The organism is Oceanobacillus sp. FSL K6-0127, assembly GCF_037983385.1.
Taxonomy (GTDB): Bacteria; Bacillota; Bacilli; order Bacillales; family Amphibacillaceae; genus Oceanobacillus; species Oceanobacillus profundus.
In genome coordinates, this window is the sequence record NZ_CP150287.1 from 3171930 (window position 1) to 3402615 (window position 230686).

Sequence of the window (230686 nt, forward strand, 5' to 3'; positions counted from 1 at the left end):
TTCATATGTCAAGCCCCTTGCTTAGTTGTTAAACGTCTGCGCTTGCTTTACTTCCGCATTTTGGATTTTCAATCCATTTTTGTCTGCAATCTCGATAATTCGTTCCGGTCTTGACAATTCCTTCACTTCAAACATGAGACCATCATTTGTTACCTGTTGCGTATTAACGGTTTGTTCAAGCTGCTGAAGTTCCCTATTTATTGTATCAGTTGTCGAAGAAAATGACACCATATAAATACCGGAAATGACGAGACACGCCCCAATAAAGGAGTATATAACTTTCTCACCTTTAGTTATCCATCCATTATTTTTTACTTTAACAGAAACTTTCTTTTCTTTTTCTGTGTTTGGAGTATACTGTGGATTGATTTGCTGCCAATTACGGGCTCCGTTAGCACTCATTATTTCTTCCACCCTTCTTCATAAGTAAATTCATTTCTCCATTCAGTTACTTTCTCAACAACACGTAATTTTGCCGAACGCGATCTTCGATTTTCATCTAATTCATAATCCCCTGGCATAACTGGTTTTCTTGTAATTAATTTAAATGGCGCTTGATGTTCTGCTGGAATTATTGGTAAATTCCTTGGTGTATCCTTTTCCGTGCTCCATTTCTTAAATGCTTGTTTACAAAGTCTATCTTCAAGCGAATGGAAAGTAATAACCGCAATTCTGCCTTCTACACCCACCATTTTTGCAGCTTGGTGCAGTGCATCATTAAATGCCGCCAATTCATCATTTACTGCGATACGCAACGCTTGGAAAATCCGCTTTGCAGGATGTCCACCTTTACGTCTTGCTGCTGCGGGGATACCTTCTTTAATAATTTCTACCAATTGATGAGTTGTTCTTATTTCCTCTTTCTCACGGTAGGCCTCAATTTTCCTTGCAATTTGTTTTGAAAATTTCTCTTCTCCGTAATTGAAAAAAATAGAGACCAACTGACTATAAGACCACGTATTAACAATTTCATAAGCTGTCAGCTCTTCTGTCTGATTCATACGCATATCCAGCTCGGCATCGAGATGATAGCTGAATCCTCTTTCCCCTCTATCTAGCTGGGGTGAGGAAACACCAAGGTCAAATAAAATTCCATCTACATACGTTATTTGTCTGTTTGTCAGTTCCTTTTCCAATCCTCGAAAATTGGAATGAACAAACAATATTCTATCCTCATATGCTTTCAACCTTGATTTCGCAGCTTCTAAGGCATCAAGATCCTGGTCAAATGCAATTAGTAATCCATCTTCACTCAGTCTCTTGGCGATTTCTAGCGAGTGACCACCACCACCTACCGTACAATCTACATATGTACCGTTCGGATTAATCGCCAATCCCTTTATCGTTTCTTCTCTTAAAACACTATAATGTTCAAACATACTTACACCCACTTTATTGATTTACGACTAATGTCCAGCCGCTCTGTGAAAAAGCTTTTCCAAGAAGATTACGTCCAGCTCCAGCGCCCTGCGCCTAAGCTTTCGTATTATTAAAGATCAAAATCCATTAGATTTTCGGCAATCTCTCCAAAGGATTCCTCAGAATCTGTAACATATTCTTCCCAGCTGTCACTTGCCCAGAACTCTACACGGTTTGATACGCCGATAACGTTACAATCTTTTTCCAGGTTTGCATACTTGCGAAGCGTTGGAGGAATATTTATTCTTCCCTGCTTATCCACTTCACATTCAACAGCTCCGGAAAAGAAAAAACGAGTAAACGCTCTGGCATCCTTTTTAGTAAGTGGGAGTTTCTTTAATTTTTCTTCTAAAATTTTCCATTCTTCCATAGGGTATGCGAATAGACACTTATCCAATCCGCGCGTCACCACGAAGCTAGCTCCGAGATTTTCACGAAACTTGGAAGGGACAATAATTCTACCTTTTGTATCAATGCTATGTAGGTATTCGCCCATGAACATCTAGTCCGCCCCACTTTCATATTTTTTATATTACCACATCCCTCCACTATCCTCCACTTTATTTAATAAAAAATATCTACCTCTTATTAAAATAGGTCTTTTTTACCAGATAAAAACAATAAGAAAAAGCTGTCATATCAACGTTTGACAGCTTCTTCTTATTGTTTTATAAAATGGTGGGGGATAGTGGTGAAAGTTTCCCTAAAACAATTAAATATAAATAATATAATGACCTTTCTCAAAATCATAAGGTCGATATGTTAGCTCTGAAATAAACTCTATCCCATAGGTATTGATCCATGGCAACGGATTCCAAACCCGTTCCTGTAATCCCCCCTGCGGGTGTAACGTCCTTTCTATTTCATCAAAGGTTCGTAATTCTTTTTCATACTTTTCTTCTAAAACTTTCACGATCCGTTCTGTTAAAAAGTCAATATCGCGATATAGATATTCTAAGTTCTTTTCACTCAAATCGCCAATATCAGCTCGAATACTCTTAGCTAATTTCCTTAGCGGCTGATGCGCTGTCTCAATAACTTCCTTCATTTGAATGGATAAATCTTCAACTGGAGGATTACTTTTTGATTGCAGCCATTTTTCCTTTGTAACGCGAACACCTTTATTGATAGCATCAGCTATATCAATATCAAATTTTTCCAATGCTTTCTTCACTTTGTCTTCAACAATAGTGAACGAAAGTCTAGGAACAACTGGCGGCATTTTGATATTCAAAGCATGAAATGCAGGTTGTAATGCAGCCCAATAACCAATTTCACCTGGTCCGCCAACAAATGCTAATGTTGGAAATAGTAACTCCTGCATCAATGGGCGGGTTACCACATTATTACTTAACCGTTCTGGGTAGTTTTCAGCAATAGAAATTAATTCATTTGTTTGAAAACACACTTCATTCTGTTTTCCAACCCATTCCCCTTCATCATTTCTAAAAAGGAGTATTCGTTCCTGATCTTTATGGTAAAACAAATGGCCGACCGCCTCACTTAGCTCTAAAGATATAGCATATCCATCTTTAGCAAGTCGTTCAGAAGCATTAAACACCTCCAAACTGATCTCCTCCTGATGCCTTATCATTTTCTTGAAATGTTCTGTTTCCAGCTGTCTTGTCTTAGCACTGCCAGAATCAACAACGACAAGTCCATCTTCATTAAATAGATGAAAAATCACTCGAGCAAAAAAGTCTGTATAGGTGTCTGATAACTCAATAGCTTCATGAATAGTAGCATAAATTCGTTTCGTAAACTTGGTCTCTTTCAACTGCTCAAACAATTCATCTACCCATTCAACGAGAGCGGATCGATTAATGGATATATTCGATACAGAGCGTTTATCCATTAAACGATGACGGATTTTATATTTTTTCATATTGTTGGCATCAGGTAAATAAACATGATTAATTTCTTCAAAATCATGATCTTCCCCAGCAATCCAGAAAACAGGAATTACCGGAATCCCTAACTTTTCCTCCTGCTGCCCGGCGAGTTGGATAATAGAGACAATCTTATTTATTGTGTACATTGGTCCTGTTAAGAGGCCCGCCTGTTGTCCTCCTATCACCACAACACTATCCGTTTCTTTTAACCTTTCAATATTATTCAAAGTTGACGCTGGTGCGCCCCACTCCTTATTCATCGTAAATAATACATCCGTTAACTGTTTCCGCTCAAAAGTACGTTCATGTAGATCTCTGACTCGCTGATAGTAATTATCATGAGGTAGATAATCAAAGAAATCCATAATAGTACCTGCATTATTACGGTAATCCGTTATCAGCTGACTTTGAGTCTTCAGTTGTATAGGGTTGATTCGCATGGATTCCGTTCTCCTTCTATATATCATTATGTACAAATTGTATTGTACATAAAAACTGCATCCATTTCACCTAATCTGTTTATACTTCATCATTTAACCTATTAACCGCTGGATGACCCCGATAAATGTTAGTAATATGTACATTGTAAAATACAACAAGAAAGCCAATCGCCATATGATCTTTATCGCCTTCCGAAAAACTATCTCAGTCTGGCTTTTCCATTGGAATATAATTACACTCCCAAGAGCAATCAAAAATAAAACAACCATCCAGCCAGCAAAGCTGCTTCCAACAATTAGTTTTAGCATAATCGAGACTGCGATAATATAAAAACAAGTTGTCCAATTAACAGCTTGATGCAAGGCTCGCAATTTGTTTCCATGTTTTTTTATGGAAATTATATAAATGAGTATAGTTGCAACAAGTGGAATTGTAATAAAAAACGCAATACTATAAATGAAATAATCAAGCATGTGCTTTTGTTTTCTCCTTTTCTATTATCCTTCAATTATTTTAAATACCATCCCAATAAACTTATTTTTTATTGTAACAGATAAGCATACAAGATGGATTAAAATTTCTAGTTATTTTGTGATTATACATTCATAGGTTTACAATTTATTTAAAAATTATCATTTTTGTATTATACTGTATTTATACAGACACTTGACTCACATGAGGTAAACGCTTCCGCAATGTTCCAGGTAGGAACATTGGGAAAATAGGTACTAACTTTAGATAGGGGAGAAAGCTAATGGATCATTTAAAAGTCGAAAATCTTTTAGTCAATTATAAGACACTCGAAAAATTTAAGCGATTTAAAGAATATGGAAATCAAGAATTAACGATGATGGAAGACTTACAAAATAACATCATTGAAAACGATAGTAAGTCTCCATTTTTTGGAATTTACTATGGTGATAATCTAATTGCAAGAATGAGTTTATACGAGGTTAATAAAAAATACGATTATTACTTTTCACCACAACAGGACTATTTAACAATATGGAAGCTTGAAGTTCTACCAGATTACCAAGGTAGAGGGATTGGAAAATTAATGGTTGATTTTGCAAAAGAGTCTAAACTACCGATCAAAACAAGTCCACGGATAAATTCCCATGGTTTCTGGGAAAAGATGGGATTTGTAAAAGCCCATTATGAAATGGAAAGAGATTTAGGAGAAAACCCACTAATCTGGCTTCCTGAAGGTGTTCAAGAAAAGGAAATCAACCCCAATTAATGAAAAGCAAGACCTGAATGGATCGGCTCCATTCAGGTTTTTTTTACTATTTATGAAAGTATAATTAGATCATGGTTTCACTTTCTACATTCATCTTGAATTAATTTTGCTTACTTTCTCTTACCCAAGTCCATAGCTTATTCATTTCCTGCCATGCGTTATCATAACGTGATAATTGATTTTTCAGCTTTTCGTTTTCTTTTTCTATATCCTTTAATTTTTGTTGATACGTTTTGTCTAATTCCGCTTTCTCAGCATCTTCAAAATTAGTTTTCATTTTCTCGAGTAAAAGTATAGCAGACTCTATCGTATATCGTTCTGCAGATTCATTATGATTAGCACTAGGCGTCCCTTTCCTTAACCCGCTTTTTCGTTCTTCTTTAGCCAACTGAATGGCATTTTGATATTGTTTGCGAATAGTAGCATTCCAGCGGAATCCACATGCTGCTGATGTACGAGAAAGCTGGGCTGCAACCTCTTTAAATGCTTCGAGCTGCGTTCTACCTTCTCGAATAAAGCGTAATACTGTTTCAGCAAGGATAATATCCTCATCCTTTGTCCATGCATCCTGCCTTGTATCGTTCATAACACCCCTCCTAACACGTTTGCTATCAATGTATGCAAAAAATAGGGGTACTAGAATAGGATTCTTGTTTCAAACTGAAAATTTTTCACAGCAAGCACATTCCATCAGAACAACTCCTGCTAAAAATTGTAGTCTTTTTTTATACAATAATATAAATTACGAACTAACTTCTGTTTGTTAAGTTCGAGCAGCTCCCGCCGTCCAGGATCGTTCCGAGCTGTTTAGAGTAACGATAGTATTTCAATCATCTATGTTAGTTATAGGTAGTAAGCCAGTATTAACGAAGAATATATCAGGAGCGGATATACGCTCTAACCAAAATTGCGCATTATGTCGCATATTCCTTCAAAAAAAGAAAAAACAGACCACTTAAAAATGTGATCTGTTTTTTATACATCCTGATATTAGTTGCTCACTACTTCTTTTCCATCATAGTGACCACAAGATTTACAAACATGGTGTGGTTTTGTTAATTCACCACAATTAGAACATTCTACCATGCCAGGTACGTGTAATTTTTTATGAGTACGACGTTGATTTTTAACTTTTTTAGACGTTCTTTGTTTAGGTACTGCCATGACTTACACCTCCTTCAAATGAAAGTAAAACTTGAATGTAATTCTTATTTTTCTTTCTTATTATTTTTAAGCAAAGACTCCAATTTTTTCAAACGGGGATCTATTGTCTTTTCTGTTTTCACTTCTGAAACAAATTCCCAACCATTTCCTTTAGAAGGAGCACCTTCTTCTGGATTTGCTTCTTCGGAAAATACTCGATATGGAACTTCCAATAAAATATTTTCCTTGATAATCGGAGTTAAGTCAAGCACTTCTCCATCTATAAGATGAATATCATGTTCTTCTTCATCGCTGCCATCATAAGAAGAAGTTGAAAACACTTCATTTGCTTTAACTGTAAATGGATATGGTACATCAACCAAGGTTCTAGCGCATGGTAATACCATTTCCCCTTCAATCAGAAAAGAGAAAAAGAATTGATTTCCATGAATGTCTGCTTTCCCATGGACACGAACATCATTGATTTTACGTATATCATTGTTCATTGTTTGTAGTTCATGGACATTCACAAGTTCATCAAACTCAAATGGCTTATCGACAGCATTTTTTCTGATTTGACTTAATGTAAATTTCAATATTATCACCTCTAGGCAACAAGAGTTATTTTAAAAGAAAAATGAGCTTTTGTCAACATTTTTTCTTTACACATATATGTATTCTTCCCGTTAGCAATTTTACTAATCATTATAGCATGGAAGATGCGCGAATGACTATCTTTTGTTACAATATATACCATTAAGCCCATGGGAGTTGAGGAAATGAATGCATGTGGTCTAATCGTAGAATACAATCCATTCCATAATGGTCATGTCTATCATTTGGAGGAAGCTAAAAAAACAACAGCTGCTGACTGTGTAGTTGCCGTGATGAGCGGATCGTTTTTGCAGCGGGGTGAGCCTGCGATAATTGATAAGTTCCACCGTACAAAAGCAGCACTAAATACTGGCATCGATGTTGTGCTCGAACTCCCTTATGTTTACGCTGTACAGCATAGTGATATTTTTGCCGCCGGGGCTGTTAAAACACTCTATGAATTCGGTGTAAACAGTGTTTGTTTCGGAAGTGAATCCGGCTCAATAAATAGCTTTTTATCAAGCTACCATACATTTAAAGCGAAATCATCAATTTTTAATCATACACTAAAATATTATTTAGATGCAGGAAACTCTTTTCCAGAAGCTAGTACATATGCTTATAAAGAGATTGGGCTGACAGATTCGAGTATGGATTTATCAAAACCAAATAATATTCTCGGGTATAGCTATGTAAAAGCAATTATGGAAAACAAGCTACCAATTGAGCCATTAACCATTAAGAGGAAAGCAAATGCATTTCATGATGAAAACATAACTGGCACGATTGCTAGTGCAACAAGCATTCGAAAAGAGCTAATGAAACAACATACATTGACATCTAAGATTACCGATAGCCTTCCAGGGGAAACAGTCAATCAGCTTCAGCAATATGTACTTACGGCTTCTCATTGGCATGATTGGGAGAAATACTTCCCGCTATTACACTATCGAGTAATGACCATGTCGAAAGAAGAGCTCGCAACTATACAAGGTGTTGATGAGGGGATTGAAAATAGAATTAAAGCTACAGCTAAGATAGCTAGTTCCTTTCAAAATTGGGTGGAAGCTATTAAAACGAAGCGTTATACATGGACGAGAATTCAACGAATGTTTGTGCATATTTTAACGAATACAAAAAAAACTGAGATTGAGATGATCTCACAAGACTCCTCCGTACCGTATGTTCGTGTAATCGGGTTAACCAATAATGGGAGGAATTATTTAAATCAACAAAAGAAGCAAATGAATGTTCCAATCGTGTCAAGCATAGGTAGAAATCAACATAATATATTATCTATCGAAGAGAAAGTAAGTAATACCTATTACAGCATTCTGCCACCCAAAAGCAGACAAAAGCTGTTTAAACAGGAGCTGCAAGCACCTATCATACTTTAATGAAAATACAATCAGCGGTAATGAAACAAAAATAGATCTTTTGCAAGATCTATTTTTGTTTAGCTATTCTTAAAATCATTCTCAGTTTACTTCGATTTGTTTCATAACCAGGTTATTCTTTCATTTCCTCTAAAAAACGTAATGCATCTTCAAAAGTATCGACAGGGATAACTTGCATATCAGTTCCGATTTCTTCTGCTGTTTTCTTTGCAATTTCATAATTAGAGTTCGCTGCTCCATTTTCATTCGGTGCAAAGAAGATATCGATTCCCTCTTTATCTGCAGCGACTATTTTCTTATCAATCCCACCAATCCGGAGTACATTACCATCATAATCGATTTCTCCAGTACCAGCGATTTCATGCCCTTTTGTAATATCTTCTTCTGTTAATTGGTCATAAATCTCCAGCGTGAACATTAATCCTGCACTCGGTCCACCAATATTTCCACTTGTAAACTGAATATCGCGGTCAACTGTTACATCGCGATCCGTAACAAGACTAATTCCAATTCCCACTCGATTGTCTAAGTCACTGAATTCCTCAAGCATGATCTCAGCCTCCATCGCCTCTTCCTCACGAACAAATTCGATTAGAACAGTATCTCCAGATTTTTTATCATCTACATACTGAATTAAGTCTGCTGATTCGCGAACTTCCTGACCGTCAATTCCAATAATACGGTCACCTGTTTCAAGCTTTCCTTCTGCTGGCATACCATCAACAACGGAAACAACATAGACACCTTGATAATCGATTGTTATTTCTTCACCAGCAGCTTCATAGGCTACTACTGTTGCAGCCTCCTGCGAGCTCTCCATTACCTGCAGCTGAGCATGCATATAATCATCTTGTGAAATTCCCTCAGGAAAAACTTGATCCAATGGTAAAATATCATGATACGAGAATATTTTTGCCAGTACATACTGAATCGGTGTTGCTTGGAGGCCACTTACCGTCACAAGGTGCATGTCTCCTTCACTCTCAAAACCATCCGCAACCTCGACAATAGGATTCAACGCATTCGCTCCACCGGGTTTTTGAATATAGTATGGTAATTGATATGTACCAAGAAAGTAAACAAGAGCAATTATGATAATAAAAAATAATATATTTCTTTTTGTCATTCTCATTGCAGCTTAAAGCCCCTTTCTTCCTTCCAAACATTTCTTTAACATGTCTATGGAATATTTATCTGATGTATGAGCGTATATTGTATAGACCCGTACTTTTCCAACGATGTTTTAGTACAAGCTAGAATAATTCTACTACTAACGAAATAAGTTGTACAGAGCTAGGTTCATTTCGTAGGAGGCTTTCGATTGGGACAATTACTTAAAACCTTTATCTATTCAAGTTTTTCAATTTTTTTGACTATTGCTTTAATCCGCTTTCCTGATCAATCATTGGAAGCAGGCATTCGTGGATTAAATATGTGGTGGGAAGTAGTATTTCCTTCCCTGCTACCATTTTTTATTACAGCTGAATTATTGCTAGCATTTGGGGTTGTAAAGTTTTTTGGAATATTATTTGAACCAATTATGCGTCCCTTATTCAACGTTCCTGGTTCTGGAAGCTTTGGCTGGATGATGGGTATGGCAAGCGGCTATCCTACAGGGGCGAAGATAACAGCACGTTTACGTGAAGAGAAGCAATTGTCGAAAATTGAAGCGGAACGACTCGTTTCATTCACTAATAATTCCAGCCCACTATTTATTTTCGGTGCAATTTCCGCTGGTTTTTTCCATGATTTAAAGCTAGGAGCACTTTTAGCAGTATGTCATTATACAAGTAATGCAATGGTTGGAATTTGCATGCGTTTCTATGGAAGAAAGGAAGAAGCAACAGATCGCAAAAAAACGAGCAAACAGAAAGTTTCCCTAATAAAAGCTTTTCGGGAAATGCACGAATCACGTGTAAAAGCGAATAAACCGCTTGGTGAGATTCTTGGCGATGCTGTATTGAATTCCATTAAAACATTGGTCATGGTTGGGGGATTCATCATTCTTTTTTCAGTACTAATAAAACTGTTATTTTTAGTTGGTATTTCATCTGCTATCGCCACAATTTGGGAGCAGCTTTTAATAATCATCGATTTCCCTACGGACTTGGCACTTCCAATTTTTTCAGGTTTATTTGAAATTACTATTGGAGCAAATATGATCTCCCAAACGATGACAGACACCCTTTTACAGCAAGCAATAATTATTAGCTTTATTCTCGGTTTTAACGGGCTTTCGATTCATGCACAAGTAGCTAGTATCCTCGCAAAAACAGATATTCGCTATCTTCCATATTTTTTTGCAAGAATTTTACATGGTTGTTTTGCCGTTATATTAACGATCATTCTCTACAAACCGCTATATTTAGACAGGCAGACAATTGATTTGAATGAAATACCCGTTTCACATCTCGACTTAACAGAAAATATTTGGGTGATAATTCTTTATTATCTGAAAGATGTGGGACCTGTTGTTACCATTGTATGTCTAGCACTATCTGTGTTTATTCTCTATCGGAGAAGTTTCAAATAATGCTTCATGAATATAAAAACCAGCTCCTAAAAAGCAGATGCTTACGGAGCTGGTTTTTCTCTTTTTTTAAATATGATTATATTTTTCCTTCAGTGCTTGCTCTACAAATTCAGGTACTAGTCCGCTAATATTCCCATTATACTTAGCTATTTCCTTTACCATGCTTGAGCTAAGGAAAGAGTACTGATTATTCGTCATCATGAAGAATGTTTCAATATTTTCATTTAGCTTCCTATTCATGGATGTAATTTGCATTTCATATTCAAAATCACTCACGGCACGAAGCCCGCGGATAACAGCATGTGCATTTTTCTCCTGCGCGTAATCCATTAGCAGATGGTCTGAAGCATCTACGGTGACATTTGGAATGTCCTTGATGGATTCCTTTAATAAATGAATTCTTTCTTCTACCGTGAAGAGTGGTGATTTAGCTTGATTATTAAATACAGCTACAATAACTTGATCAAATACCTTCGCTCCTCGGCTAATAATATCCAAATGTCCATTTGTAATCGGATCAAAGGTGCCTGGACAAATTGCTAACTTTCCCATCGATAACTTCCTTCCTATTTCGATTTATAAAGTGGATTAATTCTTAGATTTCCTTTTCTCCAAGGAATGCTAGTACCACAAGGATATGAACCAAGATCCTGAACATAATCAGGAAAGTATGAGATGTTGGCATCAATAGGTATATGAAACAAGATCCCTCTCGATACTCAGATTTCCGGGATAGGTTACTACAGCCCATTTATGTGCGATAAATTGTTATTCCAATCGTGCCTCCATAATTTTCTTGCTTCACCAAACTTAAACCCGTCTGTTCATTTGGGAGTTTCTCTGTTGGATCATGTTCACAATAAATTGTACCACCAGTATTAAGTAAGTCCAGCTCCATCATTTCGTCTATAAGTTTTACATAATCCACTTTTCCATACGGTGGATCCATTAAAATAAGATCAAATTTTAACTCTCTTTTAGCTGCTGCTTTAATTGCACGATGTGCATCTGCTCGAAATACTTCAGCATATTGATCCAATTTCAATGTTTGGATATTTTCTTGAATCGTATGTATTGCCTTTGGATGCTTATCAACAAATATACCATAATCCATTCCACGGCTTAGCGCTTCAATTCCGAGCGATCCACTACCTGCAAACAAATCAAGTACCCTCCCACCCTCGAAAAAAGGACCTATCATTTGAAATACAGCTTCTTTCACTTTATCCGTTGTTGGTCGCGTTGATTTGCCTGGAACCGCTTTTAATTGCCTGCCTTTAAAATCACCTGCAATAACTCGCATGAATTCACCTCAATTTGATGCTATTCGACATATATCCTACCATAAAATAAAACATTAGAAAACAATGATCTCATAAGTGGTCAAGTTCATCTGATGATAATAAATGTATATAATTAATTTCATGGTACATACTAGCATTATGAACAACTAGTTATTAGCTTGGTTGTTTCAAACGGAGTAGACTTACACTTCCCCATAAGTTCTTGCTCCGGTTTCTCCTCTCCCTTTGCCTTTTTGTTTTTCAGGACGAAAAACAAAGGGACCTGCAGAAATATCTTCTGCAGGTTTTTCTTTTTATATTACGTTGGCTTCAAAACATCAAAAAAGCCTTGCTAGGAAATAATTATTCCAAGAAGGCTTATTTAGATTCCCATCTTATAATCATATTGTTTTGCTTTGTCCGGTTTCGCATTTTCATAATCTGTACGGACAAATGGTTTATACGATCTTTCTATCTTTGAAACAAATGGTTGCTTTAATATTTTCGCTTCTACTTTTTCCATCTCATCCTGGTTAATATAAATTACAGCATATTTTAATCGTTTGGAAGCATATACCAAATTCCCATATCGCTTTAGTTGCTTAATATTCTTCATATGCTGAAACCAGACAACAATACCTTGTCTATTTGTCCTCACTCGAAAACCCCACTATCCGCTTAGTTCTGAATTTGATCATTTATGCTATATTTTTGTCCGCCCTTAGGGGTTAATAACCTAAGGACGAACATAATTGGCTAAGAAGCACACCCACATGCTCCACCACTGCCACAACCACAGCCACTATCTGTAAGTGCAGCACCATCTTTTGGAGCTTTAATTTGCTTGCTAACACTCTCAGCAACATACTGGCTAATTTCATCCAATAAGATCTGGAGATTCCGCTCAGCCATTTTAAATGCTGCTACTTTATCATGCATATCCATTTCTCTTTTTACAACACGGATATTTTTCATGATATCATAGTAATCTGGGTGATAGCGACCAAACCGCTGGACATCCTCGTATTGGTCCTTCATATCTAAAAAAGCCTTTATCAGCTTTTGAGCATCCTCATCCTCATGAAGTGCAGCACGGGTTTGCTTATAGGCTTCCATCGTATCAGACGCCATAACCATTTTGCCAAGTTGCTCAGAACGGTCAAGTATATCCACATATTCCAATGTAGCTATCATTATTACACCCCCACTACTATATAGTATCATTTAATTGGACAGTTGAAAATAAAATAGATTCTAATCTTTCATTGCTTTTGCAACTTCAGTCAACATACTAATCATTTGTATACGATCATTTAGTGTACTTATTTGCTGTGGCAGTGTCTTACCATAGAAAATTTTAGCTTCCTTTTCCATCTCTTTTATTCTTTCTGGTTCCCTTGATAAATAACGGTACCATACTGGATTATATCGCACAAAGGTCGCTAACTTTGGATTTGCTTTTAAATACTGGATACTTTGTTGATCCATTAAAAGTCACCTCAGTCTTGGACCCATTTAAATGAATCCTTTTCGGGCTGATTATTTTTCTGTGTCTTTTTAAATTGCGAAACCATTTCTTGGATAGCTGTAACTGCTTTACTTAACTGCTCAACTTGACCTTGCATTTTATTCACATCCAAATTAGATGTATATTTCATTAGCTGACTGACGAGCTCCGTATTTTTTACACTTTCCTTTTCTTCGTTCACATTTTCTTCATGCTTATCCACTTTATATTTATCCCAATACGAATCATCTTCCCCTAACAATGCCCACTTTTCATAATACTCCTGCCACGATCTGCCACTTTTTCTAATTTCCTTTATTAGGGCTGGATGCGAATTGATAAAGCTTTTAAAAGAAACTACCGACGGATGTAAATCTTCCATGTGATCACCCCTTGCAAAATAAATAGTCATTTGTACTAACTAATTTATGCACAGGTCACTCATATGTGAAAATGTAAAACAAAAACTGTACGGATTATATATAAACTGCGAACTAACTTACTAGCTGTTTTCTTCAAGTTCGTGCAATAATCGCCATCCGGGATCGCTCCGGGCGGATGCTTTCCGTGGGCACGGCTTCAGCCTCTTCGGAAGAAAATCACTTCCGATGAGTCTTCAGACACGTGCTGTTCCCACTGGAGTCACCGCCCTACGCTCACCCGACTGGTTAGAGCAACGTTTCTGTTTCGATATACTATACTAGTAGTCAGCGAGCGGGTATACGCACAACCCATAATTGCACATTACTCCGCAGTTTCTTTCAACTATTATATATGTTGATTTCTTGTTCATGTTGACAGGTTATAAAAGCTGTAATTATAATGGTTTACCGAGAAAATTCTGCGTGTAATAAAGCCGATGCACACCGACACCGATGTGGGTATAATCATTGCTTAACAAAGCTTCACGGTGCCCTTCGCTATTTAACCACCCTTCCATCGCCGCTGGTGCATCTGGATATTGAGCAGCAATATTTTCTCCAGCTGCAGTATAAAAAACTTCTCCTGCTTCTAACCGTTCTTTTAGTCCATCCCCATTTAAACTATAATGTGAAAAATAATTATTTTCTTCCATGTCTTTACTATGAAGAAATGCTACATTGCTTACACTTTCTTCCCAATCTAACTTATCCTTGCCATGCCGATGCCTTATTATATTGGTAATATCATAAATTTGTTGCTCCATTCCCTTTTCAATCTCTTCCCATTCATCTTCCGTAAAGATCGGATCGTCTGGGAGCTTCCCTCTATACTCAATTTCATATGGACGTTGCTTTAATATTGTATCTGCAGTTAAAACTCGAAGTGATGATAGCTTATCAGTGAATGTATCAAAGTAAAGCTGAATAAATGTGTTATCATTTAATTTTACAAGTGGTCTTACTTGTATATCCTCCTTCGAAATTCTAAATTTATAAGATGATACTCCATTATTATATGAAACTTCTTCCGAAAAGCTGAACTCCTGGTCAACCTCCCCATACGGTTGCCCAATATAAACAGGATTTATATCCAACCCTTCTCCTGTCGCAAAAATGGTTTTAACTACATTATCTTCTACTCCAAATTGTACATACTGGTTCGTCGAATTCGTATAAACCCACCATTCGTAATCATAGGCACTTTTATCAATCCGAACTGGGACGCCAAAGCTCCCTTCAAGCGCTTCACTCGTTTGACCTATCCATTGAAATATATTTCCCTCTAATGGGACGACTGATGTGTCTTCTTCACTCGGAGAAACTTTTGTATCTAATACATGTCGCTTCCCTTTAACAATTTTTGTGACTTGTTGAACCACTTCTTCCGGTGAAGTTTCCGTTCTATCCAAAAAATAAAAAACAGCGATTCCAAGCAACGTTAAAAAAAATAAGCTTTGAATTATTCGCATTGGTGACTCCCCCTTTCTTTATTAGTATCATCTTATACTTCATACTATCGTAACCAGAAGAGAGGACCTATCTAAAACGAAGCGAGGGAAACTCCCATTCGCTTTCTTAGAAGTTGGGTGGTCCAGATGTATCCACTACACATTTCATAGAAAACAGGTGTGGGGGGATTTATATTCTCTTTACCCTATTATTATATTTATTATCGCAATTATATACCTATTCAATAGATAATAATTGGTTTTTAATTGCATATTAAGCGTTTTCGTACTATCATTATACAATGAGGACTAATATATGAGGTGAAAAAAATGAGATTGGAAAATACGGGCATAGAAGATTCAATTGTAGATTTAAGACCTCTAGATCATTTAACTGGTAAACATGCATTTATACGTGCAGGACAATGGGACTATGAGCGAGTTACTTATGATTACAAAATTGGGTCACAAGAAAAGAACGTTACATATTACATTCGTATTCAAGGATATGCTATCGAAGGTGATGTTGATAGAGGAGACGCTGTTATTAAATTATTAACACCACTGCTCGGCAAGCATTACTACCCACATGGTGTCGAATATGGTGAAGCGGAAAATTTCCCAGAAAGTCTAGTGGAAAGAGCACACACACTTGTTGCAAAGGTTGCTGAGGAAATTCAGCATCATAAAAAGTAAAACAATAAATTAAAAGCTTTGTTAAAGCTACAAGAAACCAGCTGTTTAGACCAAACAGCTGGTTTCTTGTACTAAAAGCCCAATATAGCCTTAATCAGACTTGTTGTTTCGCCACCATCATAAATAACATACAATAATAAGTAAACCGCAACACCAGTAATAGCAGTGAAGAACCAAATAATGCTCGTTACAGGTCCTATTTTTTGATGTTTAGCTATATTTCGTTTTAATGCTAATACAATCGTTACAATTCCAAACACTGCACCAGTTGTTGCTAAAATAATATGGAAAATAAGGAAGAGCGTATAATAAATTTTAATATTCTCCGGTCCGCCAAAGCTCGTGTTTCCATCGAAAATTGTTCGAGACATGTAAATAATAAAAAATAGAATCGCACTAAGTGCAGCTAAAAGCATAACCTTCTTATGTGCTTTCTTCTTCCCTTTAACAATTAATATCCATCCAATCGCAACTAGGACTGCGCTTAGAACGATAAAAAAAGTACTTAGCGTTGGTAAAAATGGCATAACTCACGAATCCTTTCTAGATAAAGTGAAACTTTATTCAATATGGTCCACTTGCCTTCATAACATGTGATAAAGTTTTATCCTTCTCTCTTATTCTGCAGACGTTGGAAGTGGGTCAACAGTTTGACTTTCTTTAGAGAACCATCTAAAGAATATCGTTCCTAATACGATTCCATACGTAATTTCTTGCATGATTTTCATAATAATGCCGCCCAGTTGTTGATCCTCCACTGTGCCCATGCTAGTAAACATTTCTGGTCCTGAAAGAGCTGGCGCTAAGCCTTGAAGTACATCACCAGGAACACATAAAGCCAAAGCTTGAAGCCATGAACCGTTTTGTGAATAAGCAGCAAAAAGTGGTTCCGGTGCAAAGATAATCAGCACACAAGCTGGTGTTATTAAAACACTATTTCCAATAATATAAGCCATTTTCATCAACGGATGCAGCTTGTCCATTTCCTTGATCGGAGATAATAACGGGAACCAGACAATAATAGCTGAAATAAACAAAATCAACGATGTCGATGTATGCATAATTTGTGACTCTTTTGCAAGATTGAAAACTACTGGCATATGATAAAAAGAGAATAACACGTTAAATAACAACAATGAAATAAGTGGCTTCGTAAAAAATGTGAACACAGGTTTAATAACCGGCGTATTAACAACCTTTCTCCAAATCCATTCTGGGATTCCTTTTAACAAAAAAATAGGCACAACGAGTAAGTAAATAGCCATTTGAATCATATGTGCTGTTAAGGTAATATGTGAAAGTAAGTCAATAGGTGACCCTTTAACAATATATAACAACACAAGAGAGAGATAAAAGAGAAGTTGTTGCTTACCAGTTGGTTTAGCTTCCCCACCAAATTTATGACGGTAAGCTCCTGTAATGAAATAGTATAAAATAGCAAGACCAACGATAAAAAGAAAATAATAGGGACTCCACAGTGCACGGAAACCAAAAATCTGTAATTCTAACCACATCATTAATCACTCCATATAGTGGATTATCTTTTTATTATAACGTATAAAACAAATAAATTCTTTCGTTATTGTGACAAATTTGTTAGAGAAGTCAGCATTCATTATGGATTCCAAATGAGTCCTCTAATATAGACAGCTAAGCTTAGCTACTTTTCTGCTTAGAAAATTTGCCATTTGTTAAACGAATTCTTATGAGAACGTTTTTTGTAACTAACTATACATGTGCTTCTTACATGCTTTTTATTAATAGCTTAGTTGCACTTATGCAAATAGAGATTGGGACAAAAGCATTGTTATGATATAAAAAATCGAACCTGTTTATTGCAATAACGCGCACTGGAAATATACTTCGCTAAGTTTGTGTATTGTTCTTCTTTACATTAAACACTTTTGTTATATCCCCGTCTTTATCTGCCAAAAAAAGATCGGGATATGTACATCCCGATCTTTTTCTATTCAGATTCCAAAGTTGTCTTACCACCAAATAATGGTTACAAACGTAACTCCAACTAAGAACGTAACCCATATTCCACCGAAAATTAATAACGCTGGAAATTCATGTCCTTTATCTTTCATATGCATGAAGTAATAGAATTGGAACCCAACTTGGACAATTGCCAATATAAGTATTAGCGGGATAACAAACATTGAGCTGATTCCCATGGCAACTGCGAAGAAGGCAATCATTGTAAAGAAAATCATCAATGCGAAAGTAATAATTTGCTTTCGCATCTCTTCTCGATTTTTTTCTTTTTGGTACGAATTAATTTTGTTGGTACTTGTATTTTCCGTCATAAATTAACTCACCATCCCCATTAGATATACTACTGTAAAGATGAATACCCATACAACGTCAATAAAGTGCCAATACAATGCAAATGTATTGAATTTTGGAGCATTATAAAGATTTAATCCTCTTTTAGCATTTCGTACCATTAGCGTAATTAGCCAACTTAGTCCGAAAATAACGTGACCTCCGTGGAAACCAACTAATGTATAGAATGCTGACCCAAATGCTGATGAACGGAATGTAAATCCATAATCATGAATATAGTGTGCAAACTCATAGATCTCACAAGCTAAGAAGCCAATACCTAATAATGCTGTAATTCCTAACCAAAGCATCATCTTTTTAAAATCATTATTCTTCATATGGTAGATAGCATATACACTTGTAAGTGAGCTTGTTAATAACAGAACAGTCATTAAGAATACTAAATCTAATCCGAATAAATCTTGTGATGTTGGACCACCAGCCGTTGAATTTCTTAAAGCTAGGTACGTTCCAAAAAAGCAAGCAAAAAGAACTGTTTCTCCGCCAAGGAAGAACCATAAACCTAGAAATTTATGTTTTCCTTCCATTGTTGCTTTTGAAGGATCTTCTGGCATCGTTTTCGGGTTTAAGGAATGATCATGACTCATCTCAGTCAGCCTCCCTTTCTAGTTCTTCTTTGGAAATATGGAATCCAAGATCATCTTTCAAGGAACGGATTACCATACAACCAATCGCAATAGCCATACCAGCATACAATGCTATTAACCAAGCTTTATGATCAGTTTGATAAATGAAACCGAAAGATGCGATAAAGAAACCAGCTGTCATAATTAAAGGAAGAATAGATCCGTTAGGCATATGAATTTCATCCAATGGCTCTGCAGGAGTCATTTTTCCATTTCCTTCTGTTTTCTCAATCCACAATGGATCAAGGCCTCTTACTAAAGGCATTTGTTTAAAATTATAAAACGGCGGTGGTGAAGGAATTGTCCACTCTAATGTACGAGCATCCCACGGATCTGCAGGTGCTTTTTCACCTTTAACAGCAGTATAAACAATATTAATAAGAAAAACTATTGTTCCAATTGTCATAAAGAAGGCGCCAATCGTACTAATCAAATTCCCAGTATCGAGCCCTTGGTTTTCCAGGAACACCCAATAACGACGTGGCATACCCATTAATCCTAGGAAATGCTGGATGAAAAATGTTAAATGGAATCCAATAAAGAATGTCCAGAAAGCTAATTTACCCATACCTTCATGTAAAATTCTTCCGAACATTTTTGGCCACCAGTAGTGACAAGCTGCAAATAGACCAAACACCACTCCACCAACGATTACATAGTGGAAGTGAGCAACAACGAAGTAGGAATCATGGTACTGATAATCCGCAACGTTTGACCCAAGCATAACCCCTGTCATACCACCAATTGTAAATGAAGGAATAAATGCCAGTGCCCAAAGCATTGCTGAATTAATAACAATACTTCCGCCCCACATCGTAAATAACCAGTTAAATATTTTAATACCTGTTGGAACAGCAATCGCCATCGTTGCAACAGCGAATATGGAGTTAGCTACTGGTCCTAAACCTACTGTAAACATATGGTGTGCCCAAACCATAAATCCTAAAAACGCAATCAAAAAGGTTGCAAATACCATTGCAGAATAACCAAACAATCGCTTCTTAGAGAATGTAGGTAAAACCTCACTAAACACCCCAAATACAGGTAAAATCAGTATATATACTTCTGGGTGACCGAATATCCAGAAAAGGTGCTGCCAAATTACGGAGTTCCCACCAAGAGCTACATCAAAGAACGCAGAACCAAACATACGGTCAAACATTAGTAGGAACAATCCAACAGTTAATGCAGGAAATGCGAACAAGGTTAGGACACTCGTTACAAAAGTAGTCCATGTAAATAATGGCATACGCATATAAGTCATCCCTGGCGCACGCATCGCAACGATGGTCACAAGGAAATTAATACCACTCATTAATGTTCCAGCACCAGATAGCTGTAATCCCATAACATAAAAGTCTGTCCCATGTCCCGGTGACTGAATCGATAATGGTGCATATGCAGTCCACCCTGCATCAGGTGCTCCTCCTAAAAACCAACTACAGTTTAATAGAATACCACCGGAAAAGAACAACCAAAATCCGAGTGCGTTTAAAAATGGAAAAGCAACGTCGCGTGCCCCGATTTGCAGTGGCATGATATAGTTCATAAGACCAAATAATAATGGTGTGGCTGCAAGGAATATCATGGTTGTTCCGTGCATCGTGATCATTTCATTATACAAACCTGCAGTAATAAAATCATTCTCAGGTTTAATTAACTGAATTCGAATTATAAGAGCTTCTAGTCCACCTAGTAGGAAAAAGAATCCACCACCCATTAAGTACAGAATCCCAACTTTTTTGTGGTCAACGGTGGTCAAGTAATCCCATAGTACAGCACTAAAAGCTCTCTTTTGAGTAGCTGCATTACTCAAAGCTTAAACCTCCCTTTTGTGTCTTTCATCCCAATTATATATTTTTTAGTTCCCAGCACTTTCAGGTGTTATTTCTGAAGGTTTTAATTGCAGTAAATATTCAGCAATACTATTTGCCTCTTCTTCTGAAACGCTCGGATATGCACCTGTCATTTTATTTCCAGGCTTAATTGACTCAGGATCCATGATCCAATCAATTAGGTTTTCTTTTGTTGGTTCCAAAATACCAGCAATAGTGGTACGGTCCCCAAAGTTTGTTAAATTAGGTCCAGTTGCAGCAGGTGAAGATCCGATAGCATGACATGCCATACAGTTATTTGCTTCAAACAATTCTTTACCTTCTTGTGCTACAGTATCCTGCGGCTCTTGCTCAGGATCAACAGCTTGCATATCAGATAGCCATTGGTCATATTCTTCCGGACTAACTGCAATTACTTTAAAGTCCATTAATGAGTGCGATGGCCCGCAAAGCTCAGCACATTTCCCCCAGTAAACGCCTTCTTCAAAAGCTTCAATGTACATTGTATTTACGTTTTCAGGACTAACATCCATTTTCCCTGAAATAGATGGTACCCAAAACGAGTGAATAACATCTGAGGACTGCATGTTCAGGTATACTCTCTCACCAGTAGGAATATACAAATCCTGACTTGTTACGATTTCTTCGCCATCGTAATTAAAATGCCACCAATATTGATTCCCTGTAACCTCAATATTGATGTTTTCACTTGCATTGGACGTATCTGCTAAATCAAACGTAGCAATAACAGTTGGTACACCCATAATTAAAACTAGCACTATCGGTATGATTGTCCAAACCGTTTCCAATGTGTGATTCCCTTCTACTTGCTTTGGAATGAAATCTTCCTGCCCTTTCTTTCTTCGGAAACGGACTAAAGCAATAACGTAGATAATCATAACAACGACAAAAACTCCAACCATAATTAATGTTGTGAGAATAATTAAATTCATCGAGCTTTCTGCTCCATACCCTTTTGGCACAAGTGCAGTTAAATTTTCTTTCCCGCACGCGGTCAAAAATAGAGACAACATTGTAAATAGTAATAGTGCCTTAGTTTTTCCCATCCAACCTTTCATGTATTAATACCTCTCTTTCTTCTTGTTGTTTCCTTATATATATTTATTTAAGGACAAACGTTTAGTTAAATATAGGCAATGTCACAATAATCATTAACGGGAATAAAATAATTAAATAGTTTAAAGAATAGATAAACATGATATTCGCCCATTTCAAATCATCCTTCATAAAGAAGCCTCTAAACCCTAATACAAGCCAACCAATATTAAGTAATACCGCAATAACAACAAAAGTCGTTCCCAGTGATGCAAGTAAAAATGGTAGGGGAAGTAGACAGGCAGTATAAACTACAATTTGGCGTTTTGTAAATTCAAAACCGTGCACGACAGGTAACATTGGTATTCCAGCCGCTCGGTAATCTTCGGTTTTTTTCATTGCTAAAGCAAGAAAATGCGGTGTTTGCCAGATAAACATAATTAAAAACATAACAGTAGGAACAATATGCAGCGAAGGATCAAATGCTGCCCAACCGATTAGTGGCGGCATAGCACCTGAAATACTTCCGATTGCCGTGTTTAATGTATAACGACGCTTTGACCACATTGTATACAATACGACATAAACAAACCATCCTATAAAAGCAAAAAGTGCAGCTAATAGTGTTGTAAACAATAACATAATTAATCCTACCGCAGTCGTTACAAGCCCAGCAATTAACGCTGTTTTCAAAGATATAAATCCAGTAACCGTCGGTCGTTTCTTAGTTCTATTCATTTTAGGATCAATGTCTGCATCATACCAATTATTGATAATACAGCCACCAGCAATAACGAGCACACTACCAACCATTGTGAGTAAAAAAGTTCCCCAATGGGATATAAAGGAAGAGTTCGAAAAATGAACTGCTAACCAAAAACCGGCAAAGACAGTAATCATATTCGAGTTTACAATGCCTATTTTTATAAGCGCTTTTATTTCATTAAGAAACACTCCAATTTTTTCCTTGTTGGTCAATGCTGCATCGCCGATTATTTCAGAATACGATGTTTCCGCTTTATTCATTAATTTCCCCCCTTTAACCCCGACAAAAAGACACGTTAAATAACCAGAAGTCTTCTTCATTCCATGAATTCTGATTCTAAGTCTTATTGTATCACGGAATTAAATTACAATCTAATTAACTTATCAATTCACTAAATAGTTTACAACATAATTTCAATGTATATGTGACAATTAAGTGAATTTTTCATGGATCGTTACTACCACTTGAAAATATGTATAACCTCATTTTTTTAGGATGATAGCGAACATCCCTATACTATTTCTAGCAAACAACGTAAATTAATGCAAGCTTTTTTCTTATTTGCATAGTGAAAACGTATGTAAAACATGATACTATTACAATTGTGCGTATAAATAGTAGTTTCTAAGCTAATTTCGTTGCAATAAAAGTTAATCTGCTATTATGATTAATCTATTGAAAGTTTTTATAGTGCGCATTAAAAAGGTGAAAATGAAGGACCAAGAAGTTCAAGGCGGCTTAGTTCCCCAATATCGGGCTTACTTAGGATGTGTTGACTTCTGTGTCGCCCCAGGACGTGGGCGTTTTTAAGTAGAAGCCATCGCCATCGAGCTTCTCGCGTGTGTTATGGTGACTTTGATGTTCGACACAGAACGTGTTGGTGCGTAGTCGAAGGTCTCCTGCTCTCAATATGTCATTTTTACCAGACTTTTTGAACATCCTATTATAGTTTTTAATCATTAGAAGTGAGGCTGTTGAGTGTATGATTAAATTTTTACGAACCTTATCATTAATTGCAACAATTTTAATGCTTTTTCTTCTATTAGGAGGAGCATTAGTTACAAAGACCGGATCAGCGGATGGTTGTGGAGATAGCTGGCCGCTTTGTGAAGGTGAATTAATACCCTCTGAATTCACTTTTGAAATGGTAATTGAATTAAGCCATCGAGCTGTTTCTGGAGTAGCTGGGATCGTTGTATTAACGCTTGCAATTTTATCTTGGATTAAAATTGGTCATGTTCGAGAAGTAAAATTCCTAGCATTTTCTTCTGTTTTCTTTATTGTCCTGCAAGCTTTAATTGGTGCAGCAGCTGTTGTTTGGGGACAGTCAGATTTTGTTCTCGCTGCCCATTTTGGAATATCTTTAGTATCGTTTGCAGCAGTCTTTCTGCTTATGCTGCTAATTTTTGAATTAGATAAGAAATTACATACCGAGTCGCTATTCATTAAAAAAAGTCATCGTTTGCATATTTACGCACTATCCATTTATACAATGATTGTTGTGTATACAGGTGCACTAGTACGGCATACTGAATCAAATCTTGTTTGTGGTGACTGGCCATTTTGTACGAACACCTCCCCCCTCTCGTTTTCTGATTATGATTTTAATCAGTGGGTACAAATGGGACACCGATTTGCAGCAGGGATACTATTTATCTGGACGTTTATCCTGATGCTTAATATGATTAAAAACTACCGTTTCAACAATGTAATGTATTGGGGATGGATTATTACTTTCTTTTTGATTTTCCTGCAGGTTCTATTTGGAGCATTGATTATATTTACTTTACTTAATCTTGGCGTAGCACTTATGCACGCATTAGTGATCTCCTGCTACTTTGGAATGCTTAGTTATTTCATCCTACTTTCTAATAGAAGTGCTAAAAAAGAAAAAACAGGAATGGCTAAATAGCCATCCCTGTTTTTTCTTTTTTCTAGTAACATTTGAGATCTTTTCTGCTGAATTGCATCAAAGGGTCTATAAAACAATTAAAAGCTAGTGGAGAGTCTCCGATTATAATAATTTCATTAAATCAGAGACACACTACCATTCAAATATTATTCAAACTCAATTAACAAATCATTCACTTCAATTGATTCTCCAGCATCTACATGAATCGCCTTGATGACACCTGCATACGGAGCTTGAATAGTTGTTTCCATTTTCATTGCCTCCGTTGTTAAAATGTGTTCACCTTTTTCAACTGAATCTCCCTTTGAACAATTAACTGCAAGTACAGTTCCTGGCATTGTCGCACCAATTTGCTTTTCATTTGATTTATCGACTTTTGGTCTTGTTGAAAGCAAGGACTCAACACTGTTATCTCTTACTCTGATTTCACGCGATTGTCCATTTAATTCAAAATAGAAAACTCGTGTACCATCATCTTTAGGTTCAGAAATAGAAACAAGTTTCACAATTAAGGTTTTTCCCTTTTCTATCTCTACTTCAATTTCTTCACCTAAGTTCATTCCGTAGAAGAACGTAGGTGTATCTAACACAGACATATCTCCATAGTTTTCACAGAAATTATGATAATCCATAAACACTTTTGGATATAATGCATAGGCAATCAAATCAAAGCTAGTTACTTGTCGATCCAAAGATTTAAATAGTTCGTCTCTTAAGCCCTCAAAATCAATTGATTCTAATAATTCCCCAGGTCGAACCGTAATTGCTTTTCTCCCCTTAAGAATAATCTCCTGCAATTTTTCTGGGAAGCCTTGATATGGCTGACCAATATACCCTTGCGCAAACTCAATAACAGAATCCGGGAAATCAATTGAATGTCCTTTTTCATAAATATCTGCTTCGGATAAATTGTTCTGTACCATAAATAATGTCATATCACCAATTACTTTTGAAGATGGTGTTACTTTTACAATGTCTCCAAACATGTCATTAACTTTGCGGAACATTGTTTTGACTTCATTCCAACGATTTCCAAGTCCAACAGCCTTCGCTTGCTGTTTTAGATTACTGTATTGTCCTCCAGGCATTTCATGGAAATAAATTTCTGTATGTGGTGCTTTCATTCCACTTTCAAAATCCTGATAGTATTCTCTAATGCCTTCCCAATAATGTGAGATTTCTTCATATGCATTAATATCAACCTGTGGCCCGCGTGCGCTTCCTTCTAGTGCATGATAAAGTGTCTGCGCACTAGGTTGTGAAGTTAATCCCGACATCGAACCAGTAGCAACATCGACCACATCTACTCCTGCATCGATTGCTCTAGCATACGTATAAACACCGTTTCCACTCGTATCATGTGTATGAAGGTGGATTGGAAGATCGATCGTTTCTTTAAGGCTAGATATCAACTGATAGGCTGCTTCTGGTTTTAACAATCCAGCCATATCTTTAATCCCTAAAATATGGGCACCAGATTGTTCCAGCTCTTTCGCCATGTTTTTGTAGTAATTAATATCATATTTTTCCCGACCTTTATCGAGTATATCGCCAGTATAACAAATTGTCGCCTCTGCAATTTTGTTATTTTCACGAACCGATTCAATTGCCAGCTTCATTCCCTCAACCCAATTCAAGCTATCGAAAATACGGAAAACATCAATACCTGCATTGGAACTCTTCTCTACAAATTCGCGAATTAAATTATCTGGATAGTTTTTATACCCTACAGCATTGCTCGAACGTAATAGCATTTGGAATAGTACATTTGGCATTTTCTCACGTAGAGCGAGTAGTCTAGTCCATGGATCTTCTTTTAGGAAACGGTATGCTACATCGAACGTAGCTCCGCCCCACATCTCGACAGAAAAGAGATTTGGTAATAAACGCGCAGTCGGTTCAGCAATATGCAGCAAGTCCGTCGTTCTAATCCTTGTTGCAAGTAGTGATTGGTGGGCATCACGGAATGTAGTATCTGTTAATAATACTTCCTTCTGATCCTTCAACCACTGTGCTAACCCTTCTGGGCCTTTTTCATCTAAAATTTGTTTCGTTCCAGCAGGGATTTCTTGATGAGAATCTACTTCTGGAATAAGTAATGGCGAAAATTCAGGCTTTTTCTTTTTCGTAATCCCCTCTGCCCCATTGAGCGTTGTATTCGCAATATAGGTAAGCATCTTTGTGCCACGGTCTTTACGTTTCGGAAAGACGAATAGCTCTGGTGTATTATCAATAAATGTTGTGTCATATTGACCAGACATGAATTTCTCATGCAAAATTACATTTTCCAAGAAATGGATATTCGTTTTAATACCACGAATTCGGAATTCCTTTAAATTTCGCACCATTTTAATTGCAGCTTGCTCAAAGGTCAATGCCCACGTTGAAACTTTAACTAGTAAAGAATCATAATGCGGTGATATGACTGCACCTTGATAGGCATTTCCAGCATCTAGCCGTACACCAAAACCTCCACCACTACGGTATGCATTAATTCTACCCGTATCTGGCATAAAGTTATTCAGTGGATCCTCTGTCGTAATCCTGGACTGGATTGCATAACCGTGAATTGTAATTTCTTCTTGTGCTGGTACTCCAACAGATTCATCATGCAGGCTGTATCCGTCTGCCACTTTAATTTGTGTTTGAACAACGTCAATACCAGTAATCATTTCTGTGATAGTATGTTCTACCTGTACACGGGGGTTAACTTCAATAAAATAAAAATCATCATTCGTAACAAGGAATTCAACAGTTCCAGCATTTATGTAACCTACATTTTTCATCAAGTCAACTGCAGCATTACAAATGCGTTCTCGTAAGTCATCTGAAAGAGACAAACTTGGCGCAACTTCGATTACTTTTTGATGTCTGCGCTGTACAGAACAATCTCTTTCATGAAGATGAACAATATTTCCATGCTGATCTCCAAGGATTTGTACTTCGATATGTTTAGGATTTTCAATGAATTTCTCTACATATATTTCATCATTCCCAAAAGCAGCTTTTGCTTCGGACTTAGCACGATCGTATGCCTCGCGGACTTCATTTGCATCACGAACAATTCGCATACCACGTCCACCACCGCCTAATGATGCTTTAATGATAATTGGATATCCGTGTTCCTCTCCAAAAGCTTCAACATCTCGGACAGTTGCTATAGCACCGCCACTACCAGGAATAATCGGTAGATTCGCTATCTCCGCTTGCTCTCTTGCTTTTACTTTATCTCCAAACATGTTTAAATGTTCGCTAGTAGGTCCAATAAAGATAATTCCCTCTTCTTCACAACGTCTTGCAAAGTTAATATTTTCCGATAAAAAACCATAGCCAGGATGAATCGCATCAACTTGTACTTCTTTTGCAAGATCAATAATTCCTTCAATATCTAAGTAAGCATCGATTGGCTTTTTTCCTTTACCGATTAAATATGCTTCATCTGCTTTAAAACGATGAAAGGACGCGGAATCTTCATTCGAATAAACCGCTACAGTACGGATGTTTAGTTCTGTGCAAGCCCGAAACACCCGAATTGCAATCTCTCCTCGGTTAGCAACCAGTACTTTTTTGATCTGTTTTAATTCTGCCATCTTCTATCACTCCTGTTATAATTAATCGTTTTTCTTTCTACATTCGACTTCTCTTTTGTTCCATCAATTTCTTGCTTCTTAACAGCACTTGCAATATTGTTAAGAATTCCCATTGAGATTAACATGATGAGAAGTGATGAGCCTCCATAACTAACAAACGGAAGTGGTACACCGGTAATCGGTAGCAGTCCACTAATAGATCCAAGGTTAATAAATGTTTGAATTCCAACCATGGAAGAAATTCCTAATGCTAGTAATGCTCCGAAACTATCATTGCATTTTCTAGCTATAAAAATACCACGCAATACAATGATTGCTAGCATTCCTAACACAATAAGTACGCCAATAAAACCTAGCTCTTCTGCTACAATCGCCATAATGAAATCCGTATGAGCTTCCACCAGATAGCCTAACTTTTGTACGCTTTGACCTAGTCCTTCCCCAGTTAATCCCCCAACACCAATTGCTACATAGGATTGGATTAATTGATACCCATCAGAATCTGGTGTTGCAAAAGGCTGGTAAGCTCCTGTAAATCGAGACAACCTTTCATCAGTCACTAAAAAAGGCACTGCTAATATAGCTAATCCAACACCGATAGCGATTAAGATTGATAAGTGCTTTAATCGTATTCCTGAACTAAATATAACAGTACAAGCAATCAAGAAAATAATCGATGCGGTTCCGATATCTGGTTGAAGAACAATTAATCCTAAAATAATCCCTGTAAGTATAAGCGGTGGTAATACACCTGTATTAAACTGACTTATGTATGCTTGTTTCTTCGAATAGATGGAAGCCAAATACATAATCAGACCGAGCTTCGCAAATTCAGCCGGCTGCATACTAGCTGGACCAATCTGGAACCATGATTTCGCGTTATTTACGGAATTTCCGAAAATAAGCACAGCAACAAGCAAGATTACAATAAACAAAATAATAAACTTCATTAGCTTCTGATAGTATTTGTATGGAAATATACTACAGATGATAAAACCTATCATTCCGACTACAAACCAAATCGATTGACGTATTAAATAATGGGTACTTTCATTTCCTTCCACAACAGCTGTCACCATACTCGCGCTATAAATCATAACAATTCCAAACCCAGCTAATAGTATTGGTGTAATCATTAAGGTAAAATCGTAGTCTTTTAATCTCTTAAGCATCCTACTTCTCCCAACCATATGTTTTTTAAGAGGTTGTTCAAAAAGTTCGGTAAAAATGACACATCAAGATCGGAGGAACATCGACTAACTAACTTCTGACACTTCCTGTGTCGAAAGTCGAGTCAACAAACCCTGCGGATTCCAGGTCTTGCGCCGCCTCGAACTTCTCGGTCCTTTTATCCTCTTTTTTCAAACACGAACTTTAAGTATCGATGAAAAGAAATTTAAATAACTATAACACATTTTTGTAAGTCGCGTCTTCTAAATTGTTATTATTTTTTCAAATTCACCTATAAATTCCTATTTAAATTCCTTTATATTCCTTACAATTAAACAAAAAAACCTTGCCGCTTACTTACTGGCAAAGTTTTGCTTTGTCACATCACATCATTAAGCCAATACAATGGACTGCTTAATCAAACCGAATTTTGTGAAGCTTCATGCAATATATTAAGCTTCTTCTCAAGATTTTCAAGAAGTGCTCTTCCTTCGTTCTCGCTGATTAAGTCTAGACGCACAGCAAAATCAATTTCCCTCGAGAGACCAAACATTTGCGTGTCCAAAACATCTTCGTAGACTGGACATTGTGGCATCGTTAAATTCTCTATTTGAACTTCAATTAGTCGTAATATGTTGTCAGCGTCAGCCTTAAGAAGGGCATGGGCTTTTTCACGGTGATCAATAGTCGCCTCTGGCATCAATAAAATCCCCTCCGTTAGAAAGACTTCTTTGTATATTATATTAGCGTTAGCTACAAGAAAATGCAAACAAAAGCGTAAAATTTTTATAAAAAATAATTCTTTACAGGTGAAATATTTGTTTATGTCTGCTATTCTTGATGAAGATACAGAATTAGGGGTGAAATAATGATTGTACCGATTATGGGAAACGTTTTCTATTCCATCACTTTAGATCCTACCGTATGGATTTTCGATGATAGAAAAATATTGCTGAGCGACGCTTTTTCCGACAAGGGCAGGAATTCGGAAGAAGTTGATGATTTAGAATTAGCATCTCAACGATTCAACCGAGAAGTTTTTGATGTTAAAATGAATCGTCCTCCTGTAAACAGGAGTATCTCAAAATTAGAAGGAGAAACAATTTTAAAAAATTCCTATGTCATGCCATTGCATGATTTCATAAAAAATGCAGAAGTTAAAGCCAGTGCAACGCACGCTATTTTAGTATCAGATGAGGTAGAAACGGAAATATCAATAGCTGACCTCGAAAATGGCTACTTTCTTTTTGCGATTGACGGAAAACCAATTAAAGAAAATGGTCCTGTTCACTTTTTCTACCAAGATGGATCAAATAAAGACAAGCCAATAACCAATATAAAACAAATTATCATTCACTAAAAATCTGCATGCATTGCAGATTTTTTTCATTAGAAAAAATCGTATTCGCCAAGTTCTTGCGATAGTTGCATATACGCAGTAAGAAAGTTTTATACTTACTTTCCTGCCAACCAATATAATTATATCCTTCACTGTATATTTTCATTTATTCTAACCAAAATAAGGGCATCAGCTACTATAATTAGGAGGAATGCTGAATGAAGCCGCATTTTACATTATTATTTTTGGTTGGAATTATACTCCTGGCAGCTTGTGGACAACAGGAGGATCCCCCATTGGCAGAAGAACAAGAAAACAATCAATTAGTCCAAGTTAAAAACTCAGACCCAACAAAACTTGAAGATTTAAGCAATACCGAAATTGCAAATCATCTAGCCAATGTAGCTAGCGATGTTCCAAGTGTGGATGATGCTGCTGCAATTGTCGCTGGTCCTTACACTGTGGTTGGGATTGATGTTGATAAAGATCTTGATCGATCACGGGTAGGAACAATTAAATATTCTGTTTCCGAAGCACTCTATCATGATCCATATGGAAAAACAGCTATCGTAGTAGCCGATGCTGATGTTATGGAGAGGATTAGGGGAATGGGAGACAAAATGGCACAAGGCCATCCTGTTCAAGGATTTGTAGATGAACTTGCAGCGATTGTAGGTCGCTATATGCCTGAATTTCCAATCATGAACAACCCACCTGCCGAACCAGACCAAAACAAAGAAATATTATCTGATGAAGAGCAACAAAAGCTGGATGATATCGAAGGTGAACAATCTAATCACCATGACAATCGTGCAGAATAAAACCCAGGCTTCTTATAGAAGCCTGGGTTACCTTATATCTCTTCTTGGTTACGTGAAGTGTTTTCTTCTTTCTTTTCATTGTAATACTGTACACCAAACTGTGATCCTTCTGATACCATTTTGGAATTTTCTAGCTGCTCCAAATCTTTCTCCTCTAATTGATCCGGTACACCTGAGCTTTCAAATGTATGATCATGATCATCCGAATGCGAATTTTGTTTAAACTTCGATGCAACAACGTTTGCAGCCTCTTTAATTTTATTACGATTTTGTTCATCCTTTAAATAGTAACCTGCTACTCCTGCACCTAGTGCTCCTACTGCTGATAATACATATCTTTTTTTCATGAAATCTTCCTTTCATTTTAAATAGATATTGTTAAGTTTATACTTATCTTCCCCCGAATAGTTCTTATCAAACATAAAAGATCTCCTACTAAAGTGAATATCTTGTGATATACTACTTACAAGAAGTTTTTAAATACAGATTATTTTTTGAAGTAAGAGGTGAAAGAATGCAAGTAAAGTGCTCTCTTTGTGATAAAGTGGAAGAAATTGAAGATTATTGCCTTCAAGCAAAACGACTAAGAAACAGAAGAATATATATGTATCTGTGTAATAGTTGCTATGGCCGAATTGAGGTTAAAACTAACGAAAGACTTTCTACAGGAAATTTTAGACTTTATCGCGAAAATAAAAAAGTGGACCAGTACTTGTAGTCTATTTCCAATTTTTTAAAGTTTATCGTTTCCTCTAATAAAAAAACGCCAAAATTGGCGTTTTTTATTTATTATCTGCTTTTCTCTGGTAATGAAGTCTAATTCTATATACTGCCAATATAAAAATAATAACGATAAGGCTTTCAATTGTTGGCATACGCATTACAGTAGTAAATATTGTTAATATATAGGTTCCAATTAACAATAAAATATAAACAAAAAGCTTTTTTAGCGGTGACAATTTACGAGCAAACCCAAGTTCATAAGCAATTGCACAAAGAATAAAATTCATTACATAAAATATCCAAAATATATTCTCTACACCATTTTTTTCTACTACAAAATCAAATACAAACCTAAAGCCATCCATATGTATCCCCCAATATTCACTAAGCTCTTCTATTATCATACTAAATCTTTTATATTCCTGCCACTAACAAGCGTAAGGTCATATTTTAATTTATATTTGTACAGCACGAAAAATAGTATTCTCTATTAGTCTAACTTTTTTTGAAGAAAACGTTTTTTTCATATATACTATTTATTGAAATAGAGGTGCTTAAATGAAGAATATTAATGTTCCTATGCTTTTATTAGCTATTCTTGTTGTTGCGATGTTCTTTCTTGTTGGACTCGCTATCGCTTTCCGCAATATTTGGTTTATTTTATTATTCCTAATACTCGGATTTGCAATTTTCGGTTATGGTTTATCATTAAAGAAAAGAAGAAAGTGACGAAAATCCCGTCACTTTCTTCCATTTCGGATAAAGGTTATTATTTCGTCCTTCAAGATCGGATTACAAGTAAGTATCGATGTTTTTTCAAGCATATTCACTTCATTTCCATCTATATCACTCGTCACACCGCCAACTTCATTCACAATGACAATACCAGCTGCTACATCCCACGGCGCGAGTCCGATGGATAAATATCCGTTTTCAATTCCTTCTGCCGTATAAGCAAACTCTAATGCAGCAGATCCATACGTTCTCGTGCCTCGTACTTTCTTCACAAAATTCTGCATCGTTTTTTCATCTATAAGTCTATTCTCACACAACCAAAAATGGTTCATTCCTATAATTGCATTTGTTAATTTAACATCTGAAGTAAGCTGAGGTAACTGCTGATTATTTTTGTAAGCTCCTTCGCCCTTTTTCGCATGGTACAGCACATCTGACATCACATCATAAATAATTCCGATTTCACCAATACCATCTTGGTATACGCCAACAGATATTGCAAAGTTTCTTCTTTGATGAACAAAGTTCATGGTGCCGTCAATTGGATCAATAATCCAAATTGTTCCATCAAGAGATGTAACGGAATCACCATAGCCCTCTTCTCCAATAATAAAATGATTGCTATATTTTTCCTTTATGTTCTGAACAAAGAACGCTTCTATACGTTTGTCCAATACCGTAACAAGATCATTTGGATTTGATTTCGTTTCAATGTTCAATGGAGCATTCATTTCATCTCGAATGATCGTCCCTGCTTCCAACACCCATTTTACAGCTTGATCATATATGTCATTGCGAATCGCTTTATCCATATGTACGCCCTCCACTATTATGATTATAATTCCAATTGTAACAAAATGAAGGGACCCCGTCATTGTATATGAATGACCCCAATATGTATTCGAGTATTTCCTAATGCTTCCAATACATATTGGGGTCAGTTATTAAGCGTGCTCATTTTCAATTTGTAACATCTGTTTCCTTAAATCCTCTAGACGTTCCTTAGCTTTAATAATTGAAACTTTATCATTAGCTTGCATCGCATCATAAAGCGTTACCAGCTCATAATCAATCTCCATTCGGATAACAGGCAGTCGCTCTTCAGCCTCTTTTCTCCTTAACGCTTCCATAACATATTTCAACTTCGCCACTTCCTTTCTCAGAGCTTGTTTTATCAGTTTCATGTGTTTTCTTTATTTTATGACTTGGAAATTATATTGTTCATAGCTTTTCTGAAATTAATGATTATTTTTATTATCATTTCCCGTTTTTAGCCTTTTTAAACATAACTGAGAATTTCAGTTCTCTTTAAAGCCTGATCACATAGGGTTGAAACTTAACATTTAAAGCTTTCACACCATATTGCCAATGTTTTCTGTTACAGAATCAATAAGTATGTATAACTTGACTTACAACCTTCTATATTTAATAATAATTATTATAAATAACATGCATGAAGGAAGGAATGAAACTTTTGACTTTTCAAGGATTTAGACGTGAAGATTTTGAAACATTTACGATAGATGGTCTTGATGAAAGAATGGAAGCAATCCAAACAAGAATTCAGCCGAAGTTCCAAGAAATCGGATCTGAACTCGCTGACTATGTAGCAGCACAATTAGGAAATGAAATGTATTTACATATTGCTAAACACGCAAGGAGAACCGTAAATCCCCCAAAGGATACCTGGCTGGCAATAGCAGATAATAAACGAGGATACAAAAAACACCCACACTTTCAAATAGGTTTGTTTGATGATCATCTATTTATGTGGCTAGCACTAATTTACGAATTACCAAATAAACAAGAAATTGCGAAATCGTTTATTTCAGCATTTGATAAAATTAAACAGCTTCCAGACAATTTCGTTGTTTCTTTAGATCATATGAGCAAAGATTCCATAACGCTTCAGGATTTGGAGATGAAACATCTCGAACGCTTTAGAGATGTAAAAAAAGCGGAGTTTTTAATCGGAATTCATGTTCCATCTGAAAGTGATTTAGCTGCAAATGGAGGAGATTTAGTCGATACAGCGAAACGAACCTTTCATACCTTACTCCCATTTTATCAATTAGCACTACAATCTCGTAACTAGCTGATCTTATCCGTTACAAAAACCTTAAGAAAAAAAGACCTTATTCACCTGTATGTGAATAAGGTCTTTGCTTTTCTAAACGGTAATACCAGCATTATTACATTTTAATAAAGTCGTCGGCTGAATCTCTCGCTTTTTTGACAGTATGGTAACACGAATAGCCTGATGAGTCTGCGAATGCTGTAAACAGCTTCTTTTCCTCGCTTTTTGAAGGTACGATCTGTTTAAATCTACGATACAGCAATAGAATTTCTTCGCGACTTACTTTTTTTTCGTAAGCTTTTTCCACAAGTGAATAAAAATTCACAACATCTATGATCTCTTCCGTTGACCACGTCTCATCTATCGGGTACTCATAACTCATTATTCTTATTCACCTCATTATACCTTTTGTGCATATAGACCTATATCAATAAGTTTTTCCGTGATACTTATTATAATACATATCTACTTCTATTTGGTAAACGGGAATTAATTAACCTGTTCGTTTATCTTTTCCCTGTATATGCAAAAAAATAAGCTACACTATATAATGTAGCTTAGCCTATAATTGTATTATTTTTTATCACAAGTAGGACATGTACCGTAAAGAGTTGTTACTTTTTCATCTTCGTAATCTTCAATAACTTGTTGGCAATCTTGACAAATTATTGTACCCATTAAGTCATCCCCTTTTCCAACTTTATTGATAACATATTCATATTATAATATGACACATTATAAGAGTCAATAGTTAATTAGTATAACATATTTAGAGATATCCCATAGAATAAGAGGACTTATTGCTATTCCTTCTAAAATTCATAAAAAAAAACACAACCATATGTATGAAGGCTTATGGTTGTGTCCATTATACGTTAAATCTGAACTTCTCATGATTGAATTCAGTAAGGTTTTTAACTGGTTTATTAATTACCCTTCATTTTGTTTCGATAAGTGTTGGGTCAACTATCTCGTACCCTTTTTCCCTTAAGCCTTCGACAATGCTCGGTAAGCTTTGAGCTGTCCATTCCCGATCATGCATGAGTAAATTCGCTCCCGGTTTCAATAATGAATACGGTACATCCACCTCTGGCCCTTCTCCTGAAATCATTGCTTCCGTAAGCTTTTCCGCATTCATATAAGGCTCGAAATAATCATAGCCGTACGTCCAGTTCATTACTGTCATACCGTCTTCTTCGGCAACTTGAATTGAATATTCTGTATTAGCACCGTGCGGGGCTCGGAAGAATAACGGACGTTCACCAATAATCTCTTCTATACGATCACTTAGACTTATAATCTCCTCTTTCTGTTCTTCTTCAGATATCTCTGGTAATGTTGCATGTGTAAACGTATGATTTCCAATCATAAAGCCCATTTCATGAATTTCTTTGAGCATTTCCTCTTCTTCAGGTGTATCAATAAAATGTCCATTTACAAAGAAGATCGCCCCAGCATCTAATTCTTTTAATGTTTTGGCCATTTCAACAGCATACTTATCAGGCGCATCATCAATTGTCAACAAGACAACATCTTCATTCGTTTCTGCTTCTATTGGAATTACTGACCAATTTTCCGAAATTGTATACTGGGCTTCAATAGAAGGCTCGTCCGTAGCCTTCTCTTCTTCAGATTCTTCTTCCTTCACCTCATCCTCACCTTGTTTTTCGTTCTCTGCTGTCTGATTCTGCTCTTCATTTTCTCCATTTGCAGATGGTGATTTTCCCTGACTCGTCGTTTCTGTATCGCTTGCACAGGCTGATAGAATTGCAAAACCAATAACAAGGATAAAGAATGTAATACGTTTCATATGTAGAACCTCCTCCTAGCTGTAAGAATAGATTACTAGATTTAGTATAAAGCATTCGTGAAACAACTGTCATTTCCGATCGAAAAATATTCCTGTACAAACCAAATAGGAAATGACTTCACGATATACCAATATAATCCACTTCTATTATATACCCCAAACAATGTTGCTTCATGTTTACAATTTCCGACAATAGATTTTCATTTTAATAACAGTTCGATAACATTATCTAAAGTGCACTATTCATTTGATAAACTATCTTTACATTGTCATGAGATAAATTCACAATGAGGAAGTGAATAAAAGTTGATGAACAAGTTCTTATTGATGATTTCTACCCTACTAATTTTACTTACAGGTTGTCAGTCTAAAGACGAAGTCGTTGAGGCTATTTCGTTTAATCCGACGGAATATAATGTCATGATTATCCCAGAAGAATCAATTGAAGAAATTGATGAAATATACATTGATGCCATTATTGATTTAAAAGCAGAATACCCTTATGAATTTGCAGATGCAAAAATGGTCGAAATCGATCCCACAGAAATGGATATACCATTAGACACAAAAGGTACTACTCTTATCATTCAAAAGAATGGTCAGACGGTTGCACAGCTATCTCGCAACATGCCCAAAGATGAAATTATGGAGCAGCTAGAGGTCACTTTAGAAGAAGATAAAAAGGATGCCTTAAACTAAAAGGCATCCTTTTTAATAACGTTCATATTCAATATCTTATAACATATGAATTGGAGTTCCAAGTGCCACTTCTGCAGCTTCCATTGTAATCTCACCTAACGTTGGATGAGCATGGATAGTTAATGCGATATCTTCAACAGTCATTCCTGCTTCAATAGCAAGTCCGATTTCCGAAATCATATCACTCGCATTTGGACCAGCAATTTGGCCACCAATTACTAAGCCATCTTCTTTACGGCTGATTAATTTCAAGAATCCGTCACTATTGTTTAAGGACAACGCACGACCATTTGCAGCAAATGGGAATTTCCCTACTTTTACATCATAACCAGCATCTTTTGCGTCTTTTTCTGTCATTCCAACAGTTGCAAGTTCTGGATCTGTAAATGCTACGGCTGGCACACCAAGATAATCGATTTCAGATTTTTCTCCAGCAATTACTTCAGCAGCAATTTTTCCTTCATAGGATGCTTTATGAGCAAGCGGAGGACCTGCAACAATATCACCGATGGCGAATATATTGTCTACAGAAGAACGACATTGTTTATCGATTTTAACAAGTCCTTTTTCATCAAGCTCAATTCCAGCTTGTTCTAAGCCGATTTCACTTGTGTTCGGACGACGGCCAACCGTTACAAGTACGTAATCTGCTTCAATTGTTTCTTCTTTTCCTTTAGCTTCATACGTAACTTTCACACCGTCAGCTGACTCTTCAACACCTTTAGCCATCGCTTCAGTGATGATTGTAGCACCTTTATTCTTCAAGCGCTTTTTAACAAGCTGTGTCATTTGCTTTTCAAATCCACTTAGGATATCTTTTGCACCCTCAAGGAAAGTAACTTCTGTTCCGAAGTTTGCATAAGCAGAACCTAGCTCACTTCCAACATATCCAGCACCAATAACCACTAATTTCTTAGGAACTTCTTTCAAGTTCAAAGCTCCTGTTGAATCGAGTACACGATCTGAAAATTTGAATGTTGGAATTTCAATTGGTGATGAACCAGTTGCAACGATACAATGTTTGAATTTATATGTTTGAGAAGACTTATCGTCCATAACTTTCGCAGTGTTTTTATCTACGAAATATGCTTCCCCTTTTACGATGTCTACTTTATTCCCTTTAAGAAGGCCTTCAACACCAGATGTTAATTTGTTAACAACGCTGCCTTTCCACTCTTGAACCTTGGAAAAGTCAATTGTCACACCTTCTGATTTGATTCCTAGTTCTTCAGAGCCTTTTGCACTTTCTGCCAAATGACCCGCTTGAATCAATGCTTTTGATGGAATACATCCAACATTTAAACAAACTCCCCCTAAAGCACCTTTATCAACAATCGTCACTTTTTGTCCTAATTGTGCAGCACGGATAGCAGCAACATAACCACCAGGACCTGCTCCAACAACCAGTGTATCTACTTCTACCGGAAAATCTCCTACTACCATTACCTACGCCTCCATCATAATTAATTGTGGATCATTTAGTAATCGTTTAATTTGGTTTAAAGCTAGCTGTGCAGTTGCACCATCAACGATACGATGATCAAAGCTTAGAGATAAAGCAAGAACTGGAGCAACGACAACCTCCCCATCACGAACAATTGGCTTCTCGGCAATACGACCAATTCCAAGAATTACAGCTTCAGGGTAATTCAATACTGGTGTAAACCATTGCCCACCTGCTGAACCAATGTTTGAAATTGTGTTAGAAGCCCCTTTCATCTCATCTGGTTTTAGTTTACCATCACGAGCTTTTCCTGCCAATTCATTTATCTCAGCTGAAATTTCAAAGATGGATTTCTTATCAGCATCTTTTACAACAGGTACAAGTAATCCTTTGTCTGTATCAGCAGCGATACCGATATTATAGTAATGCTTTTGAACAATCTCGTCTGTTGAATCGTCAATCCATGAGTTTAGAATTGGGAATTTTTTAGACGCCGACACAAGTGCTTTCACAACATATGGTAAGTACGTTAATTTAATTTCTTGTTCAGCTGCAACTGCTTTAAACTTCTTACGGTGTGCAACAAGCTCTGTTACATCGATTTCATCCATCAACGTTACATGTGGTGCTTTTGATTTAGAGTTAACCATTGCTTTCGCGATTGATTTACGGATATTTGTCATCTTCTCGCGAGTTTCTGGGTAGCTGCCAGTTGGAACTGCAGCTGGTTTTGCAGCTTGCGTATCAACTGCTTCTTCAGTTGTTTGTTCCGTTTGTGTTGCCGGTTGGTCACCACTTAGGAAGCTGTCAATATCAGCTTTTAGGATACGACCATTTTTACCAGTGCCACTAACTGCTTCAATAGTTACGTTGTTTTCTCTAGCGTATTTTCTTACAGAAGGCATTGCAATAACTCGTTTACCTTCTGTTTCTGCAGGTTCTTCTTTAGCATCTTTTGGAGCTTCCTTTGCAGGCTCCTCTGTTGCTTGTTTGTCAGCTGCCGCTTCTTCCTGACCACTATCATCAGACTCATAACCTTCAGCATCAATGGTAACAAATACGTTTCCTACATTTGCTACCTCACCTTCTGCAACATGTATCTTTTTGATTGTTCCTTCTACTGGTGAAGGAATCTCAACAACAGCTTTATCATTTTGAACTTCGCATAGTACGTCGTCCTCTTTTATTTCATCGCCATCTTTAACGAACCATTTTACAATTTCGCCTTCAGCAATACCTTCCCCGATATCTGGGAATTTAAATTCAAATGCCATACATCTTACCTCCTGTCTTCTATTTAAAAATTAATTACAGTGTTTACTTTTTCAATAATATCTTGATGGTTTGGTAACCAAACCTCTTCAGCGTCCGAGAACGGATAAACCGTATCTGCTGCCGCTACTCGTAATACAGGTGCTTCAAGATGCAAAATTGCTCTTTCCTGAATTTCAGCAACTACATTCGCTGCTACCCCTGCTTGACGTTGTGCTTCTTGCACAACAACTGCACGGCTTGTTTTCTTCACAGATTCTAAAACCGTATCATAGTCAATTGGTGATACAGTACGTAAGTCGATTACTTCTGCGCTGATTCCGTCTTTTTCAAGTTCTTCTGCTGCTTTAAGACATGCATGTACCATTGCACCGTAAGCAATTAATGTAACGTCATTTCCTTCTTTTTTCACATCTGCTTTCCCAATTTCTACAGTGTATTCCCCTTCCGGAACCTCACCACGGAAAGAACGGTAAAGCTTCATATGCTCTAAGAAAATAACTGGATCATTATCGCGAATTGCTGAGATTAACAATCCTTTTGCTTCATATGGAGTTGATGGAATAACAACCTTAAGACCTGGTTGCTGTGCCATTAATCCTTCGAGAGAATCAGCGTGCATTTCAGGTGTGTGCACACCTCCACCAAATGGAGCACGAACTGTAATTGGTGCTGTATGATGTCCACCAGAACGGTAACGCATACGAGCCATTTGTCCACTAATAGAATCAATTACTTCATATACGAAACCAAAGAATTGAATCTCCGGAACCGGGCGATAACCTTGTAATGCAAGCCCAATCGCCAGACCACCAATTCCTGATTCTGCAAGAGGAGTGTCGAATACACGGTCTTCACCGAATTCATCCTGCAAACCTTCTGTAGCGCGGAATACTCCACCGTTTTGACCAACATCTTCACCAAACACAAGCACGTTTTCATCATTTTTTAATTCAACGCGCATTGCATCTGTAATTGCTTGAATCATTGTCATTTGTGCCATGATTTACTTCGACTCCTTCTCTTTATAAATTTCCATTTGCTCCTGTAGGTTAGATGGAAGTTCTTCAAACATATTACCGATTAAATCTGTAACCTTTTGTTTTGGTTGTTGTTCCGCTTGTTTAATCGCCTGCTTAATATCTTCTTTTGCTTCTTCAATTACTTTGTTTTCATCTTCTTCCGTCCATAGCTTTTTGCTTTCTAAGAACTTGCGGAAGCGAACAAGTGGATCTCTTTTTTCCCATTCGTTATCCATGTCTTCTGTACGATAACGGGTTGGATCATCACCAGACATTGTATGAGGACCGAAGCGGTATGTTAGTGTCTCAATTAAAGTAGGTCCATCGCCATTGATTGCACGTTCGCGGGCTGCTTGCGTTGCTGCGTAAACTGCTAACACGTCCATACCATCAACTTGAATTCCTTCAATACCAGCTGCAACAGACTTTTGTGCTAATGTCTTCGCATTTGTTTGTTTCTCTACTGGAACAGAAATAGCAAAGCGGTTATTTTGTACAATGAAAATTGCTGGCGCTTTATATGCACCTGCAAAGTTAATTCCTTCATAGAAATCACCCTGCGAAGTACCACCATCACCTGTGTATGTGATCGCAACATTTTTCTTGCCGCGCTTTTTGATTCCTAAAGCAACACCAGCCGCTTGAACATATTGTGCACCAATAATAATTTGTGGGCTTAGTGCGTGTAAATCATCTGGGAATTGGTTTCCGTGAAAATGTCCTTTCGAGAATAAAAAGGCTTGATATAATGGTAGACCTTGCCAAATTAACTGTGGAACATCACGATAACCAGGTAAAATAAAGTCCTCTTTTTCCAGCGCAAATTGACTTCCTAGTTGTGAAGCTTCCTGTCCTGCTGTTGGAGCATAGAAACCTAAGCGACCTTGACGGTTTAGGGCAATTGAGCGCTGATCAAGGATACGTGTATAAACCATACGACGCATAAGCTCTTTCAATTCCTCATCCGATAGATCTGGCATACTATTTTTATTCACAATTTTCCCATCTTCATTTAGAATCTGGAACATTTCGAACTGACTTTCAACATTATCAAGTACATATTTCAAAATGGTTCACCTCTTCCTTTCTTTATACCCTTAATATTATTGTCTTTCCTAGCGTACCCAGAATAAGGTAAATCTCTACAAAAAATTATATATTAATGATGTACCCTATTAAGGTCATAAATAATCACAACCCATAATAAATAATAACCTGTTACATAAATTATGTAAAGTTTATTGATACAATCCAGCTTGCTACTAGATCGTAACCCATTTTTTATATTCGGTCAACAGGTTTGCTTATACATTTCAAGCAAATGAAAGGATTTACATTTTAAGCGGAGGTATTTGATGAACAACAAGATCTAACTGTTATAATATAGCTTTCGAACTGTACTATTAAACTGTATCTATTATTAAGTTTAAGTTTGTCGAAGCAGTTCATTACGAACTCTAAAGCCTTACATATCGGGAAAAGCTGTATTTGCAATCACAAGTATCAAGATTCCGCGAACGTAAAATTGCCTTAGAACAATTCAATCACTATTCCTTGTTATGTTTTTTGCAATAGTAAAGTTGAAAGAAACTGCGAACTAACTTCTCGGCTGTTTTCTTCAAGTATGTGCAATAATCGCCGTCCGGGAGCGCATCGATATCGTTTTTATTAATTCCATATACTAGCGAAGTATATTTCCGGATCGAGTAGACGCACAATCCATTTAAATACACTAATCCACAGTTTATATATACTATCCAACAGTCACTTTTTCAAGTGCAGCTACCATAAGCATAAAATTTGCATGAAAAAACAGACCCAAACTGCTTGTTTATAGGTCTGTTTTTAAATTTTATTCCTCAAATGAAACTGCTATATCTGCCGTTTCATAAAATTCTTTCTTAAATTCATTGTATTCAACTGTGTAGTTATTAAATGCTTCATTGGAATGAAGCACTTGTTCATAGCTTTCATTAATTGAATTAATTTGATCTGTTAATCTATCTTGCTCAAGATCTTCTTGCTGAAGTAACTCATATAGCTCTTGTTCTAATTTTAAAGATTCCGTGTAAGCACCATTAAGATCTTCATAAGCGGAATAACGATTATTCATTACTTCATACATTGACTCTGTAATATCTTTTAGCTCTTGATTTTCAATGTCATCAAGCAACGCTTCAATCTCATTGAATTCTTCTTTTGAACTTACAATACTATCTTTCTCTAGTCCTATTTTTTCTTTTCGTTGCTCAATTATTTCTAATGCTTGATTTGATAATTCCTTAATTGTTTCGAAGTCATCCATACCTAAATCAATAATTTGATTATAAATTTCTTGTTCTTTTAATTCTAAGTCCGTAATTTCACTTTGTTGTTTTTCAAATTCTTCTTCAAGTGTAACTGCTTCTTCAAGATGATTATGTATCTGCTCCTCAGTTGATTGACTGTTACATGCAGTGAACAACACCATCAAGCTAATTGATAAGATCAGTAATAATAATTTCTTAAAATGCACGTTTCTTCCTCCTATGTTTTCTAGTTATCATTAAGTATTTTTAAAGTATAACATAATCTAATCTTACATACAGTGGTGACTTTTTTAAGAGATTGTTCAAAAATTCCGGTAACAATGACGATTCGAGAGCATGAGATCTTCGACTATGTACCGGCACGTCCTATGTCGAACACCGAACACATCCTGAGCAAGCCGGTACAAGGGGCTACGACGTCTCGAACCTTTTGCAACATATAATTTAATGTGATGCCGGATTACAACCTCGTCCAATTTTCTAATACGTACTAACTTGATCAGATATAAATTTAAAATTATGATTTATTCATTGAAGTTATGTTAGTATAATACAATGGTATGGTATTGGATTAAAAAAGAGGATCAATATTTTTATACCCTCTATTACATAAAATATAACCAGTAAGGAGTAATGAATTGATTATGCTAACAATGAAAGATATTGTCCGTGAAGGTCACCCCTCTCTAAAAAAAATTGCTGCTGAAGTGGACATGCCGATTAATGATGATGAAAAACAACTATTAAAAGATATGTTGCAGTTTTTAAAGAATAGTCAAGACGAGGAAATCGCGAAAAAATACGATTTAAGAGCTGGAGTTGGGCTTGCTGCTCCTCAACTTGGTATCGAAAAAAAACTCATTGCCATTCATTTTGAAGATTTTAACGGAAAATTATATAGCTACGGTTTAGTAAACCCCAAAATCATCAGTCATTCCGTTGAACAATCCTATTTAGCTGGTGGAGAAGGCTGCCTTTCGGTGGATCGGGCTGTTGAAGGTTATGTTCCAAGACATGCAAGAATCACAGTGAAAGCAACCGACATGGACGGAAAACCAATAAAGCTACGATTAAAAGGATACCCTGCTGTCGTATTTCAACATGAAATCGACCATCTTAATGGAATTATGTTTTACGATCGTATCAATCCAAATAATCCATTCTCAATACCTGATAATTCCACCGCAATCGAATAATTAGCAAGGTGTCTGTTTTTATGGACACCTTTTTTCTTACACCGGGATGATTGCTGTGGATAGCTATTAAACAGCATGACCCGTTCAGCTCCAGACCTTACTCTCCACTCACCTTCAACCGGGCACTTACGCTTTGCTGCAGATGAAGTACTTTACCAAAATGTATAAGATTTCATTCCATGTAAAAGATAAAATTACAACTAAAACTTGCTAGACTTTTTGATTATTTTTTTAAAAATGATGTATTTTTATTTAAATCTTCCTCATTTCGTACTATACTGTATATAAGAGGATTGGACGGTAGAATGTTTTGTTGCTTTTTCTAGATATCTGAAAGGAGACGTGTGTCCTCATGCTAAAGCGCCTAAAAGATAAGCTGAAGAAACGGTGGAGAGACTTTTTAGGCAAAGAAGGACGTGTACCTACGACTTTTAAATAAGACTACCAAGGATGCAACCAATCACACCAACGAATGATATTTAACGATAAACTGGTATTGCGACGGAAACATGCCAGGCGAAAGTTTTTACGGAAAGGTAATAACATCCAATTTAAAATGGGTTATCGCCTATTACAGGCATAGCTCCTATTAGTTGAACAAAAAAATATAGAAATATGTTAGGAGAGATGAAATGATTTTTAAAGTTTTATATCAAAAGGATCCTAGTGAAGTTCCTGTTCGCGAACGCACAGAAAGCACCTACGTTGAAGCGGATTCAATTAGAGAGGTAAGAAAGAAATTAAAAGATCGGAAATATAACATCGAATATATCCAAGAACTAGATGAGGCACATCTAAATTACGAGAAAGAAACTGGAAAACTTCAGTTGGAGAACGTGTAAGTTATGAAATTTGTCAAAAATGATCAAACAGCCGTTTTTGCCTTAGGTGGACTAGGTGAAATCGGAAAAAACACGTACGCTGTCCAATTCCAGGATGAAATCATTCTTATCGATGCTGGGATTAAATTCCCAGAGGATGAATTATTAGGAATCGACTATGTTATCCCTGACTATACGTACATCGTACAAAATCAGGATAAAATAAAAGGTTTATTCGTAACTCACGGTCACGAAGACCATATTGGTGGAATTCCTTTTCTCTTGCGTGAAGTAAATGTGCCTATTTATGCAGGACCACTAGCAATCGGATTAATTCGCAATAAATTGGATGAGCACGGCTTATTAAGAAGTGCTAAATTAATTACAATACAAGAAGATGATGTTATTAAATTCCGTAAAACTTCCGTCAGTTTTTTCCGTACAACACACAGTATCCCTGATTCATATGGAATTGTCGTAAAAACCCCACCAGGAAATATTGTTCATACTGGTGACTTCAAATTCGACTTTACTCCTGTTGGTGAACCAGCTAATCTTACAAAAATGGCTGAAATCGGCAAGGAAGGTGTACTCTGCCTTTTATCCGATAGCACAAATAGTGAAGTTCCAGGATTTACAATGTCAGAACGAGTTGTTGGTCAAAGCATTCACGATATCTTCAGCCGTGTTGATGGAAGACTGATATTCGCTACATTTGCATCGAATATTTATCGTTTACAGCAAGTAGTAGAAGCAGCTGTCAGGCACAACCGTAAAGTAGCTGTGTTTGGACGTAGTATGGAGTCCGCCATCAACATCGGTTTAGAGTTAGGGTACATCCAAGCGCCTAAAGAGACATTTATTGAAGGAAATCAAATTAACCGATTCCCAGCAAATGAAGTAACGATTCTTTGTACAGGCTCTCAAGGCGAATCGATGGCAGCTCTATCTCGAATCGCTAATGGTACACATAGACAAATCCAAATTATACCTGGTGACACGGTTGTATTTTCTTCCTCACCAATCCCTGGCAATACCGTTAGTGTTAGCAAAACAATTAATAAATTGTATCGTGCCGGTGCAGATGTTATTCACGGTAAACTAAGCAATATTCATACATCTGGTCATGGGAGTCAAGAAGAGCAAAAATTAATGCTTCGCTTGATTAAACCAAAATTCTTTATGCCGATTCACGGGGAATACCGTATGCTAAAAGAACATATCAAACTAGCCGAATCTTGTGGCGTAGAACCTGATCATTCATTTATTATGGATAATGGGGATGTTCTTGCACTGAGTAAAGACCAGGCTTCCATATCCGGCAAGATCCCTTCTGGTTCGATTTATGTTGATGGTAGTGGTATTGGTGATATTGGCAATATTGTGTTACGAGACCGTAGAATTCTTTCTGAAGAAGGACTCGTAATAGTAGTCGTAAGTATCAACATGAAAGAATTTAAAATCGCTTCAGGTCCGGATATTATTTCTCGGGGCTTTGTATACATGAGAGAATCCGAAGACTTGATTAACGAAGCACAAAAGCTTGTATCTTCTCATTTAAATAAAGTGATGGAAAGAAGAACAACGCAATGGTCTGAAATTAAAAATGAGATTACAGATACAATTGCTCCATTCCTTTATGAAAAAACAAAACGTCGACCTATGATTTTACCTATTATCATGGAAGTTTAAGTATAAGTACGTGTTCAAAAGGAGGATGAAAAGGACCGAGAAGTTCGAGGCGGCGTAGCTTTGAGTACCGGAACGTATGGATTTAATACGTGAGGAACAGAAAAGCAAGCCAACGAAGAAATTCGATGTGTCATTTTCACCGGACTTTTGAACAACCTCTAAAAAGACATGGAAGAATTTTCTTCCATGTCTTTTTTAATCATCGATAACAAGATTCCTTTCAAACCTCGAAATATCTTCATCGGCCCCAATCACGATTAAAACATCATTTTCCTGTAATGCATCTTCCGCACTTGGCGAAACATTAATTGATCTGCCTTGTTTAATAGCTACAATATTGCAGCCATATTTCGCCCGAACATCTAGATCAATCAAGGATTTACCAATCATTTTTTCTCCAGCCTTCACCTCTACAATACTATGTTCATCTGATAATTCAAGGTAATCCAATATGTTATGTGAAATAATACTGTGCGCAATTTTCCGCCCCATATCACGCTCAGGATGCACAATATGATGCACACCAATTTTATCTAAGATCTTTTCGTGATAATCATTTTTAGCTTTCACAGTTATTTTCTTTATTCCAAGGTCAACAAGAATAACAGCGGTCAAAATACTCGCTTGAATGTTCTCTCCAATCGCTACTATAACGTGATCAAAGTTTTGAATCCCAATATCCTTTAACGTATCTTCGTCTGTTGTATCTGCAATAACCGAATGATATGCAATCTTTTTATATTCATTAACTCGGTTTTCATCGTTATCAATTGCCAGAACTTGCTTCCCCTCTTTAGAGAGTTCCCGACAAATACTACCACCAAATCTACCAAGCCCTATAACAGCATAGTCCTTTACCATTTCTAACCCTCCAAAAATAATTCTCTGTATCTAATATACGCCTGCAAAAGTTTAGGAGCAACTTTCATGTTGAAAGTTGCTCCTAAATCTGTTTTATATAGCATCAAGCATGGTAAATTGTGACTTCACAAGTTCAAAATACTTTCCCTGTTTATCCATTAATTCCTGGTGGCTCCCCTGCTCTAATATTCGACCTTGCTCCAATACAAAAATATTGTCTGCCTCTCGAATCGTTGATAAGCGATGAGCAATAATTATCGAAGTTCTTCCTTTTAGCAGCTTTCGTAATGCTTGTTGAATTTTCACTTCGGATTCAGTGTCAATACTAGCTGTTGCTTCATCAAGAATAATAATAGTTGGGTCAGCCAGTAATGCCCTCGCAAAGGAAAGTAGCTGCCTTTCACCTGCAGAAAGAATATTCCCGCGCTCTTCTACCTCTGTTTGGTAGCCATATGCGAGCCGCTGTATAAAATCATCAGCACCGACAACTTTTGCAGCTTCTATGACCTCCTCATCCGATGCCGCTGGACGCCCAAAGCGAATATTTTCCATAATCGTTCCAGAAAAAATAAAAGTATCCTGTAATACAACACTAATCTTCTGCCTTAAACTATCTAGCTTTACTTCTCTTAAATCATGTCCATCAACTTTAACAGCACCTGTTGTCGGATCATAAAATCGACTAATCAAATTTGCTATTGTTGATTTTCCGCTTCCTGTATGGCCGACCAGCGCAACTGTTTGCCCCGCCTTCATCTCAAGTGAAATTTCATGCAAGGCTATCCGTTCTTCATTATAAGAAAAACCAACACGGTCAAATTCAATTTGACCTTTCATCTTTTTTAAGGCGTAGGCATCTTGTTTCTCTTCTACGTTGGGCTGTTCATCTAAGAATTCAAAAATACGCTCGGATGATGCCATCGCCATTAATAACTGGTTATACATTTGACCAAGCCTTGAAATAGGCTCCCAGAACATTCCAAGGAAAAATGCGAAAGAAACGAATGTACCAATCTCGATAACCTCACTCAAAATTAAATATGATCCAAACGCGATTAATATAATCGTTCCGATAGCATCACAGATCTCTACTAGCGGTCGAAACATTGCACTTTTTTTCGCCGCATCTTTAAAACTGTTGAAATAGCCTTTATTTACCCCATCAAAAAATTCTGCATTTTCTTTTTCCTGAGAGAAGGATTGTGTAATTCGCATTCCTTGTAGCCCTTCATTTAAATGCGAATTCATACGTGATTGATGCTGACGTACTTCTTGCCACGAACGACGAATCTTTCTTCGCAGCCTCGTTGAGATAAAAAACATTAATGGAATAACAATAATTACTGCAAATGCAAGTGGAGGACTTAGTACAAATAGTATTACAATGATTCCAACCAACATAAAAGCATCCATTAATAAATTGATAATTCCATTCGTAAACAACTCTTGCAAGGAATTAATATCATTCAATATTCGAACCAGAATAGATCCAGCTGATCGGCTATCAAAAAATCGATGTGATAATCGCTGTACATGCGAAAATAATGTGTGTCTTAGATCGTAAATCACATTTTGACCAAGAATATTCACCCATTTAATCCGCAGCGTATTCGCTACATAACTAATCAAGTACATGATAGCTATACCAACAACAAGCTGGATTAGTAAAGACACATTATTTTCTTCAAGTGCGATGTCAATAGCTACTTTCCCAATCAGAATAGGTATCGCAAGCCTAATTATCGTTGAAATAAGCATTGCGATGATTGCTGCGGGAAGGTAGGTTTTCGCATATGGTTTTAAAAATTGCAGTAACCTTCCCATCTGCTGCCAGTTAAATGGTTTTTCAATTGTCTGATCGACGGTATAATAAAACCGTTTTAAGTGCCGGCTTTCTCTCTTTGTTTGAGTGTTTCCCATAAAACGTCACCCCCTGTTAATGAACAGCATTCATGATCTCTTCCCTGTCCTGATATTGGATATTATAAATACGTTCATATGGACCATGATTCTTCACAAGAAATTCATGTGTACCACGCTCCACAACTTTACCATCTTCCAACACTATAATTTCATCTGCATATTTTAAAGAAGAAATGCGGTGAGCAATAATAAACGTTGTTCGCCCTTTCATTACCTCTCTCAATGCTTGCTGAATTTTAAATTCTGTTTCCATATCTACTGCGGATGTGGCATCATCTAAAACTAGAATACTTGGATTGATACAAATCGCTCTGGCAATTGCAATCCGTTGTTTTTGCCCACCAGATAACCCCATGCCTCGTTCACCAAGCATTGTTTCATAGCCATCTGGCATTTCCATTATAAAATCATGTGCCTGCGCACGTTTAGCAGCATCTATGATTTGCTCCCCTGTTACATCTGGATTTCCATATGCAATATTTTCGCGAATCGAGGTAGAGAATAAAAACGGTTCTTGTAATACGAAACCAATATGTTTCCTGAGGTTTTTCAATTTATAGTCTGCTACAGGTCTTCCATCAACTAATACCTCACCATGCTGCGGCTCATAAAAACGAGTAATAAGCTGTGTTATACTTGTTTTACCGGACCCAGTTGCACCAATTAGTCCAATTACCTTTCCAGGCGGTGCATCGAAGCTGATATGAGAAAGGGCAGCATCATCACCTTCAATGTAATTTAATGTAACGTCATGAAACGTAACATGACCTTTGAGTGGCTCAACAACCGCATTTTCTTTTTCAACAATATCTTCATTTGCATCCAGGATCTCAATAAGCCTTTCACCGGAAGCTTTCGCCTGTGAAAACTGATTCACGATAAAACCTAGATTCATTAATGGTCCGAGAATATACCATACTAAACTAAAAAACGCAACGAGCTCACCCAACATTAAACTTCCTTGCATCACCAGATATCCACCGTACGCCAATAATGCTACGACACAAACATTACCGATGAATTCCATAAAGGGAAAATACTTTGCCCAAAGCGAAGAGGTTTTCAAATAGTTTTGCCGATAGTTATCATTATTTGTTGAAAACCTTCCAATCTCAAAGTCCTCTCTTGATAAGGATTTAACTGTATTCATTCCACTAATGTTTTCCTGCACACGGGTGTTAAGCCTGCCAAAGGATTTTCTGATTTCTCGAAATGCCGGATGTACCCGTTTATCAAACTTAAATACAACGATAGCAAGAAAAGGAATAGCAGCCATCGTGACGAGTGCGAGTGGAACAGAGTAATAGAACATAATGCCCAAACTAATCAGAATAAGCAACACAACACGAATAAGCTCTGCAAATCCCACAGAAAGAAAGAAGCGAAATCCTTCCACATCAGCCGTTAATCTCGACATAATGTCACCTGTTTTAGCATTGTCATAATATTTAAATGCTAATCGTTGAAGCTTATCATATAAAGCTTCTCTTAGTTTATAAACCGATGTCATTCCGAAAAGGTCTCCTAAGTACTGAAAGAAAAATATAGAAACCCCTTTTACTATCATTAAGCCAAGAAAAGAAATGCCAATCACTGGTATTAATTCATATCTTGATTGTCTAACCACTTCATCGATCGTAATTTGCAAAATTATTGGATAAACAACAGTGATAGCTGTTACAAAAATTAAAAAGAATAAAGACCAGAAAAAGTATTTCTTGTATGGCCAATAAAAGCGTTTCAGTTTTTTAAATGTCTCCATAATATTTCCACTCCCCTCTAAGTTGTTTTACCGTATTTACTAATATAACGGTTTCCGAAATAAATTGCTACATTTTTTGTTAAATATTTTTAAAATTTTTATTATGCTTTCTATTCCAAGAAAACGTACCGTTCGAAAAGCTTTTAAGTGAATGTCTTAGTTGCACTTATTACAATAGAAGTATTTCACTTTTTTCACCAAAAGAAAAAGCACACCAGAGCAATTGTCAAGGTGTACTTTTCTCTGAATCAGCTATTCTCCTTTAACACTCTTTCCAACCTTCTGCGCAGTAGTGCAATTCCTCCCGATCCAGATTGTGCGTGCCGAAGCATTCCAGCTTTATCAAACACATAATAAGCAGGAACATAACGAAAATTAAACGAATCTGATAGACGTTCATCCATATCCACAAGCACTGGATCTGTAATATTCTTCTCCACTACTGCTGCTCTTATTTTTGAAAGGTCATTATCGGACTCTGAAAGTGGTGTATGGACACTTATTACGTTTAACTTCCCTTTTAACTCATCACGGATTTGATTTATGGAAGGGATCGATTTTTTACAAGATCCGCAGCTTATCGACCAAAAATATATCAGTGTTGGTATCTCACCAATTATGTCCTCCCTCCTTACACCACTACTATTAATCCACATACTCTCCCCTAATTCAGGCATATGATCTCTTAATCTCAATCGAGAAACCTCCTTAAATTTAGAAAAATCGACATACGTTAAAGGACTTTCTTATGCAAGTGTTCTTTGCTTCCTTAGAAATTTTCATAATTCAGCGTACAAACCTCCTATACGGATGCCTTAATTGTACTGTGCAAACAGGAAAGTTTCAGACTTTCCGAAAAAGCACAAATATGTTTGAAAATCTTTTTTATAGCTCTTTAATTTATATATGATAAGTATAAATCGACTGTGCCATTCACATAAAAAAGCGACAACCAACTATCACCTTCCAGATGATAGTTGATTGTCGCACTTAATTACTCACATCATTAGTCGTTTATTTATTAGCTCAACTTTTCATTGACCGCTTGACAAACATCTTCAGAAGTCTGACCTTGCGCGTTAATGACTGGTCCAGCTATACTTGTCGTTTGCATACCCATGACATCTTTGTCCTGACCAGAAATTACACAGCAATCACAATGTGCCGCATCTCTTTCTGTACGTAGGTCAATAATTTCATGTCCCATTTCCATTAATGCCGTTTTAATATCGGTTAAGTTCTCTTCTACAGCAATTCTTGCCATACGTAATCCCTCCTAAAGCATCCATTTACAATTGTAGTATCTACAAAGTTGTAAACAATATACCAATTAATTCGAGAGAGTTTGAACCGTATGTACAACTGCCTTCACTCCAACTTCTAATGCAGCTTCGTCAGGGCTAAGTTTTGCATGATGCAGTCCATATGGAGAGTTAACCCCAAGCCAGAACATAAAACCTGGAATCACTTTTAACATATCTCCAAAATCCTCGCCAGTCATCGCTTCAGTAGCCTCGTGATACGTTATACCAATTCGTTTCATCGTTTCATAAAATTCATCGACATACTTCTTTTCATTATAGACTTGATAATAGTTTGCTCCATAATCAATTGTTATTTCACAATCATAACTAATTTCAAATCCTCGTTTCAGTTTTTCAAGCTTTTCCTTAATAATAAGAAGTGATTTTGGATTTAATGTTCGAATTGTTCCTTCAAGTCTCGCTGTTTCCGCCACCGCATTCTGAACAAAGCCACTTTCCATTTTCCCAACCGTAATAACCGCAGGATCCAGGGGATCTAATCTTCGTGAAATAATTTGCTGTATTTGGATTACAAAATTGCTAGCAGCTACTGTCATGTCTTTTGCCAGATGTGGATATGCAGCATGTCCACCAAGGCCTTTAAAATCTATAAACAATTCACTTGTATTAGCAAAAAGAAGTCCGGATTTTGTTGACACTGTTCCAACTGGAAGGTCTGGAGCAATATGTAATGCAAAGATAACATCTGGCTTCCATTGCTGGAACTCAACAGATTGAAGCATTGGCAACGCTCCTCCTGGCCCCTCCTCTGCCGGCTGAAAAATAAACACTACATCGTCGTCGATTTTTTGATCGATAATGCGCTTCATTGCACCAAGTGCAATTGTCATATGAAAATCGTGACCACAAGCATGCATTTTTCCCGTGTGCGTTGATTGGAATGCTAACTCTGTGGACTCCGCAATTGGCAGACCATCCATATCACAACGGAAACCAATCATCTTCTTTGGTGCATTACCAGCTATTTTAACAAGTATTCCAGTTTTCCAAGTCTTAACGAAAACTCGTTCATTGTGCATTGCTTCGATTTCTTTCAATATATATTGCTGTGTTTTAAATTCTTGAAAACCTAATTCTGGAATTCGATGCAGATCTCTTCTGATCTCTTGCAATTCCTGTAAATTCATTACCATCGCCTACTTAATTATCTAGTTTACGAAGCTCCTGTTTAATTTCTGTTTTTGATTTCGTTTGCTCATCAATTTCTTTTAATACTTTAGCGGGAGTACCACCGACTAGTGTATATGGAGCAACATCCTTTGTTACAATTGCTCCAGCAGCTACGATAGCACCCTTTCCAATTGTAACTCCTTCTAATACGACAACATTTGCTCCTATTACAACATCATCTTCCACAATAACTGGTTTAGCTGAAGGGGGTTCAATAACTCCAGCAAGTACTGTCCCAGCACCGATATGACAGTTTTTGCCTACAGTAGCTCGTCCACCAAGTACAGCGTTCATATCAATCATTGTGCCCTCACCAATAACAGCTCCTATATTAATGGAAGCTCCCATCATAATAACCACACCGTCACCAATATCAACTTGGTCACGTATAATTGCACCCGGTTCAATACGCGCATTAATTCCTTTAAGATCTAATAATGGAATCGCTGAATTTCTGCGATCATTTTCAATGACATAATCTGTAATTGAGGATTTATTCTGTTCCAAGAACATCTGAATGCTGCTCCATTCCCCGAATAAAACTCCAGTTTGATTCTCTAAAAATGCTTGAATTGAATCATCCATATCGAGGTCACTTAAATTTCCTTTGATGTAAACCTTAACTGGTGTACTTTTCTTACTATTTGAGATAAAACTGATTATTTCATTTGCATCCATCATGTTCATGTTTTTTCTCCTCCTGATAAAAAGCTATTTTATACTTTAACAGAGTGGTTTTCTCATCGCAATAATTTTAGACAAAAAAACCTCAAAAGTTAGATATAGAAACTAACTTTTGAGGTGCTGGGAAAAGGTTTATTTTTTATACGAGCTCGTATAGATATCTTTTTTCAGCTGTTTTAAAATAGCTCTTCTCGTTAAAATACCATCGAAATAACCGTCTTGGTCCACTAAGCAGACAAAGGCGTGATCAATAACTGCATTTAATCCGTCTAAGAGTGTATGTTCCCTTGTAAGAGTTGGTATATCACTACTCATCACTTCTTTAACACGCATTTCGCTAAGCTTTTCAATTTCAAATCGTTCCATGCCTAATATTTGATTTAAGATAACTGTTTTTCCAATGATTCCAACAAATTTATACGATGCATCAAGCACTGGAACAGCAGAATAACCAGATTTCACCAATACTAACAATGCATGCTCTAACGGATTATTTAATTGTACATGGGCAACTTTCTCTGATGGAATTAGTAATTCATCCACCGAGATATTAGCAAATTCCTTATCTTGAATAATACTCATAAAACATACGCCCCTTTATAAATCTATACTATTTATTTGTAACTTCATTTCGAATGCCTGTAATTTCGGACTTGCCACCACATCTATATTAACATAACTAAAATTTGGATACATCTTATAACAAGTTTAGTTGCAAAAATTGTGCACTTATTTCACAACATGAACATATGTTCATATACAACGAGGTTAGTCGAGTACATACAACATTGGAGGTATAATATTTCGGAATACCATCACATGAGCGGAAGCATAATGATTGTTGCATTTATCGGGTTGAGCGAGCGTTAACATTTTTGTCGCTTGGCTACTGATGCGTGGTGAATCAAAGGAAACTTAAATATTCGCAGTGCTTTGCTTCACGTACTTGGTGATTTACTCGGATCCGTTGGAGCACTTACTGCTGGGTTACTGATTATACTATTTGGATGGTGGATGGAATATTGCAGAACCGATTGCAAGTGTTCTCGCAGCTATTTAATTGTAGTTTCCGTATTTTGGGTGACGTGACAGTCTTTGCATATTTTATCGGAAGGTAAACCAGCTAGTATTGATGTTGAATCATTAAAAATAATTTAATGGAATTAGACGGGGTTGGAGATGTTCATGATATCCACGTTTGGTCCATTGCATCTGAATTTCCATCCATGAGCTGCCATCTTATTGTCAATAAGACCGTTGATCGTGATCAAATATTACAAACCGCTAATGAGAAAATTAAAACACAATTTAATATTAATCACAGTACGATCCAGATTGAAGGGAAAGGTTCTCATTTCCACAATAGCTGTGATTCCTATGTTTGACTGTGTAATAAATAACGGAATAACGGATGTTTACTACTATATATATGCCTAACAATAAAGGGGTAGCTAATGAAAATACACAAATTCAGTAAAAATGAAGAAATTGTAAATGCAATTACCCATGGAATTGATGTATTTATGAGTTTTAGCCAGCCGGCAAGTCTTCTTCAGATTGTCATGAGTTGAAGGAAGTCTCGCTGCCGCTTTAGCGCTTCGTGGTCGTAGCCGTTTCGGTACAATTAACAATTCAATTAAATTTTATGCTCATGATATATCCGGAAAGCATCCGCCAAGTTTTGAGGAAAAATAAGCTAATAGTTAAACGCATTAACCCAAAAACAGTTGATGCGTCTTTCATTTTTAGAAAATTCCATACAAATTAATTATAAGTAAATGGCTGAATAATGTCAATTAGTCGAATTGAAACGATAATAGTACTAAAGATTCTTTTATATTTATACTACCATACATTCGTGCTATAATTTTACCATCTGTTTAATGATTCAAGAAAGGTATGACAAAGATGAATCGACGTACTTTTATTAAAAGATCCATTGGAAGCTTGCTTACTTTCATTGGTCTTAGCGGTGGCACCTACTATTATTCTAAAGAAATTGAAACACACTTATTAAAAGTTACCGAAGAAACCATTTCTTCCCCTAAAATAGATCCCATTTTTAATAATTTCAAAGTAATTCAGTTTTCGGATACACATATTGGATTTCATTACTCATTAAATCAGCTTAAAGAACTTGCGAGGAAAATAAATGCACTAAACCCCGATTTGATTGTTTTTACTGGTGACCTAGTTGACGAACCTAATAATTATCATTGGGGACAAGAGCTAAACAACATTCTTTTATCGATGCAAGCAACCTACGGCAAGTATTGGATATATGGAAATCATGATCATGGCGGCTACGGGACGGATATTGTTTATGAAGTGATGGAACAATCAGGTTTCAATTTACTCCAAAACTCTCATGCTATTATTACAAAGGATAACTCCCATTTCACGCTTGCAGGTGTCGATGATGTCATGCTCGGAAATCCCGATTTAACTGAAGCTTTAAATGAAGCAAATCCCAACCTTTTCACTCTACTGCTTGCACATGAACCTGATTACGCGGATACTGCAGCCGAATTCCCTATTGATGTCCAACTCTCTGGCCATAGTCACGGTGGTCAGGTGCGATTTCCGTTTATTGGAGATTTATATACACCCTTGCTTGCAGAAAAATATGTTCAAGGTAAATATTACTTAAACGACGATAAATTTAAACTATTCGTAAACAGTGGAATTGGAACAACAAGATTACCATATCGCTTCCTTTGCAAGCCGGAATTGCATGTTTACACACTTCAAAATCAGCACATATAATCTAAGAACTTCATTCAAGAAAGTTCCTAATATCCCTGCTGAATATATAGTGGTATGACCGCCTGGTTTTTGAGCAGAAGTAGAATTTTATGGAATGCCCCCCATCTTTACGTACTTCTTTTCGTCATCCATGGATGTGTGAGTGACATTCCATAATGCCTGAAATTGTCATAAAGAATTCATCGGAATGTGCAGCGAATTTAACAGGCAATGTTATACTTACTTTAAATATTGCAAGGGTTATCTTAAAAAAGGTCTTTCAATTATAGATTAGATTTGGAAAGGAGATTCTAATGAAGCATTTATTTATACTTTTAGGACTTAGTATCCTTTTATCAGCTTGCGGAGGATATGCAATCGATTCAAACATCTCCGAAATGGTTACAGACTTTGAGTTTACAACCCAAGACAATGAAACATTAAGCCTTGAGAATCTAAAAGGTGAATGGTGGATTGCTGATTTCATTTTTACAAATTGCACAACAGTATGCCTGCCAATGACCGCAAACATGGCTGCATTACAAACAAAACTTGAAGATGAAGGAATTGATGCGAAGCTTGTGTCGTTTAGCGTTGATCCTGATTTTGATTCACCTGATGTGCTGAAGGCATATGGTAAGAGCTATGATGCGGATTTCACTAATTGGTACTTTCTTACTGGATATGATTTCAATACAATCAAAGAACTTTCTGTCAATTCTTTTCGAAACCTTGTAGAAGCTCCCCCTGAAGGATCTGATCAAGTATATCACGGAACCCGATTTTTCCTTGTAAGTCCTGAAGGCGAAGTAATCAAATACTATAGCGGTACAGAATCAAATGAAATAGATTTAATTGTTAATGATTTAAAGAAAGTTCAATAGTTTACGTTTCAAAATCTGAAGAGCGGAAGTAGACCTGCCACTCTTCTTTTTTTAATTTTCCCACAGGAAATTGTTGGCTATGCAGCTAAGTGAATAATGCATCTCACCCAAAGATAAAAAATAATATTTATTTGCCACCGGACAAGCTTTGGGGTACGATAGGTTTAGGATTGAACGATGGAAAGGAGAAAAATAATGAAGCAGGACATACCACTGCAAGACTTGGCTCAAGCGCTTTTCACTATTAATCGCCATGCAAAAACAGCACCTGAACCAAAGCATTTATATCAAATTAAAAAAGCAACAATCAATAAATTATTGGACGAAAATAGAGCTGAAAAAATAGGTCTACATTTTTCAGATCATCCAAAGCGCAGTAATCAACATTCAACATTACTTGTGAAAGTAGATGATTATTTTTTCCATGTACCTCCATCAAAGGAAGACTTCAAACAGCTAAAACATCTTGGTTCCCTTGACCAAAACTATCGGAACCCCCAATCAAAGATGTCATTATCTCAAGCGAAACGGATTGTCTACCGATTTATTGACTGGAAACCGGAAAAGAAAGAGCAGCATAGGCAAAAACGTTACACTTCATCCTACTATACTCCTTCCGCACTAGGAAAAATGGAATGGCCTCCAACTAGTTCACGTCGTAATTCGTAACTCCAACTTCTGTATGTTTATTCCTTATTGACTTAAGGGTATCACACAATCAAAGGAGGAGTTTACCATGCAAGAGCTTCAAAATTTTGTTTATGAATTGCAACGCTACGCGGATCAAACACACACCTTGAAGGACGCGTTTGAGAAGCTCTCCGAAACAGAGAAAGAGTTAGTAATGAATGTAGCCCCACCAAGGTTAAAAGCACCTAACGAATATTTCCAGCCCGTATATGAGTGGCTGGAAGCAATCCATCGATTACGAGAATAAAATGGTTAAAGCACATTGCAGTCTAAACTGCATGTGCTTTTTTTATGGAAATTATATAGGGTGTTTCTCTACGTACCGTCTACCAAACAGCCACGTTCAAATTGATATATCATCAATCAGACCGCTTGTACTTTTGTTCACCTTTTTCTATTTAGTTGGATTTAAACTTATCTATGTTAATTTATGATAAAATGCTTAATCAATATCGCGATTGATAAGAGGAATCCAAATAAGGATATGCTTTGAAGTGCAATTTTTGCCACATCCATCTCATTCCCGACTATTAAGTCTATTCCAGAAACGATAGCTATGATAAATAAGCTACTGATAGTGTAGATAAGAAGTCTATCAAATTTCATTTGAACTACCCATATAATAAGTGATTTCACACAAAAATATAGAATCAGTATACTTACAAGGCCACAAAATAAATAAACATAATTCGCATCAAAACCAACATTACCAATATGGATAAATGACATTAGTTCAATGTGCTTCAATCCGCTCCCATCCCTCCGAAACTGTTTATTTAACCATTCTTTCCAATGTTTTTATTTCATATACTATATTCGTTTCATTCTTTTGCTATACTCTAAGATAAATACGATGAGAACAAGGAGGGAATATGGATTGAATAAACCTATATTATTTATTATTTTGGGTGCTGCACTCTGGGGAACAATTGGCTGGTTTGTGAAACATCTTTACGCTTTTGGTTTCACTCCAATGGAAGTTGTTACTTTACGAGTATGGTCTTCAGCTATTATATTAATTATATACATGCTTAGCCTTTCACCGAGCAATCTGAAGTTAAAGCATTATAGCGACGTTAAATATTTCATCGGGACTGGAGTATGCAGTATAATATTTTTTAATTACTGTATGTTTACTGCCATTGAATTGTCTACTATACCGATAGCTACAGCACTGTTATATACTGGACCAACTTTTGTAACAATTATTTCCTTTTTCTTATTTAAAGAGCCTTTCACACGCATCAAATTTATTGCCCTTTTTATGACTTTATTGGGAACGTGTTTAGTGGTTGGCTTATCACCAGGAAATTTGAATAACCTTGACTTCGCAAGTATATTATTTGGTCTTGGTTCTGGTTTGGGATATGCACTATACAGTATTTTCAGCAAATATTCCTTACAAAAGTATTCCAGTTTACAAGTAACGTCATTTACATTTATTGTTGCTGCAGTGACACTTCTACCCTTTTTTCCATATCAGGAAAAGTTCTCATTGCTGCTCGATGCAACAGCTTTATTCTATGCAATAGGGCTCGGCATTTTGCCAACTGCATTGGCATACATACTCTATACGTATGGCTTACAGTATACAGAAGCCTCAAAAGCTTCTATCTTATCAACTATCGAACCAGTTGTAGCAACACTAATTGGTATATTTATTTTTCTAGAGACCTTTACATTTGTACAAATGCTAGGTATGGGCTGTATTATTGGAGCTGTGCTGATCGTCCAGCTCTACGGGAGAAACAAACGAGTCTATAAACAAAAGAGCAAATCTATCCTTTAACGGTTAGTGAAATAATTTTATTCAAAATATCATATAGTACCTTTTCAAAAAAGAGGATAAAAGGAACCAAAAATTCAAGAAGTTTTGAGTACCGGGCTTCTACATGATATAGACGTTTTTACAAAAGTTCATTGCATCCTTTAACATGTGATGAATGGAAAAACAAAACAACGAGTTTACACAGATTGTGGTGACTTTGACATTTTATACATGTCGGTCTTAGTTGAATGTCTTCTGCTCTCGCCGTGTCATTTTTCTCGGACTTTTTTGAACATCCTCATATATACACAAAAGCAGGAATGTTTTCACATCCTGCTCTATGTAACTCCTTAACGATTCATTTCAAGATCCTTATTTCGGAGAGCTTTTACATTTGCTTCTTGCCTTTTCTCTAAACGCATCTCTATTTGTGTAATTCTCTCTTCGTCATTTAATAGATCTTGCTTATTTTGCTTAACTAGTTGTTCAAAATTTAATGCTCTAGGTCTCATCTGTTACACTCCTTATAATGTTCTAACTATATTATACCTCAAATTAATCGTTATAAATCGAAATTATTTGAACATTTTATTAAAAAATTGTCACACTTCTTCAAAATTTTGTCATATTATATTATTTTACAAGAAAAGGCGGTAATTTCCATGCAATCTTTAATCAATAGTAATGTTAAAAATATCCAAATATCAGGTATCCGACGATTTTTTCAAATGGTTGCCGACGAAAAGGATGTAGTCCAACTCACAATTGGTCAACCCGACTTCCACACACCAGATTATGTAAAAACAGCAGCATCAGATGCAATATTCCAAAATAAAACGACGTATACACATAATGCTGGTATTATCGAATTAAGAAAGGCTATCGCTTCATTCAATGAAACAAATTATGGAATCAGTTATAATCCAGCTTCAGAGATTATTGTAACTACCGGTGCTTCACAAGCAATTGATATTACATTTCGCACGATTCTTTCTCCGGGAGATGAAGTCATTTTACCTGGACCAATCTATCCCGGTTACGAACCATTAATTACACTGGCAGGAGCCAAAGCTGTATTTGTCGATACAACTGGTTCTAATTTTAAACTAACCAAACAAGCATTAGCCGAAAAGATTACACCAAAAACTAAATGCGTTGTCCTGCCATATCCCTCAAACCCTACAGGGGCATCTTTTACAAAAGCAGAATTACGAGACTTAACCGATGCATTAAAGGATAAAGACATCTTTATTCTTGCAGATGAGATATACAGTGAATTACTTTTTGATAGAGAGCATATTTCGATTGCAAGTTTTCCATCAGTAAAAAATAAAACAATCGTTATTAATGGTTTATCCAAATCACATTCCATGACAGGTTTTCGTATCGGCTACGTTTTAGCTCCTGCCTGGATAAGTGAACATATCTTAAAAGTTCATCAATATAATGTTTCATGTGCCTCATCTATTAGTCAGTACGCAGCATTAGAAGCTCTAACACGTAATTCCAACAGTGTTCAGTTCATGCGGGAAGCATATAAAAAAAGAAGAGACTATGTATATGAACGTTTAAATCGAATGGGTTTAACCGTAGGCAATCCCGATGGAGCCTTTTACTTTTTCCCTAAATTCCCAATTAAAGAAATGAGTTCGTTTGAACTCGGAATCGCTCTCGTCCAAAAAGGGAAAGTGGCTTTAGTTCCCGGCGATAGTTTCTCTTCATTGGGAGAAGGATACATGCGATTATCATATGCTTATAATCTGGATACCTTAACAGAAGGACTGAACCGAATTGAATCCTTTTTACAACACGAGCAGTTACTGTAAATAGCAAAAGCTATATAAAATATCCACGCACATAGATATTAGCTTTTCGTTGATGTTGTTTCTTGTTTTACTTTTTCATAAAGGTTTAATAACCGATCAAGTTCTTGACTGATGTAGACAGATTCATTATCCGTAAATCCCTTTTTTAAAGCTACATCAGTCATTTTTTTACGCAAAAATTCAATACGACTAAGAATATTTTCAGTAGATTCCATTTAAAATAACATTCTCCATTCTTAACTAAATCTAATTTTCAATCATTTTCAGCAATAAGATAACAACCCAAAAAATTTTCCTCTCCCGAAAACAAAACAAACGTTCTTATTATAATTTAGTATACTATTTATAATCAAAATTACCAAATAATTAGAACAAAACTCCGATTATTTCTTTGTACAGTAAAACCCTTACATAAGTTAAAGTTCGATTACTTCCTATGTCTGTGGTACTATTAATATTGAAACTTGTACAGGAGGGGTGACTTCTATGTCGGAAGTCAAAAAGAAAAACGAATGGCTCGAATGGACGAAAGCTATCATTATAGCCATTTTAATCGCTCTTTTCCTTAGAACCTTTATCTTTGCGACCTCTATTGTAGAGGGGGAAAGTATGGATCCAACCTTAGAAGATGGAGAAAGAGTAATTTTTAATAAGATAATTTATATTTTAGGTGAACCAGACCGCGGAGATGTTGTCATCATTCAAAGGCCGACTAAAAATTATGTAAAAAGAATTATTGGGTTGCCTGGTGAGACCATTGAAATAAACGGAAGCGATCTTATTATCGACGGTAAGAAATATGTCCAAACCTTTTTAACGGATGATGCACTTTATAAAACCGGAAATATCGGACCACTTACCATCCCACAGAACAGCTATTTTGTTATGGGTGATAATCGGGCAATTAGTAAGGATAGTCGAAATGGGCTCGGATTTATTCAAGCTGAGGAAATAATTGGGAGATCCGAATTAATTATATATCCATTCAGTGAATGGGCATTAACGAAATAAAAAATCATACGTATCCTTTTTTAAAGGGGCGGCTCTTCGCTGCCCCTTTTCCTATTACTTTTCATTATCCAGCAAACAGTATCCTATGTTAAGCGCGAGAATTCCAAAACAAACTACACCAAATAAAATTTCCATCGATGTGGCACCCCTTTCATTTTACCTAACTGCTAACTTTACAATAATATATCTTAAACTTCCTCTATCATACCAATATCCTCACCCTAAATAAAGCAAAATATGATAAAATCATATAAGGAAATCTCAAGCAATTTAATTAGCTTTATATTAAAACAAAACATTCAATGGTACTATTTTATAAAACAAAAACCTTGTCAGGCAATGTTTTTAACGGTTACCAAGCTTGTCATTTCTTAGACAACACGAAGCACGGTATATGTGCAGTTAAAGCTGGAGGTGGCTTATCATGTTCCACTGCCCTTATTGCGGCACCAACGTAAAGGAAAAGGAACAATATTGTATTAAATGTGGTAGACCGTTACCAAATGATATAGAAAGCCGAATTTTTAATAAAAAGAAATTCAATAAATTCTGGCTTGTTCCAATAATCGTTGCTTTTCTTATTACCTCCTTTTCAGGGGTATATCACTTAATTTTAAAAAATCAAACTGCTGATGCTAAAGAGCTATATGCACAAGGGGAACAGCAATTCACAGAAGGGAACTATGAAGAAGCACAAAAGCTTTTCTCAAAATCGATCGATGTTCACCATAATTTTGAACAAGCAGAAACATCACTTAAGTTCTCTGATATTGCCATACAGATTGAGGAATCGTTAAATGATGCAAAACACTTACAAGAGGAAAAACGTTTCCAAGAAGCCAACACCATCATACATGATGCATCTGCGCTTTTAAATAATTATAATGGCTTAGCAGTTGACCAAATGATTAACCAAATAGAAACTGTCCGCAGCCATTTAAAAATCGCAGAGCTCACACATAACTTAGAGCAAGATCCTACTATCGATGACTTAAAGATTATGCTTTGGGATGCAGAAGCTATTAATCACGAGGGGGCGGACGAGCTTACACAGACAATACGTAACCAGATCATTAATTATTCCTTCACAAAAGCAAGTGAACAACTGAACCAAAAACAGTTTAATGATGCACTATTGTTAGTAGAAGACGGATTAAAATATGCACCAGAATCAGAAAAGCTTGATAGTCTTCAAATAACGATTGGAAAAGAGAAAACTGCATTTGAAACAGCTGTTCAGCAACGTATTGAGCAAGCAATGAATAGTGCTGCACAGGAAAATGAGTTAAATGAAAATGATGCGATTGAGCTCGTTTCTGCAAGTATAAAAAAGGATAAGCAAGACAACATCTTTGTTCAAGGCAAGGTAAAGAGCGTTGCCACTGTGCCGGTACACTCGGTGGTTATTGAATACACAATCAAAGAAAAAGATGGCTCGGAAATTCTGACAAACGAGGTTGTTACATTTCCAGATGTCCTCTATCCCGATGAAACTGGTAAATTTGAATTCACACATTATGATTTAGATAAAAAACCGAGCAATCTTGAAATAAAGATAAGTAAAATTACATGGTATACAGAATAATTCGAAGCAAAAAACGAGTTCAAAAAAAAGGATTAAATACAAGCTCTATAATAGTACCATCAACGAGGTGAACATCTATGCGAAGCAGGCGACACCTGCCTATTATTACATCGGTCATCATATTAATCATCGGCACGATTGTAATCTTTAATTTTCATAGTAACTGGAAAGCACAAGAAATTCCAATAAATAATCCGATGGTAACCAAAATTACACAGGATCTGGCGGCAATCGATTTAAAATCGATTATTCATGAAGCCGAAAAAACGGTCATACAAATTGAAGGTCAGAATGAGCAAAGTACCTTTACTGGTTCCGGTTTTCTATATAATGAAAAAGGTGACATTATTACCAATGCACATGTTATTAAAGATGCGGATGCAATTTACGTTCGTACCGCCAACGCCCAAATATATCCTGCTGCTGTCGTAGGAATCGGTGAAGATATTGATGTTGCTGTTATTCGAGTACCACAGTTAGCCAGTCGGACTCCCCTTTCTATTGCAACAGAACACATAGCTGAAATTGGCGATGAAGTAATTGCGCTTGGGAGCCCGCATGGCTTTCAGAATACAGTAACACTTGGTATTATTTCTGGTAGTGATCGTCATTTTAATGTGGACGGATATAATTACTCAAATGTTTACCAAATTTCAGCACAAATTTCTCAGGGGAATAGCGGTGGTCCATTAATCAAACGAGAAACTGGTGAAATTATTGGTATTAATTCTGTAGGAACACAAGACGGTACAATTGGTTTTAGCATTCCAATTGTCGAGGTGCTGGACCAGATCACACAATGGTCAAATGAAGCACAGAACGAACAGCTTGAATTCTCAAGTATTACAGACCTTATTCGTTCTTCTGATTCCGAGCAAGTACTTGATGGAGCAGTGTACTTAACCGAATACTTTTTAGAGAATATATCTATCCGCGACTATGTTGGAGCATATACTCTGCTTGGAAGTTCACTCCAATTGGATTCCTCCTATCAGGAATTCAGAAACAGGTATATTAACATCGTATCACTTGATTTTTCTGAAGTGGATAGCACCATTATTGAGAACAATCGAATCAAGACAGTGGTCGATATAACTATAGAACGGAATGTGCCGAATAAGCAGAAAACCAAAAAAGAAACGAAACCATATGAGTTTATTATAGGATATGAAAATGATCAATTAAAAATTCTCAGTTACAAGGAACAAGCTGAATAGAATAGTTATATGTAAAGGACTTTGTAGATTTTGGCCTTAAACATGGCGAACGATAATTCTAAAAATTAGTGCAAACGTCTATACACAATTTCCCTAATTGCATAAAGTAATACTGTACAATCGGGAGGTGAAAAAGCATGGGCTTTGGATATGGCGGATACGACTGTGGAGGAGGCTACAACTACGGCTGCGGTGGTGGCTACGGAAGCAACTTCGCACTAATCGTTGTGCTTTTTATACTATTGATTATTGTAGGAGCTGCGTTTTACTGCTAATCATTAAAAAAATGGCTTGTGCTAACCAACATATAGCACAAGCCACTTTTATTTTTATTTAAATGGAAGTAGTTGAATGCTGAATACCTTAACCTCATTGACAACATTTTTTTGTCATTATTTATCCAATAATAACTCTTTCTTTAGGATAACTGTATTTCTCTTTCTTTTTCTTTTTTGTAAACATGAGTAGAAAGGTTATAATTCCAACTCTCCCAATAAACATAAGCAACATAAGAATTATTTTGCTAAACGTACTCAATTCTCCTGTAATTCCTAGTGACAATCCAACTGTTCCAAAGGCAGATGTTACCTCAAAAAGAATTTGATCTAATGAAAATGGTTCAACAATTGACATGAGTAAAATCGAGCTAAACACAAAAATAAATGCAACTAATGTAACTGTTACGGCTTTAGACATATCTCCCTCATAAATTTCCCGATTGAATATTCGTACACTCCTTCCACCACGAATATAAGTAATGATGAAAATTAACGCTAAAGCAAATGTTGTTGTTCGAATTCCTCCACCCGCACTGCTCGGTGAGGCCCCGATAAACATCAAGAACGAAAGAAATAAATGGTTTGATTCTGAAAGTAAGCTTACATCCATAGTTGATAGACCGCCACTCCTAGTTGTTACTGATTGGAATAAAGCGTAGAATAACGATTCATGCCATGATTTCCCCACAAAGAAATGATTTATATCCAGTAAAAAAATACCTAATGCCCCTACTCCAATTAAGGTGAAAAATGTGAACGTTGTTAGCTTTGTAAACAAACTGAACCGAAAGAAATTTCGCCTGCCCTTTTTAAAAAATACGTATTCCTTTACTTCTATCCAGACCGGGAAACCAATCGCTCCAAGGATAATTAACAACATATAAATAAATTGCACGAAATAGTCATGGTCGTACGGAATCAATGATTGACCAGTAATATCAAAACCCGCATTGGAAATAGCACTAATTGTGCCGAAAAAGCCATGCAAATATGCTTCACTTGCTGTTGGAAAATATCGTAGAAAATACGTCCCCAAAATAAGAAAACCAATAAATTCAATGACAAGTAATACATAAATTATTTGTTTGATTAAACGTACCATACCCTGAAAACTTGACTGGTTCTGATCCGTCATAATTAAACTTCTCTCTTTAAGGCCGATTCGTTTTCCTAGAACGAGCCAAATCAATGTGCCGATAGACATAATACCGACTGCACCTAATTGCATAATCATTGCAAGCACAATAACTCCGAGTGTACTTAACGAATCGACAATCGATATTGTACTTAATCCAGTAACACTAATTGCACTTACCGATGTAAATAACAAATCAACAAAGGCTATCTCTACTCCATCTTGATGTGTAAACGGTAATGCCAGTGTAAATGTGGATAGCAATACGGCAATAAAGTAGAACAATAATAACATTTGTACCGGTGATAAGCGATTTAATATCCGATACTTCGAATGATGCATTTTCATAATTTTTCTCCTAGCTGCTAAAAAATAGAATCAAAGAACACTAAGCCAGTTCTTTAAATTTTACAAGTAATTCCCTTCCCTGATAACCTTGCTCAATAAGGTCTGTTAGCAAGTCTTCAATTATGTGTTTTCGTCGGTCGATAATGGTACCGATAAACAACACATTGATCTTGTCTCCAATCTCATTTATTCCAAGAATAGTCGTGATAAACGTAGCAGGTTCATTGCTTTCTTTTGTAATCGTTGCTTGAACCATTATTTCCCCCTGCTCCCCATGAAGCTTATTGAAGTAATTAAGATATGATGTATCCGTGTAAGCTTCAATCAACCACTGTCCTTTATCATCTTCTCTGTTGATAATAAGACCATCAAGCAGCTTAATATTCGTTTGTTCGATCTCTTCATCATCATGGTCAACAACTTCTAAACGCTTCAACTTAAATGTCTTCACCTTACTCCCCTTCTTCCTGCTTCTAATTCATTAAATAGAGTGTATCAAAAAAAAACAAAAATTAGTATGTATCCATGAAATTTTTCTAAAGTATAGTCAAACCTTACTACAAACAACATAGCTAACCATTAAACCTTGACTTAACGAATGGATTACGAATAGAACAGTATATGGATTGTAAGTTTATATTTGAAAGAAACTGCGAACTAACTTCTCGGCTGTTTTCTTCAAGTATGTGCAACAATCGCCGTCCGGGATCGCTCCGGGCGGATGCTTTCCGTGGGCACGGCTTCAGCCTCTCCGGAAGAAACCCACTTCCGGTGAGTCTTCAGACACGTGCTGTTCCCACTGGAGTCACCGCCCTGTGCTCACCCGGACTGGTAGCGCATCGATATCGTTTTTATTAATTCCACAAGTAATAATTGGTGAGCATATACTAGCGAAGTATATTTCCGGAGCGGGTAGACGCACAATCCATTTAAATACACTAATCCACAGTTTATATAAATTATTAAGGAGTGTGATTGGTTCGTGTGTCTTTTTAATTATTCAGGCTAATAAAATCGTTGTGATTATTGTATAATTAAATATATTCATCTAGTGGAATATTCTAATCTCCCCGACTGAAGACTCCATCACCACTTTGATGAATATAATAAACAAATGGAGCGATTTGTATGATGAAATGGATTCCTTTGGTCATATTATTACTGTTAACAGGTTGTTCCGGTTCTGCTCCAGCTATTATCGAAAAGATAGATACCGTACCGGACGAAACAGAAAAAGAACCTGTTCTTATTGAACAGCAAGAAGAGGAAGAAAGCGAGGAATTTATTGAGTTTTCTCTGGAGGATGAACAAATTCTAATCAGCCTAAAGATGGTGCCTATCTTAAACGAATACCTAAAAGGAGTAAGTAACAGGAAACAAGTCATTAACAAAATGCATTTAGAAAGAATATCTGCTGAATCCCATGACATTTATTTACTTGAGTTTTCCTGTGTTCATGATTTATGCTCTTATCTACTCTTTCATCCAACGAATGAAAAATTAGCTTATCTTGTTGCAGATATTGCAAAATTCAGTGGTTCCATTCTCTCACCAAATGAATCAAAAGTTGTTCTCCATTTTAGTCGATTCCATGCAAGTATTAGCAACTTAGATACGATAGTAGTTGTTGATCTAGATAACTGGAAGCTGCTTTCTTTGAATAATGAAAAAAGTAATGATACTATTTTAAATTATAGGTGGCCATTTCTTTCTATTGATTGGTTAGATAATGATAGCATTACAATAGCTACTCCAGATATCATTGAACCAACTCCCGAACTCCTCACAGAGTGGCATGAAATCGAGGATGGCCCTACAATTCATACAATTTTTAGTTTCACTTCAGATTAACTAAATAAGGAGGCTTTTACATATGAATCAAACAATCGAAACAATACTGAACCATCGTTCCATTCGAAAGTTCAAAGCTGAAGCTATAACGGACGAACAAGTCAACACAATTATCAAAGCTGCACAGCAAGCTTCGACATCCAGTAATGTAATGGCATATACCATTATTGGTATTTCCGATAACGCATTAAAAGAAGAGCTATATAAGGTTTCCGGTCATTCACATGTAAAAAACAATGCTCATCTATTGGTATTTTGTGGGGATCTGCACCGTATCAACCAACTTGCGAATGCAGATGAATCGGTTTCCATTGAAGATAATTTAGAGAGTACAGAACAATTCATTGTAGCAACGATTGATGCTTCACTTGCAGCACAAAATGCAACAATAGCTGCTGAATCGATGGGACTAGGTATCTGCTATATCGGCAGTCTTCGAAATGATATTAATCGTGTAAATGAACTTCTAGAATTGCCGAATCATGTTATCCCACTATTTGGGCTTGTCGTCGGCTACCCGGACCATCAACCAGATATTAAACCAAGATTACCTTTAGAAGCTGTTTATCATCAAAATAAATACTTGCCATTTTATGAGCAGCAAAAGCATATTGAAGCATATGATCACGAGATGAAGCAGTATTATCAAACACGTTCCTCAAATACAAAAATAGATACGTGGTCTGATCAAATGGTACGCAAATTTAGTCAGCCAACAAGAATGGATGTATCCCCTTTTGTAAAACAAAAAGGATTGAATTTAAAATAAAAGCTAAATATAAAAACGATGTATTCAAGTAGAATGCATCGTTTTTTAATCGAACTCCAATTTTTCGATATGTTGAAAATTTATTGGTTCTCCATCCACCCAAAACTTAGCACTAATTTCCAAATTTAAATCTGAAATTTCCGGATAATCAAGCAAAATTGTTGGCTGGTGATAAATACTCCCCCGCCGAAGTGTCTTCGCTAACTTATCTCCAGTAAAATTATGTATCGTTTCATCAAAACGAGCGGATACTAATGGCGTTTGATGTTCGAGTAAAATATCCTCTTTTCCAACATATTGAAGGGAGCATTGTATCTGAATTCCATCGTCTACGTCTTCCACCCTCATATGAATAAGCAGGTTATCTTCAACTTTAATCGTGGAGGTTGATGTTACAACCGACCCTTTCCCTTCTCCATCAATCAACATAACCATCGCAACAAAGCTTATTAACAAGATAGTAAAAAAAGCAATACCCCTTTTTATGACTTCCCCTCCTCCACCAAAATATCTCCCACTATATATGACGAATCAACCTACTAAAATGTTTCAAAAATAGTATTATTTACTTATTTTAACTGTAAATGGAAATAAATACAAAGTATATTAACTCCATTTTAATTCACTATAAATAGTGTAAGTATACTCGAGGAGGGATCCAGGTGACAGTAGCAAGCCAAGTAAAACAAACAATAGCTGGCTTACGAAGTGCTCAAGCGAGTTTTGAACAATTTGCGCTTCAAACAGAAAATAAACAAGCAAAGCAGGTCTATCAAAATGCTGCACAACAAACAATGAACATACTGCAAACCGTTGAACCAAGAATGGCTCAAATCGAGCAAGAAGAACCACAATATAAACAGTAATATAAAGTCGTCAACGCTCGTATGATATGTATTTCCCGATATAAAAGAGGTTGTCTTCTGGCAGCCTCTTACATATCTTTAATGAAAGTTGAGTGTGAATATGTATAAAAAAAGCTTTGTTCTATACGTTGGTTTCGTAATTTTACTTACAGCATGTGGGAATGACCTATCCATGGAACCCGCTGATAACAATGAAAAAATTGATTTAACTAAAATATCGAATGAGACATTAATAAGTCAACAGCCATCCAATAAAGCCAAAGATCTTCTCCGTAAGCATGATGAGATTATAACGGTGAAAGCAGTCAATACAGATGAGACAATGTTGATAGCCATTGAAATTGAACACATGAAACGCTTGGAGTTAGCAAAAATACAAAAGCAATATCAGAAAGAAATGAAAAAACAGTTTAAGGATTTAGATGTTGAATTATCTACAGACAAAAAAATAATTATCGAACTGAATAAACTCGAAAAGCAGATAATTAATGCTGAAATTCAAAATAAAGAATTAAAAAAGAAATTGAAACAGATTGTTAAATTATCGAAAGAACAGACCTAGCAGAAAGAGTGATAACCAATGTCAGATGAGAAAAAGAAAAATCTCCCTCCTGAATCACAGCAGTATCAGGATTTTCAATCAAAAAGAGAAGTAAAAAGGCCTATTCTAAAAAATTGCATTAAAGCCTTTCTCGTCGGCGGTTTCATTTGTTTTATTGGGCAAATTATAACTACCTTTTACATCTATTTTTTCCATTTTACAGAAAAAACCGCTGGAAACCCTACAACTGCAACATTAATTTTCATCACCATGTTACTGACAGGATTCGGTTTTTATGACCGGATTGGTCAATTCTCTGGTGCTGGATCGGCAGTACCTGTTACAGGGTTTGGTAATGCGGTTATCTCAGCCGCCATCGAATATCGAACGGAAGGTTTTATTTTGGGTGTTGGTGGTAATATGCTGAAATTAGCTGGGCCAGTCATTGTTTACGGTGTATTCGCCGCATTTGTCATTGCTTTAATTAAGACGATACTCATACAATGGGGTGGTTTATAATGCTTACGGGACATCGAACATGGATATTCCAAAACAAGCCAGTTATTCTTACAACCGGAACGATCGGCGGGCCTTTTGAAGCAAATGGCAACATTCCCGAGGCATTTGATATTTTGCATGACGATATATGGTTACAGCAAGACTCCTTTGAAAAAGCACAACAAACAATGATGGAGGAAGCTTGTCAGACCGCCATTAAAAAAAGCCCAATTGATAAGGAGCAGGTAGAATTCTTTATTAGTGGTGATTTAATCAATCAGATTACGCCAACAAGCTTTGCCGCAAGCACGATGGGACTCCCTTATTTTGGATTGTTTAGTGCCTGTGCGACTTCCATGGAAAGCTTGGCATTATCTGCTGCAATTATCAACGGGAATGGTGCAAATTATATACTAAGTGGCTCATCTAGTCATAATGCTGCGGCCGAAAAGCAATTTCGTTACCCAACAGAATATGGGGGACAAAAGCCACCAACAGCACAATGGACTGTTACAGGTGCAGGGTGTGCCTTAATAGCTAAAGAAGGTGTCGGACCCATTGTCACTTCAGCCACAATTGGAAAGGTAGTTGATATGGGAATGACAGACCCATTCAATATGGGTGGTGCAATGGCTGCAGCTGCTGCCGATACAATCGAAGTTCATTTAAAAGAACGAAATGTAGATCCATCTTTCTATGATTTAATCATTACAGGTGATCTTGGTCATGTCGGAAGAGAAGTGTCACTTGATTATATGCACGGGCGGAATATCCCAATTGAAGATGAGAAATATGTTGATTGTGGATTAACAATTTATCGAGAGGGGCAACCAGTACTTGCTGGCGGTAGTGGGTCTGCCTGTTCTGCAGTTGTAACCTATGGGCATTTTTTAAAGCAACTGATCCAAGGGGATTTAAACCGGATTTTAGTTGTTGCTACTGGCTCCTTGCACTCTCCTTTAAGTGTCCAGCAAAGTGACCCAATCCCTTGTATCGCACATGCAGTATCAATTGAAAGAAGTGAAATTTTATGATTTTTTTCTGGGCATTTCTTATAGGTGGATTAATATGTGTTATCGGACAAATTATGTTTGATGTTTTTAAGCTATCACCAGCCCATACATTAACCATTCTCGTTGTTAGTGGAGCAATCCTGGACGGGTTCGGATGGTATGAACCCTTAATCGACTTTGCTGGAGCCGGTGTAACTGTTCCGATTACCAGTTTTGGTAATTCACTCGTCCATGGTGCTATGCAAGAAGCTGAACAACATGGAATTATTGGGGTTGTCACCGGAATGTTTGAAGTAACAAGTGCTGGTATTTCAGCAGCAATTATTTTCGGAGTAATTGGTGCTCTCATCTTTAAACCAAAAGGATAGTCGGAGGTGATCATATGACTGTTGGTTCACAGGTTAAAGGCTGTTATTCATCCATTAAAAGTATTGAAGCGAGTCTTGAAATACTTGCTAACAAGGTTCAAGACGAAAAAGCAAAGCAAGCTTTTAACCAGGTCGAACACATCATTTCAGATGTAAAACAGGATTTGCATTATCAAGTTATTGAAATTTCGAAGCAGGAACCGCAATATTAGAGAAGGTTCATTAAAGGGGTTCTCATAAAAAGCATCCTTGCTTTCCTAGAGAGTAAAAGCTTATGGACGAAAGCCTTAGTTAAAGTGATACAGAAAAGAATGTTCTATACCTTAATATCTGTCAAGCAGAAAGGATTGAAAGCTAATGCCAGAATGGATTATTATTATTTTGAGATCTCTAACATTAATTGCTTTGTTATTTTTCATGGTGAAATGGTTAGGGACAAAGCAGTTATCACAGCTAAATATATTTGAAACCATTTCGGGCATTGTACTTGGCGGGATTGCCGCTATTCATACAATCGATCCAAATACGAATTTCGCACACGCTGCCATCGCAATGATTATCTGGTTTATCGTTCCTTATGGTGTTGAAAAAATCGCGCTAAAAAGCAAATCTTTCAGAAATTTCACACAAGGTAAAAGCACTGTATTCATTCAAGACGGAAAAATCATGGAGGACAACCTTAAAAAAGAAGGTTATTCTACAGATGATTTATTGGAAAAGCTTCGAGACAAAAATATATTCCTTGCCTCAGATGTTGAATTCGCCGTTTTGGAGCCTACTGGATCGTTAAATGTATTACCAAAAAGAGAAAATTTACCACTTACAGCAAAAGATCTTGGTATCACACTATCTCCCACAAAAGAACCACAAACCGTAATTATGGATGGAAAGATTCTGCTTGAATCATTAGCAAATTTATCTCTAAATCCGAATTGGCTAGAAACCGAGCTAGATAAACGTAATATTGCTATTGAAAATGTATTTTTAGCCCAAGCAGATAACGATGGGCAGCTTTTCATTGACTTATTCGATGACCAAATCGCTGTTCCTGCACCCACTGAAAAGCCGCTATTACTTGCAACCATGAAGAAATGCCAAGCAGATTTAGAGCTCTTTAAACTAGCAACTGAAAATCCTGAATCAAAATCGCTTTATGATCGAAATAGTAAAAAAATACAACAAGCAATTGATTTAATTTCCCCCTATTTAAAATAGTCTCTATTTTCTTTAGTCATTTTCGTGTACGATGGAAGAAGAAATCTTCCAAAATATACACGAAAAGGATTGAATACTGTGAAAGAGAAAATCAAAGCATATCGTTTCCCTATTATTTTGTTGTCCTCCATTGTCACCGGATCAATTATCGGTCTTATTTTTGGAGAACAAGCTACATTGATCAAACCACTAGGGGATATCTTTATAAACCTTTTGTTTATGGTTGTTGTTCCACTTGTCTTCTTTACAATCTCATCTGCAATCGCAAGCATGGATAGTATGAAACGACTCGGAAAAATTATGGGCTCCATGATGACTGTATTTATCCTTACAGGGATTATTGCTTCTTTTTTCATGCTTGCAGCTACAGTTATTTTTCAGCCCGGTTCTGGTGTGGATATACCATTAATAGAACCTGAAGAAGTTGAAGAAATTAGTCTAGCTGATCAACTTGTTGAAACATTCACTGTCCCTGACTTTGTTGATTTATTCTCGAGGTCGAATATGCTTGCACTTATTATTTTCTCCGTTTTAATTGGAATAGCTACTGGGTTAACCGGTGAAAAAGGAAGGCCGTTCGCGAAGTTTCTTACAAGTGGATCAGAAGTATTTATGAAAATTATTCAGCTTGTCATGTATTATGCACCAATCGGTTTAGGTGCTTACTTTGCTGCATTAATCGGTGAATTTGGAACAGCATTAATTGGTGATTATGCAAAAGCAAATATTATTTATTATCCTGTTTCAATTATCTATTTTGCTGTCGGTTTTACATGTTATGCATTTATTGCTGGTGGAAAAAAAGGAATTACGCGTTTCTGGAAAAATATACTTGCTCCAGCAGCAACCGCACTAGGAACTGGGAGTAGTGTTGCAGCTATACCAGCAAATCTTCAAGCAACCAAGCAGATGGGAGTTCCAAAGGATATTCGAGAAACTATAATACCGCTCGGAGCTACCATACATATGGATGGTTCCTGCCTTTCCGCTATGTTAAAGATTGCTTTTGTTTTCGGTGTATTTAATATGGATTTCACAGGATTCGATACATTCTTAACTGCAATTGGTGTCTCCCTGCTTTCCGGAATCGTCATGAGTGGTATACCTGGCGGCGGCTTTATTGGAGAATTAATGATTGTAACATTATACGGTTTACCGATCGAAGCTTTACCAATTATATCGGCAATTGGTGTAGTTGTGGATCCACCTGCAACAATGGTCAATTCCACAGGTGACGCTGTATCCAGTATGCTTGTTACGAGACAGGTAGAAGGACCGCATTGGATGGAAGCTGCAGTAGATTAGATTAGTTAAAACAAGAGCGTTTGGGATTCTTCTAAACGCTCTTGTTTTAATTACCTATTAAGTTTTCTTGCAAAAATGTTTTCTCGCTAAATAATAAAAATGCTATATCTGTAAGGCAATCTTGCCAAATTGCTTGCTCTTTTCTAGCGTATCGAAAGCAGTTTGAGCGTTATCAAGTAAAAATGTCTGATCCACAACCGGGTGCATTTGAAAGTTTTCCATATGCTTTAATGCAGCTTGTAACTCCTGCCTGCTCCCCATTGTTGATCCTAGTAATTTATATTGACCATAGAAAAACGAACGTAAATTAAAATCAATATGATCATCTGTGGTGGCACCAAAAATTACTATTCGACCGCCTTTTTTCAATACTTCTATTGAGCGATTAAACGTTGCTGCGCCTACACTATCAATCACCAAGTCAATCGTTTCGTTTTCTAATTCCTTTTTCCAATCACTATTTGTATCAAGTGCAATATCTGCTCCAAGCTCTTTCGCCTTGTTTCGCTTTTCTTCACTACGAGAAGTGACAATTACTCTTGCACCAACATTTTTAGCAAACGCAATTAAATAGGTTGCAACACCACTTCCTGCCCCTGGAATAAATACGGTTTCCCCTTCTTTTACTTTTCCTTGCGTGAATAATGCCCTGTAACCAGTCAATGCTGCAAGTGCAAATACACCAGCTTCTTCCCATGATAGATGACTCGGCTTCTTCTCAACTTGTTCCTCGGACAAGGCTATTTTTTCAGCAAACGTACCATGGTCAGGCATCCCTAAGATATCAAATTCTGTTGGTGGCGCATCGCTATTCTCATACCAACGAAGGGATGGATTTATAATTACTTCATCACCGACACGAATCCGAGTTACTGCTTCACCCACAGATTCAACAATCCCAGCTCCATCCGAGCCAAGAATTAAAGCATCTTTGTCGGCTCCAATTCGATTTGGGAGATATAAATCTCGACGATTCAATCCAGCCGTACGCAATGAAACAACAACTTCATGTGGACCTGCAGTAGGCTCTTTCATTTCTTTAACCTTCAGTTCTCCATGTTCCAGAACAAACGCTTTCATTCTATTCATCCCCTCCAGATATAAATCTTATTTTCTCTAATTGTAGTTTACTAGTTATATTCCTTGAAAACAATGAAATAGCATAAATAGTTTTATTTCCGGACTACAATCCCCAGTCCATTTTTAAAATATCTTTTAATACTATTAAATTTTCCGAGCCTATTTTGTGAGCTATATGCTCCTCTAAGCCAGCCTTTAATGCTTCATTCTTTTCATAGCATGCTTCACCTAACGTTGTTAACTGTAGACATTTATCCTTCTTGTTATGCTCCGCATCGCTAATTTCCAATAGTCCTTTATTCTCTAGTTGTTTAATAAACTTATGGGTTGCTTGTCTTGAAATATCCACGTTCTTAGAAACGTAAGCGATAGTAGGGTTACGTTTATAAATTCTTGCCATAATAAACCATTCTGAATTTGATAAATAAATCTTACTGCTGTCATTCCATAGTTGCTCGGTTAATTTTCGCAGTTGTTGATGTCGTTCACTGACACTGTCGATGAAGTCCAAGCCTTGCAATTTCCTATCCATAAATTTCACCCCTGTCCTTATCATCGACCTAACTATACAAAAACCATCGTAATTTGTCAACAAAGTTGACAAATTAATCCACTGACATTAAACTTATTATCGTAAACTTAGTTGACAATAATAAGTGTTAGGAGTTTACATTATCTTTAAAATTGGAGATTCAATCGTTTCGTTTATTCTGTACATGGATTATGTGAAATCGATGACATACACATATCTCTAGCATCGTCATTACATTAATGCGAAAAAATATGAAGCAATGCGTTGCAACAGGGGACTATCTGATCAAGATCAAAAACTCCTATCTACAATCCAGAACATTTTATTTAAGGAATTGGCAGTAGCATCGCATACTTCTTTTGAAGCTATTATGAAAAAGGCTCAACAAATGATCGGTCAAAATCAAGTAATTTGTAAGAAAACTCATAGAAGGAACAACTGCTAAAGACAGTAGTAGAAATCTTTCTAAGCGTTAAACCAGTAGGCTAAACGCTATTTTTTGGGCTAGATAGACAAGAAGATGGGACGAACGCTTTCATTATGTATAAATTGAGACAATCGATTAATTTCATATGTAAAAATATGTTGACTTATAGAAATTTTTTTTGATAATGTAAAAAACAGACCGATTGGCGTTATGGAGGTGTGCCACGGGAAGGGGTAAAATTCACTGATAGTCTAAATTGCTCTTTCACTAAAAAAGCAACAGCTCTAGTGATATTTTAAAACATGTAATAATTCATCTCGTTACATTATTTTATAAGATAACCGATAAGGTAAAAGGAGATTACAATGAATAAGCAACTTCAAGTTAAAAATCCGAAGACAATGGCATTTATTTTAATGTTAGGTGCTTTTCTTGGTTTGTTTGGTGAAACAGCATTAAATATGGCATTAACAAATATCATGGAGGAGTATTCCATTACTGCTGGTACAGCTCAGTGGCTAACAACTGGATACTTATTAGTACTAGCAATTCTCGTACCAATCACAGCACTGTTAATGAGATGGTATACGACAAGACAATTAGTTATCGGTGGTTTAGTCATTTCGTTATTCGGAGGAATTTTAGCAGCATTATCACCGACCTTCATGGTTCTATTACTTGGCCGAATTATCCAAGCAATCGGAACGGGGCTTATTCTTCCAGTCATGACAACCGTTCTCTTGATCATTTTCCCAGTACACAAGCGTGGTACAGTAATGGGACTGATGGGCCTCGTAATTACATTAGCTCCAGCATTAGGGCCAACGCTTTCAGGTGTGATTATAAGCGCATTAGATTGGCCGTATATTTTCTGGATCAGTTCACTTTTATACGTACTATTAACGTTATATGCAATAGCTAAGATTTCAAACGTATCTGAAATTACGAAGCCTAAAATCGATTTTGCTTCGATTCTTTTTTCAACGGCAGGATTTGGAGGACTTATTTTTGCTTTAAGTACAATGGCTGAAGAGCCGTTTTCATCTCCAAAGGTATGGGGAACACTACTTGCAGGAATACTTGCACTTCTTCTATTTAGTGTTCGGCAAATGACGATGGAGCAACCGATGGTTAATTTACACGTCTTTAAATACCCAATGTTCACATTAGGAACATTGATGATGTTCCTCGGTATTTTAGTTATTTTATCAACAGCAATATTACTGCCGCTTTACTTAAAAGGCGCCCTATTATTTAGTGCTGTTGTGGCCGGTTTAATATTACTTCCTGGTAATGCAGTTAACTTTATTTTGTCACCAATTGTCGGAGCACTATTTGATAAATGGGGGCCACGTGTATTTGTTATTACTGGATCGATTATTTTGGTAATTGGTAACATTATTTTCGTAAATGTTCTTTCAAGTCAAACTCCAGTTTGGCAAGTTATTGTAGCATTTATGGTTCTATTCTTTGGTCTAACAATGGTCATGATGCCATCCCAAACAAATGCCCTAAACCAATTACCACGTCAGTTATATGCAGATGGATCAGCTGCAATGAATACGTTAAATCAAGTTGCTGGTGCTGCAGGTACTGCAATTGCAATTACGGTCTTTACAAGCGGCCAAACCAGCTATCTTATCGATTTTCCTGATGCAACTCAACCAGAAGTGTTAGCTGCCGGTGTAAAATATGCGTTCTTCTTTATTACTGGGATTTCAGTCTTAGCATTACTATGTTCGTTCTTTGTTAAACGACCGGGCAAAACACAACAGAAATCACAGATCATCTCAAATAAAACAGAACCTGTACGTAACTAGTTTATGTAAGTCCTTCATATTTATATGAGGGACTTTTTCTTGCATAAAGCTTCATCAAGGTTGATTTTCTAATTTTTTTTGCCCCTAGCCATGATAGCTTTTTCTAGGTATAGTTAAATCGACTATCATTATCTTTCTCTCATTCGAATCCCATTATATCTTTATTCAAACCAACGGTCATTGCCCTTGCACTAAATAATTACCCACTTCTTCTAATTGATGTTTACTCGTTATATCTTCCGAAAACAACGGTATATAAATAAGTTTCTGTTCATGAAATGTGGTTTTAATCATCTTCATATATTTACGCTCGTGTTCTTTTCTTTTATTAAAAAAACTGCCTTCTGCATCTTTCGGCAATACTTTATTGATGAGTAATGTTTTTACAGGCAGTTGATAGGTTTGAAGGAGTTCTATTGCTTTTTTGGTTTCTAAAATCGGAAGGTTCTCTGGGTTTAATACAAAAATAAAGCCTGTTTGCCTTGTATCAAGTAGTATTTTTCTCGCTTTAGAAAAACGCTCCTGACGTCTCTTTAATACCTCATAGATTGGATCCTCTATTGGTTCACCATCATTTAACAGTTGGGTGTAATGCTCATTTGTTTTTTTTCGTTTTTTTAATAAACCTTCTATCCATATTCCCATAAGCTCTGGTAAAGTAAGCAACCTAATCGTATGACCAGTAGGGGCTGTATCAAATATAATCCGATCAAAGCGTGCACTTTCTTCTAAAATAATTGCGATTAACTTATCAAATAATGCCGCTTCCTCTGTACCTGGTGAAGCTTTAGCAGTATCCAATTGCCGATTAACTTCTTCTATCATCGAAGATTGCACAGTACCTTTCAAATTTTCTTTGACACTTTTAATATATTTTTCCGTCTCGATTGCTGGATCGATTTCCAGTGCAAATAAATTCTCCGCTACTCGCTTTGTTTTTCCGCCAATTGACTGACTGAAAATATCTCCGACGTTATGTGCTGGATCTGTAGATATAAGCAGTGTTTTATTCCCCTGTTTTGCAGAATTCAAGGCAATCGCGGCTGATGTTGTTGACTTTCCGACACCACCCTTGCCACCTACAAATAGAATTTTTTTCTTTAATATCGACATCGCTTCCCCTCCTAACCCGCATTTTAACAGCAACGAAACCCTGCCATCGGGGACTTTTCCATCCCCATGCGCAAATGCCATTCATGATAATTTTCCATCATATAAGGATACAATTCTAACGTATAATAATAAACTGGATTTGGGATGCCAAGCATTTCAGAATATAACAGTAATAAAAACATATCGTCTTCATTTCTTAGCTCGCGTGCAATCTCCTGTCGATGTGGCATGCTTAATACCTCTTCATAAAACACAATGAGTTGTTTTACTTTATCTAGCATCCTATTCACCTACTTTAAATTATGTAGAAAAGGGATCCAAATATGATCCCTTTCGCTCCCATTCTATTAATCATCTTTTATCGATTGCTCAAATTTTCCAGACAAAGCCTGGAAGGACGTTAGCGCAATCCAAGCTGCAAAGACGAAAATAATCGCTCCCAATACAAATAACAATGTATTGGAATTGTTGCCAAGCCATGACCATTCAAACAGCACTTGCTGGAACAGTGCATATAGCGTCATAAACATTAGGAATATCATCGGAATTAATGTGTAAGCGTAATTTCTTCCGAGTAGTTTTAACCAAATTGAAATTAATAGTAAACTAATACCGGCTAATAGTTGGTTAGCTGTTCCGAATAATGGCCAGATTAAATATCCACCCGAACCAAATCCATTTGGCCCTTCTGGTATTAGTACTAATGCTGCACTTGATAAAACTGCAACAGAAGTAGCAACATGTGGTTTTGTTAAGACATTAACCTTATATTCTGCACCAATTTCAGCAATAATGTAGCGCATTAAACGTACTGCTGTATCTAATGTAGTTGCAGCAAAGCTGACAACGATGATAGAAACAATAGTCGTTGAGATGCTAGTTGATATGCCTAACCCACCAGCCAAGACGGCAGCGCCTTCAACAAAATTGCCTAAGCCCCCAGCATTTGCCTGAGTAAAGCTTGCATAAGCAGCATTAAAATCTGCTGTACTAGCAAATAATGTTGCAACAGCAAGAATCGAGATTAATGCCAATATACCTTCTCCAACCGCTCCAAAATACCCAACGAAACGGGCGTCTGTTTCTTTGTTTAATTGTTTTGATGATGTTCCTGAGGATACAAGTCCATGAAAACCGGATATCGCACCGCATGCTATTGTAATAAACAATAATGGCAACCATGATATATCTGTATTTGGATTTGTTATTGGTGCGGTAATCTGTGGGTTTGTAAATAATAAACCCAGGTATAAAATACCAAGACCAACCACAAGCTGATGGGAGTTAATAAAATCTCTTGGCTGCAGCAATTTCCACACCGGAAGTGTTGAAGCAATGTACACATAAATCATTAATATCACGATCCAAATTAAGAAAGCCGTTGAAACGGTGCTTAGACCGAATAATCCTGTTCCATCTTCACCACCCATATATGCAACTAAATCAATTTGTAAAAATCCAATATCTGCTGATAAAATAGCGGCTACATACATAATTACAAGTGCAATTAAAGATGGCACAAGCATTTTAGCGTTGCGTTTATATACAGCATAACCAATCCAAATAGCTAGCGGAATTTGAATGAAGACTGGCAAAACGCTCGATGGATACGTAATAAATAGGTTTGCAATTACCCATGCAAACACGGCGTTAACCATGAGTACAAGGGTTAAAATTATAAATAGAAATAAAATCTTTCCACGTTTACCAATTAACTTTTCAGCAATCGTTCCAACAGATTGCCCTTTATTCCGAACGGACAATGCTAACGTACCAAAATCATGTACCCCTGCTGCAAATACTGTTCCTAAAATTACCCATAAAAAGGCAGGTAACCATCCCCAATAAAGGGCAATTGCAGGTCCTACAATCGGTGCAGCCCCAGCTACAGAGGTAAAATGATGTCCCCATAAGATAAACTTATTAGTCGGGACAAAGTCAACACCATCTTTATACCGGTGAGCTGGCGTTACATAGTTGGGATCCAACTTGAAAATCTTTTCTCCAATAAACTTTGAATAATAGCGATAACCTAAAGCAAAAATAACCATGCCAATAAGAGCAACTAGGATCGCATTCAATTATTTCCCCCCTCTTTTATTTATTCTTACCCAGTACATGCTATGTAATCAGATTATGTTATATTCATGTTACGCAAAAAAAAGAAAAGACCGAAATAGCCTTCTCTTTTCAACCTTCAATAAAGTTTTCCCTGCCTATACAATATAGTCGATAATTTCAGCACGGCATGCCGATAACAATGTTGTCTTAATGTTAACTGATCCGAAAAATAATTTGGATATACAACATGAAAGGTCTCTTTCATTTTTTCATATAACTTAGTATAAACTTCTTTCTCTGAATAAAATTGCGTTTCCCTTCCCTGCAGCCATTCAAAATAGGATACAATTGCGCCACCTGCATTTGCTAAAATATCCGGAATTATAATAACGTCATTTTTATTTAAATAATCATCTGCAGCATTGTTAATTGGTGCATTTGCTGCTTCAACGATTATTTTTGCTTTTATCTGTTCCATATTTCCTTCATGAATCTGATCTTCAAGAGCTGCCAGAAATAGAACATCTATATCTAATGTTAATAATTCTTCACGTGGTCGTATACTAGCATTTATGCCTGCTGTTTGTAATTCATGCGTAGTTTTCGGTAAATCCCCATGGTTTTTCGTTGTATATTTAACAAGTGTTGGTATATCTAGCCCATCCTTATTATAGAGCGCAACATTGTGATCGCTTACAGAAATGACTTTATTATTTAATAATTTGCATTGATGTGCTTCTAGCGCTGCAACTGATCCTACATTTCCAAAACCTTGTATTGCTACTTCCAACCGCTTATCCTGATGACGGAGTAAATTCTTAGCAGCTGTGTTTTCCCGTTCGGTTAGCCACGCTTTCTTCTCTTCGATGAAGTCATGTAATAAATAACGAAACGAGTAATAGACACCTTTTCCAGTCGCCTCTTTGCGTCCTAGTGACCCTCCATTGACAACACTTTTACCAGTAAAGCTTCCACGATAGCTATTACCTGGATGAATACTTTTGTATTCCCCCATCATCCAATCCATTTCCCGTTCACTCGTCCCTACATCAGGTGCTGGAATGTCTTTATCCGGTCCTATAATATCGCTGAAATACTGTACATATTTTCGCGATATTAAATTTAACTCACGTGTATTATATTTTCTCGGATCAATCACAACACCACCCTTGCCTCCACCAAAAGGGACTTCGTGCAGTGCATTCTTTAGCGTCATTAGAGTAGCAAGATTAATCACCTCATCTTCATGAACCGATTCATGAAAACGAATACCACCTTTGTACGGGCCTAATATATTATTATGCTGTACTCGAAAAGCAGGAATTCGAACTACCTCTTCATTTTCAAGTGTAACCCGAAGAAAGGATTTTGCTACATGATTCGGAGTGGATAAGATTGATCTTAACGCTCGAAAAGTCTTTTCCCTGTTCTGGTCTTGAATATCATTTAAGAATTCTGTTCCATTAAACAAGGTATCCAATGACTTCTCGATCATATCAACTGTATTGATTGGCATGACGATACTCCCTTTCTTTTTACTTAACTTTCCCGACTTTTCTCTAGTGTAACAAATGATTGCTTCCTCCTCTACCAATAATATCCTATTATAAAATCGGAACGCACCTAAAGCAGAAAAATTCCAAATACAGTAGCGATAATTAAACCGCATATTACCGGAATAAAGTTCTTCCGTACGAGGTCCATCACAGATACCCCACAAAATCCAGCAATTGCAATTAAGGAAGACCAAGCTACAATTGTTCCTCCCCCAGTCCAAATAGCTCCCATTTGTCCGATTGCAGCAAGGGTAGATGCATCTATTGCACTGTTTTGTAAAGATGCTGCTAATGCCCCTGTTAATGGCAAGCCAGAGAAGCCCGATCCATCAAGACCAGTTATGATTCCAATTATTAATAGACTAAATGCTGCAAGAAACGCACTCTGCGGGAGATAATCTTGTATTGACTGAACAAGATCAAATAAAAGTGCTGGCGCATTCTCCTCTACTCCTAGAATACTCCCTGAAAATTCAGGGCTTCCCAGAAAGAAGAATCCTGCAATCGGGATCACAGGTCCCATCGCCTTAAATGCAAATACAAATCCATCTGTAATATGATTACTAATGTAATCCAGCGCGTGGTGTCTCCCATATGCAAATGTAATAATCAGTAATAGAACAGCTGCTACTCCCCCAATAAATGCTGCACCATCCCCTCCTTCTAAACCACTCATCCTACCAGAAAGAAGCTTCTCATAAATCATGAAACCTACAACAGCCAATAATGTTAACGGAACAACAAAAGCAAACGTTTTACTCCAAAATGTAACGTGTTTTGTTTGAGCTTTATGATTTGAAGTTGTTGTAGACTGTAATCCTTTTAAATCTTTTTCAATTCGTGCATCGCCCTTTTTTCGAATTCCTTTCCGCAGCAATGCATATGCAAACAGAATGGCTACTCCTCCAGTAACAAGCGATAAAATCATGGCTTTATCAGCAACTGTTGCAATATCAACACCAGCAGATGCAGCAGATAGTCCAGGTGCTACCTGAACAATATAATCCGAGGAAAGTGCCATCCCTTGCCCCGCTAAAGCAATCGCAACGGCTGCTGTCATTGCTGGTAATCCAGAACGTACCGCAGCTGGAACGAGCAACGCGCAAATCAATGGAACTGCAGGAGTGGGCCAGAAGAATAGCGATATAACATAAGTAACCCCTACTAGGACAAAAAAGGAAACATGACCATTCACCATCATTTTCTCGAACGGTTCAACCATCCTTCTGTCTGCTTCTAAATCTCGAAGTGCATGTAATAACGCAAGCATAAAGGTGATAATTAGAAATATATTGAATAGCTCTTGCGCAGCTACTAAATTAGCGCGAAAGATTGTCGTCAGTCCATCTACAATACTCCCAGTGTAAAAACAACCAATAATAAAGGTACCTAATAGTGTCGGAAATACAACACCTTTACGAAATATCATTGTTAAGATAACAATAAGCGTAAATAAGCCATAAAGCACATGGGAAAATGTTAAAACCATTACGTATTCCTCCCTTTTGGATGTGCTATAACCTATGCGTAAAAATCGCGTTATGCGACAGATTCGAACACTGGATGTTTTATTAATTAAACAACGGGTACATAATATATAACTTCAAAAGGAGGAATTTATACATGAAACCATATGTAAAAGAATATGTAGATGAAACACAAATTAAACTTGACATTACGAAATTAAAAACAAAAGGTGTAGCAAGAGACGATATTTATATTCTTACACATGATGATGAAAGAACTGGTCGTCTAGCAGAAGGTGTGGATGCGAATACAATTGGGATGAAAGAGATGGATTTTTCAAGTGCCGTAGGGAATATGTTTAATAGTCAAGGTGATGAATTACGTACGAAGCTGAAGGAGATTGGTGTCACTACTGTAGAAGCAGAAAATTACGAAGAGGATTTGGATGACGGCAAGATTCTACTGATCGTTACCAATCATGATTTCGTAGAAGAAATGCTCGTGTAAATACGTATACAGAAAATCTGACCTCCCAAAAGTCTTAGGAGCATGGGGCATTCCCAACTGCCCATTCTCCCTAAGACTTTTGGGAGATTTTTCTTCTATTATGTGATACCATGTCCTTCCTCCCTATCTGCACAATCATTACAAAATAATTTTCCCTCTTTGTGTACACCATCAAAGAAACCATTCTCACAATAGATTTCTTCCAAACATTCCACACATATACCGATTAACTCTTGCATTACTTTATCTCCTTCCTAAAAAGAATAACCTCTTCTTAAAAGAGGTTATTCTTATGTGAGCGAATGTATAACATTTTACGCAGCATTTAATAATGTTCTTGGCTGCTTGTGGAACAAGAAAAATACAATTACAGTGCTGATAATAAAAGATGGAACCATGTAAGATGCATTATAAATTAATGAATATAACCAAGCTGGCTGCCCTTCGACGGCCGAACCAAAGAACACAATACCCGCCACATAATGAGCGACGAAGCGTAATGCAGAGCCAACGAAAACACCAAGCGTAATATAGGTTAAATACGTCTTCGATTCGCCGGATTTAACAGCCTCCTGAATTTTCTTAGCAAACAAACCAGCAAAGCCAAGTACCGTAAAGGCAATTGCATAATCAATAAATCCTTGTAATGGTTCTAGAACGTAAGCCGTTCCTGTTGCCACTTGCAAAACTCCCCAAAGGAATCCCGAGAGCAATCCCCCTTTAATCCCCCAACGGAACGCAACAATAAAAACCGGGATCATCGCAAACGAAACAGATCCGCCTTGCGCCCAAATTTTAAATGATATTGGAAGGATGTCTAAGAGAAGTGCTAAAGCAGTAAAAATCGCTACCTCTACCAAAAATAACGTACGTTTTGAATTCAATGTTAAGTACTCTCCCTTTTAGAGGCAGTTCAAAAAGTTCGGTAAAAATGACGCATCGCAGGGGATCTTCTGCTAAAATCGCCCACGTCCTGTGAGCAACACAGAAGTCACCAGATCCTGTGGAAGCCTGGTCCGGGGGAGTTACGCCGCCTCGAACTTCGACGCACAGGACGTGCTAGTGTCGGTGTTGCAACAAAGCTTTTCTGTGGGGCGAGTAAACACAGCCCCAGGGCGTTGCAACTGTAGCCGACCTCGGTCCTTTTTATCCTCCTTTTGAACATATACCTTTATCGCATTTTAGACGCAAAAAAGTAATGTCAAGGGAAGCTTTCTGATGGTGACTACAATTAAGTAGTCTGCTTCGCTCACATTACTTTTTTTATTCCATCAAAAAGACTACCATCCCTACGCTAGAATTAACTAACAGGTTCAAAGGGTCTGAACAATAATGTTCACTCTCAGTCAAAACGACTCCCCCTGCAGGCTTTTTCTATTTACTTTTTTGTTACCTGTATTGTACCTTATTTATTTGAATTGAACAAATTAATTACAAAAACAATTATAAACGTTGAAACTCCTTTACATCTTCTACACATAATCCAATAGCACTTTCCCAAAATTCCGGTTTCGTGAGATCAGCATTTAAATGCTTTTTTGCGAGCTCTTCTACTGTCATTCGACCAGTATCTCTTAGTAAGGCAATATAATCATCCTCGAAGCTGCCGCCTTTCTCCTTTGCATACGCGTAAATACCAAGGCTAAATAAATAGCCAAATGTATATGGAAAATTATAAAACGGAACACCTGTAATATGAAAATGTAGTTTAGAGGACCAAAAGTTTGGATCATATTCTTCTAAACTATTACAATAAGCTTCCTTTTGTGCTTCGACCATTAATTCATTTAAGCGCTGTGAAGAAACCATCCCTTGCTTACGCGCTTCATAAAATCGCGTTTCAAATAAAAACCTTGCATGAATATTCATAAAAAAGGCGACACTACGTTGAATTTTGTCTTCCAGTAACGCGAGTTTTTCTTCTTTCGTTTGGGCATTTCTTACAGAAGCATCTGCTACAATCATTTCCGCAAAAGTGGAGGCAGTTTCAGCTACATTCATTGCGTAACGCTGATTTAAACCATTAACATCATTCATCACATGCTGATGGTATGCGTGACCTAATTCATGGGCAAGAGTAGAAATATTTGATGATGTACCTGAATACGTCATAAATATGCGTGTCTGTTCACTATCTGGGAAACTCGTACAAAATCCACCAGGTCGTTTACCTGCACGATCTTCCGCTTCAATCCACCTTTCTTCAAATGCCATTTTTGCAAATCCTGCCATCTTCGGGCTGAACGTTTGAAATTGATCAACAATAAATTTCGCACCTTCTGTATAGCTTGATGTTTTTACAGTCGTACTGACTGGAGCACTGATATCGTAAATACTTAATTTCTCTAAACCGAGTAAATCTGCTTTTTTATTTAAATACGTTACAAAATGCTTTTTATTATTTATAATAGCTGTCCACATTGCATCCAACGTTTCTTTTTTCATCCGGTTTATTGCTAACGGTTCCTTTAAAACATGTTCCCATCCACGGTGTTTGTATGTTTCCAAACGAAAGCCGGCTAAATGATTTAAAGTCTGACTAAATAATGCAGATTGTTCTTCCCAAGCATTACTCAGCTGATCGAAAACATGTTTACGTACCTTACGATCAGGACTTGTTAGTTTATTGGACGCTTGACCTACAGAATAGCTCTTGTGTTCTCCTTTCTCTTCAATTTCCACGGTCATGTTTCCTACGATTGCTCCATACATTTGATTCCAAGCATGATAGCCATCTACCGCTAAATCATTGATTAGTACTTCTTGTTCTTCAGGAAGTTTTTCTTTTGCTTCTGTTCTGTTTTCATCTAAAACAAATGCAATATCCACTAATTCAGGGAGTTGCAATAAGGCTTCCCAACTCGAATCTGGAATTATAATTAACTTTTGATCTAATTTTGTTGTAATAGACCCCATCTCTGCTGATAAAACACTTCGCTGCCCAACTAATATATCGGCTTTCTCATCCTTTACGTTTTGTGCGCTGAGACAGCTTACAAAAGCAGAGGCCTCACGAAGTTTTTTGACTGTCGTTTCTAATTTATGTATAATCTGCACAAATTCAGATTCATAGTCTTCCTCCTGTGGATTAAATTGCTCCACCATCACTGAAAGCCCCTTCATTTCATCTTTTATATTATCAACGTACGCTTGAAATTGTTCTGATTCGCTTCCACCCGGAAATAGTGTATCCAAGTCCCATCTTGGATTTAAAGTCAACTGCATGAAATCTCCCCTTAATTTGATAATTTATCTTTTACCCTATCTTCATATTATAACGAAATTTCAGATGATAATCACGGAATTGGAAAAAATTTATATACTTATTTTTTTACCCCGCTTAAAATCAAGTGCTTTAAAACTAAAAAATGAATGAAGCATGTTTTACCTTCAATTCTTCCGGGAATATACCATAATGAAATGTTAATTTAGTTTTAATTAATTTATTTTTAATTAAAACCAGTTGACATCAGTTGATTATGAATATATACTTAGTAACAGAAAGTAATTATAATAAATGGAGGTAGTTTAATATGGCAAAAACAGTTTGGACCGTTGACCAAGTTCATAGTGAGGTTGGTTTCTCAGTAAAGCATATGATGATTTCGAAAGCAAAAGGAACGTTTGATAAATTTGATGCAGTAATTGAAGCAGATGTTGAAGATATGACAGACGCAAAAATTGAAGTAACAATTGATACAAATAGTATTAACACACGAAATGAGGATCGTGACAATCATTTACGTTCAGCAGATTTCTTTGATGCTGAGAACCATCCGAACATGACATTTGTTGCAACAGACATTAAGAAAACAGCTTCTAATCAATATGATGTTGTTGGTGAATTAACAATTCGCGGAACTACAAAGCCTGCTACACTTGACGTAACGTTTGAAGGACAAAGTAAAGATCCAATGGGCGGAGCAACTGTAGCTGGTTTCAGTGGTACAACAACAATTAACCGTAAAGAATTTGGTTTAACGTGGAACGCAGCAGTTGAAACTGGTGGTGTACTCGTTGGCGAAGATGTTAAAATCCACTTCGAACTTGAACTTCACAAACAAGGATAATCACATAAAGCACAAGTGACTTGCATAAGTTACTTGTGCTTTTCACTTTAACCTATATTCAACCTAGCCTCTAAAAAGCAAGTGCTTACAGATTATTCTGCATTTCCGTTAAAATATTCTACGGTATCTGAGGAGTAAATTGTAACAAGCATTCTTCCATTTTGTGAACTGGCTCGAATTAAGACTGGTTCATTATATAAATTTTTAAACACAAAATCTGGCCCCCACCAACTAACAGTTGCATCTCTTCCCAGCGGTACATATGGAACACGTCTGCTATGTGCATATCTTTCTACAATTTGAATCCCTTTTAGATCCACTGCATTAAAAAGCGTTGATGATACTTGACAAATACCGCCACCAATATCTTCCGCCAACTCGCCTTTTACAATCACGGGAGCTTTCTTATAGCCTCTTTCAACAGTTCTTTCTCCGACTACTTCGTTAAACGAAAATGTCTCTCTAGGAAAAATAACCGTATTATTAATTGCTTCGGCAGCGAGAGCAATATTATCGGTTCGCTCAGAATTACGTTGATTATAGTAGGTTGAATAACTTCCAAGTGCTTTTGTGCTTATTTCCTTAAGTAAACCAGAGTCAACCTTAGGATAAACTGGAAATACAGGTACATGAAGCTTTCCATTTTTATCACTATAATATAATTCCCTAAATAAATACTCGAATTTATCTCTGTCTAAAGCCGCTCCCAGCTTTTCAGCAATAATTCTTCCATCTTTTTTAAAAAAGGCGTCCTGAGGCTCTTGGTAAACTTCACTTTCCAGACTATCCATAAGTTTGTGTAATTTATTATTGTCTATAAAAGAAGCATCAATTACATCTAATCCATACTGTTCAATTTCTACTTTTTTTAAGGTAATCACCTTGTTTTTCAGTTGAATAGGGCTGGCTTGGGCATAAAGCGGAGTACCTACTAGTAATAACAAAGCACATAAAAACAAGCGCAAAACAACACCTCCCACCGTTAGTATGAATCAAACGAATGAATTCATTCCTGTGGGAGACATTGAATTTTTGAGAAGAAACTTGCTAATCATTACATTTGAAAGAAAGTGCGTCGTAATGTGCCATTAAGGGGGAAAGCACTGTCAACTTAATTTCCAAAGCATGGAGTTGTCGACTTGACTTCCATCTCAGTAGATTTTTCACTATTTTTTCTAATCTGCTTGATAAGCCTTCCCTCGGTTGATTCTTCTTATTCTTTTTCTATTTGCCAGAGATGAGTTCAAGGTGACCTACTTGTCAGGGAAAATTCGCCCGTAGCGATCCCAGACAGCGATTATTGAAGTTACTAGAAGATAGAAACTGAGGAGTTAGTACGAAGTTTCTATCTTCTATAGATTTCATAAAGAAAGACCATCAAAACTAAAGTTTTGATGGTCTTTATCGCTTATCTAAAGTCTCGATTATCTTCTAAATAATCACTCGCAATTCGATATCCGACAATGGATAGCAACACAAGCAATAACCCGCATAATGGCTTTTTCATTGAAACTACCTCCCAGATTTAGTGCTTATTTTGATAAAATTGCTTAGAAGAGGATGTTAAAGAAGTCCGGTGTAAATGACACATCGAGAATAAAGGAACTTCGACTAAATAAAAACCGACACGTCCTGTGTCGAACATCGAAGTCACCACATCCTGTGGCAACTCGGTACTCAAAACTCCGCCGCCTCGAACTTCTCGGTCCTTTTCAGCCTCTTTTTTGAACACACACTAGAATAGACGGAATTTACCTTTTTTCAGAACTGTTTTTGGTCCACCTACCATGTAAAGTGAACGGTCATCAACAACTTTTTTCATTGCTGCTGCTGCTTTACCTCTTAATTTTGTGCCATCAAGAATATTTCCGATACCATCGCTAATACCTAGAGATGCTACTGTACCTTTATTAGAAAATACAAAATCCTTCAATGGCTCGTTACGTAATAAAGCAATAATATTATCAGCTGCCGTTGCCCCTTCTTGTGTAGCTAACTGACCTGTTGGTGGGTATGGTCTACCTGATTCTTTATCCATTGTCCATGAGCAGTCACCCAGAATAAAGATGTCCTCAACACCCGGAACTCTTAAGTCAGCATCAACGTTTACTTTACCTTTAAATACTTCGAAACCTGATTTTGCAAGTACAGGATTTCCAGTGACACCGCCTGTCCACACAACAGTTCCAGCTTTAATTAATTCTTTATCATCACCAACGATGAATCCTTCTTCTGTACATTCTTTAATTGGAGCACCAATTCTAAATTCTACACCGCGATCTTCAAGCGACTTTTTCGCATATGTAACCAGATCTTCGTCAAAGACAGGAAGAATAGATGGAGCTGCTTCTACATTGATGATGCGAGCTTTACTACGATCAATATCATATTTCTTGCATAGCTGTGGTACTTTTTCAGCTAATTCACCAACGAATTCAATTCCAGTGAATCCGCCACCACCAACTAAAATTGTCAGGCTATCCTCACTAGCATTATCATTCGTTGCATATTTAGCAAATTGATATTCAATATGCTCTGCAATTAGACGACTTGAATCAATATCTTCAATTGCATATGCATGTTCTTCCATTCCTGGAATACCAAACGTATTTGAAACAAATCCAAGTGCAACAATTAAGTAGTCGTAAGAAACTTCACTGTTTTCCAATACAACACGCTTTTCGTCTTTCTTTACTTCTTGTACAGTATCGTAAATTAAACGAACTTTTTTCGGATTTACTACATCAGTCAGCATAAAGCGTGCTTGGTTTGGATTAATTGTACCTGCAGCAACTTCATGAAGCCATGTACTTTCATAATGATAATTATGTTTGTTAATTAATACTATCTCCGCTTCTTCTGCGGATAGTTTTTGGGATAGACGTCTTGTTGCAACGAGACCGGCATATCCAGCTCCAAGTACAACGATTTTTGGTTTACTCATTCATCTTTTCCACCCTTCTACTTTCCTTAAAATTATTCATAAAACACAAGCGGCACAAGCGCTTCCAATCATTTATCATTACTAAATTTCCCGACGCTTAAGGCCATGCATAACTTGTCTCATACATTGCTATAATACCAAATTTCTTTAGAATAGGCTAATATTCCTTAACTTTTTCTTAAAAAATCTATTTTATTTTTAATCACACGGGTCTAACTGTGATCTCATTTACATTTACATAATCAGGTTGCGTCAACGCATAGATGACTGCCTTTGCTATGTCGTCTGTCTGGAGAGGCTTTCGGTCATTTGGTAATCGTTCACTATTTCTTTCTGTTTCAACCATCCCTGGCGAAATATTCGTTACACGTACCCCTGTCCTTGCTAATTCTTTTTCTAAACCCATTGAAATTGCACGAACAGCAAATTTAGTAGCACTATAAACCGTAGTGGACTTTGTTACTTCTTGACCCGATACAGAAGAAATATTAATGATATGACCAGAAGACCTCTCAATCATACCTGGCAAGACTGCATGAGTACCATAAAGTACACCTTTAATATTCACATCAATCATCTGTTCCCATGCTTTAACATTTTCATTTCTTACTATACCGTCTCCAACCAAACCAGCATTATTCACATAAATATCAATCTTCCCAAAAGCTTCAATCGCGTAATCTACCATTGAGTCAACATTATTCTGCTGTGAAACATCCGTTGAAACAGCTAATGCTTTGCCTTTTCCTAAGCTGTTTATCTCTTTTACAACTTGTTCTAACTTGTCCTTCCTTCGAGCTGCAAGGACAACATCCGCTCCTTCATTTGCCAACTGCTTTGCAATGGCGACTCCTATTCCACTACTTGCACCTGTTACAACTGCTGTTTTTCCTTTTAGCTTCAACATTTATATTCCTCCTTGAAAATTACTATTTTGTTCACTCGATTTCTCTTTAATTTCTTTAGGGGAATCTGAATCTGGTTGTTTTGGTCCATCAACTGGTGGATTCACAGGATCTTCTGGATTCGGTTCATCTGTCTCAACTGGGATTTCTACTTCTTTATTATCTTCGTCGGATTCCTCTGATGGGCTTTGTGGCTGTCCTTCTTCTTCATGTGGATTCTTTGGTTGGTCTGGTTCATCCTTTATTTCTTTATCATCATGTTCTTTCTTTTTACTTTGATGATTTTCTCTAGTTTTGTCTTTTTTCCCATTATTCGGCTTTTGAATCTGGTCCGTAGTTATTTTCGTTTCTACAGTATGATTGCTTGTAGGCGCTTGATTTGTCGTACCATTAATTATATTAGAAGTTGAATGATCTGCATCAACCACTTCTTCCTCCTCAACCTGTAACAGGTCTTCTTCCGATTCTTCTGCAGCATCAGCCTCAACTATTAGTTTGTTATTTTTTAGCGTTAAGGCGATTTCTTGAAAAGATTGTAAACCAGCATTGCTTTTTATAATAAATGCTGCCGGTGTATGAAAGCTTAACTCCTCTTTTGGTTCAAGTTCAAACAATTCCTTGTCTGCAAGCTCATCTTTTTCAGCTTCTTCTTCCTGTATTGCCCCATATTCATCCTTTGTAGCGTCTATTCGGTTTATTCCAATCATAACTACAAAAATAAACGCGATTAATGTCAAAACATTAATAACGATAAGTTTTTTATTTCGCACGTTCACTCCACTCCTATATTATTTGTCTATATTTATCAAATTCTAACTCTTTTCTTCCATTGTAAGCTTTATTTGGATTAATTTCCAAATTTTTTATCAGTTTTGTTATACTTCTCTAAGGGGTACGTTGCTTTTTATACAAACAAAAAAGCTGTTCCTATCAGGCAACACACCTGATGGACAGCTTATCTTATCTAATAAGATTCACTCTATTGTGATATTTTTTTCGTTTCTGAGAATAACTTCCCTCTCTCCAACCATTTTTGTTTGGCTGCTTTCCTTCTCTTTACTTCTGCTTTTACAAGTTTTGGGAAGCCATTTTCAGCAAAGTCCTGAACACTGTCCCAGTCCCGGAAAAATAGAACCTTCATGTCTTTTGAACCATCTGTATTACGTCGTTTGTTTAAACATACACCAAAAATCCGGTTCGATTTTTCAAGCATCTGTTTAAATAAAAGGGGATGTTTTTCCTGATCTTTGTACAGCTTATCAACCATTCCCATAAAATGTGAATCATAACTATGGAAAGAAGTATCAGCAGAAATACTTTTACTGCTGCGATATACTTTACGGTTGCTCGCATTTACCCATATTAATGTACCATAACCCAGGTTCTCCTTTGTACTTACGATAACTTTTTTCATGTTCGTCATCCTGTCCCGAGGAAAATTAGCATCGCAAATATAATTCTCAAGATCTCCGTTTATAGAATTATGCTACCTCTACTATTAAGTATACACCATTTTCCACTTAAAAGCTTAAAAACTGATAATTACACATTTTCTTTACGTCCATTTTAGATTTACTTAGTTAAAATTCCATTTTCCAGCTATAATAATCATTGTTGTTATTTTTTTCATAGCTTAAATAGGCGTTAAACTTTTTTCCACCTTTACTTGTAAGGCCTTTAACAAAGGCTTTCTTTTCTTTTAATAACATTTTTACCATTGTCTTCGTCGGCTTTTTACGCATCGAAGCTAAATATTTATCATTTTTCCAAATCACAAACGTACAGCCTTTCTTCCAATTGCTGCAGCCAAAAGCTTTAAAACCGTCTGTCACCTTGCCGCCACATTGTGGACAAGTCCCTAAAACTTCATTGGTTGCGCGCGATGAGGTTACTTTGTTAATAATAACGTCCTCTGCACATTTAATTGATTCAACCGACTCCGTTGTAAAATGAAATACTAGTCGAAGGAACTCTTGCTTGCTCGCTTTTCCTTTTTGTATATCAGACAATGCTTTCTCAAGACGTCCAGTGAATTCCAAATCAAAAAGGTTTTTAACCGGAAAAGTCTCAACAAGGCGCTTGCCAAGCTCTGTACAAAGTAAATTTTTACTTTCTGTAGTAATATATCCTACATCCTTCAGCTTTTTAATCGTCTCTGCTCTTGTTGCAGCTGTCCCGATACTAAATCCGGTTAGAATACTACCCATTAGCTCTTCACTTTCATCCTCTTTATAACTTTTACCACAGGTCTCCATAACACGAAGCAATGTTCTTTCCGTATGATGCTTTGGCGGCTTCGTTACATGCGTAGTGACCTCAGAGCCAATTAATTGAACATGTTCATTTAAGCCCACAAACGGAAGAATCGTATCTTTTGATTGTATTTTCTCAACTTTTTTCCAGCCTTCAACAAGTTGCACTTTACCTTTTGAATGAAAAAAACCACGTAGATCCGTTTCTAAAACTTTCGTGACCAGCTTTGTCTCCTCATATATAGCTATTGGCATAAACTGCATTATAAAACGGTTTTTTATTGCCGAATATACAATTCCTTCATCTGCTGAAAGTCGTTTCGGTTTTACATATGTTGGAATGATTGCACTATGGCTCTCCACTTTCGCGTTATTAAAGACACGCTTTGTTTTCATAAATTTGATTTCATCTTCATATGGGAGGTCCTCGGAATGCACCTTTAACACGTGGGCTGTTTTCGCAACCAGACTTTCTTCTAAAGCAATACTAGAGGTTCGCGGATATGTAATCAGTTTTTTCTCATAAAGTGATTGGGCCACCTTTAGAACTTTATCAGACGTCCATCCCTTATATTTATTCGTTATAAACCCCTGCAGATTGGATAAATTAAATAAAAACGGAGGAAATTCTTTTTTCTTCTCTACTTGCTTATCTATAATAGTTGCTTGTTTGTTTTGAATCAAATTGTGGACTTCTTCCAACACTTCTTTTTTCTTAAACTTTTCATCTTTATTTTCTATATAGATTCCTTCATATTCATGGTTATCTTCAGTCTGGAACGTTGCAGTTAGTTTAAAATAATCCTCTGGCTTGAAATTAGCTATTTCTTGATCGCGATCATAGATGATTTTTAAGGTTGGTAAGAGTACCCTGCCTATATTCAACGCCTTGCTTTTTCCTTGTTGATATTTTAACGTTGCAACAGAGGTTAGGTTGATACCTATAACCCAATCGGCCCATTGTCTGCTAATCCCTGCATCTCGCAATGGTTGCATTGCATTGTTCGGTTTGAGGTTTTCTAACCCTTGCAGCACTTCATTCTGTGTCCATTCGTTTAAGAGCAAGCGAAATACACTAGCTTTCGGCTTTACTCCACCTCGGTAGATAATACTGTCCCCGATTAGCTGCCCTTCCCGGTCGTAATCACATGCTGAAATAATTGCTTCCAGATCATTTCGTTTCATTAGTGAATGGATTATTTTTAACTGTTTTGCAGCTCCACCATCTGTTTGTGATCGATTCCGAGGATTGCTTTTTACTTTATATTTAAATTCAGAAGGGATAAAAGGAAAATTATCCATTTTCCAGCTTCGCATTTTTCCATCATAGTCTTTCGCATCGTATAACTCTACAAGATGCCCAAACGCCCAAGTAATGATATAGTTGTTTCCTTCAAAATAGCCATCTTTCTTCGTTTTTATTTTCAATGCGTCTGCAATGTTTTTTGCGACGGATGGTTTTTCTGCTAGTATTAATTGGACTCCCAATTCGAATTCATCCCCTATCCTTTAACTCCATATCTATTAATTTTCCGTTATTCTCGTTTAGAAACATTCGTTCGATATACTATTATGCCATAGATTACACTTTTTTTCTAATTGATTCCTATACCGAACTTGGCTAAGAATAGATAGGCTGCATTCAAATACTGTTATATTTTTTTCTGCACCACTACAAAGACATTTTTGCGATCCGTGAAGTTATTCTGACGAGCCCAATCTTCTACCATATACGTAAAAACTAGATCTTGCTTTCGTTTACTTAACATTTCTTTGTCCTCTGGATATTAGATTGAATACATTTCCTTCGCAGTTAGATTTAAAGCCATAACAATATTGTCATCTATCTTTTCAATCAAAAGGCAGATATAAGTAATACATCATACTTTTTTCATACACAAAAATATATTAGGTTTTTATTACGCTTATATTTTCCAAGTGAATGGTTAAACTAGCCTCATTGGTGTAAATAATCACCACAAATTTTCACAGGAGGGGCGATAATGTCTGAGGAAAATAAAAACCGAAACAAAGATAAAGGAAAACAAAACAATCACAATAAACATAATAGGCAAGGCAATAATACGGAATTCGCGAGTGAAAATAGTGAGTTTCTAAACTTAGACAATAAGAAAAACAAACGTAAAAGGTAGCATCTTTAGAACAAAAGCGGAAGCATCCGATTTAGCGATGTACCTACGACACCCCGAACTTCGGGTGGTCCGGCGGGTCGAACATTCCTACGAAAGAGATAAAGAAAGCATCTCCCTTTGGGCGTAGTCTAGTTTTAATCGCCCATTCTGTTACATGGTGTCAGTGCCCGCTTTCACCACAGGGGGATAAGTGCGACTAATCCTCTGGCACATAAAGCTGAGTCAATGGTTAAATGTTAACTCAGCTTTATGCTTTACGAACGAAAACAATAAAACGAAATGCCTCTTGCTTTTTTCAGATTTCTAATGTAAGGTATTACTAATATAATTTCGAAAAATTACATAAATCTATTTAATTCTTATCCAGAGAGACGGAGGGACTGGCCCTTTGATGTCTCAGCAACCAGCCGATAGCGGTCCGGTGCTAATTCCAGTAAGCAACTATCCAAGTTGCTTAGAAGATAAGAAGAATGCTGTGCTATTAAGAGCAATCTTCTTATCTGAGGGTTGCTCTTTTTATTTTTTCTATTGGAGGCTAAAAAAATGACAAACAACAGGTTACAAACGAAATTCGTACAACTAGGAAATAAGAGTGATGAAAAAACAGGCGCAATTAATCCACCCATTTACTTATCTACTGCCTATCAGCACAAAGGCCTTGGACAGTCAACTGGATATGATTATACAAGAACGAAAAATCCTACCCGAACTATTTTAGAGGAAGGTATTGCTGACTTAGAGACAGGTGATTCGGGGTTTGCCTGTAGCTCGGGGATGGCAGCTATTCAATTAGTACTATCCCTTTTCCGTTCAGGTGATCATATCCTTGCACCTGAAGACTTATATGGTGGTACCTATCGGATTTTCGAACAATATGCAGAAACCTACCAAATTGAGACTACTTACGATACGTTTGAAACAGTTGAAAAAACGGAGCAGTTAATTAATGAACGTACGAAGGCTCTTTTTATCGAAACACCTACAAATCCATTAATGCAGGAAATTGATATTCTTAGCTACGCAACATTAGCCCAGAAGCATAAGCTTTTACTCATTGTTGACAATACCTTTTTAACACCTTACTTACAACAGCCACTACAGTTAGGGGCAGACATTGTTATCCACAGTGCGACCAAATATATTGGCGGTCATAACGATGTACTAGCTGGATTAGTTGTTGCAAAAGGAACAGAAATCTGTGAAAAGCTATCCCAGAATCATAATGCTACTGGTGCGGTACTCTCGCCTGTTGACTCTTGGCTACTTATTAGAGGATTAAAAACATTAGCGCTCCGTGTTGAAAGACATGAAGAGAATGCAAAAAGCATAGCAAAATTTTTAAATAAGCAACCAGCAGTTTCAAATGTATTTTATCCAAATAAGGGTGGAATGCTGTCTTTCTCTCTCAAAGAGGAACAATGGGTCGATCCATTTCTATCTTCATTAAATTTAATCGTTTTTGCTGAGAGCCTTGGAGGTGTAGAAAGCTTTATTACCTATCCAACAACGCAGACACATGCTGACATACCAGAACAGGAAAGAATTCGTCGAGGCATAAGCAATCATTTACTCCGATTTTCTGTAGGTATTGAGCATGTTGAGGATTTAAAAGCAGATTTACAACAAGCACTATCCAAATTGAATGAGGAGGATGAGAAATGAATCAAGTGAAGCGGCATGTGGAAACGAAATTCATTCATGGATCACAGAGAGGGGAAACAAGCACTGGAGCGGTAAATACGCCTATTTACCTTTCATCTACTTTTCACCAAAACAGCTTTGATGCGTTTGGTCCGTTTGATTACAGCAGGTCAGGAAATCCAACACGTCAGGCATTGGAGGACAAAATTGCAGAGCTGGAAAATGGTTCACACGGATTCGGATTTGCGTCTGGTATGGCAGCCATTTCCTCTGTACTATTATTGCTCTCTGCTGGTGATCACGTATTAGTAACAACGGATGTATACGGCGGAACATATCGTTTCGTATCAGAGGTTTTGAAACGATATCAAATTGAACATACCTTTGTAAATATGACCGATTTAAATGAAACGGCTCATGCCATTCAGCCGAATACAAAAGCGATTTATATTGAGACACCTTCCAATCCATGTATGAATATTACGGACCTTACCGGAATCGTAAAAATTGCCAAGGCTAATAATTGCCTTACGTTTGTCGATAATACATTTATGACACCACTTTATCAGAATCCATTAGACCTCGGGGCAGATATTGTACTTCATAGTGCAACTAAATTTCTATCCGGTCATAGTGATGTGATTGCAGGATTAGCTGTTACTCGTGATGAATCGCTCGGGGAAAAACTTGCTTCTATCCAAAACTCCTTTGGCGCAATTCTTGGTGCTCAAGATTCCTACCTATTACTGCAGGGAATGAAAACGTTAGGGGCTCGTTTGAAACAGTCTAGTCAATCCGCACAAGTATTGGTTGACTACTTAAAAGCACATCGGTTTGTTGAAAAAGTGTATTATCCTGGTTTAGCCTCTCACCCAGGATTTACAATTCATCAAAGGCAGTCCAAAGGGTCTGGAGCTGTCTTTTCGTTCCAATTACCAAATAGAACTGCTGCAAAAGCATTTGTAGATCATGTTCAGATACCTGTTTTTGCTGTTAGTCTTGGAGCAGTGGAATCCATTCTGTCTTATCCTACAACAATGTCACATGCTGCGATGTCGAAGGAAGAACGTGAAAAAAGAGGCATTACAGATGGATTATTACGCTTTTCAGCAGGATTGGAATTCACAGATGATTTAATTGCAGATTTTGATCAAGCACTCCATGCAGCTGAAGTTTATGCTGCAGTAAAAACCTCTGCTTCTTAATCTAATTTAGATTATTGCTTTATTGGCGAGCTCTGTCCTCAGACAATGCGTAAAGGACAGAGCTACTGCAGCTTAAAAGGCTGGGAATAAAGCCTATTACGATTATTTACCTTCCGCCACCACTATCCGTTCTACAATTTCATCCTCAATCACCTTTCCTACTTCTTCACCAAGTAGGTTATTTACCAGGATAGAAAAAATCAACCGCTCTCCATTGGATATATCTAGATATCCTGACAACGTGCTTACCCCCTCAATAGTTCCCGTTTTTGCTTGCACAGAAAACAATTTCATTCGTTCTTGAAGTGTTCCGCCAATCATTCGATCCGCATGTCCAGCTACTGGTAGTGCATGCAAAAATACAGGAAACCACTCCTTTTTCTGAACTTCATACAATAATTGAGAAATTTCATTTGCCGGAATCAAATTACTATGTGATATACCAGAGCCATCTTTGATTAACAGATGTTTTACTGCAATGCCTAGCTGCTTCATTTCCTTCTCCAGTACTGGAATACCTTTTTCCCAACTTCCCTCTTTATGAATCCTTCTACCCATTTCCTTTATTAGCATTTCCGCTATTCCATTATTGCTTAACTTCATAAAAGGAATCAGTATTTCCGAGAGCGGAACGGAATCTTTTGAGCTTAGTACGGTTGCATTCCTAGGGGATTCCCCTATTTTCACTTCACCATCCCAGCTTATTCCTTGCTTCGTAAGAGCGTTGCTGAAAAGCCTCATGGCGTATTCACTAGCGCCCCATACAGACATCCATCGTTTAACGGCCTCAGAAGTATATGCAATTTCACCTGAAATTGTTATTCGATTACTGCCATGCTCCCGTTCCACTATCAAATCATCGTCCAGAGCCTCTTTCACCGTTATTGCCTTATTTTGAACCGTTACATAATCTGTGTTCGGTGATATTGTAAATATTGGCGGCTCTCCAATAACTGTAGGTATCACTTCGATTAACACAGAACCCGTATCATAATCTTTATTTGGAGAAGCTGTCAACGCAGAAACTTCTGCACCATAATAATATTGCTCATCCGACCAAACTAAATCACGAGAAAGTCGTACATGATCATACCACATATCATCCCCAATAATATCTCCAGTTATCTTATGGATACCTTTTTTCTTTATTTCTTCTGCGAACGCTTTAAAGTCCTCCTTCAGTAAAGTAGGATCACCTTTACCAACTAGAAAAAGGTTGCCTTCAAGCGTATCTTTTCTTAACACCCCATCTGTTTGTAATTGTGTAGAAAACGTATAGTCTTCTCCTAATACATTCAATGCAGCTGCAGCAGTTAAAAGTTTCATATTCGATGCGGGACGAAGACGAATATCATGATTATATTCATATAAAACATCCCCAGATACTGCGGAGCGAATGCTAATACCAATTATTGCCCCCTCTAGCTTTGCATCTGTTTCGATGTAGCTATTTAATGCTTCCTTCATATACGCTCGCCTCCCTTCTATGACAAATAGTTCTACATCAATACCACAAAACCCTTTCGTCATCATATACAACAAATCATTTTTTATTTTAACCCCAGCGCCCTGCCAAAAATCCATTCCGTTCATATACTATGTGTAAACGAAAGCAGGGAGGTGTAAAATATGAGTGATTGTGGCGGCCGCGGCAATAGCAGCTTTGCTTTAATTGTCGTTCTTTTCATCCTATTAATTATCGTTGGAACATCTTTCGGAAAGTCATACTAGAGATTGTTATGTAGTACTAAGTTGTGTTCTCCCTTTTTTATCAACTTATTTTCTTTCCTCCTCTCATTAGATAACGGAACCTTGAGGGATGCTTTAGCATCCTTTTTTTGATGAAAAACACCTCCTACAATAGCAACCTTGTAAATTAACAGCAGAAAAGATTACGAATAATATTCTAAAATCAAGGAAAATATAGGACTTTTTGTATTGTGAATGTAAATCGATCCCATGCTATACTATACTCAATCATTTTAGTATGTAAGGGGGATTTATGTGCGAAAGATAAAAGCAAAATGGAAACTATTTTTCCTTATTTCCATCGCTATGGTTTTTGCTCTCATAGTGACAGCTTGCGGAAACGAAACAGAAAATGAGCAAGAAAATAATACTGGTGGACAAGCAGAGAGCTCCACAATTGAAGAAAATCCTATTGTTACCATTACTATGGAGAATGATAAAGAAATCATTGCTGAGCTATATCCTAAAATTGCCCCAAATACAGTGGCAAATTTTATCTCATTAATTGAGGATGGTTTTTATAATGACTTAATTTTCCATCGGGTTATTCCAGGTTTTATGATTCAAGGTGGAGATCCTGAAGGGATTGGCACTGGGGGGCCAGGTTACTCGATTCCAGGAGAGTTTCAATCTAATGGTTTTGATAATGAATTAAAGCATGAACGCGGCGTACTTTCCATGGCTAGGTCTAGTCATCCTGATTCAGCTGGTTCCCAGTTTTTCATTATGGTAAAGCAGTCGTCACATCTCGATGGAGACTATGCGGCATTTGGTAAGGTAATTAAAGGTATAGAAGTAGTAGATGAAATTGTTGCCGCTCAAAGAGATGAAACAGATAAGCCATTAGAAGATCAAAGCATTAAAACAGTCACTGTGGATACAAAAGGGCATAGCTATCCAGCACCCGAAAAAACAGAAGAATAAACGATAACCGAAAATCGCTTAAAGACGGTTTTCGGTTATATCCTCCCTAATCCCTGAGTCAACTTCCAAACTCGAAAAATGACCTAAAATCCCTACTCAAATTATAAAACCACACACCATAGTTCCAATATCCTAGTAAGTTATATAAAGCTCTCCTGATTTCAAGAGTCTGCTTGGCTTTAAAGATATAAATCTAGTATAATAATAGTACTAACTATAGAATCAGTTTCAAGGGAGGTAGTAAAAATGAACCATAAAACGGAGCTAGATAAAATATACCAAAAGCTGAAGGATATTAAATTTGCCCTTGATGCTTCATCAATCGTTGCCATAACAGATAATAATGGAATTGTCACGTATGCTAACGAAAAGTTTTGCGAAATTTCACAGTACAGTGAAGCCGAATTAATTGGCAGCAATCATAATATCATTAATTCCGGCTTTCATCCGAGCTCTTTTTTTAAAGATTTATGGGAAACGATTCAAGACGGGAATGTATGGAGAGGCGAAATAAAAAATAAAGCAAAGGACGGTACTTATTACTGGGTAGATACGACCATTGTTCCATTTTTAACACCTGATGGAGAAGTCTATCAATATATTTCAGTACGTCATGACATTACAACTCGTAAAGAACATGAGGCGTATATCGAGCGTATGGCGTATACAGATCCAGTGACAAAACTACCAAACCGAAATCACTTTCGCAAGTGGGTTGAAAATCAACCAATACAACCACAAGAAGTTGTAGCTGTTTTATATCTAGACTTAGACCGGTTTAAAGCCATTAACGATAATTTTGGTCATGACACTGGTGACGCCATGCTTAAAACTGTTGCTAATCGTCTAAAAGAGTGTTTAACTGAATCAGACTTCATTTCACGACAAGGCGGAGATGAATTCATCATTATTTTGAAAAATAATCTCTCTGAACATGCTATACAAGCGTTGGCAACTACTATATTGAAACAGATCCGTTTACCTTATCAAATCGACGATAAACAGATGTCGACATCTGCAAGCATTGGAATTAGCAGGCAAGCATACGTTTCAAAGGAGTGGCCTAGCATTACTTTCATCGAATCCATAATGAAACAGGCTGATACAGCAATGTATCATGCCAAAAGAAATGGCGGTAACCAATACTGCTTTAATACAGAGGACCAAAATATTTTGCTCGAACGAAATTATCAAATTGACTTAGAATTAAAAGAGGCACTTGGGCGAAATGAATTTACAGTTGTCTACCAACCAATTGTCAATCTTAAAAATAATAAAATCGTTGGTTTGGAAGCATTACTACGTTGGCATAATAAAAAATTAGGATTTGTCGCACCAAATGAGTTCATACCTATCCTGGAGGAAAATGGTATGATTGTTCCAGTTGGGAAATGGATATTGGCAACTGTTTGCAGCCAAATGAAGGTGTGGCAAGAACAAGGAATCTTGCTACAACGTATTTGTGTTAACGTTTCACCAATGCAATTTAAGGATAAGAAATTCATACATGATTTACAGGAAATTTTAAATGAATCACTATTAGATGCGTCTTACTTAGAAATCGAAATAACAGAAGGGACCATTCTTGATATCGAAACTTCTTCTAGAACAATCAATAAATTAAAGGAGCTTGGTGTCAATGTCTCGATCGATGACTTTGGGACAGGCTACTCTTCATTAAGCTATTTGAAACGGCTACCAATTGATACACTAAAAATCGACAAGTCTTTTATTGATGATTTGGATAGAGACGGTGAAATCATAGCAAATACTATCATAAGTATGGGAAAAAATTTAAATTTCAGGGTAATTGCTGAAGGAATTGAAAGTGAAGACCAACTAAATTATCTTAAAAAACAAAAATGTCACGAGGGGCAAGGCTATTATTTCAGTAAGCCCATAGGTGATGGAGAGATTACGGAACTATTCAGTCAATTAGGCTAACCGACTATCACAGGAGCCAGAACACAAAGGCCAGAATCAATTGATTCTGGCCTTTTTTATGCTTTGTTTTGATCCTCTTTTTCTTTTTCTTTTTCTTTATTTTTATTCTCATCCGAAGAATCATCATCTATCAAATTATTTGCAGAACTCTTAAATTCACGCAATGTTTGCCCTGCCGCCTTACCGATTTCCGGTAATTTTTTCGGCCCAAAAATAATTAACGCAAGAATTACAATCAGGATTAGTCCTGGAATTCCTATATTCGCGATACCCATCTGTGTCACCCCCATACTCCACCAATTATACTCCTTTATCTAAAAAATTAAAACATATTGTGCACCTTTCATTCAACTCTAGAGAAATATAGTAGCATACAATCCGGTTATAACATGTATGTATAATGAAAGGAGACGACTCATATTTTAATTAAACCACGATACGGTTCTGGTCGGAAACAGCTGGGATAGGAATAGGATAATCTTTTATAATTCCCTGTGATATATTCGTTTGATCCCTTCCTTTTCAAATGATACAAATTTACTTCGTTGAGCAATAAAGTAAGGGTGTCAAAGTACCTTGAATCAATTAGAACGTTAACACTCTATTTGACACCCCCCTATGTGGTATAGAGAAACTTGTTATCCACATCTTTAGTTATTATTAAATGAATTTCGTTTGGCTCAGCTACTTTATTCTTTCCTCCCTAGCTGCTTTTCTTGCTTCCTTTTTCGCTTTTCTTGCTACTTTTTTCGCTTGCTTAGCTGCCTCTTTCACTTCCTTAACCGATTGCTTTGCTGCTAGTTTCTCTTCCTTATTCGCATGCTTTACAGCTAGTTTCTCTTCTATAGTCATTTTGAATTCTCCTCTCAAGTTAAAGATTCTTTCATTCTCACATCTATCGTAATTAATTTAAAAGTTTGAGCTGTGACCTAAGGTTTGTTAACCTTTCACACAGCCCAAATAATTAATTTACTTCATCTGAAATTCTACATGTGTTGGGTGCTTACTGCTTTTGCTTACCCCCATTTTCATTCCACCGCCACTATTTTCCTGAATAATTTGGAATACAACTTTTCTATCTACATTGGATACATTTATTTTGTATTCTTTCTCTTCTGAGGGGCCAATTGTATCTTCAGTTATTCGTTCTTCATTCAAATAAACTGGTAGCTTTTCTTTTGTTTTTGAATCTTCATCGTATACATTTAGTTTAAAAGGACGACTATATTTTTGATTACTATTTTTAATAGCTACAGTAAGCGTTTCTTGACTTTGATCCGTCTTAATCCTACAAGTAGATACGGATCTTTTACCCATCTAATCTCCTCCTTATCCAGATTATTTACTCATTTCTTAAAGATTCTATTGCATTAAGAATTGCTGCTCGATTACTATCTTCTCTTTCTAACAATACATTTAGTGTATTTGTAAGATTAGTCATTAAATTATCCATATTTTCCGGGTTGTTTTCTCCTCTAAAAGCTTCTAATATACCTATAATAGAAAGTAATGATACTACTAATATGCTTGTATTATCATTGATACCAATATTAATGTTCGTATTGTTACCTGTTGTCAGGGTATTATTACCAGCATTGGCTTCAATATTGTTATTTTCGAATGTTGCATTAGAATCCGAGTCCGCTGTTGCATCTGCATCTGACGTTGAATCGGCATCTGACGTTGAGTCCGCATCTGAGGTTGAATCGGAGTCTGATGTCGCATCTGCGTCTGACGTTGAATCGGCATCTGACGTCGAGTCCGCATCTGACGTTGAATCGGCATCTGACGTCGAGTCCGCATCTGACGTCGAGTCCGCATCTGACGTTGAATCGGCATCTGATGTCGCATCTGCGTCTGATGTTGAATCTGCATCTGATGTCGCATCTGCGTCTGACGTTGAATCGGCATCTGATGTCGCATCTGCGTCTGATGTTGAATCTGCATCTGATGTCGCATCTGCGTCTGACGTTGAATCTGCGTCTGATGTCGCATCTGCGTCTGACGTTGAATCGGCATCTGATGTCGCATCTGCGTCTGATGTTGAATCGGAGTCGGAGTTTGAATTCGAATCTGAATCGGATGTTGCGTCTGAGTCGGAATTTGAATCCGCTGTCGCATCTGCGTCTGATGTTGAGTCGGAGTCGGAATTTGAATCCGCTGTCGCATCTGCATCTGCTGTTGAATCAGAGTCAGAGTTTGAATCCGCTGTTGCATCTGCATCTGACGTTGAATCGGAGTCAGAGTTTGAATCCGCTGTTGCATCTGCATCTGATGTTGAATCGGAGTCAGAGTTTGAATCCGCTGTTGCATCTGCATCTGACGTTGAATCGGAGTCAGAGTTTGAATCCGCTGTCGCATCTGCATCTGCTGTTGAATCGGAGTCGGAGTTTGAATCTGAATCAGATGTAGCATCTGCATCCGATGTTGAATCGGAGTCAGAGTTTGAATCTGAATCAGATGTAGCATCTGCGTCTGCTGTTGAATCGGAGTCGGAATTCGAATCAGCTGTTGCATCTGCATCCGAAGTTGAATCGGAATCGGAATTCGAGTCCGCTGTCGCATCTGCATCCGAAGTTGAATCGGAGTCGGAATTTGAATCAGCTTTCGCTGTCGCATCTGCATTTGAAGTTGAGCCAGAGTCTGAGTCTGAGTTCGAATCTGCTTGGGAATCAGAATCTGCTTGTGAGTCAGATTTTGAATCCACTTCTGCATTCAAATATGCATCAGCATCCGCGTCTGCATCTGCTTCAGCATTTAAATTTTCATCCAGCAATAAATTATATTTATTTAGCTTATTAATATACTTTCTTCTTTTCCTGTATCTATTTGATTCATATTTAGCCAAATAAATTACCTCCTTTCATTTATAAGTTATAGTATTGTTTTAAAATCTGTTTAGCCCGTGCTATCGTCTATTTATAGGGTTTTTTCGAATTTCGGGCTGGATCTATACTCTAGTTAGCAACACTTTTTACTTTCAGTTTGTGATATAACCGGGACAATAGTTAAGTTATGTTTTGACATAAAAAAGAACCTCCGTAGTTACGTACATCGTGCCAGGAGGTTCTGTGTCTTTATATTTGTTGTATTAATGTACACTTTCGCTAATAGGTCATAACATTAAGATCTCATGTTATGATTAAAAAAAATAAAACTTTAGTAAATCCAACTTTTACATAGCGTCCGGCATTCTTTGGAAATGCTTATCCTATCTTTATTTGTATTAATTGTTTGCCCATAACTAACAAATACAATTCGTTAGGAAAGCTGCTGAATACATAACAATCGTCCAATAAAATGCTGCTTTATCGGACGAATAGCAAGAAGGTAGCAAGATTTGATTCGCTTGCTTTATATGAATAATCCAACTGTTCAAGTGATGCATGATTTCCAAATACACCAGCATGCATATAATTTGAATGGAAGTTACATTACCTTGAATGGCATTTGGATGAAGCCTTAGAGTTGCCGAATGAATGGTTTCTTTAATTTGACTCGTATCAAAAGATATAATCCCTTGTTACGTACCCGTATTATACATCTTTATCCCCAACTTTTACCATACCATTATCTAATTCATCACCTACATAACGTCCAACAAAACCATCTTCATCAGCAATGGAAATACAGCAAGCACCTATAATCTACTAATCTTATGGATTAAAGTTTCCATTATAACAGGAAATTCTTCAAAAGCATTTTTTAAACTTAGTCGTTCTGTACGTTTATGGGCATCATATCCTAAGGGGCCGACATTAAGTACCGGTGCATTCAGCCGCTGCATTCCCTCAAATGGAATCGAATAGCTATCCCCCCATACTGGTGTATTATCCTCAAATGCACTCCAACCATCTGACATCCCCATATAGTTTACATAGCTAAGGTCACATAGCCCGTTAAAATAGTGAATGCGTTTCATCTCTAAATTAAATTTATCTTTTGCTAACTTTTTTATAAATGTTGTACAAGCTTCAACGAGTTCATTACCAGTTGAATTTACTGCGGGGTAATATGGTGGTGCTAAAAGAATTACAATTGCCGGAGCAAGCTCTTGACATTGGAGCATTAACTTGTCGGTTATACGTAACGATTTTTCTCGCTCATCCCAGCCTTCTTCATACTGAATATCAGCTATAACATCGTTAACGAACCCTTCACCTAACTTTTTTATAGCGTAGTTTAATAAATCTTTGTAACGAATAACTTGTACCTTCCCGATCGGCTCTACATTGTTTTTCTCACAAATTTTCTTGTACGCTTCATTACATTTAGCCACAGCGGTTTGAGCTACGGATTCAAAAATATCAAATATCTCCTTTGCGCTGCGCTTCATCATAAAAATATTATATAATGCCGAAGATCTGTATGGTGTTTGCGTAGAATAGAGTAATCTTAAATCTGTTTGCTGTAATGTAACCGGAAGTGGTGTGGTTTCACCTAATACAGTCTCTTGAAACGAATCGTTCCATTCCATTTCTCGTGTTAAAAAAGATGCAATAAATGGTGAAGTCATTCCACTCAATGGCTCACCAGCATGTGTTTCCCTACCATAAAACAAAGCAGCTGCAAGTAATTTACCCATAGAACCTGTATATAAATAGTGTGCTCGATCCATTGGCTCTTGGGTGAAAACTGGTTCACTATTTAAAAATAATTTATAGCTAAAATGATACTTTTTTTGCAGCTCCAAAAGTATCGGAACAGCATGCCGCATACCAGATGAATTCACTTCCTCATCAGGAACGGTTAATAATAACAAATTAATTGGCCATTTTTCGACGGTCGCTTTTTCTAATAAGCTCATATGCATGACAAGTCCCATTTTCATGTCCATCGTCCCTCGACCAAATAAATATTCACCAGATTCTAAATCCCTCTGCACCTCATTGGGCAACGCTTCTTGATTTTCTCTTAATACCTTTGTAAGTTCTTCAGGCTGCGTTGCTAATGGTTCTAAAGAGCCGTACTCCTCTGTATTTACTGTATCAAAATGGCTCATCAAGCAGATGGTTTCTTTTGCATTAGGATGTTTATATAATGCTGTTAGAAACTTCCTCCTAAAATTTGCTTCATGTAACGCCAATTGATCTGGAAGTTGCTGAAAATACAGCAAGTCCTGCAGCTTTGCTTGTAGCTTTGCAGGAAATTGCCGCTCCCCCTCCGAAAGCGTCATACTCTTCCAGCTTACTACTTCTGCTAATAGTGCACGTAACTTTTCCGGTTGATTCCATTTTAAATTGCTCATAATTAAATCCTCCCATCTCAGCTAAATTGTTCACACCAAAAGAGAACGTTTTCATTTTTTGAAACGAAGAATAAAATAAACTTTATCTAGCAGTCTTCCTAAAATTCATTTAAGCTGAAATAAAACATACTTACTCCTGATTATAACAGGAGTATTTTTTAAATAATATATCCCTTTTAAATTTTATATTCCAAGTCAGATTTCATTTCAATTGTAGTTGTAACAAAAACGTTTAGTTGAAATTACACACGAGGAATGGAGTTGAATATTGTAAACAGCGGAAAGGAATTTACATTTGATGATTTATGGATGTAATTGGTAACCCATTCAATATGTAAGCGATGGAAATGGGTAAAGTACTTCATACTTGAAAATATGTTAAGGAAATTACAGAATAAGAAGGAACAACCGTTGCTTTTAAAAGCTCTGAAAAGGAAACCAGAAAAAAATTGAGAAATCCACACTAGTGTGAAAAAATTCGATTGGATATTGATGGGTTTAACAAGACAAGTAGTCCCTTTTGATGGAATGTATTTGATAAAGTAGCAAATCCGCCTTTTGAACAGCCTTTCAGTATTGCTACCGATTTTTTAATTGGATTTCTTTTTAAATAACAAACCAATGGTAACCACCATTGGTTTGTTATTTATTCAATTTGTTTCTTGTAAACTTATCGTAAATTTCTTGCTTTAATTGGTCGATTTATTGCCCATCTACTATTCGTTGCACCATCAAGGCGACGTGACTTTAATACTTGACTTGATCCACATCCACAACCTTTTTTTCGAATCTTCTGTGCTTTTACAGAAATTCCACTCATCTTGACACCTCTTTTCCTATTCACTAAATTAGTATATGTTTCCAATAAATAAAGGTAAAGGCGATAGTATACGTCCAATTAGTCAATATTCATTTAAATTAGGTCGTTCGCCTGAACAAGCTATACATATTTACATAGAATATAATGAGTATCGATATATGATAAGCGTATCGAACTCACTACGTTGTAAAACACGGCATAGAGATAAAGAATCGTTAAGCACAAACTTACCGATAGCCTTCTGTTAATTACGACGTTATGGAAAATAAATTATCTGACGATGTTTTTTCTGCAAAGCTGCATATGGCTGCTCCTTCATCTCCTGACTGAGCCATTACGTTTCTCATTTCATATGTCAAACCTCTTTTTTAGGCTAGCTTATTTCCAGTAGTCATCTCATATGTTGACAACAAAAGATACTCATTAAAAGTATCTTTTTTTTTGCATTCATCAAGGTCTATAAGCAATTTTATAGTGTTTTGATATAAACATAAAGTTGTGAAAGGAATATGGTTTAAAAAAATACAATTTAGAGGAGGGTATTATGCAACCACAAGCCAAGCTTTGTACATTTATTACATTACGGAAGGGAAACAAGGTGCTTATATTTTTTTCCTAAAAAAATTGGCATGTCTAAATCTCAAAATTTATTTTTGGTATATATCATAAAGATTCTTTCCTAATTTCTTAATAATAAAACCACTATTAGATTTCTCTACTTCATTTAATTTACTAAAAAAGTGCACAATCTCCGTATTTGTAAGCGATGGAAAAAAATGCTTCACTTTCTTGTTTTCTTTTAAATAGAATGTTTTTTGTGAGGAAGATAATCTTCTGGAAGATGGTGTTAGTTTAATGGTACTTAATAAACGTAATATTTCAACGTAGGAAAATTCTTCGTTCGACCATTCATAGTACTGATTTAAATATTTTTCACTCTCTATTACGTGTTGTTTGTATAGATGATCAGCGGAATGCTTATTTAGTATATTCTTTAATATGTTATTAACCTCGTGTGTGTTTTTAGCTTTGAACCCTAATTCATTTGGAAATTCCACGTCAAATTCTTTTGAAGTAACTGGTATATATGAAATGATCGGGCTTCCAACTAAAAAAGCCTCGATGCTTGAAGTACAACCATTTTGGATAATTACTTTAGCAGCCATAAGCCACTTAACAATACTTCCTTCATGAATTACATGTACATTATGGTGTTGGGAGAATGTTTCCCGATAAGCGTTTATATTCTCTCCTGGATGTGGTCTAACAACAAAGTTAGTATCAGGAAATCTCACACACACATCTTTGATCAGATTCAAGAAATAATCGTATAAGCGCTTTATATACAAAGTAAGCTCATCTGTATTTTGGTTTTTCTTTTCTGTTATAGAATTATACAGTGTAAACCTTGTATTGATCAAAACAAAGTCATGATATTTTTTTCTTATATCTTCAACCTCTTTTTCATAGAAAGGTTGGAACTTTGATTTTAAAAGATCGAACCTTGGATGGCCTACAATATGGCATTTACTTGCAAATTCCTGTGTAACTTTGGTAATGGTTTCTTTTTGAAATTCTCCCCAACAATATTCTTGTGTTACCAATTCAAGCATTTCTGACCTCATCCTGTCATCTAGGTACTGTGTTGTATTGCTCAAAATTAACCCCTCTTCGTCCAGTTCAACTATCATATGTCCGTTATTTTTTGCATTTGTTATAATTCTTTTTCTAAATCCTTTTGGATAACCTTTTGAAAAAAAGATTCCATTAGGATATGTTGCTGATGCTAACTCAACCATTCTATGTTCACCAATAATGACACGGTAACCTTCTTTTACAGCATAATATGCTAAAAGTAACTTAGCATCTAATTCTCTGACTTTTATTTCTACCGGGAGATATAACCAGCCTTTATGATTACCCAATTTAATCACCTCGTAACCTTTCTATAGAAACAACATAGTCGGCAGAAAGTAATTTTTATTTTTAGCATAAGCTAACATTAGGTTTTTTTTAATATATCAATAAGTTCCTCAAAATCCTTTTGATTATCTTCGATTATGGAATCCAGGTAAGACGATAATTCTTTAACAGATGATTCCGATTCATCACTTCTTACACCTATATCATGTTGTTTTTCCAAAAGTATTAACATAAAACTAATAAACATATGTAATGTATTTTTTTCCAAAAAAACAAAACTGTTGTTTTCTTTCCTATTGTCACTTCCTAATTCCTCCAAATGTTCCTTCTTATACCCATCTATTAATTGTTTAATTAATTTTTCTATGTTTGAATTGTTTTGGTTATTATTCATTCCCCTCCTCCTCCACTATTGTTCCATTGACATTAATCTGGTTGAAGGAACTAATTCCATCTTTTGCTTCATCCCCATAAGTAAATCCCATTATACTGCCTGCATAGGTAGATTTCGGTAACCATTTCATTTGAAAATTTGAGAAAGTAAGTGTTTCAGAAGGATTAAGCACACTTTTCCCAACAGGCTTTAGCCAATACTCCTGTTTATCCATTGGATCATTTATCCGTTCCCACGCATTTGTCAGTCTCATTTTTTGCTTGGAATCCTTATATAAATATTTCCCAGAAAAGTCAAAGGGAGAATCTTGGGACACTTTTATACATATATATGGATTAGTGAGCGGTCTTCCTCCTACATTCTGTATATGAAAAGAACCTAGGCAGTAATTTTCGATTCCCGGTTTATGAAATATATTTAGTGAATATGAGAAGTAGCTGATTACGTGGAACTCGTTCAATGCTTTCCTTTCTGTTACCAAAGATTTAATTTCATTTAGATATGAAGTATTCATTTCCTGCCATTTTACGATTTTTTGTCGTATTTCATCAGTTCTTTTCATGTAATAATTCACCTCCATAAAAAATAAAGAGAGAAATAATCCTCTCTTTATTTCTATGCTTGAAGATTAACACTTATCACCACTGACAGTATTATTACTTGGGAAAATTACCGGGCATTGAGGTGGGATTGTAGGTGCAGGGCATGGAGGGATTGGAAGTATATCCCTTGGTTGACAGAAGTCTGCAACAATCTCCAGTGTTACATCAAAAACTGATTGAATACTTTGGCAAAGACGAACAGTAACTGTCACATCTAGCTCATCAGGAGTTGCTGTTGTTGTAGGATCACAAATTGCTGTACAAACAAAGCAATCTAAATCTGTGTAAGTTACATTAACATCTGTACCTTCTGGTGCACACAGAATTACTTGTTCACAACGTGTAAATTCGGCAGTACCGACTTCTACAGTCGCACCTCCAAGTTCTGGTATTAAGTCTACGAAAATTGTTACTTCAAAGTTCTTACGAATGTTCACCAGCTGAAGTGTTACCTGTGCACCATCGATAACGAATTGCTGATCTACTCGATCTAAAATGACAATTGGATCCACAGCAGTAGGAGCAACTGCACAGGTTACCGTATCGATGTCAATGTCGTCACACTCTAATTGAGCGCCAGTAGCAGGGTTAACTGGTAATTCCAAATCAGCCAGGCTTAAATCAAACGTTGCTTCGTTTAGAATCCAGTCATATACCTTTTCTGTGTTGATACATAGGAGTTCTTGACCCCCTGTTAAGTTTTCTGCTTGCATAGCTGCAAACACCTCCGAATAAGTTTATTTTCTTTCATTCGTAGCATATGAACAAATGCACCAAGCCGTATAATGATTTAGCGGAATTTCATGATATTAAGTAAGGAAAATATCATAAATATCAAAGCGGTCTGCTGCAAACACAAATCATACGTGATTTTCTTTAGCTTAAAAAAAATAAACGATGCATACGATTAGAATAATGAGAGATCAGAAAAAGAAGTATTTAAATTCTGCACATTTGTCACGTATTGGTGTTTCATCAATAGTATATTAATGTGCTGTAAAAGGGTGATTAATGATGGAGCAATTCAAATTATACAATGCTCAGGAGATTGAAGAATTGAATCAAAGACTCAATTTCTACAAATATACGCTCGAATCATTAGAAATCGGAGATATGATAGATGATTACGTTAAGACGAAAAATGATTTTCATCTTTTAAAATTAAAATTTACTGAATTTGAAGGAGAAGTGAGAATAATGGAAGATAATTTCCAGCATAAAATAAATGAATACGAACATCAGGAAAAAGAACTTTCCGCAAAGATTAATTCCATGAATGATTCGGTAATTCAATTAAAGCAAGATATTAATAAGATAATGGAAAAGGTCAATCAAGTCCGTTTTACGGAACTGCTTGAAAATATAAATCATGTTATTTTAAAGCAAGATAACATGTTGGTAGAAGGTAAAAATGATATCAATCGGTTAAGAGGAGAAATTTTACAATTAAAAGAACACATGCAATCAAATACTCAAAAGCACCATACAAACAACATTCAACATTCCCCTAGACAATCAGAGTACAGACAATTACAGAATATGCTTGAATCTTCCAGATATATTGAGCAAGCACCAAACCAAAAAAAAAATGACGTAACAAAGTTCCGAAATTTCATGCAATCAACAACCAGAGATCAAATCGTTCATCCAATTGACTCTCATAATGATGTTCAAAAACCTACTCTAAAGAGTAAAGGGAGGAAGACTTATCGGCATAATCCATATGAATTAAATAAAAATATCATTACCAAAACCACAGCATCAAATAATCAAGAGAAAAAAAAAGACGATAATATTATTCAAGAAAATGATTCTTTAACTACTCATAGCGATAATCTGGCTCTTACTGACGAAAATATAGTTATGGAACATCAAACAGATCACATAGATGTTGAGAATCATTTTGAAACGAATAAACAACAAGATGATTATTCCAGTGTTTCGACACAGCCAAGAGAAACTACTGCCAAAGAAATTCCTGCTAATGAAACCTCCAATGATGAAGAGAAGAAATCGAATAATCAAGAAAAAAAATCCGACAATAAAAAAGAATTCACTTCCTTTTTTTCTCTCTTCAAAAGTAAGGTTTAGCATGGAAGAGAAAAAGATAATTATTCCTCAGGGTATATATAATAATATGCTGAAACATGGGAGGTCGAGTTTACCTTTCGAGGCATGTGGTTTGTTATCGGGTAATAATCATAAAATAAATTCAATTTGGCAGTTAGAAAATAGGCTAAGGTCTGATAGACGATTTTTTGTAGAAAAAAGAACGATTGAAAAAACCATTCAAGAAATTAAAAAACTGAGCGAGCAGGTATTAGCTGTCTATCACTCCCACCCTACTACAGCACCTGTTCCTTCAGTTTATGATATTACCAATCACCCTGATAATAAAGTAAAAATGGTGATTATTTCTTTTAAAACAAATCCTCCATTTACTAAATGTTATCAAATTGAAAAAAACAGCTATGAAGAATGCCTTTTTTGTATAAATCCCTCGCTATAGCCCGACCTTTTTTACAACATATATACTATAATGCAGTATAACATCCAAGGAGTTGATAAATTTGAAATCCAAAAAACTGATTAATCAAAAAAATAATCATAAAATGATAAAACCTTCTAATACACCAATTGTGATCGATTCGTCATCCATTAAAAGAAGACCGATAGAAGTAAGTGGAAGAAGTGGGTGCTGCATGAAAATAAGGTAATTAAGAAGACCATTATTCATTCCTCCGAATAGGATTAATTGTGCGGTCTTGTATATGAACTAGTGTTTAACATATAGATTTGAGGCTATTAAACGAAGGGCTGATTATCAATATCTGGATATAGAGAAAGTCGATTACCTACTTATCCACAGTGTCTAGTATAGGATTTCAGTCCCTTCCAAGAAAGCCTCTTCTATACTCTGAGCAATATTTATACAGTAATTAATAGTTAATAGTTATACCAATGGAACCTAAAAAGTTGAGAGAGTAATGAAACGAAGAGGTCTAGCAATATTATCAGAGAAAGTAAACACATATAATATGAGAATAAAACAAATGAAAATAATCTTAATCTACCATTAACAGAATACATTATAGAGCAACTTACATAAAAAAGAGAGCAGGTAACAATAACTATATATTAATAGAGTATAATAGATTAAAACTCCCTAAAAAATTACAGAGTTGAGTGCTGAATAATTATAGATACAAATCTTGACCTTTTATAAATGGAAATCCCGCTCTATTTATAGAGGCTAAAATCACTTCAAAAATCCATTACCAGCTAGTTAAAAAAGCAGTTTTTTGATAAAATTTATCAAAAAACTGCTTTTTGCTGATTAAATGAAAGTAGGTATTTTTAGTTGAAGGATAAGACACTCTAAACTCCTTCCCATAAGTTCAAACGATAATTCAAAAGTTTTCTAATGAAAAGATTAGAATCTAGAGTATATCCCAACTGACCGGAGTGCCCTTTTCCACATCTCGAACTACTGTCTTTCCTAATACTATATCATAATACTTCGGTGGGAGACCATAGCCAGGACGAATTACTCTAAGATTTTCCTTTGTTAATATCTCACCAGCTTTCATATCCTGAGTTACATATAGAGAACGCCGATACTTTCCTGATGATTTTTCAGCATCAGATGGACCATATTGTACTTTCCCAAGTGATTGCCAAGCTCTTTTTGTTTCCGTAACCAATGCTTCCAATTCATGAGGTTCGAGGGAAAAACTTGCATCTACTCCACCATCTTTTCTGGAAATAGTAAAATGCTTTTCAATAATAGTTGCTCCTAATGCAACACTTGCAACAGCTACTCCACTCCCCATGGTGTGATCAGATAAGCCAATCTGACATTGAAATAAATCCTTCATATGCGGAATTGTACTTATATTGGTGTTTTCTGGTGACGCTGGGTACGTGCTTGTGCATTTGAGTAAGATTAGATCCTCACTGCCTGCTTCTCTTGCAGCATTTACAGCTTCCTCTATTTCTGCAGCAGAGCACATCCCTGTTGAAATGATCATTGGCTTTTTGGTTCTAGCTACTTTTCGTATTAAAGGCAAATCAGTACATTCAAATGAAGCAATCTTATAACAGGGAACGTTCAGCGATTCCAAAAAATCAACTGCTGTTTCATCAAATGGGGAGCTAAAACCAATCATACCCAATTGTTTACAGCGTTCAAATATAGGCTGATGCCATTCCCAAGGTGTATATGCTTCCTGATATAGCTCATATAGCGATTTGTTTTTCCAAATACTTTTCGAGTCATGAATCATGAAGTCATCCTTGGCCTCATTTAATGTCATTGTATCTGCTGTATATGTTTGTATTTTTAACGCATTTGCTCCAGCCTTCGCTGCCGTTTCCACTATTTCCAGGGCGCGTTCTAACGACTGGTTATGATTTCCGGACATTTCTGCTATTATAAATGGAGGGGTGTCCGGACCTACTTCCCTCCCCCCCAAGCTTATCTTTTTCATCATGTACCTCCTTTCAGATCGGTTAAAAGTTCAATTCTCACTTTTGCCCAATTTTCTTTGAATAGTGCCATAGGGATAACATCCAAGTATTGATTATCTTTCCACACATGGTCGACAAATCTGCCTTCAACTATAAATCCCAATTTCTTATGATAACGAAAGCTTCCACTATTCGTATGAATAACTTCCGCACATACCTTGTTCATCCCTACTTCATTAAAAATTTTATCCAGAGCCAATATTCCCATAATGGTTCCAGATCCTTTAGGTGCAGTTTCTTCGCCTATATAAAAACCCCAATAACATCGAGCGTTTTCTTTATTAATATTCGTAAAATTAACTAATCCTAAAGGAAGGTTTTTATGATAATACAAAAAAGTTTCCCTAAGCGGATCTGTTTTCAGACTTTCAAACCACTTGCAATGTTCATCCCATGTGATTTGGTGATCCGTATACATAAATGATTTAACCCGCTGAGAATTACGCCATTGAAGTACAATTTTCAGATTCTCAGAATGGATTGGTTTCAATTGAAAATCTTCCTGATTAATCATCGCTATTCTCCTTCAAGTAACCGTTCAACAACAAGATTATCACTAAAGTCACCCATAATTGACGCTGTAGCATTCACCATCTCAACCAGCACAGTTGGATAATTAATTAATTTTAATATATTGTTTGCGATATCCTCTTCATCCACCTTCTCACTAACACCTAAATGCCATATTGCACCTATTTCTGATAAATACGCCAAAATTTCAGATTGATTCTCAGCAGTTTCAATTGTGATAGCAGGTAAGCCTACATAACATCTTTCCCACGTTGTACTTCCCCCTGCTCCAATTGCCAAATCAGCTTCTGACATAAGTTTGGCTAAATAGTCAATCTGATAGTGGATTTTTATATTAGGGAGTTTTTCACAGTATTTCTTGATAATTGAATATTTCTCATTAGAAATCCCGACAACAACATCGACAGCAATCTCTGGACGATTGATTATTTTTATAGCCTTGATTGCTTTCATTGTTTCATTTGTAGGATCACTCCCACCAAACGATATCAGGATGCGTTTTATGGTGACATTCTTATTTTTTACAAATTGTAAATCCCTAAATTCCTGTCTTAATAAGAGATATTTTGGCCCCAATAACGTTGAGGTAGATTCAGGTATCAATTCTTCATATCGCTTTTCTAGATTTCTATAAAGATTTTGATCTAACAATATGTCACAGTCATGCGAACGATTGGCCAAATCATCAATCACCATTATTCTTTTTACTTCCGGTCTTACGCTACGTTCCCATTTTTTTTCGATGCCATAGTGATCAATTATTAACCAGTCAATTTCAGGCTTCTTGCATATCGCCTCAATCGTTTGTAGTGCGTCTGTTTTCCAATTTAGATTTAACCAATTTTCATTGCTAATCTCATCTTCGTTAGCCGATATATTATTTTCGGTTGGTGGTAAGGAAATGACGGAAAACCCTTTGTTTTCTATATGTGCGATTAAGTCACCGGGTAACATCCGACAAATAAACGTGACATTTACGCTTCTCTTACGAAGATCCTCTGCCAAAACCAGGCATCTCATGACATGGCCAGTTCCAATATTGGTCGATGCATCAGCTCTTATAAAAATATTCATGGATTCACACTTTCAATCTTCTTTTTGTTGGATATTCGTATTAATCAACTGCCATTCTGGAAATGTATCGAGTAATTCGATGGTATCTTCCATTGTAAACTCCGGATTATATGGATAAAGAGTTTCAAAAATTTTATTTATGAGTATAAAGTCCTCAATCGTATCTACCGTCCAACGGTGGTGGCTATAGTCTTCGTTATTGGAAACATTCGTTAAATTGAAATCTAAAGGATTGTTTATCATATACCTTGTTACATGCTCACGATCTGTTTTAGATGTTGCCTTGTCATATGCCTCTTTTAAGGCCTGTAAAGAAAATACTTCAGTATCCATACCTCTTGGCAATGTCCGTTTTAATACATTTGAAGAGTATTGCAGAGGATGCTTATGGAGGAAATAATCTTGTATAACTTTATCTATCTGTGTTGGATCAATAATTGGACAATCAGAGGTTAAACGGACTACTGCATCTGCCTTTACATGACTAGCTGCTTTATAATATCTTTTTAGTACATCACTCTCTGACCCTCTGTAATACGGTATTTTTGCCATCTGGCAGAAAGAAACAATCGCATCATCCTGAAGTTGGTCAGTTGTTGCGACAAGGATTCCATCTATATAGTTAGATCTACTTACCCTCTCCAACTGATACGCTAACAAAGGCCTGCCAAGTACTTTTTTAAGAACTTTTCCTGGTAATCGAGTCGAACCCATCCGTGCCTGTATAATTGCTACTACCTTCATTTTTCTCACCTCAGGTCCCCAGAATAATAGGAAATCACTTTTTTTACTCCAACTATTAGGTTATCAAATTCTGTAAAAGTTAAAGCATTTCCTTATTGCATTTTTCAATATATTTACACATTATTGTTAATTTGAACTTATAATAACTTATTAATGTAATAAATTTAAATTGTCTTTTGGTAAATAATTTATGAAAAAAGACGCAAAGTTACTCAGGGATGCTATTTAAAAATGGTTTCATTTTTTCTTTCCATAGATGATCAATAATTTTTAATGAATTCTTTGTTTGATCAAATCCAGAATTAATCTCGCTATCTAACATATTATAAACATCGTCAGAAGGAGGAATTTCACTTAAATATTTCCTCCACTCATTAATTTTATCAGGTAGAAATTCTGCCAAACTAAAAACAGAATTAGGAGCAGCTGAATAGCCCAGCCCATTAATTGTGGTAAGATGCCCAGTCCCCCTACCGTCTTCAGCAATAAGTAAGCTAGGTTTACGAGTTCTTAAGAACCAAATATGTGCATGAAGTCTAAATCCAACATGCAAATCAATTTTATCGTAGTAATTTAACTTTTCTGCTCCTCCAGCTAAATCAATAATTTGAATTTGGTTATCTAACCAGTCTTTTGGTAATAAAGAACCTAACTTTCCAAAATAGCCGTGAAATACCAATTTAACATTGCAGGAGTACCTTTTTTTTAGGTTCATAGCTATTTCGTATGCCTTTGAGAGGTGATGCTTATTATGTGGCATCGAAACGGCAATATTTTTAATTTTATTAGGATGTTTAAACGGTAATCCTAAAAAATCAGTATCAAACAACCCCAGGTCTCCAGTAGTACCATAACATGAAATACCATTACCTTTTAAAACATTTTCCGTATAAATATCTCTGCACGATATTTTATTTGTCCCCATCTTTTGGTTAAAAAGTTTTTTAAAGGTTCCAATTTCAGTTGGATTTAGCTTAAGGGTTTTTGACTGAGAAACAGTACCAGGATACTGACTCCATCCAGCGCCGATAGTGTAAAACGGTATTTTATGATCAAGAGCTATTTTCACATAATCATTTCGGAATTTTGGTGCAACAACTTCGCCTAGTGCCGTTGGTCTTAAAGCTGGAGCTAATATAGCGCTATAATTAAACTTTAAATTATCGGTAAGATTTGCATCTGCAATATATGCGGTATCTATTTGGATATCATTTCCTTTAAGCTTTTTTAAAAGTTTTATTAGACTTTTTCCAATTAAATCATCTCCAGAATTTCTCGACCCTTTTGAGGGGTACGTAGACAGCATTAAATATTTCAACTTTTTGACCTCCCCAAACTGTTTAATAGCAGACAAAACTTTGGGATTGTATTGAAGAAAGTCGAGATTTAACACTAAGTGTTATTTATATCTCAATGATACTCACAGAGACCCCAAGTATTTGTTTAAAAACTTTTCTGGATAATTGAGATGAACTCTTCGAAGCTTTGATAATTGCTACTACTGTACCACCTTCATTTTCTTACCTCAGGTCACCAGAATAATAGGAAATTACCTTTTTCACTCCAGCTATTACATCATAATGGTCTTGTTCAGACATTGTCGGAAACAATGGTAGTGTTATGATTTCTTCATATATTTTTTCAGCATTAGGACACAAACCATTTTTGTAACCCAACTGTTGATAATATGGATGCAAATGTACCGGAATGTAATGAACGTTCACCCCAATATTCTCCATTTGTAAAGCTTTAAATATTTCGAGCCGATTTGTTTTTAATTTCTCTGTATCCAATCGAACAATATATAAATGCCAGCTAGAAATACATTCATCTTGCTGATATGGAGTTGTAATTGCGTCTATACCTGAAAAAGCTTCAGTATATTTTTTCGCATACTCTTTTCTTTTTTCAAGAAATCTGCTTAACTTTTTAAGCTGATTTGAACCTAACGCTGCTTGAATGTCTGTCATCCGGTAATTATATCCCAGTTCTTGCATTTCATAATACCAAGGTCCCTGGTTGTTTTTTAGCTTCGAGGAATCACGAGTTATTCCATGACTTCTAAACAGTTGCAACTTTTCATAATAATCTTCATTGCACGTCGTGATAATTCCACCTTCACCTGTAGTAATGTGTTTTACAGGGTGAAAACTGAACATCGTCATATCACCAATGGATCCGATACGCCTATCTTTGTAGGTAGCACCTAATGCATGCGCAGCATCATCAATGATAATAAGTCCATATTTTTTTGCCAGCGAAATAATTTCATCATACTCCGCTGGTTGACCAGTAAAGTCAACTGTTATTATTGCTTTGGTTTTTTCTGTGATAAGGGATTTAATGGACTCAGGGGATATATTATAGGTTTTGGGATCGATGTCTGCAAATACCGGCTGACCTCCAACGTACAGAATACAATTAGAGCTTGCTGCGAAAGTCATAGGTGTGGTTATCACTTCATCATTGTCTTTGACTCCTGCCGCAAAGCACGCAGCATGTAATGCTGCAGTACCACTGGAGAATGCTACTGCATATTTTGCTCCTACAAAATCCGCAATCTCCTTCTCAAATTGAGAAATGGCTGGTCCAGTTGTAATAAAATCACTTTTTAATACATTGTTTACGGCTTTAATATCTTCATCATCAATACACTGCTTGCCATACGGCAAATAGGAATCTCTTATTGGAGTGCCGCCATTAAGTGCTAATTCTTCTTTTTTATTCATCATTTACTCCTTCCTTTAGATTAGATTCGTTGTTTTAATCCATTCTTCTGTCTTTTTAATCCCTTCTTCTAAACTATATTTTGGTTCCCAGTTCAATAGTTTCTTAGCTTTACTGTAATCACATAACAATTTCGGTATTTCACTCTGAGGATGGATATGCGTGATATGTTTAATATGGTCTTCATCCTCAACCATTAACTTTGCTAAAGCATTTATACTGATATCTTTGCCAAGACCGGCATTAACAATTTCGCCATCTACTTTGTTAGAATAACCAGATTCAACAACAAAGCGTGCACAGTCTTCTACATACAGCAAGTCGCGGGTTTGTTTTCCATCACCATATATTTGCAATGGCTTACCAGCTAACTTGTTTTTTAAAAAGATAGCGACCACCCCGCCTTCTCCCCCTGTTTTTTGATATGGTCCATACGTATTGAATGGACGTATAATTGTTACGGGAAGATCGTAGGCATAATAATAAGACAACACCATATTTTCTGCAGCCAGTTTCGATCCGGCGTATGGTGAAGCGGGTTTAACCGCATTCGCTTCATTTATTCCCTCTTCACTCCAAGCACGTTCATACACCATACATGTGCTCATAAATACAACCTTTACATCATTTTTTTTACATTGCTCCAGAATATTGAAGGTGCCAATTACATCGTTATTGAAAGTAGTTCGCGGATCATCAATACTATCTTGCACATTTATACTCGCAGCTAAGTGATAACAAATATCAAACTTATTGATGAACAAATGATTGAGAATGCGAATATCTTTTATATCTCCATTGATAAACTCCATAAAATTCTTTTCGTTTCTCATATCCTTTACATTTTCTATGCGTCCATTTGAAAGATCATCCAAGACCCATACTTGATGACCATCTTTTAATAGTCGGTCGACTACCCATCTTCCGATGAATCCCGCACCGCCTGTTACAAGAATTTTCAATACCTTCACCCTTTCATAAAACCCCTCTAAAACATCATATTTACAGCTGACAAAATATGTTCGGGTTCAACTTAAAGTTCAACTATTTGAATAGGTCTTGGGAGACTGGTGATATCCAGATCAATTTATATAGAATAGAATATTATGCTTAGTGATATATTTATCATGCAATTATAAATAAAAAATACATCGTGAATCCGGCATTAATTAATCTTCACTGAATAACTATTACCGGTCATTCAATCTAAAATTATACAAGCTTGTTTGTTTTTATTAAGACGCTGGATTGACATCCTCAGTTTCAAAAAACTAACACCTTAGCCCTGGAAAACTGTTAACCTGAGAACATATCACAAAGAATGCACATAAAAATCTTTAATGGTTTTAAAAACAACGAAAGAGAAATGCCAAAAATCAAACCATCTAAAGTAAAAGCTAACTGAATCCAGTAAATGGACACAATCAGCTTCTTTCTTATCATTCTAATGACTGTTTTATAAAATTATGCCTTTTCTCGAATTCTCTGCTTTTCTTTTGTATTACCTTCCCCTATTGCCCAAATATCTTGATACATCATTTAGCTCCATTTCTTGCTTGCACTTACATCAGTATATGAGTAAACATGAATAAAAATGGTGACTTCCTAATTAAACCCTAGCTTATTAGCCTACTAATTAACCTTTTTAGTCGTTCACCAGACATGCTGAAATCAGGATAAGCAACACGAAGGAAATTTTCTTTTTTCTCTTCTACTTTATTTTTATAGTTTAAATCAGTGAAATATTTTATTACTAATTCTCCTAACTTTTTAGGATCTTTTTGAACCAAATCATCCAAACTATTATAATAACCTGTATAACTTGGTAATTTCTTTTCCAATACAAATAAAGGTTTTTTTGCAAGCATAGTTTCTAAGCACACTGTAGAAGGATAAGAAACGATAACGTCAACATTTGGAAGGATGTCATATAAATCGTAGTCTTGTGATGAATAAACAAATGGAAACTCTTTAGTCAGATCGTGTGGAGTTTTAATAGGATAGTCTTTAATCACTATATTTAAATGTAGTCTTTTAGAAATTGTATCAATTAAGATCCTCCATTTAGCAATATCGCGATTCCCCCTAACGACAATCATTATTGTTTTTTTATTTTTATCAAGCCCTAGTTGTTTATAAAACGTAGACTTTTTTACTGTGGATGGCTGAAATGCTTGATCAAATCTTGGATGCCCAGTAATGGCAACAGTTTTTTTTGAGACACCTAATCGCTTATACCATTCCACCTCATAATTGCCATATACAGCATCAATCGTAGCGATTTTAGGTATAAAACCAAACTCATTTGCAAGGATTCCATGCTGTATACAAATAGTTGGTATGCCCCTTTCCGCAGCAACTAACAATAAGATACGACTTATATAACTATGCGTACTAGCTACAAGTAAACAAGAGACAAGAACCTCATCATAAAAATGAATGGACCGTTCAATACAATTTACTATTTCAGCTATTTTTTTCAAGAATAACGTTTGGAAATTTGCATCCTTATATAGATGGTGATTTTTATAGGTTTTGAACATGGATTTCGCTTGATTTTGCAGCCTAATTATAGCCTTTTTTGTATCTATTTTATAGTTACTTAAATAGTTGACTTGAAGATTAAATAGCGTTCTCTTTGTAACACCACTACTAGATTTTTTTTTATTGTTTTTACTGCCCGCCATTACAATCATTGTTTTTGAGCGATCAAAATAATCATCGAATGTCTTTGCCGGAAACCGGAGTATTGTATCATAATTTACTACTATTTTTCCGTTTTTACCTTTGACTAATTGTTTTTTCTTATGAGACTGCATGTAGTTATTAAATACCTCCTGAATTTCCTGTTGATCTTTCACCTCATTTTTTAATCGTGCTGTGAATTTATCATCATACAAATCCTTCCAAAGCTCTGTATTTTTTCGGATTAAACTAGGAAAATGACATATAAATGATAAGGAAAATCCTCTATAATTCAACTTTTGAAAGTCGCGAAGAAAATCAAGGTATAGTGACCAGTAATTTTTTACATAGGTATTCATAGTATCCTCCTATATCAATATATCCCCCGATGACATTTTCAACTCAAAATCAACAGCAATTACGCTGTTCAATACGTATTCCCTTGTGCGAGTAAGAAAAGTTATTTTCTTACTTTTTTAAATACACGAAGCGTATAGAGTTCTAAACCAGCTTCTTTACAGTTACTTTCCGCCACCTGTTTAAAACCAAAATTTTCGAAAATTTTCTTATAGTTTCTTGCAAAAATGTGCCAATGTGAAGTTTTTTCTGCTTCAACGGTTATTAGGTAATCCCCTGTAATTCTAGCTATTTCCTCAAAAATCCACTCACTGTCTGGATGGATATGTTCAAAAACTGCCATCGAAAATACTAAGTTAAAAGTATCAGGAAGAAACTTTTTAATTACATCCTCTACTGGAGAATTAATAATTACCGCATCGTCCGCAAGTTTTGGGTACATTTCCTGTAGACATGTAGCCGCTTCTTGACTAATTTCAATGCCAGTCATTCCTTTATAACCATGCTCATAGAGGTGATTCAGATTACGACCAACGTTACAGCCAATCTCAAGAACCTTTCCCTTTTTCTCTACATATTTTTCTACATACTTCAATAAAAACTCGCTTCTTTCCAGTTTATTCGCATATCTCATTGGAGTACTGTTTTTAACCCAATGATCATGAATTTCGTTAAGTTTTGATTCTGTCACGTTAATACCTCCACTTTTTCATACAGGATACAATATAATATGTAAAAAAAAAGAAAGCGTATTGGCATATGATAGAGGGTAACAACCTAAAAATGATCGACTTATCCTCATTTTATTGGTTTGATAAAATGGTTTAATAGGCTTGTTGGTCATATTTTTTAGTTTCCTAAAAATATTGTTTGAAAAAGCCATTACTTTTTCAAAAAAGCCCTCTATCCCTAAAGATATTGAGAGCTAAATCATTTTTATAAAGTAGCTTGTGAAATAATGCTTTCAATTTATCAACGGGTGTCCTTGATGGATCATAGTATTTATAAGCAATAAAATCATCTTTCATTTTTTCCACTTTTTTAACGTTAAATTTAGCTTCTAAATCGGTTGTCAGAGCTTTCACTAATTTGCTAGGATTATCTCTGTATCTGCTATAACTAATTTAATCATTTAAGAATTTCACAAAGTCTCTATATGAGGATTAATAATTCTGTTCCAATTGGTGAACCCCCTACTTTTCACAAATTAGATAGTGAAGTTGAACTAGAAGTACCTATACCCTAATTTGCCAACCGATTAATTAAGTCGACCAGCCTATCACCAGAGGGTTTCGCTGCAGGATATGCTTGGGATAAAAATGCTTCTCGTTTTTCTTCAACTAGCTCTTTAAACTTTTCATCTATAAAATAATTATTGATCATTTCAGTGATTATTAAAGGGTCTGGTTGTGCTAATTCACCTAAAAAGTCAAAATAACCGGTATACGTCGGAAAAGGGGTGGACAAAACAAAAACTGGCTTTTTAGCAATCATAGCCTCCAATCCTACAGTAGAAATATAAGAAACGACTAAGTCACTATGATGAATTAAATCATATAATTGAAAGTGTTTAGATGGATAGACGTCGGGAGATTTAGCAGTCAGTTCATGTGGCTTCAAGTACCGAAAATCTTTAATGACAATATTATAATTGTCTATACCATCAAAATTATCAATGAATGTTTCCCATTTCTCCATTTGTATTTTACCCCTGACAATCATTAATATCATTTTCTTATTTGGCTTTAATTCTAATTGTTTTTCGAGCTCATTTTTAGAGATAGAAGGACCTTGATGAATAGCATCAAACCTTGGATGTCCAATTATTTCTACAGCTTGATCCGATAAACCTAATTGCTTAAACCAGTTGACTTCAAAGTTTGAATAAACAGCATCTACATCCGCTATCTTGGGCATGTAACCAATTTCATCTCCAATAATGCCATGCTGCATACATATCGTAGGAATTCCCATCTCAGCTGCGACCATGGCAATTGTTCTACTCTGGTAATAATGTGTAGAAGAAAAAACAATACAGGAGACTGGATTCATTCTAAAATACCTATTGGTCTCCTCAATACGATTGACTATACCCTCTATTTGCATATAAAAATATTGTTTGAATGTTTCGTTATTAAACATTGGATGATCGGTGTAAGTCGATATAATTTCATCCACTTTACCTTTTAAAATTTGGATATTCGAACTTACATTAACCCTGTATTCATCTAAATAATGAGAGGGAATCCCTGCTTCTGGAATACCTTCAATTACTTTCGGCTGTTCCTTAGGGTTATAGTCTTGAAGAAAAATAGTGTCTGCAGGAGGAAAATGTTTTGTCATTATTTCTTTCGGAAAACGCATCAAATTATAGACATCATATAAAACTACTTTTCCATTTGCATGGCTTGCCTTCTTGAATAATTTGCTGCCTTTTCGGTTTATGTGGGTTTGTTTATATGAACTGAAAATTTGTTGCATTGTTTTTTTATCTTTCACTTCATGCGATAAAGATTTTATAAATTCCTCTGATGATAAATGTTCCCAGATATAATTATTTCTATGATTCAGACTACGAAAATGACATAAGTAGGGGATAGAGAACCCTTTATACTTTAAATCCTTAAAGGCTTCTAAAAACTCTACATACAATGACCAATAATTACGTGAAGTTGTATTCATTCGATTACTCCTTTGTATTCCTAGACTGTTGGAATCCACCAAGTTAGATCTCGGAAAGCGTACATCTACTTTTAACTTATCAGCCTATTAATCAAGTTTTTCAATCGCTCCCCAGACTTGGTGGAACTCGGGTACGCGTATCGAAGAAACTTGTTCCTCTTATTCTCTGCGTAGCTTCTTGACTGAACATCTGTAAAGTATTTCCTTACTTCATCACCTAATTTTCTTGCATCTGACTGAACCAAATTACCAAGACTTGTATAATATCCTGTATAGCCGACGAAGGTCTCCTCTAAGATAAATACGGGCTTCTTTGCTAACATTGCTTCCAAACCTACTGTAGAAGAATAAGCAACCACAGCATCAACATTAGGGAATATGTCATAAATATTATAACCCTGCGTTGAATAAACAAATGGGAATTCTTTTGTTAAAGCATGAGGTTTTTTACTTGGATAATTCTTAATTACTATATTAAGATTAACTTTTTTGGAGATTGTTTTAATTAATGATCTCCAACTGTTATTATCTTTGTCTCCTCTGACAACAATCATTAATGTCTGTCTATTTGGATTCAATCCTAATGTACGATTGAACTTATCCCGAGTAATAACAGAACGTTTATATACCTGGTCAAATCTAGGGTGACCAATAATTTCAAGTGATTTACCAGGTGAGCCTATTTTTTTAAACCAGTCTCTTTCAAAGTTCCCGTATACAGCATCAATTGTGGCAATTTTCGGTATATAACCAAGTTCACTCGAAATAATTCCGTGCTGCATACAAATAGTAGGTATTCCTTTTTTTGCTGCTACTAAAGCTAATACCCGACTTTTATAACTATGCGTTGTTGATACAACAATACAAGAGACAGAAACATCATTCAGAAAGTTTATCGACATGTCAATTTGATTAATAACCGTTGCTATATTATTTAGCAACCATTCTTGAAATTGATTATGCTTATAGAGATGATGATTTTTATAAGCTTTAAGCATAACTTTTGCCTGGTTTTGAACTTGTGAGACCACTTTTTCTGTATTCGTTGCGTAATTATTAAAGTAATATACGGGTAACTTATTCATTATTTTGTTTGGTCTTACAACATTCTTTCTCTTTACATTTTCTTTTTTTATAATTATGGTGTTTGATAGAGGTACAGCTTTTTTCTTCTTCTTAATTTTAGTTGTTGATTCAGGTTTATTTCCTTTAGTCTTGCTAACGGCTGCGGCTGGTGGCTTAGCCTTTTGGCCCTTACTTTTGCCAGTTGAAAATAATTGGATTGTATTCGACGGATCAAAATAATCGGTAACTGTATCCTGTGGAAAACGGAGCAATTTGTCAACATGTAATACTACTTTACCATCCTTATTTTTCACAGATGCTTTTTTCTTGTGTGAGTATACAAACTTATTAAATACCTCTTGAAATTCACTTTGATCATTAACTTGATTTTTTAACTTTCTAGCAAACTTAGCATCCTGCAGTTCCTCCCAAATTGGTTCTCTGTTTATAATAAAGCTAGGCAAATGACATAAATACGGTAATGAAAAACCTTTATAATTTAACTTCTCAAAATCCTTTAGAAAGTCAAGGTATAAAGACCAATAATTTTTCACAAAAGTATCCATATGACTTCATAACCTCCTTTAAATTAGTTCTTCTTCCTTTAGCAATTTACGTAATTCATTAACGTTTAATGGTGCTTGATTCATCGAACTGTATGTTCCATGATTACACTTTTTCGCATTGTTGTATCTTACCTTTTCAGTTCCTGGAATAATATACATATCTTTTAATTCCCAAGCCTCCCTAGACTCATCGTAGGTCATCAATTCTTCATACATTTTTTCCCCTGGTCGTAACCCCATCACCTCAACATTAATTTCATCCATTTTCATATCGTGTTCTTTACATGTTTCTCCTATTAAAATATCAGCTAAATCTCCTAGTCTAATAACAGGCATTTTTAATACAAAAACCTCCCCACCTTTTGCTTCTTTCAAAGCCTTTATTGTCAACTGTGTGGCCTGATTCAACGACATCATAAAACGAGTCATATCCTTATCAGTAACTGTAATTTTCCTATTTTTAAGAATTTGCTCCTTAAAAAGTGGGATTACTGAACCTCTTGATCCCATTACATTACCAAATCGAACACTTGCGAATATCGTCTGTTTCCCGTTTGTGCTATATTCAGTAGAAGAAATTAACCGTTCTGCAATAAGTTTAGTCGCACCATACGTATTAGTAGGAGAAATAGCTTTATCTGAACTCGTAAACACTACTTTTTTTACGTTTTGTGAAATTGCAGCTTTAATTACATTATTAGTTCCCTGTACATTCGTTTTAATAGCTTCATATGGATTGTATTCACACAGATCAACATGCTTCATTGCTGCTAAATGCAATACATAATCAATATCATGCATAGCAGCAAACAAGCTATCATAATCACGAATATCTCCAATTACCAACCGTAATTTTTCATTATTATCTAGCTCATATCGAAGTTTGTGCTGCTTAAATTCATCTCTGCTAAATATTTTTATTAATGTTGGATTTTCTTTCATGATCGATTGCACTATACTTTTACCTATCGTTCCGGTACCTCCGATAACCAATACTTTTTTTTCACTAAAATACACATTAGTTCCTACTCTCTTTATTTAAATATTCGTATACTGCCATAGGTGATTCCATAAATACGGTAAAAATAACACAGCAAAGTTCTAAGTTAATCTCAAAATATATCTGCTAAAATCAAAATCGTCCATGGTCTGCGAAAGTCTTTGGCTCCCTTCGAGCTTACAATCTAGCGCATACGCTGTGCTATGTTGAATTTTTCTATTATTTTCACTAAATTTATGATGCACTTTAAACAATTTTAGTCTTGTACAGTGTGATACTATATATATTCATAAAGAGAATATGAGTTAAAGACTCTAACCTATTAATCACTTTTTTCTTATATATGTGCGGATTTCCCAGCATTGCATATGTAATTTGGTCGTTGTTTCTTTTCATTAATACTATATAAAATTCAAATAGGCACCTTGATATATTTAAAAATTATATTAAACGTTCAGTAAAACGCTTGTGGGAATTTAAAATATACACCTCATCAAGTGTTTTATTAACACGGACAACTGTTCATATCATTTTGGCTCAAAATCGATCCTCCTAATAGAAGGGAATCGGTTCTATGAATATTTAGAAGCAGAGAAAATTTAAGTTATAATAGCAGTGGTTGATGATATGTGAAATTAACAACTTCAAGCACAACAGAGCTTTCTGCCATAAGGAATCATTTGCCCCTAAAAGCAATTTCTCACACACTTGGTTTATGCAGTTTCTACAAAGCATGTAACCATAAAAAAAGAAGCTGCTTAACATAGCTTCATTGGAAAACTGTATTCAACTAGTTTAGTGGAGACACTCTTACAGGAAAAGTTTATCAATCTATAATAAAATAAACTTTATTATTTTATAGCTATCCAGTATAGCTCATAAAGTAAGAAGTGACCTTAAGACTCCTTTTCATAACTTATTTCTTTTGAAGTATATCTGACATAATCAATATCAACTGATTAAACCTTTCCTCATCGTTTCCTAGCTTCCTAATATAGTGTCTAATCTGTTCTTGCACCGCAGGGTCATCTAAAGCATGGCGTAACATTATCAAAATAACATCCTTGGATGCTATTTTTTGCTGGCTTTTATCTTCATCGATTGACTCTGTCTCTTGCTGTGATTTATGTTCATCCTCTTCTTCCGAGTATTGTTCCTCCTGACTTATTGAATCATTTTGGAAAAATTGTTTGATATAATCTTTAGCCATATTTCCAGCTAATTTAACCTCTGACGTATTTAAGGTTTTCATAATTCCTTTCACTTTATCGTATAGTTCCGACATACTATTATCCTCCTGCTGTCCTTTCGTTTGTGTACTACGTACCACTGGATTTCTTACCTCACGAAATCTGCCGGAAGAAGTTCTTTCTAAATGCATAACACGATTATATTTCAACTGCTTCACCCACCCCTTTTGTTCCTCTTTACATAGTTACGCGACTATAATTAATTTGCCCGTGTATACGTCTAGTTTTGTAATAATTTTTACGAAAATCCACAATGAAGTAGGATTATTTGCCGTGACAAATTCTTGAGAGGATTAAACCAGATAATTTGAATTTATAAGATTAAAGACTACGTTATTCAACTTTTAAAACATAAGAGAAGTTTTATCAACACAAAAAAATCTGCCCCAAGGTGATCATGACGATCTTTTGAGCAGAAGCGACAAGCAAACAATCAATTATTATGTTTTATCTTTAAAATAATCAGCTATTTCCTGATGAAAGTTGTTATTTTTTTGTTGTAAATCATTAATTATCTGAAATATATCCTCTGCCTCTTCATCATTCATATCCTTAACTCCAGATTCAGAAGCAGTTTCATTCATGGCTTTTGTTTCATCCACATTGTTATGACTCTCTTTATGATTGCTTTGTACACTCTCCCTATTGATTAAATGAAGATAAAGCAAGAGAGAAACCATACTATTCTGTTTCATCGTTACTATTGTTTTGCCATCGCTACTGGACATTACCGATGGACTATTTTCTAATTCTTCTTCAAGCATTTTAATAACTGAACGTTCCAATAATTCTTTTATTTTATGATTCACTTCAACTTCACTCTCCTTCTTTTAACCTGCAATATTAATGGAATTAATTGCAGAGATACCATCTTGCTTCCCTTCAAAATAAACAAAACCGTCAACACGTATAGTAGTACCGAATGGAATGATGATTTGAAAGTCCTGAAATGACAATTGCTCAGTAGGGTAAATTTCTTTTGCTTGGACAGGCTTTAATAAGTAATGGGTAATTGGGTCAACATTTCCTAATTCAATACGCTCCCATTCAAAATTATGGGTTTGTTGATTTTGGTTAGACGACTTATATTTTCCAGTAAACTTAAATTCATCTTCTGTAGTAATTTTGAGAAGTATTCTTGGTAATTCCACTGGAGTTGCTGACAAGTTTTTTATGTGAAAATCTCCAGTAATTTGATGTGTTGAATACTGCTCATAATCCAATACGACAGTTTGATTAAAATAACAGAATGCTGCACCTTCGAAGCTTGATTTATTAAGATTTTTTAACTTTTCTTTTATATAATTCTGGGTTTGTCCTAATTCAGCTTCCAGCTGGGAAAACCTAATTTTTAAATCCGTATTCGTAACCATAACAAACAATCCTCCCTTTTGTATTGATGGAAAAAGTAGAAATGTGATTTCTCTCTTTAAACATATGCTGCAAACTAGAAAAATATTATCGTTATAGTAGTCAGATTACCTGGTAGGTGTCGTTCAATAATGGCCACTTTTTGCAAAACACACGAAACTGAGATAATGCTCTAGTTCAGCTTCTCATTTTGTTGTATGGGTGAGATTATCATCTGTTCTAGCTCTCTGAGAGATGTTTGTTATCCCATTTAAACCACTCTGTGTTGTGTGACAGCAATGACCACCAGATTGATAATTCATTATATAGTTTCATACACCACTAACCTCAAATTTTATAATATCCACAAGAAGTAAAATCACGGAGCCTTTTTTACAAACGGTTAAATTTTTTCTTACATCTCATACTCAAATTCTGCTTCTAACCGTCCTTCACTCTTACAGCCCGTTTTGGACGAGCTAAAATTCGTGTAAACAGGGACGAAAGATGATTAACTGCATAAATAAATAGTAGGCAAACAGGATTGTTCAAGGAGTGAAATTGAAATGAAATTTAATAATAATTATCAGATTACGTCTCTCTCTGCAACAAACAATACAAAAGCAGTAGAGATATCTAACCATAATAATGTTAACAAAAACACTGTTTTAGCAGGGTATAGTACATCTATTGGTAACCAAGTGAAACACATTAGAGTTCCATTTTCCACTTATATAAAAATTGACGATTTCCTTCAACAGCCAATTTTCGTTCATACAGCAGAGCGTTCATTTAACTTCAAAGATCAAACTGGGATGAATCCTGACTTTGAGACATATCACCTTAATACATCCACTTATTATCATGAGCAGCCATATGGCAGATTGGCTTTTTCTAACGTACATGCAATGATGAATTTAAATAAAGAGTCTTCTAAAGTATCTAAGAATAGTAACAACATCCAGCAAGAAATAACGAAACCTTTTAAACAGAAATCAAACTCACTAGAAGAGCATGACGTTTTTAGGAATGCATTTCCATATGCAAAGTTTCTTATTCCAATAGTACTTGGGGAATATGATATTGAAATCGCATTAGAGGAAAACACATTAATGGATAAAGGAATCATGGAGATTTTGGAAGTTTCAACAGAGGTTGTATTGACAAATTGTAAATTCTTACCTTCCAAATTCAATTATTCGTCAGATCAAACGAAACGGACAGCTTCAAATGGCGTCTTATTTATTGAAGGCTTTATTCAAGAATCAATGGAATATCTCCCGGCAATTAATTGGGAAAAGATGTCACCAAGGGAATGGTTAAAAAAAGTTTATTATCGAGTAGATCAGAAAATAGCGGTAGATCTAAAGATTCAATTGCTGCAATTAGTTCAATTCTAAGATTGCCATAATAAAATTCCACGTTAAACTCTTACTATTTGTCCATTCATAATTCTACTTACCGAATATCTTATTAATGTAAAACTAATAGATTGTTAACAATAATAAATAGGAGGAATTTTATTATGGTAGGTTTTGGTCAAAGCTATTTAAATAATACTATCGTGAATAGAAATTACACGAAGAAAGCTTCAGATCCCGGCAAAGTAAATTGTGGAGTTAAAGCGCGCACAGAGGTTCAACTTCCCGATACTCCCGCTACTCCTGTCGTTAATCCAGATCTAACTGGTGCGTTTATTAAAGTCCCGCTTGTTCTAGCTGAGACAACACTTCAAGTCGTAGTAGAAGCTGACATTCCGCTTGATCCGCCAGCATGTGAAATTAAAAGAGTATTAAAGGATGTCTTCTTAACACAATGTAAACTTGTTCCTGTAGGTCCATTTACAGAAATAAACGACTCAGGATTCTTCACTTCTGAAGGAGCTAAGTTATTCATAGAAGGATATATCCGTAAAAACATCGAGTACGCACCAAAAGGCTGTAATAGCGCATTACGTACTTTAACAGCCAAGGTTCCATTTTCCGGTTTTGCAGATTTAACTGGTGATCTGATGAATTTACCGATTTTCGGCTTTGGAGAGCAAAGAAGAGCACAATTTCTTGATCCTAAACATGGAGAATCTCCTCGTTTGGATAAATATTACTTCCAGAATAGTGTCGTTTACAATGAACAGCCATTCTGTGAACTTATTAGCGCGGAATTCTTTGAGCTTGACTTTTCTCCGAATTCATTTGACTCACACAAAGGCAAATGCTCTAATAACGACAGTTTTAACAAATTACGTGAAAAAATCGTTACCGATCTTACTTTAAAAGTGTTACAGGTTCAACAAATTCCACTTAATGGTGGCGGAGTCGCTGGAAACAGACACGAAGACGATTGCTAAGATTTATTTAACACAAAAAGATTAATAAATATGCCATTTAATTATTGGTGAAAACAAGTTGAGCTTAGTAATGGCTCAACTTGTTTTATGATTACATGTATTGATGAATTTAAACAAAGAGTCTTATACAGTATCTAAGAAAAATAACAACTTCCAGCCTTTTAAACGAAACTCAAACTCACTAGAAGAGGCATGACTTTTTTAGTAATGCATTTCCATATCTTATTCCAATTGTACTTAGCGAATATGAAATTGAAATCGTATTATAGAAAAACAAACTAATGGATAAAGGGATCAGCAAGATTTGTAAATTTCAACAGAAGCTGTATTGACAAATCGTAAATTCTTACCCTTCAAATTCAATCATTCGTCAGATCAATACGGAACGGACAAGGTCAAATGATGTATTTATCGAAGGCTTTATTCAAGAGTCAATGCTATTTCTTATTGCTATTAATTGTCACCATAAGAATGATTAAAAATTATTTTTTGGAGTAGGCCTTTAGTTCAACTTAATAAATTCCATAGAATCTGAGATGATGAAATTTCAATTTACTAATAAAAATCAACGATTGACTCCTATTATTAGTCTAGTCATAATCTTACTAATCGAATATCTTATTAATGTAAAGGTAATAGACTATTAACAATAATAAATAGGAGGAATTTTTATTATGGTAGGCTTTGGTAAAAGCTATTTAAATAATACTATCGTGAATAGAAATAACACGAAGAAGGCTCCAGATCCCGGTAAAGTAAACTGTGATGTTAAAGCACGTACAGAGGTTCAACTTCAGGATACTCCAGCTACTCCTGTCGTTAATCCAGATCTAACTGGTGCACTTATTAAAGTCCCGCTTGTTCTAGCTGAGACAACGCTTCAAGTGGTAGTAGAAGCTGACATTCCGCTTGATCCGCCAGCAACTGAAATTAAAAGAGTATTAAAGGATGTTTTCTTAACACAATGCAAACTCGTTCCTGTAGGTCCATTTACAGAAATAAACGACTCAGGATTCTTCACTTCTGAAGGAGCCAAGTTATTCGTAGAAGGGTATATTCGTAAAAACATCGAGTACGCACCATATGGCTGTAATAGCGCACTACGTACTTTAACAGCCAAGGTTCCATTTTCTGGTTTTGCAGATTTAACTGGTGATCTAATGAATTTACCGATTTTCGGCTTTGGAGAGCAAAGAAGAGCACAATTTCTTGATCCTAAACACGGAGAATCTCCTCGTTTGGATAAATACTACTTCCAAAATAGTGTCATTTACAATGAACAGCCATTCTGTGAACTTATTAGCGCGGAATTCTTTGAACTTGACTTTTCTCCACATTCATTTGACTCACACAAAGGCAAATGCTCTAATAACGACAGTTTTAACAAATTACGTGAAAAAATCGTTACCGACCTTACTTTAAAAGTGTTACAGGTTCAACAAATTCCACTTAATGGTGGAGTCGCTGCAAACAGACACGAAAACGATTGCTAGGAATTATTTAGTACAAAAGATTTAATATGTAATCCTTTTGATTATTGGTGAAGACAAGTTGAGCTTAGTAATAGCTCAACTTGTTTTATGATGATAAACGTAACAAATCCTAGTCCTTTGAATCTGTAGTTTTTTTGATTTTATGAAGCATTTCATGTGCATTAGAATAATGCGGGAGAAAGATCAATGAACAGTCTAAAGATGCGACAAAGGCAAAAAACACGTGAGAGAGGTTTCTTTGAAGTTTACTTCTCAAAATCAAGTATTAAGAATAGAATTTATATCATAGTATTTTAACGACCCGTCCTGTTAATAAGAAAGGAAAGCAATTATATGTTTTCTTTAATCAGAGAAGAAAAAGTATACGTATTATTGATTTTTTTAATTCTTTACATAAACGTTTATGTCACATTTAGTTGTATATACCTTCTATTAGATATTTTAAATGTTGGGACCTTAGTTAATTCCTTTTCATTTAATGAATCTCAGAGCTTATTCTCACAAAAATTATTGAATTCACTATACCTAAGTGCAAGAACTTTATTTTTCGATGGCTATGGTTACATTGTCCCTTATGGTTGGTCTAGGATTGTTGCGCTCATTGGAGAAACAGTTGGTTTTTTACTACCGGCATTCTTCATAATCAAGTTCCTCCCCTTAAAAAATATCAGGATGGAACGAAACCAATTTCCGATATTGAAACTAATAGTACGTTCCCTTTTGGTTACTTTAGGAGCCCTTTTAGTTTCATTTGGATTGGAGATTTTTTTAGTTCCGAATAATATCATTGATGGTGGGATTGTTGGAATTTCAATAATAATGTCCTATTTAACGGGCATTAAATTAGAGTTATTTTTGTTGATATTAAACGTTCCCTTCCTGTATTTAGGTTATAGGCAAATCGGTAAAAAATTTGTGGTAACTACCTTGTTTGGATTAAGCGTTTTATCACTAGGAACACTTTTTCTATTGAACGTACCTGTTCCAACTGAAAATCCATACTGGCATCAATTTTTGGTGGAGCCTTTTTAGGAGTTGGTGTTGGAATGGTAATCAGGTCCGGTGGTTCTCTTGATGGTACAGAAATTTTGGGAATTCTACTTAATCGAAAGACATCCTTCTCTGTTGGTAAGGTTGTTTTGTTTATTAATGTTTTTATTTTTTTCAGTGCAGGTTTTGTTTTCGGTTGGGATAGAGCAATGTATTCACTGATAACATATTTTATTGCCTCAAAAATGATTGACTTTACAATTGAAGGGTTCAAGACTAGTTTTTAGACTTCCCATTGTGTAACCACTTATTACTGTTCAAATTGCTTTCCAAAAGTTTTGATATAGAATTCATATTCTTGTATGCAGTATCGACTAATGGATGATTAACAAAGAATATATTAAAAAATCAGATGACAGAATTAGCACGATTACGATTTACTACGTTGTTTTAAGATGGTATACCTTTATAAAAGTTATATAGCCAAAATAAAAGACCAAATCATTGTGTGACTTGGTCTTATAATTGATGTGTTACTTGGTACAACTGCTATTAATTTTGTACTATTAGCTTTTACAGTAAGTTAATTATTAATAACCTCTTCTAGTACCTCCATCACCTTATATGCACCAGATGATACATTGGAACATGCAACAAATGTAATTTCATGAGTTGGATAGTACGCTGAGTGAAAGTTAACACCTGGATCATAGCCCATCATGTGATATTTCACAATTCCTTCTGGTTCTTTTGCTATCCATATCCCATAACCATAATATGTGCTATCTTCTTCATGAACAAAAGGTGTCAATAGCTTTTTCGTAAAAGATTCATCAAGTAGCTCATGATGAATCAATGCATGCCAAAACCTAATCATATCTGGTGCTGTGACAAATGCACCTCCATCTGAGCCTCCGCGAATCGGCAAAGAATACAGATTCGTGCGCCACGACCCATCCACCTCATCAATATAACCGAAGGCAGTTCTTGCCGGAAGTGCATCAAAAGAAAAATACCCCGAATTCAACATGCCAGCTCGTTGAAAAATATGTTCATGTACATAGTCGGTAAACTGCTGCCCACTCACCTTTTCAACTACAAGTCCCAATAATATATAACCAGCATTATTATAATGAAACCTTTCCCCTGGTTTGCCTTTCATCGGCTTATCTTGAAATAGTGGCAAAAAGTCAGCTGGACGACGCAATATATACATCGGTGTCTCTTTCCATAAAGCTTCAAAGTCATCCAGAACTTCTTCATCAAAGTAATCTGGAATTCCGGATGTATGTGTTAGCAAATGATGAATTGTTATGGAATCATCCCAATGCGGAAAGACAACATCAATTGTATTTTCTAATTTTTCTTCAAAACTTAATTTACCAGCTTGGACAAGTTGAGAAATTGCAATTGCTGTGAAAAGCTTACAGCCGGATGCAATACCGTACCTCGTATTTTGTTTGTTTTTCAGCTTGTCTGATCGATTAGCATAACCTGAACTAAGCTCCACATTCATTCCATTGCTATCTTTAACAATAATTGTTCCTGAAAAATTATTTCTTTTTTGCAATTCCACAAGCTTATTTTTCATATAGACAATCCTTTCTTTGTACTTAGGAGATAAGCTTAACAAACAGCGAGAGATTAAATAACATTAATTTTATAAATATTCCTACAATCACTCCCATAGATAACATTACCACATTTTTCTTGAATTTTTTATAAAAATATACAAAATATGAAACTTCTAATCTTCGTTCAACGTACAACCTATCAAGAAATAAGAAAAGGGGTATTAATCAATGTCAGAAGCAGCAATGGAGTTAGTTGATGTACGAAAGACAATTGGCAAGAAAGAAATTATTAAAGGACTCTCTTTTACAATCCAAAAAGGAGAGGTGTTTGGCTTTATTGGTCCAAATGGTGCGGGAAAAACAACAACGATTCGAATGATGGTTGGGTTGATGAAGCTAACAGATGGTGATGTCCTCATCCAAGGGAATAGTATTAAATCCAACTATAAGGAAGCTGTACGCGAGGTTGGAGCAATTGTTGAAAACCCAGAAATGTATCCATTTATGACAGGTGAACAAAATCTAGCCCATTATGCCCGAATGATACCTGGGATAACAAAGGACCGAATCAAAGAGGTCGTAGAAATTGTCGGACTCGAAAAGGCTATGAAGGAAAAAGTTGGCAGATATTCCTTAGGGATGCGCCAACGTTTAGGTATTGCACAAGCACTTTTACATAAACCTTCGATTTTAATATTAGACGAGCCAACAAATGGCCTTGATCCCGCTGGAATTCGTGAGATCCGGAGATACATTCGAAAATTGGCAGAGGAGAATAACGTTGCGGTTATTATTTCAAGTCACCTTTTATCAGAAATCGAGTTGATGTGTGACCGAATTGGTATTATTAAAAACGGTGAGCTCGTAGCCACCCAACAGGTACATGAAAATGTAGCAACCGATAATTTAATGCAGGTTAAAATCGAAGTATCACCTAGCGAAAAGGCAATAGAAATATTAAAAACTGAGTTTAAAATTCAAGCCGCTCTGGAGGGTGCAAATCTTCTCTTCCAGCTAGAAAAGGAAAAAATACCAGAAGTTATTAACGTGTTTGTAAAATATGATATATCTGTTTATCAAGTAAGCATTACAAAAGCATCGCTTGAGGATAAATTCTTTGATTTGATTGGAGAGAATACGATTGAGTAATTTTTTAAAACTTATTTCGAATGAACTTAAAAAAATCTACGTTGTGAAATCAACATGGATTATGTATATAGTATTAGCTGTGATTATAGTTGGCACTGGAATATTAAATAATACAGTTGGGGATATTCAAAACAGCTATGAATCGGATTCATGGCGTACACAGCTAGAAGAAGAAAACGCAAATTTAACACAAGAAATGGAAGATGAGACTTATTTAGAAACCTATAACTCGATGGTGATCGAGCAAAATAATTACTACTTAGAAAACGATATTCAGCCTTCAGGATATGGTGCATGGCATTTTATTATGGAAAACAAAATGCTCTTATCCTTAGTAAGTTTATTAACGATTATTGTTGCAGCAGGAATTATAGCGAATGAATTTAGATGGGGAACAATTAAACTTCTTCTGATTCGTCCTATTTCACGCACCAAAATATTAATTTCCAAATACGTATCTGTACTATTATTCGCCTTATTTACCCTATTATTTGTCTTAATTTTCTCTGGTATTACAGGTGCTATTCTCTTTGGTATCGAGGGGATGAATCCATATACATTGCTAGAAAAGAATGGCAGCTTGGAGTACGTATCTGTTATTGGTGAGATTATTTCAGGTTATGGTTATCAACTTATTATATTACTTATGATGGCAACCTTCGCATTTATGATTTCAAGTGTATTCCGTAATAGTGCACTCGCAATCGGACTAGCGATTTTCCTTATGTTTGTTGGAAACCAAATTGTCTTCTTTTTTGCAGAACGCTCATGGGCAAAATATATCCTGTTTGCGAACACAGACTTGAGTCAGTATGCGGATGGAAATACACCATTCATCGAGGGCATGACATTAGGTTTTTCAATTACAATGCTTTTAATCTATTATATTGTATTTATGCTGCTTGCATGGATTTTCTTTACAAAGCGAGATGTTGCAGGAAACTAATTTTTTCAAACATTTAAGTCTAAATTGGAGTTTATACACAGGATGATGATCAAATCCTCATTAGGTCATCTTCCTCTCTCCTCCCCTTTTAATACTTTCTTGTTTCACCTTCATTGAAATCACCTGCATTCTCCCTTGCAACTTCCCAAATACAAATTGTAACCCAATTTCATAAAATCATTGATAATAAACATTGTTTCGAATATATTTAATATGTATGATTTTTCCTGTCCATTCAATATTCATTTCATACATAACGAATTTTTCATAATTTGAAGTACTTTTTTCAAATTTTACGAAACCTTTATTATCGTTTATTCGTATATAAAGTAAAGCACCTATAAATAAGGGATGGATGCATATGATGCTATTTGATACACCGATCGAAACGATTTACTTAATAACGCTAATTGTAGCGGGAATATTAACCATTCTTTACCTCTTATTTGGTGATATTTTAGAAGTCATCACAGAGGCAATCAGCTTTGTTCATCCAGTTCTCATTTTATCTTTTATAACCTTTTTCTCTGCCTCAGGTTATATTTTTGAAGTTCTCACATCCTTTAATAGTTTGCTTATTATTGGTATCTCGATTGTCTTTTCTTTCTTATTAACTACATTGCTAAATGTATTTGTTTTAATTCCCATTTCCTCAGCAGAAGAATCGCTTAGCTATACAGAGGATTCCTTAAAAGGAAGAGTAGGCAAAATTATCATTCCAATTCCAGAGAATGGATTTGGCGAGATTATTATCGATAGTAAAAGCGGGATGATTTCAAAGCCTGCTGCAGCTTATGAGCATCAGCCAATTGAAGCTGGTATGCAAGTGCTTGTTATTGAAATAGAAAACGGTGTTCTTTATGTTGTTCCTTATGAAACAGATTTAGATGCCGAATACTCTTTTTAATCTACTAATCCATTTGGATAAGTATTTTAATAAAAACTTTAGCAAACTTGGGATTCTTTAGGCTTTTAGGTGAATACCTTAGTTGCACTTATGCAGATAAGAAAGTTTTATAATTTCTTATCTGACAACTACAAAAAAAGGAGGATAAATTATGTTAGAAAGTATTTCAGTTGGTATTTGGGTCGTAATTGCTATTGTTGTATTTCTATTAATTGCACTTATTGCTGTATTTATGACAAAGTACCGCACAGCAGGACCCGACGAAGCTCTCATTGTAACGGGTAGTTATTTAGGTGGTAAGAATGTACATACAGATGAAGCTGGGAATAAAATTAAAATCATTCGCGGTGGTGGTACATTTGTATTACCAGTTTTCCAACAAGCGGAACCACTAAGCTTACTATCTAGTAAACTGGAAGTATCCACCCCAGAAGTCTATACGGAGCAAGGTGTGCCCGTAATGGCAGATGGAACTGCAATCATTAAAATCGGTGGCTCGATCAATGAAATTGCTACAGCTGCTGAACAATTTTTAGGTAAGTCCAGATCAGACCGCGAGAATGAAGCAAAAGAGGTTCTTGAAGGACACCTGCGTTCCATTCTAGGTTCTATGACAGTTGAAGAAATTTATAAAAACCGGGATAAATTTTCCCAGGAAGTGCAGCGTGTCGCTTCCCAGGATTTAGCAAAAATGGGATTGATCATTGTTTCCTTTACAATTAAAGATGTAAAAGATAAAAATGGTTATCTTGATTCATTAGGTAAACCACGGATTGCGCAAGTTAAACGTGATGCAGATATCGCAACTGCTGAAGCGGATAAAGAAACACGAATCAAACGCGCTGAAGCTGCCAAGGACGCACAAAAAGCTGAATTAGAACGCTCAACAGAAATTGCAGAAGCTGAGAAAGAAAATCAATTAAAGACAGCTGAATACCGTCGTGAACAGGATATTGCAAAAGCTCGAGCTGACCAAGCCTATGACTATGAAACTGCACGTGCGAAGCAGCAGGTTACAGAGCAAGAAATGCAAATTAAAATTATAGAACGACAAAAACAAATTGAGTTGGAAGAAAAAGAAATTCTGCGTCGTGAACGACAATACGACTCTGAGGTTAAGAAGAAAGCAGATGCCGATCGTTATGCAGTTGAGCAATCAGCTGTTGCCGAAAAGGCTAGACAAATTGCAGAAGCAGATGCGAATCAATATCGCATTGAATCACAAGCAAAAGCTGAAGCAGAACAAGTCCGCGTAGATGGACTTGCAAAAGCCGATTCTCAACGCGCACAAGGGGAAGCTGAGGCAGAAATCATTCGCCTGAAAGGTATTGCAGAAGCAGAAGCAAAAGAAAAAATCGCCGAAGCATTCGAACAGTTCGGTCAAGCAGCTGTACTCGATATGGTTATGAAAATGCTTCCTGAATATGCGAAGGAAATTGCTAGCCCACTTGCAAACATCGATAAAATTACAGTTGTTGATACTGGAAGCAGCGGTACAGATGGTGGGGCAAACAAGGTTACCGGCTATGCAACAAATCTGATGTCAACTTTACAGGAATCCCTAAAAGCATCTTCTGGTATTGATGTGAAAGATTTGCTGGAGAATATCACAGGAAAGAACAATTTACCTGACGATATCGATTTTGATCGTGTTCGCTATGAAACGAAAAAAGAGAATGAATTAGCTGCAAGTGAAGCTGATCATTCAAATTAAATTGAAAGGAACGGTCTATTTTACAGACCGTTCCTTCTTTATTAGCTCTCTTTTCCATTTAAAATCAGCTTAAAATCAATCTTCGCTTTTAATGAATCCGATACAGAGCAATATTTTTCTTCACCAAGATTAATTGCACGCCAAACTTTCTTGCTATCAATATCTCCATCAACAATAAATGTTACTTCAATTGCTGTGAAACCCTTTGGCGCCTCTTCTTTACGCGTTCCATCTGTGATAATTTCAATTTTTGATACTTTTTCTAAATGTGGTCTTAAAATCATCGTTACATCAATTCCAATACATCCAGCTAAAGAACCAAGCAGCATTTCAGTTGGCGTCGCTCCTTTACCTAAACCACCATAGGCTTCTGTTGCATCCATATAGGTGGCATAACCAGAATCACCAACTGATTCAAACGCTCGTCCACCTGTCCATGTTGTAGTTACTTTCATTATTTAAAACTTCCTTTCTTAATAGTATGTGTTAAAAAGGAGGATGAAAAGGACCGAGAAGTTCGAGGCGGCGTAGCTTTGAGAAACGGAACGTATGCAATTAATACGTGAGTAGCGGAAAAGCAAGCCAACGAAGAAATTCGATGTGTCATTTTTCACCGGACTTTTTAAACTTCCTTTCTTAATAAGTTAAACTCGTACCTGGACCAACTGGTATTCCCAATACATACCATATTACAAAGAATAGGCTCCAGCAAATAAGAATTGTTATTGAATATGGCAGCATGAGAGATATTACTGTCCCTACTCCATTTTGCTTGCCATAGCGCTGTGCAAATGCCACAACTAATGGGAAAAATGGCATAAGTGGAGAAATGATATTCGTTGATGAGTCCCCCACCCTGTATGCTACTTGTGTAACTTCAGGAGAGATTCCCATCTGCATAAACATCGGGACAAACACAGGTGCCATAATTGCCCATTTCGCCGAATCTGCAGCAATAAAGAGGTTAATAAATGCGGTAATAAAAATTAATGCAACAAGCAATGGAGCACCAGCAAAATTAATCGACTGTAAAAATGCAGCGCCATTTACCGCTATGATTGTTCCCAAGTTCGTATAATTAAAGAGTGCCACAAATTGAGCTGCAAAGAAAATGAGTACAATAAATCCTGCCATCGTCTCTAAAGAACCTGTCATTAAATGTGCTACATCTTTATCATTTTTTACCGATCTCGTAACAATTCCGTAAACGACACCCGGGACTAGAAAAATGAGCATCATTAGAAAGATAATACTGCTCATAAATGGCGAAACAATAATACTTCCTTCATCACCACGTAATGGGGCATTTTCCGGAATGACAAGTGATGCGATAACAGCAACTGTAATTAGGATAGAAATATTCGCCCAAAATAATCCTTTTTTCTCAATACTTGTTACTTCATTTTTATTTTCTTCGATTTCACTAGGCGTATATTTCCCTAATTTCGGCTCAATAATCTTATCTGTAATAATTGTACCGATAATAACGACTAAAAAAGTAGATACGGCCATAAAAAACCAATTATCTGTAGCATTCACAATGTAATTAGCATCTAATATCCGTGCACCTTCGGTTGAAATCCCACTTAGTAGCGGATCATTCGTCCCCAACAGTAAATTGGCAGAATAACCACCAGAAACTCCAGCAAATGCAGCGGAAAGCCCTGCTAACGGATGTCTTTTGAATCCTAAAAATATAATCGCACCTAATGGTACAAGCACGACATATCCGACAGAAGCTGCTACATTGGACATAACGCCCATAAATACAACGATTGGAGTGACAAGCTTCCTTGGAGCTTTGGTCACTGTATTCGTCATAAGAGCACTAATATAACCACTCTTCTCTGCAACTCCTACACCAAGCATAGCAACGAGAACAGGACCTAAAGCCACAAAAGATGTGAAATTCGTGACAACACTTGAGAACATATAAGCAATGCCCTCTGGTACTAGCAGGCTAACAGCCTCCACGTTGAGTGTTTCAATTTGCCCTGTTTCATTATTCACACCTTCAAAGCTTACACTTACTCCTAATACATAGAGTACATGAGATAGTGCGATAACAATAAGCGTAAAAAGGATAAAGATTGTAACCGGATGCGGTAGCTTGTTCCCTTTTTCTTCAATAAAATTTAATAATCGAATTGATTTCGATGTATTCTGTTGACTCATGCTGTAACTCCTTCTTTAAATTATTTCATACCTAGTATACATGTACAAAAAAATATTTCTACAATGTTGCTTGAATATCAAGAAAATGCACATAAAAATCACGTCAAGCTTCAAGCTGAAGCATAACGTGATTCAAAAATTCATCCCTAATTTGCATTTATTTCCATTGATATTTGCCAAGTAACCCCAAATTTATCTATTACCTGACCATAAGCTGGACTCCAATCCGTTTCTTGCATAGGCATAACTACTTGTCCATCTTCTTGTAACTTCTCATATACTTCTTTCGCTTCGTCTTCATTATCTGGTATCAAAGCAATTGTTAGTTGCGATCCAAGCTGATAGGGTTGTCCCGGAAAAATATCCGATATCATAAGTTCCGTATTCCCTATCGTTAATCTAGCATGGAGGACACGGTCCTTTGCTTCAGCAGGTAGTTGGAATTCGGGGCTTTGTGGCATTTCTCCATAAGTATGTATACCAACAATATTAGCTCCTAATGAATGTTTATAAAATTCTACCGCTTCTTTTGCTCTACCATCCAACATAATATACGGATTAATATGGAACCCCATTTCATCTACCTCATTTCATGTTTTTGTTATGTAGTTTATTATTACCCTCTATTTTATTTTCAAATCTATTGGTGTGTCAATTTTCGTTTCAAAATATGGTTCATTATCAAATAATGTTTAGATAGCATGATTAAGTACGTACGATCACCAGTAGAAATCATCAAAATTGTGAAAATGCTGGTAAATCAGCTAAGATTATATATCCAATTTAACGATAATTTGGGTATTGTTGCATAAATTCCTCCCATACAATTTAACTTAAAAAGCTAGCATTCAACTACTATTGATAATGCTAGCTTTTTATGCAGTTTCATAAATCATGAATTCCAAATTATTATTCTTATGCATTGAAGAACCCTATCTATTGACATGCCTTACAATTGAAGCACACGGTGTCACTAGACTTTACCCTGTAAACTACGACCCGTTGAACATTATTTACTGCACTTCCTGCAAGTTAAAAGACACAATGCGGTCGGTGTTCGGATTATAAACAACATTCCCCTGTACTCTTAATGTTTCTTGTGGAGATTGTAATACAAATTCATATGTTTCTCTCACTAAAGTGGAAGACATCATCGTTTTCCCAACTGATTGATAGTCTGTAACATTATAACCAGGATACGCCACGTCGGTAACTTCCAACAAATATTTCCCCCATTTTTCTTGCTCCAATTGAGGAGATGGGGTTATTTCAATATTGATAACTCCAACACTCGGATTAACACCCAACGCTTGAAAAGCTCTCCGATGTAAATTTATCCGATTCGCAGGATACCCCGCAACTTGATCGACAACCTTTACAATGATTTCTCTTCCATATGGAGCAGAAATATTTCTGATTTTAAGCGTTTGCCCACATGTATATGGGGAATTTTCTCCAACAGCTGCTGTCATATACTCATTATCTGACCATGCCATTCCGCACTTAGTTACTTGTCCCCCGTCTGTCCATGTAGCTTGACCTCTTACCGATTGCTGACGACCATAATGATTAGAGTTTGTAGGATAAGCATGCTGATAATCATAAGTAGATTGCTGTCCATATGGTATGGATTGAAAAGAGGTATTTTCATAATAATTCCTATTCGGCCAATAAGGATAATTCGGATTCATCTTTCTTTCCTCCCGTCATAATATAAAACCTTGTATTGCAAAATATTCTGATCGACAAAATTTGTTGTGTATGATACAGTTTAAAAATTTCGCAAACTAAAAAAACCTTCCTGATAGCATATGTATCAAGAAGGTTGACCTGTGACAGGCGTCTCGTATGATTCATTATTTTTCTAAGCTAACATGCATTAATAAAAGTACTTATCTCGCCTTTTTAGTCTTAACTTGCGCACTTGAAAATAAAAGATCATAAGCACACCAATAAAAAAGGCTAAATAAAGATAGGTACTAGAAAAAAATCTTTCCATAATGGAAGCTATGTTTGATTGATTACTCGATGATTTCGATGCTACTACAGGCTTGTCCCTGTTAACTTCATCTAACTGAAATTTATTGACTATTTCACCATTTTCATTCACCAGTTTTAATGTTCCATCTGCTTCCATCTCTTCTTCAAGCTTATCTTTCTGTGCATGTGTATAAACTAATTCCTCAGTTGCGGCGTATTCCTGCTCACCAAACGTAAAAGTTGTTCCCTTAGGGATACTTGATGTCGTAAAGTTTTCAAATCCATAATCTAATAGTTTGATTGTATCATTATATGAATCTTCTACAACATCACTTTTTAAGGTGACGGTGATTAATTTTAAATCATCTCTTTCCGCAGTTGTCGCTAAAGTAAAACCCGATTGAGCTACAAAGCCATTTTTTCCACCAGTAACTCCCTTATATGGAATCTCCTCTTTGACTAATTTATGATGTGTTTGTATTGTTGTATCCCACGTTTTTCCATTCCATTCCAATTCCTTCGTGCTAAAGATATCCATAAATACATCATTGTTCATCGCATACTGTGTTATTTTTGCTAAGTCCTCTGCTGTTGTTACATGATCTTCGTTAAATAAACCATGCGGGTTTTCAAAGTTTGTTTGTTTTGTTCCGATTACTTCTGTTAGATACGTATTCAAATCCTTTGCGAACGTCTTCACATTCCCACTCAGATGCTCCGCAATTGCAACTCCGGCATCATTTCCAGAATTAATCAACAATCCTTGAATGAGTTTTTTTAACGTTACTTGTTCCCCTTTTTCCAGAAAGACAGTCGTACCATCTACCTTTCTAGCATTGCTGCTCACTGTTACAACTTCGTCAAGTTTCCCGTTTTCAATTGCATAAATGGCAGTTGCTATTTTCGTTAAACTAGCAGGATACATCGGCTCTTTCGCATGTTTTTCATATAAGACTTTCCCTGTCGATGCATCCATTACGATTGCAGAGTCACTCTCTATCTGCATTGATTCTTCTCTTGAATCAGCGTGTGCTATGGGAACAAGTACTACATTCATGATGACAATTATCATAATTGTCCAAGCAACTTCTTTCATACGAACACTTCCCCATTATTTGTTTTTCCATTCGATGGTTTATCACATTGCGGAAAGATGCGCTTAGAAAAACAAATCATGCCTTATTCTAAACTAAACGTATGGAACAAGTGTGTAAATACCTTTCTAAAATTGTAATTAATACGTAATATTAAGCTAATTAACTTGTTATGTTTCTCAAACTTTTGAATAAAAAGAAAACCAGTATACCTCCCTATGTATACTGGTTAATATTCGGATTACAATTATTAGACACGATCAATAAAGCATGTTAATACTTTGGCCTCTTCATCATTCACTGGTACAAATAGATGAGGCTTTGATCCTTGAAAATAGGCACTATCCCCTTTTTCCATATAATGCTTTTCACCATCATAAAGCAAATGAATAGCTCCTTCAAGAATATAAATGAATTCATCCTGGGAATGTGTATAAGTTTTTTCCTGACGCAGGTTTATATTTTTCGGGGTCACATGTACAATAGTAGGTTCAATCCCACTATATTTGGATCTGTTTGCTAAAAGCTCATAAGAATACCCCATGCTTTCATCGCCCACTTTAGATTGCCGATTAGAATTCTGCTGCAGTACAAGATTCTGTTCCGTTTCATCATCCAACACCCAGGAAAGCTGTACACCCAATGCATCACTTATTTTGGATAATGTTGCTATCGCTGATGCTGTTTGGCCATTTTCAATTTTTGATAAAAGACTTTTTGAAATACCACATTCATCAGCTATTTGCTGTTGGGTTTTTTTATTTCGTAATCGTATTTGCTTCACTTTTTTTCCTATGCTCTGAAGATCGATCGAACTCATTCCTTCCACCTAATCATATGTATGCATTTTTTTAATCATAAGATAGCGGCAAGTACTAGTCAAGAGAAGAATAACCGTCACCAAAGCAAAATCGGATTGCTGTAGTGACGGTATTATAAGGTTTACTGTGCATTTGCGAAGTATGCTAACGAACGGCTCGGCAGGATTTTCCCAAGTTTATTTTGAATAAATATACCAGCGTCTTGAATTTTCTTTTCATCAATACCTGTTTCAATTCCTAAGCCATTCAAAAGATAAAGCACATCATTTGTAGCAACATTCCCAGCTGCTCCCGGGGCATATGGACAACCGCCTAACCCACCAATGGTGCTATCAAACCGGTTGATCCCATAATGCATCGACGTCATAATGTTTGCGATCGCCATTCCCCTCGTATCATGAAAATGTAAGATCAGCTTTTCTTTTGGATAATGTTTCATCAATACCTCGAGCAGCTGCTCAACCTGGGTAGGAACCGCAGTGCCAATCGTATCACCAAGTGAGAGATCATCAACACCAGAAGCAAATAAATGCTCGCATACAGTTAACACATTATCCGGAGTGATTTTCCCCTCATATGGACAATCAAAAACGGTTGAAACATAGCCAGTTACACGCTTGCCAGCTTGTTTTGCTTCCTGAATGACTTCATGCAGGATAGGATACGTAGCATCAATTGTTTTATTAATATTCTTCTGGTTATGTGTTTCGCTGGCTGACATAAAAACAGAAGCTGCATCGATTCCTGCCTCTAGCGCAAATTCTAAACCTTTCCTATTTGGAACAAGCGCCGAGTACAACACTCCCGCCTTTCGCTTGATTTGCTTTCCTACTTCACGTGCATCGGATAAAGCGGGTATCATTTTGGGATTAACAAAAGAAGTATATTCAATTTCTTTCACACCAGACTCTGATAGCATATTAATCCATGCAATCTTATCAGCAGTAGAAATCCATTTCTTTTCATTCTGCAAGCCGTCACGTGGTCCTACTTCTTTCAATTGGACAAACTTCGGTAAATGTTTCATTCAAGCCCTCCGTTCAATGTTAGAAACAAATTCATATTGCCTGAAAGAGGCATTTTAAACAGAGATATCAGTTCTGAATACGCTTACAAATATATCCCCTTATTACACATTGATTAACATCAACACATATACTAATCACAGAGAAAACCTTACAACCATTATATTCAACTATGTTTATTTTGATTCAACTTTGTTGAATATAGTATATAATAAATATTCAAACAAAGTCAATCCAAAAAGTATCTTTGTTAAATTGCTAAAAAGCCGCAACCCGATTTGGATCACAGCTTCTAGTAGGATTACATTTATTACTCCACATTACATAACCTTTCTCTAATTGAGAGCCGTCAAGTTATAATTGCAGCTCGATGGACTTTAAAGAAAAGAGTCTCCTATTTTATTAACAGACAAGTTATTCTCCCTCTAGCGGATTAGCAATAAGCCCCATAAATAAAATCGCGTCTGTTTCGTCGTCTGTTATGGCAATAAAGAATGGTCGGTTAACTTCCATATAAAATGGCTCTTCAATCGGTGCGGATGTTGTTTCCATTTCAACCGAAGTTGCAGCAGCCGCTTCTGTTCCTTTTTCATTTACATCAATAAATGTTTTTTGCTTTACCTGGCTAATCCAGAGTGGATCTTCCGATTTGATCATTGTTGAGAAATCTGCATTCTCTTCGTTAAATGCATCAGCCATTCCAAGCTTGCTCAACGTGTCATTTAGTATAGCTTCGTATTCTAATTGAAATTTTGGAAGTAGAATTGTTCCTTCCGTTTTCTGAAATTCCGATTTCCATGATTCCCAGTTTTCATTTGTTAATTGACTTTGGAAATCTTTAAGACTTGTATTTTCCTTTGGTAAAAATATGTTCATACTTATCGACTCATCTTCACCATATGGAAGGGCGATTGCCTGAAAATCTTCATTTTCCAAGTAAGCTAAATTCTCCTTTAGCGACATAAGCGGAACATCTTTTGTTGTGCCGTCAGCTAGATGAAACGCTCGATTTTCAGTTTGTTGTTTATCAAATTCATATGTCCAATTCCCATTAAAGTAAATTGCATTAACGAGAATTGTGACTAGATTGGGATCTAATGGGGCTTCGACAATGTCTTCAATTTTATCATTTGTTGCATCTTTTACCCATTTATTAATTTTCTCAGAGCTCTTCGTATCGTTTACATCCATCTCTTCTATTTCAGCATTAAAATAATCTCTATTATTTGCTGCAAATGTATCTTGGAATTGGAATTCATCGTTTAACCAAATTGAGTTTGCAATATTCAGTTCAACTTGTTCTGAATGCTTGTGGAGCAAAGACATTAGTGAAGCATTCGCCTGATTTAAAGCCTGCTTATCTACCCCTTCTGCCTGCAAAACTTTCGCAATTTCTTCTTTCGTCTCACCTTCTGCCCCATTGTATACCATGGATAATGCCATGAATAAACTCATTGGTGACATGAATAGGTTGCCATCTTCATCTGGCTCAACTTCTCTTAAAAGGTTGAATCCAAGTTCATTGTTAGGAGAAACAATTTGCTCATAATCATTCTCACCAAAGTCCACATCGCTCGAAATATCCAATTCATTTGTTGTGCCACAAGCACTAACCACTACTATAAAACCCAACAAAAACACAGAATATCCAATTATTTTTTTCATCCGCTCACCGCCCTTTATTCATTAGTCTAAAAAAGAGCCGAAAACGTTACAGACTATCAGGAATTAATTAATATTTTTCACACAAAAAATGATAAAGGCAGGTTTCGGTTTGATTTGTTTAATAAAACAAATAGCTAACAAATTTCTAAATACTTCATTAACGCTACCAACATGGAATTAATTTTAAGGCATTGTTATAATTTGTACTATTATATTATCTAAACAAAAATTAAAGTAAGGAAGCGAAACAATGAAGAATAGTTGGAAGATATTTTCAACCGATATGAAAAAAACAGGAACAAACTGGATTGCATTAGTGATTATTGGGGGACTTGTACTGCTGCCCTCCCTCTATGCTTGGTTTAATATAAAGGCTTCTTGGGATCCATATGGTCAGCTCGATCGAATGCCAATTGGTATTGTAAATGAGGATTTGGGAGCAACTGTTCATGATGAAGATATTGATGTTGGTGATGAATTAATTGAGACGCTAAAAGAAGATGACTCGATGGACTGGAACTTCACAGACCGTCAGACTGCAATGGAGCGCGTTGAATATGGCGATTATTTTGCCGTTATTATCATACCAGAAGATTTTTCAGAAAAGCTGGCTACTGTAATTAGTGATAAGCCTGAGAAAGCAAATGTTGAATATTATGTGAATGAAAAAATAAATGCTATTAGTCCGAAGATGACAGACAAAGGTGCAAGTGTCATTGTAGAAAATGTAAGCAGCCAATTCATTTCAACTGTTAATGGTGTTATTTTTGACTTATTTAATACGATTGGAATTGAATTAGAAAATGACTTGCCGGATATGGAACGTTTTAAAAACTACATTTTTGAAATGGAAGTAAAACTACCGGAAATTCATGACGTCTTAACTAGTTCGTTAACGGATGCGAATCATGCTACGGATATTATTCATAACGCTCAAGCACTAATACCAGATGCGAAACGAATAACTGAAAATGGACTTCATACAATTGATGATACCGTAGCATTTCTAAACGAAGCTGAAAACCGTCTTAATGAAATAGCTCCTGAAATAGAAAAAAGATTAGAACAAGCACAAGAAGTAACTGCGAACATCAATTCATTTATGCAAGATATACAATCAACTGATGTTGATTTTACAAATGGTGAAAACTTGTCTGAACAAATCGATACAAAAACTTCGCAAGCTATCGAGCAAATCGAATCGATTGAAACAATTTTACGGCAGTTACAGGAGCAACCTCAATCGGGTTCTGAGAATGAAAATGAGTCTGAGAATGAAATTGGGAACGAAAACGGAAATGAAAATGAAATTAAGCCAAAGCAAGAAGAAATAACATTGGCATTGGAACAGCTTGCTACATTGAAAACGGAGCTTGAAAATATTCAAAATGCTGGCTCCGACCTCCTATCATTTATAGATGAATCAAAAGTCGAGATGACACAGGTTCTTGATGAATTGAAAGAACGTGCAGCAACTACAAATGAATCCGTCGATGCATTTGTAAAGGAATATAAAGAAAACATTGAGCCTACTGTATTAGAGAATGTAAATAGCGCCAAAACAACCTTAAACGATGCAAGAGGAATATTGGTTGAAATTCAGGAAACTATCCCAGAGATTGAAAATATTTTGGCTCGAACCGATACCAATCTCGGTGAGGGAAAAGAATTATTGGAAAGCATCCTTGGTGAGTATCCATATGTGAACAGTAAAATTAAGGAAATAGCAGATCGAATCCGACAGATTCAAGGTGAAACAGACTTGGAAGAAATTATTCAGCTGCTGCAAAATGACCCAGATGCTGAAAAAGGATTTTTCTCAGAACCAATAGTATTGGATGAGAATAAGATTTTCCCTATTGCCAACTATGGCACAGGGATGACACCATTTTATACGGTGTTAGCAATTTGGGTTGGTGGTTTACTACTTATTTCTCTATTATCAACCGACGTTCACAATCCCGAAGGCTTTACAATACGTGAACAGTATTTCGGTAAACTATTCACCTTTATGACAATTGGAATCTTGCAGACATTAATAATAACTTCAGGTGACCTCTTGTTGTTAAATGTCGGGGCGGCTCATCCTGGCTGGTTAATTGTGTTTGGTCTGTTCATCAGCATCATATTCATGGTTATCATTTATACACTTGTTTCTGTGTTTGGTGATATAGGGAAAGCAACCGTAATTGTTCTTTTAGTTCTGCAAATTGCAGGATCTGGGGGAACCTATCCAGTTGTATTGCTGCCAGACTTCTTCCAAATGATTAACCCCTTCCTTCCGTTCACGTATGCAATTGACTTGATGCGTGAAGCTGTTGGTGGAATTGTCTGGAGCCGTGTGTTACGAGATGTCATATCCTTATCCTTATTTGGACTCGCGGCTTTCTTACTCGGAGTCTTTTTGAAACAACCGATTAATAAACAGACACGTAAATTAATTAAAAAATCAAGGGAATCTGGTATGTTCCATTGATGTAGATTAAAACTTTATTATGTATAAACCATCCCCCCACCAAAAAACATGTTTGTTTGCTTTTGGTGGGGGGATTGTGTAATAAAATATACCTATCAGCCTTAATCCGCCTGCATACCACCATCCACATTGTATAGTGACCCCGTTACAAACGATGCATGCTCTGAAGCTAGGAATAAGACTACTTGAGCAACTTCCTTCGGTGCACCAAAACGCCCAATTGGAATCCCCTGTTTGATTGCCTCACCGGATGCTTCTGGCTCTCCTGGCGTAATATTATTTTGAATATCAGCCAGCATTTGCGTATCTATTGCAGCTGGCGCAACTGCGTTGATACGGATTCCGCTAGAAGCTGTTTCAAGTGCAGCAGTTTTTGTAATACCTGCTACTGCGTGTTTTGAAGCAATATAACCTGCCATACCAGCAGAACCGATATATGCTGCATTCGATGCAGTATTGATTATACTTCCATAACCTTGAACTTCCATTTGCTTAATAACATGCTTTAATCCAAGAAATACACCTGTAACGTTAATATTAAGGATTTGTTCAAATTTTTCTTTCTCCAAATCTTTAATTTGTGCGAAAGGTCCATTAATTCCAGCATTGTTGAAGAATACATCAATCTTGCCAAATGCATCAACCGTTTGCTTGACATAATTTTTAACATCTTCCTCATTTGTTACATCGGCACCAATAACTACTACCCTATCAGGTTCTACATTTAGTGAAGCTTTTGCACGTTCTAGTGCATCTTTATTAATATCTACTAATACAACTTTCGCACCATTATCCAAAAATAACTGTGCCGTTTCTTGCCCGATTCCACCAGCACCACCTGTGATCAACACAACCTTATCTTCCATTTAAATTCCTCCTTTAGTACGATGTAGTTCTAACTACATTTTAATGAAAGCGTTACCGGAAATCAAATTAGTTGCTTTATAGTATTTTATACTAGGAGAAATTAATTTCATTGCACGTTTTATCTCCCCCTACTAATCTACTTATGATGCCTTTTGCTATATACTGCACATCGAATTTATAACTCTTGTGACAGTCGAATCATATCTCGGCACCATATGCCGTTTTCATAAATAGGTGTATCATAGTGCCGAATGAAAAAGTCCCTATCGATAGCTGTTATTCGAAATCCACATTTTTGATAGAGAGCCAATTGTCCAATACTGGAATTCCCTGTCCCTATCTCTATTATTTTAAATCCATCCCGTCTAGCTCGCTTAAGTGCATCCATTACTAGTAGTTTGCCTATCCCTTTTCCTTGTGCAGTCTCTGCCACCGCAATATTTATCAATTCAACTGTTCCTGTTCTTGTTGGTATAAGAACATAAACACCGATTATTTGATCTTTCTCTTCTAAAACATAGCAATCCCCTCCTTCTAAATACGCAGCAACAAGCTTTTGAGAAGGATCGGCCATGAGCAATAAGTCCATTGGTGGACTTTCATGAAGTTGGATTTCTCTAATGTTCATTCCTATTATATGCTCCTCTTCGAAAATTCATATTGTACTTCTATACCACGCCATGAACCGCTGCCTTTCAATTACATTTAATATGCATGGTGCCTCAGCCTGTGCTTCAAGCTTTCGATGCTCCTCAGGAAATTCCTTCTCCACTCCAATTCTTATGTATGGTAGCTTTTCTTGTGCTTTTTGGGAACGGATATTTTCTCGTTTTGCACCTGCAAATACATTTTTTAATCGGAACTTTGAAAAAGCTATATGCAGAATTTCAGTTTTAGCCATTGCATTATAGCCTTTTCCCCAGTAGGGGTAACCGATCCAAGTACCAATGTGACACCTATTATGAATCCGATCAATATCCTTCAATGTAATCACACCTATTAGTTCCCCACCATCGTTCAATATTACTCTGGAAAACTGTTTCCCAAGCCGTTCCTGTTCGAAAACATGGGTAATAAAATTTATTGTCCCCTCTATAGAAGTCTGTTCGTCATCCAATCCCAATGCCTCTTTTACTTGAACTGCTGAGGATAGACGGGATATTTCTTCCGCGTATTTTTTTTGATGTTGGACTAAAAATAAAGTCGTCATCGATATTATCCTCCCTATCAAACCGATTTTCATAAATTTAACCTACTTTCCTTATTAGTATAACCAAAATTAGCTTAAGCAAGCTTCGCATAAACACATGTATCTCGCAGTTCATTCGTATCTGGAGAAAGATCATCATTTTTTAAAATACCTTCTAACACAAAACCTAATTTCTCCGGAATTGCTCGGCTTTTTTGGTTATGTGTATCGCAACGTATTTCTAGCCGCTTGGCATGTAATTCCGCGAAAGCGAAGTCCGCAATACCTTGTACCGCTTCTATCATATATCCTTTTCCACTAAAGCGAGTATCAATCCAATAACCAATTTCAAATTTAGGAATAGACCAGTTAATCCGATGCAGACCAGAAGATGCAATAAATTCTCCAGTCCCTTTATGGAAAACAAGTAATCTAAGATCTTCTCTCGTCAAAAAAGAAGTATGAGCCGATCGAATATTCAGCTCAACATCCTGCTCTGTTTGGTCCTGCTGGGCAAAGGGCATCCACGGCTTCAATTCCTTCATTGAGGCTTTTATTGCTTCATAAACAACTTTTCCATCTCCCGGTCTTGGCATGCGAATAATCAATCGTTCTGTTGTAAATTCTTCAGGAAATTCTTTCAATACTGGATTCATCTTTCTCACCAACCAAATAATTTAATTTTTATAATAATACAGTTTTTCTTTTTATAATGCAATATGCCGAGTGATTTATCCATAAAAAAATACCAACAGATAAAAATCCATTGGTATTTTTGAATTTAGAACAAAAAATGATTCCTTATTCCTTACTTCTTAACTTAGCTTTTTGTTTTAACTTTTCCAATCGGAGTGACTTCATAAGCGCAAACACCATCAACAGCAGAATAATCGAAAATGGAAAAGCAGCAATAATCATCATATTTTGTACTCCTTGCAGTCCACCACTGTATAATAGTGTAATTGCAGTTAATGAAAGTACAATTCCCCAAACGAATTTAATTCGATTTTTCGGATTTAACGATCCATTGGTAGAATGCATACTCAAAACAAATGTCGCTGAATCAGCAGAAGTTATAAAGAATACCCCTATTAGAAGGATTGTTAAAACAGATGCAATCGTGCTAAACGGCATTGTACTTAAGATACTAAATAACATTTCTTCTTCTGCAAGCGACGCAACATTAATAATTTCTTGTGCTTCAAGCAAAATTCCAGTTCCACCTAGCAATGAGAACCATATAAATCCAACTAAAGAAGGAACGATTAAAACTGCAATCGTAAATTCTCTAATTGTACGTCCTCTTGACACTCTTGCAATAAAAGTACCCACAAACGGAGACCAAGCTATCCACCATGCCCAATAGAACAATGTCCAATTCGTAATCCATTCCCTATCTACAGGACTACCTGGGGCACTACGAAAGCTCAGTTCAGGAAGGGTCTGTATATATGTTCCAATTGTGTTTGTGAAAAGGTCTAACGAATATAGCGTAGCACCGCCAAATATCGCGATAAATAAAAACAAAACTAAAGCTAACATCATATTAAAATTACTAAGTAGACGAATCCCTTTATCTAGGCCTGTCATAGCGGAAGTTAAGAATAGCATACTTACGATAATGATAATAATTACTTGAATAAAAAATGAAATTGGTAAGTTAGTTAAGTATGAGAGTCCGCCATTCATCTGTACTGCTCCAAGACCAAGGCTAGTTACAATACCTGTAACCGTTGCAACCAAAGCAAACGTATCGATTACCTTACCTGCTATTCCATCTGTTTTCATAATTGGTGAAAGAGTAGCACTGATTAAACCGGATTTTCCCTTTCTAAAGTTAAAGTATGCAATACAAAGTGCAATCACAGCATAAATACCCCAAGCATGTACACCATAATGAAAAAAAACAAACCGCATGGCTTCTCTTGCTGCTTCAGTTGTTCCTTCATCAACCGTAGGTGACTGAATTGCAAAATGTGAAAGTGGTTCTGCTGCACCAAAAAAGACTAAACCAATTCCCATACCAGCACTAAATAGCATTGCGAACCATGTCAAATAGCCATACTCGGGCTTCTCATCTGGTTTTCCAAGCTTAATATTCCCATAAGTACTTAAAATCAAATACAAGGATACAATCACAAAAAATGTCACGACTATTAAATAATACCAACCAAAAGTAGCCGAAATAAACCCCTTGATACTTTCCGTTATGCTTTCAAGTGTGTTTGGAAATATGACACCAGAAAAAATAATCACAGCCAGTATCCCGATTGCCCAGTAAAAAACAGGTTGTACTTTGTTTGTTGACTTCATTCATAAAAACTCCTTTTAGTACGCTTTACATCATCTAAGTATCGATACAATTTTCAAGATATGTATAATTCAATAGTTGATGTTGACATTGATAAAGTTACAGTATACCTAGAAAAAGTATTGATTACAATCTATAGGCCCTCTTAGATGACAAAGAAGCTACATAGGTATTTAAACCATGGATCTATTGACTATGAACGGTTTTATTGAATGTGGAATGATATTATCATTAAGTACTTTTAATCAGATTGTCTTTTTATTATTTCTAAATAGCACTATTTCATACTTTTTTTATGAATAGGTCCTAATCTATTACGTAGCAGTGAATTATTTAGTAAACCTTTTTTATTTTAATGATCCACAAATATATTGATGGCAAAAGGACGGTAGAAATTGGTATGATATAATTAGAATTAGTTACCTTTGAAGTTTTCGAATTTATTGGAGAATCGAAACAGATTACGAGCATGATAAAGTATAAAGTATTGAAAACGCTTTTAAAAATTAGTCATGATAAGGGGAGATATGTATGAGTGAAGTTTTATTTTCAATTACTGAAAATGGGGTTGCGACCATCACCTTAAATCGGCCGAAAGCAATCAATTCATTAAACTATCAGATGATCGTCTCGATAAAGAGCAAACTTATCCAGTGGGAAGATGATCCTGCAATTCGGATTGTTATCCTTCAAGGAGCAGGAGAGAAAGGATTTTGTGCAGGAGGAGATATTAAAACCTTATATCAATCGAAGGAAAGCGAAGCAGCATTCAAGCAGTCGATTCAGTTCTTTCAAGAGGAGTATAAAACAGATCAGCTTGTTGCCAACTTCCCAAAACCAATCCTTGCATGCCTTGATGGAATCGTAATGGGTGGCGGTATCGGGCTTTCTCAAGGAGCTAGCCACCGAATTGTAACAGAGCGGACAAAGTGGGCCATGCCAGAAATGAATATTGGTTTTTTTCCGGATGTCGGTGCAGCCTATTTTCTAAACAAGGCTCCTGGACAGATTGGACGGTACTTAGCCCTTACTGCAAAGGTGTTAAAAGCTTCTGATGTTATCTATGCAAATAGTGCTGATGCTTTTATTCCAAGTGAGAGCTTAAACTCATTGTTTGAACTAATTAATAAAACGGATTGGCATCAAGATGAGAACCCGGCTGCTGCACTTGATAAAATGATTCATAACTTCAAAAGAGAGCCAGAACATACAGGAAAACTTGCTTCCATACAGTTGGAGATTGATAAACATTTTGCTCATTCTACAGTAGAAGAAATTATTGAATCTTTAGAGACAGATAAAAGTGATTTTTCCTTACAAACAATGAAAACACTACAATCCAAATCACCCGTATCGCTGAAGGTTACTTTAAGGCAGCTAATAGAAGGAGAAATGAAGTCTCTGCGGGATTGTCTAGATACAGATTTAACTTTAGCAGCGAATTTCCTTCGTTCGGAAGACTTTTACGAAGGGGTGCGGTCAGTAGTTATTGACAAAGATCAGAATCCGCAATACAACTACAAACAATTATCTGAGGTATCCTCAATGATGGTTGATTCCTTTTTTCAGCACTCATTCTGATTTATAACATACAATAAAAACCCGATTCTTAAGGTGAAAGGAATCGGGTTTTCTGCGTTCTAATTCTAATGCTGTTGTACATAACATATTTAGCTGAACAGTCACATCTACAAAGCCCTAAAGTTGGACTTCACGACCGTAAATTACCGCAACTGCAACATCCTAAAGAGCTTTTCAAAAACCTTACATTTGAAGAAATCATTGTGTTGCTTCCTTCTTATTGGATTGTTTTTTTACTTGTTCATAGAGTACCGCCATGTCTTGATCACCGTAACCTTCACGTTCAACTGTTCGATATAAAGCGAGCAACGATTTGCTAATTGGCAAATCAAGCTGATTCTCGTCCGCTAGCTCCATTGCAAATTCGAGATCCTTTCGTAGCAGTTTTAAAGAAAATCCTGGGTTATAGTTTTCTTTAGCAATAAAGCTGTTATAATTTCGTTCATATATACGGCTCTGCCCATAGCTCACATTCAGCATGGAGAATAACTCATCCAAATCAAGATTCTTTTTGTTTGCTAGTTGTAACGCTTCACTAACTCCAGCTGTGTAGAATCCAATTAGTAGATTATTAATCAATTTCACCGTCGTTCCACTATCGATTTGTTCATCAACATGGAATATATTTTCTCCAAGAACTTGAAACACTGGAAGCACTTGTTCATAAATCTGCTTCGGCCCTCCAACCATGACAGTTAATGTTTGATTCACTGCGCCAATGACTCCCCCACTTACAGGTGCTGCCAAGAAATCAAGGCTGTTTTCTGTACAGACCTTTGCAATTTCCACATTCAAATCAGGTGAAACTGTACTCGTGTCTATTAACGGCTGTTCTGGTTTGACATTATTAACTAACCCTTCTTCCCCTAAGAAGACTTCTTCCACTGCTTTTACCGATGGAAGACTTGTCAGGATGAGCTCGCTTCTCTCTGCGACTTGTGCAATGGATGCAGCAATTTCCCCACCTGCTTTCTTGAATGAACGTGCTGCTTCTTCATTTAAGTCGTACCCAACAACATGATAACCTGCATTGATTAATCCAGTTGACATTGGAAGCCCCATATTCCCTAAACCAATAAAACCGACTTTCTTCATGTTCACCCTCATTTCTTATACCCATTATTTGAGATAACTTCCATTGCTATCTTACGCTTCTTAGCAACTAAATTAGAATACATTGGCAAGGTAAAATTGTTTATTTCATCAAGAAAGGCTTGCTTTTTATCATCATTTGAAATGATCGAGGATATAATCACAACGGCATTCCTTTCAATTCCGAAATATCCCTCTTCACAAAGTACTTCTGCCATCGTTTCTTTTAAATCCTGATTTGACCTTGTTGCTTGAGCAGTTAACTGTACAGATTCCATCACATAAATTTCCTTAATAACATCTGCAAGCATTCTTTGAATCTCTTGGTCCTGTTTAAGGACTACATTATCACTATTGGAAAACGCTTTCATAATTATGTTTAATAGTTCTTTAGAATAGTGGATATATAGATTCTGAGAATGGGTTTGTGTTTCATCCTGTTCGATTATCGATTTATCTTTATTATATAATTTTAGAAAAGACCTCACAATTGTAAGGCGATTAATTTCACTTGTTCCTTCAAATAATCGATTGATTCTTGCATCTCGGTATAAACGCTCAACCTCATATTCCTGCATGTATCCATAACCACCATGAATTTGTAACGCTTCATCAACAATAAAGTCTAAAGCCTCTGATGCATATACTTTATTAATCGAACAATCAACTGCATAATTAGAAAGCTTACCTAGTATATCATCTTCGTTGGAAGAATTTACATGTAGTTCATCCAATCGATTCGCGGCCACGTAGGCAGCACTTTCAGATGCAAAAATAGCTAAAGCCATGTTAGCCAGTTTCTCTTGAATCATCGTAAACCGGGTAAGCTCTTGTTTAAATTGTTTGCGTGCTTTCCCATAATTCACTGCCAGAGACAGTGCTTGTTTTGCCGTACCAACATTAGCAAAGGCAAGTTTTAAACGAGCTAGGTTTAAAATATTGAGTGCAATGTAATGTCCTTTCCCAATCTGACCGAGCACTTGATCAGTTGACAGCCTGACATTTTCCAGAATAAGAGTTGCTGTCGATGACCCTTTAATGCCCATTTTTTTCTCTTCTAAACCGATTGAAACACCAGACATTGATCGCTCTACAATAAATGCCGTAATACCACTTTCCGTTTTTGCGAAAACAACGAAGACACTAGCAATATGGGCATTCGTTATCCATTGCTTTTCCCCATTTAACACCCATTCCCCACTTTTTTCATCTAATACAGCACTTGTCTCGGATGCCAATGCATCTGATCCGGCATTTGGTTCTGTTAATGCATAAGCTCCTACCCATTCTCCCGATACGAGCTTTGGCAAATATCGTTCTTTTTGCTCTGGAGTACCAAAATAGACATATGGCAATGTTCCTACTCCTGTATGAATGTTAAAGGATACACTAAAAGACGCTCCATATCCCATTCGTTCTGCAACTAAACCTGCTGTCTTTTTACCGAGTTCCATTCCATCGTATAATTCGGGAACATCTGCACCCAGTAATCCAAGGTCACCCGCATCGCGAAACAGCTTTTTCGCAAGCTCGTAATCATACGCTTCAAGATTTTTTATAGATGGATTTACGTGTTCTTGAATGAATTTATCAATTGTCCTCGCAATTAGCTTTTCCTCTTCTTGAAAATCTAACGATATGACTGATTGCTCGTTCGGGAATAACGTATGCTTATTAGTTGATTCAACCTTTTCCATATGCTTTCCTCCTTTATTAATCCTTTATTAATGAGTATGTTTCAGTTTTGTTGAAAGCACTTACAAAGAACCAAAAAAATGCACACTAACAATCCAAATGGAAGTTGTCAGCATGCATGATAAAATACAAGCAAAACTTGTTTTTAAAAATAACAAGGCTTCATTATACACGTAACACCTCCTATCCTCGTAGGATTAAATGCCGTCTGATATAGGCAGGTCTCCTGGCTATATGATCATCACAATTCGAACCTTCCCATTTACAGCAATAAACAGTGGTATCCATCGAATTGCTCCCAATTACAGTTGCGGGACAGCGTCGGATTTTCACCGAACTTCCCTTTTAAGCAATAAAAGTAAATATTATTGCACCTATATCTTTAAAACTATTCAGTTATTTTAAAATTATAGCACTGTTCGTTCATATAAACAATACATTTTTTTGATTTGGGATTGTTCTCCAAATGCATTACTAAAAATATGAAAATTTGAATTGATTGAGCCATAAACTCACTAATTACATATTTATAGTTGATCATCTGTCCTTTTATATTTCCTCGAACGATAATTTTTTCAATCGATGCATAGGATCTTCTAATTATTTCCACACTACAATATGACACAACTAAAGGAGGGTACACATGAAGAATGGATTTTTGCTTGTTTTATTTCTCGCATTTAGTATCCTAACAGGCTTTGAACATCAAGATAAGCTTGAAATTACAGATACAGAGATAACTGTTATTCAATCAGAAGGTTTATTGCGTTATGATTTTAAAATCAAAAATAATGGTGAAATACCAATTGAAAGTGATTTTGATTATCCTGGACAGCATCCATTTGGAATTGAATTCGTCATACGGCCAAATGAGAAATTATCTGAAGTTATGGTAATGGAGAAACGTACAAACTATAATAAAATGTTGTCTTTAGGGAGTGGCCATTCCGGATATTTCGAACCGAATACTGAAATGTCTGTTCACTTAGAATATAAAATGAAGGACGATGTTAATCCTGAAAAGGTAAAAAAACTTGCATATGATTCGACATTACTTATTTTAGATGGCGTTGATATCGCAATTGAATTTCCATTACAAGAAATAAAGGAAAAACTATCCAATTAAATAAATGTTACCTCCCTCTCCTATGTCTAATAGTTGAGGAAGGTATCATTTATAGCTGTTCTATTAGAGTTGTTTTCTCAGTTTGTGTGGCAGAAAGCTCTATTTCTTTTTCATTCAAGGTCATTTCTAATTTTCGAATAACCGATACAACGCTTGCATGTTGATCCCTTGCTTGTTGTAAAGAGTCTTGAATTCTCCCTTGAACCATCCAATCTACAATTAAACCATCAAAGAAAAAGTCCGCAAATTTCAACATTCCTGAAATATCAATTTGCAGGTTTGTCACTTCATCGATATCTAATAATTCTTTCTGAAAGTTTCGCATCCTTGTTTGTGCTTGGTGGATATGGTTTGTCGCTTTATCAATATGATCATGCTTAACCATACTAGAAATCATCCCTCCACCAAACATATCAAATGTCCCCCAACCTTCTGCACTTTCAAGGGAACTCATTGCATTATTTAATGCATCTTTTACATTATATCCTGCTTCAATCGCTTCATTTAACTCTGTGATGTATGCTCTTATATCACCTTCACGCTCATTTAATTCAAATAAGCGATTTCCGAATGCAGCATCTCTTTCCTTAATAATTTGTTCCTTCGTCGACAAAAGAAATTCGTAATCTTGATCTGCATCCACAACGCTTTGCAATTTATGATGCAATTCATTCATCGAATTACTAATTTCTTGCTTCGTTTTTTCAGCCTCTTCAAGCTGCAGCTGTACTGCAATAACTTCTTGCTTTTCCTGTCTCAGCTTTTCATGCTTTGATCCAAAAAGTGTTTGTATTAAATTTGTTATTCCAATTCGTTCCAGTTTCTGAACGTCTTTTTTCTCAGCAAACAGCTGCTCTTCTAACCTGCTAATCTCTTTTTCAACATCTATTAATTCTGTCTCATAATCAGCAAGCTGTTTTTCCCATTTCTGTTTCTTGCTCATTGCACTTCTAACTCGAATGAGCTGATCATTTATTTCTTCATACATAAAGAGGCCCCCTAGAATTGATATGCATCACTTCTTTTTACGTAAAAGAAGCGCAATAGGTTTCATTTTATCAGATTTCAAATCGAAGTATTTACCAAGTCTTTCTTTGGCTATATTCTATTATTATACTTTTTTATTTTAATTCCATTCTATGTCAGCTTCGACTTTCTGTATCATTTTTTAAGAATGAGTACTTTTTAAATGTTAACAATGTAAAATCTAAAAAACCAGCATTCAATCATGGATGTATCAATACCATCCTGATTTGATAAAATATTCATTAATCTCCTCCTTTATCCATGCGTTAAAGGTATATTCTCACATCCAATTTTTCATCAGAGTCATTTATTTCTTTTCAAGCAATTACTGTTTGTAATAGATCTTCAGTATGGTTGCTGTTCATGCAAGGGATGATTTTTTCGCAAAAAAATAACCGTCCGTTAATCGGGCGGTTATTTATATATCGTTTATTCAACAATGGTAACTTTTACTGTACGAACTCCCCAATTATAAGCTTCTTTTTGAGTTGGTACGAAAACATCAATTTTCTTCCCTTTTATCGCACTGCCGATATCCCCAGCAATAGCATGACCATAGCCTTCAACATCAACAATAGTGCCTAATGGAATTACACTTGGATCAACTGCAATTACTTTTGCATTTGGATTTTTACTGAGATTAATTCCGGTTGATGTAACACCAGAGCCTCCCGCACTTTTAACCGTATATGCAGTAGCTGTCACCGTAAAAGTTTTGCCATTAGAAGCGGATTCCTTCTTATCCGATTCCTTTTTTGGTTCTTTTTTCGACTCTTTCTTCTCTTCTTTAGCCAGCTGTACTACTTTACCTTCATCGACCGGCTTATCTTGAGCTGATGCAACTTGCGTTTTAGCAGGTTTTGCGACTTCCTGTTCCTTCGCTTTTGCCGCTTCCTTTGCTTTTTCTGCTTGTGCTAATTCAATTTCGCGCTGTTCTTTTTCCTTTGCGATTTGCTGTTTTACTTCACCTTCCAATGAAGCAAGTGTACTATCTTCGATTTGTAATTCATCTGCCAACGTGGCTAATTGGTTTTGCTTTAGTTCCAATGATGATTTTTGCTCTTTATTTTGCTCTAATTGCTGAGCAATCAATGATTGTGTTTCTTCTTGTTCTGCTTTTAGTTCATTTAATTGATCGAGTTTATCGAATACAGTTGCTTGTTTTTCCGCTACTAATTGGATATCAGCCTCTTGCTGCTCGATTAATGCTGCATCCGAGTTCGTAATTGTGTTAACTGCTGACACGCGTGAGATAAAATCACTAAAGCTTTGGGAACCGAAGATAACTTCTAAATAGCTGATCTTACCGCCTGACTGTTGTGTAGAGACGATTCGACCTTTTAAAATTTCATATCTTTCTTCAATCTTCTTTTCTAATTCTTTCATTTCTTCTTCTAAGATCGAAATTTCTTCTAATGTACCGTCAACCTTATTTTCTGTTTCACTCAACAATTTCTGATTTTCTTGTAAAGCTGTATCAACACGTTCTATTTCTTTTGATAATGTCTCTAATTCTATGATAACATCTGCGATTTCACTTTCAGCTTCTGTCAGATTTTCCTTAATGTTTGAGCGTTGCTCACGAATTGTTTCTAATTCGTTTGTACTGTCTGCAAAGGTCGGGATACTAAAAAACGAACTACTTAAACCAACAATCATCACTACTGCGATTAGTTTTGCTAAGGTTCTATTCAAATTGACTCCCCCGTTTTCCAATTCACGACTACGTCTCTATTTATAGACAAGATAATAGAATCTGATTGTCTGCAGTTATGTGAATTATGTATTTTATACTAATTTTTACCTGTTCTAGGCTTGTTGTAGTATACCATTATCAAATGTCATAGATATTATGATAATATTACAATTGTATTTCACAGAGGGGTGTAAGTTTATTTTCCTTAATAATGTTAACTAATTAAATTACAACAATCTTACGGAAGTCAATTTTAATAGAATTGAATAATAATAATCACAGTTGTTTTATATCTCCATTAGAAATTATTGTCGATTATACTCTAAGCCAAAATAAAGCAACCTCCAAGGACACGTACTTGGAGGTTGCTTTATTTATCTATTAAACACAACATCTTTGAAAAATGATTATTTTGCTTTTGCTTGGATTCGCTTTTCATTTTCAGAAATAATATAGGCACAAGCCGCATCCCCAGTAATATTAAGGGACGTGCGCAGCATATCCAGTAAGCGGTCGATACCGATAATGAGAGCAATGCCTTCAACAGGCAGGCCAACCTGTTGCAATACCATGGCAAGCATGATTAATCCAACTCCTGGCACCCCGGCAGTTCCAACACTAGCCAAGGTTGCAGTTAAAATAATCATGATGATAGCAGTAAAATCCAAATCTATTGCATATACTTGGGCAATAAAAACTGCAGCTACTGCTTGCATAATTGCAGTTCCATCCATATTAATCGTTGCCCCTAATGGCTGTACGAAACTGCTGATTTCTTTACTTACTCCAAGATTTTCCTGTGCAGCTCTCATGGAAACTGGCAGAGTTGCATTTGAACTGGACGTACTAAACGCAACAGACATTGCTGGAAAAAATCCTTTATAAAAATTGATTGGATTTCCTTTTCCAACCAGCCAGATGGCTAAGCTATAAATGACTATTGCATGAATAAACAATCCTAATATAACCGTTCCCATATACGCTCCCATTGAACCAACAGCATCTAAACCAGCACCTCCAATTGCAGAGGCAATTAAAGCAAAGGCACCATATGGGGCCGCTTTCATAATAAGAGTTACTAGAAACATTAATATTTCATTTGCTTGTTCAAATAAACGATTGATGCCTTGAGTTTTCTCACCTAAGAAGGCAAGAGCAGTCCCAATGAAAATTGCAAATGCGATAATTTGCAGCATATCTCCTGCAGCCATTGAACTAATGGGATTATCAGGAATGATATTAATAATCGTGTCCATCACAGGGGGTGCGTCATTTGCTTCATAGCTAGCATTGCCTATATCAAATACACCTTCTGCACCTGGTTTTATTAAAAATGCTAATGCAAGGCCGATACAAATAGCAATTGCAGTAGTAACGAGGAAAAAAGAAATGGTTTGAATGCCTATTTTTCCTAGTTTAGCTGGCTCTCCAAGACCAGCGGTTCCAAGAACAATTGATACGAATACAATTGGTACAACAATCATCATAATTAAGTTAATAAAGATTTGACCTACAGGCGTTAACACATAGGTATCTATATTCGAAAATATACTTTCCGGTACAAATGTGAACCCTATCCCTACAACGACACCGAATACCAGAGCTATTAAAATCTTTTTCGTTAAGCTCATATAGCTCCACCCTTCTTAATTATAAGTTAAGAATCAAATGGTTCTTTTTAAATCAACTGTATGGCTAACGAATGCTTTATCTCAATTGACTATATTGTACTTTAGCTAAATTATATCTCCTCCTTTCACTTGTTTCTAATACAATTATTACTTAAGGACCATTACAATCAGTTCCATCTTCATTTTACAAACTTACTGTCTCATTACTTCTCATGAAAAGACCTCATTAGACTTCCCTGCTCAATCTAGATTACAAGCAGATAAACTAGCCCATACAGTTTTTTATTTTTATGCATGTTCTAATATTTTAAGAACCAACTTGCCAACAAAAGTCTGTGCACTTGTTGGGTTAGCCCTATTTAAAATACTTTGTATTTTACAAGTTATGCGTTCCAAAAACTCCCCTGAAAGTTTCTTCTGTTAACTTTCAGGGGAGCATTATTATACCTTTTCAAATTTATTCACCTGTATCTGCAAATCGTTTAATTCGCTCTTCTATTTCATCACGAACTCGCTGGAATACTTTCCATTTCTCCTCTTCGGTACCTTTTGCTTTTGCTGGGTCATCAAAGCCCCAATGCTCTCGTCTAACATGTGACGGGGTTACTGGGCATTTATCTGCCGCATCTCCGCAAAGCGTAACAGCCAATGTTGCATTGTTCAAGAATTCGGTATCAATTATTTCAGAGTTTTGTTTGGATATATCAATATCCACTTCTTTCATTGCTTTTACTGCATTCGGATTTAATCCATGTGCTTCAATTCCGGCACTTTTGACTTCCCAACCATCACCGAGATATTTCTTCGCCCATCCTTCTGCCATTTGGCTTCGGCAGGAATTTCCTGTACATAAAAAGTAGATTGTTTTATTAGACATCATCAAGCTCCATTTCTTTTATTATTTCACTAATTCATGTTAAAAAAGTAAAAGTGTAAAATATAAACCGAGTAAAGTTATGAACAGTATAGGCATTGTGAGGACAATACCGGTTTTAAAATAAGTTCCCCATGATATTTTCACGCCTTTTTTTGACAACACATGCAGCCAAAGTAAGGTGGCAAGTGAACCAATCGGTGTAATTTTCGGACCTAGATCCGATCCAATTACGTTCGCATATATTAATGCTTCCCGGATGACACCTGTTGTATTTGTTTCAGAAATTGCAATAGCATCAATCATAACAGTCGGCATATTATTCATAACGGATGATAGAACAGCTGCGATGAATCCCATTGCTATTGTTGTCACAAACAATCCCTGTTCTGCAGCTGCTTGAATAAGATCAGCCAATAGATTTGTTAGTCCGGCATTACGCAGACCAAAAACGACCACGTACATTCCAATTGAGAAAAAGACGATATTCCATGGTGCATCTTTTATAACAGCCGTTGTGTTGACCACTTTACTTTTTCTTGCCATTTGAATAAAGAAGATGGCAATGACTCCTGCAACTAACGAAACAGGGACCTGAATAAACTCGCTCGTAAAGTAACCAATAAGTAGGATTCCTAGTACATACCAGGATAAATTGAACATTTTCGCATCCCGAATTGCATCATTCGGCTCTTTTAATTTTGACAAATCATACGTTTTAGGGATACTTTTTCTAAAGTAGATTAATAACACAATAATCGTCGCAGCCAATGAGAACAGATTTGGAATAATCATCCGTGATGCATATTCCACAAAACCAATATTAAAAAAGTCTGCTGAAACGATATTAACTAGATTACTAATGATAAAAGGCAGTGAGGTTGTATCGGCAATAAACCCACTAGCCATTATAAAGGGAAAGACCATTTTTTCCGTAAAATTCAAATTTCGTACCATTGCAAGCACAATCGGAGTTAGAATTAATGCCGCTCCATCATTTGCAAAGAATGCTGCCACAACTGCACCAAGCAAACTAATATAAACAAACATTTTTATACCGTTTCCTTTTGCAATTCTCGCCATATGTAAGGAAGCCCATTCGAAGAACCCAATTTCATCTAATATTAAAGAAATAAGTATGATTGCTACAAATGTTAAGGTTGCATTCCATACAATACCCGTCACTTCAATTACATCTTCAAAATTAACGACACCAACAATAAGCGCGAATATTGCACCACCCATTGCTGACCAGCCAATTGATAACCCTTTAGGCTGCCAAACAACTAAAATTAGCGTACCTAAAAAGATTAAAATTGATAAAATAACCATTACTGACAAAACCTTACCCTCCAATTAACAACACGTCATTCGTGTACCATTTTCTTCTAAAACTTTTAATTTTTCGTCTTGATCTGGCAATTGTTTAAGAATCTCTGCAACGAATGAATAATACGCATTGTTCTTATTTACCGAGTAAAAGATCCATTGCCCCCTTCGTTCTTCCTTTACCAATCCAACATCCTTCAATTTACGTAAATGCTGACTAATCGCTGGCTGACTCATTTTAAAAATCTCCACAAATTCGCATACACAGCAATCATGAGAATCTAGTATTTTAACCATCGTTAGACGGGTTTTATCACCTAATAATTTTAAAATCATTGCTGCTTTTTCCATTTCAACAGCCGTTTTGAACATGGATTATCCCTCCTACTATTTTTACATATCATTATATAATTATTTGCTTATATATACAATGACTTTTTCGATTAGATTGATTTTTAGGTACTAAAACAAACATATAGATGGAATTGGAATCATTGAAGTTAATATGTACTATAAAGCACATTTACAATAAAAGCCCCGTCTCTCTCAAGATTTGAGAAAAACTGGGCTTTGTTTTATGGAATCTCCCTGTTTTGTTTAACCTGTTTTAAAATTATATTGCTATGGGGAATACTTGGTATGCTCACCATGCTGTAACTTAAATCCTGGTTTGGTACTTCATAATTCATCTGATTAACCAAATAATCAAGACTTACTTTCATTACCTCAATGGTGACCCACTCTCCAGCACAGCGATGCCCCATAAAATGGTCACCGCCACCTTGCGGAATAAAGTTAAAAGGACTTCCATCCCATTTAGCAAACCGATTAGGATCGAAAATATCAGGATTCTCCCAAATTTCAGGATCATGATTTGTACCATAAAGATCAAGCAATGTTAATGTACCTTCTTCAAATTTATAGTTGTTCCAAGTGAAATCCTTTTTTACCAACGCTGCTACAAATGGAAAAAATGGATAAAAACGACGGACTTCCTGTACGAACATCTGAGCATATCTTTCATCAGACGTTTTAAGCTTCTCCCTTTCTTTCGGATAATGGTGCAATGCCAGTACAGTGAAATTGATGAATATAGCAATTGCCACAATTGGTCTCAAGATATTAATGACTTCCACAGAAACCGTATCGGTATTCAAAAGATTTCCTTTTAAGTCCCGGTGCCAGCTAAATATATATAAAGCGGTATCCTCTTGTGGATTTAATTCCCCTCTGCGCACCTTATCAACCAATTCACTCAACCATTTTTCTACTTTATTTCGTGCATGTCTTCCTGACCAATGGTTTGGACCCACAGCAGCTGGTGACTCAAACATCGCTGCTAAGTCTTTTGTCACTTCCTTCACATCCTCTTCTTCCAAAGGAACACCTGCCCAATGGCAAGCTGTACTGCAAAGGATCTCTTTTACTTCCTCATAAAGAACAAGCTCATCCATCTGTTCCCATTTAACAAGCGCTTGATTCCATTGTTTTTGCGCAATTTCTCTTAATCTTTGGAGCCCCTCAGGAGACATAATGGACATAAACATTCCCTTCCGTTGTTTATGTTCACGACCATCCAAAGCCTGAACACCATTCTTCCCAAACAATGTTTGAACTACACGATTTGGTGCTGCATCTTCTCTTTTGAATTTCTCCGTATCATAGAAGACTTCCGCAGCGGCTCTTCCTCCCATGCAGATCGCTTTCTTTCCAAGCAATCGGGTTTCAAAAATTTCAGAACTAAAACTGTGTCGCCTGTTCAAAATATACATATATCCTTCTCTCATAAGGCTCAAGCTATGATCTATCCCTTCCTCACGAGGCATTTGATTTGTATCAGACATATTGCCATCTCCATTCTGTGATATTCTCCTTTTTATAACATTTCCCTATTTACGCTTTAAAAAACTTGAATCGCCAGGAAGGTTCACATGGAAATTTGGGAGAAATAATAAGAGTTGGGATATAACGACAGTGTTTCATGTTAAAGACGCACGATGCTCAAACTTAGTGAAGGAAAAATACGTAGACTCCTGCGGCAGGAAAGGCATAGGTGAAACACCGTAGTGCGATAGCAAAAAGGGGGCTCACCAGCTGCCATTGGATGCGCGGAGTATATTTCCTTAGCGAATTATTTTGCAACAATTATACTCGGTTTTTATTCCCTAAAAATATTTTTGTCCTAGCCTCTGTTCGTTAAAAGTTAACTTGATTCAAAGCTTGAATCCGTTAAAATAAAAGTCAACACTGTTCCCCATACGAAAACGATACCGTAAAATAGTCTTTGCAGTAATCCTGCTGGGAGTGGTACAAAGAATAGAAGAATAATTAGGACAAAAATTACAATGAGGGCAAATAAGCAAATATAAGTCCAACGTTTACCATTATTTAACATCTTTGCATAAATCCATAGTCCAGGCAGAACAGTAATCATACCAATTTGCGCTGCGATTGAATGCCAGAAAAAATCGACATCAGCAGGTATAAATCCAGACACAATATTCCCCAAAGCTAGGATAATAATGAAAATGGTTGCCAATTTGGTTCTTACTTTTTTCTCTAAGTATTGCGCCAAGTACAAAACACCAACCGTCATTGTGATTCCATTTATGATAAATAACACATTCATCCATAAATGATATGGTGAACAAATTTCATGTGGTGCAATCGCGTACGTAAAATGTCCACAAGATGTAACGCCAAGATCACTCATTGCGTGCTGCATTAGACTATATGGAGCTGTTGAAGTCATCATAAAAAATGGCTCTATAACAAAATAAAAGCAAGTAGCTAACCAGCTGATTATTCCGACTTTTCTAGGTATCGTTAACAATAGAATTCCCCCTTTTTCTTATCTTTCCATGGTAATAGATATCTTAGTTCCTAATTAATAGATCACACAAGAACGTTATATACTATATTTATGTATACTTTATTTATGATAATACTTACCCGTATCTCAAAGTTCAATTACATTTCTTAAAAAATTCAGGTCTGCCACAATAAGATTAAAAATCCCTTGCTTATAATACAAGGGATTTTTTAATTCTTTCATATTTTACACGATGCAGTATTCTTCCTTAATTCTCTCAATCTATTGAACGTTTTATCATTCATTGGCTGCCAATCACCAATTCACTTCCAGCCTCGTTCATATTGCTTTGGAGCTTCCAAATCATATCCAAGTTCATTGGCTGCTTCTCTGGCCCAATATGGATTTCTGAGTAAGGCCCTGCCAATGAACACAAGATCTGCACGCTCATTTTGTACAATCTCTTCAGCCTGAATGCCATTAGTAATTAAACCAACTGCCCCAGTAGCTATTTCTGAATTACGTCGAATTACTTCACTATGCTTCACTTGGTATCCAGGGTATGGTTTGATACGTGCTGGCACCACTCCGCCAGTACTGCAATCAATTAAGTCAACACCCTGTGCTTTCATCTCTGTTGTAAAATAGATGAAATCTCTCTCCGCATTTCCTTGTTCGTTGTATTCATCAGCAGAAATACGTACGAAAAGCGGACCATCCCATTCTTTTTTCACTGCCTCGATAACCTCACCTAGAAAACGATAGCGATTTTCCCTGCTTCCACCATAGTCATCCTTACGCTTATTTGTAAGTGGTGATAAAAATTGATTGATTAGATAACCATGTGCCGCGTGAATTTCGATCATATCAAAGCCTGCTTCTTTTGCACGTCTAGCTCCATGTTTAAAAGCTTCAATTGTCGCTTTGATAACTTCCACTGTCATTTCAACAGGTTTTATTGACTTCTCATCAAATGGCAAGGCAGTAGGTGCATATATAGGGTGCTTCAATTTAGCTTTTCTTCCGGCATGTGCCAATTGAATCGCTGATTTCGCACCATAGCTATGAATTTCTTTGTTTAAATTTTTCAATCCCAGAATATGCTTGTCATTCCATATTCCTAAATCCTGATCTGAAATTCGCCCTTCATGTTGAACAGCTGTTGCTTCCACCATAATTAATCCAACTTGGCCAACAGCACGAGAAATATAGTGTGATAAATGAAAAGGAGTAACTAGTCCGTCCTTATCCACTGAAGAATACATACACATTGGAGACATAACGATACGATTTTTCAATGTAATTCCCTTAATATCAATTGGTGAAAAAAGTTTTGCCATTCTATCCTTCCTCCCTGTTCCAATATACTTCTATATCTTTATTATATAAAAAGACAACATTTAATCTAAACATGTGCATTTTGGCATATACACCATAAAAGGAAATTTAAACTTCAAACACCTTAATTTTTGCGTTGGGCATCAACACTTCTTCAGGTTTAAACGTTGCTAAGGCTTCTCCGTTTTTGACCTTGTTAACCCAATCATGATTAGCCAAGGCACCTTTACCTAAAGTGACTAAACCAGCTTCTCCATTCTCGATGATTTCGCTAGCTTTTTTTGGATCCTCTAAATGACCGTTGGCGATTACAGGAATTTTCCCGTATTTTTCGGCAAGAGAAACAAGCGATGGTCCGTTTGTATCGAACGCAGGCTTCCATGCTTCGTATTCGGTAACATGGATAAAATCAACTCCTGCTTCTCCCAAGCTTCCAAATATGATTTCAGCATCTCGCTCTTTCCCGGACCACTTATGTGCATAATCATTAACTTTCGCTTGAGAAATCCGAATACCAACAGTGAACTCCTCTCCAACCGCTTTCCGAATCGCCTTAGATACTTCTACCAATAAACGTACCCGATTTTCCGTCGAGCCTCCGTATTCATCTGTGCGCTGATTTGTATAATCAGTCAGAAATTCATCAAGCAAGTAGCCATTGGCTCCATGAATTTCAATCCCATCAAATCCAGCTGATTTCGCACGCTTAGCAGTTTCAACAAACCCGCATATCACTTCTTCAATCTCTTCCTTTGTTGCTTCTCTTGGCATTGCGTATTTTCCAATTCCTTCATATATTTCACTTTTTTCTCCTTTGGGCTGAACGGCAGAAGGAGCAATTGAATCTTGATCAAAAGGATTTCCATGAACGAGAGCACCTGAATGCATAAGCTGTGCAATAATTTTCGAACCTGCTTGGTGAACTGCATCAACGACTTGCCTCCATGCTTGTTCTTGTTCATTATTCACCATACCTGGCTGATCCATATAACCTGGACTATGCTTATCATCGGTATAAATGCCTTCGGTGATGATTAGCCCAAATCCTCCTATAGCAAATGATGTATAATAAGATGCCATCTGATCTGTAGCCAAACCATTAGGTGTTGCACTAATGCGCGTCATTGGTGCAACACCTACCCGATTATATAATGTTGTATTACCTAATGTAACGATGTCAAATAACGATTCTGTATCTTGCATTATGAACACTCCTTTTTTGACTTCAAGATATATTTTTAACAAAAGCAATATGCTTATTTAAGGTCCTCTTCTTTAAGATCGAAACCATTATCACATATTGTGGGTACTATTTTATTGTAATTCACCATCTGAGTTTAGTAAAATAGATATTATCGAACGATTAGTTCACTAAAACCGAACTATAAAGGAGAGAGTTGTATATGGAGCTTCGTCACCTTATTACATTTAAAACAATTGTTGAAAGAGGGGGGTTCAAAAAGGCTGCTGAACACCTTGGATATGCTCAATCTTCTGTTACAACGCATATTCAGGAATTAGAAGAGGAGGTAGGCAAGCCTTTATTTGATCGGTTAGGCAAGAAAGTTATTATGACTCATTATGGTGAACGACTTCTTTCTTATGCAATTAAAATCATTGACTTACACGCTCAAGCTTTAAGTACGGACGAGGAACCAACTGGTGACCTTATAATTGGTATATCGGAGTCACTGACAATTGATCGTGTTCCACCCATTCTTTTAGAATATAAAAAGACTTACCCGAAAGTAAACCTTACACTAAAATCGGTCGAGAATAATATTGTTTCCTCACAACTTCAAAATGGAGATATCGATTTAGTATTGGTATTAGAAGAGGAAGATTGGTCTCTTTCTGAGATTCATTATGAAAAACTAATAAGAGAAAAAATGGTTTTGATTAGTCCCCCAGTGATAGAAGAAGACAATAGGACAGTTCTTTATACGGAGCGATCATGCAGTTACAAGTCTGTGTTTGATGCTTATTTAAGGTATAAAAAGATGGATGTTAAGGAAAGTTTAGATTTTCAAAGTATTGAGGCGATTAAACAATGTGTTCGAAGTGGATTAGGAATTTCTATGGTGCCATACTTTTCCGTGAAAGAAGAAATAGAAAGTAATAAACTAAGAGGAGAAATAGTAGCACCCGAACATCCGGCGATCGCTACATTTCTTGCTTATCATAAAGATAAATGGCTTTCACCGTCTATGAATAGTATGATTTCTATAATACGAAATCATGCTGAGAATTGGATTTGATGGGTTTAGTCACACTATCCTTAGTCCAATTAAAAAAGCTGGTCCCTAATTTTTCAGGAAACCAGCTTTTTTTGTGTATTTTTATGCTACATCATAACCTTGATCCTCAACAGCTTCTTTCATATTATCCAATGAAATTTTAGTTTCATCATACGTAACCTCAACTTTACCAGAGCCCAAATCAACTTCTGCGGCAGTTACGCCGTCTAATTTATTTAGTGCTCCTTCCACTGACATTTTGCAATGACCACAAGTCATTCCTTTAACATCTAATGATTTTGTTTGCATCTAATTTCACCTCCTTTAAAGGATTCCTTTTATAATTTCACTCGTTTTAAGCGAAGTGCATTTGAAACAACACTCACTGAACTTAATGCCATTGCCGCACCAGCAACCCATGGTGCAAGTAATCCAACTGCTGCAACTGGGATTCCTGCTGTATTATAGCCGAAAGCCCAGAAAAGGTTTTGACGGATATTTTTAATCGTCGCATGGCTGATTTTGATCGCTTTTGGAATAAGCAGTAATTCACCACCAAGAATCGTTACGTCAGCAGCTTCAATCGCTACTTCTGTTCCCGTACCAATTGCAATTCCAATATCGGCAATTGCGAGTGCAGGAGCATCATTGACGCCATCTCCAACCATTGCAACCTTCTTACCCTGCAACTGAATTTCTTTCACCTTATCAGCTTTTTCCTCAGGCAAAACTTGAGCGATTACTTGGTCAATACCAACCTGTTTTGCAATGGCCCCAGCAGTTCGTTCGTTATCCCCAGTTAGCATGATAACTTCTAAGCCTTGCGCTTTTAATTCCTGAATAGCTTGAGGTGCTGTTTCTTTAATTGTATCTGCAACAGCAACAATTCCACGATACTCACCATTAATAGCAATCAGCATAGCGGTTTTACCTTCTACTTCGTAATTTACCAATTCTTGTTCCGCACCACCAACTTCGATTTGGTGGTCTTGCATTAATTTTCGATTTCCAACAAGAATGTTATTGCCTAATAGAGCAGCTTCGATACCATGTCCAGGTATAGCACTGAAATTATCTACTTCTACTAAATCAATTTCTTTTTCTGTTGCATATGCGACAATCGCTTCTGCAAGTGGATGCTCTGAACCTTTTTCCGCACTTGCGAGTAATTGTAATGTTTCCTCGTCACCTGTAAAGTTTGTTACTTCTGGTTTTCCTTTCGTAATGGTACCTGTTTTATCAAGAACAATTGCTTCTAACTGATGCGTTCTTTCTAGGTGTTCTCCACCTTTAAAAAGAATCCCACTCTCTGCAGCCTTCCCTGTACCAACCATAATAGAAGTTGGAGTTGCAAGCCCTAACGCACATGGACACGCAATAACTAGTACAGCAATTGCTGCGACTAAAGCTGGTTCAAACTGGCCAGGTTCAACAAGTACAATCCAAGCGGTAAATGTTAAAATGGCAATTACGACAACGATTGGTACAAAATAACCTGAAATGACATCGGCTAATCGTTGGATTGGTGCTTTGGAACCTTGTGCATCTTCCACTATTTTTACAATCGATGCAAGGGCAGTATCTTTTCCTACTTTTGTCGCTTCCATTTCAATCGAGCCATTTTTGTTGATCGTCGAGCCAATGACAGTTGCGTCCACGTCTTTTTCAATTGGTATGGATTCACCAGTAATCATTGATTCATCGACAGAGGTTCTTCCTTTCACAACGATACCGTCTACAGGTATTTTCTCTCCTGGTTTCACAACCAAACGATCTCCAACAATAACTTCCTCCACTGGGATCATCATTTCCTCATTATCTCTCATAACACGAGCTTCTTTTGCCTGTAAATTGAGCAATGAGGATAATGCATTCGTTGTCTGACTTTTCGCTCGTACTTCCAAATACTTACCAAATAAAATCAATGTGATTAATACAGCACTTGTTTCAAAGTATAGATGTGGCATATATGCTGGATTACCAATCGTCTTCAATGCTTCGTATAAACTATAGAAATAAGCAGCACTTGTACCCAATGCTACAAGCACATCCATATTGGCTCCGCCATTTTTCAAGTTCTTATAGGCACCAACATAAAATTGCCAACCAATAATAAATTGAACAGGTGTTGCTAAAACAAATTGGAACCACGGATTCATGAATATATGTGGTATTGTCATATTAAATAAATGAACCAGCATGGTTACTAATAGCGGTGCAGATAATACGGCCGAAATAATTAATTTTGTCTTCATCATTTTAATTTCTTTTTCTTTATGTGTTTGCTTATCTGCTGATTCAGCTTTCGGTTTTGCATCATAACCTACATTTTTGATTTTTTCAATTAACGCCTTCGTATCAACTAATCCAGGGTTAAATTCTATCGATGCCGTTTCGGTTGTTAAGTTTACAGTTGCCTGCTTTACACCCTCTTGTTTATTCAATACCTTTTCAATCCGAGTAGAACACGCAGCACAGGTCATTCCAAAAACATCTAGTTCTGTTTTTTCCATTAAAACACCGTAGCCGACATTCTCAATTTTCTTCGTAATATCTTCCAAACTTGTTTTTTCTGAATCGTAGTCTACGGTTGCCTTTTCCGTTGTTAAATTGACTTGGGCTTCGACACCGTCCATCTTATTTAATACTTTTTCAACTCGAGTAGAACATGCAGCACAAGTCATTCCAGTTATTCCAAGCGTTGCATGATTTGTTTCACTCATCTTAGTCCCTCCTATTTCGAGAACTGCTTCAATACACTCATTAATTCCTCGATGGATTCTTTCCCTTCGCCTTGTTTAATCGCATCACTGACACAATGATTGATATGGCGTTCTGTGACAGAGAAACCTACTTGCTTTAGTGCCGATTGAATGGCACTGATTTGTACTAGAATATCGACACAATATCGATCCTCTTCCACCATTTTCTGTATTCCTCGCACTTGACCTTCTATACGTTTTAAACGATTAATGACTTTTTGAATTTCAGCTTGTGTTCTTGGTTTACTTGGGTGATCATGTAAGAATTTATCCAAATAAATCACTTCCTTTTCTTTTATAATAATACTATACCCCCTCACAGTATTATTGTCAATAAAAAATATAATATGTATGATATCATGGATATTTTTGTTTGCGATAATGAAAATAAAACCTTTCTTGCTAATGTTGTACAAGCTTCTTTTATATTGGATATTGTATCCCTGTTCTTCAATTGCCAAATCTACCTTTTCTTCATTAAATTCACATCAACTTTTCCACACCGTTCAGTTTTCCGACGCTATCCTCTATAGAGTTTTTCACACAATGTCCGCAAGACATGCCCTGTACGTTAAGTATGTGTTTTATTTGTCATTTCAATTACCACCTAATTTTTAATTCTCTTAAACTCCATACCCTTGTTGGGTATGATAAAGTTTCAAAAAAATAAAGTTCATTAGGTACGTGTAATATGATATTTTATATGAATAAAAACCATGTCATAATAACATGGTTTTTAACGGATTTATTAATGACTATGCCCATGATGGTGATGATGTGTCGGTTCGTTTTTTATTTTACAAAGAATTGAATTGTCATGTTTATGTGCCGCTGTTTCCAGTTGTATTGTTATATGCATAATCCCTTTATGTTCTAAATCGTGTTCAATTTTGCGTAACATACGCTCACTTTCTGCAATCGTTAGCTCAGCATCGACAACAACATGGCAAGAAAGTGCATTTAGCCCACTCGTAATTGTCCAGATGTGTAGATCATGAATGCTTTGAATGCCTTTTACTTTTTCGATTGTTTGTATAACATCATTAACATTAACATTTTGTGGCGTTCCTTCCATTAGAACATGAATAGCTGCTTTCGTTACATAGTAGCCACTTCTTAATACAAGAAACGCGACAATAACACTCGCAAGTGGATCTGCCCAGCCCCAGCCAAAGAACATGATAAGCAGTGCAGCAACAATCGCACCTACAGAACCAAGCATATCGCTTAGTACATGTAAATAAGCTCCACGCATATTTAAATTTCCCTCTACATCCGCACCACGCATCATAATCCAAGCAACAAGAATATTAATAGCTAAGCCAATGATGCTGATAATCAACATCCCTGTTGTTGCGACTTCTGGTGGGTTCGCAAAACGTTCTATTGCTTCATAGAAAATAAACAAAGCAATTATAATTAACGTCACACCATTTAATACAGCAGCTAGGATCTCAAATCGTTTGTAGCCAAATGTCTTACTTTTACTCGCTACCTTTTCTCCTAATTTAAATGCAATTAATGCAATCGCTAATGAAATAGCGTCGCTCAGCATATGGCCAGCATCTGCTAGAAGAGCAAGACTATTTGTTAAGTATCCCCCTATCACTTCTACTATCATATAAGTTGTAATGATGAAAAGTGATATCAATAAAACTTTTTTATTTGCACCATGTGTATGGTCATGTCCATGTCCCATGTTAAAACCTCCTACACTTTATATTGTACTGATATATACGAAAAGCATTTCAAAAAGAGATTTATTATATTTTTACATACGTGTTATTATATTCCAAAGCAACCCACCATATGCTTATATTACTATATATGCATATAATGATATAAAAACATCATCTACTACCTATTTCAAATAGTAAATGTTAGTTATGACAAGCGTGGTCTATCATTTGCTTCAAGATTAACATAACATGCTCATCATCATGTGAATAATAAAGTGTCGTCCCCTCACGACGGAATTTCACAAGCCTTAAATTCTTCAGAAAACGTAATTGATGAGATACAGTCGATTGTCGGATATCCAACGTCTCTACAATTTCGTTAACAGAACACTCTTTATTAAAAAGTAAATTAAGAATTCGAATTCTTGTCGGATCACCTAATGCTTTAAATGTTTGTGATACGATAAATAGTGTTTCGCTATCTAAATCTTGAGTAAAGCCATTTTCATATTCAAAGTCCTCCAATTTCTTCCCTAACCTCCTTGTGTCATTCCGTATTATGATACCTGGATTAGAAGCTCACAATCATTATATGAACATATTAGCATATAACAATTTACGTTGCAATCATCATTACTTAACTCAATAAAAATGCATTCTTGTTTAAGTGCATAACCAAGGCAAATTCTTTATCATTTCATCTTAATTAGATTAACACCGAACCTTCCTTTAATCAAAAACGATACAATTCCATCTTGTTAATTGAATTTCCAAATTATACTTCCCTGCGGTAAAGAAATTTAGTAATTGTTTCTGGACAATTTTCTATGCAGTTTTGAAAATCAGTTTAATTGAAATAACTATGGGAATACATATAGTGAAAAGATTCTAAATCAGGAGGTTTTCAAAAGATGTCACATGAACAACATCAAGAACTAATCAAGAAGCTGCATGAGTGTGCCGTAGCATGTAACCATTGTTATGACGCTTGCTTAAAAGAGGAAGATATGAAGATGATGGCTGATTGTATACGGTTGGACAGAGAGTGTGCAGATATCTGCTCTTATTTAGAACACGCTTTATCAAGAAACACACCATTTGTTTCTGAACTAGCTTCAGTTTGCGCTAAAATTTGTGAGGCGTGTGGAAATGAATGCAAGAAGCATGATCATGAGCACTGTCAAGAATGTGCAGATGCTTGCTTTAAATGCGCAGAAGCATGTAAAACTGTTGCATAAAAAAGAGATTTATTAAAAAGTCGTTTTTACCATAAATGGTCAACGACTTTTTTTAGTTTATAAAGGTCATTGAATCAATTATCCATGCAGTTATATCTTCTAATATTTTATTGCCAAACGACGGAGAGTCTTACACTTTTTAAGAAAACTTTTCTAAACAGGTAATCATTAAGGGGCTCTCCTTCTCTTAAGGGAGATCGTTTGCTTTTAAGTACGATAATTCATACCTTTAATACAAGTAACTTGCCAAACTTCAGTTACAACTCTAGCTATGTCCCTCGCAATCCAATTTTCAACAGAATTACAGAGCATCTACGATAACTTCCACATAGGTTTCAACTTCTACTCCTTTTTGAGACTTTCACAATATTGTTGGTCTCCAGTAGTTAATCTAGTAGGTATTTACTGTAAAGTAAATATAAGATTTAAAAATTTAGTATTTTATTATTTTTTATGCTCCTATTGTATATTTAGAAATCCTCTGATAAACTTCTAAAATCAACTTCATTTGATCCTTATATATCTATGGAAATATGGTCCATACGTTTCTACCTGGCAGCCGTAAAATGCCGGACTATAAGGAAAGTTAGAATACCACATGTATATGTGCATTCTCTTCTTTCTTTATAGATTGAGAGGATGCACTTTTTTATTTTCGTTTATAAGGTCAGACTTCTGACGACAATAAGGATAGATGAAATTGAAACGTTTATCAGGAGGTTATCATGGATATTATATTTGGTTTATTCTCCCTTGTGGGATTACTATTTATAGCTTGGTTGCTAAGTAAAAATAAAAAGGCAATCAAATGGCGTACAATTCTAATAGGTGTAATATTAGAAGGAATATTCGTTTACTTTATGCTTAATGTTCCCCTTGGCCGTTGGCTCCTTACAAGTGCTGCTGGGGGCGTGCAACACGTTTTGAACTATAGCCAGGAGGGCATCGAATTTCTATTCGGTGGTTTTTTTGCAGAAGGAACAAATGTAGGATTTGTTTTTGCAATCCAGGTATTATCCGTCATTATTTTTATCTCTGCATTAGTCTCAGCACTGTATTATTTACGAATCATCCCATTCGTTGTACGTGTACTCGGTTGGATTGTTGGTAAAGTATTTGGTACCACTCGTGTTGAATCGTTTAATACAGTTGCCAATACGATGTTAGGTGTTGTAGAATCCCCATTACTCATTAAGCCTTATCTGGCAAAACTAACACGTTCGGAGCTTTTCACCGTGATGGTTGGGGGAACAGCTTCAGCAAGTGGGGCAATTCTATTGTCTTATGCACAAATGGGGATTGATATTAAGTATTTACTTATATCCGTTTTCTCCGTACCTTTTGTTGCAATTGTAATGTCTAAAATCATGGAACCTGAAACAGAAGAATCTGCGACAAATGAAACTATCGAAATGGAAGATGCAGGACATACGAACATCTTTGAAGCCATTTCCGAAGGCGCCGTGAGCGGCGTAAAGCTTGCTGCTAATATTGGTGGCTTACTTATTGCGTTTATCAGTTTATTAGCTCTCGTAAACGGTTTGCTAGGGGTTATCGGAATGAATCTTGCTACCATATTTGGTTATATTTTCTTTCCATTTGCTTTACTAGTTGGGATTCCCTTTGAAGATGCTTTTCGTGCTGCATCCATTATTGGAACAAAGCTTGCAGCCAACGAATTAATTGCATTCCAGGAAGTACTCAAGCTCCAAGAGGTTCTAAAGCCAGAAACTGTTGCAATCTTAACCGTTGCATTATGTAATTTCGCAAACCTGTCTTCTATTGGACAATTAATTGTAGGTCTTGGTTCCTTGGCACCTTCAAAGAAAAAACAAATTGCATCGATGAGCTTTAAAGCAATTATCGCTGGGACGATGGCAAGCTTTATTACAGCGATTTTTGTAAGTATGTTTGTGTAAACAACCTACCTTTATTTTGTAGCAATTTTATTAGTAACTATGAGTAAATATCCACCAAAAAATTGGACGGATATTTACTCATATTATCGAAATCACGAACAACTTAAACAAGACTTTTAAACCATATTGAATATTAATTGCTAGAAACGAATATATCTATCCAAATTTTCGCTGCAGTCGTTACAATTAGTATAGCTAAAATCAGCTGTAATAGTTTCGTATTTACTTTTTTTCCAGCCAAAACCCCAAGTGGTGATGCAATTAAGCTAGCAACCACCATGATAAATGATGGTAAGATTTCCACTTGCCCAGAGGATACTTTTCCAATGATAGCACCTATTGATGAAATAAGTGTTATGGCTAAGGAGGAAGCAATCGTCACTCTAGTAGGTATTTTTAAAACCGTGAGCATAATCGGTACTAACAGGAATGCCCCTCCCGCACCAACAATACCTGCTCCAATCCCAACAACTAATGCAAGTGATGCGGCGAGCCATTTATTAATCTTTATTTGCTCAAAAGGAATATCATCAAGTCCTTTTTTCGGGATTAACATCATGACAGCCGCAATTATCGCTAAAATTCCATAGACTACATTGATTGCACTTTCGAGCATGCGTGTAGAGCCCAATCCTCCAACAAAACTGCCGATTAATATGCTAACCCCCATATAACCAATTAATTTTTTATTTAAGAATCCACCTTTTCGATAGGAGATGACCCCACCAAGTGTTGCAAAAAATACTTGGATTGCTGTTATGCCTGACACTTCATATGCTGTAAATTCAGCAATGCCGAGTGCGGCTGGGATATATAACAGCATTGGGAAATTAATAATGGCGCCACCTATTCCTATCATTCCTGAAATAAAGGATCCTATCAAGCCGATTAGGAAAATGGCAACGACAAAGCCTAGATCCATTTTTTCCTCCTTCTTAAAAGAGAATCGCAGCAGATGGGTCCCCTTTTTATTATCTTAAATTTCTTCGAAGAGCTTTCGTTGCATTCCGTTATTTTATCGAACCGAACAACGATTTGGCCCAATCTCCATTTCTTGTTGTTTCACTAGATCTCTCTCGATTTTACCCATATTTATTTCCCGAATCTCTTGATATGCATTTGGCTGAGGTGGTAGATTCTCGGTCACTAGTTTTCTAAATTTATTTTCGTCCTCAATATTTAATCCATGATTTGTTTCGTATAGCGTGCTTAATGTTTCAGATACACTACCATCCGCGTTTAATTCATCAATGATCATAAGGTGCGCTGGTAAAACGACTAGTTCCCCAGGTAATTCTCTGTATCTTGTGTATAGACTTTCTCTTAAATCTGCAACCCAGTCTTCTGCTAACCCCGCAAGGTCCGGTCTTCCAATAGAATCAATAAATAAAATATCTCCCGACAATAAATATTTCTCGTCTACAACAAAGGATGTTGATCCAATTGTGTGACCAGGAGAATATAACGCATGAATTGCTATGGCAGTACTACCAATCACTACTTCATTTCCATCGTTTAATGGTTGGTAATCAAATGTTACCTCTGTCGCATCTTTTGGTGGAAGCCAGTACGTTGCGTTTGCTTCTTCAGCAAGTTTTCTTCCTCCAGAAATATGATCGGCATGCAGGTGTGTATCCAATACATGGGTAATTTTTGCTCCAATACGAGCTGCAAATTCAAGATAGGCATCCGTCATTCTTGCTGAATCGATTATAGCAGCCTCACCGTTCGAAACTATCATGTAAGACAAGCATCCCTTACCAATTCGTACAAATTGATAAATTTCTCCCCTATCCTTTAAATCTCCAATTTTAACAGGTTCTAAATGTTCACTCCATGCTGTCATCCCACCTTCTAGGGAAGAAACAGAAAGTCCTGCATCTGAAAGCATCTCTGCAACTACTATAGATGAATGTCCTTTGGCACAAACAACAAGTATATCTTTATCAGAAGGGATTTTATCCAAAATTCCCTCAACACCGTCTAGTAAATCAAAGTAAGCAACATTTAGGTAATCAAAATGCTCTCCTTCAATTTTCCAATCTGCGAAATCACTTGCATTACGAACATCTAGAATAAACAGATCTTCTTTATTAAATACTTTTTTCGTTACTTCTTTCACAGTCATTGTATTTACTTTCATACCAATACCTCCTACGGTATATTTAAGATTAAAAAAATATGCTTACATCAGTATCTTTTGTAAAGTTCTTTACATGTTATAGATTCAGGAATACTGGTTTAACAACTTGTCTGCGTTATTTCAATGAAACATTCCCTTTCGTTTCAATAATCACACCTGCTTTTTTTAGTAAATTCCCAACTTCGCAAGCTCGATCTGCTCCCACTATTGCTCGTTCTGCAGATTGAATTTGTGCTTTTGTTGCCTCATTAGATAAAACGATTTGTGGATTGTGCGTAATTGAACACATTATCAGTTATCGTTGCTTCAGAATTTATTGTATGTTCTACGATAGGTAATTTTTTATTTTCAAGTATGGAAGTAAGTGTTGCGATATAACAAGTTGTCGCTGAAGAGACTAGTAGCTCTTTCGGATCAGTCCCGTTTCCACTTCCTTTTAAATCCGTTGGGATAGCAATTTTTGTATCCAAATACGCTGCTTTAAGAATTCCATTTCCTGTTGTTCCACCATTCCAAACCGCATTCACATTTGTTTTTAATTCAGCCATCGTTACATTCCTCCATTAAAATGAATAAAAGGCAAACTATAAAATTTTCTCACCTAGAACTACGGAAATCGAAAAACTTCTGTTAAAGCAAGTTAAAATGTCAATGTTACATCAGCGTCTTTTGCAAACTCTAAAAATGTTACAGCACCGCCCACTTCAACTCCATCAATAAATGTCTCTTTTTCTAATCCCATAACATCCATTGTCATTTGACAGCCAATAAATGTAACGCCCATTTCTTTCGCCATTTTAATCAACTCTGGAATGGATGGAGCATTTGCTTTTGCAAATCCCTCTGCAAAGTGTTCTTTCCCTTCTGGCATAGGGAGTTGCTGATGTGCTTCTTTGTGAATTAAGTTTAATCCTTCAAATGTAAAGAAGATGGCTACTTCTTGATCTGTTGCAGCCGCTGCAGTTGCAATATTAAACACTTTGTATGCATCAAATAATCCACCGTTACTTGCGATAATTGCTACTTTTTTATTCATTGTTTTTTCCTCCTAGTTTTTTAATGCTTTCTTGATATTATTTGGATCGAAGCCTACAATCCATTGACCATTAACCTCTGTTTGCGGTACCCCCATTTGCCCCGTTGTATTAACCAGCATTTGCATCATATCGGGGTTTGTTTCAACATTCACTTCCTGAAAAGAGATATTTTGCTCCGCTAAAAAATTTTTTAACATGACACAGTACGGACATTGGGTTGTTGTATATACTATTACTTTATTCATATTTAAACCTCTCCTTAATCCATTAAAAATAGTATTTAGTTCTCTTAAATCCATTTATAATAATCTATTTATACCATTATGGGTATTGGAATTACCAACATCATTCCACATCTGCTTCCCATGCGAGCATTCCACCTTGCATGTTTATGGCATGATAACCTTGGCTTTCAAGAAATTCGGTAGCACTGCCACTTCTGGCTCCAGAACGACAAACCATAATGTATTCCTTTGACTTGTCTAGTTCATGCATTCGAGACTCCACTGCTCCAATTGGGATGTTCACGGCATTTGGTATTTTCCCTTCAGCTACTTCATCTACTTCACGCACATCAATAATATTTAATGCATTTCTTTCTTTTATTAACGATTCAACTTCCTTTGCTGTAATTTCTTTCATCATAATTTCTCCTTTTCATGAAATCCAATTGTTCATACCACCTTTTACATTTGTTACTTTTGTAAAACCTAATTTTTTTAGTTCCTTTCCGGCCTTTAAACTTCTCATTCCACTTTGACAAATGACAATAACTTCTCTTTCCTTCGAAAGCTCTTTATCCGCTTTTCGAGAAAGTTGGTGAAGTGGTATATTTTTAAATCCGCTGATGTGATTTCTTTTAAATTCTCCTGGTGTTCGGACATCGATATACTGCTTTTCTTTCTTATTTAGTTCCCTTTTTAAATCAGTTGCTGCTATATGATTCATACCTTTTGCAGGTAGAACTCGCTGCAAGATAAAAAACAAGAAAGCTGCAATAATAATATACATTACAAAGTCCATACCTTCTATCTCTCCCTTCCACCCAATATATACCTACATGGGTATTTATTAATGTAAAAAATTACCTTTTTATTATCCAAAACTTTAACACATCATTTTCCTCTTCATGTTTCAGAAGTTCATGTCCGCCTGATTTAGCCCATGCTGGAATATCGTTTCTAGCTCCCTTATCAGTCGTATGAACCTCTAATACTTGACCTTCTTCTAGTTCGCTTATAGCGACTTTTGTTTTTACAATTGGCATTGGACAAGACAGTCCCTTTGCATCTAATACTTTATCTACATTCATTTTAAATCCTCCAATCAATTATTTTACCTCTACCCCTATGGGTATATTATAAGATAAAAAAAAGAATGTCAACTCCTAAATATTATCTGCTCTTTACAAGCAAGTTGACAGCTTCTTTTATTAACTCATCCGTATTCTCTCCATTTTCTTCAGCTTCAAGAACACATTCAACTAAATTCGAACTTACAATTACACCTACTGTTCTATCTACTGCCGAACGGACGGCTGACAACTGTGTAATAACTTCTTTACAATCTTTGTTGTCTTCCATCATTTTTAAAATTCCTCGAAGTTGCCCTTCCATACGCTTTACTCTATTTTTGATTTGATCATTGTATTCCATCGGTATGCTCCTTTTTTGTTATTCGATACATAGCAGGCAAGCACTATATTATACCCTTCCAGGTATAATGTCAATAGTGACACCTTTATCTGAATACAGTGCCGATGATACCTCCGCCATAATATATGAGCATGCCTCGACGTTTTTCTTCATATATCGTCACCATTTGTTGGTATACATAGATGTACTTGATAAAATCCATGTTCACCTAAAGCAAAAACGAAACCCGAAAAATAATTAATCTACGCAGTTATTGTCAAATTTTTGTCTTTGCTTGTCCCACTTTGTATTATTTTTGGTAGATTCTACTTCCGATTATTCAGATTCAAAGGTATTAAAAAATGCAAACATGGGAGGTAAAGATCATTGAACAGTCTAAAACATTTGTCAGATGAACTATTAGAGGAATCCTTGAGAAAGGCAATCAAACTAAAGTTGGATCAAGATTTTTGCACAACATTAAAAAATGAAATAAAGGAACGGGCAGAAAGGGGAGAAAAATTTACGCATACTAAAGACGCGAAAAATATTTATAAAAAGTAACCTGGACAGTCTAAGTTTCATCGCCCTGTAGCCCTGTAACCTACAAGATGCTGAAATCGGAAGTAGAATCCTATTGGCCTTAAGTTTAGGCTGAAAAAAGGTAGCGTTTCGCGCTTGATTGTGCGCAACGCTACCACAAATGATAAGCTGCATTAGTTTATAGATACAACAAGCATACTTTGATTCTTTTATGCTTACCCTAGTCTTTTATTATGAACTAGTCTATCTTTAACAACTGGGCATTAATTGCACAAATAATGGTACTTAATGACATCACCACTGCTCCAATTGCTGGAGTTATCACAATCCCTATACTATACAAAACACCTGCTGCCAGTGGAATTGCAACAATATTATATCCAGCAGCCCAACCTAAGTTTTGCATCATTTTTTGACTACTCGCTTTTGACAATTTAAAGATATTTAAAATATCTACTGGATTACTATTCACTAATATTACATCAGCAGTTTCAATTGCAACATCTGTCCCCGCACCGATAGCTATCCCTAAATTTGATTCTGCCAAGGCAGGGGCATCATTAATACCATCACCAATCATCGCTACTATTTTGCCGCCTTGTTTTAAATCTTTAACATTGCTTGATTTATCATGTGGTAATACTTCTGCAATGACTTTTGCCATTCTAAGCTGTTCACCGACATAATTTGCTACCTTACTATTATCACCAGTCATCATGATCGTTTCGATACCACGATTATTTAATTCCTTGATTACTTTAAATGAAGATTCTCGAATAATGTCAGCTAAAGCAATCATCCCTTGCAGCACATTATCTTTTAGAACGAAAACAACAGTTTTCCCTTGTGCTGCAAGTTTTTCATAGGTCTTCTCATCAAATGAGATGTTATTTGATCTCATTGCACCTGGACTGATAACAGCTATTTCTTCATCCTTTATTTTCGCAACAAGACCTTTACCAGTTAGATTTTGATAATCTTTTACCTCATATACTTCTAAATTACGTTCTTTTCCTTCTTTTACGATTCCTTTAGCTATTGGATGATCCGACTGTACTTCAACGGAGTATGCTAACCTCAATAAATCTTCTTTAGTTATTCCTTCACTTGGATGTACGTCAGTTACTCCAAAATTACCTTCTGTTAGCGTACCAGTTTTATCAAATACAATTCGGTCTACTTTCCAAGCACTTTCAAATGGTGTACGGTTACGTATTAACAACCCTTTCCTAGCAGCAATGGAAGTTGATCTTGAAGTAACTAATGGTCCTGCTAAACCTAGTGCATGCGGGCAAGCGATTATCAAGACGGTAACCATTCTCTCTAATGCGAATTCAAAATCACCTGTAGTTATCCAATAAGCTAACGTAATAATCCCTACAACTACAGCAACATAGAATAACCATTTCGCAGCAACATCGGCAAATCCTTGCGCTTTTGATTTGGTCTTTTCAGCATCACTGACTAATTGAATTACTTGAGATAGATATGTTTCACTACCTGTTTTATTTACTTGAATTTTTAATATGCCTTCACCATTCACTGCTCCACCAATTGCTTCCATCCCAGGATGCTTTTCAACAGGAACTGATTCACCTGTTAGCATCGATTCATCAACAGTGGATTCTCCTTCGAAAATCTCTCCGTCAAGGGGGATTTTCTCTCCAGATTTAACTAAAATTTGATCGCCTGGTACGAGTTCTTCAACAGAAACTTCTACAATATTTCCAGACTCATTAATTTTATGTGCTTCCTTTGGCATAAGTTTGATTAACTCTTCTAATGCTTTTGAAGCGCCCATAATGGATCTCATTTCGATCCAATGTCCTACGAGCATGATGACAACTAACGTCGCTAATTCAAAGAAAAAATCGCTTCCTTTTATAAAAAAGGCTGTCAATGTACTATAAACATATGCCGTTACAATAGCTAAAGAAATGAGCATCATCATACCAGGCGCCTTCGTTTTTAATTCATCCCAAGCACCTAATAAAAAAGGTTTACCACCATAGAAAAAAACAATCGTGGATAGCAGGAATAATAACAATGTATGGCCAGTAAAGTTAACTTCAAAACCAAAAAGCATTTGAATCATTTCTGATAAGTAAGAAATTGGTATTGTCAGTACTAAAGAGACCCAGAACCGTTTCTTAAAATCTTCAATCATATGTTCATGATGTCCTGAATGACCACCCCCATGTCTTCCGTGATGGTTGTGTTCGTTATCATTATGGTTCTCATGCCCTTCATGTAAATGGTGTTCATGATCAGCATGTACATGTTGATTATGATCCATATTTCCACCATTATAGTGATCATGTTTGACATGATTTTGTGTCTCATGACCTTTATCATATCTGCCATAATGATGGTGTGAATGACTTTGTTCGTTGTGTCCTTCTTGGTCAGGATCGCGTTTGTTCTTTCCGTTACTTTGCTTTTCCATTGTTTTCACTCCTTATTCACCCTAGTTTAAGGAGACTTTAGATATCTTATTCTATCTCCTTGCAATACTATACTTTACCCCCCTTAGGTATGATATAAACCTGTATAAACCTGTTGATTTATTAAGTTTCTATGCAAATTCTGTGCACTTTTCGAGAATCTGTTTATTTGCGTAACTTTGGGAAATATATAGTTCGTTTTTAAAAATTACTTATATATGGGTTTCAAGAAAAGAATTTCAAGGAATTTTAAATACTTGAAGTTGTACAAGCCTTCAGTTTTTAATACCACTCCGTATTTGACCTCACTTTCATCCCACATCTAAAGACAGTGGGCTTTCTCGTTCGGAAAATCTGAAAAAAATTGCTCAATGCACGTAATCTACTCATTGAGCAACTTTTGTAGTATCATTTATGAACCCATTTGTACCCAACACCCCAAACAGTTTTAAAATACGCATCGATTGGAAAACCAGCCTGACGAATTTTTTCTCTTACATTTCTAACATGTGAGTCCACAGTTCTTCCTTCTGTTTCAGAAGTAAATCCCCAAATCAAGTCAATTAGCTGGTCCCTAGTGAAAACACGATTCGGATTTTTCATTAAGTGCCCAACCATAAAAAATTCTTTTGGTGTTAATTTTATAGGGTTATTTTTATAGGTCAGTTCAAACCGGTCTTCATTCCATATAAGACCCTGTACGTTAATATGACTAGATGGCTTTATTCTTCGTAACAATGCGTCCATTCTTGCTAATAATTCCTCTTCATTAATAGGTTTCGTAATATAATCATCTGCACCGAGTTTCAATCCTTTCACAATATCCTCCTTTTGATCTCGTGCAGTCACCATAATAATTGGCACCCCTGAAAAACGTCTTAACTCTTTACAAAGCTTCCACCCATTCATTTCCGGCATCATAATATCAAGCAGAATGATGTCAAATGTTTCTACTCTTATAGCTGATAGAGCTTCTTTTGCCCCATACGCTTTATAACATAAATAATGATGTGGCTTTAAGTACAATGCTAACAAATCTACCATTCTTTTTTCATCATCGATTAGTAAGACCTTATTCAACTATGTCACCTCTTTGCAGCGATATCATAAAGCTAGTGCCAACACCTTGTTTACTTTTCACCTCAATATTACCACCATGGGATTCCACAATTTCTTTTGCAATGGCTAATCCCAATCCTGTTCCACCACTACGTCTAGATCTAGATTTCTCCACACGGTATAAACGCTCAAATATATAAGGTAAGTCTTCTTCTGGAATACCTTCTCCTTCATCTGAAATAATCGTTATAATCTCATATTGATTTTGAGATATATTTACTGAAATCCGGTTTCCTTGTGAACTATGTTTTTTTGCATTGTCCAATATATTCAAGAGCACCTGTTGGATTCTATCTGGGTCAACATATGCGATAATCTGGCTTGGACAATTGACTGATAATATAAGGCATTTTTCCTCGAATGCAGGTCGTATGCGTTCTGTAACCGTATGAATTAGTGGTTCAAAATTTATATTCCTTCTTTTGATTATGAATTTATTCTGATCCATTTTTGCCAGATCAAATAAGCTTTTAACTAGTACCGTTAACTGTTCAGTTTCTTCCCGAATAATTTCAATATACTCTTTCTTTTCTTCAACCGACGCATCATCACGACTAATTATATCAGCATAACCTTTTATGTAAGTTAAGGGAGTTCGTAGTTCATGGGAGATACTAGCCAAGAATTCATTTCTATATTTTTTTAAGTGTTCTAGATCGTTTGAAAGTCTTGTAATTGAATTAGCCAGGTCTCCTAGTTCGTCGCTGCGATCCGTATGTAACTCCACCCTGTGCCTACCTCTGCTCAACTGTTCGGTTGCTTCTTTCATTTTAATTAATGGGTTTGTAATCAGCCTCGAGAGTATAAAAACCGTTACGACTGTCAGAAGGAGTGTTAGCAGTCCAATAATTAAGAATTGATGGCTTAAATGATCAACAATTTTTCTGATATGATCTGTATCAGAAAACATAAATACATGTCCTTGGTGTTCCCTATTTATCGTAATAGGACTGTCCGTTGCAATATATTTTTTCTCTGTCCACCCTTCTACTAATATGCTTCCCTCTAAGGGTATTTGATTTAGATCCGTATGTTGAATAACATCTAGCATTTCCCCGTCAATTGGATCCGATTCAGTGATTACATTACCAGATGCATCTGTTATTACCACAGCAAAGTTGGATTCGGATTCCATGATAGCAACGTGTTCTAATGTCGATTGATTATAATTTTCTTCTAAAACATCGCGATGTGTATTTCCACGAGACAAAAGATTATCCATCACTTCTTCAATCCGTTCATTTACCAGGTTCGTATACAAAATGAAATACAGGAAAATTTCAACAATCAAGATAAAAACAAAAAACAATAATCCAATTTTTAAGGATAGTTTATTTAACATTCAAGACTCCTTTATTACATATGGGTTAATGCATCTAGTATACCAATTAGGAAAAGAAAAGCTCCTTCGATTTTTTGGGATATGGCAAATACATCAACCACATTTTATTTAACTGATTTCTGTATAAGCACTGTCTATCTTTAAATGATAATGATGGTCTATGTATTTTATTTAAAAAGTGTCCATTTTTTGTGCAGATCGTAATTATCCCGACAAAATCAATACTTTAGACTTATTTCAAACGCTCAGTTTCTTATTTATCTCTTTCGCCTCTTGCAAATCTTCCTTTTAAGATTATTTTAGATTTAATTTCTCCACAAAAATAGTTTCTGATTAAATATATCTTAAACCTAACTAAGCTATTATGATACATACCATTGGCCAAATGGAACGATAACGATGCATCAAGTTCATTTTTTATTATTAAAATAAGTATATAGAAAATTAGTCAAGAAAGTTTGCAGAATGAAATTCTCATTTTATTATATCTGTGCCTTTTAGCTTATTCTTCTCTCTAGCTGTGAATCTGCAAATAAAATGCAAATTTACAGGGTAGATTAAATAGTAACTAGAATATTGGAGGGATATTTAAAATGAAAAGAAATAAACTTATAATCATTGTTTCTATGATTGCCGTACTGTTATTGTCAGCATGTGCAAATGAAACAGAAGAAAACACAGGTACAGAAACAGAATCAAATACGGAGGAGAAAAATGATATGGAATCGGAGTCTGATTCACATGAAGGTATGGATCATTCTGAAATGAATATGTCCAGTACAGGAGAAGTCCCTGAGGGTTTAGAAGAAGCTGAAAATCCAACATATGAAGTTGGAAGTCAAGCAATGATAGAGACAGATCATATGGAAGGTATGAAAGGTGCTGAAGCGACTATTGTGGGTGCATATGATACAACAGTCTATACTGTTTCGTATACCCCAACAACTGGCGGAAAGGAAGTTACTGATCATAAATGGGTCATTCATGAAGAGTTAGAAAATCCAGACGATGCTCCATTAGAAGAAGGTACTGAAGTAACAATGAATGCCGACCATATGAAAGGTATGGATGGGGCAGTAGCTAAAATTGACTCTGCTGAAGAAACTACGGTATATATGGTTGATTTCGTTCCGACCACAGGTGGAGAAGAAGTAACGAACCATAAATGGGTAACGGAAAGTGAATTATCACCTGTAGAATGAGTTCTTATAAGTACATTAGAAAAACAGGACACAAAAATGGTTGCAATCATCATAAATCAATGATTGCAACCATTTTTTGTTGGAGTATTTTTTTGTTTGGTTTTTATTAATGATATTAAACGATAGAGGATCAATAAGGATACCAGTAGAGATTAGAAATCTATTATTTTTCAATAAAAGGAGATATATTTAACTTTTACTTGACTAGCAGTAATCAATGCATTCTTTCAAGGGAAAACGAACAGAACAAGAAAAAGCTGCGGGGAACACTGCACTCTCAATAATTCTCCTATCAAAAATAACCCAAAAGTTAGATTTTCTGCTCTAACTTTCGGGGACGGTCGCTTCCAATGGAGAGCTTCCCTGTCTTTAATCCTTCACTTTCATAAGTCGTAAACCATTTAACGTTACTAGGATGGTCGCGCCCATATCTGAAAGGATGGCAATCCAAAGCGTTAACCAGCCAGGCACAACCAATAATAAGGCAATAAACTTAATCGCAATTGCAAAAGTAATGTTAGCTTTAATTATATTTAGCGCTTTTCGGCTGAGTTTTACAGTGAATGGAAGCTTTCTTAAGTCGTCTCCCATAAGAGCAACATCTGCCGTTTCTAGAGCTGTGTCAGTACCAGCTCCTCCCATTGCAATACCAACGGTTGATGCTGCCAATGCAGGTGCGTCATTAACACCATCTCCTACCATAGCCACCTTACCAAACTCTGACCTCAATTGTTTCATATAATCCAATTTATCCTGCGGCAACAATTCTGACTGAATATCAGATACGCCTACGTGTGCACCAATTGCATCCGCAGTACCTTTATTATCGCCAGTCAACATAATTGTCTTTTTGATGCCTAACTGATTTAACTTTTGAATCACTTCTTTACTTATTTCACGTACTTCATCAGCAACTGCAATAATGCCAAGAATATTTTGTTCCGTCCCAATAATCATGACCGTTTTCCCTTGATTCTGAAGATAATTAACCTTGTCTTCGAATGCTTGAGTAAAATCAGAAACAAATAACTCGCTGAAAAGTTGTGGACTTCCTATATAATAAGTCGTTCCATTTACAGAGCCTTCAATACCTCGACCTGTAATCGAAGAAAAGTCTTCTACCTTTATATCTGAGTAAGAGATATTTTCTTGCTCTGCTTTTTTCATAATTGCTGAAGCAAGCGGATGTTGCGAACGGTTTTCCAGTGCTGTAATAATATTAAGTAGTTCCCTTTCTTCAATTTGTTGATCCAGTAATTCAAAATCTGTTACAATTGGAACTCCCTTTGTCAATGTGCCTGTTTTATCAAATGCAATCGCCTTTAAGGTACCCATTTCTTCTAAATATACTCCACCTTTTACAAGAACACCTTTCTTGGCAGCATTTCCAATCGCTGAGACAATAGAAATCGGAGTCGATATAACAAGTGCACATGGACAACCAACAACAAGAACGGCTAACCCTTGATATACCCATGTTTCCCAGCTACCAATAGAGAGTAGAGGCGGTACTATCGCAACTAATGCTGCGACGATCATGATGATCGGGGTGTAATATTTCGCAAATTTATCGATAAAAGCTTGTGCTGGTGCCCGTTCTCCTTGCGCTTCCTCTACCAGATGAATAATTTTAGCAATGGTTGTATCTTCAACAAGCTTTGTAATTTTTACTTCAAGTATTCCTTCTTCATTTAATGTACCTGCAAATACGTTATCATCAACTGATTTTTCAACAGGAACTGATTCACCTGTAATAGCTGCTTGATTGACAGCAGAATAGCCATTTACGACTATACCGTCCATTGCAATTTTCTGTCCAGGCTTTACAAGCATAATATCCCCTACAACAATATCATCTACATGAACTCTTAATTCTTGCCCATTACGTCTAACGAAAGCCTCTTTGGGAGCGATATCCATTAAGGAATGAATCGACTGTCTTGCTCTATCCATTGAAAATCGCTCCAGTGCTTCACTGATTGCAAAGAGAATAACAACAACAGCAACCTCTGCCCATTCGCCAATAATAGCTCCGCCAATAACAGCTACTGTCATAAGGGTCTTCATGTCAAATTCAAAGCGAATTAAGTTTTGTAAACCGACTCTAAAAAGGGATAAACCTCCAATCAGCATCGATGCTAAAAATAATAATGTCGTCACAATGTTTCCTTCACCATTCATATATATAGATAGGTATCCAAAAACAAGAAACAATACCGACGTAAGTAATGTACTATGCTTTTTATAAAAGGGGATTTTCTCTTCTTTGTTCTCCCTTTCAACCGCATGTGAAGTATGTGTTCCAAGCTTTTCAGGAACTACTTTAAGATTTTCAAAAGCACCTGCTTTTTCCAGCTCTTCGACAGTTGTATTTCCAAAAACATTAATTTTGGAAGCTCCAAAATTGACTTTCGCATCCTCTACGCCTGGAAGCTGTTTTACATTCTTTTCGAACTTTCCTGCACAATTCGCACAGGAGAACCCCTCAACGCGATAAACATGTTTATGTTCCGTTACGGATTTTACTGGATCATTCAACTTTAATAGCCTCCTTCTGATGCTGAAAGGCTATTTCTATAAGTTGTTTAACATGTTCGTCGTCTAATGAATAAAAGACTAGCTTTCCTTTTTTTCGATATGTTGCGAGGCCTAAATTTTTTAGTAATCTTAAATGATGGGATGCCGTGGCCATTGAAGAACCTATAATATTTGCCACATCACAAACACATAACTCACCTTCTAACGATAAAGCATAAGCAATCTTGATTCTAGTATCATCAGCCAAAGCCTTGAAAATTTTAGCTACTTCCATCGGATTTTGTTCCGTAAGATGCTGTTTAGCTCTTGACACTTTATCTTCGTTAATACACGTAACTTCACAAATATCTTTCACCATGATATCTTACCCCCTTGTTCAAACATATATTTGAATATAGATTCACTATTAATATATGCAACTTTATTCAAATAGTCAAATGATTATTTGAATAATAAACATAAGAATACAGTTTGTTTATTTTATAAGAATGAAACTTAACGGATGGTCTTAGTATTATTTACTAGGGGAATGGTACTTTATATGTGTTCTCAAGTATTGTTAATTGATTAAAAATTGTTTAGATACATAACACCTTTTCGTATTAAATTCTCAAATATAGTCAGAATTTGCTCTGCATGATATGTGTTTTAATTTTAAAGCAAGCAGAATCACTGCTTCCTTGTTTCTAATACCTTAAAGATCTTTCAATTTGGCAATATCTTCATCTGTACGATTTCCGTGAATCTCAAGATTTGCAAGTTCTTCCTCTATTTGAAGATACCCGTGAGCTCTAATTCAAGATGAGTCATTTCAGGGTCTGGTGAAGATCCATGCCAATGCTAAATAAATATGATTCCGTAACTCCGAGAAACGGTAAATATAATGAAGCTATGTTAAGAAGTAAACTATTATTTGAAGAACATTTTTTTAATCTATAGAATAACCAAACTTCTTGAAAAGGCAAAAAACCACCAACATTATGTATTGGTGGAGACGGTGGGACATGCTCTTCCATGCTTTCGTCATGGCACTGACTATATCTTAAACCTAATTTTTAAGGTTTCTCGGCGTATTATACGAAATGTAAATTTACCACGCTTGGTAGAATTTCGTATCCTAGTACTACCATATTGGCAGCCTATAAGTCGATAGATGGCTGTTGAATTGCTCCACATACCACTCGGTATTGCCTTATTGCATCAAATACAACTTAGGTTTCACCGATAAAGCCGAGTTATCACTTTTGTGTTACCACAAAAGGCGACTAAATTACTAATCGAACCCACGTCCAGAGATATCGGCACTCAGGCTTCTACACGCGTAGTTGATATATTATCATTCGCTAATCCTGCAGCCTATCAACAGGCTTTCAGATAGCTAGTCTGATTTAGTTCACCTGGAGATCCTCAGACGGAGGATACCAGCATAGCCCGCTTAAGTTGAGACCCTTCAATCTGCACCACGGGCGAGTGACAGGAAGGATCCTTTAGTGCTACTTACGCAGCTGCTAAAGAGTAATTGTTTTCTTTGCCAGTTATATTTAGGCGAATAACGGTTTACGAGTCGTAACCTCGACGTGCGACCTGAGCTCAAACTACCCCTGTCGAATCCGTAACGTCCCCATTTAAGAGAAACGCTCTAGGATAATTGAGCATTATTAAATTGTGTTACATACTCTATTATAGCAGAATCTCAGCTAATTTCAAGGGCTGGCAGAATTTACAGGCTCTACTATGCTTGCTTTATCTCATATGATCTTTTATTGCACGGTCTACATCACGTTTCATTTGCTTCTGCTTCAAATCTTCACGCTTGTCGTATTTCTTTTTCCCTTTTCCTAATCCGATTAAAATCTTAGCATAGCCATTTTTAATATAGATTTTTAAGGGAACAAGCGCATAGCCTTGTTGCTGTGTCAGACCAATTAATTTATCGATTTCTTTCCGATGCAAAAGTAATTTACGTGTCCGTGTCGGATCGTGATTGAATCGATTTCCTTGCTCATATTCTGCAATATGAAGGTTAATCAATTTGACCTCACCGCGATCAATTCTTGCGTGGGAATCTTTTATATTTACTCGGCCATTACGTAGTGATTTGATTTCTGTGCCTTGTAATACAATTCCTGCTTCATACGTATCTTCAATAAAATAATCATGGGATGCTTTTCGATTTTGCGCGATTGTTTTTCCTTGTCCTTTTGGCATACGAGTGTTCCTCCTACTACTTACATAGAACTTTATTTTATCAGAAATCTGCTGCGATTCCAATAAGAACACCTAACTATAACGAAACAAGCCCAAACATTAAGCCATCAGAACTAAACTCACCGCCATAACTGCCATCCCAGTCATCACACCATAAATGGATAGATGCGCCTCATCATATCGTTTCGCTGCAGGCAACAATTCATCTAAGGAAATAAACACCATAATTCCTGCTACCATGGAAAAAATAATTCCAAATAGAATATCACTTAAGAAAGGCATTAATATCAGAATTGCTACAAGTGCTCCGATTGGCTCTGCAAGTCCTGATAAAAAGGAAAGCTTAAAAGCTTTTTTCCGATCACCAGTTGCGTAATAAATTGGTACAGATACAGCAATTCCCTCTGGTATATTGTGAATGGCAACAGCTACTGCAATAGCAATCCCAATCGTTGGGTCCTGTAGTGTAGAAACAAATGTTGCAATTCCCTCTGGAAAGTTATGAATAGCTAAAGCCAACGCTGTAAACATTCCCATCTTCATTAAGGCTGGATCATTCAGAGCTGCCCCTGGTTTTTCCATATCTTCTACCTTTTTTACTTCATGGGGGTTGCTATGGTTAGGTATAAATTTATCAATTAGACCGATGAAAAGCATCCCAGCGAAAAATCCAATAATCGTAAACCAATATCCTTCTGTTTCGCCCAAGGATGCTGTTAAGGCGTCCTTTGCTTTAAAAAATATCTCAACCATCGATACATAAATCATAACCCCGGCTGATAATCCTAAAGCAAATGATAGAAATTTTGTATTTGTCGTTTTAGCAAAGAAAGCAAGTACACTTCCTACTCCAGTTGCAAGTCCCGCGAATAATGTTAACAGGAAAGCAAGAAGTACATCATTCATCCAAAATCCTCCAAACTTCAATTAGAAAAACTTAGCACTTGCTATCACATTGAGGCAAATGCATGCGTTGTAATTTTATGCAGAAAAATAATATTGCATTCATATAAAATTGCGACAGTTTTATAAGTAGTGTACAAAACGACCTGTAAGGTGTCAATAACATATTTTTGTAAGCCTACTTCTGCTTTGTCCAATTCAGAAGAAGAAATGAGCCTAACTTGTAAAGGCTCATTTCTTCTTTTTCTTCTTCTTTGGTTTTGTTTTACTTGATTGGAGCACCTTTTTGGGTGGTCTTGATTTTCTATTTTGCTTCTTATGAGAGCCTGCTCCTGCCAATTCAAAATCAACTGTATGCTCATCTGTATTGACGCTGACCACTTTTACTTCAACCTCATCGCCAATCCGATATATGTTTGCAGTTCGTTCTCCAATTAATGCATGACTGCGCTCATCAAAATGGTAATAATCGTCCGTTAGATAGCTAACATGAACAAGACCTTCAATGGTGTTTTCAAGCTCGACAAACATTCCAAAATTCATAACCGAACTAATGACACCAGTGAATTCCTCACCAATTTTGTCCTTCATGAACTCTGCTTTTTTCAAGTCATCTGTATCACGCTCTGCATCAACCGCTCTTCGTTCTCGTTCAGATGTATGTCGCGCAATTTCAGGTAGGTTTTCCTTCCAGTGCTTCTGAGTATCCCTGTCCATCTGCTGATTAATCAAATACGTGCGGATTAAACGATGGACAATCAAATCTGGATACCTCCGAATTGGAGATGTGAAATGGGTGTAAAATTCAGTCGCTAGTCCAAAGTGGCCGATTCCTTGTGGATCATATTTTGCTTGTTTCATGGAACGAAGCATTAATTTGGAAACAATCATTTCCTCTGGCTCACCTTCGATGGACTCCAGCACCTTCTGTAACGCTTGTGGGTGCACTTCATTTGCAGTTCCCTTAACAGAAATGCCAAGCCCTGCGAGAAATTCAAAAAACTTCTCCAATTTCCCTTCATCTGGATCCTCATGGATTCGGTGAATAAATGGAACATCCAACCAATGGAAATGTTCCGCAACAGTTTCATTTGCAGCCAGCATAAATTCTTCAATTAAACGTTCTGCTACAGAGCGTTCACGAATAGCTACATCAGTCGGTTTTCCACTTTCATCAACAAGTACCTTTGCTTCTTTAAAGTCGAAATCAATTGCACCGCGTCCCATACGTTTCGAACGTAATATTGATGCTAGCTTTTCCATGTCTTCAAACATCGGTACAAGAGACTCATATTTAGCACGAAGCTCTGGATTTTTGTCTACTAAGATTTGATTCACATCATAATACGTCATTCGCTCCGTTGTATTAATCACACTTTGGAAAATTTCATGGTTAACTACTTGTCCACTAGCGTTAATTTCCATCTCACAACCAAGCGTAAGTCTGTCTACTTGCGGATTCAATGAACAAATCCCATTCGATAGTCGGTGTGGAATCATTGGAATAACTCGATCAACCAAATAGACACTTGTACCACGTTCATATGCTTCCGTATCCATTGCCGAATCTTCTTTTATATAATAGCTTACATCTGCAATGTATACGCCAAGCTTGTAGTTACCATTCTCCAATTGCTTAACAGTTACTGCATCATCCAAGTCTTTCGCATCTGCACCATCAATGGTCACAATCATTTCATCACGCAAATCTCGTCTGCCCTCTAATTCTTCAGGTGCAATGGTGTCTGGCGTATTCGTTGCTTGCTCTAATACTTCTTCTGGAAAATCAATTGCAATCCCATGTTTATATATAATGGAAATGATATCAATCCCAGGATCATTCTTGTGCCCTAGAATATGAATAATTTCCCCTTCTGCACTCATTCTTCCTTCTGGATATTTCGTTATACGCGCAATAACCTTATGCCCACTAACTGCTCCGTGTGAACTGCCCTTTGGTATAAAAATATCATTAGGAATCCTTTTATCATCGGCAATAACAAAACCAAATGCACGATTGTCTTCAAAGGTTCCGACAACTTGAATAACCGCACGTTCCAATATTCGGATTACCTTTCCTTCAGGACGATTTCCCTCAGTACCTGTTTTTTCCAAACGCACGAGGACTTTATCATTATTCATTGCTGAGCCAAGATCATTCGCATGGATATAGACATCCTTTGCGTCTTCATCCTCAGGAATTAAAAAAGCGAATCCCTTTGCATGCATTTGGATTTTCCCTTTAACGAGGTTCATTTTATCTGGCAGGCCGAAACGATTCTTACGTGTTCGAACGAGATCACCGTTCTCTTCGAGCGCATTTAGCGCTTTTACAAGCTCCTTAAAATCAACAGCGTCCTCAATCCCAAGTTCTTGCTCAATTTCCTCTACTGCTAATGGCTTCCTATCATTTTCTTTAAAAAATTCAAGTATTCTTTCTTTCATCTGCTCACCCTCTTTCCTTCTATTGTTCCACTTTTTAGTCCTATTTAATCATCGTTTCCAATCCAAGATTTCTAGGAATTGATAGATATCCTCATGTAATTGTTCTTTCTCTTTGTCCAACGTAATAACATGCCCAGAATCTTCATACCATGTCAGCTCTTTGACATCTGATTCAACATTTTCATAAATATATGTTGCACTTTCCGTATTAATCATCTTATCTTGTCTTGCCTGCACGACAAATACCGGTGTGTAAATGGTGTCAATATTATCTTTCACTTCTGAAATGGTTTTACCTAATCCTTCAAAAAGTTCCTTCGAATTCTCAACAAGTCTTTCCACTTCTTGTTCAATCGTAGCTTCATCTTTTCCTTCTAATTGCTTAAATTCCTTAGAAAAGGCTTTAAATCCTTGCGATAGCTGTGTTTCATTATCGAAGAACATCGGAGCACACATTGGTATCATTGCTTTTATGCTCGTTGAATAAGCAAGCTTCAACCCTAAGACACCACCAAGTGAAAGACCTGCTACAGCAATCTCTTCATAGCCAAGATCCTTTAAGTGCTGTAATGCTTGGTTAACATCCTCCCACCACTGGTCTGGATTGGATTTTATCAATTCCTCCGGCGGTAGACCATGCCCTCTATAAATTGGTGCGTGACTCGTATAGCCTTTCTTTTCTAAAAACCTGCCGAGCATTCTTACATCTGCGGTATGTCCTGTAAACCCGTGCAATAATAGAACAGCACGGGGTCCTGCTTCAAACGTAAATGGTTGTGGTAATTTGATTTTCATTTTTCTGCGACATCTCCTTGCACGGTCTTCTTATTACTCTTCCCTTTATGTATAACTATACAACATCTATAATTAAAAAACCCTTATCACTAACTCGTGACAAGGGGTTACTTTCTATTGTAATACATATGCACTTAGAAAAGCTAATAGAAAGAACAATACGCCAGTAACAATCGTTCCACGATGGAGAATTAAATCAATCCCACGTGCCTTTTGCTTACCGAATAATTGCTCTGCACCACCAGATATAGCTCCGGATAGTCCTGCGCTTTTTCCTGACTGTAATAGTACTAAAACGATCATCACAATTGCATCAATTACTAATAATATAGTCACAACACTTGCCATGTTTCACGACCTCCTCCTGCACCGACAATACCTACATGTTACTTTATCATATTTCTCTTAAAACTAGCAAGATAAATCGTGTTAAATTTGCTTTAAATTTAGACGAAATGATAAATTCCTTCTAATATAAATATAAATAGTAGAAAAACGTGGGGGGGATTTTGAATGGAACACACTTGTTGGCTATCAATGGAAGACAATACTGCTATTTATGTAAAGAAATGGTATACCACAGATACAACACCAAAAGCAGTGATTCAGTTAGCACATGGAATGGTGGAGCATATTGAACGATATCATGAATTTGCCAATTATTTAGTTGAGAAAGGATTTTTTGTGTATGGTAATGACCATAGAGGACATGGAAAAACAGGTGAAAAACAAGGATTACAAGGTTATTTTGCAGATCAGGACGGTTTTTCAAAAGCAACTAATGACCTTTATGAAATAACGAAGCATATTAAGCACGATCATCCAAACACGCCAATTTTTCTCTTTGGTCACAGTATGGGGTCATTTTTAGCAAGAAACTATCTTCAAATCCATAGTCACCTAATTGATGGTGTCGTGTTATCTGGTACCGGGTATTTCTCGACTGTCACATCCACCCTAGGTAAAGCACTTTCAAAAACCTTACCACCTAAAGGACAATCTAACCTCATGAATTACCTTTCCTTTAGCAGCAATAATAAGAAAATCAAAGGTAAAAAGCATGGGTTTGAATGGCTTTCGAGAGATGAAGCAATTGTTCAGGATTATGTGAACGATCCATTTTCAGGTTTTGTTCCAACAGGAAGATTCTTCTATGATTTACTTTCCGGTATACTTTCCATGCAAAACAAGAAACAGAATCAATTGATACGCAAAAATCTTCCAATGCTAATCATTAGTGGTGATGCTGACCCTGTTGGCGATTATGCAATAGGCGTTTGGAAAACTGCTAACATATACGAAAAGGCAGGGCTAGAAAACATTACAGTCATGCTCTATCCTGATGGGCGACATGAGATATTAAATGAAATTAATCGCATGGAAATATTTGCTGATATTAACAAATGGATTGTGCTACATCTGTAACAATCATTTACTTGCATGTGCATTTACATGAAGGTAAAATGTATATGGAGCGTTTTTGGGCAAATAAGACATCCACTCAGGAAACCTGGCCAAACGCCACGTTTTCTAATACTCTTTTAATTTGAAAGGATGGACTCTAGCATCATGAAGAAAGTAATGGGAATAGCTGCATCATCTGGCATTGCAATTGCAAAAGCTTATGAATTGAAAGCGCCGGATTTATCGTTTGAAAAGGTAACAATTGAAGATACAGAACAAGAGGTAGAACGACTAGACCAAGCTTTGGCAATTTCAAAACAAGAGTTAGAAAGAATTAAAGAGCATACAAGAAAAGAGATTGATGAAGAACATGCAGAGATCTTCTCTGCACATCTATTAGTTCTTAGTGATCCTGAGCTTGTCAATCCGATGAAGGACAAGATTACAACTGAAAAAGTAAATGCTGAAGCTGCATTAGATGAAGTTGCAACGATGTTCATTGATATGTTTAAAGCAATGGATAATGAATATATGCGCGAACGCGCTGCTGACATCGGGGACGTGACAAAACGCGTACTTGCACATCTATTAGGGGCAAGCTTCCCTGATCCAGCTCTAATAAACGAGCAAGTAATCGTCATTGCAAATGACCTTACACCATCAGACACTGCTCAATTAAATCGTGAGTTCGTGAAAGGGTTTGCTACCGATATCGGTGGTCGTACTTCTCACTCTGCGATTATGGCAAGATCACTTGAAATTCCTGCCGTGGTAGGTACAAAGGATATTACTTCTACTGTAGCAAAAGACGACATCATTATTGTAGACGGACTTGAAGGTAATGTTATTATTAACCCTACTGAAGAAGAAATAGAGACGTATCGCAATAAACAAGAAGCTTATGCAAAACAACAAGAAGTATGGGCGAAGCTTAAAGACGAGCCTACTTTCTCTAGCGATGGCGAACAAGTTGAGCTAGCAGGTAATATCGGTACGCCTGATGATGTACATGGTGTATTAAATAATGGTGGAGAAGGTGTCGGGCTTTACCGAACAGAATTCCTGTACATGGGTAAATCTGAGCTACCGTCTGAGGACGAGCAGTACGAAGCATATAAATCTGTACTTGAGCAAATGGGTGATAAGCCCGTTGTTGTAAGAACATTGGATGTTGGTGGAGATAAAGAGCTCAGCTATTTAGACTTACCAAAAGAAATGAACCCATTTTTAGGGTACCGTGCAATTCGATTCTGCTTAGATAACGAGCAAGTTTTCCGTCCACAGTTACGTGCTCTACTGCGTGCAAGTGCGTTTGGAAACTTAAAAATTATGTTCCCGATGATTGCAACATTAGAAGAATTCCGTCAAGCAAAAGCAATTCTTCTTGATGAAAAAGAAGCTTTAGTAGCAGACGGTGTGAAGGTCTCCGATGATATCGAAGTTGGAATCATGGTAGAAATCCCTTCAACTGCTGTAATTGCTAAACAATTTGCCAAAGAAGTAGATTTCTTTAGTATTGGAACAAACGATTTAATTCAATATACAATGGCTGCAGACCGAATGAATGAACAGGTTTCTTACCTGTATCAGCCATACCACCCTGCAATCCTTAACCTAGTAAACACGGTTATCGAAGCAGCGCACAAAGAAGGTAAATGGGTTGGTATGTGTGGAGAAATGGCTGGAGATTCCATTGCAATTCCAATTTTACTTGGGCTTGGATTGGACGAGTTCAGTATGAGTGCTACATCCATTTTACCTGCACGTACGCAAATTCGTAACCTTTCTAAAGAGAAAATGGTTTCCTATAAAGAAGAGATTCTAGCTATGGGAACTGCTGAAGAAGTTGTAGAATTTATTAAAGAAAAAACAGAGTAAGATTTTGATGAAGTGCTCAGACTTTTAGTCTGAGCACTTTTTTAATTGATTACATTGGGATGGGAAAGCATTTTTGAGCTGTGGGATCGCTTTTTATGGTCGTTTTCGGATTGGACAAGAGCTTTGTTTGGAAAAGTGTCGAACCCATGTCTCAATTGATTATTATTTTTCAATAAAAGTCAGCTTTTCTTCAATCGGGGTCCTCTCTTTAACATGCGGTATTTTTTTCGGGTAGCCAATTTGCATTACTGCAGCAATTTTTGTTTTCTTATAATCTAGTTCTAGATTCTTCAAAAATTCTTTGTCGTGCATATAGGGAGTTATCGTCCAGAGCATGCCTACACCAAATTCCCATGCCGCGAGTTGTGTATTCTGAATAAACGCACATACTGCTGCATATTCTTCTTCATAACGAATGGGATCATCTTCTGTTTCAAAATAAATAAGCGCATGATGTGGAATATCCAACAGAAATTTTGACATAGAGGCTATCAGTTTTGCTGTTTTCGGATCATTATCCTTTTTAATCATTCCTAACCGCTGGTAGCTTAGAATAATTTCCTTCACAAAATACTGCTTTCCTTCTCCCTGATAGATTTTAACTCTCCATGGCTCCTTCATATAATGTGTAGGGGCATAAGTTCCATATGTAAATATTTTTTTCAATAGTACTTGGTCAACTTCTTGCTGTTTAAATGTATGAATGGTTCTGCGTTCTTTAATTGTTTTTAGAATATCGATTTTAATCACCTCTTATTGTTATAGATTAGCACAAAAAAACATAAAAGCGATGTTATAATTCATATCGCTTTTATGCATCTCATTTAGTCGAATCGCTGACCTGACATAACGGTCATAAAACGTGTGTAGAACTTTGGATAATCGAGTCCGAAGGCGATACGGTGGGTTCGAACCTCCTCGTCTGCTTCTTCCTCCATATTACTATATGGTCGAATGTCAGCTATACTTTGCCCTCGCTCTGTACCCTCTCGAGCCTGAACAATCTGCACAGGTAAATTTTGAAATGTAAACATATCTTCTTGATTAATCGCCATTAACGTGAGGACATCGTGAAGGGGACTACCTTGGATATTAGGATCCCTCTCTTTGTAATAATCGTAGTAGTAATCCAATAATGTTTTTACAATTGGAAGCTCGCCAACCTGATCTATATAATCCACCATTTCCGGTGTAGCGATTGCTTGTTGGGTTACATTTAACGGAATAATTGTGACATTATTATTCGTGTTTGCTAATACCAACTGAGCGGCAACAGGATCGCCATGAAAATTTGCCTCTGACACCGCGGTTACATTTCCTGGAACCCAAAATGCTCCTCCCATTATATAATAGCTTTTTACCTTTCTCATTAAATCCGGGTACAGTAAAAACATGGTAGCAAGTGATGTCAAACGGCCGATATTCACAATGACTAATTCATCCTGGTATTGCTCTATTATTTCTACAATATCGTGGAAATTTTCACTGACCCCGTCTTGGCCATCCGTCTCAGGTATAATTGGTCCGAGTCCATATTCTCCGTGAATTTCCGGAACATATTCAGGCAGTTCACCTGTCATTGGTATTTCAGCACCTACAATGATTTTGACATTTTCAATTTCCTCGGAGTCGAACAGGCTTCGTACATATTGGATATTTGCTAAAGCATTTTCCCTCGATATATTTCCATAGTCAGCAACCATCCCAATAATATCAATTTCATCATTCATGTATGCATAAAGTATAGCAATTGTATCGTCAATACCAATATCACCGAAAAGCAATACTTTTTTAGCCATGTAAGCCCCCCCTCTCTGTATAATAATTACATTTAGTTAACTGTATTACAGTGGACACTTATCTATGCTTGGATTTTGTAAACATTTACAAGCGGGAATTAAGCACAAAAAGCGCAAGCGCCCGCTTAGCGACGTACGGACTGGACTGAGCCGGAGGAGATAAAGGAAACACGGCGACCGTAGGAAGCCGATGTTGACTTATCGTACGGAGGTGAGGGAAGTCTCGCTAGTCGTTGGGCGCTGGAGCTGGACGTGGCTGTTCCGGTAACTAAGTTATCCACAGCATTCAATTTTTATAGTTACTGGTGTATGAAATAATGTATTCAAACACAAAAAGTCCCATTGACTATGCTACGATTGAAATACTTAACCAAGTTTACTCAATCACCCACCCGACAAGGAGGACATAGTCAATGAGACAATTTAATGGTAAACAAGGATTAAGGAGAAGTCAATTCGCAAAAGAAATTCGTGGTAGTAATTTAGAAAAAGTTTTGATTGTTCCTATCGATGTTTCAAAAGTTCTTCAGAAAGCAATGATTTTAAATTATTTTGGTGAATCAATAGAGTCCGCATTCTCTTTTATGGTCAGCCAAACAGGTATGAAAGTTCTTATTGATAATATTGAGAAAGCTAAGAGTTCTCTTCAAACAGATAAGGTATTCATCGGTATTGAAGCAACTGGCCATTACTATGAAGATATTGTACGTATTCTGATGGATCAAGGGTATTCTGTTCACATTATTAACCCAGCCTCAACCCATGAAGAAAGAAAGCAACATCTAACGTACACAAAAACAGATGATATTGACTTGTATTTAATTGCCGAAGCTTTAATTGGTAATAAAGCTACAAATTCCAAATTAAATACAGGTATTTACAAGGAACTTCAGCTAATCACAAGGGCAAGGAGAAGCGAAATAGAAAAACGTTCTCGTATTAAAGTCGAGATTCGCAGCTACCATGATCAGATTTGGAGAGAATTTCAGGGTTACAGCACACTAGTTGACGGCAAGCTGAAAACAAAAAAGATTTTTAGTGATTTTTGGGGCAAAGGAAGTGTTCATATCCTAACACATTACCCCCATGCTTCTCAGATACTAGATCTAGGAGAAATTGGTTTACGCCAATTGTCTAAAAAACATAATTTAAAGATTAGAAAGGCAACAATTGAAGCATTATTATTAGCCGCAAAAGAAAGTGTGTCAAAACCATTAGACGAACTCTCAACCGAAGTATTTCTCTTAAGACAAAAATTAAAAGATTATCAATATCACACAAGAAACATCGAAAGTTATGAAAAAGAAATAGAACGATTATTTATTCAAACCAATGGAATATTACTTCTAACTATTCCAGGGATTGGCCTAGTTACAGCTGCCGAACTCTTTTGTGAGATGGGTGACCTCTCTTACTTCACTAGTGCTAGCCAACTTATTAAAAAGGCAGGAACGAATCCTGTTATCAAACAATCTGGACCCGGAAAGGGATACGCAGGCCGCATTTCTAAGCAGGGGAATGCAAATCTAAGAAGAGCTGTTTACAATGTCGGAAAAAGTCTAACGGTTCATAATGAGGTTCTAAAGCCCTTCGCAACCAGGTTAAAAGAGAAAGGCAAAAAAGCTGGAGCCATATACATCGCCATGGGTAATAAGCTCTTAAAAATTGCGTTTCCAATGCTTACTAAAGGTGAACCTTTTAAATGGGACAACCCAGAATATAATTACAAACAAGAGGTATTTAAGAAGCTGACAATGCCGTTAGCATCATAAACAGAACAACATAAATAGGCTTCACTTTCTTGGTTCGAGTGGAGATCGGATCTAGTTTCCTGAGGCACTTTTGACCTCGATGCATAGCCTTATCCCGCTCGACCTGTAAATGCGAATTAGTACGTTATTTATCTATTTTGTACTCAATGCCAGATTGCATCAATGCAGATTGAAAAATCGAGTGATAACCCATTTCAGAATCAAGAAAATGAAGCCTGTTTCATAATAAACTTGGTTAAATGCTACTTGTAAAAAATTCAAATTACGGTAGGTGTATTAGAGTAACCCTAAAACTCGAAAAAAGTATTTGACATTGTACGCTATGCAATTAAAAAACTTATCACTTGTCAAGTTTCTAATCGAAACTTTCCGCAAAAAAATAAGAGACAGATTTCTCCGTCTCTTATCAATACTTTTTTATTTTTTCAAGTTATAGAATGCACTTAGACCAGCATATTCACCCATACCAGCCAATTCATCTTCAATGCGAAGTAATTGGTTGTATTTCGCTACACGGTCTGTACGTGACGGTTTCTAAATGATAAAACACTATTATATCAACGTTTGTTAGCAATTTATCCTTATTTATATGTAACTGTTTTGCCTAATTCAAATACTACTCATAATTCAAAGTACAAGTAGTGTACGAATTAATCAAATTATAACACAAATAAGGGATAAGTAAACAAACTTTATAAAATTTTTCTTTCTAGTTCTTCTATTATTTAGCGAAGTTAGTTAATCCTTTCCAAGAAAAATCATGATTTACTTGAAGTCCACTCCATAGTGAAAATTCGTATTCCTGATTGAAGTAAATTAACATCCTCAAAGTGTATTTGTCATTGGTCGCATCGTTGCCTTATACTCATAAGAACGTTTGCTTTGAATATCACTAATGACAAGATACTTTACATCATCATAGACAATCACATCCCCACGTTTAATTTTAAAATTAGTGTGGATAATCTTATCATCAAAATTCGGAAGTGAATCAGATACCTTTTGATTGGAAATAATAGCTTTACGTGTTTCAGTTTCTTCATTAATATATATCGGCACACCAAACTCATTAATTAAACGACCACCTGCTAAAGCAGGTGGATTTTGACATAAATGTCTACGACTAAAGTCGTTCTTCAGGCTGAAGTCCTGCTCTAAGTCCATAAGCTTAAGCATACTCTAATTTTGACTAAACTCATTCTTCTATCCTGAATATTTCATCCTTACCTTCATTGAATTGATTTGCTATAAATTCTTTCTTCTTTTATGTCCGTCGCCAAAAAATATATAAGTGCATCAAATTCATAGTCACTAGGATACTCTTTTGCTAAAGCGATTGCTTCAGATAATTTTTTCCCCTTTATTAATTCTGCCACTTCAGTTAAATCTTCTTCCCTCTCCTTCGTTTTCTGTGTATCTTCTTTTTCTTGAACGATAGCATTAGGTTCTACTTCATTTTGATTTAGATTACTTGTTGAATTTTCACCACAACCAACTAATATGATGGTAAGCGTAAACAATAGTAATATTTTCTTCAATCACACCTCCCTTCTTTTCCTTATTGCTTATCTATTTCGACAAAACATTATAAAAGTCTTGCTAAAATTTACCTATTATTTTCAATTTATCTAACATTATCGCTATTACATACTTCCCTATTGTAAATTAGCTATGTTCGTGTGAAAATTTGTGTGCTATGACGTTTTCAATTGCTAGGGGTCTACACATTAATTTTAAGCCTTGTACTGTCACTGTTTATTTTCTTCTGTAAATCAAGGAATAGTTTAATGCTTATCTTAGTTGAAAGTCCTTTTCGAAAATCCCTCTTTTGCTTTACCAGAGCCTTTCCTTCCTCCTTGTTTAGCACTTTTTTTATTTCGTGATGTGTGAATGAACTGACTATAGGTATTCCTTCACTCTACGATAAAATCTTCATTGCTTGAACTGCTATAATTTGCTCTGCCTTCCACTACTTGTAAGCATCTATTAGTATAGCTACTTACAAGTGTATGTAAGTAGCTATTGATTTTATATGTCTTATTTATGGTAATGACTCACAAGCCAGCCCATCATTATCATTTCCATCCAGACGATGAGGATCAGAAGGTCCAGATGCTTCCATAAATGCTTGCGCTTCTGCCTGTGTAGAAAAGTCGCTACAGTTACGATCAGCTCCAGTATCTATTCCTCCCGTGCTTGGCTCTGGTTCTGGTTCTTGGTAATGGAATCCATCATCGTCATCAACATGTGCATAATTAGGAATTGACCACACACCTATACCCGAATCAATTGGAGTTTAATGTTCAGTGAAATATACCTCAAGTATTTGTTACCAACCTTATAACAATACAGCAAAAAGGACTAAGTCTATACTTAGCCCTTCAAAATCTAGATATTTATACATCACTTCAAAGTAGCCTTTCTTTTCTTATTACTTTTATCGATATCAAAGTAGGCTAGAAATTTTAGACCTTCCCTGGAAGTTTGGATTCGCTCATACCTTACACCAGTTACCTTAACCTTTTCGAGTAACCCAAAACTCATTAATGTAGGTGCAATATTATAATAGGCATATATAGTATGATCTTTTGCACCTCCGCTATTAGTAACACCTGTTGAGAAAGAATCTCTAAGCGATAGGAATGCAGTAAGATAATCAATATTTAACTCTTTATCATTGCCCAATTTCCCATTTGGTATTATCAACTCTTTACTTTTTAACACCTCTTTTATTTCCTCGTATTCAAAGTTCCCCACTTTTCTTGTAAGAACTTGTTTCTCTAGTAACTCCTTTATTTTCTTGTTCTCCTTGAACAAAGCTCTATTTTCTTCAATCAGTTCAGTATTATCTTCCACATCAGTACCCTTAACCCATCCTGAGAACTCATATAAGTCTTTAAACTCACTGAGCGTTGTGTGAACTGAGAGTTTAATGTCCTTTAAGTCATCAACCCTTCTAATCACCTTGGTATGGACAAAGTCCTTAAATTGCTTATATTTGTCCTGCTCTTGTTGTTCGAATACATTCTCTGCTCCTATTTGTGCCGCCTTACTATAAAGCCAAGGTTCAGATAATACAGTTGCAAATACAGGCATTCCTTTCTCAATGGCATACTCATACTCTAAGTGTGTGTAACTTTTTCCTCTTTCCGTTTCTACACTGCCATATCTTCCACCAAGAATTAGCAGATATACATCAGATTCATCAATCCAACGCTTTATTGTTTTGAACTGGTTTTCATTACCCGCTTTGAATAATTCCATGCCTGCTGGAATATGACCAGCATCGAGAATCGCTTCAACTGCTGCTTGTCTCTCATCCTTTAAATCAATAAATGTTGATGATATAAAAACTTGAAGCTTCTTTTTCAACTAAACTCCCCCATTTTGTTTCGCTATTTAAATATTCTACCATATTTGGATGAATACTGTTTACTTAATATGATTTACATTCGCTTCGGAAAATATAGTTAAATACTACGGAATCGATACAGAATAACTTATTTTTAGATAGTATAATTGGTCTCGAACTATAGTAGAGATTCAATAACATATTGCTAACCAACAAACCAACTCCACAGCATACTTACAAATGCCTTCGTAACGACAAAACAATCATCAGACGCCTTAAACTCAACCATGAATGGGAATTTGTGCATCCAAAAAGACATCCAAATAATTTGGATGCCTTCTTTTACCTATTTTACTTGTTCTTGCAGTACTTCTTTTAATTGTTCAATCGCATTTTCTTCACTAGGGTCATTGGTTCTAAGTTCACCACGGAAGGCTTTGGAGAGTATAGACTGTTTTAATGCTTCGATTGAATCTGCTATGTTTAAAATCTCATTCGCATTTTCCTCTTTTTCAATAGCACTTTCAACTTTATCTATCTTTCTCTTGAGCACATCTACAGGTGGCAATAAGATTTCATGTGTCTTAAACTTTTCAAACTCGATACTGTTAACAGTTGTTCCAGATTTAGAGTAGTTATGCAGTAGACTCTTTTCATTCCCCTTAACATACCACATGAAATACTTATTTATCCATTCATCTCCAGAATCGAATACCTTTAAATCTTGATTAACTGTACATTCTGAGAGTAAAAATGCTACAGGGAGTGTTCTTTGCAAAATACCACTTCTTACAACCATTGCTACTGAACCTCTTTTTGCAAGCTTTGCTGAAGAGTTTTTTAAACCTTCATCGGTAATGTAATCCATTGTCTCCGAGATAAAGGTGGTCTTCATATCTTTAGCTGAAATCCATGGTATTTTCCCATTCCAATACTCCTCTTTTGACTTACTTGGAGTTCCACCACCAAAAATCGTAAATAAATCCTTAATTTTTATCTTTCTCCATCCTGTAGGAAGTTTATCATTACTTAATCCTTCTTTTAAAATAGTTTTTATAATAGCCGCTCGACGAAGTTCAAATGTTTCCTTCGCTTCTTCAATCAACTGCTTTGCTTCATCAATTTTACTTAAAAGACTCTCTACTTTTTTAGCAATCCGTTTTTGTTCGTTTATGGGTGGTAACTGTATTGGTAGGGTTTGTATTTTTTTTGCACTTATGTTAGCTATGTTGGTTGTTTGAGTCGCTAGTTGTTGAATTTTCCCACTTAAAAATAAATATCTAAAATAGTAGTAAAGAAAATTAACATTCACATTTTTAGGTCTAATACATAGTAAAAAGCCACCAAATGTGATATCTTCTTTAACTTCATTAATAAAAGATATCTTACCTACCAAGTGATAGGAGTTAGCAACGGACATCAATATATCATTTTTTTTTACGAGTTTCCTTTTATTTTCTTTGGTATAACCTTTATCGACATATATTAGGTCATCCCATTTAAATTCCTCTTGGATATTTGCAGTCCTAGCACAACCTATAAGCCCTTCATTAGCTTCAAAATTTTTGGCACTAGCAGGAAACGTTATTCCCCTTTCTAATTCGATAAAATTGAAGATTCTTACCCAAATCCAATTATCTGGCAATTCATATGGTTGCTCTTCTTCCAGTACCAACGCTTCCTCTAATAATTCTTCAAGGGTCATTTTTTTCTTACTCATTTTATGACCACCTCGTCACTTTCAACAGCCCGTAGTTCCTCCACAACTCCATTTAATAATTCCATCGCCTGCTGAAGTTTCATAATTGCTTCTTCCGCCGATTCAATAGGGTCTGGTAAGTTTTCATATGAGGACAATGATTCATCTGCAATCAATCCAATATCTAAACTATCATCTTTTTTCGCAATTTCTTCTCGTGTAAACTTTTTCCAGCGTTCATCTTCTACTTTTGAGCGGTCTTCTGCAACATAAGCTTTCATGAAGTCTTCAAAATAAGCCATTGTTAATCGATTCCGTTTACCGAATGAAGACATATTTGTTCTTAGGTCATATACCCAAACATCTTTTGTATTGCCCTGATCAGTTTTTTCTCTTGTAAAAAACAAGACATTTGTTTTAACACCTTGAGCATAGAAGATACCTGTTGGTAAGCGTAAAATGGTGTGTAAGTTACATTTATTCATTAAATCTCGACGAATTTGCGCACCAATTCCGCCTTCAAATAACACATTGTCAGGGATTATAACAGCTGCACGTGCTTTCCCATCATCTTTAAGTGCATTATAGATAAGTTGCAAGAAGTTCAACTGTTTGTTTGAAGTTTCAAATGTTAAATCATCACGAGAAACTCTTTCCCCGCCTTTCTTTGTACCGAATGGAGGATTTGTCAATATCACATCAATATTCTTCATCCATTTCCCGTTGCTTGATAAAGAATCCCCGTTCTCTATTCGACCTTCAATATTATGGAGTAGTGCATTCATAAGCGCTAAACGGTGTGTCCCTTTGACAAGTTCCATCCCACTAAATGCTTCTTTCTTTTGAAATTCCGCTTCTTGTGGGTCAAGGTCAAAATAGTCATCTGTTTTATTTTTTAAATATTGGTCAGCCGCAATCATAAATCCCAATGTACCCGCAGCTGGGTCATTACAACGTTCCCCCACTTGGGGGTCAATAAGTTGTACCATTACATCAATTAGAACACGAGGAGTAAAGTATTGTCCTGCCCCTGACTTGGTTTCACTCGCATTTTTCTCGAGTAATCCTTCATAAAGATTTCCTAATCCCTCTTCTTTTGCATTGTACCAATCAAGACCATCAATCGATTTAATGATTTTTTCTAAGTTCTTAGGCTCTTCAATACTCGTTGCTGCATCACTATATATCAAACGAAGCCGTTCATTCTCACTGTTCCCTAGCTCTAATAATAAGTGTTGATAGAAGGTCTTTAATTCAATACCTTCTTTTTTTGTAAGGTCATCCCAACGATAGCCTTCTGGAATAACCTCTTCTGTCTCCTGTTCTTTCATCATTTTTAAAAATAATATATATGTTAACTCCGTCACATATTGTTGGTATGTAATTCCATCATCTCGTAACACGTTACATAAATTCCATAACTTTTGAACGATTTCTTGGTTGTTCATTTTTCTTCCTCCTGCAATCTCTGTATACTTATTTTGAATTACGTTTCTTTTATTAAACCTAGTTACACTACCAATAACTAATAAAAGCAACTTACCTATTATAACTTAAAAAACTCCTCTGTGAAGAGGCACAATTATTAACTAATGTAGAGATTCTCATTTATTGTGTTAACGACGGTATCAATATAGTCACCGAACTCACGTTTTAGCAATTTATAGCCACCAGAAGTTTTAAATGGTTCTTCTGAGAATGCTTCTTTGGCAGTTGGCGCAAGAACTGGCACTTGTAGCAATTGTTTTTCAATTCTCTCTAACCATTTCTTCTGCCTTGGAGTCCAATCATGTAATGAATATACTTTTTGCATAGCCTGTTTAATACGTGTATCATGATCAACAAGTGCTTCACCTAATGCAGCTTGGCGAATAAAGCTAATGATATCCGCTGCAATGTCTTCATTTTTTGTCTGTTTCCAAGCCGTTTGTAAATGCGATTGCTTAAAGCCTTTCGTTTCTAGAATGGTAATAAGTTCTCGTAAATCCTGCTGTGTTAAATCTATCGGGCGAGTACAAATAAGATGAAGGGCTGGAATATCATTGATATTTTCCTGAATAAAACGAACAAACCCATCTAAATAGTCTTCAGGACGCTTGTTTCCTTCACCATATCCCCGAATCACTTCTGTAACTTCGTCTTCTTTGTCAGAGATATAACGTTTCTCTCCCTTTACCCGATAGTTTCCCATATATTCAAATAACATGTTATGTTGTTTCGCCTCTTGAGGTGTATATGTTTGTATTTCCTTCGCCCAATCATCAATATTTTTTCCGTTCGAAAGTTCTTCAAACTTTTGCTTCCCTTCTTCATCCAATCTTTGTTTACGACGCTGAATTTTTGCTACTAATTGTTCACGATAAAACGAAGCTTCATCCATTGTGGTAGCATTTGTAAGAGATTCAAACAGTTCATCAATACTGTAATTCTGCTTCTTCACAACTGGTTTCATTTCTGTATAGCTTTGCAATTTGTCATAAATACCCACTGCATCATAAATATTAAAGTGTGTTTTTCCAATGTCTGGACAAAGACGAGTTGCACGTCCAAGCATTTGGTCATAAAGAATACGAGATTGTATTCTCCGTAAAAATACTAAGTTTGTTATTGGTGGAACATCAATGCCTGTGGTGAGTAAATCAACGGTTACAACAATATTTGGTAGTCTCTCATTTTTAAATCGTTTAATCGCGTCTAATGGTTTGTAGATATAGCCCGTTATTTTCATAATGGCATCGTCTTCTACTTCATCTCCACGTTCTTTAAATGCCTCTTTTAGTAACCGAACTATCAGATCAGCATGCTGGTCAGTAGCTGCAAATATGAGCGTTTTTTCCTTGATTGAAGGGTCAATATAATCCACTAATTTATTTAATACCGCTTTATTAAATGGCTCAGTGATTACACGTTTATTAAACTGTTCTACTTCAAAATGAATAGTATCCTCCATTTTTTCTAAAACGACTTCCCCTTCATCAACATCATACATTTCTACTTCTTCATTCTTCTCAAATGTAATCCCTACTTGCGAAAGTTCTGTTTTAAATAAATATGGTGGTTCATGGTCTACTAGGTAACCATCTAATACCGCTTCACTATATGAATATTTATAAATAGGCATTCCGAAAATTTCGGTCGTGTGAAGTGCAGGGGTTGCTGTAAGCCCTAAGCAAGCTGCATCAAAATAATCAATGACTCGTCGATATTGACTGATATAATCATCTTGATCTCTAAATACTAACTCCTCTTCCGACATTTCACGGTCACTTGTATAGCCACGATGTGCTTCATCTACAATAATAAAATCATATTGTCCCACACTTGGAATCTTTTCATCATTACTGTAAAAGAGTCTTCGAACCATCCCCTGAACTGTTGCAATTTGCACTTTTGTTGCAACCTCTGGTGTTATATCTTCTAAAGATTTCACATCATAAATGTCGGAAAATGATAAGCCTTCAATTTTAGTATCTTTTAGTGCATCCTCTGTCTGTTTTCCCAACGAATTACGGTCTACTAGAAAAAGAATACGACGACATTTTTTTGTTTTTATTAAACGATACATGAGTGCAATAGCAGTACGAGTTTTACCTGTACCAGTTGCCATCGCCATTAACATTCTTCTCTTTCCTTCTATTAAAGTCGCTTCAGCAGAAAGAACAGCCTCTTGTTGATACGGTCGTAAACCAAATTTGGTTATATCTTCTTCTTGAAGCTTTTTATTAGCCTCTTGGTCATCTTGACTAAGTAAAAGCTGTAAATCTTCTGGAGAATGCCACCCTTCTAAAGGACGAGCATGTTCCAATGGTTTACGTGAATCCCAGAACCAGATACCTGACTCTTCTTGAAGTTGCCTCAAATATGGTCTTCCATTCGTTGCAAATAAAAATGGCACTTTGTATTGACCTGTCGTCGGTGTAATGACTTCATCCGCATTCTGTATTACATTTCTCGCATAAACTTTTGTTTGGCTTTCTAATGCACCAGGAATGGTTTTCTTCTTTGCCTTAGCTTCAATAAAACCCACAAGCTTGAGACCAATAAACAAAGCATAGTCAACTCTTCCCCCCTCAACCTTCCATTCAGCAATTGCCATATTCCGATTTTTTTCTGGCAGCGTACTATTCTTTTGATGATTAATTGTGGTTGTATCTGCTTCCCATCCCGCTAAACGTAATTTTTCATCGATAATAATACGTGTTTCAGCTTCTGTTAATTTATGACGGCGCATAAAGTTTTTTGATATCTTTTTACGCTCAGTTCTTAATTCAGCTTGTTCTTCTTTTGCATGCTTACGAATTGTATCTAATTCCTCTTCAAGTCTTTTGACTTTTTCTTCATATTCTTGTTGAAGTTTTTCTGTGTCTAGTTCTGATTGCTCTTGTAGTTCTAAATAATCTGGGGCTTGAAAATCCCAGTCACCGTAAACCTCCATAAACCATATAGATAAGCGGAAAGTTAACTGCAATAAAGCTTTAGCTTCTTCAGTTTTTCCATAACCTGCTTCGTGTACGGCTAAATTCCCTTTACGACGTAGGGTTTCTAATATATTTATTAATTCTGGTTCTATTAAGCCATCTCGACGTAATGTATTAATACGGTCTACCTGCGTTGTACCATATGCTTCCTTTATATTTTCAGCAGCAAGGATAAACTTTGTTAATGTCTCCGCAAACAAACGTAACTTCATTACCGTCGTATGAGGGTCGTGGTATACATTCTTCTCAGCTGTCTCTCCCAAGTTAGCAAGTACATCCCATTTTCCATTTAAAAATGAAAAGTTGCTCTTCATTGATATCACCGTTTTCTATAGATTTCTATACAACTATTATACTATAATTAAAGAGTTATTTGAGATATTACATCACGGATCATTGACATTAATAGAAAAATTCCCCATGGGCATAGTACCTCTTTTATTTTTGTGCAACTTGGGTCGATGTATGTATTACAGGGTGTATGCTGCTATCCATTTACAAGAATACTTTTAACCACCCCCCACCAAATACAGAAAGCACCTATATAAATAGGTGCTCGAAGGGTCTACCATATATACATTGAATTTCCGTATAAGTCGAATTATACGGACGATATGAATTATATTCTTACTAATTCAAAACATTTAATAGTGACACTCATAATAATCAAATCTAAAAACCTATGAAGACCAATAACCTCCCAAACGCGTATAGCATCTCAAAATTAAGAAAACAATCGATCGCTACTTACCGTTATTCCTTATAACATTAATACCGATGCTTTATTTTAGCTTTTAAGTACCTTCTTACCATCTTATGTAACTCATCATTGGGTTTACTATGTAGTATGGTTGAAATCTCACTTTGTTTAATAGTATAACCCTCCGAGTTTAATTTATTTGTAACTTTCGCAATACTGCCAGACAAAGCATATTCCCTAATAACTCTTTTTTCAAAGGTATCTACAGAATAGTTTTCTGTTAAACAAACATACTTTGTCAATTCTTCAATAGTTCTTTTAGCCTTATCTATGTTCATTCTTCACATCTCCATTGCAAGATAATAATGATTGTTACATTATTCTACAAATGATTACTTAATTCCTGTAAATTATAAACATTACATACATATAACTAAGATAAATATTATCAGATATTGTTTCAATTAAGATGGATCAATAATCCATTAGTATATATTGTAGATAAAATATCAGTTTTATTAACATGGCGATCGTTCGATCAGATGTAAATGATTGTCGCGGTAACTGTATTATGAATTCAAAAGTACCTTATAATCTCAATATTGATACAGCAAAATACCAGTATTCAGAGCTAGCAATATATATTTTCTTTTAGACCGCTAGCCCGTGTACTGGATAAATTGTTCAGTTTTTGTATCAGTCGTATAAAGCATATTTCGTTTCGTACAGTTATCAGAAAATAACAGATTAATTGTTGTTTTTATACTAATTGATTTAATTCGTTACAAATATCATTTATTGGTGAGTCTTCGTTTAATCGTATGACAAAATCTTAATTCTCCAAGTTTACTGCTAGAGATTTAAATACCTAACTACATATTTATGACATTTAATAAAGCCCCTTTTGCCGCTAAGTTTATAAAATCGATTATCGTTTCCTACAAAATTTAAAGCCAATACAAACTACACAATATGATAATAATTTGGATGTTAGAGCATATAATTTACACAATAATTTAAGGGAGTGGGTCTAATGAAAGAAATACTAAGTGATATTAATTGCTTAGTTTGTAAACATAAAAGATTTGTTCGTTGCACATATTCCGTTGATTATAAGGAGCTGGACTTAGAAATGGCACACTACGGGGAGTTTGAGCATCGTTATGACACTTCATACGTAGATGTAGAAGGACGTTCATTTAATGATCATTTACCTAATGAGTTTGAAAGTTTATACGTATATGCATGTGAAAAATGTGGCTTTATAATGAATTTTATGAAACAAAAAAAGGTGTATTCCTCTAAGGATATTGAAGATTTAAGGGATAAGGAAAGAAATAGAAGAAGAGAAGAAAACACACAAACATGGACATTCGGTAAAGAAAAATAATTACTTATGAGCTATCTATAGAGTATTAAGGTTTCTGTTATTAGAGGCGCATAAAAAACAAATAGGCATTATTAATAAATGAGAAAAGGAGAGTGAAAGGCTATTGGAGATACAAGAAGCATTTAAATTGTATAGGGAGGATAAAGATGATAAGAACACTACATGGGTACAGGATAGACATAAAATACAACGTTTTATAGAAAAGGTTGGGGAGAAAACAGATGCACTGGAAGCAATAAGTGAAAGTAATCTTGAAGGTTTCTATTCAACACTAGATAGGAATCTAAGCGGATATTATTATGCTCTAAAAAAGTTTTATACATTTGTACAAGAAGATATTTTACGGTTTCCAAAGAGTGAAAAAAGAGTATTTCCGCTCGATACACCAAAGGACATGAATTTAGTTGGGAATAGCAAGAAACCAAGAGCCAACTACCTTAAAAAGGGATTCAACTTCTATCAATTGTTTCAAGATGATTTCTATGTACATCTACAGAACCAAATCGCTAGCCAAACCATCAAAGCTTGTATATCAGTTGGATTGGGTGCTGGCTACAATACTGGAGATATTACCGACATGACTCTTGAGGACATTCAAATGGATGGAGATATCGTTCGATTGAAGAATGTGTATGAGACTGAAAGCGTTCCGTGGATAGTGCTGACAGGTGAACTGGCGAAATACATTAAGGGATACTACGATCTACGCGTGAGTCATACTACTTCTATTGAAGATAATACTCAACCATTCTTCCAGAAATTTTGGAAAGGAAGAGAGTTAGAGATTGATTTTGACATAGCAGGGGATAAGCCTGCTACCATCATAACCCTTTTGACTTATATGTTAAAATACATATCTTTCAAAGTGGATATTGATCCTCATTTATACCCGACTCACCTATATATAAATACCATTCTTCATCAACTGTTACAAACGGAAGGTAAGTCATTGGAATCTATCATTCGTACCTTTGGATGGGAGCGGACATTTGTACGAGATTCCTTCTACCAGTACATTAAATATCGGGAACAAAAAGAGTCTGTAGGGTTTGATCCATTCGATTCGAACTCTCTGACTAACTTCGATGCTGAAAAAGATACTGCAAGTGACGAATCAAGTGATTTTTTTCCCAAATCTTCATTGGATGAATCCCCTGAAGCTGATGAAGATATTCTACTTATTGAATTTTTAACTAGTAGAAGAAAGAGGGATACAACAAGAGTAAGAGCATTAAAGAGAATGTACAAGAATTGTTGTCAAGTCTGTGGAGAACCACTAGTTGACATAAATGGCATTGGATATTCTGAGGTGAATCATATTCAACCTTTATCTAAACATAATGGAGTGGATAGAGAGGAAAATATGATTGTACTTTGTCCTAACCATCATACGATGATGGATATGGGAATAATTACGATAAATCCTAGAGAAATAGGGACTATATTACATGTGGATGAGAATAACCCTCTTCATTATAAAAAATTGGTTTTAGTTAAGATCGACTGTCAGAAAAATGCGTCAAATATCACCATGATGTTATCTTCCGTTCTATGCAAGAACGGATAAATACAAATTTGCACGAAAAGGCAATACTGTCAAAGTAGGGAGGTATTAATAGTTTTATTTCATTTTAGACTAAAACTTTATGGAACTAACAGGTTATTGACTAAGTCCAGCTTATTTTAAGATATGTATTATAATAAAAAGTAACCACCCTGCCAATCAAGCTAGCGTAGTTACTTTATTTTTTCTTGATTCACAAAGTATAACTTGCATTAAGTTCTGGTTTGCTTTTCTAATGGAAATAAATCTACCATTGGAGCAATGCAATTAGTGGAATAAAGGTACTTCCAAGAAATATGATCCAGCTAGTTCTTTATTTCATATATGATAACACCTTAAAATTTTCTCCTTTTACTCAATTTATATAAGCATTTAATTCAATAAACGTAACTTTATAGCATAGAAATACAGATATTTTTCGAGTTGATGTGTAAAAAATAGATATTTTCTCTATACTGCTGTTTCAAAAGGCTCTTGACCATCGATGCTTGTATCACTATCTCTGACACTACCGTCTTTATAATGGTTTTCACCAGCCCATCCGATTTCAACTTCGTAGACATCGGCAGGTATTTTACGTTGTTTGGGAATGACATTATATTCCCTTTCATTTTCTGCAAATAATACATGATTTAAAACCTTATAAGTGTTTACCTTTGTCTGCTTATCTACAGGCTTGTCCATGCAAAATGGCTTATGGTCGTTTTTTATCATGTTTCTTTTT

222 protein-coding genes, 1 other RNA gene, 3 pseudogenes and 4 riboswitches (2 of these 230 only partly in view) are annotated in these 230686 nt (G+C 36.2%); of the genes and pseudogenes, 66 read left to right on the forward strand and 160 right to left on the reverse strand.

The window, feature by feature from the left end; all coding sequences use genetic code 11:
* The 6 genes from MHH64_RS15720 to MHH64_RS15745 all read right to left on the reverse strand — a co-directional run.
* A protein-coding gene (locus tag MHH64_RS15720; RefSeq protein ID WP_251658671.1) for a penicillin-binding protein crosses the window boundary here: on the reverse strand, positions 1-5 show its 5' portion. The gene continues 2245 nt to the left of window position 1, outside the view; the window shows 5 of its 2250 coding nt (coding positions 1-5); it begins with the start codon at positions 3-5; its stop codon lies beyond the left edge, outside the window.
* Positions 6-21: 16 nt separating this feature from the next.
* Positions 22-402 (reverse strand): cell division protein FtsL, encoded by a 381-nt coding sequence (gene ftsL / locus MHH64_RS15725; RefSeq protein ID WP_095308493.1) that lies wholly within the window; start codon positions 400-402, stop codon positions 22-24.
* Positions 402-1379, reverse strand: a complete 978-nt coding sequence (gene rsmH / locus MHH64_RS15730) for a 16S rRNA (cytosine(1402)-N(4))-methyltransferase RsmH (RefSeq protein ID WP_340002007.1) — start codon at positions 1377-1379, stop codon at positions 402-404. The genes ftsL and rsmH overlap by 1 nt, the downstream gene beginning before the upstream one ends.
* A gap of 110 nt (positions 1380-1489) precedes the next feature.
* Positions 1490-1921, reverse strand: coding sequence for a division/cell wall cluster transcriptional repressor MraZ (mraZ, locus tag MHH64_RS15735; protein WP_095308491.1), 432 nt, complete (start codon positions 1919-1921; stop codon positions 1490-1492).
* Positions 1922-2131: 210 nt separating this feature from the next.
* Complete coding sequence (bshC, locus tag MHH64_RS15740; RefSeq protein WP_095308490.1) at positions 2132-3751, reverse strand: bacillithiol biosynthesis cysteine-adding enzyme BshC; 1620 nt, start codon at positions 3749-3751, stop codon at positions 2132-2134.
* Positions 3752-3844: 93 nt separating this feature from the next.
* Positions 3845-4225: a DUF3397 domain-containing protein gene (locus MHH64_RS15745; RefSeq protein WP_118888967.1), complete on the reverse strand. Its 381-nt coding sequence runs from the start codon at positions 4223-4225 to the stop codon at positions 3845-3847.
* A 281-nt stretch (positions 4226-4506) separates the two neighbouring features.
* Between MHH64_RS15745 and MHH64_RS15750 the strand changes: the two genes are divergently transcribed.
* Positions 4507-4992: an N-acetyltransferase gene (locus MHH64_RS15750; protein ID WP_095308487.1), complete on the forward strand. Its 486-nt coding sequence runs from the start codon at positions 4507-4509 to the stop codon at positions 4990-4992.
* Between the two features lie 100 nt (positions 4993-5092).
* Here the strand turns inward: MHH64_RS15750 and MHH64_RS15755 are convergent, their stop codons facing one another.
* The 3 genes from MHH64_RS15755 to MHH64_RS15765 all read right to left on the reverse strand — a co-directional run bounded on the left by MHH64_RS15755 (position 5093) and on the right by MHH64_RS15765 (position 6731).
* Positions 5093-5578, reverse strand: a complete 486-nt coding sequence (locus tag MHH64_RS15755) for an RsfA family transcriptional regulator (protein ID WP_095308486.1) — start codon at positions 5576-5578, stop codon at positions 5093-5095.
* Positions 5579-5982: 404 nt separating this feature from the next.
* Entirely contained in the window at positions 5983-6156 is a 174-nt protein-coding gene (rpmF, locus tag MHH64_RS15760) for a 50S ribosomal protein L32 (protein WP_095308485.1), read from the reverse strand.
* Positions 6157-6200: 44 nt separating this feature from the next.
* Positions 6201-6731: a YceD family protein gene (locus tag MHH64_RS15765; RefSeq protein ID WP_095308484.1), complete on the reverse strand. Its 531-nt coding sequence runs from the start codon at positions 6729-6731 to the stop codon at positions 6201-6203.
* Positions 6732-6914: 183 nt separating this feature from the next.
* Between MHH64_RS15765 and MHH64_RS15770 the strand changes: the two genes are divergently transcribed.
* Positions 6915-8126 (forward strand): nucleotidyltransferase, encoded by a 1212-nt coding sequence (locus MHH64_RS15770; RefSeq protein ID WP_095308483.1) that lies wholly within the window; start codon positions 6915-6917, stop codon positions 8124-8126.
* Between the two features lie 112 nt (positions 8127-8238).
* Here the strand turns inward: MHH64_RS15770 and MHH64_RS15775 are convergent, their stop codons facing one another.
* Positions 8239-9258 (reverse strand): SepM family pheromone-processing serine protease, encoded by a 1020-nt coding sequence (locus MHH64_RS15775; RefSeq protein ID WP_095308481.1) that lies wholly within the window; start codon positions 9256-9258, stop codon positions 8239-8241.
* 189 nt (positions 9259-9447) lie between these two features.
* Here MHH64_RS15775 and ylbJ point away from each other — a divergent pair, with 189 nt between their 5' ends.
* A complete protein-coding gene (gene ylbJ / locus MHH64_RS15780; protein WP_095308480.1) occupies positions 9448-10659 on the forward strand; it encodes a sporulation integral membrane protein YlbJ in 1212 nt (403 codons plus the stop codon).
* A 66-nt stretch (positions 10660-10725) separates the two neighbouring features.
* On the opposite strand, the gene coaD is transcribed toward ylbJ, so the two are convergent.
* The 7 genes from coaD to MHH64_RS15815 all read right to left on the reverse strand — a co-directional run bounded on the left by coaD (position 10726) and on the right by MHH64_RS15815 (position 15340).
* Positions 10726-11211, reverse strand: coding sequence for a pantetheine-phosphate adenylyltransferase (gene coaD / locus MHH64_RS15785; RefSeq protein ID WP_095308479.1), 486 nt, complete (start codon positions 11209-11211; stop codon positions 10726-10728).
* Between the two features lie 199 nt (positions 11212-11410).
* A complete protein-coding gene (gene rsmD, locus MHH64_RS15790) occupies positions 11411-11962 on the reverse strand; it encodes a 16S rRNA (guanine(966)-N(2))-methyltransferase RsmD (protein WP_095308478.1) in 552 nt (183 codons plus the stop codon).
* A 362-nt stretch (positions 11963-12324) separates the two neighbouring features.
* The gene (locus tag MHH64_RS15795) at positions 12325-12600 is read right to left on the reverse strand and encodes a DUF2129 domain-containing protein (RefSeq protein WP_095308477.1); all 276 of its coding nucleotides are present in this window, start codon (positions 12598-12600) and stop codon (positions 12325-12327) included.
* A gap of 98 nt (positions 12601-12698) precedes the next feature.
* Positions 12699-13136: a YlbF family regulator gene (locus MHH64_RS15800; RefSeq protein WP_095308475.1), complete on the reverse strand. Its 438-nt coding sequence runs from the start codon at positions 13134-13136 to the stop codon at positions 12699-12701.
* Between the two features lie 60 nt (positions 13137-13196).
* Positions 13197-13430, reverse strand: coding sequence for a YlbE-like family protein (locus MHH64_RS15805; protein WP_095308474.1), 234 nt, complete (start codon positions 13428-13430; stop codon positions 13197-13199).
* Positions 13431-13441: 11 nt separating this feature from the next.
* Complete coding sequence (gene ylbD / locus MHH64_RS15810) at positions 13442-13831, reverse strand: spore coat protein YlbD (RefSeq protein ID WP_340002008.1); 390 nt, start codon at positions 13829-13831, stop codon at positions 13442-13444.
* Positions 13832-14266: 435 nt separating this feature from the next.
* Positions 14267-15340 (reverse strand): CAP domain-containing protein, encoded by a 1074-nt coding sequence (locus tag MHH64_RS15815; RefSeq protein ID WP_340002009.1) that lies wholly within the window; start codon positions 15338-15340, stop codon positions 14267-14269.
* A gap of 309 nt (positions 15341-15649) precedes the next feature.
* On the opposite strand from MHH64_RS15815, the gene MHH64_RS15820 reads away from it, so the two are divergent.
* Complete coding sequence (locus MHH64_RS15820) at positions 15650-16015, forward strand: YugN family protein (RefSeq protein ID WP_095308471.1); 366 nt, start codon at positions 15650-15652, stop codon at positions 16013-16015.
* 71 nt (positions 16016-16086) lie between these two features.
* Here the strand turns inward: MHH64_RS15820 and MHH64_RS15825 are convergent, their stop codons facing one another.
* The 7 genes from MHH64_RS15825 to cyoE all read right to left on the reverse strand — a co-directional run bounded on the left by MHH64_RS15825 (position 16087) and on the right by cyoE (position 22907).
* Positions 16087-16542: a DUF420 domain-containing protein gene (locus tag MHH64_RS15825; protein ID WP_095308470.1), complete on the reverse strand. Its 456-nt coding sequence runs from the start codon at positions 16540-16542 to the stop codon at positions 16087-16089.
* 90 nt (positions 16543-16632) lie between these two features.
* On the reverse strand, positions 16633-17529 hold the full coding sequence (gene ctaG, locus MHH64_RS15830; RefSeq protein ID WP_095308469.1) for a cytochrome c oxidase assembly factor CtaG: 897 nt from the start codon (positions 17527-17529) through the stop codon (positions 16633-16635).
* A 474-nt stretch (positions 17530-18003) separates the two neighbouring features.
* Positions 18004-18324, reverse strand: coding sequence for a cytochrome c oxidase subunit IVB (gene ctaF, locus MHH64_RS15835; protein WP_095308467.1), 321 nt, complete (start codon positions 18322-18324; stop codon positions 18004-18006).
* A 3-nt stretch (positions 18325-18327) separates the two neighbouring features.
* A complete protein-coding gene (locus MHH64_RS15840) occupies positions 18328-18951 on the reverse strand; it encodes a cytochrome (ubi)quinol oxidase subunit III (protein ID WP_095308466.1) in 624 nt (207 codons plus the stop codon).
* Between the two features lies 1 nt (position 18952).
* The gene (gene ctaD / locus MHH64_RS15845) at positions 18953-20806 is read right to left on the reverse strand and encodes a cytochrome c oxidase subunit I (RefSeq protein ID WP_095308465.1); all 1854 of its coding nucleotides are present in this window, start codon (positions 20804-20806) and stop codon (positions 18953-18955) included.
* Between the two features lie 45 nt (positions 20807-20851).
* Positions 20852-21904, reverse strand: a complete 1053-nt coding sequence (coxB, locus tag MHH64_RS15850) for a cytochrome c oxidase subunit II (protein WP_095308464.1) — start codon at positions 21902-21904, stop codon at positions 20852-20854.
* Positions 21905-21965: 61 nt separating this feature from the next.
* A complete protein-coding gene (gene cyoE / locus MHH64_RS15855) occupies positions 21966-22907 on the reverse strand; it encodes a heme o synthase (RefSeq protein ID WP_340002010.1) in 942 nt (313 codons plus the stop codon).
* Between the two features lie 722 nt (positions 22908-23629).
* Here cyoE and MHH64_RS15860 point away from each other — a divergent pair.
* A complete protein-coding gene (locus MHH64_RS15860; protein WP_095308462.1) occupies positions 23630-24559 on the forward strand; it encodes a heme A synthase in 930 nt (309 codons plus the stop codon).
* Positions 24560-24705: 146 nt separating this feature from the next.
* Here MHH64_RS15860 and pyc read toward each other — a convergent pair whose 3' ends face one another.
* The 3 genes from pyc to MHH64_RS15875 all read right to left on the reverse strand — a co-directional run bounded on the left by pyc (position 24706) and on the right by MHH64_RS15875 (position 30019).
* Complete coding sequence (gene pyc / locus MHH64_RS15865; RefSeq protein ID WP_118888972.1) at positions 24706-28149, reverse strand: pyruvate carboxylase; 3444 nt, start codon at positions 28147-28149, stop codon at positions 24706-24708.
* Complete coding sequence (gene ftsW, locus MHH64_RS15870) at positions 28137-29321, reverse strand: putative lipid II flippase FtsW (protein WP_095308459.1); 1185 nt, start codon at positions 29319-29321, stop codon at positions 28137-28139. Before ftsW ends, pyc begins: the two co-directional genes overlap by 13 nt.
* 416 nt (positions 29322-29737) lie before the next feature.
* Positions 29738-30019, reverse strand: coding sequence for a YlaN family protein (locus MHH64_RS15875; RefSeq protein ID WP_095308458.1), 282 nt, complete (start codon positions 30017-30019; stop codon positions 29738-29740).
* 168 nt (positions 30020-30187) lie between these two features.
* Here MHH64_RS15875 and MHH64_RS15880 point away from each other — a divergent pair, with 168 nt between their 5' ends.
* Together MHH64_RS15880 and MHH64_RS15885 are read left to right on the forward strand one after the other, a co-directional pair.
* Entirely contained in the window at positions 30188-30679 is a 492-nt protein-coding gene (locus MHH64_RS15880) for a hypothetical protein (protein WP_095308457.1), read from the forward strand.
* A gap of 197 nt (positions 30680-30876) precedes the next feature.
* Entirely contained in the window at positions 30877-31479 is a 603-nt protein-coding gene (locus MHH64_RS15885) for a YhcN/YlaJ family sporulation lipoprotein (protein ID WP_095308456.1), read from the forward strand.
* A 32-nt stretch (positions 31480-31511) separates the two neighbouring features.
* On the opposite strand, the gene MHH64_RS15890 is transcribed toward MHH64_RS15885, so the two are convergent.
* Positions 31512-31826, reverse strand: coding sequence for a hypothetical protein (locus MHH64_RS15890; protein ID WP_118888974.1), 315 nt, complete (start codon positions 31824-31826; stop codon positions 31512-31514).
* 167 nt (positions 31827-31993) lie between these two features.
* Here MHH64_RS15890 and MHH64_RS15895 point away from each other — a divergent pair, with 167 nt between their 5' ends.
* Positions 31994-32197 carry a YlaI family protein gene (locus MHH64_RS15895; RefSeq protein WP_095308453.1) on the forward strand — a complete coding sequence of 68 codons (204 nt, stop codon included), beginning with the start codon at positions 31994-31996 and terminating at the stop codon, positions 32195-32197.
* 64 nt (positions 32198-32261) lie between these two features.
* Here MHH64_RS15895 and MHH64_RS15900 read toward each other — a convergent pair whose 3' ends face one another.
* Positions 32262-32567, reverse strand: coding sequence for a YlaH-like family protein (locus MHH64_RS15900; protein ID WP_340002011.1), 306 nt, complete (start codon positions 32565-32567; stop codon positions 32262-32264).
* A 193-nt stretch (positions 32568-32760) separates the two neighbouring features.
* Here MHH64_RS15900 and MHH64_RS15905 point away from each other — a divergent pair, with 193 nt between their 5' ends.
* A complete protein-coding gene (locus tag MHH64_RS15905; RefSeq protein WP_158586216.1) occupies positions 32761-32931 on the forward strand; it encodes a DUF5325 family protein in 171 nt (56 codons plus the stop codon).
* Positions 32932-32942: 11 nt separating this feature from the next.
* On the opposite strand, the gene MHH64_RS15910 is transcribed toward MHH64_RS15905, so the two are convergent.
* Both MHH64_RS15910 and MHH64_RS15915 read right to left on the reverse strand, forming a co-directional pair.
* Positions 32943-33749: an inositol monophosphatase family protein gene (locus tag MHH64_RS15910; protein WP_095308447.1), complete on the reverse strand. Its 807-nt coding sequence runs from the start codon at positions 33747-33749 to the stop codon at positions 32943-32945.
* Between the two features lie 132 nt (positions 33750-33881).
* Positions 33882-34079 (reverse strand): hypothetical protein, encoded by a 198-nt coding sequence (locus tag MHH64_RS15915; protein WP_095308446.1) that lies wholly within the window; start codon positions 34077-34079, stop codon positions 33882-33884.
* Between the two features lie 332 nt (positions 34080-34411).
* On the opposite strand from MHH64_RS15915, the gene MHH64_RS15920 reads away from it, so the two are divergent.
* The gene (locus tag MHH64_RS15920; protein ID WP_118888976.1) at positions 34412-35032 is read left to right on the forward strand and encodes a DUF1054 domain-containing protein; all 621 of its coding nucleotides are present in this window, start codon (positions 34412-34414) and stop codon (positions 35030-35032) included.
* 97 nt (positions 35033-35129) lie between these two features.
* On the opposite strand, the gene MHH64_RS15925 is transcribed toward MHH64_RS15920, so the two are convergent.
* The 3 genes from MHH64_RS15925 to MHH64_RS15935 form a co-directional block, all read right to left on the reverse strand.
* Positions 35130-35396 (reverse strand): UPF0223 family protein, encoded by a 267-nt coding sequence (locus tag MHH64_RS15925; protein ID WP_118888977.1) that lies wholly within the window; start codon positions 35394-35396, stop codon positions 35130-35132.
* Between the two features lie 191 nt (positions 35397-35587).
* Positions 35588-35692: a GapA-binding peptide SR1P gene (locus tag MHH64_RS15930; RefSeq protein WP_095308443.1), complete on the reverse strand. Its 105-nt coding sequence runs from the start codon at positions 35690-35692 to the stop codon at positions 35588-35590.
* 259 nt (positions 35693-35951) lie between these two features.
* The gene (locus MHH64_RS15935; protein WP_303448229.1) at positions 35952-36824 is read right to left on the reverse strand and encodes a polysaccharide deacetylase family protein; all 873 of its coding nucleotides are present in this window, start codon (positions 36822-36824) and stop codon (positions 35952-35954) included.
* Between the two features lie 306 nt (positions 36825-37130).
* On the opposite strand from MHH64_RS15935, the gene MHH64_RS15940 reads away from it, so the two are divergent.
* Entirely contained in the window at positions 37131-37523 is a 393-nt protein-coding gene (locus MHH64_RS15940) for a hypothetical protein (protein ID WP_118888978.1), read from the forward strand.
* 36 nt (positions 37524-37559) lie between these two features.
* Here the strand turns inward: MHH64_RS15940 and lpdA are convergent, their stop codons facing one another.
* From lpdA to MHH64_RS15965, 5 genes are all read right to left on the reverse strand, one after another.
* Positions 37560-38966, reverse strand: a complete 1407-nt coding sequence (gene lpdA, locus MHH64_RS15945; RefSeq protein WP_095308439.1) for a dihydrolipoyl dehydrogenase — start codon at positions 38964-38966, stop codon at positions 37560-37562.
* A 3-nt stretch (positions 38967-38969) separates the two neighbouring features.
* Entirely contained in the window at positions 38970-40241 is a 1272-nt protein-coding gene (locus MHH64_RS15950) for a dihydrolipoamide acetyltransferase family protein (RefSeq protein ID WP_251659077.1), read from the reverse strand.
* Positions 40242-40264: 23 nt separating this feature from the next.
* Entirely contained in the window at positions 40265-41242 is a 978-nt protein-coding gene (locus tag MHH64_RS15955) for an alpha-ketoacid dehydrogenase subunit beta (RefSeq protein ID WP_095308437.1), read from the reverse strand.
* A gap of 3 nt (positions 41243-41245) precedes the next feature.
* Positions 41246-42289, reverse strand: coding sequence for a pyruvate dehydrogenase (acetyl-transferring) E1 component subunit alpha (gene pdhA, locus MHH64_RS15960; RefSeq protein ID WP_240033754.1), 1044 nt, complete (start codon positions 42287-42289; stop codon positions 41246-41248).
* Between the two features lie 824 nt (positions 42290-43113).
* A complete protein-coding gene (locus MHH64_RS15965) occupies positions 43114-43776 on the reverse strand; it encodes a YkyA family protein (protein WP_303448231.1) in 663 nt (220 codons plus the stop codon).
* Positions 43777-44214: 438 nt separating this feature from the next.
* Between MHH64_RS15965 and def the strand changes: the two genes are divergently transcribed.
* From def to rnjA, 3 genes are all read left to right on the forward strand, one after another.
* Complete coding sequence (gene def / locus MHH64_RS15970; RefSeq protein WP_095308451.1) at positions 44215-44766, forward strand: peptide deformylase; 552 nt, start codon at positions 44215-44217, stop codon at positions 44764-44766.
* Between the two features lie 632 nt (positions 44767-45398).
* A complete protein-coding gene (locus tag MHH64_RS15975) occupies positions 45399-45608 on the forward strand; it encodes a DNA-directed RNA polymerase subunit epsilon (RefSeq protein ID WP_095308434.1) in 210 nt (69 codons plus the stop codon).
* A 3-nt stretch (positions 45609-45611) separates the two neighbouring features.
* Positions 45612-47279 carry a ribonuclease J1 gene (gene rnjA / locus MHH64_RS15980; RefSeq protein ID WP_118888982.1) on the forward strand — a complete coding sequence of 556 codons (1668 nt, stop codon included), beginning with the start codon at positions 45612-45614 and terminating at the stop codon, positions 47277-47279.
* A 195-nt stretch (positions 47280-47474) separates the two neighbouring features.
* Here rnjA and MHH64_RS15985 read toward each other — a convergent pair whose 3' ends face one another.
* The 8 genes from MHH64_RS15985 to cbpB form a co-directional block, all read right to left on the reverse strand.
* On the reverse strand, positions 47475-48140 hold the full coding sequence (locus tag MHH64_RS15985; RefSeq protein WP_095308432.1) for a TrkA family potassium uptake protein: 666 nt from the start codon (positions 48138-48140) through the stop codon (positions 47475-47477).
* Positions 48141-48233: 93 nt separating this feature from the next.
* Positions 48234-50060 carry an ABC transporter ATP-binding protein gene (locus tag MHH64_RS15990; RefSeq protein ID WP_118888983.1) on the reverse strand — a complete coding sequence of 609 codons (1827 nt, stop codon included), beginning with the start codon at positions 50058-50060 and terminating at the stop codon, positions 48234-48236.
* A gap of 16 nt (positions 50061-50076) precedes the next feature.
* On the reverse strand, positions 50077-51825 hold the full coding sequence (locus MHH64_RS15995; protein ID WP_118888984.1) for an ABC transporter ATP-binding protein: 1749 nt from the start codon (positions 51823-51825) through the stop codon (positions 50077-50079).
* Between the two features lie 248 nt (positions 51826-52073).
* Complete coding sequence (locus tag MHH64_RS16000) at positions 52074-52520, reverse strand: TlpA disulfide reductase family protein (protein ID WP_095308428.1); 447 nt, start codon at positions 52518-52520, stop codon at positions 52074-52076.
* Positions 52521-52846: 326 nt separating this feature from the next.
* Positions 52847-53089: a YkuS family protein gene (locus MHH64_RS16005; RefSeq protein WP_118888986.1), complete on the reverse strand. Its 243-nt coding sequence runs from the start codon at positions 53087-53089 to the stop codon at positions 52847-52849.
* 66 nt (positions 53090-53155) lie between these two features.
* Positions 53156-54277, reverse strand: coding sequence for an N-acetyldiaminopimelate deacetylase (locus MHH64_RS16010; protein ID WP_340002012.1), 1122 nt, complete (start codon positions 54275-54277; stop codon positions 53156-53158).
* Between the two features lie 13 nt (positions 54278-54290).
* Positions 54291-55007, reverse strand: coding sequence for a 2,3,4,5-tetrahydropyridine-2,6-dicarboxylate N-acetyltransferase (dapD, locus tag MHH64_RS16015; protein WP_340002013.1), 717 nt, complete (start codon positions 55005-55007; stop codon positions 54291-54293).
* 129 nt (positions 55008-55136) lie between these two features.
* On the reverse strand, positions 55137-55586 hold the full coding sequence (gene cbpB, locus MHH64_RS16020; protein WP_095308425.1) for a cyclic-di-AMP-binding protein CbpB: 450 nt from the start codon (positions 55584-55586) through the stop codon (positions 55137-55139).
* A 1326-nt stretch (positions 55587-56912) separates the two neighbouring features.
* On the opposite strand from cbpB, the gene MHH64_RS16025 reads away from it, so the two are divergent.
* From MHH64_RS16025 to MHH64_RS16040, 4 genes are all read left to right on the forward strand, one after another.
* The gene (locus MHH64_RS16025; RefSeq protein ID WP_095308423.1) at positions 56913-57770 is read left to right on the forward strand and encodes a metallophosphoesterase; all 858 of its coding nucleotides are present in this window, start codon (positions 56913-56915) and stop codon (positions 57768-57770) included.
* Positions 57771-58063: 293 nt separating this feature from the next.
* Positions 58064-58633, forward strand: coding sequence for an SCO family protein (locus tag MHH64_RS16030; RefSeq protein ID WP_095308422.1), 570 nt, complete (start codon positions 58064-58066; stop codon positions 58631-58633).
* Positions 58634-58828: 195 nt separating this feature from the next.
* Positions 58829-59302, forward strand: a complete 474-nt coding sequence (locus tag MHH64_RS16035; protein ID WP_095308420.1) for a YkyB family protein — start codon at positions 58829-58831, stop codon at positions 59300-59302.
* A 67-nt stretch (positions 59303-59369) separates the two neighbouring features.
* Positions 59370-59570: a hypothetical protein gene (locus MHH64_RS16040; protein WP_095308419.1), complete on the forward strand. Its 201-nt coding sequence runs from the start codon at positions 59370-59372 to the stop codon at positions 59568-59570.
* A 176-nt stretch (positions 59571-59746) separates the two neighbouring features.
* Here the strand turns inward: MHH64_RS16040 and MHH64_RS16045 are convergent, their stop codons facing one another.
* Positions 59747-60070: a hypothetical protein gene (locus MHH64_RS16045; protein ID WP_095308418.1), complete on the reverse strand. Its 324-nt coding sequence runs from the start codon at positions 60068-60070 to the stop codon at positions 59747-59749.
* A gap of 130 nt (positions 60071-60200) precedes the next feature.
* Here MHH64_RS16045 and MHH64_RS16050 point away from each other — a divergent pair, with 130 nt between their 5' ends.
* Positions 60201-61112, forward strand: a complete 912-nt coding sequence (locus MHH64_RS16050) for an EamA family transporter (RefSeq protein ID WP_118888990.1) — start codon at positions 60201-60203, stop codon at positions 61110-61112.
* Positions 61113-61441: 329 nt separating this feature from the next.
* Here the strand turns inward: MHH64_RS16050 and MHH64_RS16055 are convergent, their stop codons facing one another.
* On the reverse strand, positions 61442-61603 hold the full coding sequence (locus MHH64_RS16055) for an FbpB family small basic protein (RefSeq protein WP_095308415.1): 162 nt from the start codon (positions 61601-61603) through the stop codon (positions 61442-61444).
* Between the two features lie 150 nt (positions 61604-61753).
* Between MHH64_RS16055 and MHH64_RS16060 the strand changes: the two genes are divergently transcribed.
* On the forward strand, positions 61754-62917 hold the full coding sequence (locus tag MHH64_RS16060) for an aminotransferase A (protein WP_118888991.1): 1164 nt from the start codon (positions 61754-61756) through the stop codon (positions 62915-62917).
* A gap of 38 nt (positions 62918-62955) precedes the next feature.
* Here the strand turns inward: MHH64_RS16060 and MHH64_RS16065 are convergent, their stop codons facing one another.
* Positions 62956-63132 (reverse strand): aspartyl-phosphate phosphatase Spo0E family protein, encoded by a 177-nt coding sequence (locus MHH64_RS16065; protein ID WP_095308413.1) that lies wholly within the window; start codon positions 63130-63132, stop codon positions 62956-62958.
* 271 nt (positions 63133-63403) lie between these two features.
* On the opposite strand from MHH64_RS16065, the gene lepB reads away from it, so the two are divergent.
* The 4 genes from lepB (at position 63404) to MHH64_RS16085 (ending at position 67005) form a co-directional block, all read left to right on the forward strand.
* The gene (gene lepB, locus MHH64_RS16070; RefSeq protein ID WP_095308412.1) at positions 63404-63928 is read left to right on the forward strand and encodes a signal peptidase I; all 525 of its coding nucleotides are present in this window, start codon (positions 63404-63406) and stop codon (positions 63926-63928) included.
* A gap of 424 nt (positions 63929-64352) precedes the next feature.
* Positions 64353-65513, forward strand: a complete 1161-nt coding sequence (locus tag MHH64_RS16075) for a zinc-ribbon domain-containing protein (RefSeq protein ID WP_340002014.1) — start codon at positions 64353-64355, stop codon at positions 65511-65513.
* A gap of 77 nt (positions 65514-65590) precedes the next feature.
* Entirely contained in the window at positions 65591-66730 is a 1140-nt protein-coding gene (locus MHH64_RS16080; protein ID WP_095308409.1) for a trypsin-like peptidase domain-containing protein, read from the forward strand.
* Between the two features lie 137 nt (positions 66731-66867).
* A complete protein-coding gene (locus tag MHH64_RS16085) occupies positions 66868-67005 on the forward strand; it encodes a YjcZ family sporulation protein (protein ID WP_095308408.1) in 138 nt (45 codons plus the stop codon).
* A 121-nt stretch (positions 67006-67126) separates the two neighbouring features.
* Here MHH64_RS16085 and MHH64_RS16090 read toward each other — a convergent pair whose 3' ends face one another.
* A complete protein-coding gene (locus MHH64_RS16090) occupies positions 67127-68485 on the reverse strand; it encodes a TrkH family potassium uptake protein (protein ID WP_095308448.1) in 1359 nt (452 codons plus the stop codon).
* Positions 68486-68531: 46 nt separating this feature from the next.
* A complete protein-coding gene (locus MHH64_RS16095; RefSeq protein WP_095308407.1) occupies positions 68532-68942 on the reverse strand; it encodes a YwpF-like family protein in 411 nt (136 codons plus the stop codon).
* A 677-nt stretch (positions 68943-69619) separates the two neighbouring features.
* Between MHH64_RS16095 and MHH64_RS16100 the strand changes: the two genes are divergently transcribed.
* Both MHH64_RS16100 and nfsA read left to right on the forward strand, forming a co-directional pair.
* On the forward strand, positions 69620-70342 hold the full coding sequence (locus tag MHH64_RS16100) for a hypothetical protein (protein ID WP_095308402.1): 723 nt from the start codon (positions 69620-69622) through the stop codon (positions 70340-70342).
* 22 nt (positions 70343-70364) lie between these two features.
* The gene (nfsA, locus tag MHH64_RS16105) at positions 70365-71111 is read left to right on the forward strand and encodes an oxygen-insensitive NADPH nitroreductase (protein ID WP_340002015.1); all 747 of its coding nucleotides are present in this window, start codon (positions 70365-70367) and stop codon (positions 71109-71111) included.
* Between the two features lie 45 nt (positions 71112-71156).
* On the opposite strand, the gene MHH64_RS16110 is transcribed toward nfsA, so the two are convergent.
* Positions 71157-71546: a hypothetical protein gene (locus MHH64_RS16110; RefSeq protein ID WP_222863049.1), complete on the reverse strand. Its 390-nt coding sequence runs from the start codon at positions 71544-71546 to the stop codon at positions 71157-71159.
* A gap of 227 nt (positions 71547-71773) precedes the next feature.
* Between MHH64_RS16110 and MHH64_RS16115 the strand changes: the two genes are divergently transcribed.
* The 8 genes from MHH64_RS16115 (at position 71774) to MHH64_RS16150 (ending at position 76917) form a co-directional block, all read left to right on the forward strand.
* Positions 71774-71977: a DUF1657 domain-containing protein gene (locus MHH64_RS16115; RefSeq protein WP_095308398.1), complete on the forward strand. Its 204-nt coding sequence runs from the start codon at positions 71774-71776 to the stop codon at positions 71975-71977.
* Positions 71978-72077: 100 nt separating this feature from the next.
* Complete coding sequence (locus MHH64_RS16120; RefSeq protein ID WP_095308397.1) at positions 72078-72539, forward strand: hypothetical protein; 462 nt, start codon at positions 72078-72080, stop codon at positions 72537-72539.
* Positions 72540-72557: 18 nt separating this feature from the next.
* Entirely contained in the window at positions 72558-73037 is a 480-nt protein-coding gene (spoVAC, locus tag MHH64_RS16125; protein WP_095308396.1) for a stage V sporulation protein AC, read from the forward strand.
* The gene (gene spoVAD, locus MHH64_RS16130; protein WP_251659089.1) at positions 73037-74050 is read left to right on the forward strand and encodes a stage V sporulation protein AD; all 1014 of its coding nucleotides are present in this window, start codon (positions 73037-73039) and stop codon (positions 74048-74050) included. Before spoVAC ends, spoVAD begins: the two co-directional genes overlap by 1 nt.
* On the forward strand, positions 74047-74397 hold the full coding sequence (spoVAE, locus tag MHH64_RS16135) for a stage V sporulation protein AE (protein WP_095308393.1): 351 nt from the start codon (positions 74047-74049) through the stop codon (positions 74395-74397). The genes spoVAD and spoVAE overlap by 4 nt, the downstream gene beginning before the upstream one ends.
* A gap of 14 nt (positions 74398-74411) precedes the next feature.
* Positions 74412-74609 carry a DUF1657 domain-containing protein gene (locus tag MHH64_RS16140; RefSeq protein WP_095308392.1) on the forward strand — a complete coding sequence of 66 codons (198 nt, stop codon included), beginning with the start codon at positions 74412-74414 and terminating at the stop codon, positions 74607-74609.
* 145 nt (positions 74610-74754) lie between these two features.
* Positions 74755-75612, forward strand: a complete 858-nt coding sequence (locus MHH64_RS16145) for a DUF421 domain-containing protein (protein WP_340002016.1) — start codon at positions 74755-74757, stop codon at positions 75610-75612.
* Positions 75613-75690: 78 nt separating this feature from the next.
* Positions 75691-76917, forward strand: a complete 1227-nt coding sequence (locus tag MHH64_RS16150) for a dicarboxylate/amino acid:cation symporter (protein ID WP_340002017.1) — start codon at positions 75691-75693, stop codon at positions 76915-76917.
* Between the two features lie 102 nt (positions 76918-77019).
* Here the strand turns inward: MHH64_RS16150 and MHH64_RS16155 are convergent, their stop codons facing one another.
* Both MHH64_RS16155 and MHH64_RS16160 read right to left on the reverse strand, forming a co-directional pair.
* Complete coding sequence (locus MHH64_RS16155) at positions 77020-77997, reverse strand: zinc-binding dehydrogenase (protein ID WP_095308388.1); 978 nt, start codon at positions 77995-77997, stop codon at positions 77020-77022.
* Positions 77998-78100: 103 nt separating this feature from the next.
* Positions 78101-78529 (reverse strand): MarR family winged helix-turn-helix transcriptional regulator, encoded by a 429-nt coding sequence (locus MHH64_RS16160; protein ID WP_251659092.1) that lies wholly within the window; start codon positions 78527-78529, stop codon positions 78101-78103.
* Between the two features lie 792 nt (positions 78530-79321).
* Here MHH64_RS16160 and MHH64_RS16165 point away from each other — a divergent pair.
* Positions 79322-80776 (forward strand): DHA2 family efflux MFS transporter permease subunit, encoded by a 1455-nt coding sequence (locus tag MHH64_RS16165; protein ID WP_340002018.1) that lies wholly within the window; start codon positions 79322-79324, stop codon positions 80774-80776.
* 177 nt (positions 80777-80953) lie between these two features.
* Here the strand turns inward: MHH64_RS16165 and MHH64_RS16170 are convergent, their stop codons facing one another.
* The 5 genes from MHH64_RS16170 to MHH64_RS16190 all read right to left on the reverse strand — a co-directional run bounded on the left by MHH64_RS16170 (position 80954) and on the right by MHH64_RS16190 (position 86995).
* A complete protein-coding gene (locus MHH64_RS16170; protein ID WP_095308384.1) occupies positions 80954-81889 on the reverse strand; it encodes an ArsA family ATPase in 936 nt (311 codons plus the stop codon).
* 23 nt (positions 81890-81912) lie between these two features.
* Positions 81913-82170, reverse strand: a complete 258-nt coding sequence (locus tag MHH64_RS16175; RefSeq protein ID WP_095308383.1) for a cory-CC-star protein — start codon at positions 82168-82170, stop codon at positions 81913-81915.
* 66 nt (positions 82171-82236) lie between these two features.
* The gene (locus MHH64_RS16180) at positions 82237-83970 is read right to left on the reverse strand and encodes a carbon starvation protein A (protein WP_340002019.1); all 1734 of its coding nucleotides are present in this window, start codon (positions 83968-83970) and stop codon (positions 82237-82239) included.
* 116 nt (positions 83971-84086) lie between these two features.
* Positions 84087-85466: a Glu/Leu/Phe/Val dehydrogenase gene (locus MHH64_RS16185; RefSeq protein WP_095308381.1), complete on the reverse strand. Its 1380-nt coding sequence runs from the start codon at positions 85464-85466 to the stop codon at positions 84087-84089.
* A 107-nt stretch (positions 85467-85573) separates the two neighbouring features.
* Positions 85574-86995 carry a hypothetical protein gene (locus MHH64_RS16190; RefSeq protein WP_340002020.1) on the reverse strand — a complete coding sequence of 474 codons (1422 nt, stop codon included), beginning with the start codon at positions 86993-86995 and terminating at the stop codon, positions 85574-85576.
* A gap of 134 nt (positions 86996-87129) precedes the next feature.
* Here MHH64_RS16190 and MHH64_RS16195 point away from each other — a divergent pair, with 134 nt between their 5' ends.
* Positions 87130-87480, forward strand: coding sequence for a general stress protein (locus MHH64_RS16195; protein WP_118888995.1), 351 nt, complete (start codon positions 87130-87132; stop codon positions 87478-87480).
* Positions 87481-87578: 98 nt separating this feature from the next.
* On the opposite strand, the gene MHH64_RS16200 is transcribed toward MHH64_RS16195, so the two are convergent.
* The 3 genes from MHH64_RS16200 to MHH64_RS16210 form a co-directional block, all read right to left on the reverse strand.
* Entirely contained in the window at positions 87579-87719 is a 141-nt protein-coding gene (locus tag MHH64_RS16200; protein WP_168927286.1) for a hypothetical protein, read from the reverse strand.
* A gap of 75 nt (positions 87720-87794) precedes the next feature.
* A complete protein-coding gene (gene thiT / locus MHH64_RS16205; protein ID WP_095308377.1) occupies positions 87795-88364 on the reverse strand; it encodes an energy-coupled thiamine transporter ThiT in 570 nt (189 codons plus the stop codon).
* A 384-nt stretch (positions 88365-88748) separates the two neighbouring features.
* Positions 88749-88852: riboswitch (TPP riboswitch) on the reverse strand.
* 71 nt (positions 88853-88923) lie between these two features.
* A complete protein-coding gene (locus MHH64_RS16210) occupies positions 88924-90705 on the reverse strand; it encodes a M3 family oligoendopeptidase (protein WP_251659100.1) in 1782 nt (593 codons plus the stop codon).
* A 308-nt stretch (positions 90706-91013) separates the two neighbouring features.
* Here MHH64_RS16210 and MHH64_RS16215 point away from each other — a divergent pair, with 308 nt between their 5' ends.
* Positions 91014-91550 (forward strand): YceI family protein, encoded by a 537-nt coding sequence (locus MHH64_RS16215; protein ID WP_118888997.1) that lies wholly within the window; start codon positions 91014-91016, stop codon positions 91548-91550.
* 92 nt (positions 91551-91642) lie between these two features.
* Here MHH64_RS16215 and MHH64_RS16220 read toward each other — a convergent pair whose 3' ends face one another.
* The 6 genes from MHH64_RS16220 to MHH64_RS16245 form a co-directional block, all read right to left on the reverse strand.
* Positions 91643-92515 (reverse strand): VanW family protein, encoded by an 873-nt coding sequence (locus MHH64_RS16220; protein ID WP_303448245.1) that lies wholly within the window; start codon positions 92513-92515, stop codon positions 91643-91645.
* 770 nt (positions 92516-93285) lie between these two features.
* Positions 93286-94494, reverse strand: a complete 1209-nt coding sequence (locus MHH64_RS16225) for an NAD(P)/FAD-dependent oxidoreductase (protein ID WP_251659104.1) — start codon at positions 94492-94494, stop codon at positions 93286-93288.
* Between the two features lie 202 nt (positions 94495-94696).
* Positions 94697-95401, reverse strand: coding sequence for an SDR family oxidoreductase (locus tag MHH64_RS16230; RefSeq protein ID WP_340002021.1), 705 nt, complete (start codon positions 95399-95401; stop codon positions 94697-94699).
* Positions 95402-96169: a hypothetical protein gene (locus MHH64_RS16235; RefSeq protein WP_340002022.1), complete on the reverse strand. Its 768-nt coding sequence runs from the start codon at positions 96167-96169 to the stop codon at positions 95402-95404.
* Between the two features lie 209 nt (positions 96170-96378).
* Positions 96379-96813 (reverse strand): hypothetical protein, encoded by a 435-nt coding sequence (locus tag MHH64_RS16240; RefSeq protein ID WP_095308369.1) that lies wholly within the window; start codon positions 96811-96813, stop codon positions 96379-96381.
* A gap of 166 nt (positions 96814-96979) precedes the next feature.
* Positions 96980-99139, reverse strand: a complete 2160-nt coding sequence (locus MHH64_RS16245; RefSeq protein ID WP_340002023.1) for a DNA topoisomerase — start codon at positions 99137-99139, stop codon at positions 96980-96982.
* A gap of 515 nt (positions 99140-99654) precedes the next feature.
* On the opposite strand from MHH64_RS16245, the gene MHH64_RS16250 reads away from it, so the two are divergent.
* The 3 genes from MHH64_RS16250 (at position 99655) to MHH64_RS16260 (ending at position 102650) form a co-directional block, all read left to right on the forward strand.
* A complete protein-coding gene (locus MHH64_RS16250) occupies positions 99655-99804 on the forward strand; it encodes a hypothetical protein (RefSeq protein WP_168927287.1) in 150 nt (49 codons plus the stop codon).
* 356 nt (positions 99805-100160) lie between these two features.
* Positions 100161-100272, forward strand: a riboswitch (SAM riboswitch).
* Between the two features lie 75 nt (positions 100273-100347).
* On the forward strand, positions 100348-101466 hold the full coding sequence (locus MHH64_RS16255; RefSeq protein ID WP_340002024.1) for a methionine biosynthesis PLP-dependent protein: 1119 nt from the start codon (positions 100348-100350) through the stop codon (positions 101464-101466).
* Positions 101463-102650: an aminotransferase class I/II-fold pyridoxal phosphate-dependent enzyme gene (locus MHH64_RS16260; RefSeq protein WP_340002026.1), complete on the forward strand. Its 1188-nt coding sequence runs from the start codon at positions 101463-101465 to the stop codon at positions 102648-102650. Before MHH64_RS16255 ends, MHH64_RS16260 begins: the two co-directional genes overlap by 4 nt.
* Positions 102651-102752: 102 nt before the next feature.
* Here the strand turns inward: MHH64_RS16260 and dacB are convergent, their stop codons facing one another.
* Positions 102753-104117, reverse strand: coding sequence for a D-alanyl-D-alanine carboxypeptidase/D-alanyl-D-alanine-endopeptidase (dacB, locus tag MHH64_RS16265; RefSeq protein ID WP_340002027.1), 1365 nt, complete (start codon positions 104115-104117; stop codon positions 102753-102755).
* A gap of 162 nt (positions 104118-104279) precedes the next feature.
* Between dacB and MHH64_RS16270 the strand changes: the two genes are divergently transcribed.
* The 3 genes from MHH64_RS16270 (at position 104280) to MHH64_RS16280 (ending at position 107267) form a co-directional block, all read left to right on the forward strand.
* Entirely contained in the window at positions 104280-104381 is a 102-nt protein-coding gene (locus tag MHH64_RS16270; protein ID WP_095308365.1) for a YjcZ family sporulation protein, read from the forward strand.
* A gap of 324 nt (positions 104382-104705) precedes the next feature.
* Positions 104706-105323: a peptidylprolyl isomerase gene (locus tag MHH64_RS16275; RefSeq protein ID WP_340003281.1), complete on the forward strand. Its 618-nt coding sequence runs from the start codon at positions 104706-104708 to the stop codon at positions 105321-105323.
* 246 nt (positions 105324-105569) lie between these two features.
* On the forward strand, positions 105570-107267 hold the full coding sequence (locus tag MHH64_RS16280) for an EAL domain-containing protein (protein ID WP_095308364.1): 1698 nt from the start codon (positions 105570-105572) through the stop codon (positions 107265-107267).
* 56 nt (positions 107268-107323) lie between these two features.
* Here the strand turns inward: MHH64_RS16280 and tatA are convergent, their stop codons facing one another.
* The 10 genes from tatA to MHH64_RS16330 form a co-directional block, all read right to left on the reverse strand.
* Complete coding sequence (gene tatA, locus MHH64_RS16285; protein WP_340002028.1) at positions 107324-107542, reverse strand: twin-arginine translocase TatA/TatE family subunit; 219 nt, start codon at positions 107540-107542, stop codon at positions 107324-107326.
* Positions 107543-107951: 409 nt separating this feature from the next.
* Positions 107952-108119, reverse strand: a complete 168-nt coding sequence (locus tag MHH64_RS16290; protein ID WP_158586218.1) for a hypothetical protein — start codon at positions 108117-108119, stop codon at positions 107952-107954.
* 117 nt (positions 108120-108236) lie between these two features.
* Entirely contained in the window at positions 108237-108584 is a 348-nt protein-coding gene (locus tag MHH64_RS16295) for a hypothetical protein (RefSeq protein ID WP_095308361.1), read from the reverse strand.
* Positions 108585-108609: 25 nt separating this feature from the next.
* Positions 108610-110115 carry a hypothetical protein gene (locus tag MHH64_RS16300; protein WP_340002029.1) on the reverse strand — a complete coding sequence of 502 codons (1506 nt, stop codon included), beginning with the start codon at positions 110113-110115 and terminating at the stop codon, positions 108610-108612.
* 792 nt (positions 110116-110907) lie between these two features.
* Positions 110908-112515, reverse strand: coding sequence for a M20/M25/M40 family metallo-hydrolase (locus tag MHH64_RS16305; RefSeq protein WP_251659112.1), 1608 nt, complete (start codon positions 112513-112515; stop codon positions 110908-110910).
* A 670-nt stretch (positions 112516-113185) separates the two neighbouring features.
* Positions 113186-113335, reverse strand: a complete 150-nt coding sequence (locus tag MHH64_RS16310; protein ID WP_158586303.1) for a hypothetical protein — start codon at positions 113333-113335, stop codon at positions 113186-113188.
* A 647-nt stretch (positions 113336-113982) separates the two neighbouring features.
* On the reverse strand, positions 113983-115260 hold the full coding sequence (locus tag MHH64_RS16315) for a surface carbohydrate biosynthesis protein (protein WP_303448035.1): 1278 nt from the start codon (positions 115258-115260) through the stop codon (positions 113983-113985).
* Between the two features lie 77 nt (positions 115261-115337).
* Positions 115338-115652 carry a hypothetical protein gene (locus MHH64_RS16320; RefSeq protein ID WP_118890337.1) on the reverse strand — a complete coding sequence of 105 codons (315 nt, stop codon included), beginning with the start codon at positions 115650-115652 and terminating at the stop codon, positions 115338-115340.
* Positions 115645-116214, reverse strand: coding sequence for a hypothetical protein (locus MHH64_RS16325; RefSeq protein ID WP_118890338.1), 570 nt, complete (start codon positions 116212-116214; stop codon positions 115645-115647). The genes MHH64_RS16320 and MHH64_RS16325 overlap by 8 nt, the downstream gene beginning before the upstream one ends.
* 66 nt (positions 116215-116280) lie before the next feature.
* Positions 116281-116967 (reverse strand): hypothetical protein, encoded by a 687-nt coding sequence (locus tag MHH64_RS16330; RefSeq protein ID WP_095314438.1) that lies wholly within the window; start codon positions 116965-116967, stop codon positions 116281-116283.
* A gap of 301 nt (positions 116968-117268) precedes the next feature.
* Here MHH64_RS16330 and MHH64_RS16335 point away from each other — a divergent pair, with 301 nt between their 5' ends.
* Together MHH64_RS16335 and MHH64_RS16340 are read left to right on the forward strand one after the other, a co-directional pair.
* Positions 117269-118345 (forward strand): hypothetical protein, encoded by a 1077-nt coding sequence (locus tag MHH64_RS16335; RefSeq protein ID WP_303448036.1) that lies wholly within the window; start codon positions 117269-117271, stop codon positions 118343-118345.
* Between the two features lies 1 nt (position 118346).
* On the forward strand, positions 118347-118763 hold the full coding sequence (locus MHH64_RS16340) for a M67 family metallopeptidase (RefSeq protein WP_158586306.1): 417 nt from the start codon (positions 118347-118349) through the stop codon (positions 118761-118763).
* Positions 118764-118859: 96 nt separating this feature from the next.
* Here MHH64_RS16340 and MHH64_RS16345 read toward each other — a convergent pair whose 3' ends face one another.
* From MHH64_RS16345 to MHH64_RS16420, 16 genes are all read right to left on the reverse strand, one after another.
* The gene (locus tag MHH64_RS16345; RefSeq protein WP_262366405.1) at positions 118860-118991 is read right to left on the reverse strand and encodes a hypothetical protein; all 132 of its coding nucleotides are present in this window, start codon (positions 118989-118991) and stop codon (positions 118860-118862) included.
* Between the two features lie 703 nt (positions 118992-119694).
* On the reverse strand, positions 119695-120744 hold the full coding sequence (gene pseI / locus MHH64_RS16350; protein ID WP_095314442.1) for a pseudaminic acid synthase: 1050 nt from the start codon (positions 120742-120744) through the stop codon (positions 119695-119697).
* Positions 120744-121298, reverse strand: a complete 555-nt coding sequence (pseH, locus tag MHH64_RS16355) for a UDP-4-amino-4,6-dideoxy-N-acetyl-beta-L-altrosamine N-acetyltransferase (RefSeq protein ID WP_095314445.1) — start codon at positions 121296-121298, stop codon at positions 120744-120746. The genes pseI and pseH overlap by 1 nt, the downstream gene beginning before the upstream one ends.
* Positions 121299-121300: 2 nt before the next feature.
* Complete coding sequence (gene pseG, locus MHH64_RS16360) at positions 121301-122389, reverse strand: UDP-2,4-diacetamido-2,4,6-trideoxy-beta-L-altropyranose hydrolase (protein ID WP_303448037.1); 1089 nt, start codon at positions 122387-122389, stop codon at positions 121301-121303.
* Positions 122390-122401: 12 nt separating this feature from the next.
* Complete coding sequence (locus tag MHH64_RS16365; protein ID WP_303448038.1) at positions 122402-123133, reverse strand: glycosyltransferase family protein; 732 nt, start codon at positions 123131-123133, stop codon at positions 122402-122404.
* A gap of 208 nt (positions 123134-123341) precedes the next feature.
* Positions 123342-124451, reverse strand: coding sequence for a polysaccharide pyruvyl transferase family protein (locus MHH64_RS16370; protein WP_303448039.1), 1110 nt, complete (start codon positions 124449-124451; stop codon positions 123342-123344).
* Between the two features lie 202 nt (positions 124452-124653).
* On the reverse strand, positions 124654-125862 hold the full coding sequence (gene pseC, locus MHH64_RS16375) for a UDP-4-amino-4,6-dideoxy-N-acetyl-beta-L-altrosamine transaminase (protein ID WP_095314464.1): 1209 nt from the start codon (positions 125860-125862) through the stop codon (positions 124654-124656).
* A 15-nt stretch (positions 125863-125877) separates the two neighbouring features.
* Positions 125878-126822, reverse strand: a complete 945-nt coding sequence (locus MHH64_RS16380) for a GDP-mannose 4,6-dehydratase (RefSeq protein ID WP_095314466.1) — start codon at positions 126820-126822, stop codon at positions 125878-125880.
* Positions 126823-127476: 654 nt separating this feature from the next.
* On the reverse strand, positions 127477-128904 hold the full coding sequence (locus tag MHH64_RS16385; protein WP_118890342.1) for a CDP-glycerol glycerophosphotransferase family protein: 1428 nt from the start codon (positions 128902-128904) through the stop codon (positions 127477-127479).
* 101 nt (positions 128905-129005) lie between these two features.
* Complete coding sequence (locus tag MHH64_RS16390) at positions 129006-129593, reverse strand: class I SAM-dependent methyltransferase (protein WP_240033865.1); 588 nt, start codon at positions 129591-129593, stop codon at positions 129006-129008.
* A gap of 551 nt (positions 129594-130144) precedes the next feature.
* On the reverse strand, positions 130145-131584 hold the full coding sequence (locus tag MHH64_RS16395; RefSeq protein WP_340002030.1) for a hypothetical protein: 1440 nt from the start codon (positions 131582-131584) through the stop codon (positions 130145-130147).
* 71 nt (positions 131585-131655) lie between these two features.
* Complete coding sequence (locus tag MHH64_RS16400; RefSeq protein WP_340002031.1) at positions 131656-133215, reverse strand: hypothetical protein; 1560 nt, start codon at positions 133213-133215, stop codon at positions 131656-131658.
* Positions 133216-133233: 18 nt separating this feature from the next.
* Positions 133234-134232 (reverse strand): SDR family NAD(P)-dependent oxidoreductase, encoded by a 999-nt coding sequence (locus MHH64_RS16405; RefSeq protein WP_095314455.1) that lies wholly within the window; start codon positions 134230-134232, stop codon positions 133234-133236.
* Positions 134233-135131: 899 nt separating this feature from the next.
* Positions 135132-135614 carry a hypothetical protein gene (locus tag MHH64_RS16410; RefSeq protein WP_118890346.1) on the reverse strand — a complete coding sequence of 161 codons (483 nt, stop codon included), beginning with the start codon at positions 135612-135614 and terminating at the stop codon, positions 135132-135134.
* 291 nt (positions 135615-135905) lie between these two features.
* Positions 135906-136274, reverse strand: coding sequence for a hypothetical protein (locus tag MHH64_RS16415; RefSeq protein WP_340002032.1), 369 nt, complete (start codon positions 136272-136274; stop codon positions 135906-135908).
* Between the two features lie 21 nt (positions 136275-136295).
* The gene (locus tag MHH64_RS16420; protein ID WP_095314460.1) at positions 136296-136838 is read right to left on the reverse strand and encodes a hypothetical protein; all 543 of its coding nucleotides are present in this window, start codon (positions 136836-136838) and stop codon (positions 136296-136298) included.
* A 543-nt stretch (positions 136839-137381) separates the two neighbouring features.
* On the opposite strand from MHH64_RS16420, the gene MHH64_RS16425 reads away from it, so the two are divergent.
* The 4 genes and pseudogenes from MHH64_RS16425 to MHH64_RS16440 all read left to right on the forward strand — a co-directional run.
* Positions 137382-138215 carry a BC_2427 family protein gene (locus MHH64_RS16425; protein ID WP_340002033.1) on the forward strand — a complete coding sequence of 278 codons (834 nt, stop codon included), beginning with the start codon at positions 137382-137384 and terminating at the stop codon, positions 138213-138215.
* 125 nt (positions 138216-138340) lie between these two features.
* Positions 138341-139162 carry a CsxC family protein gene (locus MHH64_RS16430; RefSeq protein WP_240033866.1) on the forward strand — a complete coding sequence of 274 codons (822 nt, stop codon included), beginning with the start codon at positions 138341-138343 and terminating at the stop codon, positions 139160-139162.
* 674 nt (positions 139163-139836) lie between these two features.
* Entirely contained in the window at positions 139837-140655 is an 819-nt protein-coding gene (locus tag MHH64_RS16435; RefSeq protein ID WP_240033867.1) for a CsxC family protein, read from the forward strand.
* A 672-nt stretch (positions 140656-141327) separates the two neighbouring features.
* A pseudogene (locus MHH64_RS16440) lies at positions 141328-141926 on the forward strand (YitT family protein); the annotation flags it as partial.
* A gap of 302 nt (positions 141927-142228) precedes the next feature.
* Here the strand turns inward: MHH64_RS16440 and MHH64_RS16445 are convergent.
* Positions 142229-143236 carry a serine hydrolase gene (locus tag MHH64_RS16445; protein ID WP_095311500.1) on the reverse strand — a complete coding sequence of 336 codons (1008 nt, stop codon included), beginning with the start codon at positions 143234-143236 and terminating at the stop codon, positions 142229-142231.
* Positions 143237-143447: 211 nt separating this feature from the next.
* Here MHH64_RS16445 and MHH64_RS16450 point away from each other — a divergent pair, with 211 nt between their 5' ends.
* The 4 genes from MHH64_RS16450 (at position 143448) to MHH64_RS16465 (ending at position 147935) form a co-directional block, all read left to right on the forward strand.
* The gene (locus tag MHH64_RS16450) at positions 143448-144368 is read left to right on the forward strand and encodes an ABC transporter ATP-binding protein (RefSeq protein WP_340002034.1); all 921 of its coding nucleotides are present in this window, start codon (positions 143448-143450) and stop codon (positions 144366-144368) included.
* Positions 144361-145314, forward strand: a complete 954-nt coding sequence (locus tag MHH64_RS16455; protein WP_095311497.1) for an ABC transporter permease — start codon at positions 144361-144363, stop codon at positions 145312-145314. The genes MHH64_RS16450 and MHH64_RS16455 overlap by 8 nt, the downstream gene beginning before the upstream one ends.
* A gap of 361 nt (positions 145315-145675) precedes the next feature.
* A complete protein-coding gene (locus MHH64_RS16460; protein ID WP_340002035.1) occupies positions 145676-146221 on the forward strand; it encodes an NfeD family protein in 546 nt (181 codons plus the stop codon).
* A 151-nt stretch (positions 146222-146372) separates the two neighbouring features.
* Positions 146373-147935: a flotillin family protein gene (locus MHH64_RS16465; protein WP_095311494.1), complete on the forward strand. Its 1563-nt coding sequence runs from the start codon at positions 146373-146375 to the stop codon at positions 147933-147935.
* 41 nt (positions 147936-147976) lie between these two features.
* On the opposite strand, the gene MHH64_RS16470 is transcribed toward MHH64_RS16465, so the two are convergent.
* The 8 genes from MHH64_RS16470 to MHH64_RS16505 form a co-directional block, all read right to left on the reverse strand.
* Positions 147977-148390, reverse strand: coding sequence for an OsmC family protein (locus MHH64_RS16470; protein ID WP_118890352.1), 414 nt, complete (start codon positions 148388-148390; stop codon positions 147977-147979).
* Positions 148391-148571: 181 nt separating this feature from the next.
* Positions 148572-150110, reverse strand: coding sequence for an AbgT family transporter (locus tag MHH64_RS16475; RefSeq protein ID WP_095311463.1), 1539 nt, complete (start codon positions 150108-150110; stop codon positions 148572-148574).
* Positions 150111-150256: 146 nt separating this feature from the next.
* On the reverse strand, positions 150257-150685 hold the full coding sequence (locus MHH64_RS16480; RefSeq protein ID WP_095311461.1) for a VOC family protein: 429 nt from the start codon (positions 150683-150685) through the stop codon (positions 150257-150259).
* Positions 150686-151123: 438 nt separating this feature from the next.
* Positions 151124-151801 (reverse strand): DUF3889 domain-containing protein, encoded by a 678-nt coding sequence (locus MHH64_RS16485; RefSeq protein ID WP_340002036.1) that lies wholly within the window; start codon positions 151799-151801, stop codon positions 151124-151126.
* A 188-nt stretch (positions 151802-151989) separates the two neighbouring features.
* The gene (locus MHH64_RS16490) at positions 151990-153186 is read right to left on the reverse strand and encodes a D-alanyl-D-alanine carboxypeptidase family protein (RefSeq protein ID WP_340002037.1); all 1197 of its coding nucleotides are present in this window, start codon (positions 153184-153186) and stop codon (positions 151990-151992) included.
* A 248-nt stretch (positions 153187-153434) separates the two neighbouring features.
* Entirely contained in the window at positions 153435-154004 is a 570-nt protein-coding gene (locus MHH64_RS16495) for an XRE family transcriptional regulator (protein WP_095311457.1), read from the reverse strand.
* Positions 154005-154126: 122 nt separating this feature from the next.
* Positions 154127-155032, reverse strand: a complete 906-nt coding sequence (locus MHH64_RS16500; protein ID WP_095311455.1) for a hydroxymethylglutaryl-CoA lyase — start codon at positions 155030-155032, stop codon at positions 154127-154129.
* A gap of 412 nt (positions 155033-155444) precedes the next feature.
* A complete protein-coding gene (locus MHH64_RS16505) occupies positions 155445-156695 on the reverse strand; it encodes a serpin family protein (protein ID WP_095311453.1) in 1251 nt (416 codons plus the stop codon).
* Positions 156696-156945: 250 nt separating this feature from the next.
* Between MHH64_RS16505 and MHH64_RS16510 the strand changes: the two genes are divergently transcribed.
* The gene (locus tag MHH64_RS16510; protein ID WP_340002038.1) at positions 156946-159171 is read left to right on the forward strand and encodes a YhgE/Pip domain-containing protein; all 2226 of its coding nucleotides are present in this window, start codon (positions 156946-156948) and stop codon (positions 159169-159171) included.
* A 101-nt stretch (positions 159172-159272) separates the two neighbouring features.
* On the opposite strand, the gene MHH64_RS16515 is transcribed toward MHH64_RS16510, so the two are convergent.
* From MHH64_RS16515 to MHH64_RS16535, 5 genes are all read right to left on the reverse strand, one after another.
* A complete protein-coding gene (locus MHH64_RS16515; RefSeq protein ID WP_340002039.1) occupies positions 159273-160037 on the reverse strand; it encodes an SDR family NAD(P)-dependent oxidoreductase in 765 nt (254 codons plus the stop codon).
* Positions 160038-160213: 176 nt separating this feature from the next.
* Complete coding sequence (locus MHH64_RS16520) at positions 160214-160666, reverse strand: GNAT family N-acetyltransferase (RefSeq protein WP_095311413.1); 453 nt, start codon at positions 160664-160666, stop codon at positions 160214-160216.
* A gap of 27 nt (positions 160667-160693) precedes the next feature.
* On the reverse strand, positions 160694-161248 hold the full coding sequence (locus tag MHH64_RS16525) for a GNAT family N-acetyltransferase (RefSeq protein WP_251659152.1): 555 nt from the start codon (positions 161246-161248) through the stop codon (positions 160694-160696).
* Positions 161249-161322: 74 nt separating this feature from the next.
* Positions 161323-161883 carry a GNAT family N-acetyltransferase gene (locus tag MHH64_RS16530; protein WP_095311409.1) on the reverse strand — a complete coding sequence of 187 codons (561 nt, stop codon included), beginning with the start codon at positions 161881-161883 and terminating at the stop codon, positions 161323-161325.
* Between the two features lie 145 nt (positions 161884-162028).
* On the reverse strand, positions 162029-163540 hold the full coding sequence (locus MHH64_RS16535) for a BCCT family transporter (protein ID WP_095311407.1): 1512 nt from the start codon (positions 163538-163540) through the stop codon (positions 162029-162031).
* A 529-nt stretch (positions 163541-164069) separates the two neighbouring features.
* On the opposite strand from MHH64_RS16535, the gene MHH64_RS16540 reads away from it, so the two are divergent.
* Positions 164070-165119 carry an enoyl-CoA hydratase/isomerase family protein gene (locus MHH64_RS16540; protein ID WP_340002041.1) on the forward strand — a complete coding sequence of 350 codons (1050 nt, stop codon included), beginning with the start codon at positions 164070-164072 and terminating at the stop codon, positions 165117-165119.
* A gap of 198 nt (positions 165120-165317) precedes the next feature.
* On the opposite strand, the gene MHH64_RS16545 is transcribed toward MHH64_RS16540, so the two are convergent.
* Both MHH64_RS16545 and MHH64_RS16550 read right to left on the reverse strand, forming a co-directional pair.
* Positions 165318-166214 carry an NAD(P)-dependent oxidoreductase gene (locus MHH64_RS16545; protein WP_095311403.1) on the reverse strand — a complete coding sequence of 299 codons (897 nt, stop codon included), beginning with the start codon at positions 166212-166214 and terminating at the stop codon, positions 165318-165320.
* A gap of 8 nt (positions 166215-166222) precedes the next feature.
* Complete coding sequence (locus MHH64_RS16550; RefSeq protein WP_340002042.1) at positions 166223-167908, reverse strand: acyl-CoA dehydrogenase family protein; 1686 nt, start codon at positions 167906-167908, stop codon at positions 166223-166225.
* A 196-nt stretch (positions 167909-168104) separates the two neighbouring features.
* Positions 168105-168299, reverse strand: a riboswitch (cobalamin riboswitch).
* Positions 168300-168549: 250 nt separating this feature from the next.
* Between MHH64_RS16550 and MHH64_RS16555 the strand changes: the two genes are divergently transcribed.
* Positions 168550-169032: a hypothetical protein gene (locus MHH64_RS16555; RefSeq protein ID WP_118889718.1), complete on the forward strand. Its 483-nt coding sequence runs from the start codon at positions 168550-168552 to the stop codon at positions 169030-169032.
* 49 nt (positions 169033-169081) lie between these two features.
* Here MHH64_RS16555 and MHH64_RS16560 read toward each other — a convergent pair whose 3' ends face one another.
* From MHH64_RS16560 to MHH64_RS16605, 10 genes are all read right to left on the reverse strand, one after another.
* On the reverse strand, positions 169082-170020 hold the full coding sequence (locus MHH64_RS16560) for a hypothetical protein (RefSeq protein ID WP_095311398.1): 939 nt from the start codon (positions 170018-170020) through the stop codon (positions 169082-169084).
* A gap of 467 nt (positions 170021-170487) precedes the next feature.
* Positions 170488-171753 (reverse strand): 3D domain-containing protein, encoded by a 1266-nt coding sequence (locus MHH64_RS16565; protein ID WP_340002043.1) that lies wholly within the window; start codon positions 171751-171753, stop codon positions 170488-170490.
* A 408-nt stretch (positions 171754-172161) separates the two neighbouring features.
* The gene (locus MHH64_RS16570) at positions 172162-173385 is read right to left on the reverse strand and encodes a dicarboxylate/amino acid:cation symporter (RefSeq protein WP_118889717.1); all 1224 of its coding nucleotides are present in this window, start codon (positions 173383-173385) and stop codon (positions 172162-172164) included.
* 457 nt (positions 173386-173842) lie between these two features.
* Positions 173843-174262, reverse strand: coding sequence for an arsenate reductase (thioredoxin) (arsC, locus tag MHH64_RS16575; protein ID WP_095311392.1), 420 nt, complete (start codon positions 174260-174262; stop codon positions 173843-173845).
* Between the two features lie 39 nt (positions 174263-174301).
* Positions 174302-175591: an arsenic transporter gene (locus MHH64_RS16580; protein ID WP_340003283.1), complete on the reverse strand. Its 1290-nt coding sequence runs from the start codon at positions 175589-175591 to the stop codon at positions 174302-174304.
* Between the two features lie 24 nt (positions 175592-175615).
* Positions 175616-175960 (reverse strand): metalloregulator ArsR/SmtB family transcription factor, encoded by a 345-nt coding sequence (locus tag MHH64_RS16585; protein WP_095311390.1) that lies wholly within the window; start codon positions 175958-175960, stop codon positions 175616-175618.
* 203 nt (positions 175961-176163) lie between these two features.
* Positions 176164-177432, reverse strand: coding sequence for a cytochrome P450 (locus MHH64_RS16590; protein ID WP_118889716.1), 1269 nt, complete (start codon positions 177430-177432; stop codon positions 176164-176166).
* Positions 177433-177791: 359 nt separating this feature from the next.
* Positions 177792-178427, reverse strand: coding sequence for a DUF998 domain-containing protein (locus MHH64_RS16595; protein ID WP_340003284.1), 636 nt, complete (start codon positions 178425-178427; stop codon positions 177792-177794).
* Positions 178428-178723: 296 nt separating this feature from the next.
* Positions 178724-179740 carry an NADPH dehydrogenase NamA gene (gene namA / locus MHH64_RS16600; RefSeq protein WP_340002044.1) on the reverse strand — a complete coding sequence of 339 codons (1017 nt, stop codon included), beginning with the start codon at positions 179738-179740 and terminating at the stop codon, positions 178724-178726.
* Positions 179741-179846: 106 nt separating this feature from the next.
* Positions 179847-180941, reverse strand: a complete 1095-nt coding sequence (locus tag MHH64_RS16605; protein ID WP_340002045.1) for an NADH:flavin oxidoreductase — start codon at positions 180939-180941, stop codon at positions 179847-179849.
* 200 nt (positions 180942-181141) lie between these two features.
* Here MHH64_RS16605 and MHH64_RS16610 point away from each other — a divergent pair, with 200 nt between their 5' ends.
* Positions 181142-181996, forward strand: coding sequence for a LysR family transcriptional regulator (locus MHH64_RS16610; protein ID WP_118889713.1), 855 nt, complete (start codon positions 181142-181144; stop codon positions 181994-181996).
* Between the two features lie 81 nt (positions 181997-182077).
* On the opposite strand, the gene copZ is transcribed toward MHH64_RS16610, so the two are convergent.
* The 6 genes and pseudogenes from copZ to MHH64_RS16640 form a co-directional block, all read right to left on the reverse strand.
* A complete protein-coding gene (gene copZ / locus MHH64_RS16615) occupies positions 182078-182284 on the reverse strand; it encodes a copper chaperone CopZ (protein WP_118889712.1) in 207 nt (68 codons plus the stop codon).
* Between the two features lie 29 nt (positions 182285-182313).
* Positions 182314-184698 (reverse strand): heavy metal translocating P-type ATPase, encoded by a 2385-nt coding sequence (locus MHH64_RS16620; protein ID WP_340002046.1) that lies wholly within the window; start codon positions 184696-184698, stop codon positions 182314-182316.
* A gap of 11 nt (positions 184699-184709) precedes the next feature.
* Positions 184710-185012: a metal-sensing transcriptional repressor gene (locus MHH64_RS16625; RefSeq protein ID WP_095311480.1), complete on the reverse strand. Its 303-nt coding sequence runs from the start codon at positions 185010-185012 to the stop codon at positions 184710-184712.
* Positions 185013-185226: 214 nt separating this feature from the next.
* Positions 185227-185298: pseudogene (locus MHH64_RS16630) on the reverse strand (copper resistance protein CopZ); the annotation flags it as partial.
* Between the two features lie 187 nt (positions 185299-185485).
* Entirely contained in the window at positions 185486-186436 is a 951-nt protein-coding gene (locus MHH64_RS16635) for a cation diffusion facilitator family transporter (protein ID WP_095311377.1), read from the reverse strand.
* Positions 186437-186617: 181 nt separating this feature from the next.
* Positions 186618-186941, reverse strand: a complete 324-nt coding sequence (locus tag MHH64_RS16640; protein WP_095311375.1) for a metalloregulator ArsR/SmtB family transcription factor — start codon at positions 186939-186941, stop codon at positions 186618-186620.
* A 386-nt stretch (positions 186942-187327) separates the two neighbouring features.
* Between MHH64_RS16640 and MHH64_RS16645 the strand changes: the two genes are divergently transcribed.
* Both MHH64_RS16645 and MHH64_RS16650 read left to right on the forward strand, forming a co-directional pair.
* Positions 187328-187654 carry a four-helix bundle copper-binding protein gene (locus MHH64_RS16645; protein WP_095311373.1) on the forward strand — a complete coding sequence of 109 codons (327 nt, stop codon included), beginning with the start codon at positions 187328-187330 and terminating at the stop codon, positions 187652-187654.
* A gap of 495 nt (positions 187655-188149) precedes the next feature.
* Positions 188150-188251, forward strand: a riboswitch (purine riboswitch).
* Positions 188252-188379: 128 nt separating this feature from the next.
* Positions 188380-189573 (forward strand): nucleoside transporter C-terminal domain-containing protein, encoded by a 1194-nt coding sequence (locus MHH64_RS16650; protein ID WP_095311371.1) that lies wholly within the window; start codon positions 188380-188382, stop codon positions 189571-189573.
* Positions 189574-189706: 133 nt separating this feature from the next.
* On the opposite strand, the gene MHH64_RS16655 is transcribed toward MHH64_RS16650, so the two are convergent.
* The 9 genes from MHH64_RS16655 to MHH64_RS16695 all read right to left on the reverse strand — a co-directional run bounded on the left by MHH64_RS16655 (position 189707) and on the right by MHH64_RS16695 (position 194408).
* The gene (locus MHH64_RS16655; protein WP_340002047.1) at positions 189707-190495 is read right to left on the reverse strand and encodes a sulfite exporter TauE/SafE family protein; all 789 of its coding nucleotides are present in this window, start codon (positions 190493-190495) and stop codon (positions 189707-189709) included.
* Between the two features lie 93 nt (positions 190496-190588).
* Positions 190589-191716, reverse strand: coding sequence for an MBL fold metallo-hydrolase (locus MHH64_RS16660; RefSeq protein WP_340002048.1), 1128 nt, complete (start codon positions 191714-191716; stop codon positions 190589-190591).
* Positions 191717-191964: 248 nt separating this feature from the next.
* Positions 191965-192264: a hypothetical protein gene (locus MHH64_RS16665; protein ID WP_340002049.1), complete on the reverse strand. Its 300-nt coding sequence runs from the start codon at positions 192262-192264 to the stop codon at positions 191965-191967.
* Between the two features lie 92 nt (positions 192265-192356).
* Positions 192357-192752, reverse strand: a complete 396-nt coding sequence (locus tag MHH64_RS16670) for a DsrE/DsrF/DrsH-like family protein (protein ID WP_251659174.1) — start codon at positions 192750-192752, stop codon at positions 192357-192359.
* A gap of 12 nt (positions 192753-192764) precedes the next feature.
* On the reverse strand, positions 192765-192998 hold the full coding sequence (locus MHH64_RS16675) for a glutaredoxin family protein (RefSeq protein ID WP_095311349.1): 234 nt from the start codon (positions 192996-192998) through the stop codon (positions 192765-192767).
* A 100-nt stretch (positions 192999-193098) separates the two neighbouring features.
* Positions 193099-193395, reverse strand: a complete 297-nt coding sequence (locus tag MHH64_RS16680; protein ID WP_340002050.1) for a rhodanese-like domain-containing protein — start codon at positions 193393-193395, stop codon at positions 193099-193101.
* A gap of 15 nt (positions 193396-193410) precedes the next feature.
* Positions 193411-193776 carry a rhodanese-like domain-containing protein gene (locus tag MHH64_RS16685; protein WP_095311345.1) on the reverse strand — a complete coding sequence of 122 codons (366 nt, stop codon included), beginning with the start codon at positions 193774-193776 and terminating at the stop codon, positions 193411-193413.
* A 61-nt stretch (positions 193777-193837) separates the two neighbouring features.
* The gene (locus tag MHH64_RS16690; protein WP_340002051.1) at positions 193838-194065 is read right to left on the reverse strand and encodes a sulfurtransferase TusA family protein; all 228 of its coding nucleotides are present in this window, start codon (positions 194063-194065) and stop codon (positions 193838-193840) included.
* Positions 194066-194147: 82 nt separating this feature from the next.
* Entirely contained in the window at positions 194148-194408 is a 261-nt protein-coding gene (locus MHH64_RS16695; protein WP_095311340.1) for a metal-sensitive transcriptional regulator, read from the reverse strand.
* 366 nt (positions 194409-194774) lie between these two features.
* Between MHH64_RS16695 and sda the strand changes: the two genes are divergently transcribed.
* On the forward strand, positions 194775-194951 hold the full coding sequence (gene sda / locus MHH64_RS16700; protein WP_095311339.1) for a sporulation histidine kinase inhibitor Sda: 177 nt from the start codon (positions 194775-194777) through the stop codon (positions 194949-194951).
* Between the two features lie 217 nt (positions 194952-195168).
* On the opposite strand, the gene MHH64_RS16705 is transcribed toward sda, so the two are convergent.
* From MHH64_RS16705 to MHH64_RS16715, 3 genes are all read right to left on the reverse strand, one after another.
* Complete coding sequence (locus MHH64_RS16705) at positions 195169-197376, reverse strand: copper-translocating P-type ATPase (protein ID WP_340002052.1); 2208 nt, start codon at positions 197374-197376, stop codon at positions 195169-195171.
* A gap of 406 nt (positions 197377-197782) precedes the next feature.
* On the reverse strand, positions 197783-198454 hold the full coding sequence (locus MHH64_RS16710) for a response regulator transcription factor (RefSeq protein ID WP_251659183.1): 672 nt from the start codon (positions 198452-198454) through the stop codon (positions 197783-197785).
* Positions 198447-199835, reverse strand: coding sequence for a HAMP domain-containing sensor histidine kinase (locus tag MHH64_RS16715; RefSeq protein ID WP_118889704.1), 1389 nt, complete (start codon positions 199833-199835; stop codon positions 198447-198449). Before MHH64_RS16715 ends, MHH64_RS16710 begins: the two co-directional genes overlap by 8 nt.
* A gap of 593 nt (positions 199836-200428) precedes the next feature.
* Between MHH64_RS16715 and MHH64_RS16720 the strand changes: the two genes are divergently transcribed.
* Positions 200429-201037 (forward strand): YdhK family protein, encoded by a 609-nt coding sequence (locus MHH64_RS16720; protein ID WP_340002053.1) that lies wholly within the window; start codon positions 200429-200431, stop codon positions 201035-201037.
* A gap of 369 nt (positions 201038-201406) precedes the next feature.
* On the opposite strand, the gene MHH64_RS16725 is transcribed toward MHH64_RS16720, so the two are convergent.
* From MHH64_RS16725 to secG, 8 genes are all read right to left on the reverse strand, one after another.
* The gene (locus tag MHH64_RS16725; protein ID WP_340002054.1) at positions 201407-203575 is read right to left on the reverse strand and encodes a heavy metal translocating P-type ATPase; all 2169 of its coding nucleotides are present in this window, start codon (positions 203573-203575) and stop codon (positions 201407-201409) included.
* Positions 203568-203933 (reverse strand): metalloregulator ArsR/SmtB family transcription factor, encoded by a 366-nt coding sequence (locus MHH64_RS16730; protein ID WP_095311329.1) that lies wholly within the window; start codon positions 203931-203933, stop codon positions 203568-203570. The genes MHH64_RS16725 and MHH64_RS16730 overlap by 8 nt, the downstream gene beginning before the upstream one ends.
* 916 nt (positions 203934-204849) lie before the next feature.
* Positions 204850-205190: a transfer-messenger RNA gene (ssrA, locus tag MHH64_RS16735) on the reverse strand.
* A 128-nt stretch (positions 205191-205318) separates the two neighbouring features.
* A complete protein-coding gene (smpB, locus tag MHH64_RS16740; RefSeq protein ID WP_095311327.1) occupies positions 205319-205783 on the reverse strand; it encodes an SsrA-binding protein SmpB in 465 nt (154 codons plus the stop codon).
* Between the two features lie 99 nt (positions 205784-205882).
* Positions 205883-206689 carry a zinc transporter ZupT gene (zupT, locus tag MHH64_RS16745; RefSeq protein ID WP_340002055.1) on the reverse strand — a complete coding sequence of 269 codons (807 nt, stop codon included), beginning with the start codon at positions 206687-206689 and terminating at the stop codon, positions 205883-205885.
* 228 nt (positions 206690-206917) lie between these two features.
* Complete coding sequence (gene rnr / locus MHH64_RS16750) at positions 206918-209131, reverse strand: ribonuclease R (protein ID WP_251659189.1); 2214 nt, start codon at positions 209129-209131, stop codon at positions 206918-206920.
* A gap of 48 nt (positions 209132-209179) precedes the next feature.
* Positions 209180-209926: an alpha/beta fold hydrolase gene (locus tag MHH64_RS16755; RefSeq protein WP_340002056.1), complete on the reverse strand. Its 747-nt coding sequence runs from the start codon at positions 209924-209926 to the stop codon at positions 209180-209182.
* A 114-nt stretch (positions 209927-210040) separates the two neighbouring features.
* The gene (gene secG / locus MHH64_RS16760; protein ID WP_095311320.1) at positions 210041-210274 is read right to left on the reverse strand and encodes a preprotein translocase subunit SecG; all 234 of its coding nucleotides are present in this window, start codon (positions 210272-210274) and stop codon (positions 210041-210043) included.
* Between the two features lie 165 nt (positions 210275-210439).
* On the opposite strand from secG, the gene MHH64_RS16765 reads away from it, so the two are divergent.
* Together MHH64_RS16765 and ptsP are read left to right on the forward strand one after the other, a co-directional pair.
* Positions 210440-211351, forward strand: a complete 912-nt coding sequence (locus tag MHH64_RS16765) for an alpha/beta hydrolase (RefSeq protein WP_340002057.1) — start codon at positions 210440-210442, stop codon at positions 211349-211351.
* A gap of 144 nt (positions 211352-211495) precedes the next feature.
* Entirely contained in the window at positions 211496-213208 is a 1713-nt protein-coding gene (ptsP, locus tag MHH64_RS16770) for a phosphoenolpyruvate--protein phosphotransferase (protein ID WP_118889703.1), read from the forward strand.
* Positions 213209-213370: 162 nt separating this feature from the next.
* Here the strand turns inward: ptsP and MHH64_RS16775 are convergent, their stop codons facing one another.
* Both MHH64_RS16775 and MHH64_RS16780 read right to left on the reverse strand, forming a co-directional pair.
* Positions 213371-213958, reverse strand: a complete 588-nt coding sequence (locus tag MHH64_RS16775; protein WP_251659191.1) for a nitroreductase family protein — start codon at positions 213956-213958, stop codon at positions 213371-213373.
* A 74-nt stretch (positions 213959-214032) separates the two neighbouring features.
* Positions 214033-215007 (reverse strand): nucleoside hydrolase, encoded by a 975-nt coding sequence (locus tag MHH64_RS16780; RefSeq protein WP_340002059.1) that lies wholly within the window; start codon positions 215005-215007, stop codon positions 214033-214035.
* Positions 215008-215420: 413 nt separating this feature from the next.
* Here MHH64_RS16780 and MHH64_RS16785 point away from each other — a divergent pair, with 413 nt between their 5' ends.
* The gene (locus MHH64_RS16785; protein WP_095314505.1) at positions 215421-216779 is read left to right on the forward strand and encodes an IS110 family transposase; all 1359 of its coding nucleotides are present in this window, start codon (positions 215421-215423) and stop codon (positions 216777-216779) included.
* Positions 216780-217196: 417 nt separating this feature from the next.
* Here MHH64_RS16785 and MHH64_RS16790 read toward each other — a convergent pair.
* The 9 genes and pseudogenes from MHH64_RS16790 to MHH64_RS16830 form a co-directional block, all read right to left on the reverse strand.
* Positions 217197-217310, reverse strand: a pseudogene (locus MHH64_RS16790) (hypothetical protein); the annotation flags it as partial.
* Between the two features lie 294 nt (positions 217311-217604).
* Positions 217605-217943, reverse strand: coding sequence for a hypothetical protein (locus MHH64_RS16795; RefSeq protein ID WP_340002060.1), 339 nt, complete (start codon positions 217941-217943; stop codon positions 217605-217607).
* Positions 217944-218008: 65 nt separating this feature from the next.
* Positions 218009-218317 carry a hypothetical protein gene (locus MHH64_RS16800; RefSeq protein ID WP_340002061.1) on the reverse strand — a complete coding sequence of 103 codons (309 nt, stop codon included), beginning with the start codon at positions 218315-218317 and terminating at the stop codon, positions 218009-218011.
* Between the two features lie 503 nt (positions 218318-218820).
* Entirely contained in the window at positions 218821-219051 is a 231-nt protein-coding gene (locus MHH64_RS16805; RefSeq protein WP_340002062.1) for an excalibur calcium-binding domain-containing protein, read from the reverse strand.
* A 131-nt stretch (positions 219052-219182) separates the two neighbouring features.
* Positions 219183-220151 carry a DUF4062 domain-containing protein gene (locus MHH64_RS16810; RefSeq protein WP_340002063.1) on the reverse strand — a complete coding sequence of 323 codons (969 nt, stop codon included), beginning with the start codon at positions 220149-220151 and terminating at the stop codon, positions 219183-219185.
* A gap of 326 nt (positions 220152-220477) precedes the next feature.
* Positions 220478-221851 (reverse strand): restriction endonuclease subunit S, encoded by a 1374-nt coding sequence (locus tag MHH64_RS16815; RefSeq protein WP_340002064.1) that lies wholly within the window; start codon positions 221849-221851, stop codon positions 220478-220480.
* Complete coding sequence (locus MHH64_RS16820; protein ID WP_340002065.1) at positions 221848-223278, reverse strand: N-6 DNA methylase; 1431 nt, start codon at positions 223276-223278, stop codon at positions 221848-221850. The genes MHH64_RS16815 and MHH64_RS16820 overlap by 4 nt, the downstream gene beginning before the upstream one ends.
* A gap of 137 nt (positions 223279-223415) precedes the next feature.
* Complete coding sequence (gene hsdR / locus MHH64_RS16825) at positions 223416-226622, reverse strand: type I restriction-modification system endonuclease (protein ID WP_340002066.1); 3207 nt, start codon at positions 226620-226622, stop codon at positions 223416-223418.
* Positions 226623-227076: 454 nt separating this feature from the next.
* A complete protein-coding gene (locus MHH64_RS16830) occupies positions 227077-227346 on the reverse strand; it encodes a hypothetical protein (RefSeq protein ID WP_340002067.1) in 270 nt (89 codons plus the stop codon).
* A 695-nt stretch (positions 227347-228041) separates the two neighbouring features.
* On the opposite strand from MHH64_RS16830, the gene MHH64_RS16835 reads away from it, so the two are divergent.
* Together MHH64_RS16835 and MHH64_RS16840 are read left to right on the forward strand one after the other, a co-directional pair.
* Positions 228042-228398 carry a hypothetical protein gene (locus tag MHH64_RS16835; protein ID WP_340002068.1) on the forward strand — a complete coding sequence of 119 codons (357 nt, stop codon included), beginning with the start codon at positions 228042-228044 and terminating at the stop codon, positions 228396-228398.
* A gap of 103 nt (positions 228399-228501) precedes the next feature.
* Positions 228502-229965, forward strand: coding sequence for an HNH endonuclease (locus tag MHH64_RS16840; protein WP_340002069.1), 1464 nt, complete (start codon positions 228502-228504; stop codon positions 229963-229965).
* Positions 229966-230412: 447 nt separating this feature from the next.
* Here the strand turns inward: MHH64_RS16840 and MHH64_RS16845 are convergent, their stop codons facing one another.
* Positions 230413-230686, reverse strand: partial view of a hypothetical protein gene (locus MHH64_RS16845; RefSeq protein ID WP_340002070.1) — the end only. It continues 782 nt past the right edge of the window; only the last 274 of its 1056 coding nucleotides appear in the window; the start codon falls outside the window, past its right edge — the gene reads right to left on this strand; it ends in the stop codon at positions 230413-230415.

Coding starts and splice junctions, on each gene's coding strand:
- MHH64_RS15800 (WP_095308475.1), bottom strand. CDS start 13,136: ATGATAGCTACATTGGAATATGTGGATATACTTGACCGTTCTGAGCAA.
- MHH64_RS16510 (WP_340002038.1), top strand. CDS start 156,946: ATGAAGAATAGTTGGAAGATATTTTCAACCGATATGAAAAAAACAGGA.
- MHH64_RS16110 (WP_222863049.1), bottom strand. CDS start 71,546: ATGGTTATGTTGATTGATGGAGAAGGGAAAGGGTCGGTTGTAACATCA.
- MHH64_RS16335 (WP_303448036.1), top strand. CDS start 117,269: ATGGAGCAATTCAAATTATACAATGCTCAGGAGATTGAAGAATTGAAT.
- mraZ (WP_095308491.1), bottom strand. CDS start 1,921: ATGTTCATGGGCGAATACCTACATAGCATTGATACAAAAGGTAGAATT.
- MHH64_RS16055 (WP_095308415.1), bottom strand. CDS start 61,603: ATGAGACCTAGAGCATTAAATTTTGAACAACTAGTTAAGCAAAATAAG.
- MHH64_RS15955 (WP_095308437.1), bottom strand. CDS start 41,242: ATGGCACAAATGACAATGATTCAAGCAATTACAGATGCAATGCGCGTT.
- MHH64_RS16730 (WP_095311329.1), bottom strand. CDS start 203,933: ATGGTGAAAGATATTTGTGAAGTTACGTGTATTAACGAAGATAAAGTG.
- MHH64_RS16505 (WP_095311453.1), bottom strand. CDS start 156,695: ATGAAAAAAATAATTGGATATTCTGTGTTTTTGTTGGGTTTTATAGTA.
- MHH64_RS15820 (WP_095308471.1), top strand. CDS start 15,650: ATGAGATTGGAAAATACGGGCATAGAAGATTCAATTGTAGATTTAAGA.
- MHH64_RS16310 (WP_158586303.1), bottom strand. CDS start 113,335: ATGAGTGGAATTTCTGTAAAAGCACAGAAGATTCGAAAAAAAGGTTGT.
- MHH64_RS16650 (WP_095311371.1), top strand. CDS start 188,380: ATGGATATTATATTTGGTTTATTCTCCCTTGTGGGATTACTATTTATA.
- MHH64_RS16165 (WP_340002018.1), top strand. CDS start 79,322: ATGAATAAGCAACTTCAAGTTAAAAATCCGAAGACAATGGCATTTATT.
- smpB (WP_095311327.1), bottom strand. CDS start 205,783: ATGCCAAAAGGACAAGGAAAAACAATCGCGCAAAATCGAAAAGCATCC.
- zupT (WP_340002055.1), bottom strand. CDS start 206,689: ATGAATGATGTACTTCTTGCTTTCCTGTTAACATTATTCGCGGGACTT.
- MHH64_RS16560 (WP_095311398.1), bottom strand. CDS start 170,020: ATGTATGAAGAAATAAATGATCAGCTCATTCGAGTTAGAAGTGCAATG.
- MHH64_RS16140 (WP_095308392.1), top strand. CDS start 74,412: ATGACTGTTGGTTCACAGGTTAAAGGCTGTTATTCATCCATTAAAAGT.
- MHH64_RS16085 (WP_095308408.1), top strand. CDS start 66,868: ATGGGCTTTGGATATGGCGGATACGACTGTGGAGGAGGCTACAACTAC.
- ptsP (WP_118889703.1), top strand. CDS start 211,496: ATGAAGAAAGTAATGGGAATAGCTGCATCATCTGGCATTGCAATTGCA.
- MHH64_RS15990 (WP_118888983.1), bottom strand. CDS start 50,060: ATGGGAAACACTCAAACAAAGAGAGAAAGCCGGCACTTAAAACGGTTT.
- MHH64_RS16820 (WP_340002065.1), bottom strand. CDS start 223,278: ATGAACAACCAAGAAATCGTTCAAAAGTTATGGAATTTATGTAACGTG.
- MHH64_RS16815 (WP_340002064.1), bottom strand. CDS start 221,851: ATGAGTAAGAAAAAAATGACCCTTGAAGAATTATTAGAGGAAGCGTTG.
- MHH64_RS16320 (WP_118890337.1), bottom strand. CDS start 115,652: ATGAATAATAACCAAAACAATTCAAACATAGAAAAATTAATTAAACAA.
- MHH64_RS16465 (WP_095311494.1), top strand. CDS start 146,373: ATGTTAGAAAGTATTTCAGTTGGTATTTGGGTCGTAATTGCTATTGTT.
- MHH64_RS16305 (WP_251659112.1), bottom strand. CDS start 112,515: ATGAGCAATTTAAAATGGAATCAACCGGAAAAGTTACGTGCACTATTA.
- secG (WP_095311320.1), bottom strand. CDS start 210,274: ATGGCAAGTGTTGTGACTATATTATTAGTAATTGATGCAATTGTGATG.
- MHH64_RS16430 (WP_240033866.1), top strand. CDS start 138,341: ATGGTAGGTTTTGGTCAAAGCTATTTAAATAATACTATCGTGAATAGA.
- MHH64_RS16780 (WP_340002059.1), bottom strand. CDS start 215,007: ATGGCTAAAAAAGTATTGCTTTTCGGTGATATTGGTATTGACGATACA.
- MHH64_RS15770 (WP_095308483.1), top strand. CDS start 6,915: ATGAATGCATGTGGTCTAATCGTAGAATACAATCCATTCCATAATGGT.
- MHH64_RS16260 (WP_340002026.1), top strand. CDS start 101,463: ATGAATCAAGTGAAGCGGCATGTGGAAACGAAATTCATTCATGGATCA.
- MHH64_RS15985 (WP_095308432.1), bottom strand. CDS start 48,140: ATGGTAAAGGACTATGCTGTTATAGGGCTTGGTAGATTTGGTGGTAGT.
- pseC (WP_095314464.1), bottom strand. CDS start 125,862: ATGAATAAAAAAGAAGAATTAGCACTTAATGGCGGCACTCCAATAAGA.
- MHH64_RS16480 (WP_095311461.1), bottom strand. CDS start 150,685: ATGGGGTTCCATATTAATCCGTATATTATGTTGGATGGTAGAGCAAAA.
- MHH64_RS16475 (WP_095311463.1), bottom strand. CDS start 150,110: ATGAGTCAACAGAATACATCGAAATCAATTCGATTATTAAATTTTATT.
- pseG (WP_303448037.1), bottom strand. CDS start 122,389: ATGAATATTTTTATAAGAGCTGATGCATCGACCAATATTGGAACTGGC.
- dacB (WP_340002027.1), bottom strand. CDS start 104,117: ATGAAGGAAGCATTAAATAGCTACATCGAAACAGATGCAAAGCTAGAG.
- MHH64_RS16535 (WP_095311407.1), bottom strand. CDS start 163,540: ATGAAGTCAACAAACAAAGTACAACCTGTTTTTTACTGGGCAATCGGG.
- MHH64_RS16365 (WP_303448038.1), bottom strand. CDS start 123,133: ATGAAGGTAGTAGCAATTATACAGGCACGGATGGGTTCGACTCGATTA.
- def (WP_095308451.1), top strand. CDS start 44,215: ATGCTAACAATGAAAGATATTGTCCGTGAAGGTCACCCCTCTCTAAAA.
- MHH64_RS16540 (WP_340002041.1), top strand. CDS start 164,070: ATGAGTGAAGTTTTATTTTCAATTACTGAAAATGGGGTTGCGACCATC.
- MHH64_RS15900 (WP_340002011.1), bottom strand. CDS start 32,567: ATGGATGGCTTTAGGTTTGTATTTGATTTTGTAGTAGAAAAAAATGGT.
- MHH64_RS16400 (WP_340002031.1), bottom strand. CDS start 133,215: ATGGATACTTTTGTGAAAAATTATTGGTCTTTATACCTTGACTTTCTA.
- MHH64_RS16680 (WP_340002050.1), bottom strand. CDS start 193,395: ATGAAAGAAATTACAGCAAAGGAAGTTGAATCGTTAATAAAAGAAAGA.
- MHH64_RS16765 (WP_340002057.1), top strand. CDS start 210,440: ATGGAACACACTTGTTGGCTATCAATGGAAGACAATACTGCTATTTAT.
- MHH64_RS16035 (WP_095308420.1), top strand. CDS start 58,829: ATGAAGCAGGACATACCACTGCAAGACTTGGCTCAAGCGCTTTTCACT.
- MHH64_RS16580 (WP_340003283.1), bottom strand. CDS start 175,591: ATGGTTATTTTATCAATTTTAATCTTTTTAGGTACGCTAATTTTAGTT.
- MHH64_RS16490 (WP_340002037.1), bottom strand. CDS start 153,186: ATGAAAGAAGTTGCTTGGACAATTATGATAATTGTCATCATGAATGTA.
- MHH64_RS16005 (WP_118888986.1), bottom strand. CDS start 53,089: ATGGCAAGAATTGCTGTAGAAGAGAACTTAACCGATATTAAAACGGCA.
- MHH64_RS16755 (WP_340002056.1), bottom strand. CDS start 209,926: ATGAAAATCAAATTACCACAACCATTTACGTTTGAAGCAGGACCCCGT.
- MHH64_RS16645 (WP_095311373.1), top strand. CDS start 187,328: ATGTCACATGAACAACATCAAGAACTAATCAAGAAGCTGCATGAGTGT.
- nfsA (WP_340002015.1), top strand. CDS start 70,365: ATGAATCAAACAATCGAAACAATACTGAACCATCGTTCCATTCGAAAG.
- MHH64_RS16155 (WP_095308388.1), bottom strand. CDS start 77,997: ATGAAAGCGTTTGTTCTGGAACATGGAGAACTGAAGGTTAAAGAAATG.
- MHH64_RS16470 (WP_118890352.1), bottom strand. CDS start 148,390: ATGAAAGTAACTACAACATGGACAGGTGGACGAGCGTTTGAATCAGTT.
- rsmH (WP_340002007.1), bottom strand. CDS start 1,379: ATGTTTGAACATTATAGTGTTTTAAGAGAAGAAACGATAAAGGGATTG.
- MHH64_RS15905 (WP_158586216.1), top strand. CDS start 32,761: ATGAAGAATATTAATGTTCCTATGCTTTTATTAGCTATTCTTGTTGTT.
- MHH64_RS16225 (WP_251659104.1), bottom strand. CDS start 94,494: ATGAGTAAACCAAAAATCGTTGTACTTGGAGCTGGATATGCCGGTCTC.
- lpdA (WP_095308439.1), bottom strand. CDS start 38,966: ATGGTAGTAGGAGATTTTCCGGTAGAAGTAGATACACTGGTTGTTGGA.
- MHH64_RS16655 (WP_340002047.1), bottom strand. CDS start 190,495: ATGGATCTAGGCTTTGTCGTTGCCATTTTCCTAATCGGCTTGATAGGA.
- MHH64_RS15950 (WP_251659077.1), bottom strand. CDS start 40,241: ATGGCATTTGAATTTAAATTCCCAGATATCGGGGAAGGTATTGCTGAA.
- MHH64_RS16080 (WP_095308409.1), top strand. CDS start 65,591: ATGCGAAGCAGGCGACACCTGCCTATTATTACATCGGTCATCATATTA.
- MHH64_RS15910 (WP_095308447.1), bottom strand. CDS start 33,749: ATGGATAAAGCGATTCGCAATGACATATATGATCAAGCTGTAAAATGG.
- pseH (WP_095314445.1), bottom strand. CDS start 121,298: ATGATTAATCAGGAAGATTTTCAATTGAAACCAATCCATTCTGAGAAT.
- MHH64_RS15825 (WP_095308470.1), bottom strand. CDS start 16,542: ATGCCATTTTTACCAACGCTAAGTACTTTTTTTATCGTTCTAAGCGCA.
- MHH64_RS16010 (WP_340002012.1), bottom strand. CDS start 54,277: ATGAATTTACAGGAATTGCAAGAGATCAGAAGAGATCTGCATCGAATT.
- MHH64_RS16240 (WP_095308369.1), bottom strand. CDS start 96,813: ATGAAAAAAGTTATCGTAAGTACAAAGGAGAACCTGGGTTATGGTACA.
- MHH64_RS16685 (WP_095311345.1), bottom strand. CDS start 193,776: ATGGACTTTGTAATGTATATTATTATTGCAGCTTTCTTGTTTTTTATC.
- MHH64_RS16450 (WP_340002034.1), top strand. CDS start 143,448: ATGTCAGAAGCAGCAATGGAGTTAGTTGATGTACGAAAGACAATTGGC.
- MHH64_RS16420 (WP_095314460.1), bottom strand. CDS start 136,838: ATGGTTACGAATACGGATTTAAAAATTAGGTTTTCCCAGCTGGAAGCT.
- MHH64_RS16570 (WP_118889717.1), bottom strand. CDS start 173,385: ATGAGCTTAACGAAAAAGATTTTAATAGCTCTGGTATTCGGTGTCGTT.
- MHH64_RS15840 (WP_095308466.1), bottom strand. CDS start 18,951: ATGAGTCATGATCATTCCTTAAACCCGAAAACGATGCCAGAAGATCCT.
- MHH64_RS16520 (WP_095311413.1), bottom strand. CDS start 160,666: ATGAACATTAGAGAAATCCAACTTCATGAAAGTCCACCAATGGACTTA.
- bshC (WP_095308490.1), bottom strand. CDS start 3,751: ATGCGAATCAACCCTATACAACTGAAGACTCAAAGTCAGCTGATAACG.
- MHH64_RS16515 (WP_340002039.1), bottom strand. CDS start 160,037: ATGGAAGATAAGGTTGTGTTGATCACAGGTGGTGCTGGTGGAATCGGG.
- MHH64_RS16590 (WP_118889716.1), bottom strand. CDS start 177,432: ATGTCTGATACAAATCAAATGCCTCGTGAGGAAGGGATAGATCATAGC.
- ylbD (WP_340002008.1), bottom strand. CDS start 13,831: ATGGAAGATTTACATCCGTCGGTAGTTTCTTTTAAAAGCTTTATCAAT.
- MHH64_RS15935 (WP_303448229.1), bottom strand. CDS start 36,824: ATGAAACGTATTACATTCTTTATCCTTGTTATTGGTTTTGCAATTCTA.
- lepB (WP_095308412.1), top strand. CDS start 63,404: ATGTCGGAAGTCAAAAAGAAAAACGAATGGCTCGAATGGACGAAAGCT.
- MHH64_RS16690 (WP_340002051.1), bottom strand. CDS start 194,065: ATGAATGTAGATAAAGTATTAGATGCAAAGGGACTGTCTTGTCCAATG.
- MHH64_RS16030 (WP_095308422.1), top strand. CDS start 58,064: ATGAAGCATTTATTTATACTTTTAGGACTTAGTATCCTTTTATCAGCT.
- MHH64_RS16100 (WP_095308402.1), top strand. CDS start 69,620: ATGATGAAATGGATTCCTTTGGTCATATTATTACTGTTAACAGGTTGT.
- hsdR (WP_340002066.1), bottom strand. CDS start 226,622: ATGAAGAGCAACTTTTCATTTTTAAATGGAAAATGGGATGTACTTGCT.
- MHH64_RS15995 (WP_118888984.1), bottom strand. CDS start 51,825: ATGGAGACATTTAAAAAACTGAAACGCTTTTATTGGCCATACAAGAAA.
- pdhA (WP_240033754.1), bottom strand. CDS start 42,289: ATGTTCCAGATTCTAAATGAAGATGGGAAAATTGTGAATAAAAATAGT.
- MHH64_RS16340 (WP_158586306.1), top strand. CDS start 118,347: ATGGAAGAGAAAAAGATAATTATTCCTCAGGGTATATATAATAATATG.
- rnr (WP_251659189.1), bottom strand. CDS start 209,131: ATGAAAGAAAGAATACTTGAATTTTTTAAAGAAAATGATAGGAAGCCA.
- MHH64_RS16255 (WP_340002024.1), top strand. CDS start 100,348: ATGACAAACAACAGGTTACAAACGAAATTCGTACAACTAGGAAATAAG.
- MHH64_RS16195 (WP_118888995.1), top strand. CDS start 87,130: ATGAAACCATATGTAAAAGAATATGTAGATGAAACACAAATTAAACTT.
- MHH64_RS16530 (WP_095311409.1), bottom strand. CDS start 161,883: ATGAATCCAGTATTGAAAGAATTTCCTGAAGAATTTACAACAGAACGA.
- MHH64_RS15775 (WP_095308481.1), bottom strand. CDS start 9,258: ATGAGAATGACAAAAAGAAATATATTATTTTTTATTATCATAATTGCT.
- MHH64_RS15875 (WP_095308458.1), bottom strand. CDS start 30,019: ATGCCAGAGGCGACTATTGATCACCGTGAAAAAGCCCATGCCCTTCTT.
- MHH64_RS16175 (WP_095308383.1), bottom strand. CDS start 82,170: ATGCTAGATAAAGTAAAACAACTCATTGTGTTTTATGAAGAGGTATTA.
- MHH64_RS16795 (WP_340002060.1), bottom strand. CDS start 217,943: ATGGACTTAGAGCAGGACTTCAGCCTGAAGAACGACTTTAGTCGTAGA.
- MHH64_RS16160 (WP_251659092.1), bottom strand. CDS start 78,529: ATGGATAGGAAATTGCAAGGCTTGGACTTCATCGACAGTGTCAGTGAA.
- MHH64_RS16720 (WP_340002053.1), top strand. CDS start 200,429: ATGAAAAGAAATAAACTTATAATCATTGTTTCTATGATTGCCGTACTG.
- MHH64_RS15885 (WP_095308456.1), top strand. CDS start 30,877: ATGAAGCCGCATTTTACATTATTATTTTTGGTTGGAATTATACTCCTG.
- MHH64_RS15805 (WP_095308474.1), bottom strand. CDS start 13,430: ATGGATCAACAAAGTATCCAGTATTTAAAAGCAAATCCAAAGTTAGCG.
- MHH64_RS16445 (WP_095311500.1), bottom strand. CDS start 143,236: ATGAAAAATAAGCTTGTGGAATTGCAAAAAAGAAATAATTTTTCAGGA.
- cbpB (WP_095308425.1), bottom strand. CDS start 55,586: ATGAGTATTATTCAAGATAAGGAATTTGCTAATATCTCGGTGGATGAA.
- MHH64_RS16025 (WP_095308423.1), top strand. CDS start 56,913: ATGAATCGACGTACTTTTATTAAAAGATCCATTGGAAGCTTGCTTACT.
- MHH64_RS16145 (WP_340002016.1), top strand. CDS start 74,755: ATGCCAGAATGGATTATTATTATTTTGAGATCTCTAACATTAATTGCT.
- MHH64_RS16200 (WP_168927286.1), bottom strand. CDS start 87,719: ATGCAAGAGTTAATCGGTATATGTGTGGAATGTTTGGAAGAAATCTAT.
- MHH64_RS16325 (WP_118890338.1), bottom strand. CDS start 116,214: ATGAAAAGAACTGATGAAATACGACAAAAAATCGTAAAATGGCAGGAA.
- dapD (WP_340002013.1), bottom strand. CDS start 55,007: ATGAACATGATGGATGCAAATGAAATAATCAGTTTTATCTCAAATAGT.
- MHH64_RS16385 (WP_118890342.1), bottom strand. CDS start 128,904: ATGAATACCTATGTAAAAAATTACTGGTCACTATACCTTGATTTTCTT.
- ctaG (WP_095308469.1), bottom strand. CDS start 17,529: ATGTGGTTAGAATTACAGATTTTTGGTTTCCGTGCACTGTGGAGTCCC.
- pyc (WP_118888972.1), bottom strand. CDS start 28,149: ATGGCAGAATTAAAACAGATCAAAAAAGTACTGGTTGCTAACCGAGGA.
- copZ (WP_118889712.1), bottom strand. CDS start 182,284: ATGCAAACAAAATCATTAGATGTTAAAGGAATGACTTGTGGTCATTGC.
- MHH64_RS16495 (WP_095311457.1), bottom strand. CDS start 154,004: ATGAGTTCGATCGATCTTCAGAGCATAGGAAAAAAAGTGAAGCAAATA.
- rnjA (WP_118888982.1), top strand. CDS start 45,612: ATGAAATTTGTCAAAAATGATCAAACAGCCGTTTTTGCCTTAGGTGGA.
- ftsW (WP_095308459.1), bottom strand. CDS start 29,321: ATGCTTAAGAGATTAAAAGACTACGATTTTACCTTAATGATTACACCA.
- MHH64_RS16060 (WP_118888991.1), top strand. CDS start 61,754: ATGCAATCTTTAATCAATAGTAATGTTAAAAATATCCAAATATCAGGT.
- ctaF (WP_095308467.1), bottom strand. CDS start 18,324: ATGACGGAAAATACAAGTACCAACAAAATTAATTCGTACCAAAAAGAA.
- MHH64_RS16190 (WP_340002020.1), bottom strand. CDS start 86,995: ATGGTTTTAACATTTTCCCATGTGCTTTATGGCTTATTTACGCTTATT.
- MHH64_RS16835 (WP_340002068.1), top strand. CDS start 228,042: ATGAAAGAAATACTAAGTGATATTAATTGCTTAGTTTGTAAACATAAA.
- MHH64_RS15930 (WP_095308443.1), bottom strand. CDS start 35,692: ATGGGTACAATAATTTGTCAAGATTGCCAACAAGTTATTGAAGATTAC.
- coaD (WP_095308479.1), bottom strand. CDS start 11,211: ATGGGAAAGTTAGCAATTTGTCCAGGCACCTTTGATCCGATTACAAAT.
- MHH64_RS16635 (WP_095311377.1), bottom strand. CDS start 186,436: ATGGGACATGGACATGACCATACACATGGTGCAAATAAAAAAGTTTTA.
- ftsL (WP_095308493.1), bottom strand. CDS start 402: ATGAGTGCTAACGGAGCCCGTAATTGGCAGCAAATCAATCCACAGTAT.
- MHH64_RS16395 (WP_340002030.1), bottom strand. CDS start 131,584: ATGAATACAACTTCACGTAATTATTGGTCATTGTATGTAGAGTTTTTA.
- MHH64_RS16280 (WP_095308364.1), top strand. CDS start 105,570: ATGAACCATAAAACGGAGCTAGATAAAATATACCAAAAGCTGAAGGAT.
- MHH64_RS15745 (WP_118888967.1), bottom strand. CDS start 4,225: ATGCTTGATTATTTCATTTATAGTATTGCGTTTTTTATTACAATTCCA.
- MHH64_RS16435 (WP_240033867.1), top strand. CDS start 139,837: ATGGTAGGCTTTGGTAAAAGCTATTTAAATAATACTATCGTGAATAGA.
- tatA (WP_340002028.1), bottom strand. CDS start 107,542: ATGGGTATCGCGAATATAGGAATTCCAGGACTAATCCTGATTGTAATT.
- rsmD (WP_095308478.1), bottom strand. CDS start 11,962: ATGCGAGTTATTGCAGGTGATTTTAAAGGCAGGCAATTAAAAGCGGTT.
- MHH64_RS15755 (WP_095308486.1), bottom strand. CDS start 5,578: ATGAACGATACAAGGCAGGATGCATGGACAAAGGATGAGGATATTATC.
- MHH64_RS15975 (WP_095308434.1), top strand. CDS start 45,399: ATGATTTTTAAAGTTTTATATCAAAAGGATCCTAGTGAAGTTCCTGTT.
- MHH64_RS16230 (WP_340002021.1), bottom strand. CDS start 95,401: ATGTTGAAGCTAAAAGGAAAAACAGCAGTTGTAACAGGTGCAAGTAGT.
- MHH64_RS15890 (WP_118888974.1), bottom strand. CDS start 31,826: ATGAAAAAAAGATATGTATTATCAGCAGTAGGAGCACTAGGTGCAGGA.
- MHH64_RS16065 (WP_095308413.1), bottom strand. CDS start 63,132: ATGGAATCTACTGAAAATATTCTTAGTCGTATTGAATTTTTGCGTAAA.
- MHH64_RS16695 (WP_095311340.1), bottom strand. CDS start 194,408: ATGGAATACAATGATCAAATCAAAAATAGAGTAAAGCGTATGGAAGGG.
- MHH64_RS15925 (WP_118888977.1), bottom strand. CDS start 35,396: ATGAGTTATGAGTACCCGATAGATGAGACGTGGTCAACGGAAGAGATC.
- MHH64_RS16550 (WP_340002042.1), bottom strand. CDS start 167,908: ATGGAAAAGGTTGAATCAACTAATAAGCATACGTTATTCCCGAACGAG.
- spoVAD (WP_251659089.1), top strand. CDS start 73,037: ATGCTTACGGGACATCGAACATGGATATTCCAAAACAAGCCAGTTATT.
- MHH64_RS16330 (WP_095314438.1), bottom strand. CDS start 116,967: ATGCAAGCAGAAAACTTAACAGGGGGTCAAGAACTCCTATGTATCAAC.
- MHH64_RS16715 (WP_118889704.1), bottom strand. CDS start 199,835: ATGTTAAATAAACTATCCTTAAAAATTGGATTATTGTTTTTTGTTTTT.
- MHH64_RS16665 (WP_340002049.1), bottom strand. CDS start 192,264: ATGGCTGAATTAAAAACAAATGTGAATGCGGTTTGGAATGGTGGAACA.
- MHH64_RS16215 (WP_118888997.1), top strand. CDS start 91,014: ATGGCAAAAACAGTTTGGACCGTTGACCAAGTTCATAGTGAGGTTGGT.
- MHH64_RS16545 (WP_095311403.1), bottom strand. CDS start 166,214: ATGAAGAAAGTCGGTTTTATTGGTTTAGGGAATATGGGGCTTCCAATG.
- MHH64_RS16555 (WP_118889718.1), top strand. CDS start 168,550: ATGAAGAATGGATTTTTGCTTGTTTTATTTCTCGCATTTAGTATCCTA.
- MHH64_RS15880 (WP_095308457.1), top strand. CDS start 30,188: ATGATTGTACCGATTATGGGAAACGTTTTCTATTCCATCACTTTAGAT.
- MHH64_RS16705 (WP_340002052.1), bottom strand. CDS start 197,376: ATGGAAAAGCAAAGTAACGGAAAGAACAAACGCGATCCTGACCAAGAA.
- arsC (WP_095311392.1), bottom strand. CDS start 174,262: ATGTCTAATAAAACAATCTACTTTTTATGTACAGGAAATTCCTGCCGA.
- MHH64_RS16500 (WP_095311455.1), bottom strand. CDS start 155,032: ATGAAACATTTACCGAAGTTTGTCCAATTGAAAGAAGTAGGACCACGT.
- MHH64_RS16210 (WP_251659100.1), bottom strand. CDS start 90,705: ATGCAGTTGACTTTAAATCCAAGATGGGACTTGGATACACTATTTCCG.
- namA (WP_340002044.1), bottom strand. CDS start 179,740: ATGGCAAAACTTTTTTCACCAATTGATATTAAGGGAATTACATTGAAA.
- coxB (WP_095308464.1), bottom strand. CDS start 21,904: ATGAAAGGTTGGATGGGAAAAACTAAGGCACTATTACTATTTACAATG.
- cyoE (WP_340002010.1), bottom strand. CDS start 22,907: ATGAATAAAGCGGAAACATCGTATTCTGAAATAATCGGCGATGCAGCA.
- MHH64_RS16830 (WP_340002067.1), bottom strand. CDS start 227,346: ATGAACATAGATAAGGCTAAAAGAACTATTGAAGAATTGACAAAGTAT.
- MHH64_RS16785 (WP_095314505.1), top strand. CDS start 215,421: ATGAGACAATTTAATGGTAAACAAGGATTAAGGAGAAGTCAATTCGCA.
- MHH64_RS16425 (WP_340002033.1), top strand. CDS start 137,382: ATGAAATTTAATAATAATTATCAGATTACGTCTCTCTCTGCAACAAAC.
- MHH64_RS16290 (WP_158586218.1), bottom strand. CDS start 108,119: ATGACTATAGAAGAGAAACTAGCTGTAAAGCATGCGAATAAGGAAGAG.
- MHH64_RS16345 (WP_262366405.1), bottom strand. CDS start 118,991: ATGAATAATGGTCTTCTTAATTACCTTATTTTCATGCAGCACCCACTT.
- MHH64_RS16295 (WP_095308361.1), bottom strand. CDS start 108,584: ATGGGTAAAAGATCCGTATCTACTTGTAGGATTAAGACGGATCAAAGT.
- MHH64_RS16605 (WP_340002045.1), bottom strand. CDS start 180,941: ATGCAAGATACAGAATCGTTATTTGACATCGTTACATTAGGTAATACA.
- MHH64_RS16585 (WP_095311390.1), bottom strand. CDS start 175,960: ATGTTCAAAACGGCTGTTGAAATGGAAAAAGCAGCAATGATTTTAAAA.
- pseI (WP_095314442.1), bottom strand. CDS start 120,744: ATGAAAAAGATAAGCTTGGGGGGGAGGGAAGTAGGTCCGGACACCCCT.
- rpmF (WP_095308485.1), bottom strand. CDS start 6,156: ATGGCAGTACCTAAACAAAGAACGTCTAAAAAAGTTAAAAATCAACGT.
- MHH64_RS16620 (WP_340002046.1), bottom strand. CDS start 184,698: ATGAGTGAAACAAATCATGCAACGCTTGGAATAACTGGAATGACTTGT.
- MHH64_RS15895 (WP_095308453.1), top strand. CDS start 31,994: ATGCAAGTAAAGTGCTCTCTTTGTGATAAAGTGGAAGAAATTGAAGAT.
- MHH64_RS16275 (WP_340003281.1), top strand. CDS start 104,706: ATGGTTTTTGCTCTCATAGTGACAGCTTGCGGAAACGAAACAGAAAAT.
- MHH64_RS16040 (WP_095308419.1), top strand. CDS start 59,370: ATGCAAGAGCTTCAAAATTTTGTTTATGAATTGCAACGCTACGCGGAT.
- MHH64_RS16090 (WP_095308448.1), bottom strand. CDS start 68,485: ATGCATCATTCGAAGTATCGGATATTAAATCGCTTATCACCGGTACAA.
- MHH64_RS15815 (WP_340002009.1), bottom strand. CDS start 15,340: ATGCGAATAATTCAAAGCTTATTTTTTTTAACGTTGCTTGGAATCGCT.
- MHH64_RS16670 (WP_251659174.1), bottom strand. CDS start 192,752: ATGAATAAAAAAGTAGCAATTATCGCAAGTAACGGTGGATTATTTGAT.
- spoVAE (WP_095308393.1), top strand. CDS start 74,047: ATGATTTTTTTCTGGGCATTTCTTATAGGTGGATTAATATGTGTTATC.
- MHH64_RS15750 (WP_095308487.1), top strand. CDS start 4,507: ATGGATCATTTAAAAGTCGAAAATCTTTTAGTCAATTATAAGACACTC.
- MHH64_RS16185 (WP_095308381.1), bottom strand. CDS start 85,466: ATGCCAATCAATACAGTTGATATGATCGAGAAGTCATTGGATACCTTG.
- MHH64_RS16610 (WP_118889713.1), top strand. CDS start 181,142: ATGGAGCTTCGTCACCTTATTACATTTAAAACAATTGTTGAAAGAGGG.
- MHH64_RS15860 (WP_095308462.1), top strand. CDS start 23,630: ATGATTAAATTTTTACGAACCTTATCATTAATTGCAACAATTTTAATG.
- MHH64_RS16170 (WP_095308384.1), bottom strand. CDS start 81,889: ATGTCGATATTAAAGAAAAAAATTCTATTTGTAGGTGGCAAGGGTGGT.
- MHH64_RS16075 (WP_340002014.1), top strand. CDS start 64,353: ATGTTCCACTGCCCTTATTGCGGCACCAACGTAAAGGAAAAGGAACAA.
- spoVAC (WP_095308396.1), top strand. CDS start 72,558: ATGTCAGATGAGAAAAAGAAAAATCTCCCTCCTGAATCACAGCAGTAT.
- MHH64_RS16525 (WP_251659152.1), bottom strand. CDS start 161,248: ATGACGACTTTATTTTTAGTCCAACATCAAAAAAAATACGCGGAAGAA.
- MHH64_RS16660 (WP_340002048.1), bottom strand. CDS start 191,716: ATGAAAGTAAATACAATGACTGTGAAAGAAGTAACGAAAAAAGTATTT.
- MHH64_RS16270 (WP_095308365.1), top strand. CDS start 104,280: ATGAGTGATTGTGGCGGCCGCGGCAATAGCAGCTTTGCTTTAATTGTC.
- MHH64_RS16120 (WP_095308397.1), top strand. CDS start 72,078: ATGTATAAAAAAAGCTTTGTTCTATACGTTGGTTTCGTAATTTTACTT.
- MHH64_RS16485 (WP_340002036.1), bottom strand. CDS start 151,801: ATGAATCCGAATTATCCTTATTGGCCGAATAGGAATTATTATGAAAAT.
- MHH64_RS16460 (WP_340002035.1), top strand. CDS start 145,676: ATGATGCTATTTGATACACCGATCGAAACGATTTACTTAATAACGCTA.
- MHH64_RS16675 (WP_095311349.1), bottom strand. CDS start 192,998: ATGAATAAAGTAATAGTATATACAACAACCCAATGTCCGTACTGTGTC.
- MHH64_RS16250 (WP_168927287.1), top strand. CDS start 99,655: ATGTCTGAGGAAAATAAAAACCGAAACAAAGATAAAGGAAAACAAAAC.